This is a genomic window from Nonlabens ulvanivorans, assembly GCF_000732625.1.
Lineage (GTDB): Bacteria > Bacteroidota > Bacteroidia > Flavobacteriales > Flavobacteriaceae > Nonlabens > Nonlabens ulvanivorans.
Genome location: NZ_JPJI01000032.1, coordinates 288,358 through 519,043, shown reverse-complemented (window position 1 = coordinate 519,043; position 230,686 = coordinate 288,358). Strand labels below are relative to the sequence as shown.

General features: G+C 35.3%; 203 protein-coding genes, 2 tRNA genes and 1 pseudogene (2 of these 206 running past the window's edge). 113 read left to right on the top strand and 93 right to left on the bottom strand.

Going from position 1 to position 230,686, the window contains the following annotated elements; all coding sequences use genetic code 11:
- From IL45_RS09460 to IL45_RS09440, 5 genes are all read left to right on the top strand, one after another.
- Positions 1-493: the 3' end of a hypothetical protein gene (locus IL45_RS09460; RefSeq protein WP_152550766.1), read on the top strand. Its footprint begins 1,295 nt before the window's first position; only the last 493 of its 1,788 coding nucleotides appear in the window; its start codon lies beyond the left edge, outside the window; the stop codon is at positions 491-493.
- A 1-nt stretch (position 494) separates the two neighbouring features.
- Positions 495-1,067: a hypothetical protein gene (locus tag IL45_RS09455; RefSeq protein ID WP_036583187.1), complete on the top strand. Its 573-nt coding sequence runs from the start codon at positions 495-497 to the stop codon at positions 1,065-1,067.
- Between the two features lie 13 nt (positions 1,068-1,080).
- Positions 1,081-1,659 (top strand): hypothetical protein, encoded by a 579-nt coding sequence (locus IL45_RS09450; RefSeq protein WP_146128631.1) that lies wholly within the window; start codon positions 1,081-1,083, stop codon positions 1,657-1,659.
- A 136-nt stretch (positions 1,660-1,795) separates the two neighbouring features.
- Complete coding sequence (locus tag IL45_RS09445) at positions 1,796-5,203, top strand: hypothetical protein (protein WP_036583184.1); 3,408 nt, start codon at positions 1,796-1,798, stop codon at positions 5,201-5,203.
- 161 nt (positions 5,204-5,364) lie between these two features.
- Entirely contained in the window at positions 5,365-5,802 is a 438-nt protein-coding gene (locus tag IL45_RS09440; RefSeq protein ID WP_036583183.1) for a hypothetical protein, read from the top strand.
- A gap of 153 nt (positions 5,803-5,955) precedes the next feature.
- On the opposite strand, the gene IL45_RS09435 is transcribed toward IL45_RS09440, so the two are convergent.
- Both IL45_RS09435 and IL45_RS09430 read right to left on the bottom strand, forming a co-directional pair.
- Complete coding sequence (locus tag IL45_RS09435; RefSeq protein ID WP_036583182.1) at positions 5,956-7,503, bottom strand: glycine--tRNA ligase; 1,548 nt, start codon at positions 7,501-7,503, stop codon at positions 5,956-5,958.
- A gap of 121 nt (positions 7,504-7,624) precedes the next feature.
- Positions 7,625-8,506, bottom strand: a complete 882-nt coding sequence (locus IL45_RS09430; RefSeq protein ID WP_036583181.1) for a hypothetical protein — start codon at positions 8,504-8,506, stop codon at positions 7,625-7,627.
- A gap of 48 nt (positions 8,507-8,554) precedes the next feature.
- Here IL45_RS09430 and IL45_RS09425 point away from each other — a divergent pair, with 48 nt between their 5' ends.
- Both IL45_RS09425 and IL45_RS09420 read left to right on the top strand, forming a co-directional pair.
- Entirely contained in the window at positions 8,555-9,241 is a 687-nt protein-coding gene (locus tag IL45_RS09425) for a ComF family protein (RefSeq protein ID WP_036583180.1), read from the top strand.
- A 78-nt stretch (positions 9,242-9,319) separates the two neighbouring features.
- Entirely contained in the window at positions 9,320-10,918 is a 1,599-nt protein-coding gene (locus tag IL45_RS09420; RefSeq protein WP_036583179.1) for an Ig-like domain-containing protein, read from the top strand.
- Here the strand turns inward: IL45_RS09420 and IL45_RS09415 are convergent.
- Together IL45_RS09415 and IL45_RS09410 are read right to left on the bottom strand one after the other, a co-directional pair.
- Positions 10,905-11,684: a nitrilase family protein gene (locus tag IL45_RS09415; RefSeq protein ID WP_036583178.1), complete on the bottom strand. Its 780-nt coding sequence runs from the start codon at positions 11,682-11,684 to the stop codon at positions 10,905-10,907. The two genes, IL45_RS09420 and IL45_RS09415, sit on opposite strands and share 14 nt — an antisense overlap.
- A 49-nt stretch (positions 11,685-11,733) precedes the next feature.
- Positions 11,734-12,870 (bottom strand): methionine aminotransferase, encoded by a 1,137-nt coding sequence (locus IL45_RS09410; protein WP_036583177.1) that lies wholly within the window; start codon positions 12,868-12,870, stop codon positions 11,734-11,736.
- Positions 12,871-13,224: 354 nt separating this feature from the next.
- Between IL45_RS09410 and IL45_RS09405 the strand changes: the two genes are divergently transcribed.
- On the top strand, positions 13,225-14,223 hold the full coding sequence (locus IL45_RS09405) for a fasciclin domain-containing protein (RefSeq protein ID WP_036583171.1): 999 nt from the start codon (positions 13,225-13,227) through the stop codon (positions 14,221-14,223).
- Positions 14,224-14,361: 138 nt separating this feature from the next.
- Here the strand turns inward: IL45_RS09405 and IL45_RS09400 are convergent, their stop codons facing one another.
- The 4 genes from IL45_RS09400 to IL45_RS09385 form a co-directional block, all read right to left on the bottom strand.
- Positions 14,362-15,102 carry a succinate dehydrogenase/fumarate reductase iron-sulfur subunit gene (locus IL45_RS09400; RefSeq protein WP_036583169.1) on the bottom strand — a complete coding sequence of 247 codons (741 nt, stop codon included), beginning with the start codon at positions 15,100-15,102 and terminating at the stop codon, positions 14,362-14,364.
- 55 nt (positions 15,103-15,157) lie between these two features.
- A complete protein-coding gene (locus IL45_RS09395; RefSeq protein WP_036583167.1) occupies positions 15,158-17,161 on the bottom strand; it encodes a fumarate reductase/succinate dehydrogenase flavoprotein subunit in 2,004 nt (667 codons plus the stop codon).
- A 12-nt stretch (positions 17,162-17,173) separates the two neighbouring features.
- Positions 17,174-17,836 carry a succinate dehydrogenase cytochrome b subunit gene (locus tag IL45_RS09390; RefSeq protein WP_036583165.1) on the bottom strand — a complete coding sequence of 221 codons (663 nt, stop codon included), beginning with the start codon at positions 17,834-17,836 and terminating at the stop codon, positions 17,174-17,176.
- 336 nt (positions 17,837-18,172) lie between these two features.
- Complete coding sequence (locus tag IL45_RS09385) at positions 18,173-21,019, bottom strand: WD40/YVTN/BNR-like repeat-containing protein (protein ID WP_036583163.1); 2,847 nt, start codon at positions 21,017-21,019, stop codon at positions 18,173-18,175.
- Positions 21,020-21,133: 114 nt separating this feature from the next.
- Between IL45_RS09385 and IL45_RS09380 the strand changes: the two genes are divergently transcribed.
- From IL45_RS09380 to IL45_RS09370, 3 genes are all read left to right on the top strand, one after another.
- The gene (locus IL45_RS09380; protein WP_036583160.1) at positions 21,134-21,943 is read left to right on the top strand and encodes a DUF6503 family protein; all 810 of its coding nucleotides are present in this window, start codon (positions 21,134-21,136) and stop codon (positions 21,941-21,943) included.
- A 291-nt stretch (positions 21,944-22,234) separates the two neighbouring features.
- Positions 22,235-23,527: an aminopeptidase P family protein gene (locus IL45_RS09375; RefSeq protein ID WP_036583157.1), complete on the top strand. Its 1,293-nt coding sequence runs from the start codon at positions 22,235-22,237 to the stop codon at positions 23,525-23,527.
- Positions 23,528-23,670: 143 nt separating this feature from the next.
- Complete coding sequence (locus tag IL45_RS09370) at positions 23,671-24,027, top strand: hypothetical protein (protein ID WP_036583154.1); 357 nt, start codon at positions 23,671-23,673, stop codon at positions 24,025-24,027.
- Here the strand turns inward: IL45_RS09370 and IL45_RS09365 are convergent, their stop codons facing one another.
- From IL45_RS09365 to IL45_RS09345, 5 genes are all read right to left on the bottom strand, one after another.
- Positions 24,028-24,540 carry a DinB family protein gene (locus IL45_RS09365; RefSeq protein ID WP_036583150.1) on the bottom strand — a complete coding sequence of 171 codons (513 nt, stop codon included), beginning with the start codon at positions 24,538-24,540 and terminating at the stop codon, positions 24,028-24,030.
- A gap of 5 nt (positions 24,541-24,545) precedes the next feature.
- Positions 24,546-25,646: a CNNM domain-containing protein gene (locus IL45_RS09360; RefSeq protein ID WP_036583148.1), complete on the bottom strand. Its 1,101-nt coding sequence runs from the start codon at positions 25,644-25,646 to the stop codon at positions 24,546-24,548.
- 32 nt (positions 25,647-25,678) lie between these two features.
- Positions 25,679-26,653, bottom strand: a complete 975-nt coding sequence (gene hemB, locus IL45_RS09355) for a porphobilinogen synthase (RefSeq protein ID WP_036583146.1) — start codon at positions 26,651-26,653, stop codon at positions 25,679-25,681.
- A 344-nt stretch (positions 26,654-26,997) separates the two neighbouring features.
- A complete protein-coding gene (locus IL45_RS09350; protein WP_036583144.1) occupies positions 26,998-27,579 on the bottom strand; it encodes a hypothetical protein in 582 nt (193 codons plus the stop codon).
- Between the two features lie 34 nt (positions 27,580-27,613).
- Positions 27,614-28,366 carry an SDR family NAD(P)-dependent oxidoreductase gene (locus tag IL45_RS09345; RefSeq protein WP_036583143.1) on the bottom strand — a complete coding sequence of 251 codons (753 nt, stop codon included), beginning with the start codon at positions 28,364-28,366 and terminating at the stop codon, positions 27,614-27,616.
- Between the two features lie 256 nt (positions 28,367-28,622).
- Between IL45_RS09345 and IL45_RS09340 the strand changes: the two genes are divergently transcribed.
- The 9 genes from IL45_RS09340 (at position 28,623) to IL45_RS09300 (ending at position 39,394) form a co-directional block, all read left to right on the top strand.
- Complete coding sequence (locus tag IL45_RS09340; RefSeq protein WP_036583142.1) at positions 28,623-29,627, top strand: AAA family ATPase; 1,005 nt, start codon at positions 28,623-28,625, stop codon at positions 29,625-29,627.
- A gap of 120 nt (positions 29,628-29,747) precedes the next feature.
- Complete coding sequence (locus tag IL45_RS09335; RefSeq protein WP_036583140.1) at positions 29,748-30,611, top strand: DUF58 domain-containing protein; 864 nt, start codon at positions 29,748-29,750, stop codon at positions 30,609-30,611.
- Positions 30,608-32,242: a hypothetical protein gene (locus tag IL45_RS09330; RefSeq protein WP_036583138.1), complete on the top strand. Its 1,635-nt coding sequence runs from the start codon at positions 30,608-30,610 to the stop codon at positions 32,240-32,242. The genes IL45_RS09335 and IL45_RS09330 overlap by 4 nt, the downstream gene beginning before the upstream one ends.
- Complete coding sequence (locus IL45_RS09325; protein ID WP_036583136.1) at positions 32,239-33,252, top strand: vWA domain-containing protein; 1,014 nt, start codon at positions 32,239-32,241, stop codon at positions 33,250-33,252. Before IL45_RS09330 ends, IL45_RS09325 begins: the two co-directional genes overlap by 4 nt.
- Positions 33,253-33,270: 18 nt before the next feature.
- On the top strand, positions 33,271-34,302 hold the full coding sequence (locus IL45_RS09320; protein WP_036583134.1) for a VWA domain-containing protein: 1,032 nt from the start codon (positions 33,271-33,273) through the stop codon (positions 34,300-34,302).
- Positions 34,295-35,134, top strand: coding sequence for a tetratricopeptide repeat protein (locus tag IL45_RS09315; RefSeq protein WP_036583131.1), 840 nt, complete (start codon positions 34,295-34,297; stop codon positions 35,132-35,134). Before IL45_RS09320 ends, IL45_RS09315 begins: the two co-directional genes overlap by 8 nt.
- 1 nt (position 35,135) lies before the next feature.
- Positions 35,136-36,905, top strand: coding sequence for a BatD family protein (locus IL45_RS09310; protein ID WP_036583128.1), 1,770 nt, complete (start codon positions 35,136-35,138; stop codon positions 36,903-36,905).
- 2 nt (positions 36,906-36,907) lie between these two features.
- Entirely contained in the window at positions 36,908-37,666 is a 759-nt protein-coding gene (locus IL45_RS09305) for an SH3 domain-containing protein (RefSeq protein ID WP_036583126.1), read from the top strand.
- 117 nt (positions 37,667-37,783) lie between these two features.
- A complete protein-coding gene (locus IL45_RS09300) occupies positions 37,784-39,394 on the top strand; it encodes a SulP family inorganic anion transporter (RefSeq protein WP_036583116.1) in 1,611 nt (536 codons plus the stop codon).
- A gap of 10 nt (positions 39,395-39,404) precedes the next feature.
- Here IL45_RS09300 and IL45_RS09295 read toward each other — a convergent pair whose 3' ends face one another.
- The 3 genes from IL45_RS09295 to hemA all read right to left on the bottom strand — a co-directional run bounded on the left by IL45_RS09295 (position 39,405) and on the right by hemA (position 42,244).
- Positions 39,405-39,971, bottom strand: coding sequence for a CvpA family protein (locus IL45_RS09295; RefSeq protein ID WP_036583114.1), 567 nt, complete (start codon positions 39,969-39,971; stop codon positions 39,405-39,407).
- Between the two features lie 64 nt (positions 39,972-40,035).
- Positions 40,036-40,989 (bottom strand): hydroxymethylbilane synthase, encoded by a 954-nt coding sequence (gene hemC / locus IL45_RS09290; protein ID WP_036583112.1) that lies wholly within the window; start codon positions 40,987-40,989, stop codon positions 40,036-40,038.
- Positions 40,979-42,244 carry a glutamyl-tRNA reductase gene (gene hemA / locus IL45_RS09285; protein ID WP_036583110.1) on the bottom strand — a complete coding sequence of 422 codons (1,266 nt, stop codon included), beginning with the start codon at positions 42,242-42,244 and terminating at the stop codon, positions 40,979-40,981. Before hemA ends, hemC begins: the two co-directional genes overlap by 11 nt.
- Positions 42,245-42,433: 189 nt before the next feature.
- On the opposite strand from hemA, the gene IL45_RS09280 reads away from it, so the two are divergent.
- A complete protein-coding gene (locus tag IL45_RS09280) occupies positions 42,434-43,309 on the top strand; it encodes a helix-turn-helix transcriptional regulator (RefSeq protein WP_081866631.1) in 876 nt (291 codons plus the stop codon).
- Between the two features lie 12 nt (positions 43,310-43,321).
- On the opposite strand, the gene IL45_RS09275 is transcribed toward IL45_RS09280, so the two are convergent.
- Positions 43,322-43,867, bottom strand: a complete 546-nt coding sequence (locus tag IL45_RS09275) for a hypothetical protein (protein ID WP_146128630.1) — start codon at positions 43,865-43,867, stop codon at positions 43,322-43,324.
- Positions 43,868-43,950: 83 nt separating this feature from the next.
- Complete coding sequence (locus IL45_RS09270; protein ID WP_036583107.1) at positions 43,951-45,222, bottom strand: cystathionine gamma-synthase family protein; 1,272 nt, start codon at positions 45,220-45,222, stop codon at positions 43,951-43,953.
- 210 nt (positions 45,223-45,432) lie between these two features.
- Between IL45_RS09270 and IL45_RS09265 the strand changes: the two genes are divergently transcribed.
- On the top strand, positions 45,433-45,837 hold the full coding sequence (locus IL45_RS09265; RefSeq protein ID WP_042295374.1) for a hypothetical protein: 405 nt from the start codon (positions 45,433-45,435) through the stop codon (positions 45,835-45,837).
- A 1-nt stretch (position 45,838) separates the two neighbouring features.
- Here IL45_RS09265 and IL45_RS09260 read toward each other — a convergent pair whose 3' ends face one another.
- On the bottom strand, positions 45,839-46,765 hold the full coding sequence (locus IL45_RS09260; protein WP_036583103.1) for a histone deacetylase family protein: 927 nt from the start codon (positions 46,763-46,765) through the stop codon (positions 45,839-45,841).
- 159 nt (positions 46,766-46,924) lie between these two features.
- Here IL45_RS09260 and IL45_RS14810 point away from each other — a divergent pair, with 159 nt between their 5' ends.
- The 3 genes from IL45_RS14810 (at position 46,925) to IL45_RS09245 (ending at position 48,805) form a co-directional block, all read left to right on the top strand.
- Positions 46,925-47,275: a hypothetical protein gene (locus tag IL45_RS14810; RefSeq protein WP_146128629.1), complete on the top strand. Its 351-nt coding sequence runs from the start codon at positions 46,925-46,927 to the stop codon at positions 47,273-47,275.
- A gap of 79 nt (positions 47,276-47,354) precedes the next feature.
- Positions 47,355-48,377 (top strand): transporter family protein, encoded by a 1,023-nt coding sequence (locus tag IL45_RS09250; RefSeq protein WP_036583102.1) that lies wholly within the window; start codon positions 47,355-47,357, stop codon positions 48,375-48,377.
- Between the two features lie 11 nt (positions 48,378-48,388).
- On the top strand, positions 48,389-48,805 hold the full coding sequence (locus IL45_RS09245; RefSeq protein ID WP_036583100.1) for a hypothetical protein: 417 nt from the start codon (positions 48,389-48,391) through the stop codon (positions 48,803-48,805).
- 56 nt (positions 48,806-48,861) lie between these two features.
- Here IL45_RS09245 and IL45_RS09240 read toward each other — a convergent pair whose 3' ends face one another.
- Positions 48,862-49,455: a TetR/AcrR family transcriptional regulator gene (locus IL45_RS09240; protein WP_036583097.1), complete on the bottom strand. Its 594-nt coding sequence runs from the start codon at positions 49,453-49,455 to the stop codon at positions 48,862-48,864.
- Positions 49,456-49,525: 70 nt separating this feature from the next.
- Positions 49,526-50,872, bottom strand: coding sequence for a cytochrome-c peroxidase (locus tag IL45_RS09235; RefSeq protein ID WP_036583094.1), 1,347 nt, complete (start codon positions 50,870-50,872; stop codon positions 49,526-49,528).
- Positions 50,873-50,954: 82 nt separating this feature from the next.
- On the opposite strand from IL45_RS09235, the gene IL45_RS09230 reads away from it, so the two are divergent.
- On the top strand, positions 50,955-51,698 hold the full coding sequence (locus tag IL45_RS09230) for an alpha/beta fold hydrolase (RefSeq protein WP_036583092.1): 744 nt from the start codon (positions 50,955-50,957) through the stop codon (positions 51,696-51,698).
- A 92-nt stretch (positions 51,699-51,790) separates the two neighbouring features.
- Entirely contained in the window at positions 51,791-52,036 is a 246-nt protein-coding gene (locus IL45_RS09225) for a hypothetical protein (protein WP_036583090.1), read from the top strand.
- Here the strand turns inward: IL45_RS09225 and thiL are convergent.
- Positions 52,027-53,070, bottom strand: coding sequence for a thiamine-phosphate kinase (gene thiL, locus IL45_RS09220; protein ID WP_036583088.1), 1,044 nt, complete (start codon positions 53,068-53,070; stop codon positions 52,027-52,029). The genes IL45_RS09225 and thiL overlap by 10 nt on opposite strands.
- A 252-nt stretch (positions 53,071-53,322) precedes the next feature.
- Between thiL and IL45_RS09215 the strand changes: the two genes are divergently transcribed.
- From IL45_RS09215 to IL45_RS09165, 11 genes are all read left to right on the top strand, one after another.
- A complete protein-coding gene (locus tag IL45_RS09215) occupies positions 53,323-53,652 on the top strand; it encodes a HesB/IscA family protein (protein ID WP_036583087.1) in 330 nt (109 codons plus the stop codon).
- Positions 53,653-53,760: 108 nt separating this feature from the next.
- A complete protein-coding gene (sufB, locus tag IL45_RS09210) occupies positions 53,761-55,209 on the top strand; it encodes a Fe-S cluster assembly protein SufB (RefSeq protein ID WP_036583085.1) in 1,449 nt (482 codons plus the stop codon).
- Between the two features lie 22 nt (positions 55,210-55,231).
- Entirely contained in the window at positions 55,232-55,639 is a 408-nt protein-coding gene (locus tag IL45_RS09205) for a hypothetical protein (protein ID WP_036583084.1), read from the top strand.
- Positions 55,640-55,667: 28 nt separating this feature from the next.
- Positions 55,668-56,420, top strand: a complete 753-nt coding sequence (sufC, locus tag IL45_RS09200) for a Fe-S cluster assembly ATPase SufC (protein WP_036583083.1) — start codon at positions 55,668-55,670, stop codon at positions 56,418-56,420.
- A gap of 117 nt (positions 56,421-56,537) precedes the next feature.
- On the top strand, positions 56,538-57,851 hold the full coding sequence (gene sufD / locus IL45_RS09195; RefSeq protein WP_036583082.1) for a Fe-S cluster assembly protein SufD: 1,314 nt from the start codon (positions 56,538-56,540) through the stop codon (positions 57,849-57,851).
- Positions 57,852-57,999: 148 nt separating this feature from the next.
- Positions 58,000-59,214, top strand: a complete 1,215-nt coding sequence (locus tag IL45_RS09190; RefSeq protein WP_036583078.1) for an aminotransferase class V-fold PLP-dependent enzyme — start codon at positions 58,000-58,002, stop codon at positions 59,212-59,214.
- Positions 59,215-59,269: 55 nt separating this feature from the next.
- The gene (locus tag IL45_RS09185; RefSeq protein WP_036583076.1) at positions 59,270-59,662 is read left to right on the top strand and encodes an META domain-containing protein; all 393 of its coding nucleotides are present in this window, start codon (positions 59,270-59,272) and stop codon (positions 59,660-59,662) included.
- Entirely contained in the window at positions 59,662-60,087 is a 426-nt protein-coding gene (locus tag IL45_RS09180; RefSeq protein ID WP_036583073.1) for a SufE family protein, read from the top strand. The genes IL45_RS09185 and IL45_RS09180 overlap by 1 nt, the downstream gene beginning before the upstream one ends.
- A 2-nt stretch (positions 60,088-60,089) precedes the next feature.
- Complete coding sequence (locus IL45_RS09175) at positions 60,090-60,410, top strand: iron-sulfur cluster assembly protein (RefSeq protein WP_006796533.1); 321 nt, start codon at positions 60,090-60,092, stop codon at positions 60,408-60,410.
- A gap of 3 nt (positions 60,411-60,413) precedes the next feature.
- Entirely contained in the window at positions 60,414-60,923 is a 510-nt protein-coding gene (locus IL45_RS09170; RefSeq protein WP_036583069.1) for a DUF2480 family protein, read from the top strand.
- Positions 60,924-61,012: 89 nt separating this feature from the next.
- Complete coding sequence (locus IL45_RS09165) at positions 61,013-61,939, top strand: DUF3078 domain-containing protein (protein ID WP_036583067.1); 927 nt, start codon at positions 61,013-61,015, stop codon at positions 61,937-61,939.
- 69 nt (positions 61,940-62,008) lie between these two features.
- Here IL45_RS09165 and hflX read toward each other — a convergent pair whose 3' ends face one another.
- On the bottom strand, positions 62,009-63,235 hold the full coding sequence (gene hflX / locus IL45_RS09160) for a GTPase HflX (protein ID WP_036583065.1): 1,227 nt from the start codon (positions 63,233-63,235) through the stop codon (positions 62,009-62,011).
- Between the two features lie 145 nt (positions 63,236-63,380).
- On the opposite strand from hflX, the gene IL45_RS09155 reads away from it, so the two are divergent.
- From IL45_RS09155 to IL45_RS09145, 3 genes are all read left to right on the top strand, one after another.
- Positions 63,381-64,370, top strand: a complete 990-nt coding sequence (locus IL45_RS09155; RefSeq protein WP_036583063.1) for an endonuclease/exonuclease/phosphatase family protein — start codon at positions 63,381-63,383, stop codon at positions 64,368-64,370.
- Between the two features lie 293 nt (positions 64,371-64,663).
- Positions 64,664-65,578 carry a PorP/SprF family type IX secretion system membrane protein gene (locus IL45_RS09150; protein ID WP_036583061.1) on the top strand — a complete coding sequence of 305 codons (915 nt, stop codon included), beginning with the start codon at positions 64,664-64,666 and terminating at the stop codon, positions 65,576-65,578.
- Positions 65,579-65,600: 22 nt separating this feature from the next.
- Positions 65,601-67,478 carry an OmpA family protein gene (locus IL45_RS09145; RefSeq protein ID WP_036583058.1) on the top strand — a complete coding sequence of 626 codons (1,878 nt, stop codon included), beginning with the start codon at positions 65,601-65,603 and terminating at the stop codon, positions 67,476-67,478.
- A 372-nt stretch (positions 67,479-67,850) separates the two neighbouring features.
- Here IL45_RS09145 and IL45_RS09140 read toward each other — a convergent pair whose 3' ends face one another.
- The 3 genes from IL45_RS09140 to IL45_RS09130 form a co-directional block, all read right to left on the bottom strand.
- Positions 67,851-68,462, bottom strand: coding sequence for a hypothetical protein (locus tag IL45_RS09140; RefSeq protein ID WP_146128628.1), 612 nt, complete (start codon positions 68,460-68,462; stop codon positions 67,851-67,853).
- A gap of 115 nt (positions 68,463-68,577) precedes the next feature.
- On the bottom strand, positions 68,578-70,023 hold the full coding sequence (locus IL45_RS09135) for a DUF5689 domain-containing protein (protein ID WP_200875710.1): 1,446 nt from the start codon (positions 70,021-70,023) through the stop codon (positions 68,578-68,580).
- 11 nt (positions 70,024-70,034) lie between these two features.
- The gene (locus tag IL45_RS09130) at positions 70,035-72,863 is read right to left on the bottom strand and encodes a carboxypeptidase regulatory-like domain-containing protein (RefSeq protein ID WP_036583051.1); all 2,829 of its coding nucleotides are present in this window, start codon (positions 72,861-72,863) and stop codon (positions 70,035-70,037) included.
- A gap of 127 nt (positions 72,864-72,990) precedes the next feature.
- On the opposite strand from IL45_RS09130, the gene IL45_RS09125 reads away from it, so the two are divergent.
- On the top strand, positions 72,991-74,064 hold the full coding sequence (locus IL45_RS09125; protein ID WP_036583048.1) for an endonuclease/exonuclease/phosphatase family protein: 1,074 nt from the start codon (positions 72,991-72,993) through the stop codon (positions 74,062-74,064).
- Positions 74,065-74,115: 51 nt separating this feature from the next.
- Here IL45_RS09125 and IL45_RS09120 read toward each other — a convergent pair whose 3' ends face one another.
- Entirely contained in the window at positions 74,116-74,478 is a 363-nt protein-coding gene (locus IL45_RS09120) for a YraN family protein (protein WP_036583046.1), read from the bottom strand.
- A gap of 3 nt (positions 74,479-74,481) precedes the next feature.
- Positions 74,482-75,387, bottom strand: coding sequence for a S66 peptidase family protein (locus IL45_RS09115; protein ID WP_036583043.1), 906 nt, complete (start codon positions 75,385-75,387; stop codon positions 74,482-74,484).
- A gap of 105 nt (positions 75,388-75,492) precedes the next feature.
- On the opposite strand from IL45_RS09115, the gene IL45_RS09110 reads away from it, so the two are divergent.
- The 3 genes from IL45_RS09110 (at position 75,493) to metG (ending at position 80,760) form a co-directional block, all read left to right on the top strand.
- The gene (locus IL45_RS09110; protein WP_036583037.1) at positions 75,493-76,947 is read left to right on the top strand and encodes a DUF1800 domain-containing protein; all 1,455 of its coding nucleotides are present in this window, start codon (positions 75,493-75,495) and stop codon (positions 76,945-76,947) included.
- Positions 76,948-76,955: 8 nt separating this feature from the next.
- Positions 76,956-78,560, top strand: a complete 1,605-nt coding sequence (locus IL45_RS09105; protein ID WP_036583034.1) for a DUF1501 domain-containing protein — start codon at positions 76,956-76,958, stop codon at positions 78,558-78,560.
- 127 nt (positions 78,561-78,687) lie between these two features.
- Complete coding sequence (metG, locus tag IL45_RS09100; RefSeq protein ID WP_036583031.1) at positions 78,688-80,760, top strand: methionine--tRNA ligase; 2,073 nt, start codon at positions 78,688-78,690, stop codon at positions 80,758-80,760.
- A gap of 70 nt (positions 80,761-80,830) precedes the next feature.
- On the opposite strand, the gene IL45_RS09095 is transcribed toward metG, so the two are convergent.
- Both IL45_RS09095 and IL45_RS09090 read right to left on the bottom strand, forming a co-directional pair.
- Positions 80,831-81,505, bottom strand: coding sequence for a hypothetical protein (locus IL45_RS09095; protein ID WP_146128627.1), 675 nt, complete (start codon positions 81,503-81,505; stop codon positions 80,831-80,833).
- Between the two features lie 297 nt (positions 81,506-81,802).
- Positions 81,803-82,903, bottom strand: coding sequence for a TolB family protein (locus IL45_RS09090; RefSeq protein WP_036583026.1), 1,101 nt, complete (start codon positions 82,901-82,903; stop codon positions 81,803-81,805).
- A 36-nt stretch (positions 82,904-82,939) separates the two neighbouring features.
- Between IL45_RS09090 and IL45_RS09085 the strand changes: the two genes are divergently transcribed.
- Complete coding sequence (locus IL45_RS09085; RefSeq protein WP_036583024.1) at positions 82,940-84,181, top strand: M28 family peptidase; 1,242 nt, start codon at positions 82,940-82,942, stop codon at positions 84,179-84,181.
- A gap of 322 nt (positions 84,182-84,503) precedes the next feature.
- The gene (locus IL45_RS09080; protein WP_036583021.1) at positions 84,504-86,693 is read left to right on the top strand and encodes a TonB-dependent receptor; all 2,190 of its coding nucleotides are present in this window, start codon (positions 84,504-84,506) and stop codon (positions 86,691-86,693) included.
- 72 nt (positions 86,694-86,765) lie between these two features.
- Here IL45_RS09080 and IL45_RS09075 read toward each other — a convergent pair whose 3' ends face one another.
- Entirely contained in the window at positions 86,766-87,194 is a 429-nt protein-coding gene (locus IL45_RS09075; RefSeq protein WP_036583017.1) for a Rieske (2Fe-2S) protein, read from the bottom strand.
- Between the two features lie 200 nt (positions 87,195-87,394).
- Here IL45_RS09075 and greA point away from each other — a divergent pair, with 200 nt between their 5' ends.
- From greA to IL45_RS09040, 7 genes are all read left to right on the top strand, one after another.
- Complete coding sequence (greA, locus tag IL45_RS09070; RefSeq protein WP_036583012.1) at positions 87,395-87,871, top strand: transcription elongation factor GreA; 477 nt, start codon at positions 87,395-87,397, stop codon at positions 87,869-87,871.
- A gap of 2 nt (positions 87,872-87,873) precedes the next feature.
- Positions 87,874-88,266, top strand: a complete 393-nt coding sequence (locus tag IL45_RS09065) for an HIT family protein (protein WP_036583002.1) — start codon at positions 87,874-87,876, stop codon at positions 88,264-88,266.
- A gap of 124 nt (positions 88,267-88,390) precedes the next feature.
- Positions 88,391-88,801 carry a BrxA/BrxB family bacilliredoxin gene (locus IL45_RS09060; RefSeq protein WP_006796555.1) on the top strand — a complete coding sequence of 137 codons (411 nt, stop codon included), beginning with the start codon at positions 88,391-88,393 and terminating at the stop codon, positions 88,799-88,801.
- A gap of 203 nt (positions 88,802-89,004) precedes the next feature.
- On the top strand, positions 89,005-89,697 hold the full coding sequence (locus IL45_RS09055) for a lysophospholipid acyltransferase family protein (protein WP_316930413.1): 693 nt from the start codon (positions 89,005-89,007) through the stop codon (positions 89,695-89,697).
- A gap of 101 nt (positions 89,698-89,798) precedes the next feature.
- On the top strand, positions 89,799-90,803 hold the full coding sequence (locus tag IL45_RS09050) for an acyl-ACP desaturase (protein WP_036582997.1): 1,005 nt from the start codon (positions 89,799-89,801) through the stop codon (positions 90,801-90,803).
- A 134-nt stretch (positions 90,804-90,937) separates the two neighbouring features.
- A complete protein-coding gene (locus IL45_RS09045; RefSeq protein WP_036582995.1) occupies positions 90,938-92,395 on the top strand; it encodes a sensor histidine kinase in 1,458 nt (485 codons plus the stop codon).
- A gap of 110 nt (positions 92,396-92,505) precedes the next feature.
- Positions 92,506-93,273 carry an enoyl-CoA hydratase/isomerase family protein gene (locus IL45_RS09040; RefSeq protein WP_036582993.1) on the top strand — a complete coding sequence of 256 codons (768 nt, stop codon included), beginning with the start codon at positions 92,506-92,508 and terminating at the stop codon, positions 93,271-93,273.
- Positions 93,274-93,364: 91 nt separating this feature from the next.
- On the opposite strand, the gene IL45_RS09035 is transcribed toward IL45_RS09040, so the two are convergent.
- The 7 genes from IL45_RS09035 to IL45_RS09005 form a co-directional block, all read right to left on the bottom strand.
- Positions 93,365-94,522 carry a metal ABC transporter permease gene (locus IL45_RS09035; RefSeq protein ID WP_036582991.1) on the bottom strand — a complete coding sequence of 386 codons (1,158 nt, stop codon included), beginning with the start codon at positions 94,520-94,522 and terminating at the stop codon, positions 93,365-93,367.
- Positions 94,519-95,631 carry a metal ABC transporter permease gene (locus IL45_RS09030; protein WP_036582989.1) on the bottom strand — a complete coding sequence of 371 codons (1,113 nt, stop codon included), beginning with the start codon at positions 95,629-95,631 and terminating at the stop codon, positions 94,519-94,521. The genes IL45_RS09035 and IL45_RS09030 overlap by 4 nt, the downstream gene beginning before the upstream one ends.
- Position 95,632: 1 nt before the next feature.
- The gene (locus IL45_RS09025) at positions 95,633-96,370 is read right to left on the bottom strand and encodes a metal ABC transporter ATP-binding protein (protein WP_036582988.1); all 738 of its coding nucleotides are present in this window, start codon (positions 96,368-96,370) and stop codon (positions 95,633-95,635) included.
- A complete protein-coding gene (locus IL45_RS09020; protein ID WP_036582985.1) occupies positions 96,370-97,278 on the bottom strand; it encodes a metal ABC transporter solute-binding protein, Zn/Mn family in 909 nt (302 codons plus the stop codon). Before IL45_RS09020 ends, IL45_RS09025 begins: the two co-directional genes overlap by 1 nt.
- A gap of 40 nt (positions 97,279-97,318) precedes the next feature.
- The gene (locus IL45_RS09015; protein ID WP_036582983.1) at positions 97,319-98,110 is read right to left on the bottom strand and encodes a transporter; all 792 of its coding nucleotides are present in this window, start codon (positions 98,108-98,110) and stop codon (positions 97,319-97,321) included.
- The gene (locus IL45_RS09010) at positions 98,110-98,763 is read right to left on the bottom strand and encodes a metal-dependent transcriptional regulator (protein ID WP_036582981.1); all 654 of its coding nucleotides are present in this window, start codon (positions 98,761-98,763) and stop codon (positions 98,110-98,112) included. Before IL45_RS09010 ends, IL45_RS09015 begins: the two co-directional genes overlap by 1 nt.
- A 176-nt stretch (positions 98,764-98,939) precedes the next feature.
- Positions 98,940-99,644, bottom strand: coding sequence for a molecular chaperone DjiA (locus tag IL45_RS09005; protein WP_036582980.1), 705 nt, complete (start codon positions 99,642-99,644; stop codon positions 98,940-98,942).
- 204 nt (positions 99,645-99,848) lie between these two features.
- Between IL45_RS09005 and IL45_RS09000 the strand changes: the two genes are divergently transcribed.
- From IL45_RS09000 to IL45_RS08965, 8 genes are all read left to right on the top strand, one after another.
- Complete coding sequence (locus IL45_RS09000) at positions 99,849-100,265, top strand: response regulator (RefSeq protein ID WP_036582979.1); 417 nt, start codon at positions 99,849-99,851, stop codon at positions 100,263-100,265.
- 5 nt (positions 100,266-100,270) lie between these two features.
- On the top strand, positions 100,271-100,810 hold the full coding sequence (locus IL45_RS08995; RefSeq protein WP_036582978.1) for a heme NO-binding domain-containing protein: 540 nt from the start codon (positions 100,271-100,273) through the stop codon (positions 100,808-100,810).
- Positions 100,810-102,789, top strand: a complete 1,980-nt coding sequence (locus IL45_RS08990; RefSeq protein ID WP_036582975.1) for a PAS domain-containing sensor histidine kinase — start codon at positions 100,810-100,812, stop codon at positions 102,787-102,789. The genes IL45_RS08995 and IL45_RS08990 overlap by 1 nt, the downstream gene beginning before the upstream one ends.
- Positions 102,790-102,792: 3 nt before the next feature.
- Positions 102,793-103,926, top strand: coding sequence for an FIST signal transduction protein (locus IL45_RS08985; RefSeq protein WP_036582965.1), 1,134 nt, complete (start codon positions 102,793-102,795; stop codon positions 103,924-103,926).
- On the top strand, positions 103,926-104,978 hold the full coding sequence (locus tag IL45_RS08980) for a sensor histidine kinase (RefSeq protein ID WP_036582962.1): 1,053 nt from the start codon (positions 103,926-103,928) through the stop codon (positions 104,976-104,978). The genes IL45_RS08985 and IL45_RS08980 overlap by 1 nt, the downstream gene beginning before the upstream one ends.
- Positions 104,978-105,295, top strand: coding sequence for an Hpt domain-containing protein (locus IL45_RS08975; RefSeq protein ID WP_036582960.1), 318 nt, complete (start codon positions 104,978-104,980; stop codon positions 105,293-105,295). The genes IL45_RS08980 and IL45_RS08975 overlap by 1 nt, the downstream gene beginning before the upstream one ends.
- Before the next feature lie 10 nt (positions 105,296-105,305).
- A complete protein-coding gene (locus tag IL45_RS08970) occupies positions 105,306-106,013 on the top strand; it encodes a LytR/AlgR family response regulator transcription factor (protein WP_036582958.1) in 708 nt (235 codons plus the stop codon).
- 124 nt (positions 106,014-106,137) lie between these two features.
- Entirely contained in the window at positions 106,138-108,576 is a 2,439-nt protein-coding gene (locus IL45_RS08965; protein WP_036582954.1) for a DUF4114 domain-containing protein, read from the top strand.
- A gap of 78 nt (positions 108,577-108,654) precedes the next feature.
- Here the strand turns inward: IL45_RS08965 and IL45_RS08960 are convergent, their stop codons facing one another.
- Positions 108,655-110,757, bottom strand: coding sequence for a tetratricopeptide repeat protein (locus IL45_RS08960; protein ID WP_235183335.1), 2,103 nt, complete (start codon positions 110,755-110,757; stop codon positions 108,655-108,657).
- 123 nt (positions 110,758-110,880) lie between these two features.
- Here IL45_RS08960 and IL45_RS08955 point away from each other — a divergent pair, with 123 nt between their 5' ends.
- The 3 genes from IL45_RS08955 to IL45_RS08945 all read left to right on the top strand — a co-directional run bounded on the left by IL45_RS08955 (position 110,881) and on the right by IL45_RS08945 (position 113,746).
- Positions 110,881-111,159 (top strand): hypothetical protein, encoded by a 279-nt coding sequence (locus IL45_RS08955; RefSeq protein ID WP_036582951.1) that lies wholly within the window; start codon positions 110,881-110,883, stop codon positions 111,157-111,159.
- Positions 111,160-111,180: 21 nt separating this feature from the next.
- On the top strand, positions 111,181-112,419 hold the full coding sequence (locus IL45_RS08950) for an oligosaccharide flippase family protein (protein WP_036582948.1): 1,239 nt from the start codon (positions 111,181-111,183) through the stop codon (positions 112,417-112,419).
- Between the two features lie 115 nt (positions 112,420-112,534).
- Entirely contained in the window at positions 112,535-113,746 is a 1,212-nt protein-coding gene (locus IL45_RS08945) for a glycosyltransferase (RefSeq protein WP_036582946.1), read from the top strand.
- Here the strand turns inward: IL45_RS08945 and IL45_RS08940 are convergent.
- The 3 genes from IL45_RS08940 to IL45_RS08930 are packed head-to-tail and all read right to left on the bottom strand — an operon-like array spanning position 113,733 to position 119,532.
- The gene (locus IL45_RS08940) at positions 113,733-115,247 is read right to left on the bottom strand and encodes a cellulase family glycosylhydrolase (RefSeq protein WP_036582944.1); all 1,515 of its coding nucleotides are present in this window, start codon (positions 115,245-115,247) and stop codon (positions 113,733-113,735) included. The genes IL45_RS08945 and IL45_RS08940 overlap by 14 nt on opposite strands.
- The gene (locus IL45_RS08935) at positions 115,244-116,416 is read right to left on the bottom strand and encodes a hypothetical protein (RefSeq protein WP_146128626.1); all 1,173 of its coding nucleotides are present in this window, start codon (positions 116,414-116,416) and stop codon (positions 115,244-115,246) included. Before IL45_RS08935 ends, IL45_RS08940 begins: the two co-directional genes overlap by 4 nt.
- A gap of 32 nt (positions 116,417-116,448) precedes the next feature.
- Complete coding sequence (locus IL45_RS08930) at positions 116,449-119,532, bottom strand: membrane protein (protein WP_036582939.1); 3,084 nt, start codon at positions 119,530-119,532, stop codon at positions 116,449-116,451.
- A 176-nt stretch (positions 119,533-119,708) separates the two neighbouring features.
- On the opposite strand from IL45_RS08930, the gene IL45_RS08925 reads away from it, so the two are divergent.
- Positions 119,709-120,542: a dolichyl-phosphate beta-glucosyltransferase gene (locus IL45_RS08925; protein ID WP_036582936.1), complete on the top strand. Its 834-nt coding sequence runs from the start codon at positions 119,709-119,711 to the stop codon at positions 120,540-120,542.
- Here the strand turns inward: IL45_RS08925 and IL45_RS08920 are convergent, their stop codons facing one another.
- Positions 120,543-121,220 carry an SCO family protein gene (locus tag IL45_RS08920; protein ID WP_036582934.1) on the bottom strand — a complete coding sequence of 226 codons (678 nt, stop codon included), beginning with the start codon at positions 121,218-121,220 and terminating at the stop codon, positions 120,543-120,545.
- Positions 121,221-121,523: 303 nt separating this feature from the next.
- On the opposite strand from IL45_RS08920, the gene rseP reads away from it, so the two are divergent.
- The 7 genes from rseP (at position 121,524) to IL45_RS08885 (ending at position 129,891) form a co-directional block, all read left to right on the top strand.
- Positions 121,524-122,870 carry an RIP metalloprotease RseP gene (gene rseP / locus IL45_RS08915; RefSeq protein WP_036582931.1) on the top strand — a complete coding sequence of 449 codons (1,347 nt, stop codon included), beginning with the start codon at positions 121,524-121,526 and terminating at the stop codon, positions 122,868-122,870.
- Between the two features lie 101 nt (positions 122,871-122,971).
- Positions 122,972-123,045: transfer RNA gene (locus IL45_RS08910), tRNA-Asn, on the top strand.
- A gap of 203 nt (positions 123,046-123,248) precedes the next feature.
- Positions 123,249-124,670 (top strand): PSP1 domain-containing protein, encoded by a 1,422-nt coding sequence (locus IL45_RS08905; RefSeq protein ID WP_036582929.1) that lies wholly within the window; start codon positions 123,249-123,251, stop codon positions 124,668-124,670.
- Positions 124,670-125,167, top strand: a complete 498-nt coding sequence (locus IL45_RS08900; protein ID WP_036582928.1) for a gliding motility lipoprotein GldH — start codon at positions 124,670-124,672, stop codon at positions 125,165-125,167. The genes IL45_RS08905 and IL45_RS08900 overlap by 1 nt, the downstream gene beginning before the upstream one ends.
- Positions 125,154-127,490 carry a penicillin-binding protein 1A gene (locus IL45_RS08895; protein WP_036582925.1) on the top strand — a complete coding sequence of 779 codons (2,337 nt, stop codon included), beginning with the start codon at positions 125,154-125,156 and terminating at the stop codon, positions 127,488-127,490. The genes IL45_RS08900 and IL45_RS08895 overlap by 14 nt, the downstream gene beginning before the upstream one ends.
- Before the next feature lie 12 nt (positions 127,491-127,502).
- Positions 127,503-128,213 carry a 3'-5' exonuclease gene (locus IL45_RS08890; RefSeq protein ID WP_036582923.1) on the top strand — a complete coding sequence of 237 codons (711 nt, stop codon included), beginning with the start codon at positions 127,503-127,505 and terminating at the stop codon, positions 128,211-128,213.
- A complete protein-coding gene (locus tag IL45_RS08885; RefSeq protein ID WP_036582921.1) occupies positions 128,191-129,891 on the top strand; it encodes an ABC transporter ATP-binding protein in 1,701 nt (566 codons plus the stop codon). The genes IL45_RS08890 and IL45_RS08885 overlap by 23 nt, the downstream gene beginning before the upstream one ends.
- A gap of 467 nt (positions 129,892-130,358) precedes the next feature.
- Here IL45_RS08885 and IL45_RS08880 read toward each other — a convergent pair whose 3' ends face one another.
- The 4 genes from IL45_RS08880 to IL45_RS08865 form a co-directional block, all read right to left on the bottom strand.
- Positions 130,359-132,272 (bottom strand): CocE/NonD family hydrolase, encoded by a 1,914-nt coding sequence (locus IL45_RS08880; RefSeq protein WP_036582919.1) that lies wholly within the window; start codon positions 132,270-132,272, stop codon positions 130,359-130,361.
- A 92-nt stretch (positions 132,273-132,364) separates the two neighbouring features.
- Positions 132,365-134,413 (bottom strand): M13 family metallopeptidase, encoded by a 2,049-nt coding sequence (locus IL45_RS08875; protein WP_036582918.1) that lies wholly within the window; start codon positions 134,411-134,413, stop codon positions 132,365-132,367.
- Positions 134,414-134,579: 166 nt separating this feature from the next.
- Entirely contained in the window at positions 134,580-137,933 is a 3,354-nt protein-coding gene (locus IL45_RS08870) for a T9SS type A sorting domain-containing protein (RefSeq protein WP_036582915.1), read from the bottom strand.
- A gap of 228 nt (positions 137,934-138,161) precedes the next feature.
- Positions 138,162-138,659, bottom strand: coding sequence for a nuclear transport factor 2 family protein (locus tag IL45_RS08865; RefSeq protein ID WP_036582912.1), 498 nt, complete (start codon positions 138,657-138,659; stop codon positions 138,162-138,164).
- Between the two features lie 86 nt (positions 138,660-138,745).
- On the opposite strand from IL45_RS08865, the gene IL45_RS08860 reads away from it, so the two are divergent.
- From IL45_RS08860 to IL45_RS08850, 3 genes are read left to right on the top strand one after another with little or no spacing between them, the layout of a single operon-like run.
- Positions 138,746-139,309, top strand: coding sequence for a DNA-3-methyladenine glycosylase I (locus IL45_RS08860; RefSeq protein ID WP_036582909.1), 564 nt, complete (start codon positions 138,746-138,748; stop codon positions 139,307-139,309).
- Positions 139,296-139,886 carry a hypothetical protein gene (locus IL45_RS08855; RefSeq protein WP_146128625.1) on the top strand — a complete coding sequence of 197 codons (591 nt, stop codon included), beginning with the start codon at positions 139,296-139,298 and terminating at the stop codon, positions 139,884-139,886. The genes IL45_RS08860 and IL45_RS08855 overlap by 14 nt, the downstream gene beginning before the upstream one ends.
- The gene (locus tag IL45_RS08850) at positions 139,867-140,529 is read left to right on the top strand and encodes a DUF2490 domain-containing protein (RefSeq protein ID WP_036582904.1); all 663 of its coding nucleotides are present in this window, start codon (positions 139,867-139,869) and stop codon (positions 140,527-140,529) included. The genes IL45_RS08855 and IL45_RS08850 overlap by 20 nt, the downstream gene beginning before the upstream one ends.
- Here IL45_RS08850 and aat read toward each other — a convergent pair.
- From aat to IL45_RS08830, 4 genes are all read right to left on the bottom strand, one after another.
- Positions 140,524-141,168 carry a leucyl/phenylalanyl-tRNA--protein transferase gene (gene aat / locus IL45_RS08845; protein WP_081866577.1) on the bottom strand — a complete coding sequence of 215 codons (645 nt, stop codon included), beginning with the start codon at positions 141,166-141,168 and terminating at the stop codon, positions 140,524-140,526. The genes IL45_RS08850 and aat overlap by 6 nt on opposite strands.
- A gap of 164 nt (positions 141,169-141,332) precedes the next feature.
- The gene (locus IL45_RS08840) at positions 141,333-141,785 is read right to left on the bottom strand and encodes a GNAT family N-acetyltransferase (RefSeq protein WP_036582900.1); all 453 of its coding nucleotides are present in this window, start codon (positions 141,783-141,785) and stop codon (positions 141,333-141,335) included.
- Between the two features lie 11 nt (positions 141,786-141,796).
- A complete protein-coding gene (locus IL45_RS08835; RefSeq protein WP_036582897.1) occupies positions 141,797-142,171 on the bottom strand; it encodes a DUF3127 domain-containing protein in 375 nt (124 codons plus the stop codon).
- Between the two features lies 1 nt (position 142,172).
- Positions 142,173-143,024: a flavin reductase family protein gene (locus IL45_RS08830; RefSeq protein WP_036582895.1), complete on the bottom strand. Its 852-nt coding sequence runs from the start codon at positions 143,022-143,024 to the stop codon at positions 142,173-142,175.
- A gap of 151 nt (positions 143,025-143,175) precedes the next feature.
- Between IL45_RS08830 and IL45_RS08825 the strand changes: the two genes are divergently transcribed.
- The 3 genes from IL45_RS08825 (at position 143,176) to feoB (ending at position 146,774) form a co-directional block, all read left to right on the top strand.
- Positions 143,176-144,327, top strand: a complete 1,152-nt coding sequence (locus IL45_RS08825; RefSeq protein ID WP_036582892.1) for a sensor histidine kinase — start codon at positions 143,176-143,178, stop codon at positions 144,325-144,327.
- Positions 144,328-144,439: 112 nt separating this feature from the next.
- Positions 144,440-144,670 (top strand): FeoA family protein, encoded by a 231-nt coding sequence (locus tag IL45_RS08820; protein WP_036582889.1) that lies wholly within the window; start codon positions 144,440-144,442, stop codon positions 144,668-144,670.
- Positions 144,663-146,774 carry a ferrous iron transport protein B gene (feoB, locus tag IL45_RS08815; RefSeq protein WP_036582886.1) on the top strand — a complete coding sequence of 704 codons (2,112 nt, stop codon included), beginning with the start codon at positions 144,663-144,665 and terminating at the stop codon, positions 146,772-146,774. The genes IL45_RS08820 and feoB overlap by 8 nt, the downstream gene beginning before the upstream one ends.
- Positions 146,775-146,975: 201 nt before the next feature.
- Here the strand turns inward: feoB and IL45_RS08810 are convergent, their stop codons facing one another.
- From IL45_RS08810 to recQ, 3 genes are all read right to left on the bottom strand, one after another.
- Entirely contained in the window at positions 146,976-147,170 is a 195-nt protein-coding gene (locus IL45_RS08810) for a cold-shock protein (protein WP_036582883.1), read from the bottom strand.
- 109 nt (positions 147,171-147,279) lie between these two features.
- Positions 147,280-147,762: an RNA methyltransferase gene (locus tag IL45_RS08805; RefSeq protein ID WP_036582881.1), complete on the bottom strand. Its 483-nt coding sequence runs from the start codon at positions 147,760-147,762 to the stop codon at positions 147,280-147,282.
- Positions 147,763-147,769: 7 nt separating this feature from the next.
- Positions 147,770-149,929, bottom strand: a complete 2,160-nt coding sequence (recQ, locus tag IL45_RS08800) for a DNA helicase RecQ (protein ID WP_036582879.1) — start codon at positions 149,927-149,929, stop codon at positions 147,770-147,772.
- An 85-nt stretch (positions 149,930-150,014) separates the two neighbouring features.
- Here recQ and IL45_RS14805 point away from each other — a divergent pair, with 85 nt between their 5' ends.
- On the top strand, positions 150,015-150,818 hold the full coding sequence (locus tag IL45_RS14805; protein WP_146128624.1) for a hypothetical protein: 804 nt from the start codon (positions 150,015-150,017) through the stop codon (positions 150,816-150,818).
- 5 nt (positions 150,819-150,823) lie between these two features.
- On the opposite strand, the gene IL45_RS08790 is transcribed toward IL45_RS14805, so the two are convergent.
- Positions 150,824-151,414: a carboxymuconolactone decarboxylase family protein gene (locus IL45_RS08790; RefSeq protein ID WP_006796605.1), complete on the bottom strand. Its 591-nt coding sequence runs from the start codon at positions 151,412-151,414 to the stop codon at positions 150,824-150,826.
- A gap of 97 nt (positions 151,415-151,511) precedes the next feature.
- Here IL45_RS08790 and recJ point away from each other — a divergent pair, with 97 nt between their 5' ends.
- Entirely contained in the window at positions 151,512-153,209 is a 1,698-nt protein-coding gene (gene recJ / locus IL45_RS08785) for a single-stranded-DNA-specific exonuclease RecJ (protein ID WP_036582874.1), read from the top strand.
- Here the strand turns inward: recJ and IL45_RS08780 are convergent.
- The 3 genes from IL45_RS08780 to IL45_RS08770 all read right to left on the bottom strand — a co-directional run bounded on the left by IL45_RS08780 (position 153,206) and on the right by IL45_RS08770 (position 156,428).
- Positions 153,206-153,604, bottom strand: coding sequence for a response regulator (locus IL45_RS08780; RefSeq protein WP_036582871.1), 399 nt, complete (start codon positions 153,602-153,604; stop codon positions 153,206-153,208). The two genes, recJ and IL45_RS08780, sit on opposite strands and share 4 nt — an antisense overlap.
- Before the next feature lie 122 nt (positions 153,605-153,726).
- Entirely contained in the window at positions 153,727-155,568 is a 1,842-nt protein-coding gene (locus IL45_RS08775; protein ID WP_036582869.1) for a PAS domain-containing sensor histidine kinase, read from the bottom strand.
- 107 nt (positions 155,569-155,675) lie between these two features.
- Positions 155,676-156,428 (bottom strand): UDP-2,3-diacylglucosamine diphosphatase, encoded by a 753-nt coding sequence (locus IL45_RS08770; RefSeq protein WP_036582868.1) that lies wholly within the window; start codon positions 156,426-156,428, stop codon positions 155,676-155,678.
- A gap of 222 nt (positions 156,429-156,650) precedes the next feature.
- Here IL45_RS08770 and IL45_RS08765 point away from each other — a divergent pair, with 222 nt between their 5' ends.
- The 4 genes from IL45_RS08765 (at position 156,651) to IL45_RS08750 (ending at position 161,057) form a co-directional block, all read left to right on the top strand.
- Positions 156,651-157,787: an ATP-binding protein gene (locus IL45_RS08765; RefSeq protein ID WP_036582866.1), complete on the top strand. Its 1,137-nt coding sequence runs from the start codon at positions 156,651-156,653 to the stop codon at positions 157,785-157,787.
- Complete coding sequence (locus tag IL45_RS08760; RefSeq protein WP_036582865.1) at positions 157,784-158,530, top strand: metallophosphoesterase family protein; 747 nt, start codon at positions 157,784-157,786, stop codon at positions 158,528-158,530. The genes IL45_RS08765 and IL45_RS08760 overlap by 4 nt, the downstream gene beginning before the upstream one ends.
- A 179-nt stretch (positions 158,531-158,709) precedes the next feature.
- On the top strand, positions 158,710-159,846 hold the full coding sequence (locus IL45_RS08755) for an SPFH domain-containing protein (protein WP_036582864.1): 1,137 nt from the start codon (positions 158,710-158,712) through the stop codon (positions 159,844-159,846).
- A 107-nt stretch (positions 159,847-159,953) separates the two neighbouring features.
- Positions 159,954-161,057: a TFIIB-type zinc ribbon-containing protein gene (locus IL45_RS08750; RefSeq protein ID WP_036582862.1), complete on the top strand. Its 1,104-nt coding sequence runs from the start codon at positions 159,954-159,956 to the stop codon at positions 161,055-161,057.
- A 70-nt stretch (positions 161,058-161,127) separates the two neighbouring features.
- Here the strand turns inward: IL45_RS08750 and IL45_RS08745 are convergent, their stop codons facing one another.
- The 5 genes from IL45_RS08745 to IL45_RS08725 form a co-directional block, all read right to left on the bottom strand.
- A complete protein-coding gene (locus tag IL45_RS08745; RefSeq protein ID WP_036582860.1) occupies positions 161,128-161,781 on the bottom strand; it encodes a helix-hairpin-helix domain-containing protein in 654 nt (217 codons plus the stop codon).
- A 20-nt stretch (positions 161,782-161,801) separates the two neighbouring features.
- Positions 161,802-162,758 (bottom strand): OmpA family protein, encoded by a 957-nt coding sequence (locus IL45_RS08740; protein WP_036582858.1) that lies wholly within the window; start codon positions 162,756-162,758, stop codon positions 161,802-161,804.
- A 206-nt stretch (positions 162,759-162,964) separates the two neighbouring features.
- Complete coding sequence (locus tag IL45_RS08735) at positions 162,965-164,611, bottom strand: hypothetical protein (protein WP_036582857.1); 1,647 nt, start codon at positions 164,609-164,611, stop codon at positions 162,965-162,967.
- A gap of 129 nt (positions 164,612-164,740) precedes the next feature.
- Positions 164,741-166,294 carry an L-piperidine-6-carboxylate dehydrogenase gene (gene amaB, locus IL45_RS08730; RefSeq protein WP_036585230.1) on the bottom strand — a complete coding sequence of 518 codons (1,554 nt, stop codon included), beginning with the start codon at positions 166,292-166,294 and terminating at the stop codon, positions 164,741-164,743.
- A 13-nt stretch (positions 166,295-166,307) separates the two neighbouring features.
- On the bottom strand, positions 166,308-167,303 hold the full coding sequence (locus tag IL45_RS08725; protein ID WP_036582853.1) for an NAD(P)H-dependent glycerol-3-phosphate dehydrogenase: 996 nt from the start codon (positions 167,301-167,303) through the stop codon (positions 166,308-166,310).
- Positions 167,304-167,525: 222 nt separating this feature from the next.
- Between IL45_RS08725 and IL45_RS08720 the strand changes: the two genes are divergently transcribed.
- Positions 167,526-168,422: a hypothetical protein gene (locus IL45_RS08720; RefSeq protein WP_036582851.1), complete on the top strand. Its 897-nt coding sequence runs from the start codon at positions 167,526-167,528 to the stop codon at positions 168,420-168,422.
- Between the two features lie 92 nt (positions 168,423-168,514).
- Here IL45_RS08720 and nadD read toward each other — a convergent pair whose 3' ends face one another.
- Genes nadD through IL45_RS08700 form a run of 4 tightly spaced genes read right to left on the bottom strand, consistent with a single transcriptional unit; the run spans position 168,515 to position 171,201 of the window.
- A complete protein-coding gene (gene nadD, locus IL45_RS08715; RefSeq protein WP_036582848.1) occupies positions 168,515-169,102 on the bottom strand; it encodes a nicotinate (nicotinamide) nucleotide adenylyltransferase in 588 nt (195 codons plus the stop codon).
- Positions 169,089-169,688, bottom strand: a complete 600-nt coding sequence (gene gmk / locus IL45_RS08710; protein WP_036582845.1) for a guanylate kinase — start codon at positions 169,686-169,688, stop codon at positions 169,089-169,091. The genes nadD and gmk overlap by 14 nt, the downstream gene beginning before the upstream one ends.
- Positions 169,688-170,563, bottom strand: coding sequence for a YicC family protein (locus IL45_RS08705; protein ID WP_036582842.1), 876 nt, complete (start codon positions 170,561-170,563; stop codon positions 169,688-169,690). Before IL45_RS08705 ends, gmk begins: the two co-directional genes overlap by 1 nt.
- 56 nt (positions 170,564-170,619) lie before the next feature.
- The gene (locus tag IL45_RS08700; protein WP_036582839.1) at positions 170,620-171,201 is read right to left on the bottom strand and encodes a Crp/Fnr family transcriptional regulator; all 582 of its coding nucleotides are present in this window, start codon (positions 171,199-171,201) and stop codon (positions 170,620-170,622) included.
- 322 nt (positions 171,202-171,523) lie between these two features.
- Between IL45_RS08700 and IL45_RS08695 the strand changes: the two genes are divergently transcribed.
- The 4 genes from IL45_RS08695 to hemF are packed head-to-tail and all read left to right on the top strand — an operon-like array spanning position 171,524 to position 174,894.
- A complete protein-coding gene (locus IL45_RS08695; protein ID WP_051788704.1) occupies positions 171,524-172,186 on the top strand; it encodes a uroporphyrinogen-III synthase in 663 nt (220 codons plus the stop codon).
- Positions 172,179-173,198: a uroporphyrinogen decarboxylase gene (gene hemE, locus IL45_RS08690; RefSeq protein WP_036582838.1), complete on the top strand. Its 1,020-nt coding sequence runs from the start codon at positions 172,179-172,181 to the stop codon at positions 173,196-173,198. The genes IL45_RS08695 and hemE overlap by 8 nt, the downstream gene beginning before the upstream one ends.
- 2 nt (positions 173,199-173,200) lie before the next feature.
- Positions 173,201-173,989, top strand: a complete 789-nt coding sequence (locus IL45_RS08685; RefSeq protein WP_036582836.1) for an EI24 domain-containing protein — start codon at positions 173,201-173,203, stop codon at positions 173,987-173,989.
- A gap of 2 nt (positions 173,990-173,991) precedes the next feature.
- Positions 173,992-174,894: an oxygen-dependent coproporphyrinogen oxidase gene (gene hemF, locus IL45_RS08680; RefSeq protein WP_036585226.1), complete on the top strand. Its 903-nt coding sequence runs from the start codon at positions 173,992-173,994 to the stop codon at positions 174,892-174,894.
- An 89-nt stretch (positions 174,895-174,983) separates the two neighbouring features.
- On the opposite strand, the gene IL45_RS08675 is transcribed toward hemF, so the two are convergent.
- From IL45_RS08675 to IL45_RS08670, 3 genes are all read right to left on the bottom strand, one after another.
- On the bottom strand, positions 174,984-175,436 hold the full coding sequence (locus IL45_RS08675; protein ID WP_036582835.1) for a 6-pyruvoyl trahydropterin synthase family protein: 453 nt from the start codon (positions 175,434-175,436) through the stop codon (positions 174,984-174,986).
- A complete protein-coding gene (locus IL45_RS15340) occupies positions 175,433-175,567 on the bottom strand; it encodes a hypothetical protein (protein WP_262496353.1) in 135 nt (44 codons plus the stop codon). The genes IL45_RS08675 and IL45_RS15340 overlap by 4 nt, the downstream gene beginning before the upstream one ends.
- Positions 175,568-175,646: 79 nt before the next feature.
- Positions 175,647-176,984: an MATE family efflux transporter gene (locus IL45_RS08670; RefSeq protein ID WP_036582832.1), complete on the bottom strand. Its 1,338-nt coding sequence runs from the start codon at positions 176,982-176,984 to the stop codon at positions 175,647-175,649.
- Between the two features lie 69 nt (positions 176,985-177,053).
- On the opposite strand from IL45_RS08670, the gene IL45_RS08665 reads away from it, so the two are divergent.
- Positions 177,054-177,127: transfer RNA gene (locus IL45_RS08665), tRNA-Ala, on the top strand.
- A gap of 10 nt (positions 177,128-177,137) precedes the next feature.
- On the opposite strand, the gene IL45_RS08660 is transcribed toward IL45_RS08665, so the two are convergent.
- The 5 genes from IL45_RS08660 to IL45_RS08640 all read right to left on the bottom strand — a co-directional run bounded on the left by IL45_RS08660 (position 177,138) and on the right by IL45_RS08640 (position 186,711).
- Entirely contained in the window at positions 177,138-177,974 is an 837-nt protein-coding gene (locus IL45_RS08660) for an alpha/beta hydrolase family protein (RefSeq protein WP_036582829.1), read from the bottom strand.
- Entirely contained in the window at positions 177,975-180,716 is a 2,742-nt protein-coding gene (locus IL45_RS08655; protein ID WP_036582827.1) for a PD-(D/E)XK nuclease family protein, read from the bottom strand.
- A 96-nt stretch (positions 180,717-180,812) separates the two neighbouring features.
- Positions 180,813-182,186: an OmpA family protein gene (locus IL45_RS08650; RefSeq protein WP_036582826.1), complete on the bottom strand. Its 1,374-nt coding sequence runs from the start codon at positions 182,184-182,186 to the stop codon at positions 180,813-180,815.
- A 113-nt stretch (positions 182,187-182,299) separates the two neighbouring features.
- The gene (kbl, locus tag IL45_RS08645) at positions 182,300-183,496 is read right to left on the bottom strand and encodes a glycine C-acetyltransferase (RefSeq protein WP_036582824.1); all 1,197 of its coding nucleotides are present in this window, start codon (positions 183,494-183,496) and stop codon (positions 182,300-182,302) included.
- A 44-nt stretch (positions 183,497-183,540) separates the two neighbouring features.
- The gene (locus tag IL45_RS08640; protein WP_036582822.1) at positions 183,541-186,711 is read right to left on the bottom strand and encodes a UvrD-helicase domain-containing protein; all 3,171 of its coding nucleotides are present in this window, start codon (positions 186,709-186,711) and stop codon (positions 183,541-183,543) included.
- A 236-nt stretch (positions 186,712-186,947) separates the two neighbouring features.
- On the opposite strand from IL45_RS08640, the gene IL45_RS08635 reads away from it, so the two are divergent.
- Complete coding sequence (locus IL45_RS08635; RefSeq protein ID WP_036582820.1) at positions 186,948-187,553, top strand: superoxide dismutase; 606 nt, start codon at positions 186,948-186,950, stop codon at positions 187,551-187,553.
- 90 nt (positions 187,554-187,643) lie between these two features.
- Here IL45_RS08635 and IL45_RS08630 read toward each other — a convergent pair whose 3' ends face one another.
- The 3 genes from IL45_RS08630 to IL45_RS08620 all read right to left on the bottom strand — a co-directional run bounded on the left by IL45_RS08630 (position 187,644) and on the right by IL45_RS08620 (position 191,399).
- Positions 187,644-188,429, bottom strand: coding sequence for a GLPGLI family protein (locus IL45_RS08630; protein WP_081866575.1), 786 nt, complete (start codon positions 188,427-188,429; stop codon positions 187,644-187,646).
- Between the two features lie 83 nt (positions 188,430-188,512).
- Complete coding sequence (locus tag IL45_RS08625; protein WP_036582816.1) at positions 188,513-190,411, bottom strand: amidophosphoribosyltransferase; 1,899 nt, start codon at positions 190,409-190,411, stop codon at positions 188,513-188,515.
- 67 nt (positions 190,412-190,478) lie between these two features.
- The gene (locus IL45_RS08620) at positions 190,479-191,399 is read right to left on the bottom strand and encodes a PfkB family carbohydrate kinase (RefSeq protein WP_036582813.1); all 921 of its coding nucleotides are present in this window, start codon (positions 191,397-191,399) and stop codon (positions 190,479-190,481) included.
- Positions 191,400-191,605: 206 nt separating this feature from the next.
- Here IL45_RS08620 and IL45_RS08615 point away from each other — a divergent pair, with 206 nt between their 5' ends.
- Positions 191,606-192,229: a hypothetical protein gene (locus IL45_RS08615; RefSeq protein WP_036582811.1), complete on the top strand. Its 624-nt coding sequence runs from the start codon at positions 191,606-191,608 to the stop codon at positions 192,227-192,229.
- On the opposite strand, the gene rnhA is transcribed toward IL45_RS08615, so the two are convergent.
- Positions 192,226-192,705, bottom strand: coding sequence for a ribonuclease HI (gene rnhA, locus IL45_RS08610; RefSeq protein ID WP_036582809.1), 480 nt, complete (start codon positions 192,703-192,705; stop codon positions 192,226-192,228). The two genes, IL45_RS08615 and rnhA, sit on opposite strands and share 4 nt — an antisense overlap.
- The gene (gene purN / locus IL45_RS08605; RefSeq protein ID WP_036582806.1) at positions 192,705-193,268 is read right to left on the bottom strand and encodes a phosphoribosylglycinamide formyltransferase; all 564 of its coding nucleotides are present in this window, start codon (positions 193,266-193,268) and stop codon (positions 192,705-192,707) included. The genes rnhA and purN overlap by 1 nt, the downstream gene beginning before the upstream one ends.
- A 155-nt stretch (positions 193,269-193,423) precedes the next feature.
- On the opposite strand from purN, the gene IL45_RS08600 reads away from it, so the two are divergent.
- The 5 genes from IL45_RS08600 (at position 193,424) to pyk (ending at position 197,736) form a co-directional block, all read left to right on the top strand.
- Positions 193,424-193,660 (top strand): acyl carrier protein, encoded by a 237-nt coding sequence (locus IL45_RS08600; RefSeq protein WP_015361896.1) that lies wholly within the window; start codon positions 193,424-193,426, stop codon positions 193,658-193,660.
- 10 nt (positions 193,661-193,670) lie between these two features.
- Entirely contained in the window at positions 193,671-194,918 is a 1,248-nt protein-coding gene (gene fabF / locus IL45_RS08595; protein ID WP_036582803.1) for a beta-ketoacyl-ACP synthase II, read from the top strand.
- Positions 194,919-194,932: 14 nt separating this feature from the next.
- Positions 194,933-195,673: a ribonuclease III gene (gene rnc / locus IL45_RS08590; RefSeq protein WP_036582802.1), complete on the top strand. Its 741-nt coding sequence runs from the start codon at positions 194,933-194,935 to the stop codon at positions 195,671-195,673.
- A 144-nt stretch (positions 195,674-195,817) separates the two neighbouring features.
- Entirely contained in the window at positions 195,818-196,306 is a 489-nt protein-coding gene (locus IL45_RS08585) for an IPExxxVDY family protein (RefSeq protein ID WP_036582800.1), read from the top strand.
- A complete protein-coding gene (gene pyk, locus IL45_RS08580) occupies positions 196,306-197,736 on the top strand; it encodes a pyruvate kinase (protein WP_036582798.1) in 1,431 nt (476 codons plus the stop codon). The genes IL45_RS08585 and pyk overlap by 1 nt, the downstream gene beginning before the upstream one ends.
- Here the strand turns inward: pyk and IL45_RS08575 are convergent, their stop codons facing one another.
- Together IL45_RS08575 and dinB are read right to left on the bottom strand one after the other, a co-directional pair.
- Positions 197,737-198,240: a PAS domain-containing protein gene (locus IL45_RS08575; RefSeq protein WP_081866574.1), complete on the bottom strand. Its 504-nt coding sequence runs from the start codon at positions 198,238-198,240 to the stop codon at positions 197,737-197,739.
- A 57-nt stretch (positions 198,241-198,297) separates the two neighbouring features.
- Positions 198,298-199,383, bottom strand: coding sequence for a DNA polymerase IV (gene dinB, locus IL45_RS08570; RefSeq protein WP_036582797.1), 1,086 nt, complete (start codon positions 199,381-199,383; stop codon positions 198,298-198,300).
- Between the two features lie 38 nt (positions 199,384-199,421).
- On the opposite strand from dinB, the gene IL45_RS08565 reads away from it, so the two are divergent.
- Positions 199,422-200,081, top strand: coding sequence for an NAD-dependent epimerase/dehydratase family protein (locus tag IL45_RS08565; RefSeq protein WP_036582796.1), 660 nt, complete (start codon positions 199,422-199,424; stop codon positions 200,079-200,081).
- Between the two features lie 179 nt (positions 200,082-200,260).
- On the top strand, positions 200,261-200,725 hold the full coding sequence (locus IL45_RS08560) for a CYTH domain-containing protein (protein ID WP_036582793.1): 465 nt from the start codon (positions 200,261-200,263) through the stop codon (positions 200,723-200,725).
- Here the strand turns inward: IL45_RS08560 and IL45_RS08555 are convergent, their stop codons facing one another.
- From IL45_RS08555 to IL45_RS08535, 5 genes are all read right to left on the bottom strand, one after another.
- Positions 200,726-202,000, bottom strand: a complete 1,275-nt coding sequence (locus IL45_RS08555; RefSeq protein ID WP_036582792.1) for a porin family protein — start codon at positions 201,998-202,000, stop codon at positions 200,726-200,728. It abuts the gene before it with no gap.
- Between the two features lie 88 nt (positions 202,001-202,088).
- Positions 202,089-204,353: a penicillin-binding protein 1C gene (gene pbpC / locus IL45_RS08550; protein WP_316930410.1), complete on the bottom strand. Its 2,265-nt coding sequence runs from the start codon at positions 204,351-204,353 to the stop codon at positions 202,089-202,091.
- A 199-nt stretch (positions 204,354-204,552) separates the two neighbouring features.
- Positions 204,553-205,326, bottom strand: a complete 774-nt coding sequence (locus IL45_RS08545) for an NAD(P)H-binding protein (RefSeq protein WP_036582788.1) — start codon at positions 205,324-205,326, stop codon at positions 204,553-204,555.
- Positions 205,319-207,724 (bottom strand): M28 family peptidase, encoded by a 2,406-nt coding sequence (locus tag IL45_RS08540; RefSeq protein WP_036582787.1) that lies wholly within the window; start codon positions 207,722-207,724, stop codon positions 205,319-205,321. The genes IL45_RS08545 and IL45_RS08540 overlap by 8 nt, the downstream gene beginning before the upstream one ends.
- Positions 207,725-207,842: 118 nt before the next feature.
- On the bottom strand, positions 207,843-208,199 hold the full coding sequence (locus tag IL45_RS08535) for a hypothetical protein (protein WP_036582785.1): 357 nt from the start codon (positions 208,197-208,199) through the stop codon (positions 207,843-207,845).
- 171 nt (positions 208,200-208,370) lie between these two features.
- On the opposite strand from IL45_RS08535, the gene hemH reads away from it, so the two are divergent.
- The 4 genes from hemH to IL45_RS08515 all read left to right on the top strand — a co-directional run bounded on the left by hemH (position 208,371) and on the right by IL45_RS08515 (position 211,957).
- Positions 208,371-209,402 (top strand): ferrochelatase, encoded by a 1,032-nt coding sequence (hemH, locus tag IL45_RS08530; RefSeq protein ID WP_036582783.1) that lies wholly within the window; start codon positions 208,371-208,373, stop codon positions 209,400-209,402.
- A gap of 108 nt (positions 209,403-209,510) precedes the next feature.
- Positions 209,511-210,872, top strand: a complete 1,362-nt coding sequence (locus IL45_RS08525; RefSeq protein ID WP_036582780.1) for an MATE family efflux transporter — start codon at positions 209,511-209,513, stop codon at positions 210,870-210,872.
- Positions 210,873-210,975: 103 nt separating this feature from the next.
- Positions 210,976-211,449 (top strand): acyl-CoA thioesterase, encoded by a 474-nt coding sequence (locus IL45_RS08520; protein WP_036585222.1) that lies wholly within the window; start codon positions 210,976-210,978, stop codon positions 211,447-211,449.
- Between the two features lie 85 nt (positions 211,450-211,534).
- Positions 211,535-211,957: a hypothetical protein gene (locus tag IL45_RS08515; protein ID WP_036582779.1), complete on the top strand. Its 423-nt coding sequence runs from the start codon at positions 211,535-211,537 to the stop codon at positions 211,955-211,957.
- Here the strand turns inward: IL45_RS08515 and IL45_RS08510 are convergent.
- Positions 211,954-212,850 carry a DMT family transporter gene (locus IL45_RS08510; protein ID WP_036582777.1) on the bottom strand — a complete coding sequence of 299 codons (897 nt, stop codon included), beginning with the start codon at positions 212,848-212,850 and terminating at the stop codon, positions 211,954-211,956. The genes IL45_RS08515 and IL45_RS08510 overlap by 4 nt on opposite strands.
- Positions 212,850-213,203: an arsenate reductase family protein gene (locus tag IL45_RS08505; protein WP_036582774.1), complete on the bottom strand. Its 354-nt coding sequence runs from the start codon at positions 213,201-213,203 to the stop codon at positions 212,850-212,852. The genes IL45_RS08510 and IL45_RS08505 overlap by 1 nt, the downstream gene beginning before the upstream one ends.
- Positions 213,204-213,324: 121 nt before the next feature.
- Between IL45_RS08505 and IL45_RS08500 the strand changes: the two genes are divergently transcribed.
- Together IL45_RS08500 and IL45_RS08495 are read left to right on the top strand one after the other, a co-directional pair.
- Positions 213,325-213,789, top strand: a complete 465-nt coding sequence (locus IL45_RS08500; protein ID WP_036582772.1) for a DinB family protein — start codon at positions 213,325-213,327, stop codon at positions 213,787-213,789.
- 63 nt (positions 213,790-213,852) lie between these two features.
- Positions 213,853-214,998, top strand: a pseudogene (locus IL45_RS08495) (trans-sulfuration enzyme family protein); the annotation flags it as partial.
- 68 nt (positions 214,999-215,066) lie between these two features.
- Here IL45_RS08495 and IL45_RS08490 read toward each other — a convergent pair.
- Complete coding sequence (locus IL45_RS08490) at positions 215,067-215,837, bottom strand: THC0290_0291 family protein (protein WP_036582767.1); 771 nt, start codon at positions 215,835-215,837, stop codon at positions 215,067-215,069.
- A 235-nt stretch (positions 215,838-216,072) separates the two neighbouring features.
- Here IL45_RS08490 and gdhA point away from each other — a divergent pair, with 235 nt between their 5' ends.
- The 6 genes from gdhA to IL45_RS08460 all read left to right on the top strand — a co-directional run bounded on the left by gdhA (position 216,073) and on the right by IL45_RS08460 (position 224,517).
- The gene (gdhA, locus tag IL45_RS08485) at positions 216,073-217,416 is read left to right on the top strand and encodes an NADP-specific glutamate dehydrogenase (RefSeq protein ID WP_036582765.1); all 1,344 of its coding nucleotides are present in this window, start codon (positions 216,073-216,075) and stop codon (positions 217,414-217,416) included.
- A gap of 136 nt (positions 217,417-217,552) precedes the next feature.
- Positions 217,553-219,838: a type IX secretion system anionic LPS delivery protein PorZ gene (gene porZ / locus IL45_RS08480; RefSeq protein ID WP_036582763.1), complete on the top strand. Its 2,286-nt coding sequence runs from the start codon at positions 217,553-217,555 to the stop codon at positions 219,836-219,838.
- Positions 219,839-220,561: a DNA repair protein RecO gene (gene recO / locus IL45_RS08475; protein ID WP_036582760.1), complete on the top strand. Its 723-nt coding sequence runs from the start codon at positions 219,839-219,841 to the stop codon at positions 220,559-220,561.
- On the top strand, positions 220,558-222,966 hold the full coding sequence (locus IL45_RS08470; RefSeq protein WP_036582757.1) for a TonB-dependent receptor: 2,409 nt from the start codon (positions 220,558-220,560) through the stop codon (positions 222,964-222,966). Before recO ends, IL45_RS08470 begins: the two co-directional genes overlap by 4 nt.
- 17 nt (positions 222,967-222,983) lie before the next feature.
- On the top strand, positions 222,984-223,619 hold the full coding sequence (gene pdeM, locus IL45_RS08465; protein WP_036582755.1) for a ligase-associated DNA damage response endonuclease PdeM: 636 nt from the start codon (positions 222,984-222,986) through the stop codon (positions 223,617-223,619).
- Positions 223,620-223,671: 52 nt separating this feature from the next.
- On the top strand, positions 223,672-224,517 hold the full coding sequence (locus tag IL45_RS08460; RefSeq protein ID WP_036582753.1) for a hypothetical protein: 846 nt from the start codon (positions 223,672-223,674) through the stop codon (positions 224,515-224,517).
- On the opposite strand, the gene IL45_RS08455 is transcribed toward IL45_RS08460, so the two are convergent.
- Positions 224,518-225,855, bottom strand: a complete 1,338-nt coding sequence (locus IL45_RS08455; RefSeq protein ID WP_036582750.1) for a dihydrolipoyl dehydrogenase family protein — start codon at positions 225,853-225,855, stop codon at positions 224,518-224,520.
- A 96-nt stretch (positions 225,856-225,951) separates the two neighbouring features.
- On the opposite strand from IL45_RS08455, the gene mfd reads away from it, so the two are divergent.
- Complete coding sequence (gene mfd / locus IL45_RS08450) at positions 225,952-229,290, top strand: transcription-repair coupling factor (protein WP_036582747.1); 3,339 nt, start codon at positions 225,952-225,954, stop codon at positions 229,288-229,290.
- Between the two features lie 100 nt (positions 229,291-229,390).
- Here mfd and IL45_RS08445 read toward each other — a convergent pair whose 3' ends face one another.
- Together IL45_RS08445 and IL45_RS08440 are read right to left on the bottom strand one after the other, a co-directional pair.
- Positions 229,391-229,822: a hypothetical protein gene (locus tag IL45_RS08445; protein ID WP_036582746.1), complete on the bottom strand. Its 432-nt coding sequence runs from the start codon at positions 229,820-229,822 to the stop codon at positions 229,391-229,393.
- 94 nt (positions 229,823-229,916) lie between these two features.
- Positions 229,917-230,686: the 3' end of a TonB-dependent receptor gene (locus tag IL45_RS08440; RefSeq protein ID WP_036582743.1), read on the bottom strand. It continues 2,461 nt past the right edge of the window; the window shows 770 of its 3,231 coding nt (coding positions 2,462-3,231); its start codon lies beyond the right edge, outside the window; its stop codon occupies positions 229,917-229,919.

Genomic DNA, 230,686 nt, shown 5'->3' with positions numbered 1-230,686 from the left:
AGTGAATGCTCAAACAAACCCAACAATTATAAACAGTAATGGTACGGATGTATTGAAGATTAAAATTGAATTTAGTGCTGAATATATTAGTCGAGCTACGGATTTGGCTTTGGCGAGATCTGTAGTACATGAATTAGTTCATGCCTACCTATATTACATAAATCAAACAAATCCTAACTCAGTTTTAGGTCAAAAGTTAGATGAAATCATTGATGATTTAACATCGATATCAACACAACATCAAATAATGTCAGATCAATTTGCTGGAGCAATTGCAACAGCGATAGAAGCTTGGGACAACTCAAATCATCAGCATGAGGAATACGATTATTTAAGTTGGTCTGGTGACATGACGGCATCTACAGATTTTTTACTCCTTAATCAAAATTTTATCGAAAACGTATTTGAAAGGGCTTACGCAGAAGAAGGTGTTTTATCGTTAAATCCGACTATTCAAAATATATTACCAATCGGAGACAGAAATTGTAATTAATATGAAATTTTTTTTTAAATGTGTTTTAATATTTATTTCAACATTTGGATACTCTCAAAATGAATACTATGAGAAGTCCCATGAGCTTGTTGAGAAAATTCATGAATATGGAAGGGCTTTTACCTACATACCTGATAAATTTGATTTAGCAGAAAAGTCAATCGCCTTCAAGAATGATTCGTGTTTTGATGAGCTCATTTTAAAATTGATGCTATCGCCTAAAAGAAGAGTTGATTCCATAAGCGATAATTCGATTTATGAAAAGCGTGATTCAATTACTTTAAATCATTTATCTCTTAAATCAAATTGGACGGTATTGGATTATGATGAAGAACTAACACCAAAGTTTTGGAATCCTGATTTAATGCAATACGTAAAAACTGTAAAAGAAGTAGATTTTAAATGGCGTACAAGTAATTATTCAATAGTTGGAGCTGTGCTTTTTAATGATAACTTTTCTATAGTTTGTATGGGTACAAAAAGATTCTATTGGTGTAGAGTCTTTGAATTAGTTGACGATAAATGGGTTTTGCAAATGGGTCACACAAGTCCTACGGGATTAGGGAAAGAATAAATATAACATCTAGATGGTAAGAATTACAATCTGCATATTAGTGTTAATTCCGTTTTTGGCTTACACTCAGTTAGAACTTAAAAATTGTGAAAACAACAAAGAACTTTGCCTAGAGTCATATCTCTTAAAATGGAGAGGAACTTATTCGCGAGAGTTTAATGTTGTGAAACACACTTTTCCAGATGAGTTTGATAAGAGATTCGATAATGAATTATTAGACTCTATTTATTCTTATTATGACTTAAAAGGAGATAGTTTAAGGCGTGATAATTTTAAGAGAATTTATTCAAGGTATGATTATTATGATTTAGAAAAACATTTTAATAAAAATCAAAAAATCACATTTTTAGACACTTTAGAAATTAAAAAGTCAAAAAAAGTGTTTAGATTCATAGAGAGCTTTTATTATCAAGATAACTATATGATAGTTCAATACTCACTAGTTAATCAAAGGATATTGGAAGTTTTAAAGTTCGATAAAAGTCTAAATGGATATGAAATTATTGCATCGGTAATTAAAGAAAAAATTTATAATTATGATGGAAGCTTTTATTATAAATATCATTACAGAAAGACGGACTACAAAAAATAATATTTCAAAACCTCAAGAACTCCACTTGAGGTATTTTGTTTCTTCTTAGATGTTGAGATTACAAGATTTCCCACCACAAAACACCATTACTACTTACAATTAAAATATTTTTGAAGAGAATCTGTTTTAATCTTGCATGAAACACGCACTTGCTTCTTTACTCACACTTTTTTGCGCGCTCGCTAGCGCACAAGAGTATGTAAATGTGAAAAAAGTGCGTCGTGCGGTGACAGACAGTATACAGTTGGATAGCATCAGTATTAATCCATCCTATTTCAAGATAGTAGATAGTCGCGGCATGCCAGTAGATTCAACAGCTTATCAGGTAGATTTTGTAAAAGCGATGCTAAGTATTAAAGATGCTACTGCGATAAAAACAGATTCTATAGATATACAGTTCTTACCATTTCCAGAATTTTTAACCAGAACTTACCAGCTATACGATCCTAAAATTATTCTAGAAAATGAAACGGCTCAAGAACGTGTAGTTGCCATGCGACAACCTACAGTGCAGCGCAATTATGTGCCATTTAATGGATTGAACACCACAGGCTCTATTACACGAGGATTGCGAGTAGGTAATAATCAAAACTCTGTTGTAGATTCAGAGCTGGATTTAAGAATCTCTGGAGCGCTGTCTGATAAAGTCTCTTTGCGTGCTTCCATTCAAGACGCAAACGTACCACAAACTCAGAATGGCTATTCACAACGCCTCGATGAATTTGACCAGATTTTTATAGAACTCTATAGCGATGACTGGAATATCAGAGCTGGAGACGTAGACCTCATTCAAACCGATTCTTACTTCAATAACTTCACCAAACGTGTTCAAGGAATCTCTGGTCAGGTCAAATTTGAAGGCGATGATTCTCAAGGCTATGTTCAGGCAGCTGGTGCTTTAGTACGTGGTATTTTTAATATCTCCAGATTCACTGGTCAAGAAGGTAACCAAGGCCCATATAAGTTAACCGGTCGTAATGGTGAGTTATTTATACTGGTCGTCTCTGGTAGTGAGCGTGTTTTTGTAAATGGTGTGCCGCTTACAAGAGGTGAAAATGCAGACTATGTCATAGATTATAACGCTGGCGAGGTGCGCTTTAATGCTACGTTTCCTATTACCAGTGAAATGCGTATTTCTATAGAATATCAGTACAGTGAACGTAATTTCACCCGTTTTGTAGGCTATGCAAAAGGTGGCTATGAGACTGATAAACTAGAGGTAGAAACCTATATCTATACTGAGAGTGATGCCAAAAATCAGCCGCTACAGCAAAATTTAACAGAAGATCAAGTTACCATTCTCGCTGCCGCAGGAGATAATGAAGATCTCGCTATTGCACCTAGTGCGGTAGAGGACACATTTTCTGAAAATAAGATCCTATATCGCAAAGAAACCATTGCTGGTGTAGAACGATTTGTTTTTTCGCAAGATTCTAATGATGAGCTATTCAATGTACGATTCTCTTTTGTAGGTGAGAATCAAGGAGATTATGTGCTCGTAAATGACCAAGCGATTGCAAATATTTATGAATATGTCGCACCTATTGCAGGAGTGTCGCAAGGTAGTTTTGCACCTGTAATTAGATTATTTGCACCAGAAATCATAACAATTGCTGGTGCTAAAGCCCGATATGTACCTTCTAAAACCACTATTCTAGATACTGAAATTGCAGCCAGCAGTAATGACTTGAATCGCTTTTCAAGCATAGATGATGATGATAATCGTGGTGTTGCTGTAAAACTCGCTGTGCAACAGCAGGTATGGAAAAAGGACTCACTTACCACTTTAAGAGCTCGTGTAAAGTCTGATTATATTGACCAAAACTTTCGCAATGTAGAACGTGTTTATAATATTGAATTTAATCGTGATTGGAACTTAGACGTCATCACCGGTAATCAACTCTTTTCTACAATTGGATTGGATTATGTGCAAGATTCCACCTTACGAGCTACTTATGAATTAGAACATCTGGAGTTTTCTGATAGCTATAGTGGTAATAGACACAACTTAAATGGTGTATATCGTGATGGTGGATGGACAGCACGCTTTCGCGGAAGCGTACTCAACACAAACGCTACTGCTCTAGAATCACAATTTTACAGAGCCAATGCTGATGTGGTAAAACGATTTAATAATAAATGGATAGGTGCTCGATATGAGACAGAAGATAATCAGCAAACCGTGCTTGCTGATCGCAGTCTGACGGCATTATCTCAACGTTTTGCAGGTTATGAAGTCTATACTGGAGTAGGAGATAGTACTGCTGTTTTTGTAGAAGTAGGTTATAGAAATCGTGTAAATGATAGTTTGCGATTGGGTAATCTAGAGCGTGTTAACAGGTCTAATAATTATTACATAAGATCACAACCTATTAAAGATGAGTTGAGTAGTTTAAAGATCTATGCAAATTATCGTGTGCTTAAAAGCGAAATAGAAACTATAGAAGATGAGGTGTCTTTTAATAGCAGACTTCAATACCAGCGCAAATTTTTTGATAAAAAAGTATTGTGGAATACGACTTATGAGACCAACAGTTCTACGATACCGCGACAGGATTTTACTTATGTAGCGGTTAATCCAGGACAAGGAACTTTTACCTGGATAGATTATAACGGCGATGGGATACAAGATTTAAATGAGTTTGAAGTGGCACAATTTCAAGATCAAGGGCGCTTTGTGCGCATTTTATTGCCCAATCAGGTCTTTGTACCTACACATCAAAATAAGTTTTCTCAAACACTTACCTTAAATCCCAGCTCGTGGTCGCAAAGCGATGGTTATAAAAAGGTGTTATCTCATTTCTACAATCAGACCAGTTATTTGATTGATCGTATGGTAGAGAGAGAAGGAGCTACGTTTGATTTGAATCCTTTCGGCTCAGGAGATAATCAGCTAGGATTAAATCTCAATTTTAGAAACAGTCTGTTTTTTAATCGTGGTAAACAGAAGTATACTACTAATTACACCTACATCAGTAGTGTAAATGAAAACTTGCAAAGTATAGGTAGTCTGAGTAGTGATATAGAAAGTCATCAACTAGGTTTTATTCATAAAATTAAGGAAAGTTGGTTGTTTACCTTAGACGCTCAAACAGGTTTTAACGCTAGTGAAAGCGAAAACTTTACAAATCGCAATTTTAAAATTAACGAGCGTTTATTCAAGCCTCAAGTGTCTTATTTATTTGGTAATAGTAGCCGTGTAGATGTATTTTATGAATTGGAGTCTAAAGAAAATGTGGTCAATGAAGAAGCGATGCTCGATCAACAGAATATCGGTGTAAGTTGGTCTTTTAATAAAGAGCAGAGCTATGCCGTTAATGGCGAGATACGCTATGTGAAAAATGATTTTATAGGACAAGCATTTTCTCCTGTAGGTTTCCAAATGTTAGAAGGATTACAGCCAGGTACAAATTTTACCTGGAATCTATTATTCCAGAAAAACATTTCTAGTTTTCTAGATTTAAATATCTCTTATAGTGGACGTAACAGTGAAACCGCGAGAACCATTCACACCGGTAGCGTACAGTTAAAGGCTTATTTTTAAGTTAGAACTTTCTTTTTAACTAGATTCTTTACCTATTTAACACAATCAACTCGTTATTTCATAGAGTGAAAACAGCTTTACGTCAATTGATTATATAATTCGTGTAATAGGATGGCTATTTTTAATACCTAATCTAGTAGTAACAACTAAAATCGATTATTATGAAGTACCTAGTTAAAGCCTCACTATTATTTTTTATGTCCATCTTATTTTTAAGTTGTGATAATGATGATGGTATGGCAGACAATCAAAACCAATGTAATTATGAAGGACTAACCTTTGACGATGGTAGTACACAAACACTAATACCTGAAGCTCAATTACAAACAGAGCTTTTTCCTAATAATGGTGGACCTGGTGTAGCTGCTGTTGAGGTGTATGAGACATCTAATCCTGGTAATATATGGTTGCTAACAGATGCAGTTACCTTAAATGCTGTAGGGCCAGGTACATTGGGTATAAATGGTACAAATTATGCCGTGACTGTAACATGTCAGCGTGCAGGAACAGCTGTAGGTGATGAATTCCGTTTTGATGTAGTCACAGTAGGAGGACTGGAAGGTGAATTGTGTGTTGTTATTGACGCTGTAATACCTTAATTGAATTTTATACTTTTGAAAAGAGTTATATTAGAAAAACACCGTGACTATTTAGTCACGGTGTTTTTTTTAATTAAATTCTTTAGAGCTGTATAAAGCTCATTGATAAAAGATTAAAGTTAAAACCTATCCATCATCTATCAGTCTACCAGATTATATCTTTTTCAACCACTCGCTCATACTCACACGTTTTTCTATATAAGATTTTAAATCTTTAATAGCAATACGTTCTTGAGTCATCGTGTCGCGATCTCTAACGGTAACTGCATGATCTTCTTTAGTATCGTGATCTATGGTTACACAATACGGTGTACCGTTCAAATCGTGACGTGCATAACGCTTACCTATAGAGTCCTTTTCTTCATAAGCAACTTTCATAGACCACTTTAGTTCGTCTATAATTTCGTTTGCGATTTCTGGTAATCCGTCTTTCTTTAATAATGGTAAAATGGCCGCTTTAACTGGTGCAAGAACTGCAGGTAATTTAAGGACTGTGCGCTCGCCACCACCATCTAATTTTTCTTCTTGTAAAGAATTAGAGAATACAGCTAGAAACATTCTGTCTAAACCTATCGACGTTTCCAGTACATAAGGCACGTAACTTTTATTTTCTTCATGGTCAAAGAATTGTAGTTTTTTACCACTATGCTCTTCATGTGCTTTAAGGTCAAAGTCTGTACGAGAATGAATACCTTCCAATTCTTTAAAACCAAATGGGAAGTCAAATTCGATGTCTGTTGCAGCGTTTGCATAATGTGCTAGTTTCTCATGGTCATGAAAACGGTAATTTTCTTGACCCATTCCTAGTGAGTTGTGCCATGCCATACGACGTTCTTTCCAGATTTCAAACCATTCAAGTTCTGTTCCTGGTTTTACAAAATATTGCATCTCCATTTGTTCAAATTCACGCTGACGGAAAATGAATTGACGTGCAACAATCTCGTTTCTAAACGCTTTACCGGTTTGTGCTATTCCGAAAGGAATCTTCATACGACCAGTTTTTTGAACATTTAGAAAGTTTACAAAAATACCTTGAGCTGTTTCTGGTCTTAAATATAGATCTGTAGCAGTATCTGCACTGGCACCTATTTTAGTACCAAACATAAGGTTGAACTGGCGCACATCTGTCCAGTTTTTAGAACCTGTATCTGGATCTGCGATTTCAAGTTCTTCTATAAGTGCTTTTACACCAGCAAGATCTTCAGCCTCTAAAAGAGTAGCAAGTCTTGCAGTAGGTTCAGTAGCTTTCTTCATGTAACCCATCACACGTGGATTAGTCTGGCGATACATATCTGCATCAAAATCTTCACCAAATCTTTTAGCAGCTTTTGCTATTTCTTTATTGGCTTTTTGAAGATTTTTTTCACAATAGTCTTCTATTAACACATCTGCACGATAGCGTTTTTTAGAGTCTTTATTATCAATCAACGGATCATTAAAAGCATCTACGTGACCAGAGGCTTTCCATGTCGTAGGATGCATAAAAATAGCTGCATCTATACCTACGATGTCTTGGTTTAATTGCGTCATCGCTTGCCACCAGTATTCTCTGATGTTTTTCTTTAACTCTACACCGTTTTGACCATAGTCGTAAACAGCGCTTAATCCATCATAGATTTCGCTTGATTGAAAAACATACCCGTACTCTTTTGCATGTGAGAGTACTTTTTTAAACTGATCTTGATCGTTGTTCTTTGCCATAGCTGCAAATGTAAAAAAAAGGCTCTTTGCAACGATATGATTTTGTTTATTTCGCTTTCGCGAAAGCGTAAAATAAAAAACACGCCCTAAAGCGTGTTTAAATAATTATTTGTATAAGTGTTTATCTAAGTGCCAGTTCTGAACTACTGACTCTTATACCACCATTATATAGATTGATGCGATATGTTCCTTTAACGATGTCATCCTCGTTGGATTGAACAAGTTCACAAATATCAAGTTCTTGGCCTTTGTAATTAAAAGAAACTACCTTAGAATACGTTAATTCTTGATCTTCAAATTGTTGCTTTTTCTTGAGTCCTAACACATTGTTATCTGGGTTAATCACTTGCAAGTAAAAAGACTGAACACCAGTAGGTGCAAGTGCATTTTGAGGTAGTGTAAAGCATACTTTTAAATCATCTACACGTCGCGCACGATCGTTTTCTATTTCTTTCCCGCTACTTCTTATAATAACTCCTTTTGTCTTAAAGTTAGTAGGTAAAAGAGTGGCTGCTTTTGCCATGCTTTCATTAAGGTTGTCAATTTGTGTTGATTTATTAGTGCTAGCGATGATTTCTTCATTAAGTACTTGTAAAGTGCTGTCTTTAACACGAACTAGAGTCTCGTTTTCTCGTTCAAGTACATAAACACGTGCCGCAAGAACCTCACGCTCGTCTTTTATTTTTACTAATTCTTTACGCAGTCTAGCAAGTATGGCTACATTAGGTTCTAATCTGTTTACAGAGTCTTTAAGTCTAGTGATGCGTTCTTTAGCAGCTTCTAGGTCGCTAGTGATTGCAGTTCCTTTTTCGATTTCTATTAAATATTCTTTTTCGATGTTATCGAGTGCTTTTTCAATCTCTGTTTTTTCAATTCCTAATTGAGTAGTGATAGCCTCGTTTTTATGATGTGCTCTGTAGGTGTAACTTCCTAAGATTATTAACAATAGGACTGCTAGTCCTAGTAATATCTTTAATAAACGGTTGTCTTTTTGAGTTCCCATAATGTTATCTTTAGTCTTTTAACGCTATAAACGTACTAAATAATATATATGAAGCGCTGGATATATGATTTCTTTAACTTACTCTATCCAGAGTTGTGTGTAGGTTGTGAGAGCGTTCTTACTACTGGTGAGAACTTGCTTTGTACCTCATGCCGTACGCATTTGCCATTAACTAATTTTCATAAAACAAGTGATGAAAAAATGCGCGAACTTTTTTATACTCGTATCGATGTCCAACATGTTACAAGCTTATTTTATTATGAAAAAATAGGTGCAGTACAGCAAATGATTCATCAATTAAAGTATCGTAAAAAAGAAGAAATAAGCAGTTTTATAGGCTCTTGGCTAGGACAAGAATTAATTGAATGCGATCTTTTTATGGATGTAGATGTAGTAGTACCTGTGCCAGTTCATCCTAAACGGCTTAAAAAACGTGGCTATAATCAGGTCGCTGGATTTGGAAATGAGCTTGCACAAATTTTAAATGCAAGTTATCGCGATGACATTTTAGTGAAAACTAAAAATACAATTAATCAAGCACGATTGAATCAAACGCAACGTAGTGATGAATCTAATAATCCATATCAACTTGTAGGATCCTTACCTCAAGGCACACATGTCTTAATAGTTGATGATGTCATTACCACAGGTACGACATTAGTTTTGTGTGCTAGAGCGTTATTAAGTATTTCTGATATAAAGATCTCTATAGCCACAATGGCAATATCAGTATAAACTGCCTTGTAAGTGTAATTCATAAAACTTTTCTATCTTTTACATAATCATAGTACCTTGCAGTCGTTATACTATACTGTGAAAAAGACCATTTTAAATATAGCGTTAGTTTTATCCATTACCATTTTATTGGTTCAATGTGCAAAACGTGGTAACCCTACCGGTGGACCTATAGATGAGGAACCACCTGTCATCTTACGTGCTTATCCCGATAATTATAGTGTTAATTTCAAGGCTCAAGAGATTGAAATAACTTTTGATGAATATATCAAATTACAAGATTTACAAAAACAGTTAGTTGTTTCTCCACCTCTTAAGAACCGACCTATAGTAACACCGCAAGGTAGCGCGTCTAAAAAAATGACCATTACCATTACAGATACACTAGCGCCTAATACAACTTATACGCTCAATTTTGGGCAGAGTATAGTCGATAATAATGAATCAAATCCATATCCGTTTTTTAGATATGTTTTCAGCACGGGAACTTATATTGATTCTCTACAGCTTAATGGTAAAATAACAGATGCCTTCAATTATAAAGCAGACGACTTTGTTAATGTATTACTCTATAAAATGGATGAAGAGTATACGGATTCGTTGGTTTTTAAAGGACCGCCGTTGTACGTATTAAATACATTGGATAGTTTAAAAACCTTTACCATGGAGAATCTTGCTGCTGGTGAATACCGACTAGTAGGAGTTAAAGAAGAAAATAGTGACCTAAAATTCAATCCGCGTACTGATAAAATAGGTTATGTGACAAAGGCTGTTACTGTACCTAGTGATGAGGTTTATGAATTAAAAATGTTTCAACCAGAACTAGATCCTAGCGTTAAAAAAATTACTCACGAAGGTAAAACTAAGTTGTATGTAGCATATACAGGTAGGTTAGATTCTCTAAATGTTAAATCTCAAGAAAAGGACCTTTTTACTAAAACTAGAATTACAAAATTAGAAAAATCAGATACGTTACAATTTTGGTTTCAGCCAGAGATTGATAGGGATAGTGTCTTTTTAGATGTAAAGTATAAAGAATTTGAAGACTCAAAACGAGTTTTAATTAAAGAACGATTTGTAGATAGTCTAATTGTTAAAAAACAAAAAGATTTGTCATTATCTAATCCATTAGTCCTTACCGCGAGTACACCTATAGAATCTTTTGACCTTTCTAAGTTTAAGGTTATAGATAAAGACTCTATAGCCATTGAATTTGACGCTCAATTAGATGTATTAAAAAACGAATTGACAATAAATTTTGAGAAAAATGAAATGCAACGTTATAAGGTAGATGTCTTACCAGGTGCAATAATTGACTTTTATGGCGAGACTACCGATACTTTAGCTTTTAATGGCACTACAAGGTCAACATCTGATTACGGAAATATGGAAATCACCCTTTCATCTGGTACTCAATGGCCAGCAATTGTTCAAATAGTAAAGGAAGATTTAACCGTGATCAATGAGCAAATAGCTATTGACAATGGAGTATATGCCTTTGAGAATTTGGATCCAGGAAGTTATTTAATTCGTGTCATTTATGATGACAATGCAAATGGAAGATACGATACGGGTAATTTTCTAAAAGGATTACAGCCAGAAACTGTTGTTTATTTGCCAGAAGTAATTACGTTACAAGCAAACTGGGATGTGCGTGAAACGGTTATATTAAAGTAAACGGATCTCTATCTTCTAGAAATCTCAATTTAGACCTCAACTTTAAAACGTGCTCTTTTTTAAGTAGAACTGTTTTAATATTTTGGTTTTCCCATGGATGTTCAATAGACTCTTCTCCTAAAACATTGTAAACTTGGGAATGACCATTGTAATCCATACCACTGCCATCAACACCAGTGCGGTTAACACCTATTGCATAGCACATGTTTTCAATTGCTCTAGCCTTTAAAAGTGCATCCCATGCATTAACTCTAGGAACTGGCCAGTTTGCGACATAGATAAGCACATCATAATCTTGTGTATTTCTAGCAAACACAGGAAACCTTAAATCATAACATATCTGTAAATTAAATTTCCATCCCAGATAGTCGGCAATAACAGGCTGTTTCCCACTGTCGTATACTTTTTGTTCACCAGCGAGTGTAAATCGGTGTTTTTTATCATATAAAGTGTAGGTGCCATTAGGGCGCATAAAAATGCCGCGATTTACATACCTATTTCCTTCTTGAAACATGACACTACCATAGATGGCAAAACCACCTTTTTTTGCATGAGCTTTAAGGTGCTTATAAATCTTTTCATCACTGGCTAGTTCTTCAGGATGCATAGAAAAGCCAGTCGTAAACATTTCAGGTAGAATGACTAGATCTGTGATGCCATATAGTTGTTCAAGCTTTCGCGAAAATTCGACAAGATTAGCCTTAGGGTTTTCCCAGACTAAATGTGTTTGTATTAAACTTACTCTTATATCTTCTTTAGATTTCATTAATCAATTTATCTTTTGTAAAAATAGTTGCTAATTTATAAGAACCGAATTATAGACTATTTAAAATTTGAGCGGCTTTTATGATTTCATGGTCTTCTTTAGCAAAGCAAAATCGTAGCATTTTTGGGTCAGTACCATTCATAAAGACGGATATAGGTATCGCAGCAATTTTGTAGTCAATGGTTAACCTTCTAGCAAAAGTGACATCATTTTCATCAGTAATGGAAGCATAATCTAATAATTGAAAATACGTTCCTTGGGAAGCGTCAAATGAAAATTTACTGTCTTTAATCGAATTTAAAAACAAATCTCTTTTACGTTGATAGAATGATGCTAATTCAAGATATCTGCTTTCTTCTTGTATATAATTGGCTATTGCAATTTGTGCAGGATGATTAATACTGAACACAAGGTATTGATGGACTTTATAGAATTCTTTCATTAAATATGCTGGAGCGAGACAATAGCCTGTTTTCCAACCTGTGACATGAAATGTTTTACCAAAACTAGCTGTGATAAAACTACGCTTTTTAAGTTCAGGATACCTTGCGGCACTTAAATGTGCGTTATTATCAAAAGTAATATGTTCATATACCTCATCGCTTAATACAATTAAGTTATGTTGAACCGCTAGACGTTCTAATTGTATCATATCATCATGATTTAACATCTTACCACTAGGATTATGTGGTGAGTTAATCATTATCATCGCAGTTTTATCATTTATATGATCAATTACTTTTTGCCAGTCTATATTGAAATCGGGTAATTTCATAGGTATTTCTACCGCAATACCACCGGCCATTTGTATCGCAGGTACATAAGAGTCATATGCTGGTGTAAAGACTATTACCTCGTCACCCGAGTGAATTATTGCCTGTATTGCAGTGAATATGGCCTGAGTAGCACCGGCAGTTATACATATTTCATTACCTGGATGGTAGTTAGCTTGATGAAGTTTCAACATTTTAAGAGATATTGATTCTCTTAAAAAAGTCACTCCTGCCATAGGAGCATATTGATTGTAATTATTTTCAATTGCTGCGGTATGATAATCCTTTAAAATAGTGTCAACAGGGAAGCTAGGAAAGCCTTGAGATAAATTTAAAGCATTGTTTTTATGAGCTAAGTTGCTCATAATGGAGAATATAGAATCTTTAGTATTGGGTAGTTTAGAGTTCAGCATACTCTAATATAGTTAAAATACAAAAGGGTGATTTTAACATTTGTTAATCTAACTGTGAATTAACTGTTAATTGTCAGTAACGGCGTGCAAATTTAATCCATTTCACTTTAAAATCTGTTAAAACACAAAATAAATCGTTAACAAGACATAAAATCGACGAAATGCGTAATACAACGATTACATGATAATACTAGTTTGACGGATGCTAAAGCATTGTTATACTGTGTTTTATGGTGATTTGTATAGATCGATTAGGAAAACTTTGGCAGTGACTTTCAACGATTTACGTTCGATTAAACTCAAAATAACTGGTTGAAGCGCTAATTTTGGATAACACCAATTAACAATAAGATCATGAAAAACTTTACTTTACTTTTAAAATTATCTTTAATCGCCGCTTTCTTTGTTTCCTGTAGTGGAGACGAACTAACTAATTCAGACCTTTATCAAGAAGAGGTTCCTCAAAAAATTGCAGACTATGTAGGTAGCGACTCTAATTACACTATATTCAATGATGCTATATTGGGTAGTGAAATACAAGACTGGTTAGCACATCAAGAAAACATTACCTTATTTGCTCCTACAAATGTTGCTTTTGAAAATTATCTTTCTCAAAATGGAATGACTAGTATTAATCAAATTCCTCAAGATGAGCTAGCTCAGTTGCTTAAAAATCATGTGATTCAATCAGAGCTTTTAATTAGTGACTTAAATACAGTAGAAGAGCTTTTTGTAGAGACTATGGCTCAAACTTCTTTTGAATCTTCTTCTCATGTTATGTCTATCATTTCTAATCATGATGGTCTTAAGATTAATGGAGTTCCTGTAATCACACCAGATATGTTGTTTGTAAATGGAGTGGTACATTCTGTTGATCAAATTGTAGAGCTATCAACTGCGAGAACATTTATTAATGAATGCCTTGAATTCTCTAGTTTCAAATCTTTAATAGAAGCTTCTGCAGACGCTTCTACGGCCTTTACTACTTTAGAATCTAAATTTCAATCTGGTTTATCTCAAGAACTTACTGTTTTCGTTCCAGATAATGCTGCAGTAGACACTTTTCTAGCAGGATTGAATGCAGGTGATACTAATAATAATATAGCTCAATCAATCAACTTTGCGATAAGCACTCAATTGTCATTTCAAGAGAACTATGAGGTAAGTGAGCTGTCTGACGGTTTAGTTATTTCAACACTAGGTTCTGATGTTTCAACTTCTATGAATTCACAAAGCGATATTACTTTTAGTACAGGTCCTTTTAGTGAAGTGGTTAAATTCCGCTCCCAAGACTTTACTTCTATTCAAACTTCAAATGGTATCTTATTATTAACAGATAAAGTATTGTTCTAGACTATAAGTACTTCATGATTTATATAAATAAAGCTCCTAGTATATACTAGGAGCTTTATTTATGAAACAAGATTAATTAAAAAAACTCCATCTATTAAAAGATGGAGTTTTTTAATACTTAAGTATTTTAACTACTTACTAGATATTTGCTTTTAAATATTCGCTGTTCATACGTGCGATATTTTCTAACTTAATTCCTTTAGGACATTCAATCATACAAGCTCCTGTATTTGTACAGTTACCGAATCCTTCAATATCCATCTGGCGAACCATGTTTTGAACACGATCTGTAGCCTCAATTTCACCTTGTGGTAATAAGGCGTATTGAGAAACTTTAGCGCTTGTAAATAACATCGCACTAGCATTTTTACATGCTGCAACACAAGCTCCACAACCTATACAGGTAGCCGAGTGAAATGCCTCGTCTGCTTTTGCTTTCTCAATAGGAATGGAGTTAGCATCTTGAGTATTACCAGAGGTATTTACAGACACATAAGCACCAGCTTGTTGAATTCTATCAAAAGAAGAACGATCTACAATTAAATCTTTGATAACAGGAAACGCAGCAGCTCTCCATGGCTCAATAGTAATAGTATCACCATCGTTAAACTTTCTCATGTGCAATTGACATGTCGTCGTCAGTTTTTGAGGTCCATGAGGTTGTCCATTGATCATCATGTTACAAGATCCACAGATACCTTCACGACAGTCATGGTCAAATTCTACAGGTTCTTCACCTTTATTAACCAGTTCTTCGTTTAAGATATCCATCATTTCTAGGAAAGACATATCACCATCTACACCATCTAGTGGATAAGTAACCATTTTTCCTTTGGCTTCAGGACCAGCCTGTCTCCATATTTTTAAAGTAAGTTTCATACTTTTTATATTTAGTTTGTCACGCTTTCGCGAAAGCGGAACATTTAAAATTCAATTATTTATAAGAACGAGTTTTCAATTCTACGTTCTCAAACACTAGATTTTCCTTGTGTAATTTTGCGTCACGTGGATTCTCATTATATTCCCAAGCAGATACGTAAGCATAATTTACGTCATCTCTCAGTGCTTCACCTTCTTCTGTCTGGTACTCTTCACGGAAGTGACCACCACAGCTTTCATTTCTATCTAAAGCATCTTTTGCAAACAACTCTCCTAATTCTAGGAAATCTGCAACACGACCTGCTTTCTCTAGTTCTTGATTCTTAGTATCTGCACTACCAGGAACTTTTACGTTTTTCCAGAAATCTGCTCTCAACTCAGCTATTTCATCCATTGCAGATTTAAGGTCTGTTTCATTACGAGACATTCCACATTTATTCCACATGATTAAACCTAGCTTTTTGTGATAGTAATCTACAGAGTGTACACCAGCACCATTCATTAATTTCTCGATTCTAGCTCGAGTATCTTTTTCTGCTTGATCAAACTCAGCCGTTTCAGTAGAGATTGGGCCTGTTCTAATCTCGTCAGCTAGATAATCACCTATAGTATATGGTAATACAAAGTAACCATCTGCTAGACCTTGCATTAATGCACTAGCTCCTAGACGGTTTGCACCGTGATCAGAGAAGTTTGCTTCACCAGCTGCAAAACATCCTGGTACTGTAGTTTGTAAGTTATAATCTACCCATAATCCACCCATTGTATAGTGAACAGCTGGGAAAATCTTCATAGGTACTTCATAAGGATTCTCATCTGTAATGTTCATATACATATCAAACAAGTTACCATATTTCTTTTCTATGACTTTTTTACCTAAGGCAATCATTTCTGCCTCGCTGGCATCTTTATGACCGCTAGTAAGAGCTTCTATTTTTCCATATCTAAGGAATGAAGCGGCAAAGTCAAGATAAACAGCGTTACCTGTTTTGTTTACTCCATAACCTGCATCACAACGTTCTTTTGCTGCACGTGATGCAACATCACGAGGAACTAAGTTACCAAAGGCTGGATATCTTCTCTCTAGGTAATAATCTCTATCTTCCTCTTTAAGATCAACACCTCTTAATTTTCCTTCACGTATTGCTTTTGCATCTTCAAGATTTTTAGGAACCCAGATACGTCCATCATTACGTAGTGATTCTGACATTAAGGTCAGTTTAGATTGATGCTCGCCACTTACAGGAATACAAGTAGGGTGAATTTGTGTATAACAAGGATTTGCAAAGTGCGCACCACGACGGTGTGTTCTCCATGCAGCCATTACGTTACTTCCCATAGCATTTGTAGAAAGGAAAAATACGTTTCCATAACCACCAGAAGCGATTACAACAGCATGCGCTCCATGTCTTTCTATCTCACCGGTAACTAGGTTACGAGCGATAATTCCACGAGCTTTACCATCAACCTTAACAAGATCTAACATCTCATGACGGTTAAATGGTGTTACTTTACCACGGTTAATTTGTCTATTTAATGCAGAATATGCACCTAATAATAACTGTTGTCCTGTTTGTCCAGCTGCATAAAAAGTTCTAGAAACAAGAACACCACCAAAAGAGCGGTTGTCTAACAATCCACCATATTCACGTGCAAAAGGAACTCCTTGTGCTACACACTGGTCGATAATATTTGAAGAAACCTCTGCAAGTCTGTGAACGTTTGCTTCACGAGATCTATAGTCACCACCTTTAATAGTATCATAGAATAAACGGAAATTTGAATCTCCATCACCTTGATAGTTTTTGGCAGCATTAATTCCTCCTTGTGCGGCAATTGAGTGTGCACGACGTGGAGAATCGTTATAACAAAATGTCTTAACATTATATCCTAGCTCAGCTAGAGTTGCAGCGGCACTACCACCAGCAAGTCCAGTTCCTACAACGATAACGTCAATGTTACGTTTATTTGCAGGGTTAACTAAGTTAATGTGATTTTTATGATTTACCCACTTTTCAGCAAGTGGTCCTTTAGGTACTTTAGAATCTAATACTGACATAATTTATTATTATTAGTGAGTAAAGTGATGATACAATGCGATGAAAATAAAACCTGCAGGTATTAATACAGACCATGCATAAGTTGCTTTTTTCAAGCCTTCACCTTTATTAACTGCTTTTGCTCCCATAGACTGGAAAGAACTATTGAATCCATGCCATAAGTGCATCGCTAGTAAAACAAAAGAAACTACATAAATCCCGACTCTTACAGGACTTACAAACTTCTCTTTAAGTTCATGTAAATAGCGAGTTGGATCTTCTGGTTGAACATCTATATACTTAACGGTCATTTCATGAACCCAGAAGTCATACATGTGTAAACCTAAAAAAGCAAGAACTACAAGGCCGGTAATAATCATATTACGAGATACCCATGTTGAATTTGCATTACCAGAATATTTTGAATACTTAACTGGACGTGCTTTATTGTTTTTAATCTCAAGAGCTATTCCCATAACAAAGTGAACAATTAATCCACCTATGAGTATAGGTTGTGCAAGAAATTGAACTAATGGGTTGTAACCCATGAAGTGAGACCACTCATTAAAAGTGTCTGGTGCTATTACAGACGTAATGTTTATGACAAAATGCTGTGTTAGGAATACAACCAGAAACAGACCCGAAAGTGCCATTATCCACTTTCTAGCAATAGAAGATTTTACTAATGCGCTCATGTATAATTTTTTAGTTTGACGCAAAGATAACTTTCAGCCACTGGATTTTCAATCGTTATAGATAAAAGCATGTCTGCTCAGTCTTATTTGGATTGAATCTTAATAGCTTTGGAACTACTTTACTTATGCTATAGTAGTAATAGGCTCTTTTTCCTTACGTAGGATCTGTTAAGGTAGTGTTGGAATTTTGTGAGTGTTTAATTTTCACCTGTCGTATAAGATCTTAAATCAATCTTGTCTTTAAAGTGATGTGTTAAAATGTAAATCAAGAAATCTACATTTCAAAAAATCTTTAAATATAGCTACAGATTCTAGATTCTTAGCTCAATATTCTATCTACTCCACCATTTCCAAAACTTGCTCAACGCTTCCCATTGCACCACTTAATTTTACTGTGTATTTCCCAACAGGTAAATAGGTCTTACCATTATCTGCTGTTTTAGGTGTGTCTTTAAATCGCTTTATACCAGATTTTGAAATAGAGCCATCATATTCATAGAAGTTCAAGCCTTTGTCTGCTATTGTAGTGAGTTCTTGAACCGTTTTACCGTTTTCGTTGAGGATTTCTATTTTTACTTTTCCGGCTGCTGGACTATAAAAAGCTAATTCTATAGAAGGTTCTGGTCCTTCACTCCACATAAATCCTTTACTACCGTAACGAGAAGAAGCTCTTGTTTTATCAATTTTCGCAAAAGCGAAATTATTCCCTATAATTTCTAAGGCATCCAAATCTGCCAGGTAAATAGAACGACCATGTGTTCCTACCAGTAAATGATTTTCTTTTGGTTGGATTTTTAAATCGTGTACAGCAACTGGTGGCATACCGCCAGTTAGTAGGTTCCATGTTTTTCCTGTGTCTGTGCTTATATAAGTAGCGTTATCAGTTCCTGTAAAAAGGATATTCTCTTTTTCAGGATGTTCTATAATTACATTTACAGATGATGTTGGTATCGACGACCCAATGTTGTTCCAGGTTTTCCCATAATCTTCACTCATGTATATGTAAGGTGTAAAATCATCAATGCGATACCCATTAAGTGTCGCATAAACGCGTCCTTTTTTATGTTGTGATGCTGTCACTCTTGTCACCCAAAGATTAGCTGGCCAGCCGCCATTTAACTTTTGCCAGTTGGCACCACCATCTTTAGTAACTTGCACTAATCCATCATCTGATCCGGTATAAATTAGACCAAATTGGAATGGTGATTCGCTAATGGTTGTTAAAGTACCATAAGCTACATTTCCTTCTTTTCCACCTTGTGTTAAGTCAGGAGAAATTGCTGTCCAATCATCACCTTGGTTCATAGAACGATGTAGTTTATTACCACCTAGATATAATATATCTTGATTATGAGAGCTTAGTAAAATAGGTGTTTGCCAGTTAAAACGATAAGGGGATTCACCTAGTTCATGTTTAGGCTGTATGTATTTGCGGTCACCAGTTCCACGATTAATTCTGAAGTAATTACCAAATTGGTAACCTGTATAAACGATATCGCTATTACGTGAATCAATCTGGATTTGCATTCCATCACCACCCATAATAGTTTCCCATGGGTACTGACCGCGCTGGTGCCAGCTTCTGTCCTCAGGAGCGTTATGAGCACCTACCCAAACTCCATTATCCTGCAAACCACCATAGATGCGATATGGTTTTTGCAAGTCATAGTTAATTGCATAAAACTGACCTACACTAGGCGTGTTGTTCTTAATCCACGTTTCACCATCGTCATAAGAGATGTTGAGTCCACCATCGTTACCATTAATAAGATGACCACGTTTGTTAGGATTGATCCATAGGGCGTGATGATCGGCATGTACATTTTCACGAGAGATACTTTTCCAGTTGGCACCACCATCATCAGATTTTACGATAGGAACTCCCATTACATAAACGTGATTCACATCACTAGGATCTACTCTTACCTGTGCAAAGTAGTAGCCATAGCTGTAAAACACATCGTCTATCTGGCCTTCATGAGTTTTTTTCCAAGTTTTCCCTCCATCATTACTGCGGTATAGTTCAGCTCCTTTTACTGGTGTGTCAAAGAGTTGTGTGTTTGCGTTTTCTAAATATTTTGCAACATCTAGTGGAGTTGCATCGCCACTGCGCACCATGTTTTTTACATTGTCTGCTCTGTATTTTTCTTGGAAACCATTTCTCTTCAAAAACTTGTTAAGTTTATCGTTATCGAGTTTTAAGAAAGCTTCTTTGGACATGGATTTGAAATCATCTTTTGAAAGGTCATTTTTGGAGTTCGCTTTCGCGAAAGCGTTATTTCCACTGTCATCCTTATCTCTACGGAATTGTGAGTCATGAACCGCATATACCGTGTTATCATCATATACAGCAAGTCCTATACGTCCAACTCCAGATCCTACTGGGAAACCACTTTTTTCTGTGGTGATTTTTTCCCAAGTTTGTCCAGCGTCCGTGCTTTTATAAATAGCACTAGCATCGCCATCTCCATCAAAGTTCCATGCTTTACGGTCTTTTTCCCAGCTAGCAGCATACATAATATTAAAATTATTAGGGCTGTGCGCTAAATCTATAAAGCCGGCCATGTCTGTTGCATAAAGTGTTTTTTCCCAGCTTGATCCGCCATTTTTAGTCGTGTAAATTCCTCGTGCGTCACTAGTAGAATATAATGGTCCTGTCACAGCAACAATCACATGATCACCATTTGACGGGTTGATCAAAATACGTCCGATGTGATGTGAGTCTGTAAGCATAGGTTGACTCCATGTTTTTCCCCAATCTGTTGATTTTAAAACACCTATACCGGCATAACTACTGCGACTAGAGTTATTTTCTCCGGTTCCTGCCCATATTGTTTTATCAGTCCAATCTACAGCGATATCACCTAGGTTAATCGTTCCTGCACTATCCATTATAGGAGTAAAACTCGTTCCATTATTATCAGTGTACCACAATCCACCGCTGGCATAAGCGACCAGCATCTCTGTAGGGTCTACAGGATTTACATCGACGTCTACTACACGACCAGACATTACGGTAGGTCCTACATTTTTAAATTCAAGATTCTTGAATGGCGAGTTTTGCGCCATTTGTTGGTGTTGTAATAGGCCTTGTTGAACTTGAGTTGCAGCAGTCGCTTTCGGACTCTGGCAAAAGCCTATGAAACTAGAAAATATTATGGCAAAGGATAGAACTTTGTTCATGGATGTTTTTTTTGGTGCTTAAAGATAAGCAAGGCGGTTTTTAAAATTCTTATTCTAACATTTTTTTACCATGACCCTAACATAATCGTGATACTCTTTTTATACTTTTCCAACATGAAAAAAATATTATTAACCTTATTAGCAGGTGTTTTATTAATATCCTGTAAGAGTGAAAACAAAAAAGAGGCATTACCTCTTCAAACAGAAATTGCACCAGTTGAGCAAATAGATTTATCTATATATCCTCAAGCATATCAAGATGTCCTAGCCACACACGGTGGGCTTGCGCAATGGAGCGCTATGCAAAGCCTTACATTTAAAATGCCCAAAGAAAATGGTGATGAAGTCCATACTACAGATTTAAAAACTAGAGATGTAGTTATTGAGACAGAAAAGTATCAAATAGGTTCACATAATGGTAAGGTATGGCTTGCACAAGACAGTACTTATTACCCTAAGAACAGAGCAAGATTTTATCACAATTTGATGTTCTATTTCTATACAATGCCATTCATACTTGCAGATGATGGTATAGTTTACAGTGAAACAGCTTCTTTAGAAAAAGACGGAATCTCATATCCAGGAATTAAAATTGCTTATCAGTCTAATGTAGGCGACTCACCAGACGATGAGTACATTTTATATTACCATCCAGAATCTAAAAAAATGGAATGGTTAGCTTATACCGTTACTAGAGGACAAGGTTCTAAGTCAACCGATTTTCATTTTATTAAGTACAATAAATGGCAAGAAGTAAATGGATTATTACTACCAGAAGAATTAACCTGGTATAAAACTGAAAATAATCTACCTACAGAGGCTAGAGGTAAACCTCGCATTTTTACAAATGTTGATATAGATGCTAGTCATATGGGTGCAGACTTCTACACCATACCAGATAATGGTGTCTATGTAGATGAATAATATCTCACTTATTTATAGTAACTTAAGACCATCAACCACAATCTTAAAATTATTATGGAAGTTGCTAGATATGTTATCATCGGAATTGTATTAGTTGCTATTTTACTGCTCGTAGTTACTTTTTTGAAAAATCAAAAAAAGCGTAAGAGAAGACCTTAACATTAAATGTTATAGATTTCTGTAAACCTTTGCTATCTCTTGAAGCATTGGTATCTTGCTAGCCGCTTTAAAGTACTTTAATACAAATGCTTTAAAACGAGTTTACTACCACTATTTACAACAAATTGAATTATGAAATATCATCCTATAGATCCTAAACTCTTTATTAAAAACCGCAAAAACTTTATGGCCAAAATGAAGCCATCGAGTCTAGCCGTATTTAATTCAAACGATATTTTTACAACAGGCGCAGACAGCACAATGCCATTTAAGCAGCATCGAGATATTTTCTATCTAAGTGGTGCAGATCAAGAAAATACCATTTTAGTATTATTTCCAGATAGCCCAGACCCAGCGCATCGTGAGGTATTGTTTGTTACAGAGACTAATGAGCACATCGCCATATGGGAAGGCGAGAAGCTGACTAAAGAACGCGCGACTGAAGTATCGGGTATTAAAACTGTTTATTGGTTAAATGATTTTGACAAGAAGTTTTTTGAAATGATGACCCAATGCGACACGATTTATTTCAATACTAATGAGCACTACCGTCAGGCTGTTGAAATGGAGTCACGTGAAGATCGTTTCATTAAAAAGACTAAAGCGCAATATCCAGCACATAATTATGCAAAATCAGCTCCTATTTTACAACGCTTGCGTGCTGTAAAAGATCAGATAGAAATAGATTTATTACAACAAGCTTGCGACATTACAAATACTGGTTTTCGTCGGGTTCTAGAGTTTACTAAACCTGGTGTCATGGAGTTTGACCTAGAAGCAGAGTTTTTACATGAGTTTATAAGAAGACGCAGCGACGGGTTTGCTTATACACCGATTATCGCGAGTGGTAATAATGCAAACGTATTACACTATATAGAGAATAATCAAGAGTGTAAAGACGGCGATTTAATTCTGATCGATGCAGGTGCGCAATATGCAAACTATGCAAGTGATATGTCTAGAACCATTCCTGTAAACGGGCGTTATACAGACCGTCAAAAAGATGTTTATAATGCGGTTCTTAGAGTCAAGAATGAAGCTACCAAAATGCTGGTTCCAGGAACGCTCTGGAAAGAATACCATGTTGAGGTAGGTAAAATAATGACTAGTGAGTTAATAGGTCTAGGTCTACTTGATAAAACGGATGTGCAGAACGAAAATCCGGACTGGCCAGCTTATAAGAAATATTTCATGCATGGAACATCTCATCATATGGGATTAGATACTCACGATTACGGTATATTATGGGAACCTATGCAAGCCGGTAATGTCTTTACTGTAGAACCAGGTATCTATTTGCCAGAAGAAGGTTTTGGAATTAGACTAGAAGATGACGTAGTTATCAATAGCAGTGGTGAACCATTTAATTTAATGCGTGACATACCTATTGAAATTGAAGAAATTGAAGACTTGATGAATAAATAGCAACTGTCTTATTAATCACAATGCCGTTTTACTTATGTAGAGCGGCATTTTTCATTAATAGCAATTGTTGGTGTGCTGTAAAAGCTTTAAAATATTACGCTTTCGCGAAAGCATAATCCCAACACACATCGTACTTTTACAGCATGAGCAGAGATGAACAATTAAAGGAACGATGGGCACAGACAGTTGCCTTTTTTCAAGAGCGATTCAGTGATGGAGAACAAATGGATATAGATGCTATATTGTTCATGATAGGAGTTCAAGAATTGGGACAGCTGCATCGTAAGTTTCAGAAAGATGAGAAATACCAACTCATGCACATTGCGATATGTCGTGTTCTAGAACCTTATGGCTATTATGAATTCTCGCATTTTGATGATGATAAATGGCCACATTATATCGTAAAAGAGAATTTGCCGCCGCTAAAAGCAGGAGAACAGTCTTTATTAATGAAAGAAGCTATAGTACAGTATATGATTGATGCTGAGGTTATCAACTAACTACCATCCACTATATCTAGGTAAGTCTACATTACACATGTTGAGATATACAATAAGTTGACCACGATGATGTGTAACATGATCTTGCAATAAGTTAAGAATTTGTAATCTAGATTTAGGTCCAGCATAAAATTCGACAACTTCTTCAAACTTTCCAGCATCCATAGCTTTTACAGCATTATATATATCGTCAAATCTAGATTGCAGGGCAATAATGAGATCTTCTTTAGATAAATCAGATAGGTCTTCTGGTTCTCCTACAGTTTCTAGATTAAAGTAAGTTGTGCCCAGCCATTTCATGTTGCCTTCAATATGTATCAATTGAGTTTTAAAACTCATTTGACGTTTCGTAGGCTTGAAGTCGTATTTATCTTCAGGCATTGCTTGTGCAATAGCGACGAGATATTCTTTTGAATTATTCCACTTTTCTAGAAATGCACCTTTCACATTAGTTTGTTGAGCCATGCTTGTAATTCCCAATAAAATAGTAAGAAGGAGAATGGCTTTTTTCATGAGACCTATAAATTTGAATCTTGTTCTGGATTTTCTAAACCAAGAGATTTAGATCTTTTTTCCCAATTTTTACGTGCTAATTGCTGCATGTCTTCAACATTATCACTTTCATCCATAATTTCTAATCCTAGCATGGTTTCTATGACATCTTCCATAGTAACGACACCTTGTACGCTACCATAATCATCTACGGCTAGTGCCATATGTTCTTTAGTAGCAATCATTTTTTCAAATAATTGTGGGATAGGCATATTTGCAGGTACCATAGAAATTTCGCGACGTAAATCTTCAAGTGTTTCTGCTGGTTTATCGTGTATAATATCTTCTAGAATATGATCTTTAAGTACGTATCCTTTAATGTCATCTCTATTAGTCCCAAAAACGGGAATACGAGAGAATCGCAATTCCTGATTTTCTTTAAAGAAATCTTTAATCTTCATAGACTGCGGCGCCATAAACATGACTGATCGTGGCGTCATCACGTCTTTAACTTCAATCTGATTAAAGTTCATAAGGCTTTTGATATACTGACCTTCTGATGGGTCAAAAACGCCTTCTTTCTCTGCTGTATCTGTAATGGCAATAAAATCTTCACGAGTCATGGTGTTCATGTGAGCGCTTTTACCAATGGCTTTAGTGGTTAATTGTAATACCCATAAAATTCCTAACCATTTTAATGGAAAAATCATGATATTTAATGCTGTAGTCGTAAAACCAGCAAGGCTTTGCCAGTAAGTCGCCCCAATCGTCTTAGGAATGATTTCAGACACTACAAGAATTAAAACGGTCATGATACCCGATACAATCCCAACAAATGGTATCCCAAAATAACTGCTGTCATATCCACTACCACTTACCATATTTTCTGCTTGAACACCTACTAGAATTGCTCCTACCGTATGAGCAAGCGTATTTAAAGTCAGAATGGCAATAAGTGGTTTGTCCACATCTTTTTTAAGTTCTTTTAATGCTGGAATATAGGAAGCACCTTCTTGACCTTTTACTTTCATAAAAGTACCAGTAATACTCAATAATACCGCTTCTAGAATAGAGCAGAGAAAGGAAAAGAAAATCGAAACTGTTGCGTAAATAAGGAGTAATCCCATGAATAGTTTTTTGTAAAGTTAATCAACAATTTTTAACCTAGTAATTTAACTACATCTTTAGCAAAATAACTCGCTATAAGATCAGCTCCAGCTCTTTTAATGGCAGTGACTTGTTCCATCATCACGGCGTCGTGGTTCAACCAGCCTTTTTCTGCCGCAGCTTTAAGCATCGCATACTCACCACTCACTTGATAAACACTAATAGGAACTTCAACTTCGTTTTTTAAATCACGCACGATATCTAGATAACACAATCCTGGTTTTACCATAACTATGTCTGCTCCTTCATCGATATCCATGAGTGTTTCTCTTATGGCTTCACTACGGTTTGCAGGATCCATCTGATAGGTTTTTTTATCTCCAAAACCAGGCGCGCTATCCAGTGCATCTCTAAAAGGTCCATAAAAAGCGCTAGCATACTTTGCGCTATAACTCATGATTCCTGTATTTTTAAAACCTTCTTCTTCTAGAGCTTCACGTATATAAAGAATACGTCCATCCATCATGTCGCTAGGCGCTACCATATCTGCTCCAGCCTGTGCATGTGAGACGCTCATTTGAGCCAGCACTTCAGCAGTTTCATCATTTAGAATCTCACCGTTTTCTACTATACCATCATGGCCATAACTTGAAAAAGGATCCAATGCAACATCTGTCATAACATACATATCTGGCGCTACATCTTTGACTGTTTTAATAGCGCGTTGCATCAAACCATTTGCATTAATAGCTTCAGTTCCTTTATTGTCTTTTAGATTGTCGGGAACTTTTACAAAAAGCAACACACTTTTCAATCCCATAGACCATAGCGTTTTTACTTCTTCTTTAAGTAAATCTAGACTATAACGATAGTAATCTGGCATAGAGGCGATTTCTTCCTTTATACCAGTTCCTTCTACTATAAACAGAGGAACGATAAAATCATTAGGTGATATTATGGTCTCTTGAACCATTGATCTTATAGCGTTGTTTGTTCTTAATCTTCTATTACGTCTTAATGGGTACATATAATTGTGGTAAGTGTTTGAGCAAAAATCGGAATTTTGTGGCGTACTGCGGCATTTTTAATATAACCATTTTAGCATCGCTATATTTGATAGTGCTAGGCACACCTTATCTATATCTTCATGCTGCTGGAATAGGTCAACAAGAGACTCGTTTATTATTAAAAAGTGATTAAGTAATTCTAAACTTTGCTTTTGTTGGTCCTACTAATAATAAATATTACATTATCTAAAACTCATGCTTGTTTTTCTTTAATAAGGGAAAGTTTATATTAAAAACCAGAGTTACAAAATTAGTTTTGATATTAAGTAACTAGTCCAAAATTGTACAATGTAATAAGCATAATTTACTTTTCATTAGGTTTAATAATCAACTTTGAATTAAAGAAATTTTCAACTTCCGTAAAATAATCTTCACCATAGTAAATCATAAATTCACCATCCGGTTTTAATATAAAAAAACCTGAACAATTTTTTTGCTTAGTAAAAATATAACTTTTAAAAAACCCTTGATCTTGTTGGTAGTAATATTTTGATTCATAAATGTTTTTGAAAAAAGAATCTTCAGTATATATAAAGAAGTCCACAGCATTATAAGATTTACTCATTCTATTAGAAATTCTTTTTCCATTATCTGCAACTATAGAAATACTCGTGCTATCAGCATCAGCAAGAAGGCAGTTTTCACCGGCTTGCTCGTAATGAATTATAATAGATTTTCCATCAGGAATTACTGTATTTAAAGATTTTTGAATGGAACTTTTAATTTCTTCATATTCTTTATTAGTGAAAATACCTAGTATAGATTCTTTACTTTCTCTATAACTTTTATTAAGTCCTTTATTTACTTCAAGTCCATTAATATTTAAAATATTAGAGCAAGAAAATAGTATTGTCAATGAAGTCAGAATTAACAATGTTTTTCTCATGATGGTAATAGGTAATTTATTGAAATAGTTTTTTCTATAACTCTTTCTTCAACACAGTACTACTGGCTTGCGCAGTACACATAACTGTTAAGTCTGCAATATTTACATGCGCAGGTCTGGTTACGGCAAATAAAATAACATCAGCAATATCTTGGGCTTGTAACGCTAGGTATCCTTGATATACTTTATCGGCTCTTTCAGAATCTCCTTTAAACCGCACCTCACTAAAGTTAGTCTCAACCAATCCTGGGTTTACAGCGCCGACACGTATGTTATAAGGGTTTAAATCTAATCGCATGCCAGTAGTAATGGCGTCTACAGCATGTTTAGAGCCACAATAAACATTACCGTTAGGGTATACTTCTTTTCCTGCAGTCGAACCTATGTTGATGATTTGCCCACGTTTTCTGTCTCGCATTTGAGGAATAATTACATTACTAACGTAAAGCAGTCCTTTAACATTAATATCCATCATCGCATCCCAATCATCGATACTACCTTTATCAATAGGATCTAGACCATGGGCATTTCCTGCGTTGTTGATTAAGATATCTATTTCATTAAAAGGTGCTTTTAAGCTTGCTATTTGAGAAGCAACCATATCTTTATCACGCACATCAAATGCTAATGTTTCTACCGGTACAACCGCACTTAATTCTTCTTTAAGTTCTGCTAGTTTTATCGTGTTTCTTCCACATAATACGATGGCAAATCCATTTTCGGCTAGTGTTATAGCTGTTGCGAGTCCTATACCGCTGGTGGCACCTGTGATTAATACTGTTTTCATTGCGAGTACTTTGTACAAAAATAAGCAATAGTTAGGTTTGAGTACGCTTCCGCGAAAGCGTAATTCACACACTCTTATTACTTAATCAGTCCTACTTTTCTCTTATTTATCCTACAATTTGCTTGGTATCTGTTTGAATTTGATATTATTCTTAAATTTTTACGATTTTTTATGCATTTTTAACGCACGATTAACAGCATACATGATAAGAAAACTACAATTTGCGAGTTAGATTGAATGTAATAGTACATCACTTATGGATCAACAAAATACCGCTATCGATATAGCAAGTATCAATGAAAAAATAGCCCAAGAAAGTCAATTTGTAGACTTATTGGTTAATGAAATGAATAAGGTGATTGTAGGCCAGCAATACATGGTAGAACGATTGCTTATAGGTTTATTAGGTCGTGGACATATTTTATTAGAAGGAGTGCCTGGTCTAGCAAAAACACTAGCCATTACTACATTATCTAAGGCAGTTAGTGGTTCGTTCTCAAGAATTCAGTTTACTCCAGATTTACTTCCTGCAGATGTAGTGGGGACTTTAATCTATAACATGAAGGATGGCGAGTTCAATATTAAAAAAGGACCCGTTTTTGCAAATTTTGTTCTTGCAGATGAGATTAACCGTGCGCCAGCAAAAGTGCAAAGTGCACTACTAGAGGCTATGCAAGAAAAGCAAGTTACGATAGGTGATACTACTTTTCCATTGCAACGACCATTTTTAGTAATGGCAACACAAAATCCAGTAGATCAAGAAGGTACTTATCCATTGCCAGAGGCGCAAATGGATCGTTTTATGTTAAAAACGGTAATTGACTATCCTACCATTGCAGATGAGCAGTTCATTATGCGTGCTAATCTTAAAAAAGATTTTCCTGAGCCTAATGCGGTTGTTAGCATAGATCAAATTTTGCGTGCTCAAGAAGCCGTTGAAATTGTCTACATGGATGAGAAAATTGAGAAATATATTCTAGATATCATATTTGCAACGCGTTATCCAGAAAACTACGGTTTACATGATTTAAAACCACTTATCAGTTTTGGGGCTTCACCTCGTGGATCTATTAACCTTGCTAAAGCTGCAAAATGTTATGCGTTTATCAAACGTCGTGGATATGTAGTGCCAGAAGATGTGCGTGCTGTAGTATTAGATGTATTACGTCATCGTATTGGGATCACCTATGAAGCCGAGGCAGAAAACTTTACTACTGAAGATATTGTCAATAAAATCGTGAATACGATAGAAGTACCATAGATATATAATTTTAATTATTAAAACAGTAATCACCATTTGAACTAGTGGTGAGTTAGCGTATAGTCTTGGTCAGATTATAAACATATTATCATTAATCAATAATCACCACCCATTTCAATAGTGGATACTAAAGAACTTCTTAAAAAAGTCCGTAAAATCGAAATCAAAACACGTCGACTAAGTGATGCTGTTTTTGGTGGCGAGTACCATAGTGCGTTCAAAGGTCGTGGTATGACTTTTAGTGAAGTGCGCAAGTATCAATATGGTGACGACGTAAGAAATATAGACTGGAATGTAACGGCAAAATACAGTGAGCCATTTATTAAAGTTTTTGAAGAGGAACGTGAACTTACACTCATGTTGGTTGCCGATGTGAGTGGATCAACACTTTTTGGTACACAAGAGCAAATCAAGAAAGAAATTATCACTGAACTTTGTGCAACATTAGCGTTTAGTGCATTACAAAATAATGATAAAGTCGGGTTGCTATTGTTTTCTGACCAAGTTGAATTGTTTTTACCGCCTAAAAAAGGGAAGTCATACATTCTGAGAATTATTAGAGAATTACTTGAATTTGAGCCTCAACATAAGACAACTAACATAGGTGGTGCACTAGAGTTTATGGCAGGTGTTTTAAAGAAAAAAGCTATTGTATTTGTAATGTCAGATTTTATGGCAACAGATTATGATAGAACTTTAAAGATTATAGGACGCAAGCATGATGTCACTGGTGTGCGTGTATATGATCAGAGAGAAGCCGAAATGCCTAATATAGGACTAGTTCAATTTAAAGATCAAGAGTCTGGTAAAAGTCAAATGGTAAATACCAGTTCAAAATCTATACGTAATAAATATGCGGCGCATCACCTAGAGTGCGCAAACTATTTTAAAAATGCGTTTACTAAGTCAGATAGTGGAGCTATTGATCTAGAAACGAAAGAAAGTTACACAAAGAAATTATTAGGATATTTTAAAACACGATGAAGCAATTGATTCAAATATTCTTTTTCGGGTTTTTAAGCATGACCCAACTATTAGCTCAACAGCCAGTACAAACTACTGTTGATCGTAATGAAATACTAATGGGTGAAGAGGTGAAACTAGGTATTACCGTAGATGCTACAAGTACAGATTTAATTGTTTTTCCAGAACAGGCAAAATTTGGTCAGTTAGAAGTTATAGAGTCTTATCCAGTAGACACAATACGTGAAAATGATCGATTGAGATTATTTAAACAATATGGGATTACTCAATGGGATTCTGGTGATTATTATGTTCCACAATTAAGCATTCTTAAAAACGAGGCTAAAATATTTTCGGATTCCATAATTGTAAAAGTTCGCGAGGTACAAGTGGATACTGCAAAACAAAAAATGTTTGACATAAAGCCAGCTATCGATATACCAGACACAAGACCTACTGACTGGAGCTGGTTATGGTGGCTGCTATTGCTTTTACCACTAGGTGGTCTTATATATCTGCTTACGCGAAAGCGTGAAAAGAAAACCTATGAGGAAACATTACAGCCTTATGAATGGACTAGATATCGTTTATCAAAACTAGATGAACAGCAGTTGTTAGAGCAAAAACGCTCTAAAGAATTCTATACAGAGTTGACTTATATTATTAGAAAATATATTGACTCTAAGGTATATGGACATGCTTTAGAGAGCACAACAGGACAATTATTAGGTGAACTTAAAACAGTTATGGTTGATCGTGGTATGAACATTACATCAACGACAGAGACTCGACTTAAAGAAATATTAGAAAGAGCAGATCTTGTAAAATTTGCTGGTGTCGCACCAGATGCCATTACTGCAAAAGAAGATCGATTGCACACAACCGATATTATCTATAACATTCATCAGGTACTACCACCACCTACTGAAGAGGAGTTGATGATGGATGCAAAATATAGAAGAAAGCAAGAATTGAAAGCGCAAGCTAAAAAAATTGCGCTAGGTGCAGGATTAGCTTTAATTACGATAATAATTGCGTTAGGTAGTTGGATTTATATTGAAGGAGCAAATAATGTTAAGGATAAGATACTAGGAAACGAGTTACGCGATTATTATGAGCAGGACTGGTTGCGATCGGGTTATGGTGTTCCAGAAGTAGCTATTACCACTCCAGATATATTAGTGCGTACAGATGAGGATAAACTTCCCGAAGAGCTTTCTCAATATGTAGGTGCATTTGATAACTTTCAATTAGGTGAAGATGGCGATGATCTGACCATTACAGTATCTACATATTTATTTAAAGAAGGTGCACAGCTTAATGAACTTAATGCGCAAAACTTAATCGGTCCTGTTACTAGTGGTCTGGAACAAGATGGAGCGACTAATATTGTTATGCTAGATAACGAGTTAGAGCATAAAGGAATGAAAGGGCTGGAGTTTTCAGGAACCTTTGATTTTGAAGGCTCGATATATGAGTATGACCTATGGATTTTTAATGAAAATAGTGGAATGCAACAAATTTTTGTAACTCACTTAGAAGATGAGGAAGAGGATAAATTTAGAGAGTATGGTCGTTTGATTAAAGAACGTATCCTAAGTTCTATTGAGATTGCAAAAATTGAAAATTCTAAAAAACAATCAGGTAAATGATAAACTGGTTTAATAGTATCGAGTTTCTAGATCCGCAAATGTTCTGGTTATTGCTGGCTATACCAGTTGCAATTGCATGGTATCTCTGGACACATCGTAGACAGCAAGCTCAAGTTCAAATCTCTAGTTTGAAGGGTTTTAAAGTAGAGACCTCTTGGTTAGCAAATTTGCGTCCTTTACTTTTTATATTGAGATTGATTGTACTCGCATTAATTATTACCGCTTTAGCAAGGCCACAAACTACCGATGTTACTACAAAGACTAAAAAAACTGAAGGTATAGATATTGTGCTGGCCGTAGATGTTAGTGCAAGTATGCTAGCCGAAGATTTAAAACCTAATCGATTAGAAGCTACTAAAAAGGTTGCAGCAGACTTTATTAAAGGTAGGCCCAATGATCGAATAGGAGTAGTAGTATATGCAGGAGAAAGTTATACTAAAACGCCCATTACTACAGATGAAATGATCTCGTTAAGAGCCATTAATGAAATAGCATTTGACGGTGTGTTAGAAAACGGAACTGCAATTGGTATGGGACTAGCCACGGCAGTCAATAGATTAAAAGACAGTGAAGCATTAAGTAAGGTTATTATTTTAATGACTGATGGAGTTAATAATAGTGGATTTATAGACCCTAAAATTGCAAGTGAACTAGCACTAGAGTACGATATTAAGGTGTACACGATAGGAATTGGTACTAACGGTAATGCGCCATCACCAGTTGCGCAAATAGGTAAAAATAAATTTCGTATGGCGATGATGCCAGTAGAAATTGATGAAGATTTAATGAAGCAAATCGCTGCAGATACCGGTGGTAAATATTTTAGAGCGACTAACAATAAGAAGCTTGAGGAAATCTATGGAGAAATAGACAAGCTAGAAAAGACAGAAATAGAAGAGTTTAAATTTATAAATACTGAAGAAAAATATAGAATCCTTGTGCTCATCGCATTAGGATTTTTAGGGCTAGAAATGCTATTGCGCTACACTATTTTTAGAACGGTTGCTTAAACTTCAGAAAACAATATTATGTATCTATTAGAAGAGAAAATATACTTTTGGCTACTATGCATCATTCCGGTGCTAGTATTGCTATTTATATTTTTATCATACTGGCGTTATAGAGCGCAGCGCAAGTATGCAGAAAAACATATGCTTTCTCATTTAATTCCAGATCGTTCTTGGTTCAAGCCTATCTTAAAACTAGTCACTATTAGTGTAGGAATTTTGTTTTTGGTAATCGCATTAGTCAATCTCAAGGCTGGAACAAAAATAGAAACCGTTAAAAGAGAAGGCGTTGACATCGTGTTTGCAGTAGATATTTCCAAATCGATGCTTGCTGAGGATATTGCACCTAGTCGTCTAGAAAAATCACAACAACTAGTAACTCAAATTATTAATAACCTAGCTAGTGATCGTATAGGATTAATCGCTTATGCAGGATCTGCCGTGCCACAATTGCCTATTACCACAGACTATAGTAGCGCAAAAATGTTTTTGCAATCTATGAATACAGATCTAGTTTCTAGTCAAGGTACAGCCATTGCAGAGGCGATACAACTAGCAGAAAGTTATTATAGTGAAGATACTGAAGCTTCAAAAGTGCTCGTCATCATATCTGATGGTGAGGATCATGAAGGAGAAGCTCTAGATTATGCTGAGGCAGCTGCAGAAAATGGAATACGTATCATTACCATAGGAGTAGGTACTGAAAAAGGTGGAACCATTCCTATTAAACGCAATGGTATTGTACGTGAATTTAAAAAAGATAGAGATGGTAACACCGTTATAACCAGACTTAATTCTGAAACGCTAGAAGAAATAGCAAGTGTAGGTAATGGGGTTTATATCGATGGTACAGTAACCGCTAGCGTAATTGAAAAATTAAAAGAAGAACTCTCAGGTATTGATAAAGTTGAATTTGAATCACAGCAGTACGCAGATTTTGAATCTCAATTTCAATGGTTTCTGGGCTTTGGATTGTTCTTTTTATTTTTAGATATCTTTTATTTAGAGAAAAAAACGGCGTGGCTTAAAAAATTAAACCTTTTCAATGAGTAATAGTCATAAACATATTATCTGTGTGGTTGCATTGAGCTTGTTAGGTCTCGCTTTCGCGAAAGCACAACAAAACAAAGAATTAGACAAGGCATATGATACAGCTGTTGCAGAAGCTCAAGAATATACAGCTGAAGGCGATTTTAATCAAGCAGAAGCATCTTATCGCAAGGCCACTGCACTTAAACCTGGCGCAGCAGAAGCTAGTTATAACTTAGGTACGCTATATTATAACAACGATAAAAAATTCAACTCTGTAGAGAATTATAAAAAGGCTGCCGAGGCATCTACAAGTAAAGAAGAAAAGCACAAGATTTATCATAATCTAGGGAACTCTTTTTTAGAAAATAAGCAATATGATGAAGCTGTAGAGGCCTATAAAAACGCCTTGCGCAATGACCCTACAGACGATGAAACTCGCTATAACCTTGCCCTTGCAAAACAAGAGAAAGAGAAAAATGGCGGCGGTGGCGGTGGAGGCAATGATGATCAAGATCAAGATAAGGATCAAGATAATAAAGAAGGTGATAAGGATGAGAATAGTGATGGTGATAATGAAGGTGATCAGAACGAGAAAGACGGTAAAGATCAAGAAGGCGATAAAGGCGATCAAAAAGAAAGTGATAAAGGAGAGAATAGTGAAGGAGAGAATGGTGATGGTAAACCTAAGGAACAAAATCAAGGACAGCAACCACAGCGTGTTGAAGGTAAATTAACGCCGCAGCAAGCAAGACAATTGTTAGAGGCGATGTCTAATGAAGAACAAAAGATTCAAGAAAAAGTAAACGCAAAAAAGGCTCAAGGCAAAAGCGTTAAAACAGAGAAAGACTGGTAATATGAGACATTTAATCATTTTCTGTTTGTTAATCATAACTGGCTGGACCAGTATGGCTCAAGTAGAATTTACAGCAACACCTACACGTGATAAAATTGCTATAAATGAACGCGTGCGTGTAGAGTTTAAGATGAATGTAGCAGGAGATAATTTTACGCCACCTAATTTTGAAGGTTTTCAAGTAGTTAGTGGTCCTATTCAATCATTTTCTCAACAATGGGTAAATGGTAAAAGTAGCATGAGTAAATCTTATAGTTACATTTTAAAGCCTAATAAGACAGGAAAGGTTACTATTAAACAGGCTGTTATGGAGTTTGAAGGAGCTGAGTATAAAACAGTCCCTTTTCAAATCGCTATCAATGGTGCTGTTGATGATCCTAAAGATGCAAATAGTCAAGAGATTACAGCAGATACTGATATTCACCTAGTCGCTGAGGTTTCAAAAGCAAATCCATATCTTAATGAACCTATTAAAGTGGTTTACAAACTGTATGTGGCAAATAACACTGGAGTAAGTGGATGGAATGAAATTGATAGCCCAAAGTATCCAGATTTTTGGTCTTTGAATATTGATAATCGTAATGCTCAAGTTAAAAACGGTAATTATCTAGGTCAACCGTATCGTTATTTACAATTAAGAGAAGTGGTTCTTTATCCACAGAAAACTGGCGAATTAGTTATTGAGCCTCTAACCTTAGATATTAATGTAGAAGTACCGACTAATAGGCGAGACTTTTTTGGTAGAACAGTTTTTAAAACGGTTTCAAAAACAGTAAGTGCAGGAAGTAGAAAAATAAACGTTAAGTCCATTCCGACAGCCGGACGTCCAGCAAGTTATACGGGAGCTGTAGGTGATTTTAAATTTAAGGTGGAACTTGATAAAGCGCAGTTAGATGCTGGAGAAAGTTTAAACGCCGTTGTAAAAGTGGGCGGAACTGGAAATTTAAAATTAATGGAATTGCCTAAACTTAAAGTTCCTCAAAGTCTTGAAGCTTATGAGCCAGAGCGTGGCAATGATGTTAAAACTAGTATTTCTGGAATGAAAGGAACTATAAGCGATACCTATGTAATAGTGCCGCAATATGGTGGGAAGTACATATTGCCACCGGTTGAGTTCTCTTATTTTGACCCCAAAAAAGAAACTTTTATAACTCTTAATAGTGGAGAAACTCTTATTGAAGTTAATGGTCCTGCGCCAGCATCTGGCTCTAATACTGCAGTTAATAATTCTACCGGCGCTAATAAAAATTTTATAAGCAACGATGCGCAATTTGCTTTTATCAAAACATCTACTGATTTTATAGATAAAGAATCAACCTATTTCTTTAATTCAACACCTTATTGGGTTGTTATAAGTGGTTCATTATTATTAATTCCTCTCGCCTTATTAGTAAGACGCAAACAAGAAGCTATTGCTAGCGATGTTATTGGAAATCGATTGAAAACTGCAAATAGATTAAGTAAAAAATATTTAAGTGCTGCAAAGAAAAACTTAGGAAATCATGATCAGTTTTATATCTCATTAGAAAAGTCATTACACAATTATTTAAAATCAAAGCTCAATATTCAAACTGCCGAAATGTCTAAGGATAGAGTTAGTGAGTTATTATTACAGCGTGGTGCAACGGTAGAAACTAATAAGGAATTTGTAGAATTGCTAGCCAGTTGTGAATTTGCTAGATACACACCTTCCTCAGATAGTGGTATGCAACAAGACTTTGAAAAAGCTAGTAAAGTCATTAATGAAATCGATAAACAATTAAAACGCTAATTATGAAGTGGATGACAAGCTTTTTGTTTTTGTTGATGACACTTATCGTAAGTGGTCAAGGTAGTGAAGTAGATGATCATTTTGCTAAAGCTAATCAAGCCTACACGGCTGAGAATTATCAAATGGCTATCTCAAATTATGAGGAGATACTTAAAACTGATGTTCACAGTGTTGACGTTTATTATAATCTCGGTAATTCCTATTATAAACTTAATCAGGTAGGACCAGCTATTTATAATTATGAAAAGGCATTAATGTTAGATCCTAGTAATGAAGATGTTTTAAATAATTTACAATTTGCAAAGCAAATGCGTATTGATGCAGTAGAGAGCTTACCAGAAAATGAATTTGAGTCTAAAGCAAGTTCAGTTGCCAGTTCTTTAACCATTGATGAATGGGCATATTTAAGCATTATTCTATTAATCATTTCTATACTTCTATTTGTACTATATCATTATTCTCAAACAGCTGGTAAGAAAAGGTTGTTTTTTCTATTAATGTTATTATTTGCTATTGGGGTAATTACTACAATAATAATAGGTTTTTATGCTCAAAATAACTTGGATAATCAGCAGTATGCTATCGTATATGCTGCAGAGTTTACTGCAAGAGAAGAACCTAAGCAGTCTAGCTCAGCAAGTTTTGTGATTCATGAAGGAACAAAAGTTGAGGTGCTAGAAGAGTTCAATGATTGGGCAAGAATCTCTTTAGAAAACGGTAGTAAAGCATGGGTAACTTTAGAAACAATTAAAAAGCTCTAATTCATATTTACTTATTCAGTACAGTGAACTGTTTCTTTTGTTTACAGGTTAACTCTTTTGTCGTTTTTTCTTTATACATTAGTTGATAGTGTTACTATTAATTAATAATAAAGAATAATGTTTAAATATTTATCTAAGGATATACCGGCAAGTGTCGTAGTATTTTTTGTGGCTCTACCTTTATGTCTAGGTATTGCATTAGCTAGTGGTGCACCACCATTTGCAGGAATGATTGCTGGAATTATAGGAGGTATCGTTGTAGGTTCTCTTAGTGGTTCTCAAATAGGTGTAAGCGGTCCTGCAGCTGGGCTAGCAGCTATAGTAATGACAGCCATTACTACCATGGGTTATGAAAACTTCTTAGTAGCTGTAGTAATAGGAGGAGTTATTCAAATACTATTCGGTATTGGTAAATTAGGTATCATTGGTTACTTTTTTCCGTCTTCTGTGATTAAAGGTATGTTGACCGGTATAGGAATCATTATTATTTTAAAGCAAATCCCTCATTTTTTTGGAATGGATGAAGATCCAGAAGGTGATTTTGCTTTCTTACAGCTGGATGGGGAAAATACTTTAACAGAGCTTCTTAAGGCTTTTAATGCATTAATAAGTGGTAACATTAGTATCGGAGCGACGGTTGTAGCTATTATTGCTATGGCTATTTTACTACTGTGGTCCAATATATTATCTAAGAAAGGTAAATTGTTTACTTTAATTCAAGGTCCATTAGTTGCCGTTGTGATAGGAATAGTATTCTACTTATTCACTAAAGATTCTTCGCTTGCAATTACTCAAGATCACTTAGTAAAAGTTCCAGTACCTAAAGATTTTGATAGCTTCTTAGGACAATTCAGTTTTCCTAATTTTTCTTCTCTTGGCAAAACAGAAGTTTGGATAACAGGATTTACTATTGCCTTAGTAGCATCATTAGAGACTCTGTTATGTGTAGAAGCTACCGATAAGTTAGATCCTGAAAAGAATGTAACTCCGACTAACAGAGAGTTATTTGCACAAGGTACAGGTAACATCCTATCGGGTCTGATAGGTGGATTACCTATCACTCAGGTTATTGTCCGTAGTTCTGCTAATATTCAATCAGGTGGTAAAACAAAACTATCTGCTATAATTCACGGTTTTTTCTTATTGATAGCAGTTATCTTAATTCCTACGTTACTCAATAAAATTCCACTATCTGTTCTTGCGGCTATTCTTTTTATTGTTGGTTTTAAACTTGCAAAGCCTTCTACATTTAAACAAATGTTTAGCCTGGGCTGGAAGCAATGGGTACCTTTTATAGTAACTATTTTAGGGATTATATTTAAAGACTTGTTATGGGGAATAGGGATCGGACTCGTAGTAGGGATTTTTATTACCTTAATTAAAAGTTTTCAAAATTCACATTTCTTGCACAAAGAAGGTGAAGATGTAAATGATGGAAAAATAAAAATGACCCTAGCTGAAGAGGTTACCTTTTTCAATAAAGCAACCATCCTTAAAGAACTAGATAAGATTCCTGAAAACTCTGTACTTGAACTAGACGTGACTAAGACAGTTTATTTAGATAATGATATTATAGAGATTCTAGAGGATTTCTCTCATAAAGCTAAGGACAGAAATATCACCATTGATCTAATCTCTCAACGTGGTAATGTTACTAATCCTGAAAGTTTTGTAGAATTCTTTAAACTGGATTATAAAGCAAAAAAGCTTCCTTTATCAGATCTTTAAGTGTTCTGTTTTAGAAGTTGCCAGATGTGTTTGTAGAATCTATTGGTGTCTCATTCTCATCTCTATCACCTCTTATCCTACGATCTACGCGATCAGCTTCTGCAAGAATTTTAGGAAGCAAAAAAGGTGCTAGTGGCTCTATGTGTTCATAAACTAAGCTGTCTTCGGTAGTTTGATCTCCTAAAAGATTAAATTCACCAGAGGCAGTTTTTATAAACATTAATATAACGCTTGCAAGAAAAGCCATTTTTATAAGTCCAAAAGCACCACCAGCTAGTTTATTCAAAAAGCCCAATTTTGCAGTTTTCATTAATTTAGTAATCAGCTTACCTACGTAGCTTATTACAAATATGATAACGACAAAAGTGATGATAAAGCTAGCTATCGTAATATAGGTTTCTTCCCATTCAAATTGTTTGCGCAACCAGTCTCCTGCATAATTTGAGAAATAAATAGAGCCGTAAATTGCCGCAATTAAAGCGAGTAAAGATGTAAGCTCTACAAAAAAACCGTTGAGATAGCCCTTCCAAAGGCCTATCAATAAAACAATACAAATAACAATATCTAACCAATTCATAGCCGTAAATATAATGAGTTGGTAAAGAACTTAACGGTCTTGAATAAAAAAGGAGTGTAAAACTCTAGGAATTAAGTACCGACTTAATGGATTGCATTAAAGCTTTTCCGCCGTTTGCAAATACTTTTTCTGATTGCGCTTTCGCGAAAGCGAGACCTAAATCAACATCTGTTTCTGTCAAGTTAATCTGATCTTTTACATCGATACGTTCCGTACCATCTATACTTAATAGACAGCCGGTAAAATCAATTTTATTATCACGCACTTGAGCAATCGCACCTATTGGAGCGGTACAACCGCCTTCTAATTCTCTTAGAAAACGTCGTTCTATGTCAACACATCGTTGTGTTTGAGCGTGATTAAGTTGTGAGGCCGCTTCTAATACAGCGGTATTATGTCCCATTGCGGCAATCATCATCGCGCCTTGAGCTGGTGCTGGCACAAAACTATCTAAGTCTGAATATTCAAACCCATAATTACTTCTTAATTGCGATAATAACCCGATACGGTCTAATCCTGCTTTTGCAAATATTGCAGCATTCCAGTCTTTATTACTATGTAATTTAGAAAGGCGTGTGTTAACATTACCTCTTATATCAACAACCTGATGTTGTGAGTACATATTAAGCCATTGGGCCTTGCGACGTAAACTACCAGTTGCGATAGTCATGGCTTCATCTGGATTAAAGTTAGACTTATATACTAAAATATCTTTCTGAGAAGCGCGCTCAAGCACAGCTGCTTGCACCATACCTTTAGGTAGTTGAGTAGGAACGTCTTTAAGACTATGCACTGCAATATCAATATCACCTTTAACTAGTGCGACATCGAGAGTTTTAGTAAAGATACCTGTGATGCCCATTTCATAAAGTGGCTCATCAAGATTAAGATCACCTTGTGATTTTACAGGTAATAATTCTGTTTGAAAACCTAAAGCTTCTAATTGAGACTGAACAGTTGTGGCCTGCCACATCGCTAGTTGTGAATCTCTTGTACCTATTCTTATTTTAAGACTCATAACTGCTTAATTCTTCTAGTTTAAAGACTTTATTGAGTAAACTTATCGCCTCTTCAGTGCTTTCATCTTCATTGCGTAAATGATTTGCAAAATGGCCAGCGATTTTTTGAATAATACGATCAGCTAGTACGTCTGCCTGTTCGTGATTAAAATCACTGAATTTTGTACGGCTATTTTTAATTTCAGCATCTTTAAGAGTAGAGAGTTTGGTTTTAAGGGCATGCATGGTAGGTGCAAACTGTCTAGAAACCATCCACTGCTTAAAATCTGCATGAACGTCTTTAATAATAGCCTGAGCTTGAGGTATAAAATTCTCTCTATTCTCAAGTGTCTTATGAGTCACTTTAGAAAGTTCGTCTAAGTGAATAAGCTTTACATTATCTAATTCTGTCACGTTATCATCCACATTTTTAGGTATGGATAGGTCCATGATTAGTAAAGGCTTATTAGTGTGTATGATCTGTTTAGAAACGGTAGGCTTTTGTGCGCCTGTAGCTACAATAATAATGTCTGATTGAGCAATTTCTTCTTCTAGTTGCGCATAATCTTTAACGATTAAGTCAAATCTTCCCGCGATACGTTCTGCCTTATCTTTAGTACGATTGATTAGTGTGATCTGCTTATTTTCTGTATGTTTTACTAGATTTTCACAGGTGTTACGACCTATTTTACCAGTTCCGAAAAGCAAAATCTTTTTTGCAGGTCCACCAGCAGGAAAGTTTTCTAAAATGTATTGTGCACTAGCAAAACTAACTGATGTTGCACCACTACTTAACTCTGTTTCGGTTTTAATGCGTTTACTAGCTTGTATGACACAATTCATCAAACGTTCCATGTAGGCATTAATCAAGCCTAATTTTTTTGAGCGTTTGAACGCCATTTTAAGCTGTCCTATAATCTCAAAATCTCCTAATATTTGACTGTCTAATCCAGTACCTACGGTATAGAGATGATTACAGGCGTCTTCGTTTTTTTGAATGTAGGCTATTTTTTGAAACTCCTCTACCGTACCATGCGAATGCTCACATAATAATCGTATTAGTTGAAAAGGATGCTGTGCAAATCCATAAAGCTCTGTACGATTACAGGTAGATATCACTGCTAGAGAAGGAATGCCTTCTTCTTTTGCTTCTAGTAATAAATTGTTGATCCCTTCTTCTGAAAGTGAAAAAAGTCCACGAGTCTCGGCATCGGCTTTGCGATAACTGAGACCTATACTGTAAAATGAAAAATGTTTGGGCTGAGCTGCCGCCATATACACTTTGATAATGAAAAACAAAATTATAAGACTAATCGTTATTAAAGTAACGCTATGAGTTCCAATTTAAACGCAATGAGTTACTTTTGTAGTTAAAATGTGTGTTTTGTACTGATAAATGGTGTTGTAAACGCTTTCGCGAAAGCAAAACACTGCTATTTAGAGTAATTATAAATAAGAATGAAAATGGAAAATATCGCTAAAGGTGCTGCTGAGGTGACCTTAATTGAAGAAGGATTTCAAGTAGTAAGATTAAAGAATGAAACAGATGACGTGGCGCATTTTCACCACGATGTGGATAATAGTTATATTCAATTTCATTTTTGTTTAAAAGGTCAGGTAGATCTAGCGTTTAATGAAGGTAGTTATAAGTTAAGTCTTTCAGAACAAAATAGTTATCTGCTGTATAATCCTTCTCGAGATTTACCTATTAATCTAGATTTAAAGGGTCATTCTTGGTTTATATGTGTATTAGTTTCTATAAAAAAATTCCACTCGTTATTCTCTCCTGATGCACAGCATGTGAGTTTCTTAAGTGCCGAGAATAAGGATAAGAAATACTATGTTGATGGCAGTATATCGCCGTCCATGGCTGTGGCATTGCATCAGTTAATGAATTATAATTTGAACGATGCTATTAAGAGATTATACTTTAAAGGTAAGTCTTATGAATTGATGTCTTTATACTTCAATAGTCCAGAAGATGCAGATGTTGAGGCATGCCCATTTCTAGTAGATGAGGACAATATGCGTAAGATTAAAAAAGCCAAGGAAATCATTATTGAACGTATGACCAATCCGCCATCCCTTAATGAACTAGCGATGGAAATAGGATTGTCTCTTAAAAAATTAAAAGAAGGTTTTAAAGAAGTGTATGGAGATACCGTTTATGGATTTTTACTGGATCATAAAATGGATTATGCACGTCAACTCCTAGATAGCGGTCAGCATAATGTAAATGAAGTCGGTCTTAAAGTGGGCTATAGTACAGCAAGCCATTTTATAAGTGCCTTTAAAAAGAAATATGGTACGACGCCTAAGAAATATTTAACCAGTAATTAAATGATATTGATATTAGGATTGTTTTTTAAGCAATCCTAATATCTCCTTATAGGTTTTCTCATTGTCCACATGAGTACTTAAGTAATTATAAACTTTGTCAATCACATCTTGTGAAGCGCCTAGGCTTTCAAAAAGAGCAAGGTCTTGTGACCAGTTTTCAATATTCCCTACAGTCTCGCCTAATCTTTCACTCGCAATAGTGACTTCTCTGATCTCCTTATAAACATCAGCCTTTTTAAATTTTACAATCTCTGTATAGAGATCATTAAAAGTCATTTGTTCTACTTTTTTCTCTTTAGAAATACGAGCTAGCATGGTATTAAAAACGTCCATGTTACCAAAAAAATTCACATCAAATTCATCGAGGCCACATGGTCTTAATTTTGCAATTTCCTTGAAGAGCACATTCTCATTTGCAAAAGAACCATCGAGCATAAAATTTAATTTCTCATTAAGCTGCATTTCGCAAGTTTCGATTGCATTGTCTTCTGATGGACTATGCTGTGCTTGAGCAGCTATAGCTAGGAACATTGCAGCAAAAAAAAGGATTTTCTTCAAAGTGATTTTATTTATTTTAATAACGTGTCGTGGTAATTCTTAGTACACTAGGCAAAGAAAATGCCAAAACAATCCAAATCCAACTAAACTATCACATTTTCTGATATCCTTACTTCTTCAAGCGCTTGTTTTACATCGGCAATAAGGTCATCGCTGTTTTCTACACCTATCGATAAGCGCACAAGTGAATGTGTGACGCCTATAGATTCTGCGTGATTTTCATCTACGCCTGCGTGCGTCATAGAACGTGGATGTTCTGCAAGACTTTCTGTTCCACCTAGACTTACTGCAAGGCGTATTAATCTCAACGAGTTCAAGAATTTAAATGCTTCTTTCTCTCCGCCTTTAATTTCAAAACTAATCATGGCGCCTGGTCCGTCATATTGTTTTTTGTAGATTTTATAATCTGGAGCATCTGGTTGTATTAAACCTAGGTAATTGAGCTTAGTGATTTTTTTATGGCCATTTAAAAAGTTAGCAACCTCTATAGCATTGCGTTGCTGTTGCTCCATACGTATTTTTAGAGTTTCCAGACTGCGCATTAACATCCAGCCTGTATGTGGAGAAGCCATGTTTCCTAAGAAAGTTCGTAGAACCTTAACACGATGCATAATCTCTGCATTACCTAATACGGCACCAGCAATCAAGTCGCTATGTCCACCTATATATTTTGTGGCGCTATACATGACGATATCGGCACCCAATTGTAATGGATGCTGCCATAATGGTCCCATATAAGTATTATCGACACCTAGGAGGACTTTTTTATCACTTGTTGAAAAATGATCGGCAATTTCTCGACACATTTCAATATCTATTAAAGCATTAGTAGGATTTGCAGGTGTTTCAATATGCATAAGCGCCACTTTATCTGCATATCCAGCATCTTCTACCAGTTTGATAATCTCATTTTTACTCATTCCAGATTTAAAACCTAGAGAATGGATGCCGTATTTAGGTAAAAAGTGATTGATGAAATGATCTGTTCCACCGTAGGTAGGTGAACTGTACAGCAACACTTGTCCTGGTTCTAAAAACTCCATAAGAACAGTCGATATGGCGCTCATGCCACTTTCAAAAACTGCGCAATCATCTGCTTTATCCCATAAACGTAGTCTGTTTTCTAGAATTTCTAGGTCTGGATTATTGATACGACTATATATCAATCCCATTTCCTCACCTGGCAATTTATCACGCTTTCCATAGGCGAGTTCAAAAAATGCTTTGCCTTCTTCTGCATTTTTAAAGACAAAGGTAGAAGTTAAAAATATAGGACATTTAATAGCGCCTTCAGATAATTCAGGTTTATAACCGTAGGACATCATTAGGCTTTCGGGTTTCATAGAATCTTTCATAATGTGGGCTGTTTAAAACTAATCCTAATGTACTTTTTTTTTAGGATTCAATCGATTTCGTAAGCGATTTTTTTATGAATCCTATTAGAAAGTCTTTAAAATGATAATTCCGTAATGTAAGACCTACATTTTTGTTATTTAAGATTTTCTTAACTTTAAGGTTTCAACCTATAAAACCAATTAATTATGCCTTACAGTTCAAAACCCCAGATGTGGTTCTGGGTACTCGCTATTATCTTTTTACTATGGAATCTTATGGGAATAGGCGCATGGTCCACAGAAATGGCAGCACCCGATATAATGATGGAGCAAATGACTGAACAACAACAAGAGTTATATCAATCTAGACCTGGTTGGTATATGTATGTTTATGGAATAGCTGTATTTGCTGGACTATTAGCTTGTATAATGTTGTTATTTAAAAGAAAACTAGCGGTAATACTATCTTTAGTATCGTTATTTGCGGTTATTATAACAACTAGTTTTAATTTCTTTAATGGCTCATGGGGCATTATCAACACCTCAGATAAGTTTTTCTTCTTAAGTGTTCCTTTGTTGTCCATTTGTCTTTGGCTATTTGCTCGCAGCGCCGCTTCTAAGGCCTGGTTGCGATAGTCTAAGTAAAAATATCTCGTGCTACTCTATAGGTGTTAGCATGTGCTTCAATGATTAATTTAATATCAGGAGAGTAACCGCCGCCCATACTGCATTGTATTGGGATGCGGTTATTATTTTTTGTTCTCGCTTTCGCGAAAGCGGACAAAGCAAACTCATCCCTTTTTTTACAACCATCTAGAGTCATACCTAGCCTGCCTAACTTGTCTGTTTCTAGCACATCGACACCACACAGGTAGAAAATGAAATCGGGCTGTTCTTGAGCAATTAAATCAGGCAGAATATGATGAAGTTCATTGAGATAACTACTGTCATCAGTATGATCTGGTAAGGCGATATCTAGGTCAGACAACTCCTTTTTAAACGGATAATTACCTGCGCCATGCATGGAAAATGTGAATACGCTATCGTCATTTTGGAAGATTTCAGCTGTTCCATTTCCTTGATGAACGTCCAGATCTACAATCAGAATTTTATCTGCTAGCTGATGATGTTGTAAGTATCTAGCAGCGATTGCCTGATCATTTAGTAAACAAAATGCTTCACCATGATCTGTGTAAGCATGGTGTGTGCCACCAGCGATATTCATTGCAATGTTGTATTCAAATGCCTTTGTGCAACCATCAATTGTACCTTGAGCTATGTATAATTCTCTTTCTACTAGCTGATTGTTTAATGGAAAACCCAATTTGCGTGCTGCTTTACGGTCTAGATTTAAGGCCTTAAGGTTTTTTAAGTACTCTGAAGTATGAACACGCAATACATCTATATCACAACATAGTTTACTGGGCTCAAAAAAATCTGTCTGATTTGCGGTTCCTTCTAGTAAAAGTTGCTGTGGTAATAGCTCATATTTTACCATAGGAAAACGATGGCCATCTGGTAAAGGATGTTTATAAATAGGATGAAAGGCAATAGGGAAATTCAAGAAACCGACATTATTTAGAATACTTCAAATTTAAGCACAAGATGATTACCATATTCTTTATAATTTTTAAACTATTGTATAGGTGTTAGGTATTAAATTTGCGCAAAAATTAATCATATCAAGTCAGCATTAAGTATCATATTATTAACGCTATTCAGCTTGCGACCTGTTTATCAAGTAGGCTGCTATGCATACTATGAGATGAATATTGATATGATTATTGAGCAGTATTGTGAAAACACGGATAGGCCAGAGCTTAATTGCGATGGAAAGTGTTATCTAGCTAAAACGCTTAAACTGCAACAAGCTCAATCCAGAACGGATTCTAAAGAGCAAGCGATCTCAATGTTGATTGAAGCTTTTTGTCCGTTATATTATCAAGATGTGGTTTTGTATATCGTTCCATCTTATGAAGTTATTGTTAAGAAAGGAAATAAGCCCTATTCATATATATTAAAAATAGGATTTCAGGACGTTATAAAGCCGCCACCACGAGTTTACAATACATAAGCACTTATTCTTCTATCGCTTTAATGCGATAACATTACTTATTTATTAAGGCCACACTGTGGTCACAAAACTCAACACATTGAAAAAAATACAATTAATTATAGCATTATGTGCAAGTACTTTAATGCTTGCTCAAGATAATAACACAACCTCTTATACAACAAACAGACCAGATGGGCATGCACCTATCTCAGTTATGGGAGATCATACTCATAATAAAGGAGAATGGATGGTGTCTTATCGTTTTTCTACCACTACTATGGAAGATTTGCGTCGCGCAAATGATGACGTTACTAATGAATCAGTTTTATTGCCTAATGGTGGAGATTATATGGTAACGCCTACTGAGATGCCTATGAATATGCATATGATAGGAGCTATGTATGCGCCTACTGACCGTTTAACACTTATGGCTATGGGAATGTATATGGACATGACCATGGATCATTTGACAGCTATGGGTGGAATGTTTACTACAGAATCTTCTGGTTTTGGAGATCTATCCGTATCTGCGATGTATAAATTTATAGATACAGATTCACATAAGTGGCATGCACAGATAGGTTTATCCATACCTACGGGAACTATTGATAACAAAGATGTAACACCTGCTAGTATGGGTAATGAGGTGATATTGCCTTACCCTATGCAAATAGGCAGTGGTACTTATGATGCCATTACTGCTGTTACTTACTTAGGTCAATCAGATTATTTTTCTTGGGGTTCTCAATTAAGAGGTGTTTTCCGTACAGGTGAAAATGAAAATGATTATAGACTAGGGAATCAACTAGGCTGGAACAACTGGATTGCGTATCGTGCAACTAACTGGTTGAGTGTTTCTGGTAGGTTGCAAGGACTTATACAAGGTGGCATTAGAGGAGCTAATCCTGATTTGAATCCGGCAATGGTTATAACTGCAGATACTTCAAACTCTGGTTATGACGCTTTAAATGCTGGTTTTGGATTTAATATTTATGCGCCAGAATTATTAAAAGGTGCTCGTTTAGGATTTGAATATGCCTTACCTTTACAACAGAATCTAAATGGTGTACAGCTTAAGAATCAAGATGTTATCACTGTAGGCTTACAATATTCTTTTTAAACAAGTATAAGATGAAATCACTTTGGACATTAATATTATTAGCTCTTTTAGCCTCATGTAATGATGAGCTCAAAGAACAACAGGTCGCTTTTGATAATTTAAAGCAACAATCTATGGAGGCGCATGATGTAATTATGCCTAAAATGGGTGACTTAATGGATTTAAGCAATCAATTAAGTAAGAAAATGGACTCTACTAACACTGATTTGATCATGTCTAAAAAAAGCGAACTTCAGAAAGCGCATGATGATATGATGACATGGATGAGAGACTATTCTGAGAAGTTTCCTTATGATTATAAGCTTCCTAAAGATGTAAATGCAGTTAATAAACAGTTAGATGTTTTAAAAGAAGAGCATGAAGAGATCGAGGAACTTAAAGTAAGAACGCTAAGAGTAATTGATGAGGCGCAAGCCATGCTCAAGTAGTAGATTTCTCAGCAATACAATAACCCTAATAACTGTAATTCTAGTTATTAGGGTTTTTATTTTAATATTAAATCACTATTCACAGTTTTTAAATAGGAGATGCTTTTTACTAAAGCATCATTATTACGCTCTAATTTACTCATCATAATAGCTCCTTCTAAGGTTGCTATATAGACGGCAGTTAATTGATCAGAATCTACGCTAGATTTTATCTGGTTATTTTTAAGTGCCTTATCAAAAATTCTTTTAATAGTTGTTTTAAAAGTGACAAGCATACCAAATGACTGCTGTCTTAAACCAGCATCTAGATCATCGCTTTCGCAGGCACTGTTCATTAAAGGACATCCTCCAGAGTAAGGCGGATTATCTAGGTAATTCTCAAAAAAATTAAATATTACATTCATTTTTGAAGTAAAATCTGATGCATTCTTGAGATCTATGTTAAGAATATCAAACATTCTTTTGCTTAAACTACGCAAGGCTTGTTGTTCTAAGTCTTCTTTATTTTTAAAATGCTTGTAGATTGCACCTTTTGTAAAGCCTGTAGCTGTGGTTATATCGCTTAATGATGTTGCTTTATATCCTTTAGTATTAAAAAGGTCAGCGCTCTCTTTTATGATAATGTCTTTAGTAAGCTGTGGATTTCTCATGCGATAAAGATACCGCTTGGTATTTAACTTACGTTAGGTTTTAAGGATCAGATTTGCACATAGTTATTAACTACTCGCATCCTAAGTCTATTTTAGATTGGACGTCTGCATTAGGAAAACAATTTCCAGATAACACGGTCTCTGGTACATATCTGGTGAGATAAGAGTCGTAGAGACTATTCTCGACAAAGAATATTAAATCTTGAATCTCTTCTTCAGTTAGTGTAACTGCTCCTTTTTCACTAGCAATTTGAGATAAAGGAACGTTATTATCCTGCACTTGACTCGATAATTTATAACGTATAACCTCTTCAATACTATTAAATGTACCACCATGTCCATAGAAATTAGCATCTCTTAAATTGTACAGTGTAGGAGTTTTAAATTTATAATCGTCTGAAGGGTTATTAGTAAAACCACCACGACCTTTTTTTACATTATCAAAATTAGCATCATCCAATACTACAGCGTCATTGCTATCATCAAAATGACCAAAACCGAATGCATGAAAATCTTGATCTTTTAAAGCTGGTCCTGTATGACAGTTCATGCACTCTGCTTTGCCAGTAAATAAAATAGCTCCTCTTTTTTCTCGTTCACTTAAGGCTGCATAATCACCTTTAAGATAATCTTGCCATGGTGCACGATTAGATAGTAATGTTCTATTGAATGCCGCAAGAGCAAGAGCAGCGGTCTTTCGTGAGTATCTTTCAAAAGATTGTGTATTGCTAAAGGCTCTATCAAACATTTCTTCATAGCCATAAGTATTAGCAAAATTTTCATCTATTTGCAATCTATGAGTATCCTGTCCTACCATACCTTGAATTTCTAGACCTTGAAATCCTAAGTGGTTTTCAGGAATGTCACTCCATTGAGATTGTGTGCCAGCATTAGTTCCTGATCCACCTAGCATACCATTCCATAAAGCAACATCTTGATAAGCTACATTAAGTAAAGTAGGTACTCTTATAGGTTGCAGGTCTATAGAGTCTAATGGCATGGTTAAATCAAAACCGCGACTTTCTCCTGCTGCACCAAATCCACTACCGCTTTCACCTATTCCCTGACGTCTACCAGAGTAAAAACTAGAAGCTACAGGATGACAGGATGCACAAGCATAAGTGCCAGCCATAACATCCATTTTTGGATTACCACCACTAGCTGTTTCATGTAGTAATAACCTACCTAACTCTACTTTTTCTTTGGTTATTGGGTTCAATGGGTCTTGTGGTATGGACGCATAGTCATCGCTTTCAGGTAGAATAAAAAAGTTGATTCCTTGACCTTCAGATTTTTCTAATAATAGTTCTTCCAGTCTAATATCTAGTTCAGATTTTGCAACTTGGTAATCATCAATATCATTTTGACATGACATGACTGTAAAACTGATTAGAAGAAGAAAATAAATTTGTTTCATTAAAGAAAAGGTATTGCTTTAGATCAGTGTAAAATTAACAAAATATTAGAACTAGAGAGAGAACAGGTATTATATTGCATTTATGAAGAAAATGACCTATTACTATAAGTCCTCAAATAAGCCTAGTGTACTACTTTTACACGGTTTTTTAGGTAGTAAAAGCCAGTGGAATACGGTGGCAAAATTATTAGAAAACAGCTATAATATTATACATGTTGAATTACCTGGTCATGGTGAATCTCCTATGGTATCGCAATACTCTATCGATGATCTGGCTTTTGAAATCTCACAATTTTTGATAGAAAATGATATTCATAAGGTGCATTTTATAGGTCATAGTATGGGTGGTTATGTAGGATCTGCTTTCGCGAAAGCGTATCCTCAACAACTTTATTCTTTAACATTATTGAACAGTATTATGGGACCTGATAGTGTAGCCCGTAAAATGATGCGAGATCGTGCAATCCAACTAATTGATCGCTTTCAAAATGCCTATGTATCTATGGCTATTAATAATCTTTTTACGCCTCAAGAACATGTAACTCATAAGGCTATTATTGAAAATATGAGGATTGAATCTCAAGAGATTACTCTAGAAGCTGTACTGGCGGCACTGCGTGCGATGAGAGATCGTCCATCACAGCTCGGACATGTTGATGTGCCTGTTCAATACATTTATGGAAATCGTGATACCGTTATTGAAAAATCTATTATCGAGGCCGAGTTAAGCCAAGAACTTTATGCTGGTGTAAGTATTGAAGGTGGACACATGTTATTACTTACCCATCCTAGTGAAATCGTTAGTAACATGCATTTGATCGATTAAATTAAGTGTTTTATCGTTAATTTGAATTATATTTTTTACATTGGTCGTAGTAAAATGAAGTTCAACCAACTTTCGTTTAAATAACTAGCCAAATGTCAAAATCTTTTTCCCCTATCAAGGCTGCAGCTATATGTTCTTTTACAGGACATAAACTACAAGTTACTCATCAAGTAAATGACCGCATACAAGAAATGTGTTGCGTAAAATGTGGAAAGCAAATGACCACAAATATTTATGGTAATATCGTTCCGTTAAATGATCAATATTCTCGTATTAATCGTGCTCTCAATGACCTTGCGGTTAAGAAAAATAGACGTGAATTAGGTTTTTATTCTTGAAAACTATTCCAGCCCATTGCTTTAATAGGTATTTGCTCGCCTGATCTGGTGATTAAATGAATTCCTTCACCGTTGGGTACAGCATGTCCTATGATGCTTAAGCTAGGATTTGCTTTAATTTTAGGGAAGTCTTCTTGTTTTACCGTAAATAATAATTCATAGTCCTCGCCACCACTAAGTGCAATCGTTGTACTGTCTAAATTAAATTCTTCACAAGCCGCTATTACCGTAGGGTCTAATGGAAGTTTTTCTTCATAGAGCTTCATTCCTACATTAGAGTTTTTACATAAATGAATAACTTCAGAACTTAAACCATCGGATAAATCAATCATACTCGTAGGTTTCACATCTAGTTCTTTGAGTAGCTTAGGGATGTCTTTACGAGCTTCAGGTTTTAGCTGTCGTTCTAATAAATAGCTATAGGCTTCAACATCTGGTTGATTATTTGGGTTTGCTTTATAAACAGCTTTCTCGCGCTCTAGGATTTGTAATCCCATATAAGCGGCGCCTATGTCTCCACTAACGACTAGTAAATCATTATCTCCAGCACCTGAGCGGTATATAATATCATCTTCCTTTTGTTCTCCTATTGCTGTAATAGAGATAATCAAACCACTTTGAGAAGCAGTAGTGTCTCCACCTATTAAATCTACATTGTAGATTTTACATGCCAGTTTGATACCATTGTAAAGCTCTTCAACGGCTTCTACAGGAAAACGATTAGACATAGCTATGGATACGGTTATTTGGGTAGGTACCGCATTCATCGCATAAAGATCAGATAAATTAACCATAACAGCTTTGTAACCTAAGTGTTTTAGAGGAACATAACTTAAATCAAAGTGAATACCTTCTACAAGCATATCTGTGGTGACCACAGTAGATGCTGTATGATTGATAACAGCAGCATCATCGCCTATGCCTTTTAAGGTAGAATCTTGATTAAGTTCAACATTTTGTGTGATGTGATCGATTAAACCAAATTCACCTAAATTTTCAATCGACGTACGTTGTGGATTTTTATCTTCTATCATGCTGCAAAATTACAATGAATTAAACATCTTAATTATAAAACAGATAGAAAAGAGTTGATGTTTTTTTAAATTTCAAAGTATAATTTGAGCTTTAAGCTATTGAAAAATAGATATGTTAGCACTTGATTATATAAAGAACTGTTAAACTATAGATATTGGACATACAATCATGCATTTTATAAATTGAATAGGGCAATGTTCAAAAATGGCTGTTGTATATTTGTAGTCATTTTAAATAAGGATTTTAAGCATATGATAAATGTATCAGATACGGCAAAAATTAAGCTTACTCAATTAATGAGTGAGGATGGATTTGCTATAGGTAATGATTATGTGCGCGTAGGTGTTAAAAGTGGAGGTTGTAGTGGTTTATCTTACGATCTAACATTTGATAAGACAACTACAGACACGGATAAGATTTTTGAAGCAAATGATGTGCGCATTGTGGTTGATAAAAAAAGCTTTTTATATCTCGTTGGGACGACGCTTGAATTTAGCGGTGGTTTGAACGGTAAAGGCTTTGTCTTTAATAACCCTAATGCACAAAGAACTTGTGGATGTGGAGAAAGTTTTTCTCTATAAGTCTAAATAAGTAGAATAATATTGTGAAAGCGCTATTATTCAATAATTAATAAATAAGAAGTTCAAATTATACAGTGCAGCTGTTTTATGAACTTTAAACATAGCATTATGTCTAAGTACACAGAAGAAGAATTAGAAAAAGAACTCCAGAATAAAGAGTACGAGTACGGCTTCTATACCGATATTAAATCAGACACTATTCCTATCGGACTTAGTGAAGAAGTGATACGTATCATATCTGCCAAAAAGAATGAGCCACAATGGATGCTTGACTGGAGACTACAGGCATATCGTGTGTTTATTGAAATGGAAGAGCCAGATTGGGCAAATGTAAATTACGAAAAACCAGATTTACAAGCCATTTCTTATTACAGTGCACCTAATTCTAAGCCTAAATATGATAGCCTTGATGAGGTTGATCCAGAATTATTAGAAACGTTCAAAAAATTAGGAATTTCACTTGATGAGCAAAAGAAGCTTGCCGGTGTTGCCATGGATATTGTAGTAGACTCAGTATCTGTAGCAACTACATTTAAGAAAACGCTTGCAGAGAAAGGTATTATTTTCTGCCCCATTTCTGAAGCAATACAAGAACATCCAGAGCTTGTAAAAAAATATCTTGGTACTATAATTCCACAACGTGATAATTACTATGCAGCATTGAATAGTGCTGTATTCTCGGATGGATCATTCTGTTATATACCTAAAGGTGTTAAGTGTCCTATGGAACTTTCTACATACTTCCGTATTAATGAAGGTGGAACAGGACAATTTGAAAGAACACTAGTAATTGCAGATGAAGGAAGTTATGTTTCTTACCTAGAAGGTTGTACTGCGCCTAGTCGTGATGAAAATCAATTACACGCTGCATGTGTGGAGTTAATCGCACTAGATGACGCAGAAATTAAATACTCTACCGTACAGAATTGGTATCCTGGTAATGCCGAAGGAAAAGGTGGTGTTTTCAACTTTGTAACTAAGCGTGGACTATGTGAGAAAAATGCAAAAATCTCATGGACTCAAGTAGAGACCGGTAGTGCTGTAACATGGAAGTATCCTAGCTGTGTTCTTAAAGGAGATAACTCAGTTGGTGAGTTTTACTCCATCGCGGTGACTAATAATTTTCAGCAAGCAGATACTGGAACTAAGATGGTTCACTTAGGTAAAAACACTAAGTCAACTATTATTTCTAAAGGGATTAGTGCCGGAAAATCGCAAAACTCTTATCGAGGACTCGTAAAAATCAATTCACGTGCTACAAATGCTCGTAACTTTTCACAATGTGATAGTTTGTTAATGGGTAATGAATGCGGTGCACATACATTCCCATACATAGAAAATAGTAACAGTACTTCAAAAGTAGAACACGAAGCGACAACGAGTAAAATAGGTGAAGATCAAATTTTTTACTGCAACCAGCGTGGTATTGATACAGAAAAAGCCATTGCACTTATTGTAAATGGATTCTCTAAAGAAGTATTAAATAAACTACCTATGGAGTTTGCAGTAGAAGCTCAAAAATTATTAGAAATAAGCCTAGAAGGATCGGTAGGATAGAACATTTCAAAAACCATTAATTATGAAACGATTACTCGTTTTATGTTTTATAATAATTGCAACAGTCTCTTGTAAAAATCAGGAACAACCATTGGATGTTGCAACCACAGAGGACATAAGCACGTCATTTGTAGAAGATGAAAACACCTATAAAGGTGAGTTTATTTTATTAGAGGACGCCGCAGTCCTTACTGGTAAAAGCGAAATTTATGCCGTACGCATAGATGATAAGTTAAAGCAGCTCCATGAACTGGCGTTACCTTTACAAAAGACAAAATTTGATATGGTAAATGTAATTCTTAAAGGAGAATTAGTACCTAATCCATTGTTGCTAGAAACAGGTGAAGGCTGGGAACAAATGCTTATCATAAAAGAAATAATAGAAGTAACACCAGCAACAAGTGCTGCCGTAGTTGCACCCATCAATTAATACAGATACAAGAAGTTAAATAACAGCTATGTTAAAGATCAAAGACTTGCATGCCTCAATAGAGGATAAAGAAATATTAAAAGGAATCAATCTAGAAGTAAAAGCTGGTGAGGTTCATGCTATTATGGGGCCTAACGGTTCTGGTAAATCTACTCTAGCAAATGTGATTGCAGGACGTGAAGAGTACGAGATGACTGGTGGTTCTATTGAATTAGAAAACGAGGAAATATCTGAGCTTGATCCAGAAGAAAGAGCACATAAAGGTGTCTTTTTATCATTTCAGTATCCTATTGAAATCCCTGGAGTATCAGTTACTAACTTCATGAAAACTGCTATCAACGAGACGCGCAAGGCTCAAGGTAAAGAAGAAATGAAGGCTGGTGATATGTTAAAGATGATCCGTGAAAAGTCTGAGATGCTAGAGATAGATCGCAAATTCTTATCTCGTTCTCTAAATGAAGGTTTTTCTGGTGGAGAAAAGAAACGTAACGAGATTTTCCAGATGGCAATGTTAGATCCTAAACTTTCGATATTAGATGAGACAGATTCAGGTCTTGATATCGATGCCCTACGTATCGTAGCAAATGGTGTAAATAAATTGCGCAGTGAGGATAATGCCACTATCGTGATTACTCACTACCAGCGTTTATTAGATTATATCGTGCCAGATTTTGTACACGTACTTTATAAAGGACGTATCGTAAAATCAGGAGGAAAAGAACTAGCTCAAGAATTAGAAGAGCGCGGTTATGACTGGATTAAAGAAGAAGTAGAGGCTTAGTACTCAGCTTTAAGGTCTAGTAATTAATAGTGTAGTTTTTATTATTTCGCTTTCGCGAAAGCTGACATTAAAGAAATGTAGTTGCAACAAATAATAAAAGCGTGAAAACAACAAATCATGAGTTTTAAAGACAAAATATTATCTTCTTTTATCGCTTTAGAAAATGAAGTCGATACAGAAACGTATGCACATCAATTGCGCAATGAGGCGCTAGCGTCTTTTGAAGAGTTAGGCATTCCGCAACGTAAAGAAGAGGCATATAAATATACATCGCTGAAATCTCTATTTAATAAAGATTACAGTCTTTTCCCAAAGAAAGAATCTGCTATTGAATATGGAGATATTAAACCATATTTAATCCATCAAATAGATGCGTATCGTGTGATTTTTATAGATGGGATTTATAGCTCGCATTTATCTGAGACTACACACGATAAATTTGACGTTTGTTTAATGTCTAGTGCCTTAAATAACCCGAAATATAGTCCTGTTATTGAGGCTTATTACAATAAACTTGCGCCTAAGGATGGATTAACATCTTTAAACACAGCATTTGCAAGAGAAGGTGCTTACATAAGCATTGGGAAAAACATAGCGGTAGAAAAACCTATAGAAGTTGTATACTTTTCTACTGGTAATGAGAGTACTTTAATGACACAGCCACGTAATCTAGTGGTAGTAGGAGAGAATTCTCAAGTGCAAATTATAGAGCGTCACCAAAGTTTAAGTGATAATCAAGTATTGACTAATAGTGTTACTGAGATTTTTGCAGATAAGCGTGCCATGGTGGATTATTATAAGATCCAGAACGATCATCTTAATGCATCACTTATCGATCATACTAGTGTAGAGCAAAAATCAGATAGTGAAGTGCGTTTGCATACGTTTTCTTTCGGTGGAGCTTTAACTAGAAACAACTTGAATTTTTATCAACGTGGTGAGCACTGTAATTCTATTCTTAACGGAGTTACGATTATAGAAGGAAAACAACACGTAGATCATTCTACACTAGTACATCACACAGCACCTAATTGTGAGAGTTACCAGCAGTACAAGCAAATCTTTGACGATAAAGCTGTAGGAGTTTTTAATGGTAAAGTTCTCGTAGATAAAGTAGCGCAAAAAATTAACGCGTTCCAGCAAAACAATAATATATTAGTAAGCGATAAGGCTACCATCAACGCAAAGCCACAACTAGAGATTTTTGCAGACGATGTGAGATGTTCACATGGTTGTACTATCGGTCAGCTTGATGAAGATGCCCTATTTTACATGCAATCTCGTGGAATTGGTAAAAAGGAAGCACGTGCTCTATTGATGTTTGCTTTTGCAAATAGCGTACTAGAAAGTGTGAAAATTCCTGAAATTAAATCTCGCATCACAAAGCTTATTGCAAAGAAGCTAGGTGTAGAGATTGGGTTTGATTTATAGTGATTGTCTATCTCAATTTTAAAAAAAAATGCCTTGTTTTATGACAAGGCATTTTTTTTAGATGAATGATTTTCAAAGTATATGAATTACTCTTCTAATAATTCCTTAAATAATACCTCTTTCCCAGTCCGCATCGTACCTTTGTACCATGTTAGATATTCAAAAAATAAGAGCTGATTTTCCTATCCTTAATCGTGAGGTAAATGGGCGACCGTTAGTTTATTTTGATAACGCTGCGACTTCTCAAAAACCGCAACAGGTCATTGATAAAATCGTTGAGTATTATACCTTATATAATGCAAACATCCACCGTGGTGTTCATGCGTTAAGTCAGGAAGCAACAGATTTGTATGAGGAAGCAAGAGAAAAAGTGAGAGCTTTTTTCAATATTCCTCAAGCAAAACAGGTAATTATTACCTCTGGAAATACACATAGTATTAATGCTGTTGCGAGTGGTGCCCACGTCTTTGTGAAAAAAGATGATGAGATCATTGTAAGCGCAGTAGAGCATCATTCTAATATTGTTCCCTGGCAAATGCTTTGTGAACGAGTAGGCGCTACCTTAAAAGTAATACCCGTATTAGACAGCGGTGAGCTAGATATGCAAGCTTATGAAGGACTGCTGAATGAGAAAACAGCTTTTGTAGTTGTTAATCATGTGTCTAACGCACTAGGTGTTACTAATCCAGTAGAAGAGATCATCAAAGGAGCACACGAACATGGTGCGATGACTTTAATAGATGGTGCGCAATCATGTGGTCATATGAAGTTAGATATGCAAGCGCTTGATGCAGATTTCTATACCATGTCTGGACATAAAATGTGTGGTCCGACAGGAATAGGTATTCTATATGGTAAAGAAGAGGCATTAAACGCATTACCACCATACCAAGGTGGTGGAGAGATGATAGATCAAGTGACATTTGAGCATACAACCTATGCAGGATTACCACATAAGTTTGAAGCCGGAACACCTAATATCGCAGGTGGAATTGCTTTAGGTGCTGCTGTTGATTATCTTAATGAATTAGGTATGGATAACATCGCTGCTTATGAGCACGAGTTATTAATATATGCAACGGAACAGTTAAAGGCTATCGAAGGCCTCAAAATTTACGGAGATGTAGTAAATAAGGCTGCAGTAATAAGTTTTAATGTAACCACACTACATCCTTATGATATAGGGACGATTGTGGATAAACTAGGTATTGCGGTAAGAACAGGACATCATTGTGCACAACCAGTTATGGAACGCTATTCAATACCTGGTACGGTAAGAGCAAGTTTTGCATTTTATAATACTAAAGAAGAAATAGATATTATGGTACAGGCTTTGCAACGTGCAGTAAGTATGCTGTCTTAATAGACTTCATTATCTTTGAAGACTACTTAATCAGTATACCTTAAAACAAATTAAAATGAGAATATTTACATTACTTTTTAGTCTAACACTTTTTACATTAACCAGTTGTGATGAACAAGATGTTGCAGGTAGTTATGACGTGGTACTGGTAGGAGAAAATGATTATTCAGAACAAGATATCACATTAACCATTGAGATGGGAGAAGAGAATCGCATATCTGGTAAGTCAGCATGTAACAACTATGGTGGTTCTTTTGAGTACTTAGGGAAAGGAAAAGTGACTATCGGTCCTTTAATGGGAACTAAAATGATGTGTAGAGATGTGCATGAGATCGAGAGAGATTATATGAGTCATCTTGCAAAGGTTGTTGAAGTAAGCCCTACTAAAGAAGGATTAGAACTTTTAAACGCATCAGGCGATATTATAATTACAGCAGTAAAACAATAATGGCTAGCATTCAAGACATACAGAACGAAATCGTAGAAGAGTTTGCCATGTTTGACGACTGGATGGACCGCTATGAATACATGATAGATCTAGGGAAAAGCGTTCCTGTTATAGATGAGCAGTACAAAACCGAAGATAATATCATAAAAGGTTGTCAGTCTAAAGTTTGGGTACATGCAGATCTTGAAGAAGATAAAGTGAAATTTAGTGCGGACAGCGATGCGATTATTACTAAAGGAATTATTGCAATACTTATTAGAGCGTGGTCTGGTCAGAAACCAGCAGATATTATCGCTGCAGACACGGCTTTTATAGATCAAATAGGTTTAAAAGAACATCTTTCACCTACTAGAGCAAATGGATTAGTTTCCATGATAAAACAACTTAAAATGTATGCAGTAGCATATCAATCTCAATTGAGCTAATTATGGAAGAGATCAACGGACAAGAAATAGGAGAAAAAGTAGTTAAGGTTTTAAAAACCATATATGACCCAGAAATTCCTGTGGACATCTATGAGCTAGGCCTTATATATGATGTCATGGTGAGCAGTGATGCTGACGTTAAAATATTGATGACATTAACTTCACCTAACTGTCCAGTAGCAGAAACGCTGCCAGTAGAAGTTGAGGAGAAAGTAAAAACTCTCAAAGAAGTCAACGATGCTGAGGTGGAAATTACATTTGATCCACCATGGAATAAAGACCTTATGAGTGAAGAAGCTAAGCTTGAACTAGGAATGCTCTAGAACATGGAAGGCGAGATCATTAATAGAGTCGCAAACTCAAAACTTCAGGTCATCGACTTAGAAGATTATTATCCTGTAGGACCGCGCAGTGAGCTAGATATTTCTCAGTGGTTGATGGAAGGTATTGTGTTAGTAGAATCACGCTTTCGCGAAAGCTTAAAAAACACAGATTTTACTGCTTATAAAGATCATTATGTAGCAGTAAAATGCTCTACAGACGCCATTATACCTCAATGGGCATGGATGTTAGTGCAAATGGAGTTAACAGGTATCGCTAAAAAAGTAGTGTTGGGCTCATTAGAAGATTTAGAAACTAGTCTATACAGTCCAATTATCAATCAGTTAAATCTTGATCCATACATGGATATGCCTGTAATCGTAAAAGGCTGTTCTCATAAGCCAGTTCCTCTAACTGCTTATATGATGATTACTGAACGCCTGCATGGTGTTGCTAAATCAGTAATGTACGGCGAGGCCTGTAGTGCGGTACCCGTTTATAAGAAAAAAAAGTAGTTTATCGATAGAGCTGTTTTTTAATAGACAATCAATCCTTTTTTTTAATTAAATGGTAATTTCGCGCCATAACATTTCAATTTAGTATTATGAAAAAAATTATTTTACTTTTTGCATTTGCACTTTGTACTGTAAGTACTTATGCGCAAACTGAAGAAGAACTTAAGGCGTTAAAAGCGTCAAAAATGGATTCTATTGCTCAAATTCAAGGTAGAGCAAATGCTATCCAAGCACAAATAGATGCACTTCCAGGTTGGAAAAAGGGAGCTTTTGGTACTATAGGAGCAAATTTATCAAGTTTTGATAAGTGGTATTCTCAAGGTTCTCCTAATGTGAACTCTGGTAACATAGGTGTTACATTAAACGGATTTGCAAACTTAAAAAGAGAGAAGTATTTCTGGAGAAATAATCTAAACGTGAATTTACAATGGGTAAAGTTTGACGATAGAGATGACGCTACAGATGATGATAGTTTTCAAGAAGCTACAGACGTTTTTAATATTCAATCATTATATGGTTACAAGTTGAGCGAGAAATTTGCTGTTTCTACATTAGGAGAGTACAGAACTACGATACTTAACAATTTTAATGATCCTGGATACCTAGACCTAGGTGTTGGTGCAACATGGACTCCTTTAGATAACCTTGTAGTGGTGATTCACCCTTTAAACTATAACTTTGTTTTCAGTAGTGGTGATGATATTTTTGAATCTTCTTTAGGTGCAAAAATCGTTGCAGATTATACAAGACAAATAGGAGCTATTAACTTTAAGAGTAATCTTTCTACATTCCAAAGCTATAAGAGCTCTAACTTATCCAACTTTACATGGATCAACTCTTTCGGTTATACACTATGGAAAAACATCGGTGTAGGTTTTGAATTTGGTTTAAGAGGTAATCATCAAGAGGCTGTAAATTTTGCGGCGACTCAGGATCCTACAGGTACATTTGATTTTGATAATGTAGATAACGATTTACAATCATACTGGTTATTAGGTTTGAACTATAAGTTCTAATTTAATTTTATCTAAAGTAAAAAGCCCTTAATCCATCGGATTAAGGGCTTTTTCATGTTTTAAAAGTGTTTATTCTTCTTCTGTTTCTATTAAGTCTTCCCAATCTGGAAATAAGAAAGCATTGTAAGGAAATCTTTTTACATGAATTTCTCTAACTTGATCATAGACTTTTTTCTTAAACGTGTCTATGTTCTCTTTATTAATGGCCGATATAAACACAACGTTTTCACCCATTCTTGCCATCCAGGTGCGCTTCCATTCTTCTAACGAGTAATGTGCACTGGTCCTTTCTTCAAGTAAATCTTCTGGATCATAGTCCTCGGCAATGTACTGGTCGATTTTATTGAAAACCATGATAGTAGGTTTATCCACAGCGTCTATCTCGCTTAATATTTTATTTACTGATGCGATGTGATCTTCAAAACTACCATGAGCAATATCTACTACATGCAATAACAAGTCAGATTCACGTACTTCATCAAGCGTTGATTTAAAGGATTCTACTAATTGAGTAGGTAGTTTACGTATAAAACCTACAGTATCTGTCAGTAAGAAAGGAAGGTTTTTTACAACAACTTTACGTACTGTGGTGTCTAATGTTGCAAACAACTTATTTTCTGCAAAAACCTCACTTTTTGAAATTACATTCATTAGTGTGCTTTTTCCAACGTTTGTATAACCTACTAAGGCAACACGTACCATCTTACCACGGTTACCGCGCTGGGTAGCCATTTGTTTATCAATAGTAAGTAATTTCTTTTTGAGTAAAGTTATACGGTCACGTACGATACGACGGTCAGTCTCAATCTCTGTTTCTCCAGGACCACGCATCCCGATACCACCTTTTTGTCTCTCAAGGTGAGTCCACAGACCAACAAGTCTAGGCAGTAAGTATTCATATTGAGCCAGTTCAACCTGTGTACGAGCATAACTAGTCTCTGCACGTTGAGCAAAAATATCTAGGATTAAGTAAGTTCTATCTATAATTTTAACTTCTAGAATTTTCTCAATATTCTTTTGCTGTGCAGGACTTAGCTCATCATCAAAGATTACCGTATCAATATTATGAGCATCTACATAGGCCTTTATATCTTCCATTTTACCAGATCCTAAAAATGTTTTAGGATTAGGTTTTTGCATTTTTTGAGAAAAACGCTTGTGTATAGTAGCGCCTGCTGTATAAGCTAAGAATTCTAGCTCATCCAGATATTCTTTAAGTTTTTCTTCTGTCTGCTGTTGGGTAACCACTCCTACTAGAATGGCTTTTTCATATTCGTGTGTTTCTCTTTCTAACATTTATGGTTCTAAAACTATTTAACAAAGATAACAGATTGCCAGTGAGCTGCTCTACAATTAATAAAAGCTTAAAGTAATTCTTATTATAGTGAGAGAATTTGCATGATGATGTATTAGATTTGAAATCCCTACAAAAATAAGAGTATTGGCAATTTCACAACAAGCATTTGAACAGTATACCGTCGCATTCTACAATTTAGAAAATTTATTTGACGTTCACAATGATGAGGATATACTAGATCAGGATTTTACAGCACAAGGTCGTAAGCAATGGACACCACAACGTTACCAGAAAAAGCTGCAAAAATTGAGTGAAGCGATATCAAAAGTAGGTGTTTTACAAACTGGTAAGTTGCCGGCAATTATAGGTGTGGCTGAAGTGGAAAATGAAAAAGTTCTTGAAGATTTAATACAACAGCCTAAACTGGTTAAAGGAGATTATGGTATCATACATTATAATAGCCCAGATGAGCGAGGAATTGATGTAGCCTTATTGTACAGTAAAAAAATATTTACAGTGCAATCCTCTACACCGATAGCTGTCGATGTAACTATGCCTAATGATGAGCCAGACCGTACCCGTGATATATTATATGTAAAAGGTTTTTTATCTGGTATGCCATTACATATATATGTGAACCACTGGCCGTCTAGAAGAGATGGAGCAGACTCTACAAATGAAAAGCGAGTAACTGTAGCCAAGCAGTTAATGGATCATATCAATCATGTAGATCCACAAAATGATCGAACTAATCAAGCGAAGCATTTACTAGAAGGCACTAATATTATTGTAATGGGAGATTTTAATGATGATCCAGAAAACGATAGTATACGCAATGAAATCCTGCCACACGGTTTTCAAAATGTCACCGCGCCGCTTAAAAAATTTCATAGAGGTAGTTTAAATCATAATTTTAAATGGAATCTTTTTGATCAAATTATGGTTAGTGACAGTTTAATTAATGATGTGCCAGATGCTTTATACTTTCATCAAGCAGACATTTTTGATGACATTATGTTGAGGCAATGGAAAGGGAAATATCGAGGTCAACCAGCGCGCACATTTGTTGGTAAAACCTATAAAGGAGGTTATTCTGATCATTTTCCTGTATATATGATACTACGTAGAAACTAATTGAATCATTTCGTCTGTGAAACGTTGCTTTTAATCTATAAAGAAATTGTTAAACAATATAGGCGATGTATTTTTTCTATATTCGGTCTTCTAAGTAAATAATTGATGATATAGTATAATGTTAATGTTTAGCCTTTAATAGTTGATTATCAATGGATAGGTTAAAAATTACGCTTTCGCGAAAGCGAGATATTATAAAATCAGGTCACTATGTAAGTCGCAATTGATAGCATAGTAGTATATTTAGAACCATAAAACTAACTTGTGCAACCCAAAAAACTAACTCTATAATGATGAGAAAATTACTTGCCATGGGGATTTTCCTTGTCTTGTCCGGAACCAGCGTACTTCACGCTCAACAAGATCCTCAGTACACACAGTACATGTACAACCAAAATGTCATTAACCCAGCATATGCTGGTACAAGAGATGGCTTAACTCTTACAACTCTTTACCGTCAACAATGGACTGGTGTAACTGGTGCGCCAGAGACACTTACCTTTTCTGGTAGTACTCCAATAGGCGATCGAGTAGGTGTAGGTCTTTCTGTAATTTCTGATCAAATAGGACCAGTTAAAGAGAAAAACTTCTATGGAGATTTCTCTTATAAATTACAAGTTGGAAAGAAAACAACATTATCTCTAGGTCTTAAAGCTGGTGTTACTTTCCACGATGTGAATCTTAACTTTGTGAACACTACACAGCCAGGTGATCCATTGTTTAGTGAGCAATTAAACGAACAGTACTTAAATCTGGGTGCAGGTGCTTTCCTTTATGGAGATAACTGGTATGCTGGTTTTTCTGTTCCTAATATGTTAAATAGTACTCACTTAGATGAGGACGGTTTAACCTTTGGTTCTGAAACACAACATTATTTCTTAACGGGTGGATATGTATTTGATATTAATGAAAACATCAAATTAAAGCCACATGCAATGGTTAAAGGAGCTTTTGATTCTCCATTAAGCTTTGATTTAAACACAAACGTATTATTTAATAATAAGTTTGAAGTAGGTGTATCTTACAGATATGAAGACTCTTTCAGTGGTCTAGTAGGTATGCAACTTACTGATAATGTAAAGGTAGGTTATGCATATGACCGCGTGGTATCAGATATACAGGTAGCGGCAAATTCTTCACATGAAATCTTCTTGACTTATGACTTGAATTTCCCTCGTAAAGTGATGCAATCACCACGTTTCTTCTAATAACCAGCAAAGAAAGAATATCATGAAAAAAATATATTTACTACTCTTAATAATTATCGCTGGCTCATTTCAAGTAAATGCACAAAGCGATGCAACTAAAAAAGCAGACAAACTATATGAGCAACTGCGTTATGTGGATGCTGCAAAAGCTTATGAGAAACTCATTAAAAATGGAGAGCGTTCTCAACACGTTTATACTAACCTAGGAAACTCTTATTTCTTTAATAGTGACTTTAAAAGTGCAGAGCAATTTTATAAAAGAGCTACTAATAAGAATCCTCAAGCAGAGACTCTTTACAGATATGCTCAAACTTTAAAGGCTAATCAAAAATATGATCTTTCTAATACTATCATGAACCAGTTTGCTGGGATGGTGCCTAATGATGATCGTGCTAAAGCCTTTAAAGCAAACCCTAATTACCTAGCAGACATTACAGGAATGAACCCAGCTTATACTGCTGAGGCTTTAGGACTTAATGGTGAAGCAAGTGATTTTGCTGCACAAAAAATAGGTGATAAAATTTACTTTGCAAGTGCTCGTAATAATAAGCGTGCAAACTATGCATGGAATAAAGAACCTTACTTAGATATCTATGAAGCATCTGTTGATGAAAACGGAATGCCTGGTGAAGGTAAACTTCTTGATGGTGATGTAAATACTAAATATCATGAAGGTACATTAGATATTACACCTGACGGGAAATATATGTTCTTTACTCGTGTAGATTATATCGATGGAGATTATGAAAAAGCTAGTGATGGCGAGAGTAAATTGAATATTTACAGAGCTGTTAAAGCTGGTGGCGAGTGGAGAGATGTAAGAACTACTTCTCTAGAAAGTCAAGAATACGGTGTAGGTCATCCTAGTATTACTGCAGATGGAAAAGCAATTTTCTTTGCAAGTGAAGCGCCAGGTGGACAAGGTGGAACTGATATCTATAAAGCGAGTCTTAAGAATGGTAAAATATCAAACCCAGTAAATTTAGGACCTACAGTTAATACTGCAGGTGATGATTCATTCCCATGGATTGCTGAAGATGGTACACTTTACTTCTCTTCAAACGGTCACTTAGGATTAGGTGGTCTAGACGTATTTAAATACAAAGACGGTAAAGTTTCTAACTTAGGTTCTCCTGTAAACTCTGTAATGGATGATTTTGCTTTCACATATTCAGAAGAAACAGGTAAAGGTTTTGTTTCTTCTAACCGTAAAGGTGGAAAAGGAAGTGATGATATCTATGCAGTGAATCGCATCGAAATTTGTGAAGTTGCTGTTACGGTAACCGCTATTGATGCACAAACTAATCAGCCTATTCCAGGTGCTATTGTTTCTTTACAAGATGCAGATGGTAATAGCTTACCTAGTCAGACTACAGATGGTGAAGGAAAAGCAATGTTTACTACAGAGTGTAATAAAGAATTTGTTGCTCGTGGTGTTAAAGATCAGTATGAAAGTGGACAATCTGACTTAAGCGTTGCTGAAGAAGCAACTGCTATGGTTACTGTAAACATGGAGCCTATTATTCCAGATCCACCGGTAATTGATGAGAAAATCATATTAAACAAAATTTATTTTGATTTAGATGCTTCAAATATCCGTCCTGATGCAGCTCTAGAATTGGATCGTTTGGTTTCATTTATGAAGAAATATCCAGAACTAGAAGTAATGGCAGAGACTTATGCAGATATCAGAGGATCTGATTCTTATAACCTTGCACTTACACAACGTCGTGCTGAGTCAATTGTGGCTTATGTAGTGTCGCAAGGAGTAGACGCAAGTCGCTTGACTGCGCTAGGTCGTGGTGAGGCAAACCCAGTAATGGATTGTGCTTCTCAAAAATGTACTTCTGCAGAATATGAGTTGTCTCGTAGATCTGAGTTTACGATTACAAAAAGATAATTATTAAGCATTACTAACTAACCAATGCTTTAAATCCCATCTCTTTATTGAGATGGGATTTTTTTATTTTGGGATTTTGTATAATGTTGACTAGTTTACTATTGTAAGGAAGTAGGAGATCACTGTGTTTAGTAATATATCGTCATTGCGAGCGATTTCTGAAAGATATATTTAGGGCGCTCAATTATATGTTTAGAGAACACTAAAGGCTATTTCTAACTGTTTATATGGATTTCTATTGTCGTTACAAATGTTTTATTAGATCTCACGAATTACAGATGCGTGCTGCATGAGGAATAATATGAGCCTACTATATAGTAGAATTGCGAATATTAGATACCAGCGCACGACATGGTGCATAAATGTATGTGTTTAGTCCTTTTGACTAACTAATAGGTAACTAGTTCCTTTGAAGCTATATAATTCTATGATAGTATCAGAACAGCTGTTAGATTTATCGAAATAGACTAATGGTTTAGATTCTTGATTGAGCTTTATGTTAAAGGAGTCAGTACAATGTAATATGATTTTTGCATAATCTTTTTTATCAGTGATAAATAGCTCTTCTTTTGGGTTATCATCTATACTAATTTCTATTCTATTTGTTAGTTTTTTAATTGGAAACGAGAAATGAAGATTTCTATTTAAGAAAAATGAACCTCTGTAAATCCGACCAGATGGTTCCTTAATTTCTTTCTTGTTAATCGTTATAGATTTATGGTTGATATCAAAATTACTTCCCAAATCAAATAAAATAGTTCCATTTCTATTCTTACAACTATTGTATATGGATACTATCGAGCTCTTATATTCAAAAGATTCTTTGTGCTGTGATTCTTTGTGAATTTTGGTAATTAGATTCTTATGAGGCAATGGCTGATCAACAGATTCTAAATTACTAAACCAATCAATTATATTAAATGCAAAATAGCCACCTATTAAGATTGCCAGTATGATAGGAATAAAAATCTGTTTATTTTTCATTTTTATATTTAAGGTTTCTTTACTGGTTAGGTGTTTTTTAAAAATATAAAAGCCCATTACAAATAGCAATGGGCTTTTCTTATATGTTTTCGCTTAAAGCGAAATAATTCTTTTACTAATTACTAGTCATAGAGATGTTATCTAACTCATAAGTACCGTCAGTACCAGAATCTCCTGATCCTTCATAACGGAAAGCAATATGACCTGTACCAGTTACACAGTCCAATGATACGTTATCAGAGAAAACCCAGTTACCAAAGAACTCACCGTCATCAACGATAGTTGCGTCTGCAAGAGGTTTCCACGTTGCTGTAGCGATTCCTGCTGTTGTTCCATCCCAATCATCAGAATAAAGTACTTGCATTGTAGAACCATCAGAGAAGCTGTTAGAAGTTTCAAAAGAGAATACTTCACCTGTTTGAGCATCAAAGTCAAATTCTGGTGTGATTAACCAAGCGATTGTAGAAGCGTCATTTGAGTTAAATGATCCAACGTTAACACTTTTACCTAGTGAAGCATTTGTTCCTCCAGAAGTGTATACTTCCCAAGTTTCTGTACCAGCTTCTTGGAAGTTAGTCCATCCTGCAGGCATTGCTGCTGCTCCTGTAGATTGTGTTTCAAAGTTCTCGCTTAATAAAGTATTCGGTCCTGCAGCTGCTGCATTTCCACAAGAAACAGGTGTTAAATCACAACGGTTAGTATCTGTAAGGTCGAAGTCCTCAGGAGTATTTACATATAGTACATAAACATCATCAAAGAAATCTCTAGTTAATACGGCACTAATAGAACCTTTTCCATCAGGAATATTTAAAGCTTTAAAGTCAGAGAAAGTACTTGTCCATAAGTTTGCAGTCGCTCCAAAAGCATCATTACAGCTTTTAATACTACGCTCACCATCAAATTGGTCAAATGACTCAGCTGCAAATGATAAGTCGATTTGCTCTTCTACAAATTGTACGTTGTTCACTCTAACCCAAATAAGTTCTAGAGCATCAGAAAAGTCTGCAAATTCAACGTCCACAGGAACGATGTCTGCAACTAAGTTATCTCTTTTAATAACGTCAGTCTCACTTGATGCTGCGATACGCTCTATATCACTACCAGCACCAGCTACACCTAATGTGGTAACTCCATTTGAAGTTCCTACGGTAAGACCTGTTAACTTAACAAATACTTTTCTACCGAATTCATATCTTGTAAACAATGGGTTTACATCAATAGAAATGGCAAGACCAGCTGTAGGATTTTCTGTTTCATCTTGAATGATTAATTCTTTAAACCAGTTTCCTCCTTGATCGTCTGATATCACATATCCTGTAATATACTCATCTACTCCACTTGCTGATTGCTCAAAAGTAAAAGTATCATCACCACTTTGTGCAAGTCTAGATGCTACAGTGCTTAATGCAACAACGTTACCGTCAACAGTAATTGGTGTTGTGTCATTAAAAGTAGGTACTGTAAAATCATCATCTCCTACACAAGAAAATGTGATAGCGGCGATAAACGCCAGCGCTATTATTTTATGAAAAGCTCTCATATTATTTATTTTATTTTTCATCATTAATTTTATTAAAATCTTAGGTAAACGTTTAAGTAGTATGTGCGACCATTTCCATAGAAATAACGTGGTGCAAACACTTCAATTGGGTTGTTACTATCGTCTAGAACATCTTGATAATTTGCAAGACGACCTTGTTCAAATCCACCAGTTCTATATTCTTTACCTAGTACATTATTGATAGTCGCAAAGAAACCTACAAACTTGTCGCCTATTTTCCAAGATTTCCCACCTACTACATTTAATAGTTCATATGGGTTGAATTTTTCTTGTTTCAATAAGCCTCTAGCAATTTCTTCATCATAATTTGATACTGGTAAACCGTCTAAATCAGTCACAAAGTTTTCTGATCTTCTTAGTGGTGCAACGTCCACATATGAATTAGAGAAGAAGTTTGCAGTAGCACCTACCCACCAGTAATCTGGATCACGGTATTCAAAACCTACTTGATAAGCTTGTTCTGGTCCACCAGCGATGTGGTAATCTTTTAAATTAGTAGTTCCATCACCAAATGTTAAATCGACATTAGGAAAGTCATCACTATTTAAATAGATATTAGGATTGTTGCTATAAGTATTTGTACCAAATGCAGCAGCTGCTTTTAAAGCAATTGTTGGTGTTACTTGAACTTCCAGTCCTAGTTCTCCACCGATATTGCGACGATCTATGTTAGTCATCACTTCTTGTACAAAAGCGTTACCATCTTGAGTTGGAGCACCAGATAAACCTTCTACAAAATAGAAGCCTACATCCGTACCATCTTTAAATTGTGTGAAGTAACCTGTTAATCTAGCCTTTACAATAGGAGATCTATAGATATAAGATATATCTGTAGAATATACTGTCTGAGACTCTAGACCAGTTGTAGTATTATTGTTTTGTCTGGCATTAGGGAAAGCACTTCTTATTGTAGGAGCATCTGTTAAATAAGCTCCGTTAAAATCAATAAAGCTTTTACCACTTAATTTATAAGTAGCACCACCTTTAATTCCAAAGTTGGTAAAATCTAGTTGTTCTCCTTTTCCAAAAGAATTGTCAGCAAAGTTACCATTACGGAATTTACCATCTCTTTGATAAGAAGTTTGAGTAATGTTACCAGCTATATAGAAGTCAACCTTCTTAGTCTTAAACTGAGCTTGAGCAAATGCATCGATCTCATCAACTAATATGTCATAATTGTACTTATAGCGATCTCCTTCGCCTACAATACGATTAGGGTTGTTTAAATCTGATTGTGCCGCTTGATCTTGTGTTATGTTAGAGGTTTCTTGTGCAAAGAAATCTACATCTAGATAACCACCGCCACCTAAAAGATCATCTATTTTTGCATAGTTTTCACTTTTTAAATTACGATAGCTCACTCCACCTGTGAATAAAATATTATCTGTAATATCTGCAGTAAGAATTGAGTTTACCATTAAAAGATCGTCATCGATACGATCTTCTTGTATAGCATAAACACTAGTTCCTCCTTGTTGAGTAAATGAAGCGTTTGCTCTATAAAGTGCATCCCAATCTAACTGACCGTTACTTACAAACTCTTGTTGAGCTAGATAAGCATTAGAATAATCTAAACCATTACGTAAGAAATAACTAGGTAAATTTTGATAATAATCAGGATTAGGATTACGTGCACCACCTATGTAAGAATCTTGACCATCTAGAGTTACTAAACGAGTACCACCATTATCGATACGAGTGTTTCCTATACGACCAAATTGATATCCTACGTTAGTATTTAATTTCACTTTTTCATTGATTTGCCAGTTGTGGTTCAACATTAAAATAGGCTCTTCAATTTCTCTGATACGACTATTGCGTTTTTCACCATCGATATAACCCCAGTTAGGATTATAAGTAATTCCTCTTAAGTTTTTTACCTCTTCAGTCATTGGCGATTGTCTACCACGACGATTAGGAGTGTACATACCTGTGAAGTTTAAGAAATGATTGTCATTAATCTTTTTCTCTACAGATAGACCTATAGAATTTGCATCATATACGGTACCATCTATAAATCCTTCTTCTCCAGCTCTACGTGAGGCACTTATTGAGTATGCCCATCCATTACTTTTCAAGCCACTATTGTAAGTTGCCATAAAGCGACCTGTGTAACTACGGTTACCAGCAGCATATGAAATACGACTACCTTCTCTTTGTTGAGAAGCACGCATATCAATACTCTGAACACCACCTAAACCACCAAATGTATTATCTGCAGCAGATAATCCCATAGTAAAGTTTTGGTTACGTTGTAAGTCATTTAATCCACCCCAATTACTCCATTGTGGTCGTCCAGAAAAAATCTTGTTCATAGTTAGTCCATTAATAAGGACACGACCATCTTCACTATTCAATCCACGAGGCCTAAAGAATGTCGCACTAAAATCAAATGCTGCCGCTCTTAAGAATATATCTCTTGAAGATTGTAAAAGTCCAGATACATTGTTTGCAGCATTCTGGTCATCAGACAGATCATTTTCTGTTAGTGAAATAACACCTGCAGTTTGTTCTTGATCACTAAAATCTACTCTTAAATAAAGTGGATCAATATTAACTGGTGTTAATTCATTTACAACAATAGGTAAAGTACGGTTGTAATGATCAGCTGCACTAACTTGCATTTTCTGATCTCCTTGTGGGATACCGCTAGCAAAATTAAAGAAACCATCAGCATCAGTAGTTGCTGTAAACTTGGTTCCTAAGATTTCAATCAGCGCTCCTTTAATAGGTTCTTCGGTTGATTCGTCAATTACTCGACCTTTTACCACTTGGGCACTCGCAATAGAGCCGCAGACCAGTAAAATCAACAAAATCAACTTGCTAATTTGTTTATTCATAAGAGTTGTTTATTAATATATCGTTATTAATGGGCTGCAAAAGTACGTTTTTCTATGGTTAACAGTACCTTTGGCGCGGCGTTTGTATAAATGTTTACATAATGTTAATCTAAGTTAATTAAAAGAAATGTATAAATATCTCATTACCAGTGCTTTTGTTTTTTTCGCTTTCGCTAAAGCGTCTCATGCACAACAAGATAACAATGACACAAAACAGTATAAAATACAAACTGTTGCGTTTTACAATCTAGAAAATCTTTACGATACAGAAGATGATCCTACAATCAATGATGAAGCCAGCCCTATGATGGAAATGGCTGAAGGATTAAGAGAAGACGTGTATCAAAAGAAATTAACAAACATGGCACGTGTTCTTAGAAAAATTGGTGCAGATAAGTCGGGAACTGCTCCTGCTTTAATAGGTGTTTGTGAAGTTGAAAACCGTAAGGTACTTGAAGACCTTGCGAGCCACGAGCTATTAAGAGACTATGATTATGGTATAGAACATTACGATTCTCCAGACAGACGTGGTATTGATGTCGCTTTATTATATAAGAAGAGTGAATTTAAAGTGATTAACTCTCAGTCGAGACGTTTAGACATATCAGATCCTGGTAGTGGTCGCCGTATTTTTACTCGTGATCAGTTAGTGGTAACAGGAGAGCTTAATGGCGATCTTATGAGTGTTATCGTTAATCACTGGCCATCACGTAGCGGTGGCGAGATGCGTAGTAGAGCAAAACGTGTTGCAGCAGCAGCCTTAAATCAGCAAATTATCGATTCCTTGCACGTAACTAATGCGATGGCCAAAATAATGACCATGGGAGATTTAAATGATGACCCTACTAATGAGAGTGTTCTTAAAACATTAAATGCACAACAAGATCAGGAAGACGTAAAGCCTCAAATGATTTATAATCCATACATCCAAATGTTAAAAGATGGTTTTAACACGCTTTCTTACAGAGATGCAGGAAATATTTTTGACCAGATCATGCTTACTTATCCTTTATTAAAAAAAGCAGATCAAGAAGGTTACTTCTATTATCATGCTGGAATTTATAATCCTAGTTTTATGACTAATAAATCTGGACGCTATAAAGGGTATCCGTTACGTAGCTATAATAATGGTAGTTTCACTAATGGTTTCAGTGATCACTTTCCTGTATATGTATATCTTATAAAGGAAGAGAAAGAATAATAATCTCATCACACTATAAAAAAAGCAGCCCAAAGGCTGCTTTTTTTATTTCTAAAAATGATAGAAAGCATTTTCTAAATGTTCGACTTTTGTTCCTGCTTTATTTTTTATAATGGCGATAATATCAAATCTAGCCTCGATATCATCACCAGCATGATGTTCAATATAATGGTCTGCAGTGGATACCAGTCTTTTAATTTGAGCAGGCTTTAAAAAATCTTGTGGATCACCAAAATCTAGTGTAGAACGCGTTTTTACTTCGACTATGACTATGGTATTTCCTTTTTGTGCGATGATGTCGATCTCTCCTTTAAGATACACATAGTTTGTGGTAAGAATGTCATATCCATTTTTAAGCAAGTAGTTCACAGCTATTTTTTCTCCTTCTTTCCCTAGTTCGTTATGATCTGCCATAATTTAATAAGTGAAAGTGATATGATTCTTTTTAATGGAAACATGCATATCTGTGCCTAGTTTTAGGCTACGGTTATCTTTTATATGCCCAGCAGGGAAATTAAAAATCACAGGATAATGATAACTAGCAGTTATGTCTTTGATAATCTCCACCGCATTTTTACCAAACGGAATTTTGTGATCTCTCATATCAGTCATTCCACCTACGATTAAACCTTTGAGCTTATCTAAATGCCCAGCTCTTTTAAGTCCATACATCATACGTTCTATATGATATACATACTCATCTATATCTTCTATAAATAGAAAACACCCATCGGTATTTGTAAAACTTTTAGAGCCTAATAGACTGTAGAGAATAGATAAATTTCCACCTACCACACGAGCTTTAAGTTCTTGAGGTTCTATATTGTTATCATTTGTAATAGATATACTTTGAGAATGACCTGTTAAGGCTTTTTTAAAACTATCTATACAAGATTGTGATTTGTCTTTAAGTTCTAATGGCATAAAGCTATGTAAACTCGTGAGATCCATCTTTTGTAAATGACTGTGTAGTATCGTAACATCTGAGTAACCTATGATTAGCTTTTTAAAATTCGCTTTCGCGAAAGCGGAAAAATCAACATCATCGATGATCTGCACGGTACCATAGCCACCACGAGCAATCCATATGGCGTCGATATCTTCATCATTTAAAGCATCTTGAAAATCAGTAATTCTTAAGCTAGTTGTACCGCCAAATTGATGATTTATGGCTCCTATAGTTTTACCATAACTCACGCGTAAACCCCATGATTCTAATAACTCATGTGCTGGCTTTAAGTCAGCCTGAACAGCGCTTCTTGCTGTACAAAGAATTCGTACATGATCGTTACTTTTTAAACCGGTATATGTATATTCTCTCAATATCAGTGATTTAGCTTGATGTGTTCTACGTGAATTTATACTAAAAGTCTTAAAACTAAGTTAAGGAATATATATCTTTATCATTAATACTTAATGTGCTAGCTTATGGAAACTTTTACATCTTGTAACACAGCTACCTTATCGCCTTATGTTCCTACGACAACAAAACCATGGAATATACAACGAGTAAGGCATGTAGTAAAAAGACTGGGATATGGGCTAGACGTCGCACAAGAGAATGCCATTTTATCTCAATCACCTACTACATTTGTAGATACTTGGATTACAGATTCTATTAATTATATGAATACACCAGCGCCGGTTTGGGGCAACTGGGCACAATCTGATTATACAGATTTTAATAGCGAGGCATTTCCTCAAATGGTAGAATGGTTGAAACAAACCTTTGATGATTCTCTTAATCTTAAATTAAGAGCTAAAATGACGCTTTTTTGGCATAATCATTTTGTGACTAAGGCAGATGATTATCAAGCGCCATCATGGCTATATCAATATTATGATCTATTGCAAACTCATGCTTTAGGTAATTTTAAAACGCTTACTAAAGAGATCGGTAAGAATGAGGCCATGCTGGTTTATCTTAATGGAGTGCTTAACAATAAATGGAGTCCAAATGAAAATTATGCTCGAGAACTTTTTGAGTTATTCACTCTAGGAGCAAATAATAACTATACACAAACAGATATTGTAGAAGCGGCAAGAGCTTTAACAGGATATAATAGCTGGACCCAATTGGGCGCACCTATTGTATTTCAAAGTTCTACATTTGATAATACAGATAAAATAATTTTCGGTAGTGCACCTACTAATTTTGATCATGACAATTTAATAGATCATCTTTTCAGTGTTAGAGCAAATGAGATTTCAGATTTTATCGTAAAAAAAATATATAGAGCTTTTGTGAGTCCAGAGTTGCCTTCACAGACTATAATTGATCAATTAGCGACAACATTCCGCACTGGGAACTGGGAAATTGTACCTGTTTTAAGACAGCTTTTTAAGAGTGAGCACTTTTTTGAAGATGATGCTATAGGTTCTAGTATTAAAGATCCAATGGATTGCTTTTTAACTTTTATAAAAGAGGCTAATTTTCCATACACACCACAACAACTTGAAGTATTGGTATACTATTCGGCAAACTTAGGTCAAGAATATTATAATCCAGTAGATGTTGCAGGATGGCAAGGTGATCGCGATTGGATCAATAGCAGCACGATAACAGGTAGGTGGCAAGGCTTAGAATATATTATGTGGACCACATGGAATCTAGATCAAGAGCTATTTAGAAACCTAGTTATTTCTATAGCAAGTTCTAATAATGATCCTGCGGTTATCGCTCAAGAAATGGTGGATCGATTTGTTCCAAAAACATTGCATACTACGGCAGACTATGCTCTAGCAACACAAGTATTTAAAGGAGATGTGCCTCAAAATTATTATGATAATATGCAATGGAATCTTCAATGGGGTTCTGTTCCTTATCAAGTGGTTTTATTACTGCAACACATTTTTAGAATGCCAGAATTTCAACTTAAATAATTAGCGCTATGTGTGATACTCATAAAAAACATCAAGACCCTAATTCACAAGCGCATCATGAAGAACATGAAGCCTGGAGCCGTAGAACTTTTTTACAAGCCCTAGGTATTGCCGGTGCAGGAACATTTGCATTAGGTGGAGCTCAGATTTCTAGTGCGATGGCTAGCCCTATTACAGCGGCGTTATCATCTAGTACAAATGATCGTGTTTTAGTATTAATAAGGCTTAAAGGTGGAAACGATGGTTTGAATACAATTGTCCCATTAAATCAGTACGGTACTTATGCTTCTCAACGACCTAACATCGCACTTGCTCAAAGCAGCCTCTATAATTTATCGACAGACTTTGGGTTGCCATCGTACATGAGTAGTTTACAATCTCGATGGGGAAATGGAGAGATGAAAGTTGTACATGGTGTAGGATATGCAGGCCAGGATTTATCACATTTCAGATCTAGTGATATATGGGCAAGCACAGATGCTGTAAATAATGAAGAAACCGGATGGATGGGTAGATTTTTTGAAAATGAGTATCCTAATTTTTTATTGAGTCCGCCAGCTATTCCGCCGGCGATACAAATAGGTAGTTTAGGTAATCTAGCTTTTGAAGGTATACAAACTAATTATGCCTTTTCTGTGGCAGATCCACAACAGCTTTATAATCTAGCACAAAACGGATGGCAGCACGATGCGTTGAATGTGCCACCATGTACTTATGGAGACCAGTTAAGCTTTTTAAGAACTACTACTAACACCACGTTTGCTTATGCAGGTGTTATCAATACTGCATATCAAGCAAGTACAACACAAGCCACATATGGAAATCATACCATTGCAGACCAGCTGGCAATTGTTGCAAGATTGATTAAAGGTCAATTAGGAACTAAGGTTTATATGGTAACCTTAGATGGGTTTGACACACATGCAAATCAAGCTAGTACTCATGCAGATCGTATGCAAAAATTAGCAGATTCAATTGACGCTTTTTATACAGATCTTGCGGCCTACGGAAATCAGGATGAAGTATTGTGTATGACTATATCAGAATTTGGTCGTCGTGTAGAAGAAAACGGTTCTAACGGTACAGACCATGGCGCTGCAGCACCTATGATGCTTTTTGGTGGTGGATTAAACGGTAATGGCTTTATAGGATCGCATCCTAGCTTAACTAATCTAGATGCAAATGGTAATATGATCTATAGCACAGACTTTAGAGATATATACTCTACCGTTATGAAAGAATGGTTGTGTATTGATCCTACAGTGGTAGATCAGGCGATGCTTAATGGTAATTATAACAATATAAATTTAGGATTTAATTGTACTACTTTATCAAATCCATCTTTTGAAAATCAAGATTTTAAACACTTTGTGGTCAATAGACAGGACAGCGATGTGCTTTATCTAAAAATGGATGTAGGGCGCAAGTTAGATATTAAGGTTTATAATTTCATGGGCCAGCAAATAGGTCAATTAGCAAATGAATATTACATGCCTGGTGTTCATGAGATTGATATAAAAGCAACGCTACAAACTCGATTAGCATCTGGTAATTATATCTACAGAATTAGTTCTGGTACAGATCAGTACTCGAGCCAGTTTTTGATACGATAGCTCACTGATTATATATTGATTTGTGTTTACGCTTTCGCGAAAGCATCATTATAACCATCAACCTGCTATAAAAACACGTGCATAGCTGTTTCATTAATCGTAAATTTGCAACTCTCAAAATAAGTTCATGAGCAGTCAACAACGATTTACGATTACGGCAGCATTGCCATATACTAACGGTCCAGTTCATATAGGTCACCTTGCAGGTGTGTATGTGCCTGCAGATATTTTTGCACGTTACCAGCGCATGCGTGGTAGTGATGTAGCCTTTATTTGTGGTAGTGATGAGCATGGTGTTCCTATTACTATTAAGGCAAAAAAAGAAGGTATTACTCCGCAAGAACTGGTAGATCGTTATCATAAAATTATAGGCGACTCTTTTGAAGAATTTGGGATCACCTTTGACCATTATGGTCGTACTAGTTCTACAGAGCATCATAATACAGCAAGTGCTTTTTTTACAACACTCTATAATGACGGTAAGTTTATAGAACAAGTAACAGAGCAATTATACGATCCAGAAGCAGACCAGTTTCTAGCAGATCGTTTTGTGGTCGGGACTTGCCCTAAATGTGGTAATACAGAGTCTTATGGAGATCAATGTGAGAAATGTGGAACTTCCCATAATGCGACAGATTTAATAGATCCTAAAAGTGCTATTACAGGTAATATACCAGAACTTAAGGAAACTAAACACTGGTTTTTACCACTAGATGAATATAGCGACTGGTTAAATGAGTGGATTGTTGAAGGACATTCTAAGGATTGGAAAGCTAACGTTTTAGGTCAAGTGAAAAGCTGGATTACAGATGGTTTGCATCCACGTGCCGTGACGCGTGATCTAGATTGGGGAATTCCAGTTCCTGTAGAAGGAGCAGATGGTAAGGTGTTATACGTTTGGTTTGATGCTCCTATTGGCTATATCTCAGCGACTAAAGAATGGGCAGCTCGAGAAGGCAAAAATTGGGAAGATTACTGGAAAAAGGATGATACAAAACTATTGCACTTTATAGGTAAGGATAATATTGTTTTTCACTGTATTATTTTCCCTGCAATGTTAAAAGCGCATGGCGATTATGTGATGCCAGATAATGTGCCAGCAAATGAATTTTTAAATCTAGAAGATGATAAGATTTCTACTTCTAGAAACTGGGCCGTTTGGTTACATGAGTATCTAGAGGATTTCCCTGGACAGCAAGATGTGTTACGTTATGTATTAACGGCAAACGCACCAGAGACTAAGGATAATAATTTTACTTGGAAAGATTTTCAAGCGAGAAATAATAATGAGTTAGTGGCAAACCTAGGAAACTTTGTAAACCGTGTTATAGTATTGACTAATAAATACTACGACGGTATTGTTCCTGAAACGGCTAATCTTGCTCAAAGAGATCTAGATGTTTTAGAACAAATCAAAGCATTTCCTAAAACCATAGGTGATAGTTTAGATCGTTACCGTTTTAGAGAAGCATTGCAAGAATTAATGAACTTATCCAGTATAGGTAATAAATACATTGCCGAAGAAGGATTAGAACCATGGAAACTAGCTAAAACAAATCCAGAGCAAGTGCAAAACATTATGTATGTGTGCTTGCAACTTACTACAGCACTTGCTATATTAAGTGAACCTTTCCTACCGCATACTTCAAGTAAGTTAAAAAGTATGCTCGGTTATTCTTTACTTGATGCAGAATCTGCTAGTTGGATTCGTGTAGCAAGCTCAGAACCATTACTACCATCCAACCACAAAATCAATAAAGCCGAGTTGCTTTTCTCTAGAATAGAAGATGAACAGGTAACCGCACAATTAGAAAAATTAGAAGCTACTAAAGCTGCAAATGCGGCAACAATTCCTAACCTTATGCCACAAAAAGACGAGACTAATTACGACGATTTCATGAAAATGGACTTGCGAGTAGGAGAAATTCTTACTGCCGAGAAAATGCCTAAAACAGATAAGTTGATGGTCATGACCGTAGATACTGGAATAGATAAAAGAACTATCGTTTCTGGAATCGCACAGCATTTTAGTGCTGAGGAATTAGTAGGTCGTAAAGTAACCGTACTGGCAAATCTTGCTCCTAGAAAACTACGTGGTGTAGAATCTCAAGGAATGATTCTCCTTGCCGAAGATCCAGAAGGAAAACTAGTCTTTGTAAATCCAGATGATGCCGTTGTGAATGGTGCTACTATAGCATAAATTTATTTCCAAAGGGCAGACTTAAGTCTGCCCTTTGGAAATAAATACTACCTACTAAACTAATATTTAATTATTCAGGATATATAACTTCCCAAATAGTTCCATCTATTTCATCAAAACGGATGACACCAAAATTTTGATCATAATAGATAACATTAATATTATGTAATAAATTTGAAGTGGTTGAACTGGAATTCCTAACCTGATTAGATCCGGAATCAAATTTAACTACTTTGTTGAAATGCATATTATTTACTTGAAACATTCCAACTTCTGTAAATTCATTTTCTCTTAAAAATAGATTTGCCGGATTCTGACTTCCTGAAAGTCCAAATCCATTAATTGAAACGTTCCATAATGGAAAATTAAGCGATTGCTTAAATGAAGAATGGCTTTTATTGACGTAATAATGCATTTGTTCTCTATACGTATGAATATTCGTGTCGTGCTCTAGCAATGTCATTTTAATCACTTGACTATCAAATGTATGCTGAGGTTTGCGATTATTGCCTGAACTGAGAAAGAATCCTGGTCCAGAAATAGGATAATATCCTCTAGCACAATTATCAACTTCCGTTACCTCAAAGTTTAGTATTTCATTGTTGTTGTTCCTATATTGGATAATTTGACCTTCAAAATAGTTGTAAGAAATACTCTTTTCCTCTTGCTCTTTTGTGAATGAATAAGTCGGATTTGTAAAATTGCATCGCTCTTTTACATCATCTTCAGAGCAACCTGAAATCAAAACAAGTTGAAAAATAATAATAGAAAATGTAATTGATTTAAATATTTTGTAAGTCATTACATCAAATTTTAATATTTAAATGTAACGATTTCATATCAAAACTATTGCATTTTTGATTCTGACATAGAATAAGCTAGTCATTATCATGAAGAACAAAAAGTCGTATGTTAGTAACCAATATTAATTTTCAGATAGATTTTCATATTTGACATGCTATCTATTTGTGTTGGTATTGACTAAATATAATTGCGAAAAATCTAGCCAAATTCCCAGCAACCCCAAAACCTAATTACCCAATTAATCCTTCCACTCTGCAATAAAAAGATTCGTATCGCGTCCACCGCCATTATTGCGATTAGAAGAGAACGCTAGGTATTTACCGTTGTTTGAGAATACTGGAAATGCGTCAAAAGTCTCACCGTGAGTAATACGTTCTAGACCAGTTCCGTCCGTATTAATCATGTAAAGATTGAAAGGAAAACCGCGTTCTGCCTCAAAATTAGATGAGAACAACACACGCTTACCATCTGGTAAAAAGAAAGGTGACCAATTAGCATTTCCTAACTGCGTTAACTGGCGTAAATCAGATCCGTCTGCATTACAAATGTAGAGTTCCATCTCTGTAGGCTGTACTAATCCTAATTTCAATAAATCTTTATATTCTTTGATTTCAGCTTCGGTCTTAGGTCTTGAAGAACGGAAAATGAGTTGTGTACCATCTGGTGAGAAGAATGCGCCACCATCATAACCTAATTCATAAGTGATTTGCTTCACATTACTACCATCTATATCCATAGTGTATAATTCTAGATCACCACTACGATCACTTGTAAACACTATTTTATCGCCTTGCGGAGAAACAGTAGGCTCTGCATCATAACCTTTTTCGTCAGTTAATTGAGCTGTGATATTTCCTTCTAGATCTGCTACAAAAATGTCATAGCTGTCATAAATAGGCCATACATATTTCCCGTTTTCTTTCAATGGAGTATCTGGACAATCATCCATCGCAAGGTGCGTACTTGCATAAATGATATGCTCATTATCTGGTAAGAAATAAGCACAGGTCGTTCTTCCTTTACCAGTAGAGACCATTTTAGGCACGCTATTGCGAAAGCTATCTCCATTATTCATCAAGAACATTTGATCACATTCTACATCCCAAGCGGTGTTGTTGCTTTGAAACACCAGTTGTTTATCATCAAAACTCCAGTAAGCCTCGGCATTATCGCCACCAAAGGTCACCTGCTGGATATCCTTAAAATGATTTTCACCTTCCATGATCAATGGATTGTCATTGACTTTTTCTGCTTCAGTTGTAGCTGCTGCTTCAGTATTTACAGAGTCTTTACAGCTTATAACAGCCATTAATGCGATTAGAAATAGGAACGTTCTCATGGATGATTTAATTTTGAGCAAAATTACAAGCTAGATATGAGAATCGCGACACTTTTTATAGCCATTTGTTTATTAGTCTCTTGCAAGACAGAAGTGAAATCTTTAGAACCTGTAAAAGGTAACATGAAAGCCGATGTGGTTTATCTAGCATCAGACGACTTGCAAGGTCGTGAGACTGGTACTTCTTATGAATTACAAGCAGCAGATTATATTGCAAAACGCATGAAAGAATCTGGTCTAGAACCTAAAGGTAATGAAGGAACTTATTTCCAGACTTTTTCTTTTAAACCTTCAAGCGATCCACATCAAGAAGCTGCCTTTACAGATGAGAAAGGCGATGCATTTCTTACAGGAACTAACGTTCTAGGTTATATTGATAATGGCGCTGCACAAACAGTAGTAATAGGTGCGCACTATGATCATTTAGGAATGGGCGGCGAAGGTTCTTTACATCGTGAAGGAGAAGCTATTCATAACGGAGCAGATGATAATGCGAGTGGTGTTGCGGTTATGTTAGATCTAGCTTACGAATTGAAAACGAGCGATAAAAAAGGGAATAACTACTTATTCATGGCATTTTCTGGTGAAGAAATGGGATTATTAGGTTCTAATTACTTCACTAAAAACTCGACAATTGCTCTGGATTCTATTACCTACATGATTAACATGGATATGGTGGGCAGGCTAAATGAAGAAAACACTTTAGCAGTTTATGGAACAGGAACTTCGCCGCGATGGAACCAAATCATTAACGCAGTTAATAAAGATTTTGAACTGGCATTAAGTGAAAGTGGAGTAGGACCTAGCGATCATACATCGTTTTACTTAAATGATATACCAGTTTTACATTTCTTCACTGGTCAACATGAAGATTACCACAAACCAGGCGACGATGCCGAGAAATTGAATTATGATGGGATGCAAAAAATCTCTGATTATATCTTAAGAATCACTGCAGAGTTTGATAACGCTGGAAAACTAGCCTTTAGAAAAACAAAAAACGAGAGCGAAGAAGTGCCGCGTTTTAAGGTAGGTCTAGGAGTCGTGCCAGATTATTTATTTACCGGAAAAGGAATGCGTATCGATGGAGTAAGCGAAGAGAAACCAGCACAAAAAGCAGGATTGTTGAAAGGTGATGTCGTTGTAAAACTAGGTGATAGTACTATAGTAGATATGATGAGTTACATGCGCACATTAGCAACATTTGATAATGGTGATAAGACTATGGTAACCGTTGATCGTGATGGTAAAATGGTGGAGAAAGAGATTGAGTTTTAGGCTTATGAATTATTTAGAGATTGAGCGTTTCTAGTCTCGTTTAAATTTAATTCTCTTTTTGTTTTTCTATTTACATTTTCAGACTACTTTTGCACCCAATCTCAAGGGGTGCTTTTAGAAATAAAGGCTGAGATAATACCCAAGGAACCTGGGCGAGTAATGTCGCTAAGGGAAAAGATTTAAGTTAGTTGATTTGTGTGCTATAATTTCGCTTTCGCGGAAGCAGGCTTCGCAACTATCTTTATCAAGAGAATCCTTCAAACATTTTATTTTAATCAAACCGAATAAATGCCCCTTTTATTTGAACTTAAAAAAAGTTCTAATGAAACATTTATCTCGCGTTGTAATTGCTATGGCATTAACAGTAACCGGCCTAGCAACAGCGCAAACAACACAAGAAGCAGACACCACAAAATCTGAAAAACTAGATGCGGTGCTTGTAAAAGCTGTACGTGTAAATGCAAAATCGCCTATCACACACAGTAACCTTACTAAAGAGGAAATTGCAAAACGTAACTTAGGACAAGACATTCCTATGCTACTTAATTTTTTACCATCTGTGGTTACCACCACTGATGCTGGTGCTGGTATAGGTTATACAGGATTAAGAGTACGTGGTGTAAGTTCACAATCTACTAACGTGACCATCAATGGTATTCCTTATACAGATGCAGAATCGCTAGGTACATTTTGGGTAAATCTAGGAGACTTTTCTTCTTCTGTAGAGAGTTTACAACTACAGCGTGGAGTAGGAACTAGTACTAATGGTAGTGGTGCCTTTGGAGCAAGTATTAATGTATTAACTGATGCAGTTTCTAAAGAATCCAGCGGTGAAATCTCTAATTCTATAGGTAGTTTTAATAGTAGAAAACACACTGTAAAGTTCTCAACAGGTCTCATGAATGATCACTTTGAGATTGCAGGTAGATTGTCTAACATACAATCTGATGGTTATATCGACAGAGCGACCTCAGACTTAAAATCGTATTTCTTACAAGGTGCTTATGTAGATGATAATACCTTAATTAAAGCGGTGACTTTTGGTGGTAATAATGTCACTTATCAATCTTGGTTTGGTATCGATAAGGCAACGCTTAGAGAAAACAGAACCTTTAATCCAGCTGGTCAATATGAAGATGAAAATGGTGTCACTCAATTTTATGATAACGAGGTAGATGATTATAGACAAGATCACTATCAATTACACTGGAACCAGCGTTATAATAGAAACTGGTCTACTAACATAGGATTGAACTATACTTACGGACGTGGATTCTTTGAGCAGTTTAAAGAAGATGATGACTTTTCTACCTATGGATTTGATGAACTAACAGTTGATGGACAGACCGTAAATACAACAGATGTAATACGTCGTCGCTGGTTAGATAACGATTATTATGTTTTTAATGCGAGCGCAAATTATAAAAATAGAAATCTAGACATGATTTTCGGGACATCCATCAGTCATTATGACGGTGATCATTATGGTGAAGTGATATGGGCAAGATTTGCAAGTCAAAGCAATATTAGAGACCGATATTATGATGGTAATGGTAAAAAGAATGACTTCTCTGTGTTCTCAAAAGCTACTTATAAGCTTAATGATAAAGTTCAATTGTATGGTGACTTACAGGTAAGAAACGTAAATTATTCTACGTCTGGGATTACATCAGATCTTGTAGAATTGTTAGTTGATGAGAATTACACATTCTTTAATCCTAAGGCTGGTGTAACGTATAGGTATAATGATAATAATGATTTATACCTATCGTATGCAAGAGCAAATAGAGAGCCTAATAGGAACGATTTTGAAAGTGACTCTTCTATCAGACCAGAACAGTTGAATGACTTTGAACTAGGATGGCGTCACAAAGAAGGCAACTTCTCCTTCAATGCAAACGGTTACTTAATGTTATATAATGAGCAATTAGTGTTAAGTGGTGAGTTAAATGATGTAGGTGCACCATTAAGAACTAATAGTGGTGAAAGCTATCGTTTAGGTCTAGAATTAGAAGCTGTAATACCAGTTAATAGTAAACTTACGATCCAGCCTAATCTAGCTTTAAGCAGCAATAAGAATAAAGAAACCATAAGATCATTTGATGGTGAATTGCAAAATCTAGGCAGTACTGATATCGCTTTTTCACCAGAAGTAGTAGCCGCAAATGCTATCGTTTTTCAACCTATAAAAAATCTACAAGTTTCTTTACTTAGTAAGTTTGTTGGTGAGCAGTTTATGAGTAATACTGAGGCGCAAGAATCTAAATTAGACAGCTATTTTACAAATGACATCAATTTAATTTACACCATTAAGCCACGATCAGTTTTTAAAACTATTGTGCTTACTGCACTAGTAAATAACATCTTTGATGAGAAATATGAGTCTAACGGTTATTACTTTACCTATGATGACGATTTCTCTAATCCAGGCACCATCACAACTGTAGAAGGTAATGGATTCTATCCTCAGGCAGGTATTAACTTCTTAACTGGAGTAACACTTACTTTTTAAAAGTATAATAAAACTTCATTCAGGTTCTAATCTAGAAGTGATTTTAAATATCACGCTAGATTAGAGCCTTTTTTAATTAAAGACTCTAATAATATTACCACTACGTTCTACACGATAAGCTTTTAAACCATATTGTCCGCCACCTTGTGTAGGCTGGCCATTAAAGATACTGTACTCATTATTATCATCTGTACACGGACAAGATGCCGTGATACCAGAAACTGTCATTTTAGAACACTCATTAGGCGAGTGATTAGGGTCACTTAATTCATAGGCAAAATATTGTGAGTTACCGGGATGGTATATAACAAAACCACGCAAGCCACCACTATTAACCACTACAAAATTGCCAGGAAAGTTTAAAGCACCATACTGTGGTAAATTGGTGTTTAAATCTACCTGAAAGGCAAGGTTAACCAGAAAAGGATTGTTGCGAGCGTCATCATCACTTGCGCATGATAATACGATAAACAGCACACTAATAATAAACGCTTTACGCATAATTAAGTTTCTTTTAAAGACTTCAAATGTATAACGATGATATTGATATTTAGTATATTTGTTTTTGAAATCCCGCAGCAATGATGGGATTTTGTTATTTATATTCTCAATTACTGGTAAATGTAGGAGTGAATTAGAGAATACGCTTTCGCGGAAGCTGTCTTAAAACAGCCAACGTGAATAATTAAAACAGCAAAACTATGAGTAACGTATCGTACTATACAGAAGAAGGGTTTAAAAAATTAAAAGATGAGCTAAAACAGCTTAAAGACATTGAGCGCCCTAGAGCATCACAGGCCATCGCTGAAGCAAGAGACAAAGGTGATTTAAGTGAAAATGCAGAATATGATGCTGCCAAAGAAGCTCAAGGAATGCTGGAAATGCGTATTTCTAAGCTAGAAGCAGTAGTCTCTAACGCTCGTATTATTGATGAGAGTGATTTAGATCTATCTAAAGTCCTTATCCATAGCAATGTAAAAATCAAAAACCTGAATAATAAAATGGTCATGAACTATAAGCTCGTGGCACAAAGTGAGTCTGATATTACTAAAGGTTTAATATCTGTCGATTCTCCTATAGGGAAAGCCTTATTAGGTAAAGAAGTAGGTGAAGTTGCCGAGGCTGTTGTGCCAGTAGGAACCATTAAGCTAGAAATCATGGAAATCTCAAGAGGATAGTTATGAGCATATTCACAAAAATCATTAACGGAGAAATCCCATGTTACAAAGTAGCAGAAAATGAGGACTTTATCGCTTTTTTAGATGTTAATCCTAATGCTCCAGGACATACCTTATGTGTTCCTAAAAAAGAGGTCAATAAAATCTTTGACCTAGATAGCGAGACTTACTTTGACCTAATGGATTTCTCTAGAGAAGTTGCACTGGCGTTGAGAGAAGAAGTAACCTGTTTAAGAATCGGGATGAGCGTTATAGGACTAGAAGTTCCTCATGTACATGTACATTTAATACCACTACGTGATATGGAAGACATGCGTTTTTCAAATAAAGTATCACTAACTGATGAAGAAATGCAAGACATCGCTACGAGAGTTAAGGCGCGATTTGACAATTAAGTATTAAAAACCACATCGATCATTAAGACCTGTAAGGTATAGATTAATAACATCATAAGATTTAATGATATCATTAACAGGTAGATTAACGAGATAGGTTTTACCTTTGTAAAAAATTAATATTATGTACCCAGCAGAATTAGTTCAACCGATGCGCGATGATTTAGGAAACGCAGGTTTTGAACACTTATATACCGCAGACGCTGTAAATAGCGCAATTAGTAAAGAAGGAACAACACTAGTAGTAGTAAATTCAGTATGTGGATGTGCTGCTGCAAATGCGCGTCCTGGAGCAAAAATGTCTTTAGAAAACGCCAAAAAACCAGATCATATCGTGACGGTATTTGCAGGTGTAGATCGTGAGGCAGTAGATGCAGCAAGAGCAGCTATGATTCCTTTTCCACCTAGTTCACCTAGTATGGCATTATTTAAAAATGGTGAGTTAGTGCACATGTTAGAGCGTCACCACATTGAAGGTCGCCCAGCAGAGATGATTGCTGAAAATCTTAAAGAAGCTTACAACGAGAATTGCTAATACATTTCTAGTTTAAGAAATAAAAAAGGTTGTGTAGAAATACACAACCTTTTTTATTTATACAGCACCATTCCTTTTACTATGCGTGCATATCAATTGATTCAAACATCGATGGATATGCACTTTTTGCATTATATATTTGTGCTATGCAAAAAATTATCTCGTATCCTTTAACGATACTACATTTTATACTCTTTTTTTTGATGCTGGTGATCTTTCATCCTATCCAGTTGATATGTCATAAAATATGGGGATATGACGCCCATAGAAAAAGTGTTGCCATTTTAAACTGGTTTTTAATGCAAACCCAGCTGCCGCTTTTCAACACCTTTGACTTTAAGTTTAAAGAAGAATTGCCTGTAGGGCCATCATATATATTTGTGAGTAATCACCAGAGCATGTTTGATATACCACCATTGATTTATCACTTGCGTCATTATCACGCAAAGTTTATTGCAAAAAAAGAACTAGCAAAAGGAATACCTAGTATATCTCTTAACCTGCGCATCGGTGAGAACTGTGCCATCGATCGCAAGGACGCAAGACAATCTATTGCGGCATTAATAAAATTTGCAAAAAACGTTTATGAAAAGAAACGCAGCGTTGTGATTTTTGCCGAAGGTTCTAGAAGCCGCACTGGTGTGCCTAAACCTTTTAAAACTAAAGGTTTATTAACGCTTTTTAAATATATACCAGATGCTGTCGTTGTACCAGTAACGGTAAACAACTCATGGAAAGTGGATCGCTATGGGAAATTCCCTTACGGTATCGGTAATAAGATTTCTGTTTTGGTACATGAGCCTATACCTATCGCTGGTCGTGATGGAGAAGAAGTTATAGCACAGGCAGAATCAGTAGTACATGGTGCGGTAACCAGTACAGCAATAGATTCTTAGGTTAAGAAATGCTGTAAATAACTGATTATTATTGTAATTACGCTTTCGCGAAAGCGAACTAAACATTAAAACACGTACTTTTAAAGTCTATTAATATATTTATGAATATCAAGCCCCTAAAAAATATACGCATCGAGGTGATGCAATCGCTAGAAAGTAAGGTGCAGTCCTTTATGGATGAGTACTTGATTCCGGTCGACAAGATATGGCAGCCTACAGACTTTTTACCTAACTCTCAAGAAGATACTTTTTTTGATGAGGTTACAGAATTAAGAGAGCTGGCAAAGGAACTACCTTATGATTTTTGGGTAGCTCTAGTCGGAGATACCATTACTGAAGAAGCATTACCTACCTATGAGTCCTGGCTTATGGATGTAGAAGGTATTAATCAGGTAGAAGGAAAAGGTAATATATGGTCTAAATGGGTACGCCAGTGGACTGGTGAAGAGAATCGTCATGGCGATGTGTTGAACAAGTATCTTTACTTATCTGGTCGTGTGAACATGCGCGAGATAGAGATTACCACACAACATTTAATTGCAGACGGTTTTGATATAGGAACAGATCGTGATCCTTATAAAAACTTTATTTATACTAGTTTTCAAGAATTAGCCACATATATATCACACAATCGTGTCGCAAAACTCGCACGTGGTTATGGTAATAGTGCGCTATCTAAAATGTGTCGTATGATATCTGGTGATGAGATGCGTCATCACAAAGCATACAGCATGTTTGTTACTGAGATTTTTAAAGTAGACCCTAATAATATGATGGTTGCTTTTAAAGATATGATGGTTAATAAAATCGTTATGCCTGCTATGTTTTTAAGAGAAGCAGGACAATCAATGGGATCTGCTTTTGAGGATTTCTCAAACAGTGCACAACGTATCGGTGTCTACACAGCACAAGATTATATTGATATCATGCAAAAGTTGATTGATATGTGGGATATCGCAAATATGAAAGGATTGAATGAAGAGGCAGAAAAAGCACGCGATTATTTAATGAAGCTTCCTGCACGTATGGAGCGTGTTTCTCAACGTATAAAAATACCAGAAGAAATCACTCGTTTCACATGGGTAAACCCAGCCATGACTACTTAAACACAAAGTTGTAAATTAATTAAAAATCCTTAGATCTCATCTAGGGATTTTTTGTTTACAAGGTATTGAAGGACTTCGGCTTGATTATTGTTAATTCCTTACAATGTCTTATTAAGTTATTACATTTACGTATCATGAAAATCTACCAAAACAGTCTGCGCAATCGCATTTTTATAGCGATGATTTTATTGACACTTATCTCCAGTCTATTGATCGCTGGAATGTCTATTTATCAATCAAGAGAACAGGCTAAAGATTACCATTCTAAAAGATTACAACGTAAAGAACAGGCCATTAAAGAACAAATTGCCTACGAACTGCGCAAGACCGACTTTGAAGTAGTCACAGAAAATCTTCAATTCATTTTCAGAGAAGAAATTTATGGGATAAGCGATATCCATGGTATGCCTGTAAACATGTACGATTTACAAGGTCGTTTAATAAAAACTTCAAAACCTAAACTTAAAGCCGATAGTCTAGAACTACAGATCAATCATATCATTTTAGAAGGTTTGAAGACCTCTGACACCAGGCGATATGTTATTGAATTTGAAGAAGATGGGAAGAAATACCTGTCTAGTTATTCTTATCTAACTGATAATCAGTTTAAAAATATAGCGATTCTCAATTTGCCTTACCTTGAGAATGATGATTTTATGAATTACGAACTCAAGGAATTTCTCACTAGACTTTCTGGGATTTATGTTTTGATGTTCTTATTCTCTATAGGGTTAGCTTACTTCTTGTCTAAATATATTACCAAATCTATAAGCCGCATCAGCGATCGTTTTAAAGAGATTAATATCGCACAACGTAATGATAAAATTGTAATAGATGAGTCTGATGCTGGCGAGTTAAACGCGCTGGTAATGTCTTATAACAATATGGTCGACCAACTAGAGGAAAGTGCCGTAAAACTGGCTACAAGCGAGCGTGAGCAAGCTTGGCGAGAAATGGCAAAACAGGTGGCGCATGAGATTAAAAATCCGTTGACGCCTATGAGGTTAACGGTGCAAAGTTTTCAACGTCGTTTTGATCCAGCAGATCCTGATTCACAAGAAAAACTCAAAGAATATAGCAACTCACTTATTGAGCAAATAGACGTGATGAGTAATATCGCCAGTGCATTTTCTACCTATGCGACCATGCCAGCGCAAAAAAGTGAAGAGACTGATGTACCTATGGTGACACAGCTTGCGCTAGATATTTTTAATGAGTCGTATATCACTTATGAAGAAGATGCGGCTTCACTGTTTGCCATCTTTGATCGCACACAGCTTATAAGGGTGGTTACTAATTTGATAAAGAATGCTATACAGGCGTTAGATACCGATAGGTCTCCAGAGATTAAAGTATCTGTCACACATGATGAATACAATGTTTACTTAAAAGTAAAGGATAATGGAACTGGTGTTCATGAAGATCATCAAACTAAAATTTTTGAACCTAAGTTTACCACAAAAAACAGTGGTATGGGACTAGGTCTTGCGATGGTAAAGCAAATCGTAGAGAACTTTAAGGGCACGATTACCATGACTACTGAAGTAAATGTAGGGACTGAATTTACGGTTCAAATACCTAGATCTCGATAAATCCGCTTTCGCGAAAGCGATACTAGGAATTCTTATCATTTTTTTAAAGATTCAAATTCTTACTTCACTGCGGTTATGTCTATTTTTACAACAGTAAAAAATAATAGATCATGAACAATATTCTAGTTGCTACAGAAAATAAAATCACAACCATTACGATCAACAGACCTAATAAACTCAATGCGTTAAATAAAGAAACCATTGCAGAATTAAGTCAGGCAATAGATACTGCCGAGGATAATGAAAATACAAGGGTGATTATTCTAACCGGTAGTGGGGAAAAAGCTTTTGTCGCTGGTGCAGATATTGCAGAGTTTGCAGACTTCTCTCCAGAACAAGGTAAAGAGCTTGCCGCTCATGGACAAGAAATACTTTTTAATAAAGTTGAGAACTGTTCTAAGCCTGTTATCGCTGCAGTAAATGGATTTGCTCTAGGTGGTGGACTTGAACTTGCAATGTCTGCTCATTTTAGAATAGCAAGTGATAATGCTAGAGTAGGATTGCCAGAAGTCTCTCTAGGAGTCATACCAGGATATGGTGGTACACAGCGTTTACCACAATTAGTAGGTAAAGGACGTGCTATGGAAATGATTATGACTGCAGGAATGATAGATGCTGCGACGGCACATTCTTATGGATTAGTAAACCACGTTGTGACACAAGATGAATTGATTTCTACTTGCGAGAAAATCGCTGGAAAAATAATGCGCAATAGTCCAGTAGCAATAGGTGCTGCTATTGACGCGGTAAATGCAGGTTATATTGATGGAGTCGATGGTTATCAGGCAGAAATTGACTGCTTTGGTGCATCTTTTGGAACAGACGACTTTAAAGAAGGAACGACTGCGTTTTTAGAAAAGAGAAAAGCTGAGTTTTAGAAATAAAACTTTTAAAAGTCAAAAAAGGGCGGATTTATTTCCGCCCTTTTTTGATTTACTTTTTGTTGTATGATCTTTAAATAAGTTGGATTTATCCTCTAAATAAGAAAAAGTCGTCTTTCATATCCTCAATTTTTTCATCCTTATTGGTGATGATGTAGTCGAGTGCTTTTTCCGTAAATTCTAATCCTTTATCTGTGAGAGAAACAATTTGATTGTCGATGGTAATCATATTGTTCTTTTCGGCAAGTTGCAACACAGAATTTGCCTTTACTTTACGCCAGTTGATATGTTCTTGAAGATGTGCTACACGTCGCTCGTTTTCACTATCGTGATTGTTCAGGTGTAATAAAAAAGTAAGTAATGAAACCTCTATACGTTGCCTACTTTGTCTAAACAGTACTGCAATTAATCCTTTACTAGGTGCAAATAGATATATTAGTAAAAATAAAAGCCCTAATACCGTTGTAATAGAACCTGAAATAGAAGCGTCTAGCCAGCGAGCAAACCAATATCCACCTATCGCACTTCCTACTCCAAAAAGAACGGAAAGTATTAGCATTTTACGTAAGTCAGTAGTTAGAAGATATGCCGCAGCTGCTGGAGTTATCATCATTGCAACTACAAGAATGGCACCTACGGCGTCAAAAGCTGCTACTGTAGTTACAGAGGCAACACTCATTAACCCGTAATGTAAAATAACAGGTGAGAACCCTAAGGCACTAGATAAACCAACATCAAATGTGCTGATTTTTAATTCTTTATAGAAGGCGAACAATAATACAAGTGTAATCACTAGAATCACTGAAATAGTCCATAATCCTTTAGGTCCAAAATCGGCATTATCGATAATAAGTCTATCAAATGGTGCGTAAACCAGATCACCTAATAAGACAGCGTCTACATCTAGATGCACATCGTTTGCATTCTGGGCAATTAATATAACACCTATACTAAACAGTGCTGGAAAAACTAATCCTATTGCGGTATCTTCTTTAACGAGACCTGTTTTTTGAATTAGCTCTACGAGAACTACAGTGATGATACCACTAAAAGCGGCAAAAATAATTAACCATGGAGATGCTAGGTCATGAGTTATAAAAAAACCAATTACAATTCCTGGTAAAATAGAATGACTAATGGCATCACTTATTAATGCCATCTTGCGCAACACAAGAAAAACACCTGGAATAGCACAGGCAGCAGCAGTTACGGCAGCTATAAGCTGTATGTCAATCATAGGACTCATGACTCTGGTAGATTATTGTTGTATAAATTTGCTGCAGTCTCAAAACCGTCTTCAGTCATGGACCAGTTTTGGCCTTGAATAGTAATCCAGTTTTTCTCTTCTAATTTAGACAGTGTTTTTTTAGTAAACCCTTGAAAGCTATTTAAAATCCTAATGGCGTGCGGTCGTGATATATCATCATGATCGCGCACAATATCATACATAAAGTACAGTGTTTTCTTGAGCTGAAGATCACGTCTGTTTTTGATCAACCTAATTTGTTTAAAAATGATACCTCTTTCTGGAGAAAATAAGAAGGAAACTATAACAAATATGGCTGCTACTAATACGATTACTGGACCTGTAGATAAATTGTTTTGACTTGCACTGATAGCAGTACCAAATACACCAGAAAAAGCCCCAAATATAGCTGCAAGTATAACCATGGTACTCAGGCTATTAGTCCATTGTCTTGCAGCGGCAGCAGGTGCGAGTAACATTGCACTCATTAAAACAACTCCAACCGTTTGTAGTCCTATTACAATAGCGAGAACGATAAAAAAGCTTATCAAGCCATCAATGAATTTAGTATTAAACCCTAAAGTCATTGCATAGTTTTTGTCAAATAATAGTAGCTTAAATTCTTTCCAGAATAATAGCATCACTAAGAGGCTAATCCCAGTAACTATGACCATTAATAATACATCACTTTCTACTAAGGTTGCTGCTTGACCAAAAAGATATTTATCTAATCCTGCTTGATTTGCATTAGGCTGTTTTTGAATATAGGTTAACAACAACATCCCAAAACCAAAGAACAAGCTTAAGATAAGTCCCAAAGCGGTATCAGTTTTTAAATGAGTCTTAGTGGTAATGCCTCGTATCCAGAAAACGCCTATTAGGCCACTTACTAAAGCACCTAATAGTAAAACATTAGAATCTTTTGCGCCAGTAATCAAAAAAGCAACCGCTATACCTGGTAATGCAGCATGTGAAATGGCATCTCCTAATAGGCTTTGCTTGCGCAATACAGCAAAGCTTCCTAGCATACCGCATATAGCGCCTAGAACTGCAGTTCCTAACGTAATCGTACGCAAAGTATAGTCGGTAAAGTATTGGGTGATGTCCATATTATTGTTGAACCGCTACTTTATAATTAATACCATAGGTTTTAGTCAGGTTGTCATCATTAAAAATATCCTTTACAGGACCTGTTGCGATATGTTTCACATTTAAAAAGGTTACCCAATCAAAATATTCGGGTACTGTCTGTAAATCGTGATGAACGACTATAACTGTTTTACCAGCTTTACGCAGTTCTTTTAAAATATTAATAATAGCAATTTCTGTTGTCGCATCTACACCTTGAAAAGGTTCGTCCATAAAATAGATAGCAGCATTTTGAACTAATGCACGAGCTAGAAAAATACGTTGTTGTTGTCCTCCAGAAAGCTGGCTTATCTGTCTGTTTTTAAAGGCAAGCATACCTACTTTTTCAAGAGCTTCTAGAGATAGTTTCTTTTCCTTTGCACCAGGTCTTTTAATCCATCCCAATGAGCCATATGTACCCATCATAACCACATCTAGTGCGGTAGTTGGGAAATCCCAGTCTACACTACCTTTTTGAGGTACATATGCTACTTTATCACGTTGCTTTGTATAAGGTTTACCATAGATTGCAACAGATCCCGCGATAGGGTCTATAATTCCTAATATAGATTTTATTAAGGTAGATTTTCCTGCACCATTAGGACCGACTATAGCCATTAAAACTCCTTCAGGAATAGATAAATCTATATCCCATAGTACTGGCTTATAATTATAAGCGACCGTTAAATCATCTACAGCTACAGCTATTTTAGTTTTCATTATTTAAGTGCATTAACGATGGTGTTGACATTATGTCTATACATTCCTATATAGGTACCTTCTTCAGTACCTGCGCTACCTAAGGCATCACTAAAAAGCTCTCCACCTATTTGAACTTCATGATTTTGTGCTCTAACAGCAGCTTGTAAAGCTTCTACAGTGCGTCGTGGCACACTACTTTCAACAAAAACAGCTTTAATTTTATGTTCAATGATAAATTTTGTAATGCGTTGCACGTCTTTTACTCCAGCTTCTGTAGCCGTAGAAAGCCCTTGTAGACCTACCACCTCAAATTTAAAAGAACGACCATAATAATTGAAAGCATCATGTGCTGTAACTAGAATACGCTTCTCTTGTGATAACTCATTAATTTTATCGCTTAGTTCTGTTTTAAGAGCAGAAATTTTTTCAAGATATAAATCCCTGTTTTTTTCAAAGGCAACTTTGTTTTCTGGATTGTTTTTAACTAATGTTTCAGTTACATAATGACTCATTTGTGTCCAGTAATTGATGTCAAACCAGATGTGTGGATCATAATTACTAGCAAAATAATCACTACCTATAAGAGTTGACTTATCTAGTGCATTACTGATAGCAATAGTAGCTTTACCGCGTGCATTCATTTTTTCAAATACATCTACTAGCTTGCCTTCTAGATGCAGCCCATTGTAAAAAATAATATCTGCATTTGCTAGTTTGGTCATGTCACCTTCACTAGGTTTATAAAGATGAGGATCTACACCGCTACCCATCATACCTTCAACCTCGATTAGATCACCACCTATATTTTCTACTAGATCTGTAATCATTGTTGTGGTGGTAACGACTTTTAATTTACCATTATCTTCCTTTTGTGTTCCACAGCTTATAAGCAGTATGGATAGTAGTATGTAAAAAGTGTTTTTCATAATTGTGTATTGTGATTACGCTTTCGCGAAAGCGTGATTTTTACTTTTTTAAGATTCTATAACTCAAGCCAATACTGAATAATAAATCTTGTTGAGTATTACTGTCTTGAAAACCAGTTCCTACTGTGGCATCGAGCTGGAAGTTGTTGTTAACCAAATATGTTATTCCTGCGTCCCATAGATGTGCAGATTTGCCTTCTTCTGGGAAATCTCCATAAAGTTCTCCATAAACGCCTATTTTATCTGTAATAGAATGTCCATATGATACACTATAAATATATTCTAGTGAACGATTATCGCCTATACGAGTTCCTAGATTGTAACCTAGTCCAGACTGATCTGTTAATGTATGATTAAACGCAAAAATAAGCTCCATGCCTGTGTCTTCTGGTTTAAACTCGCTTACCGCCGTGAAAGGAAGACGTAAATGGGTTAATAAACCTATTTGTGGTATCCAATCTTTTTCATCTGTAATTTCAATTTTTGCACCGATTAAAAGAGGATTAAAGCCCGTAACGTCAAAAAGCTCTTGTGATCCATCTTTTGTGTTTGAATTTAAAAAATCCCAGCCTAAACGTAATTCAAAATTATTTGAGAGCCCATATCTTAAAAGTGTGGTATTATAAACGGTCTCTGTAATTTTTAATCCATTTTCGCTATTATCTACAAACGTGGCACCAGTTTCTATTTGAAAATTGCCTTTACCAACGGTAAATGGAGATTCTGTGACATCTGGTCTGTCTGTTATAAGGGCATCCTGATTGTCATCACTGGTTTGTGCAGTTGTTACGGCGATTATTAATAGATTGATAAATAGTAAAACTTTTTTCATCATAAAACTTTTAAATAAAGGTTGTCTGCAATTGTTTTTGAGATATGTAACTCTTTTAAATCTGTCTTGATAAGACATGATCCATCAAAGGCCTCTAATTCTAGAAGCTGAATTTGAGTACCTAATTCAATTTGATGTTTATCTAAATATTGTAAAAAACGGGTCGAGGTGTCATGCACACCAGCGAGAACACCTGATTGGCCTTTTTCTAATTTTGAAATAGCGGTTTTTGCTGTCTTTTCATAATTACCTTGAGCGTCTGGAATGGGATCTCCATGAGGATCATATTTAGGGTATTCTAGAAGTTTATCTAGCTCATCTATAAGTTTGCGAGACTGGATATGTTCTAATTGTTCTGCCACTTCATGCACTTCATCCCAAGAAAAATCAAGTTTTTCAACCAAAAATACTTCCCATAATCTGTGTTTTCTGATGATTTGGGTCGCACAGTTGATACCATTCTGTGTTAGTCTGGTTCCTTTATAAGGGATATACTCTGCTAGATTTTTATCTGCTAATTTCTTAAGCATATCAGTAACTGATGATGCTTTTGTATTCATCCCACCAGCAATATCGTTAGTGGAAACTAGACTTTTACCATCTTGAAGGTGATAAATCGTTTTAATATAATTTTCTTCTGAGACCGAATGCATAAGGCAAAGGTAAAGTATTTATTTGTTAAGAGTAAATTAAATTTTAGCCTTGTCTAAAAATGTAATTATTATGAATCGATGAATACCATATAGAATTTATAATAGAAGAGTTTATAAGATAGGATGTCTTATAAATAGTTCAACGGGAATTGAATTAGAGATGTGATGGATGAGCGTTATGCCATACCGCGCTCTTTACGAACGGTTTCATAAGCTTCTTGTACTTTACGGAATTTTTCTTCGGCACCTTTACGGTAGGCTTCATCCATATCCATTAATTTATCTGGATGATATCTTTTGGCCATGGTGCGGTACGCTTTTTTAACCTCGTGATCTGGTACACTTTTATCAATCTCGAGAATCTTATATGCGTTATCTCTATCTTTAACAAACATAGCTTTAATAGATATGAAGTCACGTTGTGTTAACCTAAGATAGCCTGCTATTTGTTCTAGAACTCTTAGTTCTGAGTCACTTATGTTACCGTCTGCCTGAGCAATGCCAAAAAGAAAATGAAGGATTTGAATACGTGATTCAATTCTCGTACGGGCATTTAAAAATTGACAAATACGAGCTGCGTTTAACTCTCGCTTTTTAACAACTTCATTAAATACTCTAAAAATCTGAGAGGCACGCTGCTCTCCATAGCTCTGTATGAAATAATTGCGCACATATCTTAATTCACTGTCGCTTACCTGTCCATCTGCCTTTATAACTATAGAGGTAAGTGATAATAAATGTAATTCAAAATCTTGTGGGCTTACAGATTGTCTCTGACCTCGATATGGATTTGCATTTCTTTGTGAGCTATTACTAGAGGTAAAGGCATTAAACAATAATCGTAAAACAAAGAAAAGAACTATATAACCTAAAAATGACATTAACTGAGTTGAGCGGTGAAAAATAAGAATTTGTATTTACTTTATAGTCAATCCTTGTGCCAATTGTGAGATATGACAAGTTGACTTTAAAGGCGTTCCATTCGTCGACACTTAAACGTCATCCGTCGATAGATACACGTGGAGTCATCGATATAATCTGAGCAAATTTATTATTCACATTAATTTGCTATTATATTAAGAGACATGAAAGCACGTAGATTAAAGGTTTTACTCATTGAAGATGATACTATTGAAGTAATGAAAATGCATAGAGCGTTATCAACTTTAAATGAGAAACATAGTATTGTTGAAGCTAATAATGGGGAGACGGCCTTATCAATTTTAGAAAAAAAAGATCAGCTTCCTGATATAATTTTGCTAGATTTAAACATGCCTAAAATCAACGGGATAGAATTTCTATCTATCCTAAAAAAGGATGATAGGTTAAAATATATACCAACAATTATCTTAACAACGTCAAATAATCAGAGAGATTTACTAGCTTGTTATAATTTAGGTATTGCTGGATATGTATTGAAACCTTTGAAGTATGAAGAGTATGTAGAGAAGATCTCTAGATTAATGTCATACTGGAGTATTAATGAATTATTTATTGCCTAAGTAATATGAAAGGAATAGTTTTTACAGAGTTTCTTGATCTTGTTGAAGAGAAATTTGGGTTAGGGATGGTTGATCAAATTATTGAACAATCAGAGCTGCCTTCTAATGGTGTCTACACGTCTATAGGTACGTATAGCTTTGCTGAGATGCTGCAACTCATCCAGAATTTGAGTGCAAATACTGGATTAAGTATTGATCAATTACTGCTAGCTTATGGAGAACATTTTTTTAATGTTATTGAAAATAGTTATCCTGGACTTTTAGCTACTTATAAAGATCCTATTGAGATGCTTTCTTCTATAGAAAATCATATTCATATAGAGGTAAGAAAGATATATCCAGATGCCGAATTACCAACATTTGAGGTTCTTGAAAAATCTGATCAACATCTTGTTATGATTTATATGTCTAGCCGAGCAATGCATCATTTTGGTTTGGGATTAATGAATAGAACATTTGCACACTTTGAAATGACTTCTAACATTCAAATAGAGAAAATTAAGGAAGATGGAACTGAAGTGAAATTTACTATCCATAAAACTTAATGAGTAGTTCTGATGTCGAAATATTAAAACGTGCGCTCGATAGGGAAAAAGCTGCTCGTAAACAGGCTGAAAAAATCCTGGAACAAAAGGCAGCAGAATTATATGAGCTTACTCAAAAGTTACAGCACTCCAACCAGCAATTAGAATCATTAATAGATGAAAAAACATCAGAATTAAATGGTGTTTTTGAAAATATTGTTGATGCTTATGTGGTTACTGACTTGATAGGTAATGTGTTAAAGATGAATGAGCCTGCAATAGGATTACTTGAAGCAGACTTTGAAAAAGAGTCCATTAACATCATGAATCTTATTCATCCTACAGAGTATGATAACGTGATGGCCAGTTTTCAAGAATTGATAAAACATGGCTCCTTAACAGATGTACACGTTAAAATAAGAACCAAAAATAATCAAACAAAACTAGTTCATATTAACTGTAGCATCATTTACGATGCTCAAGGTAAAGCTAAGGCTGCTCAAGGTATTGTGCGTGATATTACCAAAAGCAATGAAGATGAGAAGAGACTCATTGAGTCTGAAAACAGACTTTCTACATTAATTTTAAATCTTGAAAATGCTGTTTTATTAGAAGACGAAAATCGCAAGATCGTTTTAACAAATAATAGATTTTGTGAGTTTTTTGAGATTCCTATGACACCAGAGCAAATGGTTGGTATTGACTGTTCTGAAGCAGCTGAAAATTCAAAGGAGTTATTTGTTAATTCTCAGGATTTTATTAAAAGGGTTGACGAAGTGTTAAGTAGAAAGGAAATGGTGACCGGTGATGAGTTGATTATGGTGAACGGTAGGATTCTTGAAAGGGATTTTATTCCAATTATTGAGAGTGGTTCTTATAAAGGACATCTATGGTCTTATAAAGATGTTACTTTAAAACGTTCTTACCGTAAAAGTCTAGAGACTCAAAAGCAAAAGTATAGTAGCATTATTGCTAATATGAATTTAGGGCTGGTAGAGGTAGATACTAATGAGAATATTTTGATGGTCAATCAAAGTTTTACTGAGATGAGTGGCTATTCTGAGGAGGAAGTATTAGGAAAAAAAGCGTCATCTCTTTTTCTAGAAGAAGAAAATATCCATGTTTTTAAAGAGCAAACTAGAAAAAGAATTAAAGGAGAATCTAGTTCTTATGAGATTGCTGTAAGAATTAAAAATAATGAAGAACGCCACTGGTTGATTAGTGGTGCTCCCAACTATGATATTGAAGGTAATGTGACTGGCTCTATAGGGATTCACTTAGACATAACAGATTTAAAAAGTTTAGAGATTCAGAAAGAGTTGTTACTCAAACAATTAGCAAGGAGTAATGATGAGTTACATGAGTACGCTCATATCGTATCTCATGATTTAAAGAGTCCATTACGTAGTATATATGCCCTAGTGAACTGGTTAAAGGAGGATAATCTTGATAAATATGATGATACTAGCCTAACAAATATTTCTCTAATAGAAGAAACTTTAGAGAAAATGGAACAGCTTATCGGAGATATTCTAGATTACTCTAGTCTCAATTCAACTAATAAAGAGTTTACTAAAATTAATTGTAATGAATTATTAATTGATTTAATTAAAGTGATTTATGTGCCCAGTCATATTGAAATCAAATTGAATGGTGAGCTACCAGAAATTAATGGAGATAGAACTAAGATTAATCAACTTTTTCAAAATTTATTAAGTAATGCCGTTAAATTTATTGATAAGGATAAAGGTCTTATTGAGGTAAGTTTTGAGGAGCTTACTACTCATTATAAATTTAAGATTAAAGATAATGGTATAGGTATTGACCCAGCATTCCATGATAAAATATTCAAAATATTTCACGCTTTAAATAAAAACAAAGATTCAACAGGTATAGGGTTGTCAATTGTTAAGAAAATTGTCGATTTACATCAAGGTAAAATTTGGTTAGAAAGTAAGGTTGGAGAAGGAACAACATTCTTTTTCACAATAAAAAAATAACAAATGATTATTAATCAGCATTTAAAATTAAAAAATCAACCTTGGAAAAATATAGGTGATCAAAAGACTTTAAACAATCCTTTGGTGTTAGCTTTTGGAAATAGATTCCTACTAGAATCACCTACTATATTTGAAGAAGTACAATCGATGTATCCTGATGCTCATATCGTACTTGGTTCTACTAGTGGTGATATCATGGATGATAATGTTAATGATGAATCAATCTCTATAACTGCTATTGAGTTCGAGAAAAGTCGTTTCTCGATTAAAACGGCAAATGTGCTCAATGAGCAAAAAGACAGTTTTAAAACAGGAAAACATCTTATAGAACAATTTGATGCAAAAGATTTAAAACATGTTTTTATTATATCTGAAGGAAGTTTCATTAATGGAACTCAACTCACATTAGGAATGAATTCTGTTCATGGAGATGACTTATTGATTACAGGTGGCTTATGTGCAGATGATGCTAGATTTGAAAAAACGATTTGTGGATATAACTGTAATCCAAAATCAGGAGAAATAGTGGCCATAGGGTTTTATGGAGAAAGTTTTGAAGCTACATTCTCTATACATGGTGGATGGATTCCATTTGGGCCAGAAAGAATTGTTACTAAATCTAAAGGCAATATACTATACGAGTTAGATGATATGCCTGCGCTAGATTTATATAAAAAATATTTAGGGGAAAAATCAAAAGAACTCCCAGGAGCAGCTTTACTATATCCTCTCAACGTGAAAATTGAAAATCAAAATCAATCTATAGTTAGATCCATTTTGAATATAGAAGAAGATGACAATGCCATGGTTTTAGCTGGCGATATTCCTGAAAACTCTAAAGTTCAATTAATGATGACTAACGTCGATCAAATAGCAAATGCGGCAGAAAGAGCTGCTAGGCAGGCAGATGATGTTAGAGAAAACACTTCTCAATTAGCGCTTTTAGTAAGTTGTATTGGTAGAAAATTAGTTCTTGATCAAAGAGTAGAGGAAGAGATTGAAGAAGTGCGCAATGTATTAGGTCAAGATGTTGTGATTTCTGGATTTTACTCTTATGGAGAGATTGCTCCTTTTCATGAAGAAATGAAATGTCAATTACATAATCAGACCATGACGATTACTTTATTAAGCGAATAATGAACTCTTTACTTAAACGTCAAATTAGGAAGTATCTAGGTGAAGAGTTAGCCCAACACCCAGATTTTAAACTTTTCTTTGACGCGATTAATAGTTCTTACAATACGCATGATGATCAATTTGCTATGCTGCAAAGAGCGATGTCTATAAGTTCGCAAGAACTGTTTGAAGCAAATAAAGAATTAAAAGAAAGAGCAGATTCTCAAACCTTAGTTATTGATAAGCTTAATAATGTCATTAACACATTGAAAAGTTATGATTTAACAGACGATGGGCGCTCAAGTGATGATACCTCCGACAGCTTTGGTCTAGTTAATTTAATAGACAGGCAAACGAAAGAAATACTTGCATTTAACCAACAACGAGAAGAGTTATTAAGTGAACTCTCACATCAAAATCAGGAACTGAGCGATTATGCACATATGGTTTCTCATGATTTGAAATCCCCTTTACGTAGTATTGATGCTTTAGCATCATGGATCAGTGAAGATTATTCAGCCACGCTAGATAAGAAAGGCATTGATAATCTAGAGTTGATAAGAAGTAATGTTCAAAAAATGGATACTTTAATCAATGGTATTTTAGAGTATTCAACAATTGGAAAAACAAAGGTGTTGTTATACGATGTAGACTTACAGGTGTTAATTGACACAATCCTTAGTATTGTATACGTTCCAGACCATGTGGAAATTGTTCTATTAAATCCATTACCTGTAGTACAAGGTGATAAATACCGACTACAGCAATTATTTCAAAATTTAATTGATAATGCAATTAAATACAATGACAAAGAGAATGGTTTAATAGAAATAAATGTTGAGGAATTATCCAGTCATTGGCAGTTTTCAATTAAAGACAATGGATTAGGAATTGATAAGCCGTATTTTGAAAAAATATTCAATGTCTTTCAAAAACTTGAAAACAATGTAAACTCTTCTGGTATAGGACTTTCAATTGTTAAAAAAGTTGTAGAATTATATCAAGGAGAGATTTGGGTTGAATCTCAATTAAATCTAGGAACTACATTTTATTTTACTTTACCAAAGAAATAATGGAATTACCAAATAGGTCATATATTGATAGTTTGTGTCGTGGAGATAAAGCTTTTGAAGAGAGGTTGTTAACTGTTATTAAAACAGAGTTCCCATCAGAAAAAGAGGTTTATTATAATGCTCTAAAAGCAAAAAATCTTGAAGAAATTGCTGAAGCAGTTCACAAATTAAAGCACAAAATAAGTATCTTGGGACTTGAGAAAGGATACGCACTGGCTGCACAATATGAAAATGAGATTCTTGATGAAAATTTTGATCATTCTCAATCTTTTGAAAAAATATTAGATAGTATGACAGAGTATCTTAAAACTTTATAGCAGGTAAAGAATGAAATGCATTATTATAGATGATGAAGCTACGGCTCGACTAATTATATCAAAGTATTGTAGTGATGTGAAAGGCCTTAACGTATTAGAGGAATTCTCTAATGCGATAGATGCTATGAAATATTTGAATCAAAATACTGTAGACTTAATTTTTCTAGACATTCATATGCCAGGCTTTAACGGTATAGATTTCATACAAACGATTAAAGATCCACCTAATGTTATTTTGACTACCTCAGATCCTAATTTTGCAATTGAGGCGTTTGAATATGAATGTATTGTAGATTATTTGATAAAGCCACTTACTGAAGATCGTTTTATCAAGGCTATCAATAAGGCTTCTAATAGTATAAGTGCAACTCAAAAAGAAACAAATTCTTCTAAGAAGGAGTCGACAGAGGATGTACTTTATGTAAACATCGATAGACGTCTTATTAAGATTGATATGCCCAGCATTTATCTCGTAGAAGCAAAGGGAGATTATATTATGATTAAAACAGAAACTAAAAATTATATAGTCCATTCCACACTTAAAAAGATTGAGGGAAAATTACCTGACCATACTTTTCTAAAAGTACATCGTTCTTATGTGATTAATGTTAGTAAGATAATTGATATAGAAGATAACTGTGTTTTAATTAAAAAAGACATCATCCCAGTCAGTAGATCTAACCGCCCAATATTAATGAAAAGGTTAAATTTACTGTAGTGTGGTATAAACACTAAACTTCATAATAACACCACTCATCTACACTTCTCTTTGATTCATCGTTTTAAATTAAAACAGCCTTGAATCTCCTTTAGTTTTGACATGAAATTAAACAATTGTCAAGATGAAAAAATTATTACTCGGTGTCTTTTTCTTAGCTAATATAGTTCTTAGTCAGAGTTATCAATACTTAGGTACTTATGATTCTATGGGAACACCTCAATACCTGGTAAATCCTAGTGATGTAGTTGATACTGCTACGATGGATATGATAGGTTACTCCTTACCAGAAGGATATCCAGTACCTACATATAATCCACATTATATCACTTCTGGATATGAAACAGACATAATCGTTGAAAGCCTTGCAGATGTTTGGGTGACATTTGTTAGTGAAGGTGCTGGTTACAAAAATGTGCTAGGTTTCTACACTTATGATATTACAAATCCACCAACGACCAGACCTACTGCCTCAGAAATTACTATTATCTTCCCTAATGTGTCAGCGTTATATAGTGGTGGTGGTTTACAAACAGGAGATAAAGTTAAAATCGGAACTTTTCCCGCTGGAACAGGTATAGGCTGGGTACTTCTAGCAAATGCATGGAATTCATCTACTGCTGCAGTTGGAACTGCCCAATGGGACCTCTTTTCTAATCCTAGCTTTAATCCAGAAGCTCAAGCAGATTTACAGTATCATAATGTACTATTGCAAGATCCAGAAAATGAAAGAATTATTCTAGGCTTCGAAGATATTAGAAGAGATTATGGATCCTGTGATAACGATTTTAATGACGCTATCTTTTATGTAACGGCAAATCCATATACTGCACTTAAAACTTCAAATTATGCAGACATTAGTAAATCATCTACCGTAAGTTCTGGTAATACAGGTGGTCTAGAAAGTAATGGTGATCTAGCTAGCCTTATTGCAAAAAGAAATTTTGAACGAACTAAAAGAAACTTCATATCTAATAAAGAAACTCAAACTGAATTTAATCAGTCAGAAGTGCTATTAAAATCTGGTACTAACGCAGCTCAATTAGACAGTTACTTACCACTTACAGGTATGTATGGTACTGAAACAGCTTATGTTTCAACACCACAAGACCTTGTTAATGTTACGAATGCAACCGAAGTTTTTTCAGTAGATTATTATGAACAAAATAATAGAATTGCTGCGGTTCTAGCAACAGCTTCAACAGGTTCTATTTATGATCATTCTAAAGCTATTTGTGACAGACTTAATAATTCTGTACTAGAAGATATAAGATCAGTTACTGTAAATGGCCATAAAATAATTAGCTCTAAACTGGTTAGAGCTTCTGGTGAGACAGAATATGCTCTAGGGTTTTCAGTAAAATTAGGAGTTAATCAAAATGAGCTTTTCAGTTTTTGGGAAATAGGTCAATATCCATCAGGTGACTTTTACAATTTTCAAATTTGGGGTAGTTCTTATTCTCAAGTATTTGCGTTAACGAACAGTATTTTAGCTAACTTAAATCAAGCGACACCGGTAATCAGTACACCAGTTGCAAACAATATTCCTCCTGTTTTTGTAAGTTCAGGCTATTACCAGGATGGACAGTTACATTTAGAGTTAACTAATAAAACGGGCGCAACTAGTATTAACTTCAATGGAGATCTTGCAACCACAGAAGTTTCTGGACGACAGGCAATCAGTCAATCCATTAATCTATCTGGTAATTTACATGAGACGATAAGTATTCAGACAGGAAATTTATTTGACATAGGATTCTCCTTATCGATAAGCAATCAACAACAAGATGCTTTATATCTAGCAGACGGCCCATGGGGAATGGATTACCTGACTGATTATGCTAGTGTTTCTAGTTTTAACGTTCAAAATGCACAGCCTAGCACGATAGGAAACGTTCATAATATTGAACGTAATCCATCTGTTCAGGGAACGGTAAAAGGAAACTTGAATTTATTCAGACATTTATTACCTGGTGAGCAAACGTTAGATGTATCTACTTATACAGCACTACAATTTGACATTATAAATGATCAACCAGTAGAAATCATTTTGGTGCCAGAAACATCAATTCCATGGAGTGACCGCTTTAAATTTACAATACCAGTAAACACCTCTAATACAACTTATGATATTGCGTTTGTTGATTTTGTAAACTCTAATGGGGCATCCTTTGCGCACACAGATATTAAGACGATTGTATTCTCAGTTATTAGTGACTATTCAAATACAATTCCTTTTTCTATCGATTTAAATGATGTAAGACTAGGTGATTATCAGTCTACACTTTCCATAGAAAATGTTGAAGATGAGGTGTTAACTCTTAACAATGCGCCTAATCCATTTACAAACACAACGACTTTTCAATTACCGGTTGAGAGCGCAGTAATTGAAATAAGCGTTTATGACTTATATGGTCGTACCGTAGACTATAAGAGCATTAAAACCACAAATGGTAATGTAGAGTTTCAATACCATTCTCCTGACCTTAAAACAGGTCTGTATCACTTTAATGTGATAACAGATCAAGGTAGGAAATTCACAGGTAAATTCCTGATTAATTAAATATTAGAGTAGAAAAGAGTAGGAGTAGTAGGGTTGTTTTGATACGCTTTCGCGAAAGCGTATCAAAACTCCCTTTTTTTATTTAACTCTAATCGTTTCAAACAAAGGTTTATTAGATAACAACCATTTAAATCTGAAACCAACCTCTGTAAATGTAAATCCAGCTGCTGTTGTAGAAGCAATATTACTTTGCTGTCCATAAATGTCAAGCGCCGTGCGATCTGAAAATTTATAGCCCAAGGATGCTTGTAATCGATAGGTAGATTGTCTGCCGTTGTCCTCTATAAATTGGTAACCGGTTGCAGCGCTTAAATCATAATACCATTGATCTTTTTTGATGCTATCTATACTTCTATTAAGGTTAAAGAAAATTTCAATGGCATTAAATCTACTAGGACTAAAGTATACCGTTGGAACTTGATTCTCAAACGTGATATATTGATAGTTCAATCCAGCTTTAAGTGATGGTTTTTTTAATAAATTATAATATAGTGATGTAAACAAAAGGTTCCTTGAATTACCATCATTTTGAGACGTATAAAAATATTGAGTGAACCATCCTAGATTAAAATTAGTACTCAAGTTATAATTGATGTAATAATTGCTTTGCACTAGTTGGCGCTCTAATAATGCGGTATTAAAACTCTCTACATTTCTCTTAAATCCTATATCTATGGATTGTAGTTTAATAGATTTAATTTGAAGTGAGATATCAGTTGTTAATTCTTCATAGCTATTATTATCTGCATTAATGCTATTAATACCAGCTATTCCTTTAAGCTTGATGTTGGGTAAAAACTCATAAGCCGCACCTATTTGAAAAAGTTGTGTTGTCGCTTGAGAAGAGAGTTGATCATTAAAAGTATCTCTATAATTGTAGCTTCCTAAAAGCGCAAATTTTGTATTTAACGGAACTGTTAGGTTAACATCTAGATTGTAAGCCTCGTTGTCTCCGTTATCAAAGCTATAACTAGGTTTTACCGTCGCCACTGGTGTAAATTGCTGATCTAGGTTTTTAATAAATTGAAGTGCATCTTTCTGGTCCTTATAAATTTCTAATGTCTTACTAGCAGATGTATAAGCATCTTTATAATTCCCCATTGCTTTTTGAGCGTTTGACTTACCCAAATTCCCATCAAATGAGGTGCTGTCTGTCATAAGAATCTGATTATAATCATTGATACTATTCTTAAAATTACTTTTATAAATATTTAAGGTAGCTCTTAATGCTAGCAACCAGTTTTCAGGACCAGATTGTTCTATTTGATCACTTAATTTAGCTTCTGCTTCTTTGTACTTGCCATTCCATATTAGTGCTTGAATGTTGCGCTCTATAGTTTGCTGCTCAATGTTTTTAGGTGTAGTTGTGTTTAGAATAGACATTGATTTTTTTGAGTATTGCAATGCTGTCTTTTCTTTGCCTTTTAAATGTTGTACTAGAGAAATCCCATTTAATGATAAAATACTATCTGTTTGAGATTTATTAATTTTTTGATAGGTGATTAAAGCACTGTCTACTTGTGTAGCTATTAAGTAGGTGTTTGCTAGAACCTGTAGCGTTTCTGTATCGTATTCTAGAAACTCTAAATTATCTTTTAATAATTGAGTTGCAGACTCATAAGATTGTGCTTGTACTAGTTGATTTGAATAGCCTAGATTGATGTATTTTTTTGATGTTAATGCATTAGGATTTCCTGGATCAATTACAAGCGCTTTATTAATATAATCTTGAGCTTGTGGATATTCTTTAAGGTTAGATAACGTATTTGCATATCCCAAAACCGCTGGAAAACTTTGATCATTTTCTTTTAATAAACCTTGATAATAAGACTTTGCAGCAATATACTTTTTGTTCCATAAAAGCGATTCGGCATAGTTTAATTTGATTTCAAAATCTTGCGGATATTGCTCTAAAAGTTCTTCAAATATGGTCGTCGCTTCATCGGGATTACCACTTAATCCGGTAGCTCTTCCTAGACATAGTTGAGCTGTTTTGTTATCTGGATAATCTTTAAGAATGTCTTTAAAAAAAACTTTTGCCTGTTTAAAATCACCTTTTTCAAGTAGTTCAAAACCTGCATTCATGTTTTGACTATATCCATAATGTGCCGCCAATAAGACGATGATGGCTACATAAGTCTTCTTAAGCGCTTTTTGTAAATAAGGTTGAAAAGGTTTCATCATAAGATATTATTCATTCGTCTACACTTAATTGCTACTAAACGAAATATGCGGTTTTGACCTCAAGTTCAGAGGCATATTTGCAATGTAATTAAAATCAACTAACAATCTAAATATAAAGTTATGTCACTTACGATTAAAAAAACAGAAGGAGTATATCAATTATCAGGAGTTTTAAATGCTACCACATCTAATTGCTTAATTAACCATATTCACTTTCTTCTAGATGAAGAAGCAGAAGTTAATATCAATATCGATGGATTAAAATTAATAGATCAAAATGGAGTAGCGGCTTTTATGACTATAATGTCTTATTCTTTACGTCCAGATAAAAATATTTATATTTCTGGTAAAGGATATAAAGATATTTACAATGAATACAGATTTAGATCAATAGCTTAATCAAGCTTTTAAAATACAGTTATGCAATTTATTACTTCATTGACGAGAAAAAAAATATCCCCAGAGCAGCTTTTTATGTTAAGCGTTTTGGTAGTTAATGGTGGTAATTATATCTATAATTTGGTTCTTGGTAGATTGTTAGGACCAGCACAATTTGCAGATGCTGCTATTTTAATAACCTTTTTGCTAGTTCTATCTTTTCTAGCGATGACTTTTCAACTAGTAACAGCAAAATATGCTGTGCTTTTAGAAAACACACAACTTCCTTCTTTTTTGAAAAGTATTCTAAAATCATCACTCCTCGTAGGTATTATAGCAGGTCTTATGTTGATTTTATTTTCAGGTCAATTACAAGAAATTTTTCACACTACAAGTAAGAATATGTTTGTCATTTTTGGAGTGGCAGTTCCTTTTTATTTTTTAATGAGTGTGAATCGTGGATTTCTACAAGGTAAGAATGATTTTAAAGGACTAGCTCTTACATATCAATCTGAAATGCTAGTCAGATTAGGTCTTACTTTATTATTGCTTTTTGTCTTAAAAATAGATCCTATTCTTATAGTAGCCATTGGGATTCTGGTATCTTTAATATTAGGATTATTTCCCTTTAAAATGTCATCAATTATTCAGTTACCATCTGGTAACATCGATAATCATTTATCTAAACAAATCAAACGTTTTTTCTTAGTTACTCTCTTCTATGAACTAACGCAAATCATCATTAACAACAGTGACATATTATTAGTCAAGCATTATTTTGAGGACACAGAGGCTGGATTATATGCCTCACTTGCCCTTATAGGAAGAGTGGTATATTTTATGGCTTGGATGTTTGTAATGTTGTTATTGCCTAAGGTTATTACACTACAAAAAGAAGGAAAAGAGACTCAGTCATTACTTTTTAAATACGTAGGGTATATCACTTTATTATGTGCTTTTATCATTGCAGGTACTGCTTTGTTTCCTGAGCTAGTAGTAGAGATACTTTTTGGTAATGCTTATACAGACATCGCACCACTATTATGGAAGTATGCTATAGCAACCTCTTTATTTGCCATTGCAAATATCTTTTCTTATTACTTCTTGTCTTTAGGAAAATATAAGCCAGTAATTATATCTGGTGTTATGGGACTAGCACAAGTTGTTCTTATCATCTTTTATCATAAAAACTTGGAACAAGTAGTGCTCGTTCAAATATTAGCTATGACTATTCTTATGATTATGCAGGTTGTATATTTTATAGCTAGTAAAAAATCATAAAACCAATTATCTACAGATAATTGCCATTCATCTACACTTAATAACGGTCAATCTTAATATCTCTAAAACAGCTTTAATATTTACCAAATTTGCATTGTAATTAAAAACAACAATCATGAAATTAGCCATTGTAACAGCATATCCACCTAGTAAAGTAACTTTAAATGAGTACGCTTTTCATTTAGTTAAAAGCTTTAGATTGAAAGAAGAGATTACGGAAATAGTGTTACTTACAGATAAAACTGAAGACGCTAAAGATTTAAGTTTTGAGGCTAATGGTTGTAAGATATCTGTAAAAGAATGTTGGTCATTTAATAGTTACTGGAATATCAAAAATGTAACTGCAGCAATTAATGAAACTCAACCTGATAATATTCTTTTTAATCTTCAATTCATGAAGTTTGGAGATAAGAAAGTGGCAGCAGCTTTAGGTCTTATGCTTCCGTTAATATGTAAGATAAAAAAAATACCAACTATAGTTTTACTACATAATATTCTAGAAGAAGTAGATTTAGGAAGTGCTGGATTTACTAATAATAAAATTTTAACGACATTATACGGTATGGTGGGAACCATGCTGACTAAGCTTATCTTACAAGCAGATATCGTTGCAGTGACGATGAATAAGTATGTGAAGATCTTAGAAAAAAAGTACAATGCAAAAAATGTGGTTCTCATACCTCATGGAACTTTTGAAGTGGCTACTGAAGAACCTTCATATACAATTCCAGATGGACCTTTACAGGTAATGACTTTCGGAAAATTCGGTACTTATAAAAAGGTAGAATCAATGATTGAGGCTGTTGAATTAGTAAGAAAAAGAACAAGTCTTAATATAGAAATTGTAATTGCAGGAACGGATAATCCAAATGTTCCAGGATATTTAGATCAAGTGAAAAAACAATATGCTAATGTGAGTCAATTGAGATTTACTGGTTATGTAGAAGAAGTTGAGGTTCCGGTTTTATTCAACGAAAGTGCAGTAGTTGTTTTTCCTTATACATCTACAACAGGTAGTTCAGGAGTTTTACATCAAGCCGGTAGTTATGGTAAAGCTGTTGTGATGCCAGATTTAGGAGATCTTGCATTACTGACACAAGATGAAGGTTATAGAGGTGAATTTTTTGATCCTACAAGTGTTGAAAGCCTAGCGCTTTCCATAGAAGCAATCTTAACTAATGAAGCTCATAGAATAGCTATAGCCAAAGCTAATTTCAAAGCAGCAACATCTCATCCTATGAGTAGAATAGCTGAAATGTACTTAACTACGTTTGAGCAAATCAATCAACGTAAAAATAAAACAGCGATGTCTTTTAATGCTGGCTGATATATTTAAAAGAAGATTTTTTCTTTCCCCTGGAATCTAGAAATCCATAAAATTTTTGTGGGTTTCTACGCCATGGATATGTTCCTGTAACATTTTCTGGTACAGATTCAAAGTCATAAAGAGTCCAAGACATGAACGCAAGTTTATTCTTATCGAGTAGTTCTTGGGCTTCTTTGTGATAATTTGCTTGATCTTCTTCACTTGATCCCATTAGGTTCCATATGCCCGAGTAAGAGCTTACACCATACTCCGTAACGGCTATTTTTTTAAGACCAGTAACTGTTTTTAATTCAGTTAGAGCAGTTTCAAGCTCATTTAATGGCTCGTAATAATGAAAGGTGACAAAATCTACTTGATCAACTAGAGCGGCTGCACTGGAAGTGTTGGACCATCCGATAGTTATGGGATGCGCGTCGTCGATCAATTTGATTCTATAAATCATATGCTCTAGCCACGATTCCACAACATCTTTATTTCTAGAGCTATAATCTAGGTCAGGTTCATTTTTTATATCCCAACCTAGAAGTGCATCATGATCCTTAACCGTTTGTACTATCTGTAATAAATGCTGTTGTGTCATAGTCCAATCGCTTACTGAATAGTTGCCATAAAAGTCAAAAAGTGTGACTAACACCTTTAAATCTGCTAGTTGTGCTTGATCTAATAATACACGCAACTTCTCAAGCTTGTCTGCAGAAACATGCTCTTTCCCAAAATCCTCATATCCTACAAATATTCTAATACTATTAAGACCAGCGTTCTTAATAATTTTAAAATCTGTTGCTATAGTGTCTTTATTAAACTGAGTACCAAAAGTGTCCCAAGGTGAACTTTTCGGATAATAATTGATGCCTTTTAAATTTAAATTTAAAGGGTTTGAAGAAAGTTCCTTAAGTCTATCTTGTGAAGATACTTTTACAAATTGTCTGATGCGCCAGTATCCATCTTCTAACAGTAAAATGATTTTGTAAGTGTTTAAGCTGCTGGTTTTATTTAAAAAGACTCCTTCCTTATAAAGTTGTTCATGCTCGAGTACATCTGTGTCAGTAAGTACGATTAACTGGCCATCTTCACTAAAAAATTCCACCTTGGGATGATGCTCTAGAGAAGTCATCGCTACAGTTATTTGATTACTTAAGTTGAAATTTATAAGTTCAGTCACTTTTGTAGTAGCACTTGCGGTATAATAATCTTCAATACCAGTAAGTGTATTATTTTTTAATGCTCTCGCTCTTACGTACCATGCATTTAAATAATCTTCTTCAATAGACTTTAAGGTGGTAGCATCTAGTGGCCTTCCTTTAATACTTGTAGTGTCCCATTCTATAATGGGAATATAATACCGCTCTTGTATTTGCTCGGTATGTAACATTGTACTGCGATCTGCTCCAGTATTCAGATAGCTGTATAGACTACTTATACCTAGTGTAATTAAGGCGATTATGAGTATATAAAATGCAATAAGCCCACCACGCAATATGTTTTTATTGGTTCTATTCACAGTTTTACATTTTTAATTTTGCGTGAGATACCACCAGTGATAACTTCAATATTGTAAATACCGTTCGGTATCAAATCTGGATTTAATTTAAATTGTACCTGACCATTGTAAGATTGTTTCAAGTAATTCTCATTGATGTTTTTACCTTTAATCTTTAATTCTACGGTCACACCATCAGGTATGATTTGTCCCATAAAACTTTTTAAGGGTCCTACGGTAATGGTTCTATTACCATCATTAAGTTGAATATCATAATTATCAAACACCTGTTCAAATTCCATGGTTATCGTATCGCTACTCGCTATACCAGCAACTGCTGCGGTTACAGACCATTTTTCAGCCTTTTCAGGATGAATCATACTAGCCGTTGCGATGCCTTTAATGGTTGTTCCAGTCGTTTGTAACACGGCACCTGAACTATTAGTTATGTAAAATGTAACTAAAGTTTCATCACTTGCGATATTGTTATAACGATCCTTGAGAATCGAAGTATAAAAAGTAACTAGTTGATTTCCGTCTGCATATGGGTGATTACGCTTTCGCGAAAGCGTAAAATCTACTGGCAATCCGGCTTTAATTTCTACCGTAAATTCTTTACTGAACTGTTCATCAACGTTTGCAGCAAATAAAATGTTTCCTGTCTTTTCTGTGCTGTATATATAATCGAAGGCGATTAGATTATCCACTGTGGATAGGTTTTGTGTGCGAGTAGTTTCTTTATTATAATTGAATAAAACTGCGGTGTCATCTTTTTGAACATTATCTAGTGAGTCTAATGGTATAGAAACTGCCATACTATAATCAGAATTACCGGCTATGATGCTAGGTGGACCTATGTAGGTCTCCATTTTTACAGTTTGGGATACAGGTGTGATGGTAAAACGGCCACGTTGTGTGGTGTTCACTAACTGCCACTTAACCATACCAGACATATTGCTTATAAACTGAGGGATTTTATAATTAACAAAGCTGCCTTTCATCTGCGGATTTACTATTGTACTACCTAGATTGTAAGATAATAATAAGTCATGTGCACTGGTATTATTTCCCTTAAACTTCAAGTTGATTTTATGACCTGCTGTATAGGTAAGCTTATGATTTAAAGGTGATATACCCAATTCTGGAGTAGCGGCATCCTGTATCATGCTGTTTGATAAAATCAACAGCATGATTATTAGCAGAGATGTAGCTTTAATTCTCATTATTTCGGGTTCCCTATATAAGCGTTAGTTTCTAATTTGATATAAGGATAAAGAGCGTTGTCCGTTTTTTGAAAAGCACTAAATGTGGCATTTCTAGTTGGGACTACTTTTTTTGCAACGTCTTGATTAGGTAATCCATTTACATAGCAGTTGCTCATGTCATTATTGAGCACATTAATCTCTGCATCGGTAAGCAGGTTGAATTCAAAATTTTGTTTGCGTTGTGGTCTTACTGCATCTTTTACAAAATTATAATCTACCCAAACTAAATTTTTATTTTGGTCAAAGTAGGAAATGATAAGTTGAGGTATCGTCAATTCTTGTGTACCAGAATTGAATAGTTGTCCTTTTATTTTCCCGTTATCTATATTAAGGTCACTAATCGATAGGCCTTTGTAGAGGTCTGTGTTTGCTACATTCCCAGCTGCTTGAATATTGAAAATGGCAGGTTTGTTTTTAAAATCGACAGGTGTATATTGATCGGGATCAAAAGATTTAGGTATAGAATCGTTAATACTGGTCCATGCTATACCTTCAAAATTGATTTTAAAACTACTTATTTCTTTGGGCATTAACTTATGTTTTACCACAAATTTTGCATTATGGCTGGCTAATAGGTTATTTTGATTATCATAAAGAGAGCCATTTAATACTACGTCTGCCGGAACGGTATCGATATTTTGAACTTCTCCTATGATATAATAATGATGATCAAACTCTACTAGTCGTGCGTTTAAGATTTCTAAAGATGGTTGTTTCAGAATATCTTCATGATAAGTTTGCTCTGTGCTGATGCGTCTTCTACCTTGATTAAAAAACACTGTTTTATTTTCTGTAAAAAGCTGGTCAGGTGGTAGGTCGGTTTCAACTTCTTCTGGTTCAATATACCATTTACCATTATGTTTTATAGCAGTAAGATAATCTGTTTTCTCTACTTTTTCAAGTGGTGTAATCCATTCTGTATCTACTTTAAGACTTACAGTATTTTCTGTTGATTTTAATGTGATAGTTTCTATGTTGTCTAGCTTTGCATAAGAGCTTAATAGGCCATCTGTTACAGATATTTGTAACATGTACTGGTCTAAAGGAAGATCGCTTTCAGGATTAATGAAGCTATGAGCTTTTTCAAATTCTTTAAAATCTATGGCATCGTAATAAGCAAGTACTACATTATCTGGACTGTGTTGCGTATTATTTTTAAGATAAAAAATATACATTCCATAACAAGTAATGGTTAATAGTAATAATGACCAGGCATGAATGACGTGGAGTAGATTACTTTTAAATGGCGTGTATGGATCTGGAATTTTAAGATATGCTGCCGGTGCTGTTTCTTTATATTTAAGCATCCTAGTAATTAAGAGCTGAATATTTAAAATAAACGCTACTAAAATGGTAAGTATAGGTATAGTTCCCCATAATATTTTTTGCCACTGTGCTACATCAACTAGCGGCAAGATGTTAGATAATGGTGGGACGTTCATTTTTTCCCATACCATGATTCCATTTTCTAATTGTTCTAGTCGCTGCCAGCCACAGAAATATAGCATGGGATCATAGAACTTATCATTTGAAAAAATGTATTTGAGATTATATTTTTCTGGAACGGTTAAAAATTGCTGTAACGAACCTATGCCTTCAACACCTTTAAATTTTGAGTTTTCTAGTCTTTCTATAGGTCTAGTTGTTAGTTCTGGTAGCCTTCTAGCAGAATGGTAGTTACCATCTACACTCAATGCCTTAGTTTGTGCTGCGAGCCACGCCATTTGATCTCCAAATCCTAGTGTTAAGTATCGCCAGTGATCATGCTGGTCCTGACTTAAGAAATTAACAATAGGAAGCATTTTTATTTTTGCTGGTTGCGATGGCCTAAAATAACCCAAGGTCATTGTAAAGATAGTCATAAAAATAAATAGACCAGCCAGAACAGCGCCAGCGAGTCTATGATAAACGGCACCTATTTTTTCTTGTATTAAAATCTTAATATCTCCTTGAATAAAACGATAGGCAAACTCACCTAACATAGGTAAAGACATTATAGAAGCCCATAATGTAAAGCGATCTAGGGTTAGTATATTAAAGGCATTTTCACCTAAAAACATCTTAGGAATAGGTGTGGTTCCTCCAGTACCTAGCACAGTGAGTATAGTTATCGATAAGCCAAAAAACAAATATCGTTTACTATAATACCTATAAAATATATAAGGCAAGATAATTAATAGAATACCCCAAGGGATTAAGAAGAACACTAATCCCGATGAAGTGACTTCTAAAAAATTATCTCTAGAGCCGTGTGGTATAGGAACTTGAGTTATAGGGTTATTCTTGGTATTAATCCAATAAGGTAAAATACATCCTATAATAATGACTAGAGATGACATCCCAAATCCTACTATACGTTTAAAGAGTTTTAAGAAGCTTTTTAAAAAAACGCTAAAGGTAATCTCCTTAATAGAATCAACTTGTTCTCTAGCATGGTCCATAATAACCATACCTATTAGTGGGAAAATAAAAAATACCATCCCAAATATAGGAGTGACATGATGTGAAGTTACTGTTACAGCGATAAGAGAAAGTGAGGTAAAGTAATATCTATAACTACCTGTTTTGAGCCATAAGTATATTTCAGGCAAAGAATGCATTAAAATAGAAATCCCAATTATACTAGGTAATTGACCAAATATGTGAAGCGTCTCTACAAATGAAGATGAGAATACCGCTAGTAATGCTGCATACCCAGCAGCCGTTCTGCTAGAGGTTATGAGTAAAGAAAATCGATAAACTCCAGTAATAAAAAGTATGATGGCAATAATAGCAACGGTAAACATTCCAAACTTTAATCCACCTACATAGCTTAGTAATCCTATACATTGATGTACTAGCGGTGGATAGCTCATCACTGTAAAGCCGGTATACCATTTATAATTCCATGGTTCAAACCAGCTGGTCGCATAATGTTCTGCAAAGAACAAATGTATTAAAGCATCATAGGTGGTCTCTAATGTGAAAAATATAGCACTACCATGAAAAGCAATCCCTATAAATAAGGCTGCGATTAAAAGTTTATTAGTGGTTTTTTTCAATTTCAATATTACTCAATTAATGATGTGATAAAGATATGACAACCGCAGCATCCGTTCACTGGCATTGAACTACAGTAAATTACTATTCGTCTACACTTCTTTCGTACCTAACGAAAATAGCCGATTTGAGGCCTCTTCTACAAGTAATTTTGGGTCATAATTAAACATCAATTATTATGAAAACTGGAATAATCATCCCTTGCTACAACGAAGAAAAAAGAATAGATACAGCTGCGTTTAACGCCTTTATTCAATCTCATGAAGACTATCATTTATGTTTTGTAAATGATGGAAGTAAAGATAATACTCTAGACGTATTAAATACAATGCAAAGAGAAACTCCTAATAGAGTAAGTATTGTGGATGTGAAAAAAAATGCAGGTAAAGCGGCAGCGGTAAGATCTGGTGCTAGATACTTATTTAATCGTGAAGATATCGATTACATAGGCTTTATCGATGCAGATTTATCTACCGACTTTAAAGATTTTAAAAAGTTGGTAGATACTCTTCACAATAATGATGAGTTAACAATGGTATATGGATCTAGAGGTAAAGGTGAAGGTCAGATAGAGCGTAACGTATTGAGAAAACTATTTTCTCAAATCGTAAAGCTATTCATTTTCATGATTTTAGGATTACCTATTGAGGATACGCAATGTGGAGCAAAAGTGTTTAAGAGAGACATCATTCCACTAGCATATGATAAGCAGTTTTTAACGAGATGGTTGTTTGATGTAGAGATTTTCTTGAGAATGAAGAAGCATTTTGGTAGAAAAGCAATTATGAATAAAATGTATGAGCAGCCATTAGAAAGATGGGTACATGTGGATGATTCAAAATTAGGATTCAAAGACGCAATTCAAATCCCGTTAATGTTAATGAGTATCTGGTATTCTTATAATTTAACCGCACAATTTGCAGCTACGGCACCACAATTTCAATTAGCAGTCAATGATGGTTTTGAAGTATATGCAGGAGACGTAAATTGGGAAGGTCGTATGGCAGCATAATTACTCCTCATAACTAGCTTTAAGAATGTATATATCCTCAATGAGAGCTTCAATTTCTTCCATTTTAGTGCCATCATAAGAGCGGCTGCGCAGTCTACCTTCTTTGTCGACTAATAAAAAGTTCTCGGTATGTACCATGTCATACTTACCACCATAAGGAGCGTCCTTTACGGCTAGATAAGATTTGCGTGCTAGATTATAAATTTGTTCTTTTTCACCAGTTACAAGATTCCATTTATAATCCAGTACTCCTTTTTCAATTGCATAGGCTTTTAAAATAGCAGGAGTGTCATACTCAGGCGTTACACTATGGGAAAGAAAAACGACCTCTTCATCATCTTTAAACTCTTCTTGCAATACGGTCATGTTTTTAGTCATGGTAGGGCAAATGGTAGGGCAAGTGGTAAAAAAGAAATCTGCTACATAGATTTTGTTCTTATAATTTTCTTCTGTAATCGTGTCACCATTTTGATTAATCAACTTAAATGGAGCGACTTTATGATATTTTTTCACAAAAAGCATGCTGTCGTCTACCAGCGTTGGGTCAAACTGGTCTGGTTGTAATATTGCAAGTGTTTTTTTAGGAGTCAAGGCATGCTGGATAGCCAGAAAAATAACCGTACTCAATACGAGCATGAATAGTGCTCGCCATTTATTTTTATTCAGAAATTCAAGCATTAGTAATACTTTTTTACAAAATTACGACCTAATTGTGAGCTGTTCTAGTCTTTGTCGGACACTTTCGTAAAGGCTTAAAAATTATTACATTATTTATAAAGCTTTTTTAAAGTTAAGGTGTTTTAGTTCTCGCTTTCGCGAAAGCGTATTCTCAAAAAATCACAACCTTTCCTATTCAGTAGTTATTCACAACAACAGTATTACTTATATGTTGAACGCTGCAATTGCTTTACCAATTAACCTTATAGATTGTGTAAAATGAGTGCAAAGGCCTATTTTTGCGCTCGTTAAATTAGAACAGCAATGCATCCATATCTGGTAATAGCCATAAATTTTTTACTGAGTCTTTCATTACTTATCGTTTTACACGAGTTAGGACATTTTATTCCGGCACGTCTATTTAAAACGAGAGTTGAGAAATTCTTTTTGTTTTTTGATATTAAATACTCTTTGTTTAAGAAAAAAATAGGCGAAACTGAATACGGTATTGGATGGTTACCATTAGGTGGTTATGTAAAAATAGCGGGAATGATCGATGAGAGTATGGATAAAGAGCAAATGGCCGAAGAGCCTAAGCCTTGGGAATTCCGTTCAAAGCCAGCATGGCAACGATTAATTATAATGCTGGGTGGCGTCGTTGTTAACGTGGTTGTAGGGTTTTTTATTTATATCATGATTTTTTTCACTTATGGTGGACAGCAAGCAACGGGAACAGATTATAAGTTTGGTTTTGGAATGCCGCCTGTATTACAAGAAATAGGTTTTAAGAATGGAGATCAAATATTGCTTGTTGATGGTGATACTTTACAAATCGCAGATAATCTTGTGAATAGACTTGTTTTTAGAGACGTAGAGACAGTCACCGTTATCAGAGATGGAAGTCCAGTAAATATAGGTATACCAGAAGATATCGGTAAACGTGTTTTTTATGCAGACATCATGGGGCCGTTAGAGGCTAGATTCCCATTTGAGGTAGGTGATGTTGAGCCAGGTACCATTGCGGACTCTATAGGTCTTAAAGAAGGTATGACTATCGTAGAGATGGCAGGTTATCCTATTTCTTATAATACAGATTATACCTATGCAATCAATCATGTGGTTAATGATAGTACTCCATTTGAATTAAAAATTCAGAATGAAAATGGAATGGTACAAACTAAAACTATCGATTTTAAAAATAATAAGAGACGTATAATAGGCTTCAGAAAAAAGCCTACGGTTGATTATGCGAGTGCAACCCAACTGGATTATAGTTTTGGGGAAAGTATTAATAAAGGGATTTCTCATGGATACTGGACCATGCAGGATTATGTAAAACAATTTAAATACGTTTTCACTAAAAAAGGAGCTAGTCAACTAGGTGGTTTTGGAACCATTGCAAAATTGTATCCAGATACTTGGGACTGGCGTAAATTCTGGGAACGTACGGCATGGATTTCTTTTGTACTTGCTATAATGAATATTTTACCTATACCAGCTTTAGATGGTGGACATGTGATGTTTTTACTGTATGAGATGGTCACTGGGCGCAAACCAGGAGATAAATTTTTAGAGCGTGCACAATTAATAGGGATATTTATTTTACTCGCTTTAATGCTCTATGCAAATGGAAATGACCTGTATAAGGCGATTTCTGAAAATTTCTTTTAAAGTATTTTCAATTATTCGCTAAAAAACTTGGCGGCAAATAAAAAAACGTTTTATATTTGCGCTCGCTAAAGCAAATAGCTTTAGTGTTGTGTATATCACATTCCTCTTTAGCTCAGTTGGTTAGAGCATCTGACTGTTAATCAGAGGGTCCTTGGTTCGAGCCCAAGAAGAGGAGCAGAAAGCCGTTCAGCAATGAGCGGCTTTTTTTTATGTTGTATAGTTAACCATAAGAGTTTGATACTTTTACACGATGTCATTAAATCACTTCCTTAAAAGCAGCTTATTTCCCTATACTTATTTCCCTATATTTACGTTTAATAACAATGATTCAATCCAGTGAGTTAATCGCTTGGATTTCAATATATATACGTAGGATTAATGAGCTGTAATAGTTGTGGAACCGGTGGAGGAACTCCAGGCGGTTGTAAAAATCATGGTACTTGTGGTACTAGTGGATGTAATAAGTTAACGGTTTTTGACTGGTTAGCAAATATGGAATTGCCAGACGGTCAGGCACCTTTTAATTATGTAGAAGTAAGGTTTAAAAATAGCCGTAAAGAATATTTTGTTAATTCTGAAAATTTACAATTAAAAATAGGTGACATCGTTGCCACACAAACTGAGACAGGTCACGACATAGGTATAGTTACACTTACTGGTGAGTTAGTACGTGTACAGTTGAAGAAAAAGAAGATACGTTATGAAACAGATGATATACCTAAAGTATATCGTATTGCATCACAGACAGATGTAGATAAATGGAAAGCAGCTCGAGAAAGAGAAGAGCCTATGAAGGTGCGTGCTCGTGAGATAGCAATACGTTTAAACCTTCAAATGAAGATTTCTGACATAGAATTTCAAGGAGATGGGTCTAAGGCTACTTTTTATTACACGGCAGAGGAACGCGTTGATTTCCGTCAACTAATCAGGGAATACGCTACAGAGTTTAAGACACGAATTGAAATGCGTCAGATAGGTTTGCGTCAAGAAGCCGCTAGATTAGGTGGTATAGGGTCTTGTGGTCGCGAGCTATGTTGTTCAACTTGGTTAACAGATTTCCGTTCAGTAACTACTAGTGCTGCACGTTATCAAAATCTATCTTTAAACCCACAAAAACTTGCTGGACAATGTGGGAAATTGAAGTGTTGTTTAAATTATGAATTAGATTCATACATGGACGCACTTAAAGACTTTCCCAAACAAAACCAGAAATTATACACTGAAAAAGGAACAGCTGTCTGTCAGAAAATAGATATTTTTAAAGGACTGATGTGGTATTGTTATGAAGGAGAATGGATGAACTGGCATACATTAACTACAACACAAGTACATGAAATTGTTTCTAAAAATAAGGCCAAAGAAAAAGTAGCTAGTATAGAAGAATATGCAGCAGAGCATGTTGTCATTGAAGAGGTTAATTTTGAGAATGTAGTAGGTCAGGATAGTTTAACTCGTTTTGATCAAACCACCACTAAAAATAAAAAACGCAAAAAGCGTCGTAATAATCGCGGTCCTAGACCAGCTGGTGCTAATCAAAAAAATACTCAGAGCAATAACAAAAAAACTTCTCAAAATAAACAGACACCGTCTAAGGCATCTCATTCTAAAGATGCAAAACCAGAAGCAAAAGGTCAAAAACCAAAGCCTAAGCCTAGAAGAAAGCCTGCAAATCAAAATAAGTCCAAAAATGGGGCTGACAATAAGCAAGCAAAACCTAAACCAGCAAGTGACGGTACTGCTAATAAACCGCGCAAAAAAAGACCTAATAATCGCAATAGACCACCAAAGAAAAGCGAGTAATGAGAATCACTTTACTTTTAATTTTAAGCTGTATAACCTTAATATCTTGCGATCACAATATTGTAAAAACGCAATCGGTAGCTTTTAGTGACGCTCAATGGAGCCTTACAGAAGCGCCTGTTTTTAAAATTGAGTCTATAGATACGGTTAACACATATGATATGTTTCTTAATATGAGAAATAATCACGATTATGCATATAGCAATTTGTATTTAATAGCTGAAATGAAATTTCCACAAGGAAAAATCGTTACAGACACATTAGAGTACGACATGGCCACACCGCAAGGGCAGTTCCTAGGCACAGGCTATAGTGATGTTTATGAAAATAAATTATGGTATAAGGAAGGAGTACGCTTTCGCGAAAGCGGAACATATCTTCTCACCTTACGTCATGCAATGAGAAAAAATGGTTCTGTAGACGGTATTGCTCAGTTAGAAGGAGTACTCGATATAGGTTATAGTATAGAAAAACAAGTGCAACATGGCAGCAACTAAAGCACAAAAAGCTCAAAAAGAGCAAGAGACTAAGAAGAATGTTAAACTATTCTGGAAACTAGTATTTGTAGGTATAGGAATGGTAATTCTATTGTTTTTACTTACCGCCTGGGGAATCTTCGGTTCTTTACCAGATCACACCATATTAGAAAACCCACAATCTGAACTGGCAACAGAAATCGTTACGGCAGATGGTAAAACGCTAGGTAGCTTCTATACAGATAATCGTAAACCAGTAAAATACGACGACTTACCACAAAATCTTATCGATGCATTAGTCTCTACAGAAGATGAGCGCTTCTGGGATCATAGTGGTATTGATGGATATGGTACGGCTAGAGCATTTGCCTTTTTAGGACAGAAAGGTGGTGCAAGTACCATCACGCAACAGCTCGCAAAACTGTATTTTACTGAGCAGCGCAGTAGTAATAAAATTGAACGTGGAATTCAGAAAATCCGGGAATGGATTATCGCTACACGTCTTGAAAAACAGTATACTAAAGAAGAGATAATCACGCAGTATTTAAATCAGTTTGATTTTTTAAAACAAGCCATAGGTATACGATCAGCATCTAACATTTATTTCGGTAAAGAGCCTAAGGAATTAACTGTAGAAGAAAGTGCGGTTTTTGTAGCCATGCTCAAAAATCCAAGACAATACAATCCTTATAGAGAAATATCTAAAGAAAAATCATTAGGTCGTCGTAACCAGGTTTTTGTTCAAATGGTGCGCAATGGAAAAATGACTGAGGCTACTAAAGACAGCCTTAGAGAACAACCTATTAAATTAAACTTCTCTCCAGAAGGTCACAACGACGGTATGGGGACTTATTTCCGTGAGTACTTAAGAGACTGGTTAAAGGATTGGGCAGCTAGTAATACTAATCCAGAGACTGGAGAGAATTATAACCTCTATAATGATGGATTAAAAATCAATGTAACTATCGATAGTCGCATGCAAGAATATGCAGAAGACGCTATGGTAGCACATATGGCAAATCTTCAAAAAGAGTTTGATTCCCAAAACGAGAAATTGAAAACGGCTCCTTTTAGAGACATCACAGCAAAGCAAGTAGAATCTTCTATTAATCGCGCGATTAAAGTTTCTGAACGATGGAAGTTAATGAAGAAAGAAGGTAAGTCAGAAACAGAGATTCTTGCTAGTTTTGATAAAGAAACAGAGATGACTGTCTTTGACTGGCAGGCTCCTGGTCGCGAGCGTGACACAGTAATGACACCTCGCGATTCCATCTATTATTACAAAAAATTCTTACAAGTCGGTATGATGTCTATGGAGCCACAAACAGGTTATGTAAAAGCTTGGGTAGGTGGTATTAATCACAAGCATTTTAAATTTGATCATGTTAAAAAAGGAGTGCGTCAGGCTGGTTCAACCTTTAAGCCTTTTTTGTATGCGACTGCAATAGACTTATTAAAATACTCACCATGTAAAGAATTACCAGATGGAGAATATACGATACCAGCAGGTAAACATGGAAACACAAAGGACTGGACACCTAGTAACTCCGATGGGAAGTATGGTAAAATCAGAACTTTAAAAGATGCTTTAGCTCATTCTGTAAATACAATATCTGCACGATTGATGGATGATGTAGGACCACAGCCAGTTATAGATCTTGCAGGTCGTCTAGGTATAAATACTAAAGATATGGCGCCAGTGCCGTCACTAGCATTGGGTACTGCAGATGTGAGTCTTTTTGAAATGGTAGGCGCATATGGCGTTTTTGCAAATGAAGGTATCTATAATACGCCTGTACTTGTTACTAGCATACAGGATAAAAATGGTACAGTACTTTTTCAGTATGTTCCAGAAACACGGGATGTAATGAATCCAGAAACTGCTTATACGACACTTAAGTTAATGCAAGGTGTTACACAATCGGGTAGTGGTAAACGCCTGAGAGGTAGTTGGGCAAAAAATAATAAATTCTATAAGAGTGTTGTGACAGGTTATCCTTATGATTTTAAAAATGAAATAGCTGGTAAGACTGGGACAACTCAAAATAACTCTGATGGATGGTTTATGGGTATTGTTCCTAATTTAGTGTCTGGTGTATGGGTAGGTGGAGAAGATCGATCCGTTCATTTTTCTAGCACTCGTTATGGTCAAGGAGCGACTATGGCATTACCTATATGGGGTTCTTACATGAAAGCTGTTTATGCAGATGAGAATCTGGACATATCAAAAGCAAATTTCAATGAACCAGAAAATTTATCTATTATAGTAGACTGTGATGAATATAAAAATGGCGATGAAGGTTTAGAAGATGAAGATGACGCTGGAGATGAATTAGGAATGTAAATAGTAACTGATATGCTAGATACCATTAAACTCGAGTATGTTCTGTTTCTAGACATAGAAACAGTTCCTTTACACCCATCGTTTAATGAACTGGATCATGTAGATCAGCAGCTCTATGCAGACAAAACTAAATATCAACGCAAAGAAGAGTATACACCTGATGAGTTTTATGATCGTGCTGGTATCTGGGCAGAATTTGGTAAAATAGTATGTATTTCTGTAGGATATTTTGTAGATCGTACATATAGACAGTTCAGAGTACGTAGCTTTACAGGAACTGAGGTGGAATTGCTTGAAGAGTTTAGTACGCTTTTAAAAGATCATTTCTCTGGGCGACATCATTTGCTTTGTGCTCATAATGGTAAGGAATTTGACTTTCCTTATATCGCACGTCGCATGATTATTAATGGAATTGCTATACCTGCAAAGCTTAATCTTTTTGGTAAGAAACCATGGGAAGTACCACATTTAGACACTATGGAATTGTGGAAATTTGGCGACTATAAACATTTCACATCCTTAAAATTAATGACACGTGTTTTAGGTATTCCGTCTCCTAAAGATGATATAGACGGATCCCAAGTACGCAATGTATATTATGAAGAAAATGATGTGAACCGCATTGCTAGATATTGTGAAAAAGACGTTATCGCTGTAGCTCAAATACTTCTTAAATTGCGATTAGAACCTATACTTAAAGATGACCAAATCATCACAAAATAAGCCATTAGCGATTATCAATAACCTTAATGTTTCTTTTAGAAATGGAGATCTAAAAAATCAAGTGTTATTTGATGTTAATTTAGAGCTTTTGGAAAATGAAATTCTTGCTGTAGTAGGAGAATCGGGTAGTGGTAAATCAGTTACTTCTAAAGCTTTGATGGGACTATTGCCTGTTAAAAATGCAATTATTGATGCTACAGAGCTATCTATACTCGATAATGATTTGCAAATCTTTAATGGTAAGGATTGGTCACGCTTTCGCGGAAGCGTGATAAGTATGATATTTCAAGAACCTATGAGTTCTCTTAACCCTACCATCACATGCGGTTATCAAGTTGCCGAAATACTGGAAACTCATACCAAATTATCTAATAAAGAAATTAAAGCAGAAGTACTGCGACTTTTTAAAAAGGTAAAACTGCCTATTCCTGAGCAAACTTTTAATAAATATCCGCACGAGATAAGTGGTGGACAAATGCAGCGTGTGATGATTGCAATGGCTATAGCTTGCAAGCCTAAAATCCTAATAGCAGACGAGCCTACAACAGCACTAGATGTAACGGTCCAAAAAGAGGTCATTTTATTGCTTAAAGAACTACAGGCAGAGTATGGAATGAGTGTTTTATTTATTTCTCATGATTTGGGTCTAGTCCACGAAATAGCTGACCGTATTGCTGTCATGTACAAAGGTCGTATTGTTGAAATGGGAACACCTGATCAACTTTTTGAAAATGCGCAAGAAACTTATACAAAAGCTTTAATCGCTGCAAGACCAGATACCGAATCGAGACTTAGAAGATTACCTACTATAAACGATTTCATGACAAACGCTGTTCCTTCTGAGGTAGTAGCTGATGAAGAAAGAGCCAAAGCTCATGGCGTTTTATATACTCAAAAGCCTCTACTAGAATTAATTAATGTAGTCAAGAAATATCCACTTAAAAAAGAGCTTTTTAAGGAGCAACAATTTTTTACCGCCGTTAACCGTGTGAACCTCAAGTTGTATGCTGGTGAGTCATTGGGATTAGTAGGTGAAAGTGGTTGTGGCAAAAGTACACTAGGTAACATGATACTAGGACTACAAAATATCACTAGTGGTCAATTGATTTATAAAGGAGAAGATATCACAAATCTTAAGGGTCGTAAAATGCGATCTTTAAGAAAGGAATTACAGATAATATTTCAAGATCCATTTGCTTCACTTAATCCCAGATTGACCGTCGGACAGGCTATTATGGAACCTATGAAATGGCATGGGATAGGTAATAGTGATGCAGACCGTAAGAAACGAGTGATGCAATTACTAGATCGAGTAGGTTTAACTCAAGAACAATTTAATCGTTATCCACACGAGTTTAGTGGTGGACAGCGACAGCGCATAGGTATTGCGAGGACTGTTGCCTTAGAACCAGAATTAATTGTTTGTGATGAGTCGGTTAGTGCTCTAGATATTTCTGTACAAGCACAAGTATTAAATTTATTAAATGAATTTAAAGAAGATTTTGGTTTTTCTTATCTTTTTATTTCGCACGATTTAGCCGTGGTGAAGTACTTCTGTGATCAAGTGATTGTGATGAATAAAGGTCGTGTTGAAGAACAAAATGAAGCTGATGTGCTTTATAGTAATCCACAAAGTGAGTATACTAAGAAGTTGATTGCTGCAATACCTAAGGGCTAGTCATTCATAACTTGCTTTATTAAATTTAGTCATGATGACTAACAAAAATTATCACGCCTTTTACTTCATTTATCTGACTATGATTTAAATATATTAAGTAAAAAAATCCTCTTTAGGGAAGAGGATTTTTTAAACAAGTCAATTAAGATAAATTGTTCTTTAAAAACTAAAGAACGTTTTTACAATCAATTTAAATAGACCTTTGATAAAATAAAATGTAGCTACAAACCTGTTAGATTGTTGCTTTTCTATATAGGTCGTATCCATAATTGATGTTAGTTTTAGGGATGACGAATATGGTAAATTTTCATAAATAATCAAGACTATCTGTATCTATTATTCGACGAAGTGCATTATTATTTCTGATTCTCATGAACTAAATGATGATCAAAAGAAAAAACCCTCAATTTGATATGGTTTTAGTCCTATCAAATTGAGGATTGTATTTTAAGTTTATAAAGGTTAATTTATTGCTTCAGTTTAGGTAATTGTTTTTCAATACCATTGTTATCACCTACACTTACAGAACTTGCTCCCGTAATAGTTACTTGCCCAGTTGTGAAGTCGCTTTCTGTCGCCTCAAATATGTTATCTACATATTTTTGAGGATTGCGGTCTATGTATGGAAACCAAGTGCTGTGTATTTGAATCATTACTCTATGACCTTTTTTAAAGGTATGTAACACATCTTGTAAAGGAAAGTTTACACTAGTCTTTTTACCTTCTTTAAAAGGCTCTGGCTTTGAGAAATCATTTCTAAAACGACCTCTAAAAGTTTCTGCACGCACTAATTGTTGATAGCCTGCAAGAGTTACATGCTCTGGTGTATGTTCTTCATTTTTCATGTCGTCTGGATATACGTCTATAACCTTAACGATAAAGTCGGCATCAGTGATTCCCTTAAGAATTACTTCTAGGTTTGCTTGTATCTCTCCAGCAAGTGTCATGTCATCAGTAAGGATGTCTGTTTGAAAAGTAAGTACGTCTGGTCTTCTAGAAGCGTGACGCTGGTCGTCTGTCATGTAAGCACGTGGTGTGAATGTAACTGGTGTTATTTCACTTCTAAAAGGCACTGGTTTTGATGGATCACTCATGTATGAGAACGTATCTTTTTTATCACCCTTTTTATTAATCAACAACTCTCCATTTTTACCAAAACTAAACACGATTTCATCTTGCTGTGGCGGCCATTGCATAAATTTCTCCCATTGCTTTAATCCAGTATCAAACATATATGCCTCTGGTAGAACCGGATTTTTTTCTCCTTTTAAGTGATGTTCAAAGAAAGGAGTTTCTATTTCTCTATGATAAAAAGTCGATAAACTATCACCAAAATGGATATGGTTCACCATCTGATGACCAGGTTCTCTCGCCCAGTTACCATGACTCCATGGTCCCATGACAATGGTGTTGTTCTTATTATTAGGATTGTTGCGTTCTACATTTTTATAGATATTTAATGGGCCATAAAGATCCTCTGCATCAAACCAGCCACCTACGGTCATAACTGCGTGATCAACATTATTTAAATGTGGTATAATAGAACGTTTTTGCCAGAATTCGTCATAGTTAGGATGCAAGGCAACGTCTTTCCAGAAAAAATTATCAGGATATATATTTTCTGTTACATTCTTCAATGGACCTATGCCCATATTAAATGCATAAGAATCATCCATACTACCTGCTGCTCTCAATTGATCCCATTTATCATTATACCAGCTTTCGGTGGTAGGTTCAGTTTGATGACCAAAAACTGGATAGGCAAAAATATAGCTCTGTAAAGTAGCTCCCATATGATGAAAGTCGTCAAAGAAAAAGTCTCCTATAGGTGCCTGTGGCGAGCTAGCTACAAGTGCTGGATGTGCATCTGGTAAAGCTGCTGCGGTGTAAAATCCTGGATAAGAAATTCCCCATTGACCTACTTTTCTATTATTGTTAGGTAGGTTGTTTATTAACCACTCTACAGTATCATAAGTGTCTGAACTTTCATCAATATCTTGCTTGTTGTTCACGTCATTTCCAGGTATGTTAGGACGCATGTTGTCAAAATCTCCTTCACTCATCCATCTACCGCGTACATCTTGATAAACAAATATGTAACCTTCTTTCATCAGGATTTCATTGGGACCTAATCTACTCGGATACTTGTCTTCTCCATAAGGTCGTACACTATAACATGTGCGTTGCATCATTATCGGATATTCCTTAGAGGTGTCCTTTGGGCTATAAACTTGAGTGTATAATTTAACTCCATCACGCATCTCAATCTGGTGGATGGTTTTAGTATAATTTTCTTTTATATACTCTTGTTTTGATGAGGATTGCGCTTTCGCGAAAGCGGAACCTAACACCACTAACGCAACTAGTAAAAATTGTTTCATAAAAAAAGCTTTAATGCTGGCTTAAATATAATTCAACGACATAAAAAAAGGCTCTCTATTAAGAAAGCCTTTTGATTTTTTATAAAATACTATTACCAGATTTTAATACGGTTCTCTGGTGTGATATACATACCATCTGCCTCTGTAATTTCAAATGCATCATAAAATGCATCGATATTTTGAAGCGGTACATAACCACGATACATACCAGGTGAGTGTGTGTCACCTTTAATACGTTGCTTTAAAGCCTCTTCACGCATTTTAGTGCGCCATACTGTTCCCCAACTTAAAAAGAAACGTTGTTCTGGTGTAAATCCATCAATCGCTTCTGGGCGACCTTTATCTTTCATCCATAATTGATGAGCATCATATGCGGCATTAACACCACCTAAATCACCAATGTTTTCACCTAATGTAAATTCACCATTGATATTAACACCAGGTAATACTTCGATAGCACTATATTGATTTGCAAGATCTTTACCTAAGTCTTCAAATTGTGTTTTATCATTTGCAGTCCACCAGTCAGTCATATTACCGTTTGCGTCAAATTTTGCGCCGCTATCATCAAATCCATGAGAAATTTCATGGCCTATTACAGCTCCCATACCACCAAAGTTGAAGGCAGCGTCTGCTTCATAGTTATAAAATGGCGGTTGTAAAATAGCTGCTGGGAAAACAATTTCATTATAGTACGGATTGTAGTATGCGTTCACAGTTTGTGGAGACATGAACCATTCTGTCTTATCTACTTTTTCTCCCAGTTTATTAAGATTATCGCGGTAGTTCCAAGATTGTACAGCTAGCATATTATCAAATAAAGTACCTCCGTTTGCAGGACTTTTGATTTCCATTTCTGAATAATCTTTCCATTGGTCTGGATAACCTATTTTAATAGTCATACCGTTAAGTTTTTCAATAGCCTTAACCTTAGTCTCAGGACTCATCCAGGCTAATCCATTGATGCGTACTTCATATGCTTTCTTTACATATTCAATCATCTCTTTGGCTTTGGCTTTAGCCTCTGCAGGAAATTTTTCACTTACATATAGTTGACCTAGAGCTTCACCTAAAGTTCCGTTCACGGTTCCTAGTGCGCGCTCATCTCTAGGACGTTGTTCTTTTGCACCACGCATCGTTTTACTGTAAAAGTCCCAGTTAGCATCTTCTAATTCTGCAGATAGCATAGTAGCTGCTGCATCTACCATAGTCCAGCGCATGTAAGTTTTCATAGCATCTAGATTACTATTATCCCACATATTATTTAATGCAGTCATATATGCTGGTTGAGAAACAATAATTCTATCAAAATCTTTAACCTCTAATTTTTCAAAATATTCATCCCAGTCTATAGATGGTACTAGAGTTTTAAATTCATCTAAACTCATTGGATTGTAGCTTAATTGCGGGTTTCTACGAGCTACTTTATCTAAACGTGGTTGTGCCATTTGTGTTTCTATGGCAATGATCGTTTTAGCATCATTTGCTGCTTGTGCTGCATCAGTACCTGTTAATGTCAGCATACGTGCAACGTGCTTTTCGTAAGCAGCTAGTTTTTCAACATTATCAGCATCATCTAGATCTACATAGTATTCACGCTGCATTCCCAAAGCACCAGGACCCATTTGAGCTACGTTTATATCTGTGTTCTGAGCGTCTGGACCTACACCAAATCCATAAAAGCCACGTAAGCCTTTTGAAGAAAGCTCAGCAAGTAAAGCAGGTATTTCATCGACAGAATTAATAGCCTCAATTTGCTCTAGATATGGTAATAAAGGTTCATAACCAGCTTTATCTCTAGCTTCTGTATCCATTATACTTTGATATACAAAAACTGCTTTTGCTTGATCTGAAGATTGATCAAGGTTTTTATCATTCATGGCTTTGTCTAGGATAGCAAGCATGTCTGCATCAGTATCTTTTCTAAGCTTATTGAAGCCACCCCAAACTGTTTGATCTGCAGGTATCTCAGTAGAATCTATCCATTTTCCATTTACATAACGATAAAAATCGTCTTTAGGAGAAACGCTAGTATCCATTGCGGTCATGTCCAGACCAGGATAGTCTTTTGCCGGTTCTTTACAAGATGTGACTGCAATAGCCACCGCGCAAGAAGCAAGTAAGGTTTTTTTTAAGTTCATGTTTATATAGTTTGAGAGGTTAGTAAACTCTGTTTGATAAATGTTACACAAGATAATAATTGTTGGGTTTTAACTCTAGTATTTAGTTTATAATTAACTAGTTTTCAATTAAAAAAAGCCTACAATATTGCAGGCTTTTTTAATTGAAAAATGATACGTACTCTGTTTAATTAACGATAAGTTTTTCAGTTACAGTACCTGTAGCTGTAGAAATGTTTAAAAAGTACATTCCTTGTGCAACATTATTAAGATGAATAGAGTGTCTTTCTCCCGTATTGTTGAGTCTAGAACTTATCAGTTTACCAGTTACATCATAGATGCTGTAATCAAAAGCGTCTTTACCATTCCATGATAGTGTGAAGTCACCTTTTGACGGGTTAGGGAAAATTTTATAAGAATCTAAAAGTGTATTGCTATCGTTGCTTAATGTTCCAGTTACGACTACATTATCAAGGACTACACCTTCTTCAGTGACGGCTTGGTCAGAAATAAACACATATCGAAAAGTGATGTTACTCTCTGAATTAAATGGGCTCAAATCATAAGAATAGGTTTTCATAACGGCATCTGTTCCTGTCCATTGCGCTCCTACACAATTAAAGCAATTTACGCCATTGGGACTTCTGCTAGAATTATACCAGCCAGGATCAGTTGCGCTACCTAAAACATTCCAGTTACTGCCGCTATTGATGGTGTATTCGATATACATCAAATCCCAATCTTGTTCTAACTCAAATGCCATATCAAATTGTAGTGTAGGATTGATGACTCCATTGAGATCGTAACAGCCTGTATACAAATATGCTACTGTATCATTTGAGTGCTCACCAGTTAGATTAGTTCCATATACTTGTGTACCACTTACGGCTTGATTAAGAATAGGTCCTGCTGGTATGCCACGTTCCCATTGATTTGTTCCGCCAGTTTCATTAAAGGTTAATAGATTCCTATTTTCAAATTGGTGAATATCATTAATGACACCACTATTATTTTTAAGTATTGTTGTGGTTTCATTATTGTTACTGGCAAAAGCGTCATTTGTTGTATTCACCGTTACTGATATGTCGTTTGTACCTAGATTGAGTGACAATCCTGTTAGGCTTACGGTGGTTTGACTTTGTGCAGGTATTGCAGTGCTGTAAGTGCTACTAACAGAAGAGCCACCATTAATAGTATAATCAAGGTTGAAACTATTTATAGCTGTTGTTCCTCCATTTTCAATTACAATATCAATGTCCGTATCTCCACAAGAAAAACCAGTGTTGGAATAGTTTATGCTTACCAATTCAATATCTGTAGGTGGTGGACCGGCAGTCACGGATGTTTGCCAGATACCTCTACCGTAAGTCCCAGCAGTAAGCACATTGTCTACTCCATTGATTTCAAGGTCTCTGATGTTTACATTTGGCAAATTGTTATTGAAAGTTGACCATTGAGCAGTTACGTCATCATATTTATAGACTCCGATGGTTGTTCCTAAAAATATTTCTCCATCTACACTCATCGGCAAACTTGCAATGGTATTTTTACCTAGGCTAGGAAGATTAGCAGTTATATCGGTAAAACTACTTCCTTGGTTCAAACTTTTATAAACGCTACCAAATGATTCTTCTGTCGAAAGGTAAACGATATTATGATCTGTATTACTAACTTCAATTGCTGCGATGTCTTGTGGGAAGTTAGAAACCAGTGAAAAATTGGAACCGGCATTTATACTTCTATAAAGAAGATTGTTGATGGCTATGTAAATTGTGTTATCGTCATTTGGATCTATTTCAATTAAATCGATATTAGAACTAAATGGAGAGGAAACAGCAACAAAACCGTTGTTTTGTACTTTATACAAAGCAGTATACCCTACATAAATTGTACCTTGACTATCCACTTTTAATGGCGTGATCCAGTTACCACTTTCACCATTAGGACGATTGATAGAGTTAAGAATTGAGTTTCCGCCATTATTTGTAAAGTAAAGCCCACCACCATTTTGAGTAAACCCGTAACGTATATTTGAATCTAATGGATCTATACCACCATCCATTCCGTCGGCACCATAAAAGTTTTTCCATTGATTACCGCTTCTAGCTTGTCCACCATTATCTTGTAATCCACCTATTACCTGTGCGCTTGATTGTGTGCTAACGGCAATTCTATAAAATTGACCTATTTGAGCTCCTGCGGTAAGGTCAGTGAAGGATCCACCGTCATTATTACTTCTATAAATACCACCATCCGACATTACAAATAGTTCAGAACCAAATTGTCTAATTTGATGAATATCTGCATGAGTATAAGTGCTACCGGTAGGGTTGCTCCATGAGTTTATTTTTGTAAAAGAGCTGCCACCACTAAAGGATTTCCATACATTTAAACAACCAGTGTAAACTATTTCTGCATTAGTCGTAGATACTTCTAGGGCAAGATCATAGTTCCCTTGTCCGCTTTCTAGAATGTCTGTACCATTATCTCGACGTGTAAAAGTTAATCCACTATTAGTAGATCGATATAAACCCATTAAATTAGCACTGCCATCAATAATTAATAAGTAAACATAATTAGGGTTAGCAGGAGAAACACCTATAACGCTTCTTCTCATACCATTAGGTAAGCCTGTAGATGGCTGAGTGAATGAGACACCATTATCAGTTGATACAAAAAAGGAATTGTTTGTACTAAGGTATATGGTGTCTGGTGATCCGGGCTTTAATTTGATGTCTTTCACATTTGCGGGAAAAGTTCTTGAAAAGCTCACACCACCATCAACAGATCTGTAGAAACCAAAATTTGAAGACACAAATATTTTGTTACTATCTCTCGGGTCTAAGTATACTTCACTGATATTTGCAGTTGCACCTATAAATGTTAATCCAGTACTATTCCATGTAATTCCTCCATCGACAGATTTCATTAATCCTATACTGCTTGAGTCTCTAGCGTCATCATCACCTGTACCTATATAAATAATGTCAGAATCTGTCGGGTCTACGGCTATTGCACTTACTCCTATCTGGGATAAGAAATCTGAAATAGGTGTCCATGAAACTCCAGCATCAGTAGATTTCCATATTCCTCCACTTGGTGAACCTAAGTAATAAATATTTGGGTTGTTAGGATCTATAGTCACCGTGTTTGCTCTACCAGTTCCTGTAGACCATGATCCTGTACCTTGTATAGAAAAGGGACCTATTGCACTCCAGTTAGAGTTGTCAGAAAGTCCACTTTTTCTAAAATCTCTTTCGATTAGAATTGTTTCCAGTTCTTCTGCTCCTTGTATTGTGCCATCTTCTTTTACATAAGCCTTTGCAGCATCTAGCCATCGCATGAATGGTTTGTAACCACTTCCTTTGGCGTTTTTATTATGCGTTTCCCAGTAAGCCTCACCTGCATCTTTAATGTCTTGGTAGGTGATTTCATTTTCAGATTTCTGTTTTCTTAATTGTTCCATCCATGGATTGTCGAGTCCAGGTTGTGCTGTGGTAAATACGAATCCTAAGAGAATTAGTAATGATAAAAACTTCATAAAATGGTTTTAATGGTGCCGCAATATAATGGACAGAGTTCACGATTCAATAACAACTTGTTAATTATGTCTTAATTTCTTAAAAAGCTGACAATAAATCGGAATAATTAATCGACGAATAGTGCGATATTATGGCTTATTAGAAAAAATCAATCTCTTCTTATAGTTATTTAAATCAATAATGATGATCATTTTTCTATTAAGATATGGGTTAAAACTCCTTCTTTTTTAATAATTCTTTTTTAATAATTCTTTTTTGTAATTATTATCCCATTGTTTTTTAAGCTCTGTAAGTGAAGCTACATTTTCATTAGGTACTGCTATAGAAAGGACATAATGTGCAATTTTGTAAACTCCATTTTCCTTTTTTAAAATTCCGCTACCACGGCATATTCCCATTTGAGTATCTAATAATTCGTCAAAATAAATCACACCATTGTGTTGATAAATGTGACGTTCCAGAGGTGTAAAAGACCAAGCCTTGCCTTTGTCAAAATACGGTTTTGAAAAAGTTTTAAACTCTTGTAGTTGCCAGTTTTCAGTTGCGTCAGTTCCAATAAAAACAGCATCACTGGTCATTAAACTAAAATAATCTTCATAGCTGGCCGTAGTAGCCGCATCGTGCCAGTCGTCTATTGTTCTATCTAACAGGTCAGTACCAATATTTTTTTGAGAACCGCAAGAAGAAAGTATAATAACGGTTAAGAGTAGAAGTGTTTTTTTCATAGTTGCTAAAGGTAAAACACAAAAAATAAAGTGATTCTAATGTAAGTAGATTTGCTCGATGCCTATAGTGTTCTTAAATTAGATGCATGGAAAAACATAGATGTGGCTGGTGTTTAGGAGATGACTTATATGAAGCATATCATGATCTGGAATGGGGAAAACCAGTATATGATGATCAGACACTTTTTGAGTTTCTTATTCTCGAAACTATGCAAGCTGGCTTGAGTTGGATTACTATCTTAAAAAAGCGTGCAAATTACTATGATGCATTAGATCAATTTGATGTTCAAAAAATTGCAAACTATAATCAGAATAAGCAGGATGAATTATTAAAGAATGCTGGGGTTATCCGCAATAAATTGAAAATCAAATCTATAATTACTAACGCTCAACTTTTTATGGAGATTCAAAAAGAATTTGGTAGTTTTTCTCAATACATATGGAATTATGTTGATGGTAAGCCTATTAAAAATCAAGTTTTAGATTACAAGACTGCACCGGCAAACACGGCACTTTCTGACCAGATCTCCAAAGATTTAAAAAAGAGAGGTTTTAAATTTGTAGGTTCTACAATTATGTACGCATTTATGCAGGCTACAGGAATGGTAAATGATCACGAGATAAATTGTCATCGATATGATGAGGTATAAAATTATACTCTTTTTAGTATTCGCTTTCGCGAAAGCGGAATTTACAATAGCTCAACAAGATGATAATTATAAAATTGAGCAAGAGGAACGAATTGATATTGACGATTTTCCGGCAGATGCGAGAAACCTCATTTACACCATTAGTAAGGCGCGCAGGAAGATTAAATATTATAAAGAAACAGATGGCTCTTTAATTACCTATGAAGCTAAATACAAACTAAGTGGTTACAGATATAGTGTAGAGTGTGATCAAAAAGGTAATGTAATTGATATAGAGGTGCTTATTAAAAAAAGACAAATAGAGTCTAGCATATTCACCATAATTACTGATAAACTTAAGGGAATATCAACTCGTTTTAAAGTTGAAAAAATTCAAAAACAGTACGTCATAGATGATCAAGACGCCTTGCTTATATCTAATCGATTAGAAAATGATGATTTTGATAATTTTGAATTGATTGTTGCTTTTAAAGAAAATGATAAAATCTACCGTAAAGAATTACTTTTCAGTAAAGAAGGAATATTACTAAAGCAACGCGCAGTAAAAAAACTAAAATATGACTTCATACTATTTTAGGATTTTTGCCTTTTTGTTCATGCCGTTAATCTCAACAGCTCAAGTTGTAAATAATTATATTGTACAACCATCAATAAATGTGCGCTGGGATAATAGTGGTAGGTGGAAATTTAATAGTGCCTTAGAACATCGTAGTGTTGTTAATAATGGATGGAACGCCTTACATGTTCAAGCTGTGCAATTTGCCAGCTATGAAGTAGGTTTCTATTCACAGATAGGAATGGGCGTGATGTATCGAGAGCTTTTTGATGATCAACGTCCTGAAGAACTTAGATTTACAGAGCAGTTTGTCTATGCACGGAAATATAATAATCTAAAAATCGCTCATCGTTTGCGGTGGGATCAACGCATTAGAGGCGAAAATCTAACTTACCGATGGCGCTATCGACTTTCTGGATCCTTCCCGCTAAATGGTGCAACCGTTGATGCGACCGAATTTTACTTAACATCTAGCATAGAGACCATTTTTATTGCACAGGCAAATGAAAAGCCAGGATATGATCAAAGAGTAGCTATAGGCCTAGGTAGAGCACTGAGTAATAATATAAAATTACAGTTGGTAAATGAATATCGCTGGGAAAATTATACTAACCTTATAAATCGCTCTTTATTTATAAACTTGGGTGTTTTTTATTCTTTATAAATAGCTTAAAAAAACTTCGCGATCTATTTCAATAGCGCCTAAACTGTGTAAATGATCATTATATAGCTGTGCATCGATGAAATGGTAGTCTTTAGATTTAAGGGATTTCACTAAATGTAATAGAGCAATCTTACTAGCATCAGTTGCTAGAGTAAACATAGATTCTCCACAAAAAATCTTTTTTTCAGGTAAATCAATTCCATATAAACCTCCTACTAATACGTCCTCTTTAAAAACCTCAATACTTTTTGCATGACCTAATTCATGTAATCTTGAGTATGAACTTATAAAATCATCATTTATCCAGGTTCCAGCTTCATCCTGACGCTTTACTAGTGCACAATGACGCATCACTTCTGTAAAGCAAGTATTTTCTTTAATTATATAACCTTTGTTGCGTTGACTTTGTTTTAATGACTTTGTGACTCTCATAGGTTCGTCACTTTGTAGATCAAATACCATTCTAGGATCAGGGCTCCACCAGCAAATAGGGTCACCATCGCTATACCATGGAAAAATGCCTGACTGATATGCCAGTAGTAGTCTTTCTACACTTAAATCGCCACCTATAGCAAGTAAGCCATGGTCTGGAGCACTGCTAGGATGCGGAAAAATGAGATTATGATCTAGAGTTTGCACGATTTTAGACGATTAAGTTTGCAATTTGAGATAAAAATGTTAATCTTTGAGAAGCCTTCTTATCTAATTTATTTCATCATTGCTTTTTTTGAGTTTGTTTGAAGGCTAACCTATTAAGAAAGAAAATCCCAACTGTAATGGTTGGGATTTTTTAATTTATAGAGTTAGCTGATTCTTTTTTCAAAGCATAAACTGTTTAATGCATCTCTATAAAGTTCATAATTATCAATAATTTGATAACCATTACTTTTATATAAACCAATAGCTTCCAGCTGACGTGTGCCTGTTTCTAAAATACATCTATTGTAGGACAGTTCTTTAGTCCATTGTTCTAATTCTTTTAAAATACTAGATGCAACTCCCATATTACGGAAACCGGTGACTGTATACATTCTTTTAACCTCTACGGTTTGAGAATCATATTCTTTAATCGCTCCACAACCGGCTAGAATAGAATCCCTGTAATAACAGAGAACGACATGTTTAATATGGTTTAATTTATTAAACTGGTCATAGAATTCATGTTCTTCACCATCAGTAATAGCTAGATATGCATCTAATTCTTCAACTAACTTTTTAAAATCGATATTATGAGAATCAGTTCTTACTAATCTCATTTGTCTTTTTTTTAAAAAGGTAGGTCGTCGTGATCTTCATTTTTTGAATTTGAAATAGGATCAAATTCATCAAACGGCGGTATTTCCTGTGATGGTGCAGCTGGAGTAGCTCCTACACGTTCTATTCTCCATCCTACAATAGAGTTAAAATATTTAATCTCTCCTTGTGGGCTTTGCCATTCACGACCTCTCAAGTTGATACCTACTTTTACTGGTTCACCTACTTGAAAACTATCTAATAAGCTAGTTTTATCTTGAACAAATTCTAACATTAAATGCTGTGGATATTGTTCTTCAGTAGTGATAACTAGTTCACGTTTTTGAAATCCACTAGCACCAAAAGATTTGGTTTCACCTATTACTTTAATTTTTCCTTGTACTTCCATGTTATAATAATATAATTTTCCATGCGTCGATTATGTTGCCTTCTAGGATCAACTCTTGCGCACGTATATGTTTTTCTTTATTATCTAAAATTGATAATTTTTCCGCTTTCGCGTAAGCGATAACAGATTCTCTATCTGGTATAGCCTCAATATTCCCTAATTTTCCTAAATCGTTACCTGTGAGTATGGTACTATTTCTTGCGTGATCAGGTAGTGCGTCAACACCTACACCTAGCGTTGCCAATGGTTTAGGTACTTCAAACATCGCGTCTTTAGAACGGCAATACCAGTTGCCACCCATACGGGCAACCGTGTCGATTTTAACTTGGTCTATCTTACCATCTTCATCTAGGACCTCATCATTAACGTGAACCATGACTACCTCGCATATAATCAAATTACCAGCGCCACCTTCCTGTCCTAGCTCTACAATTTCTTTTACTTTACATTCAAATTGAACAGGACTTTCTGCAACTCGAGGTGGTGCAATCATGTCTGATGCTACTGCAGTTAAGCCAGATTTTACAAATTCATCAACATCAGCACCGTACTCAGTACTACTCAACGACATTTGTTGTACTATATCATAGTTTACTATATTGATAACGACCTCACCTGTTGCTCTAGCATTAATTAACGTATGCTTTATAGAATTATCTCTTACCCGACGTGCAGGTGAAAAAATCATGATAGGTGGATTTGCGCTAAAAACGTTGAAAAAAGAATAAGGCGATAAGTTTACATTACCATCCTCATCAATTGTACTCGCAAATGCGATAGGTCGAGGTTGTACCGCGCCCAGCATAACGCTGTGTAAATGAGCTGTTTTTGTATCTTTTGGATCTAGTTTCACCGTGATTTTTTAAGGATGGTAAAGGTATGGATTTTAAAGCGTTTATGTAAAGTAGAAATAAGAATTAAACAAGACCTTTTCCTTGATATCATAAAACCATGTTAAGCGCGTTTGACTTATTATACTATATTTAAATTTCTTAAAAGCTTTCATGAATTTTACAGCAAACCGTAATGTGTTGAGATGGGTGATCATAGCCTTTGCAATGATAATCACAGCTCTTATTCTTTGGAATACGTATGAGTTTTTTCAACAACTCAAAGAAAGTGAGCAAAAGAACATGAAAGAATACGAGATTGCCATTGATGATTTAGTCAATCAATCTTTAGAGGCCGAAATGGGAAATCTTGGGTCTACCGTGACAGAAAACACCACGACAATTCCTATGATAGAGGTAAATTATAAGGGCGATATGAAGGCTCGTAATTTACCAGAGCATATCATGAACGATACTATAAAATTAAGATCTTTAATTGCAGAGTATGCTTCTGAAAATGAGCCGATTCGTATTAACTATGATGGCGCGCCTTTTCAAACTATTTACTATGGTGAAAGTCCTATAATTACTAAAATGAAGTATTTCCCAATGGCTTTGTTGTTGATATTGGTGCTGTTCGGTGCGGTTATTTGGTTTTTCTATCGCTCTACAAAAGCAAGTGAGCAAAATAAACTCTGGGCCGGTATGGCTAAGGAAAGTGCTCACCAGATAGGAACACCGCTATCATCATTAGTAGGTTGGACCACATTACTTAAAGACACTGATGTCGACCCTAGTTATGTAGCTGAAATGGAAAAAGATATCGTCAGGTTGCAAACCATTACAGAGCGATTTTCTAAAATAGGTTCGATCCCTACATTGTCTGAAATGGATATAGTAGATCAGACAGATAAAGCTGTTCATTATATTTCTTCACGCAGCTCAAAATTGGTAGTTTTTGACGTTGATTTACCTAGTCAACCGATTATGGTAAAACTTAATGAGCAACTATATGCTTGGGTTATTGAGAATTTAATAAAAAATGGTATTGATGCCATGAAAGGTAAAGGAGCTATAAAAGTTTATCTGCGTGCAGATGCTCATAAGGTTTTTATAACGGTTACTGATACAGGAAAGGGTATTCCTAAAAATCAATGGAATCAAGTTTTTACTCCAGGATTTACGACTAAAAAGAGAGGTTGGGGATTAGGTCTGTCTCTAGCGCATCGTATTATAAGAGATTATCATAAAGGCACGATTAGGGTTTCAGAGAGTAAAAAGGATAAGGGAACCACTTTTGAAATCATGATTAATAGATTAAAATAATTTACCTAAGTATAAATGTTCTTTTGACGACAACAAAAGTTTAGGATTCTAAATTTTTTCATTCCTACTTCTTAACTTACTTTTGCTTATTCAAATTTATTCTAAATAAGCTTTGAGCGATACTATAGCACATCTAAAACGTGGCGAACAAGCCACAATCGTTTCCTTTAATGAGGAACAGGTACCTCTTAAACTCCTTGAAATGGGTTGCTTACCGGGTAATGTAGTGATGATGATGGAAAGTGCTCCTTTTCAAGATCCAATTTATCTTAATATAAATGGTACTTATCTGGCTATAAGGCGTGAAACTGCTCAGCAAATAATAGTGAAACGTCATGGGTAAATCGATTAATGTTTCACTTATAGGTAATCCTAACACAGGAAAAACATCCCTTTTTAACAGACTTACTGGTTTAAACCAAAAGGTAGGAAACTATCCAGGTATTACTGTAGAGAAAAAAGAAGGGATTTGTAAACTAGATCGCAGTTTAAAAGCTCATATACTAGATTTACCTGGTACTTACAGTCTCAATACCTCTAGTCTAGATGAAAGTGTCGTCGTTGAGACGTTGCTCAACAAAAACTCAAAAGACTATCCAGATGTTGCTGTGGTAGTTTCTGATATTGAGAATCTTAAACGTAATTTGCTTCTGTTTACACAGATTAAAGATCTAGAAATACCTACCATATTAGTTATTAATATGGCTGATCGCATGCAACGCAAGGCTATTTCTCTAGATATAGAATTAATGGAGCAAGAACTCAATACTCGTGTAGTGTTAGTGAGTGCTAGAAAAAATATAGGTGTCGATGACCTTAAAAAAGCTATTTCAGAATATAAAAACCTGAAATCTGTACCTTGTGTAAACGCCTCTACTATAGATCCAGAATATTTTGAAACTTTAAGAAAAGCCTATCCTAAACAGTCAATATATAAGTTATGGTTGGTGATTACTCAAGATGTAAATTTTGGTAAAATAGATAGGAATAGGGATTTAGAAGATTTAAAATCGAGTTCATTTGCTGTTAAGTCTGAAAGTGACTTAAAAAAAATGCAACACAAGGAAACAGTCGTCAGATACCAGTTTATCAATAGTCTATTGACTAAGGTATTGAATGTAGATAAATCGCAAGCAAAAGATTTAAGGACTAGATTAGATAGAGTTTTACTTCATAAAGTATGGGGTTATCTTATTTTCTTTGTGATATTACTACTGATATTTCAAGCGATCTATGATTGGTCTACCTATCCTATGGACTGGATAGATACCTTTTTTGCAAAAGCAAGTTCATGGGCGCAAACATCGCTTCCTGAAGGTCCTTTTACTGATTTAATATCTGAAGGAATCATTCCAGGACTTGGCGGTATCGTCATATTCATTCCTCAAATAGCCTTTTTGTTTTTATTCATTGCCATCCTTGAAGAGAGTGGTTATATGAGTAGGGTAGTGTTCCTTATGGATCACATTATGAAAAAATTTGGCTTGAGTGGTAAGAGTGTCGTACCATTGGTATCTGGTACTGCTTGTGCCATACCTGCAGTTATGGCAACACGTAATATAGAGGACTGGAAAGAACGTTTAATTACCATCCTAGTTGTCCCTTTTACTACATGTTCTGCAAGATTACCGGTTTATTTAATAATTATAGCCTTAGTAATACCAGAGCAAGAAGTTTGGTGGATTTTCAATATGCAAGGGTTAACCTTGATGTTATTATATATGTTAGGATTTGGAGCAGCAATATTCTCTGCTTGGGTGCTTAATAAGATATTACCTATCAAGCGCAAAGCCTTTTTTGTAATGGAAATGCCTGCCTATAAGTTGCCCATGTTAAAAAATGTGGGTATCACAGTTCTTGAAAAAACGAAGAGTTTTGTATTAGGTGCAGGTAAGATAATTATGGCAATATCAGTGATTTTATGGTTGCTAGCTAGTCATGGAATCGGTGAGCAGTTTACTAATGCAGAAGAGATTGTTAAAGAGCAATATGCAAGTCAGAATTTATCAGAAGAAGAATTGACTAATAAGATAGCATCACAACAGTTAGAGCACAGTTTTATAGGCTATATAGGTAAAGGGATAGAGCCGGCAGTAAGACCACTAGGTTATGATTGGAAAATAGGTATCGCTATTGTAAGCTCATTTGCTGCAAGAGAGGTTTTTGTGGGTACACTTGCTACAATTTATAGTGTTGGAAGTGATGAAGAGGAGACGATTAAAAACCGTATGAGAGCCGAGGTCAATCCTATTCTAGGCGGACCGTTATTTAATTTTGCTAGTGGTATATCGTTATTGCTATTCTATGCATTTGCTATGCAATGTATGAGTACGCTGGCTATAGTAAAAAGAGAAACTAATAGCTGGAAATGGCCAGCTATACAATTTACAGCTATGACTGTTATAGCTTATTTTGCAGCTCTTGCAGCATATCAAATTCTCAAATAATGGAATTATTACAATATATATTAGTTGCAGTTGTCGTCTTAGTAGCACTAGGTTGGTTATTTAGAAAATCATTATTTCCATCTAAAAAAACGAGTGGCTGTGGTGATGGCAACTGCGGCTGTCATTAATTAAAACAGTAATAGAAATAAAAAAGCCCTTTCAAGTTGAAAGGGCTTTTGAATACAAAAAAATATGACTTTATTACTGTACAACTCTTACGTTTACAGCATTCATTCCTTTTTTTCCTTCTTTTTCTTCATACTCAACGCGGTCACCTTCTCTTATCTCATCGATAAGTCCAGTTACATGCACGAAGCATTCGTTTTGTGATCCTTCTTCAACGATAAATCCAAATCCTTTAGACTCGTTGAAAAACTTTACAGTACCTTCTTTCATTGTAATAAAATGTAATAATTAATAATAACAAAGGTATAGGGATTATTATTTCTAAATTGTTAATACCCAGATTATTTTAGTTTTTTGAGTATTTATAGGAGCTTACAGGCTACTTAGGTGTGCCTTTTAAATAAATATGACTGCCTTTAATTGATCTATCATACATAATTATACTGCCTGCCACCGCTACATTCAAGCTTTTAGGAGTATTAAACTTTATTAAATGATGAGATTTTTCAATAGCTTCATTAGTAAGTCCATGATCTTCAGCACCTAATAGGTAAACACAATTACGAGGATGTTTAAATTTCTGAAGATCTATTGCTCTCTCGTCAAGCTCGACACCTATAATCATGGCGCCTTTAGGTAGGTGATTATAAAAATCTTCAAAAGTATCATAATGAAAATAAGGCATTGCTTTAACAATATCATGTGTGTCACAGGCCTGTTTTGCATATCTTTTTCCTACTGTAAACACAAAACTAGCACCTAGATTTTGAGCACTACGCCATAAGACACCTAGGTTTTCAGGAGTTTTACCGTGCTGTATGCCTATACCAAAGTAACCTGGTTCTAATTGGTCTATTTTCATGTGTAGATTATTTTACAGTGGTTGTAGCTTCTATTAAATACATGGCGAGACGCAATTTTCCATAACTGTATTTTCCATTGAATTTTTCAAATATGGGCTTGAGTGCATTTTCTTTCTCATAACTTTCATATAATGGTTCAATTTCTGCAAGTTCTTCTTGTGAAATATGTGCGTTTAAATCAACATCTTTATGACTTACATATCGTTTTCCTAGATGAGATAGTATCGTGTCTACTTTAAGTGATCTAATTTCAGATATTTCTTCAAGGGTTTTTCCAGCCCAGTAGAGCTTTACACTTTCCATTACAGTGTCTTTTTTTGGACCGCTCTTTTTTTTCTTCTTAGGTTTTGAAATCACTACACGATATATAAAATCGCCCTCGCGCATCATTTTAAAACCTTGCGTGAGTTTTAAAAATGACTCTCCATAGGTATCTAACTTGTGTTTTCCGACACCAGTAATATCTTCAAACTCATCAATTGTTAGTGGAATTCTAGAGGCGATGTCTTTTAATGTGGCGTCACTAAAAACCATGTACGGTGCCAGATTCTCTGGGGACGCGATTTGCATTCTTAACTTGCGTAATCCTGCATACAAATCTTTATTAATATCACTAGGCAAGGCTTCTTGTGCTGCTTTTGCATTTCTTGCAGCAAGCTCTTCGGGTTTAGGGATAACAGCTAGTTGTACTTTTTGTTTTTCAAAAAGTACAGCTTGTGCCTGCGGTGTTAATTTAAGATGGTTAAATTCATGAAAGGCGATCTCTAGCAATCCTTGATTAATCATTTGTATGATATATTGTTGCCAGTTATTCCATGATATATCACGTCCTGCGCCATAAGTTTTTATAGATTGAAAACCGCTATCGATCACACTTGCATTTTGTGCACCGCGCAATACATCGATTAATAAATTGAGTGATGCCCTTTCTTTCATTCTATAAACAGCACTTAGTGCTTTTTGAGTTATTAATGTTGCATCAAAGAAGTCTGGTTTATTAAGGCATACGTCACAGTTACCGCAATCATTTTCTAGATATTCATTAAAATAAGATAGTAACATACGACGGCGACAGGTGAGTGCTTCGGCAAATTGTTTCATGCGCTCTAGCTTTGCAATTTGCACTTCACTATTACCACTATCTCCTGCAAAATTGCGCAGTTGAATCATGTCTGCATAGCTATGGAATAGTAGGGCATGAGCATCAATACCATCGCGCCCTGCACGACCGATTTCTTGATAATATCCTTCAATGTTTTTAGGCATATTATAATGAATCACAAATCGCACATTAGATTTGTCTATTCCCATACCGAATGCGATGGTCGCACATACTATCTTAATTTCATCTTTAATGAATTGTTCTTGTACGCTTTCGCGAAAGCGATGTTCTAACCCAGCGTGGTAAGCAGCAGCAGAAAAACCTAGACTGGACAGCTTATCTGCTAGTTTTTCACATGATTTTCTACTCAAGCAGTAAATAATACCAGAGTCGTCTTTATACTTTTTAAGAAAACGACGAACTTGAGCTAACCGGTCGTTACCAGGTCGTACTTCTAGAGTTAAATTAGGTCTATCAAAGGATGCTACATATTCCTGAGCGTGAGATATGGCAAGTTGCTTTTTAATATCGGCACGTGTAGCGCGATCTGCAGTAGCGGTTAGTGCTATTAAACTAGCCTGTGGAAACGATTGTTTAAGATAAGCCAGTTGTGTGTATGCTGGTCTAAAATCATGACCCCATGTAGAGATACAATGTGCTTCATCTATCGCAATTAAAGAGACGTCTGTAGGCTTTAAATGTTGTAATAAAAGTTGAATGCTTTCTGGTGCTACATAAAGTAATTTTAGTTGATTCTCTTTTAATAGTTGTAGCATTTCTTGCTGCTCTGTACCGACTTGAGAGCTGTTAAAATAACCAGCTGTAATGCCATTTGCTCTTAGAGAATCAACTTGATCCTTCATTAAAGCAATAAGTGGAGAAACGACTAAGGTGATACCATCTAGCATTAATGATGGTAACTGGAAACACATAGACTTACCACCACCAGTAGGCATAACAACCATCAGGTCTTTGTGATTAAGAACATCATTTATAATTTGTTCTTGTAAAGGTCGGAAACTGTCGTAACCGAAATGCTTTTTAAGTAAATCGTGTTTGTTCATTAAAATTAGTTTGTATGGCTTATAAAATCTTAGGCGACAAATTTATTCTATTTTAGCAAAGCATACAATCAGACAAATGTTGAAAATGAAAGGATTACTAGCGTTCTTATTGATTTTAGTGACAGCCTTATGCGAGGCACAAGATCTTAATAATTATAAATATGTTATTGTGGATAATCAATATGATTTCCAACAAGAACCCAATGAATATCGACTCAATGAGATGATGGTGTTTGAGATAAAAAAACGAGAAATTAGTGCTTTCTTGGCTGATGATGTCTTGCCAAATGATTTGAATGAGACTGGTTGTAATGCACTTTCCTTAAAAGTTGAAACGAGATCCGGTTTACGGGTTAAGATGATTTTTGAATTTGTAAATTGTAATGGCATTACCGTATTTGAAACTAAAGAAGGAATAGGTCGGACTAAGAATTTTGAAAAAGCATATCGAGAAGCTATACGAGATGCGATGACATCACTGGATGGTCTTAATTATTCTTATGCTGCTTCATTAGATGGTCGTCCATCTGGCATAGAAACACCTATTCAAGTCATGCAACCTAGCGCTGTAAAACCATCATTAGAGATTACACCATCAAATGGAGTTGAGAAAGATGAGCCTCAAACGATTCCAAGACCTGAAATGGTTGAGTTAATAGATGATGAAGTCTACACTACTAACTCCAAAGAATATAAAATTCAATCTACAGATTCTGGATACAATGTGTATAAAAACAACAGTCTCATCGGAACTCTTAAAAAGAGTGCTTCAGGCTGTTACCTAACAGTAACTACTGAGTTTATTGGGATAGGTTATAAAAAAGAGAATACCATTATTATCGAGTATGATAAAAATGGTACTCAGTTTCTTGTTTTCCAAAAGAAATAAGGAGACTAAACGTGTTTCCCTACTTCAAAACCATGTTTACCTAGATACTGATCACCACTATCTATTGCATCTTGTTCTAGAGTTGTTCCCATAGAATCGTTCCATCTATTAAGATAACCGAATAAAGAAATTACACCTAGCATTTCTACAATCTCTCCTTCATCCCAATGTTGGTGTAATCGATCTTGTATATCTTGATTTACGGCATTAGGCACTTGACTAGCGGCTAGTGAGAAATCTAGTGCAGCACGTTCAGCATCATTAAAAGCTGCATGCGTTCGGTATTCCCATATGTTATCAAGTTGTTCTTGCTCTGCTCCATAACGTTCTGCAGCTCTTATGGCGTGCGCTTGACAATATCTGCAACCTGTTGCATTACTAGAAACCCAAGCAATCATACGTTTTAAAGCGCTAGTCACACGACCTTCATTTGCCATAACTGCTTTATTAAGATTGATAAATGCTTTTGAGATTGCTGGTCTGCGCTGCATGGTCAGTACAGAATTAGGACAAAAACCTAAGGTTTCATTAAAAAAGGCAGCTAGTTCACGTGTTTCAGGATCATGACTAGCGTCTAATGGAGTTACTAATGGCATATTAAAAATTGTAAGTTCTAGGGCAAGTTAATAATTATCTATCACAGAAATTGTGATACTAAGAACCAAATCATATTTTGGTATTACATTTGAAACTATGCGCTGGACCTTAAAACCTCAACCCGATATAGCAACACAAGAGAAACTGGCTCAAGAGCTAGGTATAGACTCTTTTCTTGCTGGTTTGCTGGTGCAACGTGGTGTGGACGCTTTCGCGAAAGCGAAATCCTTTTTCAGACCAGATCTTAATGAATTACATGATCCTTTTTTAATGAAGGATATGGATGTGGCTGTAAAACGCATCCAAAAAGCCATAGGGAATAATGAGAATATATTAGTTTATGGGGATTATGACGTTGACGGAACTACTAGTGTTGCATTAATGTCTACCTTTTTATTGAGTTTTTATGATCGAGTAGCTACTTACATACCAGATCGATATGGTGAAGGTTATGGAGTGAGTTATCAAGGAATAGATTTTGCCTCAGATAATGATTTTTCTCTAATTATAGCACTGGATTGTGGTGTGAAAGCTATTGATAAAGTTGCTTATGCAAGTGAAAAAGGCATTGATTTTATAATTTGTGACCACCATAGACCTGGAAAGCAATTACCAGCGGCTGTTGCTGTTCTAGACCCTAAGCGTAATGATTGTTCTTATCCATTTGATGAGTTATGTGGTTGTGGTGTTGGATTTAAATTGTGTCAGGCGCTGGTAGAGGCAAATGATTGGGATTTTGATATTTTAATTCCGTATTTAGATTTAGTTGCTACGGCTATAGGTGCAGATATAGTTCCTATAGTAGATGAAAATAGAATATTAGCTTATCACGGATTGAATGTGATTAATACGAGCCCACGTGCTGGTTTTAAAGCAATCATTCATCAATTAAAGAAAGATACTTTAACAATTACTGATGTTGTTTTTATTATAGCACCACGCATCAATGCGGCTGGTAGAATGAAACACGCTCTACATGCGGTGGAGTTAATGGTGACTGATGATTTTAAAGAGGCACAACGTATTGCCGCAGAAATTGAAGAGTATAATGCAGATAGACGAGAGGCAGATCAGTCGATAACAGAAGAGGCAAAACAGCAAATTATTAATAATAAAGAGGAAGAACTTTTTACTACCGTAGTCTTCCAGGAAGACTGGCACAAAGGAGTCATAGGGATAGTTGCGTCTCGATTAATTGAAACTTATTACAGACCTACTCTAGTCTTTACAAAAAGCGGTGAGTATCTAGCAGCTAGCGCACGTAGTGTAAGCGGTTTTGATGTGTATAACGCGCTTGAGCAATGTAGTGAGTTTATAGAGCAGTTTGGTGGTCATAAATATGCTGCTGGTTTAACATTAAAACCTGAAAATTATCGTTCTTTTAAGGCTCGATTTGAAGAGGTAGTTTGTGCTACTATTGAAAAGCAACACCTGACACCAGAAATAAAAATTGATGCCATATTACCACTGGGAAGTATAACGCCGAAATTTTATCGAATTTTACAACAAATGGCACCATATGGGCCGAGTAATATGCGACCTGTTTTTATGACTGAAAAGGTTATGGATACAGGATATGGTAAGTGCGTAGGGAAAGCAGAAGATCATTTAAAGATCAAAGTGGTAAAAAAACAGAATGATAGACATGCCATTGATGCTATAGGTTTTCATCTGGGTAAAAAGATTGACCTTATAAAAAACGATGACAAATTTGATATTGCTTATACCATTAGTGAGAACGAATGGAATGGTAATGTTACTTTACAATTAATGCTTAAAGATATTAAAGCTTAATAGTTGAGCATGTTTACTAGGTGATCTAATCTCAAAGGCTTTTTGTTTAAAGAGTAAAGAGGTGCTGTTTCAGCAAATTTTTTCAGATCTTTTTCTGAGTATTTTTCACTAGTCATGTGAAATTTCAAATTGAGTTTTCCTTTTTGCTCTATTATTTTATTAGATACTTTTTTAATTAATTTCCATCCATTTACAGCGTTCGTTTTATTCTCTGTAATGATATGAATAGAATCAGTTGAATCACTTTTATCCAGTTCTTCTAAACTTTCTAAGGCCTCTTTATTATTTGAAAAAACATGAATATCTTTTGATAATTCATTTAACTCTAGCATCGTTTTAATAATGTATGAGTCGATAGGATTATCATCTATGATCCAAATTTTAGAAGTCTTCATAATATTTTATTTTCAGAGATCTAAAGTTGCGATTTATTGATCAATGTGACTATAAATAAATTGAAGTAAGAATGAAAATCGTTAAAGAGTTTTATTTTAAGTTAAACTGTAGGAAATGGTAATTAAATTTTAATAGTGAAAGTACTGCCGATTCCTACTTCACTTCTTACAGAGATAGTGCCGCCCATGGCTTCAACTTGGTTTTTAGTCATAAATAATCCTAAGCCATTTGCATTCTCGTGATTATGAAAAGTCTTATACATTCCAAATATTTTATCTTGATGTCTGGATAGATCTATACCTAATCCGTTGTCAGAAACACTTATCGTACATACCCCATTATCTTGTGTTGCAGTAATAATAATGGATAGAGATTTATTTAAATCTCTATATTTTATACTGTTGGTAATAAGGTTTGATAAAGCACTCTCTAAATATGCAGGAAAAGCATCAATTTTTAATTGATCTTCTATATCTAATGTTATTGAGTAATCGCTATTTAAAAGTTCTAATGATATACTACCTAACACTTTTTGTACAAACTCACATAATGAAATAGAATGAAAATTAATATGAGTGGTTTGTATAGAAACTACTTGATTAAGGTCTTCAATAGTTTGGTTTAGGTTATCACTAGAGTTGTTGAGCATAGACATGATTTTAGATCTAATCTCTTCATCATCATTTTCTAAATAGAAATTTATTAACCCTTTAAAATTACTTGAGTGAGATCTTAAATTGTGAGATACTATGTAAGCAAAGTTTAATAGTCGGTCATTCTTTTGCATGATTTCATCAACAAAAACTTTACGTTCCTGAGTAGCCTGTTTTTCTTTGGTAATATCAATGATTTGAATTACTAAGTTTTCTGGCTCGCCATATTCATCTTCTAGTACATTACAAATTGTTTGTGTATAAATAATGGATCCATCAGGTCCTTGAAACTTGATAGGTTGTTTGATGTGATCTCTTTTACGATTTAATAATTTTTGTAACTTATCGAACCAAATGCAGAAGTCTTTCTTATCAATAAGCTCTTCAAACGATGAGTTTAACAAGTCTGCGTTATTGATTTTAGATATGGATACTAAGGCATTGTTTACATCTAGTAACTGAAGAGTAGTTGCGTCCATGATAGCAACACCAACTTTTGAGTTTCTAAATAATTTTTGAAACTTCTCAGAATTTAATTTAGACTGATGTTCTTTCTTCTTACGATCACTAATATCTTCAAATGTTCCATATTGTCGATGGCATACACCATCTACAAAATCACTTTGACCTATTGCTCTTACCCAAATTGAATTTCCTTTTGCGGTTATTAATTCTAATTCTAAATCATAGGACTCATTCTTAGTAAGAGAATTAATGAAGGCTTGTGTAATCTTATTTCTAGAGTCACCTTCTTTATAGAATAAAATTGCATTTGAGGCATCAGGTTGATAATCCTCTGGTAATTCATGTAGTGCCTTTGTTGCGCTAGACCAGTATAGTTCTCCATTAATATTGTTATAATGCCAGGTGCCAATGCTTGCTTTAGTACAGGCACTCAATAATATTCTATAATCTAACTGGTCTCGTTTTCTTAAGATTACTTGAGAGGTAATATCTTCACTTACGATAATCATTCCAGCAATTTCGTTATCATAGTCGTACCACGGTTTGACATTCCATTTAAGCCATTGCTCTGTGCCATCCTTTCTTGAAAACAATTCTTCATCACAGTATTCTTCAGCACCTTTTAAAACATTTTGAAGCTTTACTTTCCATTCTTCAGAAACTTCTGGAAATAAATCATAATGATGCATTCCTTTAATATCGGTGTATTGAAGTTTATAATCTTCGCACCATTTAGCAGAGTGCGCAACATAACGCAAATTGTTGTCTAAAAAAGCAACTGCAATAGGAGCTTGTATCAAAATGTTAATTTGATCTGTGATGTTTGTATTGTATTCTTGAGCCATGATTCAAATTTACTTCAGAATCATGTTCAAATGCTCTTAATTAAGATGAATTACTTGTAATAGTTAAAAAACATCGATTAAGTGCTTATTAAATCGTTTAAGGGAGATCATTCTTTCTTGAGTTGAAAAGTATCTCCGTCAAAAACACCATACGTGTAATGATGAATCCAATCCCCTATATTGTAGTAAGTGCTATGATCGCCTACAGGAATTTCCATGGGCATGTGACGATGGCCAAAAATAAAGTAGTCGTAATGCTTTGTTTCTAATTTACGTTTGGCATATTGTGCTAGCCATTCATTTTCCTCTCCTAAGAATTTTGCATCCTCATCACCAGAGATTAGTTTGTTTTTAACTGAAAGATATCTAGCAATTCCGACTCCTATGTCAGGATGCAGCCATTTAAAGCACCATTGAAAAAAAGGACTTATAAACACTTTTTTCATTCGTTTATAACCTTTATCACCTGGTCCTTTTCCATCACCATGTCCTATAAAGAACTTCTTGCCGTTAAATTCAAATGTTTTAGGCTCGTGATAAACTTTAATTCCTAGCTCATCTTCAAAATACCCAAACATCCATAAATCATGATTCCCTACAAAAAAGTAAATTGGGATACCACTGTCAGCGATCTCGGCAAGTTTCCCCAATACTCGTACTTGATTTTTAGGAACAACATGTTTGTATTCAAACCAGAAATCAAATAAGTCTCCTAATAAAAATATGGCTGCTGCATCTTTTTTAACCATATCTAACCAGTCTAGAAACTTACGTTCTCTAGGCTTACTTAACTCTTGAGTTGGAGCACCTAAATGATTATCGCTGGAAAAATAAATTTTTTTGCCTTGTGGTAATTGCATGAAGGCAAAGATAGTATTCTTCACATGATTATAATTTTAATTCTATGAGGTAAGAATTCTTGTTTTTAAAAATGGACTATTATCTATAGATTCATTTAACTTATAGAATAATTGATCAGGATGTACAGTTTTATGTAATGTATTATTAATAACAAAATCACTTAACTTAAGTTTAATTGGATTTTCTACATATTATTTTCTTTTGAAACTATCTTAGGCCACATGATCAATAAACGACTTCTAATTAAAAACTTGCTCGCGCATAACGATGAGAACAGTTTCTATGATAAGAAGTTGAAATTAAATTTCAGTAATAAAGAAGGCAAAGCAAAGTTTCTGAAGCATATTTGCGCTTTGTCTAACTCAAATCCTGCAAATAATAGCTACATAGTCATAGGAATAGATGATGCCACTAACGAAATTATAGGTGTTGACTTTTATGATGATTCAAAATTGCAAAATCTTGTAAATGCTTATTTAAATAATCCACCTATAATACAATATGAAAACATTCCTTTCCCACATTTACCTGTTGGTAAAGTAGTAGGGTTAGTGACGATTAGACCTCAAAATAGTATTACTTCTTTACGTAAGAACATCTGGAAATATTATGGTGGTGCAGTATTTTTTAGAGATGGTAGCATCTCTATGCCTAAGAATTTTGATATTTCGGTAAAAGATGTGAATTCAACTCTTGTAGCTCAAATAGAAAAACAAGCCAGCAATAATATAGAACTGACTTTAGATAGGGTTATGGAATTCATGGCTCATAAAAATCGCGGTCTAGAGGCGCATTATAAAGTTTTTAAAGAACAATTTGTACTATGCTGGTCTGGAAAACTAAAAAGTAAAAATGGTCAACAGTATTATTCAAGAGTAGACATCGAATTGGTTAATGAGCAAGTTAGATTATTCTATAGTGCGTTAGATGAAGTTCAAATTAATTATGATAACGATAGTTTCAGTATTTTAGAGTTTGTAGAATTAGGAATCGGTAAGCAACAAAAATATCATCCTTTAGAACGTCAGATTTTCAGGTTTTCACCTAATGGTACTTACACACTGGAAACAAAAATTTTATTTAATCCACCTTACTATGATAGGCCTACGTTGCATCATATTTATAATACAAATCTGGCGTTATTATTCAAAATATCTAACGACTTAGCACTGTCAGAACAAGAGTTGGTAGATCTTAGAGCATTACCAGAGACGATGTTGATTTGCTATTTTAACAGCATAGGAGAACCTATCGATAAAATGAAATTACACAAATTAAAACTTAAAAAATATCCTGATACTTATGCAGCTTACAAAGAGGCTTTAAGAGTATTAAGAAAAGTAACATACAATTCATGAGAACTATAGCAATAGGAGATATCCACGGCGGTTACAAGGCGCTAGAGCAACTAATAGAAAAGATTGATTTACAAGAAAGAGATTTAGTAATATTTTTAGGTGATTATATAGATGGGTGGTCTCAAAGTTTTGAAGTCATTGAATTTTTAATTTCGCTCAAGCGAAAACGTATTCAAAACAATCAAACAGCTCCTATTTATTTAAGAGGTAACCACGATGAGTTATTCTTAAATTACTTAAAAACTAAAACTCAAAACAGCATGTGGTTACACCATGGTGGCCAAAGTACCATGGATAGTTACAAAAATAGATCTTCTAAAGATTTTGAAAGACACGTTGAGTTTTTTGAAAAAGGATTAAAAAACTATTATATCGATAAATCTAATAATGGCTTTTTTCATGCAGGCTTTCATAACTTAAAAGGGCCTGAATATGAATATTATGATAATATGCCTTATTGGGACCGTACACTTTGGGAGCTTGCATTATGTTTAGACCCTAACTTATCTATAGATAACGATCGGTATCCTAATAGGTTAAAGCTATATAAAGAGATCTTTATAGGTCATACACCAACATCTCGATTAGGTAAATTAGAACCTGTAAATGCTGTTAATGTTTGGAATATTGATACCGCTGCGGCATACAAAGGACCACTCACGGCATTATGTGTAGAAACCAAAGAAGTGTGGCAAAGTGATCCTGTACACACATTTTATCCTGAAGAAAATGGGCGCAATTAGCAAATAGTTTTTAAGTATCTATTCACGTAAACATTTATAGTAAAAACAAGCTTAATTAATAAGGCATATATTAATAGTCGGTGGGATCATTTAATGCTTTTCAAAAATACCTTTTGGCGCATGCAGATTCATCTAAAATTTTGCTAACTTGAAAAACCAATTTTAATACAGTAATTATCATGAGCATATTTGATAAAATAAAAGAAAAATTAAGTCACGAGTTTATAGATATAGTCGAGTGGCTGGACTACACTGATGATACCATTGCGCATCGCTTTGAACGTTACCAAAACGAAATCAAGAATGGTGCAAAACTTATCGTGCGAGAAGGACAGACAGCAGTCTTTATAAACGAAGGGCAACTAGCAGACGTTTTCACACCAGGAACCTATGATTTAACTACTCAAAACCTACCGATTCTTTCAACCTTAAAAGGATGGAAATATGGGTTTAACTCACCATTTAAGGCTGAGGTTTATTTTGTGAATACGCATTTATTTACTGATGAAAAATGGGGAACTAAAAACCCGATTACTTTAAATGATGATCGATTTGGTCTGGTAGAGATTAGAGCTTTCGGAACCTATGCATTTAAAATTGCTGATGCTGGAAAATTTATTGTCGATATCGTTGGAACAGATAACAATTTTACCAATTTTGAGATTAATGAGCATCTTAAAAGTTTAATAGCAACTCGATTTACAGATACTGTAGGAGAAGCAAATCTGCCTATTGAATTATATGCTGCAAATACCACTGAACTTTCAGAAACATGTCAAGCGGTAATGCAACCAGAATTTATGGGCGTAGGTATTTCTTTAGAACGTTTCTACATCGAGAATGTATCGATGCCAGAAGAACTTAAGAAAGAGATTTTTGAATACAGCCGTATTGATAAACTAGATCTAGACAAGCTTACTAAATTTAAAACTGCCAAAGCGATTGAAGCAGCTGCTGTTAATGAAGGAGGAACAGCCGGTGCTGGAATGGGAATGGGAATGGGATTTGTCCTTGCACAGCAAATGGGTGGTATGATGTCGCCACAAATGGGTGGACAGCAATCGATGCCACAACAACAGCAACAAGCTGCTCAAGTGCCGCCACCTATGCCACAAGCCACTCAGTACTATTATGCGCATAATGGTGCACAAGCTGGTCCAGTAGGCTATGCTCAATTACAATCTTTATTTGCCAGTCGTACGATTAACAAGGAAACTTTAATTTGGAAAGCTGGTATGGATGGCTGGAAACCATTAAATCAAGTAGAAGAGTTGAAAGGTTTTCTAGGCAGTAATACGCCACCACCATTGCCGTAATAGTATTTTTAGTTGGCATTTTTTAAACTGTCATTTAGCATGATATACGGTATTTGACAATTTGAATACACCATTTATTTAGTGATTATTTTTATTTAGAAATTCATTTGAACTCAACAAATACATCTTCGCAAACTTCAGAGCGTAAAAAGTCTTGTGTCAATTGTGGTGCAGAGCTTACCTATGAGCCCGGTACAGATTTGATAACCTGTGATTATTGTGGACATCAAGAAACGATTGAACAAAGTGAACAGCTTTTTCAAGAACTTGAGTTACATAAATATTTGCAAGAAATGGGTGCGCAATCGCATTCTATGGAAATATCAATGTTGCACTGTAAAAATTGTGGGGCAAACCAGCACATTGAAGAAAGCTATAAGTCATTGCATTGCGTTTACTGCACTATGCCACTTATTATTGAGGATAGTTATCAAGAAGATTGGATTGTACCTGGAGCGGTTTTACCGTTTAAACTAGATCAAAAAAAAGCACATCAGATTTTTAAGAAATGGGTCGATGGGTTATGGTGGGCACCTAATAATTTACAACGCGCTACTATCAATCCAGAATTTACTAAAGGACTTTATGTTCCTTATTGGACCTTTGATGCTCAATTAATTGCGGACTATGAAGGTCAACGAGGAGATTATTATTATGTTACCAAAACCGTAGGTTCTGGTAAAAATAAACGTACAGTTCAAGAACGTAGAACTAGTTGGTCACCGGCTGCGGGAACTATTAATGGTTTTGTTGATGACACACTTGTAAAAGCTACAAAACAACGTGGTAGTCAAATTCCTCGAGAAGTAAGCAACTGGAATCTCGATGGGTTAAAAAACTTTGATACTAAGTACCTAGCCGGTTATGTAACTGAAAAGTATACCATACCTCTCAGAGATGGTCATTTAGTGGCCAATAAAGAGGCAGAAAAGATAGCTCAGAATTGGATACGTCGTGACATTGGTGGTGACACTCAGCGTATAAGCGATATGGATATGCGACTATCAGAAGAGACGTTTAAGCATATTTTATTGCCAGTTTACATTAGTTCTTATAATTTTAATGGCACAAAATATAACTTCTTTGTAAATGGCCAGACTGGTGCTATTTATGGTAAACGACCTTACTCCTTCTGGAAAATTTTCCTCGCTATTCTCGCAGTGATTATTATTATCGTGCTTATTACTTTGGTAGCGCAGTATAGTGGTTAAATTGCGGGTATTAAGACTTAAAAAAAGCCTAGTAAATATTTACTAGGCTTTTATTGTTTACACGATGGAATTACATGCGTCCACCTTTGTGTTCATCTTGCCATTTAGCTAGTTCTTTCCATTTACCGTCAAATGCCATACCTGCTTGTAAAGCCCAGCTCTCAGGATTGTGGATTTCAAACCTTTTACCACCTGAGTTAAGGACATTCCTTCTTTCTTCTATGCTAGATGTAGATAATGAATGCCATGTTTTGATATTATTGTTATGAAATAATTCTGCAATTTTAGGACCTATTCCTTCTACAGTCGTTAAGTCATCTGCTTTTATTTTTTTACCCATGGCGGTTTTTGCAGCTGCAGCATCAAAATTGAGAACTGCGACTCCTTGGCTTTTATGTAAATCATTTGATTCATTATTGCCTTCTTGAGCGGTGCCAGCAACAAATCCGGATGCCATTCCTGCAGCCATACCAGTGGTAGTAGAAACTTTTGCACTAACTGCAGCTTCTTTATCTTTAATACAATTGTCTAATCTGGTTTGACATGATTTTAAATCTGCTTTTAGATTATCATGAGCAGATTGTAATTGACGATTCTTATCAATCCATTCATCACAATTGTTTGTTACTACAGAATTTGATTTTCCCCAGTAGTAACCTATAATTCCTGCTATAATACCTGTAAGGAGTGGACATAGCCAGCACCATATATTTGAAATATCCATATTTATTTAATTTTTTGTTTTTATTTTAAAGTTACGACTACACGTCTATTTTGTTTTTTTCCTTCTTCTGTATCATTTGTAGCAATAGGTTCATCAGGTCCTTTACCACTAGACTCTATGCGAGAAGAATTAATTCCATTCTTGACTAAATAGGATTTAGCAAATTCTGCTCTTTTTGCACTTATGGTTGTATTTGTTGATCTTGACCCAGTATTATCAGTGTGACCTACAGATATTAAACTGGATTGAGGTCTTGCATCTAGATAGTGGACCATTTTTGATATTTTCTCGCGCTGCTCGGTGGATAAGTTTATCGTTGAAGCACCGGTTGCAAAATGAAGTACTAAAGGGTTTGCTCTAATATCTGCAGCAAGATTATCTAATTCATTTTCTAGTAAGACTGCGCTCTTACCACTAGGGAAGTCACTCAAATGATAATTAACAGGTCCGTGAACTACTCCATTTCTCGTGACTAATTGATCAGATAGTTTGCCTTTGATTTCCATATGGGTTGTGTCATACCCTAATGAGGAAAGATAATTTTTCACATCATTTGCTCTTGCTTCTCCTAAGTTTATGAAAGCAGAGTTGTTTTTCTCCTCAGAACTGTAAAGCCCAGTGATATTAAACTTTTGATCGGGATGTTTATCAAGGTAGGTTTTGATTTTTCCATAGCTCTTAACAACATCAGCCTCGATAGGTTCTAAATGTTTATAATCACTAATATTAAAGTTGAGGTGGTTGGTTGCTTCTTCTATTAGATTTCCATCCTGATCCTTAAGTATTAAATAGCTAACAGCAGATGCTGTAGTGCCAACGTTTTTGATCTTTTCCGTTTGCTCGATGACTACAGGTGTGGTTTTATCATTGTCTATAGCATTGTCATTGCCCCAGCAATTACAGCACCATAGCATGTTAAGTAACATACCTATAATTATGGTAAGCAGTATCCCTAAAGGATATTTAAGTTTTCCCATGTTAATTATTTGTTTTTGATTATTCTCATTAAAGTTATGTTGATTTTAACAAAATCCGAATAATTTGCCCAAACAATAATTAATGCTGGTTATTTAACGTTAAAAGTAAACGTTTTAAGGATTTATTTATGTTATGCTTTCGCGAAAGCGCATAAAAAAAGCCTAGTAATTAATTACTAGGCTTTGTTATGAAATTTACATTAATACTATTTAGTAATCGTTAAGGTTCCTAGATGAGCACCTTTTTTATTAGATCCATATATTAAATATTTTCCAGCGCCCTTTTGATAGGTCACAGAAGGTCTAACTACTAACTGGTTTTTCTCATAGTCTGTAGGGTCGATACGTTCCATATCACCAGTAGAATCATCAAAAGTGAATATTACCGGTATCATTTTTTTAATGTTTCGTACTTTTCTAACGTCATCGATATCTGTAGTCCCTATGTTTTTAGGATCATCATTTACTAATAGGCTTAGTTTTCCATTTTCATATAATGCTACACTACTTAAATATTCAGGTCCTTCACCAAGTATAGCCAGCGGGAATAATACTCCAACACCTACGCTTACAGAACCATTTGTCATTCCGCCAGCGAGGCCTATGGAAAATTGAGTTACAGTAACCTGTTGCTCTTTAGGTACTACATTACTCCAGTCCATAGTACCATCTTGATTTAAAGCGGTAACGATGATTTCATTTGTACTGTATGTAATAGGAGTAAAGGCTAGTGGACCTATACCAGATGTGTTACCTACATAAGTAGTGTACCATTCTGATAATACAATAACACCACCATTTTCTCTTTCAATAAGGTGTGTAATGCGATAAAATGGCTTTAAATCTTTTCCTTTTTTGGCGCGTCTTTCACCTATCAATTTAGTTTTGGTCTCAACACTGAATTCATTAAAAGTCTCCTTTACTACACTGTTATCACTGGTTTCAACGGCAACGTCGAAAATCCCTTCTAATCTCCAATCTGCTCGTCCACTTTTTCTAAGATTAGAATAGAACCCTATTAACTGTAATCTACCATCTGCAGTATTAATTACATTACAGTTGAGTACTTTTTTACCTTTTAAATCGATGTCTATGTCTTCTTTAGCATACCCTTTTGAGGCATAGTAAGCATGAACAGTTAAGTTGGTCTCAGTTGTTTTTTTTGCCTTGTTACGGTAGCTATCGCTTACCACTACAAAAATGTCTCCTTTTTCATTTACCTCAAAATCGTCTAGACTAAACTCTAGATCTTTGCGATCTTTAAATTGTAAGTCTACGGCTTCATTATGTACCGCAGCAAGCGTCTTATCTAATAATGCGATTTCATATCTTAGTTTTTCATCTCTTTCAAAAATCCCTACGTGCATCACTAGGTAATTAACGCCATCATAGGAAGGTTCAAAAAAGAAAGCCCCTTTTTGTGATCTTTTAGGAACGTCTACAGCTAGAACTGTTTTAGGTTTACCTAAAACTAGCTTCTCATCAATAGAGTATGCTGCAAAAACACTTTTCTTTGCTTTTTTATCATAATATGATCCAAAAAGAAAGACCTCACCATCAATAATAGCCAGGTCTTCTATGGTTACTTTACCTCCATTTATTTTATCAAACTTGATCTGTTTACTTTTTAAAAACTTGTTTGAGCCAGATTCAAATGTTTGTACATAGAACATTTTCTTTTGTCTCGCGAGTGTGTAGATGGTACCATTTTTCTCTCCAGCGATATAAGTAACATCACCTTTTTTGGCAGTAATCTTTGGACCGAAATCCAGAGTTACATTTCCGACTTGCATTTGAGCATGAGCTTGAAAACTAATCACAGTGATTAGAAGGGTAAATAATAGTTTTTTCATTGGTTGGTTTTTATCAAGTTTGCAATATAAGCACTTCTTGTATATATTTTCTTTACTCTTTTGTAAAGCAAAAAAAATCCGCTTAAGAATCACATCTCAAGCGGATTTTATATCTAAATAATATGATTTCTATAAATCAAATTTGATTCCTTGTGCCAGCGGTAACTCATCAGAGTAGTTGACCGTATTGGTTTGTCTACGCATATAAACTTTCCAGGCATCACTACCAGACTCGCGGCCACCACCAGTCTCTTTTTCACCTCCAAAAGCACCGCCTATCTCAGCTCCAGAAGTTCCTATATTTACATTTGCAATACCACAATCAGAACCTGCAAATGATAAAAATTTCTCTGCTTCTTTCATCTCATTAGTCATAATAGCACTTGATAATCCTTGTGCTACACCATTTTGTTTTCCGATAGCGTTTTCTACGTCACCAGAATATTTCATTAAATATAAAATAGGAGCAAAGGTCTCATGTTGTACAATTTCAAAATGATTCTCTGCTTCTATGATAGCTGGTTTTACATAACAACCGCTTTCATATCCTTCACCTTCTAAAATACCACCGTCGACTAGTACGTTTCCACCTTCAGCCTTTGCTTTCTCAATAGCTGCTAGATAAGTGTTTACTGAATCTTTATCAATTAATGGTCCTATGTGATTCTTTTCATCTAGTGGGTTTCCTATAGTTAACTGACCGTATGCTCCAACGATTGCATCACGTACTTTATCATAAACAGATTCATGGATAATCAATCTTCTTGTAGAAGTACAACGCTGTCCACAAGTTCCCACAGCACCAAATACAGCACCTGGTACAACTACTTTTAAATCTGCAGTAGGTGTGATGATAATAGCATTATTACCACCTAATTCTAGTAAAGATTTTCCAAAACGTTGAGCAACAGTTGCTCCTACGATTCTTCCCATTCTAGTAGATCCTGTAGCAGATATTAATGGAATTCTAGAATCTGTAGTCATCATTTCACCTACTTTATAATCTCCATTAATGATACATGAAATACCTTCAGGTAAATCATTTTCTTTTAAGATATCTGCAATAATGTTTTGACAGGCTACTGAGCATAATGGTGCTTTTTCACTAGCTTTCCATACACATACATCTCCACAAATCCATGCTAGAGCTGTGTTCCATGCCCAAACGGCTACTGGAAAATTGAAAGCTGATATGATACCAACTATACCTATAGGGTGCCATTGTTCTCTCATCACGTGTCGAGGTCTTTCTGAAGGGATAACTTGACCATTAAGTTGTCTCGATAAACCTACTGCAAAATCACAGATGTCGATCATTTCCTGAACCTCACCATAACCTTCTTGTAAAGATTTCCCCATCTCATAAGAAACTAATTTCCCTAGAGGTTCTTTAAGGTCTCTTAGTTTATTACCAAATTGTCTAACTATTTCTCCACGTTGTGGAGCTGGCATAGCTCTGAAAGATATAAAAGCCGCTTGAGCTTTATCCATGACTTTATCATAGTCTGCTTGTGTAGTAGTGGTAACTTTACCTATTAACTGACCATCTACAGGTGAGTATGATGAGATCTCTGGTCCACTACCAAAGTTGTCACTTCCTGTAGAAGTTCCATGGTTTACATCTTTAATACCTAGTTGTTTGAGAGCCTCATCCATTCCGAAGCTGTTTGCAATATTTGACATATCTGTTGTTAGTTTAGTCCAGCTTATCAGCCAGTTTTTTAAATACCTTTTTAGGGTTTTTATTGTCATACAGGATGCTATAGACGGCATCTAGTATAGGAGTACGAGCTCCTTTTTCGCTGTTTATTTTATAGGCACTATTTGTGGCATAATAACCTTCGGCAATCATACTCATTTCTAGCTGTGCACTTCTTACAGTATATCCTTTACCCAGCATATTCCCGAATAATCTATTTCTAGAAAAAACAGAATATCCCGTTACTAGTAGATCACCTAAGTAAGCGCTATCATTAATATTACGTTTCATTTTGTGCACTTTTTTAATGAAACGTTTCATTTCTCTAATAGAATTGCTCATTAACACACTTTGAAAGTTATCTCCATAGCCTAGTCCGTGAGCTATTCCTGCAGCTATTGCATAGATGTTTTTAAGTACTGCTGCATATTCAGTTCCTATAATGTCGTCTGTAGTTTTACAGTTGATATAATCACTGCTTAATTTTGAGGCGACATAGTCTGCTTTTTCTTCATCTGCACAGGCTATGGTTAAATAGGAAAGGCGTTCAAGGGCAACTTCTTCTGCATGACATGGTCCTGTTAAAACACCTATATCCTCTAGAGGTATGTCATAATGCTCGTGGAAATGCTCTCCAACAATAAGTCCTGTTTCTGGCACAATTCCTTTTATAGCACTAAAGATGATTTTACCTTTTAAATCAACTGTTAAGTTCTCTAACTCAGTATATAAAAATGCACTAGGAATAGCAAATATGCATACATCTGCTTCTGCAACGATTTCGTTGATGTCGTTTGATAACTTCAATTGATTGACATCAAACTCTACTGAGCTTAAATAGCTAGGGTTGTGATCGTTACGTTTTATGTGTTCAATAGCATATACACTGCGCATGTACCATCCTACTTGATCTAGGTTTTCACAAAGCATTTTTACGATGGCTGTAGCCCAGCTTCCGCCGCCTATTACCGCAAATTTTTTGTTATTCTCCATAAGTTAATCTTGGACTGTAAAAATACCATTTTTTAAGTGGATAGCTCAATACAGCCTTAAAGCAGTTGTTCACTAAAAGGTTATGAATATGATTGTATAGATGGATTTGAGCTACGCTTTCGCGAAAGCGTAATTGAAAAAATATAAATATTTGAAAATAAGCACGTTATAAAAATGGCACACTTTTCGCAAACGTTGTAGTAACTATTAAATATTACGATTATGAGAACATTTTACAAAATTTTAGGAAGCCTGTTGATTGCGGTGACTATCGCAAGTTGTGAAACAGAAGTAGTGATAGGAAATGGTTTTGATAATCGTCCTACACTTAATGAAATCTTGAGTAATCAAGAATTATGGTATGTTGATTTAAATGATACGCAAGGAAATCCAGATATTCCATTTATGACCAAAGCTTTTACGATGAGTTTTGATTTTGGAACATTGTATGCAAATAATAACCTAGTAGGCGTAGGTAGTGCTGGAGCTGGTCTAGGCCTAGATGTAGGTAGTTATCAGATATTAAACAATCAAGTTTCTATCCTACATGACATTGATGGATTGCATGATTTTACAGTTGTTGTTTTAAACTATAATAGAATTAAGATGATTGATATGCATCGTGGAACGGTTTATTATCTAGACGGTTATAATCGTAACAATTTTAATTATGATCAGTTGTTTTATGATAACATTCAGTACTTCTTGCAAGAATATAGAGCATGGGAGAAAGTGTATACTAGTAAAGTAGGAGCGCTTAATGATTTTGATGAAGAGAATTATTTACAATTCACTCCTGGTTTTAATGGAGACGAGTTTAAAAGCTCTACAGACGTGAATGGTCTTAATTACAGTAGTTTATTCTGGGATTATACAGGAGAATATTGGGTAGAAGATGAGACACCTGGATCAATTAACAAGCATTTAACTATGGATTATGATTTTATAGGCAATGATTATTTCGATCTTTACGTTATTAATGACAACACTATTGAATTGTATCATTCTGCGTCTGGAACGACTTATGAATTTAAAGGGCGAGGATATATTCAATTGAAAAATACTACTGGAAAGTCTAGATTAATAGATGCTAGTAGAGTAATTGAAAAAGAAAAGTAAAAAATTGGTTGGTTGAAAACCGTCTGTGGATCTCTTTGATTACAGGCGGTTTTTGTTTTTATAAAACAGCGATAAGAATAACAAGAAAGCTCTTATTTGTAAAAATTCATTTCTTCAATATACTCTTGTACTTTGTGATGCATGAAGTAACGCAAGTCTTTCCCTTCTTTAATCCCATTACGTATCATGGTTGATGAGATTTCCATTATTGGCGCATCGATTTTAGTTACACTTTTGTGTTGAAGTAAATCTTCTGGGATGTCACCATGTGAAATTCTAGGGTAAACTATAATATGATAATCTTCTAATATCACTTGATAGTTTTTCCACTTATGAAGACTTTTTAAATTGTCTTCTCCCATAATGAGTGTAAAGTTATTATTGAGATATTTTTCAGATAAGTGTGCTAGTGTATTTACTGTATAATTGGGTTGTGGTAGGCTGAACTCTGCATTGCTAGCTTTAATTTTTAAGTAATCTTCTGTAGCAATATATACCATATGTAAACGCTGATAGTCGTCTAGTAGCGTTGATTTTTTTTTATGAGGATTGTGTGGTGTTACCACCATCCATATTTCATCCAGATCACTGTTTTCAATCAGGTAATTTGCAATGGCAAGATGACCTATGTGAACTGGATTAAATGTACCAAAATAAAGTCCGATGTTACTCTTCTTCATCTGGACCTACTTTTTTATGAATAAAATTTCTGACGATGTCCTCAGCTTGTTGTTTTGCTAGTTCAAGGTCATCATTTTTAATAATAACATCAAATTGTGGTGCTGTAGCCATTTCGGTACTAGCTTTTGCGACTCTCATTGCTATTTTTTCTTCAGACTCTGTTTTGCGATTTTTAAGTCTTTTTTGAAGTTCATTAATAGATGGTGGTTTTACAAAGATTGAAATACAGCGATCTGGAAATTTATTTTTTAAACGTAATCCACCCACAACATCAATGTCAAAAATGACGTTTTTGCCTTGTGCCCATAAGCGTTCTACCTCACTTTTTAATGTCCCATAAAATTGATCTTTATACACCTCTTCAAATTCAATAAAATCATTTGCTCTGATTCTATTTTTAAATTCAGGAATTCCTAGAAAGTAGTAGTGTATACCGTCAATTTCTCCTTCACGAGCTTCTCTAGAAGCTGCCGAAATTGAAAAAGCTAAATTTAAATCTTCAATTTTTAAGAGATGTCTTACTAACGTGGTTTTTCCAGCACCAGAAGGTGCACTGAAAACAATAAGTTTAGGTTGCGCAGTCATTACAATACGTTCAACATTTGTTCTTTTACTTTCTCCAGCTCGTCTTTCATCTGTACAACTAATTGTTGCATTACAGCATGATTTGCTTTACTACCAATGGTGTTGATCTCTCGACCTATTTCTTGACTTATAAAGCCTAGTTTTTTTCCTTGAGAAATATCATTATCTAGTGTTTCTTTAAAATAATCTAAATGATTTTTAAGGCGCACTTTTTCTTCAGTGATATCATATTTTTCTAGATAAAAGATTAGTTCTTGTTCAAAACGATTTGCATCTACCTTTTCTTTAAGATCACTTACGGCTTTCTCTAATCGCGTGCGGATATCTGCAAGACGAGTTTCATCTACTGCTTTTATTTGCTCTAGAAGTTGATTGATGTTGTTTATTCTTAAAATAAACTCTTCCTTAAGACCTTTTCCTTCATCGTGTCTATATTGATTAACCGCCTTGAGAGCTTCAATAGCCGTTTGATGAATAGCATCAAAATCTTCTTGAGAGACTTCTTCAATTTGAGTAGCAAATACGTCTGGAAACTTTGACGCGATTTGTAATAGACGGCTATCATCCACGGTATCATTAAGATTTATCCCTTGAACTGTTTTTAATTGCTGTATATATGACTCTAATACCTGTGTATTTAGTTGAGTGGTGCTGTCAATGCCAGTTTTTTCTACGTGAATAGCAAAATCTATCTTACCACGAGATAACTCACTTGCAGCAAGTTGACGTAATGGTAACTCTATTTCTTTATAGGCGTTTGATAAACGCATATTAAGATCTAGGTTTTTACTATTAAGTGTTCTTATTTCTACAGTGATTTTTTTCTGGGCGAGTTGGGTAACACTTTTACCGTATCCAGTCATGGACAGTATCATACTATTCTATCATTTAGAATAGCAAAGATAAGTTAATCTCAAATCAAGGTTAAAGCTTACTCGTCAATTTTACTGCGCAATCTACTTAAGGATTGTTGTCTAATCCCTAAGAATGATGCAATCTCTTTAAGAGGTAGTCTCTCTACTATTGCTGGATATAGCTCTATAAACTTTAAATATCTACTGGTGGCATCTCTACTTATCATTCTAGCTTTTTCATCTAGTAAACCATGATACCTGCGCAACATAATTCTATGAAAGGCAGTAGCTAGTCCAGGATAAAGCTTGCTCATGTATTGGAAATCTTCATATTTGAAGCACAATACCTCAGCATCTTCTACACAGTCAATTTGTATATTAGAAGGTTTTTGTTCTATATAACTTACCATAGAGGTAACAGCGTCATTTTCTGCAACAAATCTAGTCGTGTGTAAGTTGCCGCTATCATCCATGATACTGCACTTTAAAATCCCTTTTTTTACAAAGTAAATTTTAGTTGCTGTGTCTCCTAAATAGAGAATAGTTTCTTTTTTTCGTACTTTCTTGACCTCCAAAAGATTAAAAACTTCCTGCGCATATTCTAGGCTAGGAGTGTTTTCATCCTGTGTTAATTCGTGAAGGAACTTTGGTAATTCCATAATAACTCAATTTTACTCTTTTCAAGGCTAAAGATGCTGCAAATAAATTAGAACACCTACTGATTGTGTAAACTTTAATATCTTTAACGTTGTTTAAAGTGCTTTAAGTCAGTTTATTAAAGGCATAATATTTTTTTGCATATTTTAAAAATCTGCATCCGATAAAGTGTGTTTTTTGATTAAATTATTTATCAAACTTTTAAATTGTCCGTAGATTCTTCCACAATAAAATAGGGTTTTCCAAAACTAGAAATCGATATAGTAGAACTACTTATCTTTATACTTTAAAACTTACTTTCAATTCTGACTATAAAATAAGAAATTGAATATTAATAAACGTATTCTTTCAACTAAAAAGCTCACTGCTGCACAATCAGAGTTGTTACTTGCTACTGGATTGTCGATGGTGCATTTTGATGTGCTTGAGATAAAAAAGATTGACTATGATGCCACTGGACTCCATTGTGAACATATTATCGTCACCAGTTCAAATGCATTAGAAGCTATAAGTTCGTTACAAATATCTGATCATGATTTCTATGTAGTAGGTGAGAAAACAGCATCTCATTTAATTGAGAAAGGTTATTTCATAAAAGAGCAAGCAGAAAACGCAGCACAGCTAGCCCAGATTATTATAGAAAAATATTCTCACTTAAAATTTGTCTACTTCTGTGGTGCACATCGTCGTGATGAGCTGCCACAGGCACTTTTATCGACACAAATAAGTTTTATAGAGGTAAAAGTGTATGATTCTATCGCGGTAGAAAAGTCATTTGATTGTATTTTTGATGCTGTAATGTTCTTCAGTCCTCGTGGTGTTCACGCTTTCGCGAAAGCGAATCCTGAAAATATTCATCTAGCTATATGCATAGGTGAAACAACCGCAGAAGCGGCAAGAATATATACTCAAAATGTGAAAGTGGCACATAAAACCACAGTAGAAAACACCATAGTCACCGCTGTAAAAGCATTACAAAATGATTAAAAACGATTTATTTTTAAGAGCACTAAAAGGAGAAACTGTAGATAGACCACCGGTATGGATGATGCGTCAGGCAGGAAGATACTTGCCAGATTTCATGAAGTTAAAAGAGAAGTATGATTTTTTTACACGTTGTCAGACTCCAGAGTTAGCTACAGAGATCACTGTAATGCCTATCAAGCAAATAGGAACAGATGCCGCAATTCTTTTTTCTGATATCCTTGTGATACCACAGGCGATGAACATTGATGTAGAGATGAAGAATGGTGTCGGACCATGGTTGCCTAATCCCATAAGAACAGCCGAGGATTTAAATAGAGTAGTAGTTCCAGATGTGGCAGATTCTTTAAGTTATGTCATGCAGGCTATAGATTTAACTAAACAAGAGCTTAATGATGAGGTGCCGTTAATAGGTTTTGCGGGATCGCCATGGACCATATTATGTTATTGTGTACAAGGCCAAGGCAGTAAAAACTTTGATAAGGCAAAAGAGTTTTGTTTTACGCAACCAGAGGCTGCTCATGAATTACTACAGCGTATTACAGATACTACCATTGCTTACTTGAAGTTAAAAGTACAACATGGTGTTAATGCGGTACAAGTTTTTGACTCATGGGGTGGAATGTTATCTCCCGTAGATTATCAAGAGTTTTCATGGAAGTACATTCAGCAAATTGTGGATGCGTTAAAACCACATACTGAGGTAATCGTTTTTGGGAAAGGATGCTGGTTTGCGCTGGGTGATATGGCAAAAAGTGGTGCTGCGGCACTAGGTGTGGACTGGACTTGTAGCGCCCGTAATGCTCGTTACCTATCTGGCGGGAATATAACACTGCAAGGTAACTTTGATCCATCACGATTGTTCTCTCCACCAGCGACCATTAAAAAGATGGTGAAACAAATGATAGACGAATTTGGTAAAGATAAATTTGTAGCAAATCTAGGTCATGGTATTTTACCAAATATACCTGTGCCTAATGCACAAGCATTTGTGGATGCAGTAAAAGAATACTAGACGTGTTTAAAAACATCATAAAAGGATTAAAAGCTTATGCTGATGGGTTTTCTCTCATTGGTAAGTTAAAGCTATGGCAATTCTTTTTAGTTCCTATGGCTATTAGTTTTATAATAGCTGGTATTGTTGGGCTAGCTGCATATGGGCTTTCAGATAACCTAGCAAATCTTATATCTAAATTATGGATATGGGAATGGGGAAAAGATGGGTTTTATACGGTAGCAGAGTGGATTAGTGGTTTAAGCATCTTATTGTTAGGGTTTATATTATATAAACATCTAGTAATGGCATTGAGTGCACCATTTATGTCACCCGTTTCTGAACGTATCGAAAAACACTTTTATCCTAATGCTCGCAATCATATAGAACATCGTGATACTAGTAATATGGAGCAATTATGGCGTGGCTTACGTATCAACCTGCGCAATATAGCTTACGAGTTTGCTATAACAATTCCTTTATTATTGTTAAGTTTTATACCGGTTGTAGGTATCGTTTTTACGGTGTTAGCTTTTATAGTCCAAGCTTATTATGCAGGTTTTGGAAATATTGATTATACGCTTGAAAGACATTTTACTTATCGAGATAGTGTCAATTTTGTAAAGAGACATAGAGGTATTGCGATAGGAATAGGAATTGTGTTTATGGGGATGCTTTTTATTCCTATAATAGGTGTGATACTAGTATTGCCGTTTTCGGTAACAGCAGCATCTCGAGTCACCTTAGAACAAATGATTAATGAAGAGAATCTGAAACTGCCGGATCCTCACAAGACTCAAATTAACGCTTAATGATTAAGACACAGTTTTATAATTTTATAAAAGAACTTCAAGAAACTATTACTAGTCGTCTAGAGGAAATAGACAATAAAGCTAGTTTTAAAGAAGATCAATGGCATCGTGAAGAAGGTGGCGGCGGTTTTACAAGAGTTATTGAAAATGGGTCTGTATTTGAAAAAGGTGGCGTTAATATTAGCGAGGTTCACGGGCCATTACCACTTGCAATGCAGTCTTATTTTAAAGTAGGCGATGTAGATTTCTATGCCACAGGCTTAAGTCTAGTAATACATCCCGTAAATCCACATGTACCTACTGTTCATGCAAATTTTAGGTATTTTGAAATGTATGATAAGCAGGGAACTGTTGTAGATTCATGGTTTGGTGGTGGATTGGATTTGACTCCATATTATTTATATGATGAAGATGCGACTCACTTTCATCAAATATGTAAAATAGTATGTGATCGTCATGAGGTAGCAGATTATGCATTATTCAAAGAAAAATGTGATGCTTATTTTCATAATTCTCATCGTGGTGAAGGTCGTGGTATAGGTGGTTTGTTTTATGATTATTGTAAGGCTAGTGAGAGTCATTCTATGGAAGACTGGCTAGCTTTTCAAAAAGATATGGCATCTCAGTTTCTAGATGCTTATACACCTATTGCAGAAAAAAGAAAAAATAAAACGTATACAAAAGAGCAGCGCGACTGGCAAGAAATACGACGTGGACGCTATGTGGAATTTAATTTAGTACACGATAAAGGAACTTTATTTGGTCTCAAAACTAACGGCCGTATAGAGAGTATTTTAATGAGTTTGCCACCACATGTTCAATGGCGTTATGATCACCATCCAGAACCTGATACACCAGAGGCTCAATTGATTGAAGTCTTGAAGAATCCTAAAGATTGGGTATAACCATGAAAAATCAGGATATCTTATAAATAAAAGCCTCACAGATCATTAAAATCTGTGAGGCTTTTAAATTAATATTCACTAATACGTTATTATAGTTGATCACTCGCATGCCACTCTGCATAACTAGTTTCAGTCTCGCGCAGTCTTAAAGAGAATAATTCAATATTTTCTGGCAATCTGTTTCTAATTTTATCGGCAAAATCTAGAATCATCATTTCGCTAGTAGGTTGATAATCTGCTAGAATTACGTCGTGCCCACGTTCTCTAAGTTCTTGAGCTAGCTCAACGTGAGGTGTGTTTTTATTAAAGACTGTTGCGTGATCAAATGGGTCTACGATCTCTTCTTTTACAATCTTTTTTAGGTCTGTAAAGTCTATCACCATACCATGCTTTACATTGTTAGCATCATTTATAGGTGATCCTATTACAGTTACAGCTAGTTTGTAGCTATGCCCATGTACATTGCGGCATTTACCGTCATATCCATAGAGTGCATGACCAGTTTCAAAAGTAAATTCTTTAGTTATTCTTACTTTTTTCATCTTTTAGATTTCCATTTGTTATATCCTACTACGATGAGTAGAATAATTGCAATCACTAAGAAAATTCCAGATCCACCCATGAATTGAGAGATTCTGATAAACCAATTATCTTCCATAATTAATAGAATCATTTAAATTATTAATGACAAAGATATTAGAAATATTATGCATTCTCTGACTATGCTTTCGCGAAAGCGAGATATTATAAATCTAGTTCTGCATTGTTTTAATCTTTAAGTGAAATTTTATAGCGAGAATGGCAGCTCTGCCTAGCATCCATAATCCAAAGGCTACCCAAATAGCGTTTAATTGAAAATTAACATAATCTAAGATAAGAAGAGCTGGGATGAACACAAATGCTGTAAGGCCAAACAGTAAATTACGTAAATAAGAAGCCTCGCCCCAACCTTTAAAAATTCCGTCAAATACAAAGGCCACAGCATTAATAGGCTGCATAATTAACACAATCCAGAATGTACTTAGGAATAATTCAAATACAGTCTCATTATCTGTGAATTGATGGCCTATAGTTTTGTAAAAAAGTCCACAAATAGTTATTAATATTAGTGCTACGATAATGCCATAGGTGGTGGTGGTTTTACCTAGATATTTAAGTCCTTGAACATTTTTAGATCCTAAAAGTTTTCCACCTATAGCGTTACCAGCACTCGCAAATCCATCAATGAAAAAGGAAAAGAAGAGCCAGATATTCATCAATATGGCGTGTGTGGCACCATATTCATCTCCATATCCAGAGGCATAGCGGTAAGACAAAAATATGGCAACATTTATGGCAACGGTGCGTAAAAAAAAGTTAGCCGTTAAAATGATGTGTTTTCTAAGTTTAGGGTGTGGTTTCCAGGTTAATTGATGTAGTCGAAAAGGTGTTTTTTGATATAAAAAATACAATGCTATAATAAGCATAACAATTTGTGCCGCTAGACTAGCATATGCCGCACCCATTACACCATATGCCGGGATAAGACTATCGATTCCATAAACTAAAGTGTAGTCTAATATGACATTCACTATAGCGCCTGATATGCTTGCTATCATTGCCCAAGATGTATTTTGTATACCTCTAAAAACGCCAAAAATAGCAAAGGCGCTAAGGGTAAGTGGAAAACCTAGGGCTCTAACCTGATAATAAGAAATCGATAAATTTAGTGTTGTACCTTTTGCATTATATAATGTAAATATCCATGTTGCTAGTGGTGCGGTTACCAAATAGATTAATATGCCTAAGGTGATGTTAATCCAAATGACTTGAGGTATAAGAGAATGAATTCTATTTAATTGGTTACTTCCTAATGCGTTAGACACTATACTAGATATAGAAGTTTTAGTTTGTGCAAGAGTCCAGATAATAGCACTTAAAAAAGAACCGACTAGTCCTACTGCAAGTAAACCTTCAACAGCGTTATCCTTCATATTACCTATTACAGCCACGTCTGTTAAACTTATAAGAGGTTCTGCTATACCAGCGATAATAGCCGGAATGGCAAGACTTAAAATGTTTCTAGGTGTTATCGAATTTGTGGAAGGCATTTTTCGAAAATATAGTTTTGAAAATTTATTAATAGCAATTCTGATGCTTTATATTTGAATTGATTTTTTGGGGGATTAGCTCATTTGGCTAGAGCGCTTGCCTGGCAGGCAAGAGGTGACCGGTTCGAATCCGGTATTCTCCACAGATGTATTCTATTTTTTATAAAAATTGATACAACATTGTACAGCTTGTCTTAAGTGTTGAGGTAAATAGATGGATTTCCATGGGTGCCTCGCTCCCAAAGTGTGATTTGCTTCCCTAATCACAACTAATTCTGATTTTTTACTCCATTGATGTAATTGATGTCCTTCATGAATCATAACCGTTTCGTCGCTGGCTCCATGAATAATTAAATGTGGTATCTTAAGTTTTAGTGCAGCATTCTTAATAGATAGTTTTTCTTCATTCTGAATGTAATCCTCAAAGAATTGATAATAGTGAGGCATTTCTTGCTGAGTGCGTCCATTTTTAACATAGAAAACACCATCGTTTTTCCATTTGAGTAATGCTTCTCCATTAAGGAACCTAGACTTATAATCACTTACCGATGCAAGTGTAACTAGTTTTTTAACTATTTTGTTTTGTGAAGCAACAATGGTTGTTATTCCTCCAGCTCTTGAATGACCTAATATGTTAATACTAGTGGTATCTATTATTTCTGATAAGCTTGATACAGACCAGTTGATCACATCATTCAAATCTTGAACCTCTTTACTATAATTATTATAACCGAATGATTCTAAATCTGAAAAATCCAAAGGATTATTTATAGTTCCGCCATTATGTGAGAAGTTAAATTTTATAAAGCAAAACCCGGCATTTGCAAATGCCTTACCCATTAATTCCCAAGCACCCCAATCCTTAAATCCTTTGTAGCCATGAGCAAAAATAACCACAGGCAATTTAGTTTGAGATGGTACGTGATAATGATCTAGCAATATAGGTTTGCTATGATCTCTATCAATGATGTTGTTCAAGACAATTTTCATTTAATGATCCTTTGCAGTTAGTGCTATATCTTTATTGTATAACTCTATGATTATTTGATGTAATTGTTCTTCAAATTTCTCTAGTTCAAACACATCGATAGGTCGTGGCTGAAACGACCTACCATTTTTAACCGAGTAGGGTATAAATCCTTCTTTAAAATTCTTAAAACTTATGATACCTGCGACACATTCTGTAAACTCATTGTTTTTAGAAAATAGAAAAGCATACATCAAAACTTGAAAAGCTTTTGATTTATCATAATCTGTAATTAATGCTTGATAGTTATCTGGCTCAACACCAACATTTGATTTACCAACCATTCCAGATTTGTAGTCTATTATTCTAATTTGACCATTGAGCTCATCAATACGGTCTACCTCACCATGAAGTTTTACACTTCCTATCGAGTTAATTTCAATAGTTGTAGAATAACGAACTTCTAATTTTCTTATAATTAATATGTTTCCATTTTTTACAAGCTCTTCATCATAAGCAATCATTTTACTGACGTAATGTCTAGCCACCTCATACATAATAATATTTTTCCCTTGTGGATCATGTATGGTGTTGTAGCTATCCAGATAGGCCGTATTGATGGCATTATTTAATCTTTCTCTTATGTCTTTAAAATGAATTCTATCTAATACTTGATCGATATATGGTAGGTATAAGGACTCAAGAGTTTTATGAATCATGGTTCCCATAGTATTAGCCGCCATATCTTCTTCTACCTCTTCTATGTCATTAATTTTTAGGATCTTAGATTTGTAAAAATCGATTGGATTATAAATATAGCTTGTGATACTAGATGGTGAAAAGCCAGATATTGCTATTTTACCGAGTCTGTCAAAGTAGTGATTGTCTTTGTTAATGGAAAGAGTATCTGTTTTTTCAGTAGTAATTTTATTGGCATACAGACTATGATTGATCGTATGATTTTTAATACCACTAGTTTCTAATTGCATTAAAAACCTGCTTTTTTCTCCACCGCCTAAACTATTTGTTTCTGAGTTGTATATGAAATTAGCGTTATTGCATCGTTGTAATAACCTATAAAAATGATATGCATAAACGCTGTCTTTGTCTGTGTAAGTCGGTAAACCAAACTTGATTTTCATATCATAAGGTATGTACGATGCAGTAGATTTACCTGCTGGTAAAATGCCTTCATTAACCGATAGCATAATGATGTTTTCATAATCTAATGCTCTAGTTTCAAGCAGTCCCATTACTTGAAGCCCTTTAACAGGTTCGCCTATAAAGTCTAATTTCTTTTGAGGTAAAAATTGCTTAAATAAATATTGAATAGTTCTTAAATCGGTAATACCTGACTGCACATCTATGATTGACCTTATTTGTTCAATGACACTGTGTATACCTAATAGTTGTTCGAGCTCTAATCTCTTGTTTTCATTTTCGATTAGTTTCGATTGTAAAGCATCAGAAATATTACTGAGATAGTTAATTAAGTTTGTTGTCGTAATAACTTCCGACCTTAATTGATTAATGTATAAGTTATCAGTGTCCTGATTAGCCTCTAGAAAGGGTATATAAACTAGATTTTCTTTATGAATTGTGTTCATAAGTTCTTTTACAGCTGTCTGATCTAAAAGAGAGCTAAAGTGAGATTCTAAAACTGCTATTACATTCTTATAATAAAAACCTTGATCTGTGGCTTCAACTTTGAGTTTGATGAGCTGATTAAAGAAACTTGCAAGCGGTGTTTTATCTAAGGTTAATCCCATAGTAATATTGAGATGCTTAGCACTTTCGGGTATAGCGCTTAAAAGAGGTAATAGAAGAGCTTCATCTGCTAGAACTATGGCTGTGGTGTCCAGATTAATCGATTCTAGATTGAGCTTATTGATAAGTTTACCTGCCACCTGACACATACCTATAGGGCCAGATGTTCCTATGATATTTATACTTTTTGGCGCGTTAAAATTATTACTGGTTATATTTAAATTGTGCTGTTCAAAATAATTCCAGTGACTTTTATATCGTCTTATAAAACGACCAGCTTCATGATATTCATTCTCTTGAAAATAAAGATCACTGTCATAAAAAATTTTGGCATTATTGCTATCTAGAAATATCTTAATAATTTCCTCTTCTGCCTTGTTGAGAGCATTGAGCCCTAAAAAAATAATTGGTGTTTCTTTACTGTACTGGGTGGATTGATATTCCGCTTTCGCGAAAGCGAGTCTATAAGCTAGACCTTGATAAACTATCCCATTTATGGTACAGTCTTTTGTAAACTGGCTATAGTATAGTTCTAATCGTTTCCAGAAATGAAGATATTTTTCAATCATCTCTGTCTTGGGTTCTAGGATGGACCAATGTCCTTGCTCTAGTTCTTTTAAATTCCCTAGATAATTAAAAAAATCTGAAGGTGGTACTAGAAAACGATCTATCTCATTAAAATCTTTAAGAATAGTTGGTGCCCAGGTTATAAATTCATCTAATGAGTCTGCGGTATTATTTCCTTCTATTTTTAGATAACTGTTATAAAAATCAAATAATAAATCTACATCGCTTGCAATTTCAACTTGTGCTGTGTGACTAATGAAGTCTTCAACACTATATACAATAGGTTCGAAAATAGGTTGTTCTAAAAAAGCAGCAATGGTTTTATTGAGAAAGGTTGCAACTCTTCTACTAGGAACTACATAAGTAAGTTTACTGAGGTTGTAGTTTTGAGAATAAAGCGAGCTAATAACGTCATGTAAGAATGTATTCATATGTACAAGATATTGATAAACTATGACGTCTTAAAAAATTAGACATAAAAAAAGCGCCACTGAGAAGTGGCGCTTTTACTATTGTTTAAAAATCAATTAGTTTACTAAGTTGATTTCCACACGTCTGTTTTGAGCACGACCTGTTTTAGAACTATTATCAGCAACCGGGCGAGCCTCACCATAACCTACTGAAGAAAGTCTGAATTCATCAATTCCATTTGCAACTAAGTAATTTTTCACTTCGTTTGCACGAGAATCAGATAATCTTTGGTTCAATTTAGCAGATCCAACACTATCTGTGTGACCGTCAATTGAGAACTTTGCAGTTGGGTATTTCTTAAGAATCGCAGTAATATCAGCAAGAACTTTTGCAGACTCAGCTTTAATCGTAGCCTTACCTGTATCAAATAAGATTGTTTTTGCGTACTGGTTTAACTTTTCTTGCTCCTCAACTGTAGGCGCAGCTGGTTTAGGACAACCTGCTAGTGACGCAATACCTGGAGTGTCTGGACACTTATCATCAGCATCTAGTACACCATCATTATCTCTATCTGTAGGACAACCATTGTTAGAAGCAGGACCTTTAACTGTTTTACAGTTGTCTTTACTATCTACAACACCATCACCATCAGTATCAGGATCAGGACAACCATTGTTATAAGCTGGACCAGCTTCATTAACACAGTTATCATCTTTATCTAAAGTACCATCACCGTCAGTATCAGGACATCCCATAGACTCAGCAGGACCTGCAGCGTTAGGACAGTTATCTTTACTGTCTTCAATACCGTCACCGTCAGAATCAGGACAACCCATAAATTGCTCTAAACCAGCAACAGATGGACAAGCGTCTTTATCATCATAGATTCCGTCACCGTCAGTATCAGTACCACCCCAAGTAAACTTTAAGCCAGCTGTATGTTGGAAGTGCTTTGGATTAGCATCTTCAAAAGCATGCTTGTATGTTGTTTGTAAATTGAAAGCTATGTTGTCAGAAATATAAAAATCGATACCTGCAGTACCATTGAAAGTACCAAAGCCATTTTCATCTAACCATACATAACCACCACCTACACCAACGAAAGGAGCAATAATGCCATCTTCTTTGATAAGATTACGGAAATTATATTCTAATCCAGCGTCTACAGAGTAATAAGATAAATCATCAATTGAAGTATCACCTACTTTATTAATACTATTTACTGAAAAAGCTCCTGTTGCAACAATACCATCGCCTACATAGTAACCTAATTGAAAACGGCTAGGTGCTGCTAGTAAGTTGTAGTGATCAGTGTCAAAGAAATTTTCAAAATAGTCACCTAATCCTTGGTCAGCTTCTCCTACTGGATATAGGTCAATAGCATTTACACCTACAGAAATAGCCCATCTATTACCTTCATCTTGTGCATTAGCAGATGATGCTCCTAAAAGAACAGCACATGCTACTAAAATTTTAAATATGTTTTTCATGTTGGGGTTTTTTATTAATCAACAGAACAAAATTACTCTGTTATTGCGCATTCACAAGACTTTAACCTATAAATTTTCGTGAAAATGTCGATTAATTGTTAATTTCTCTTAATTTAACCGATAACTCCTAGTTCAAGTCCTACTTTTTTGAATGCGTTTATGGCTTTGTCTAAATGTTTTTTATCGTGAGCAGCACTTAATTGTACTCTTATTCTTGCTTTTTCCTTTGGTACTACTGGATAAAAGAAGCCTATAACATAAATTCCTTCTTTTAAAAGTGCATCTGCCATTTGTTGAGATAGTTTTGCATCATATAGCATTACAGGAACTATAGCGCTTTCTCCATCTACAAAATCAAATCCTAATTCTTTCATTCCTTTTTTAAAGTAAGCTGTGTTAGCTTGCACTTTATCGATAAGGTCTGTACTAGAATCTATAAGCTCTAATGCTTTTATAGAAGCGCCTACTATTGAAGGAGCTAAGGAATTACTAAATAAATATGGTCTAGATCGTTGTCTTAAGATCTCAATAATTTCTTTTTTTGCAACGGTGTATCCACCCATTGCTCCACCTAAAGCTTTTCCTAAAGTACCGGTTATGATATCTATCCTGCCTAAAACACCTTTAGCCTCTAAAGAACCGCGACCAGTATCACCTAAAAATCCTGCTGCATGACATTCATCTACCATGACTAGGGCGTCATACTTATCTGCCAAATCACATATTTTATCTAATGGTGCTAAAATACCATCCATAGAAAACACACCGTCAGTAACAATGACTTTAAATCGTGCTCCATTCTCATTTGCTTGAATTAACTGCTTTTCTAAATCAGCCATATCTGCACTTGCGTACCTATATCTAGCAGCTTTACATAAACGGACACCATCAATTATGGATGCATGATTTAATGAGTCAGATATGATGGCGTCTTCTTTACCTAACAAAGGCTCAAATACTCCACCATTTGCATCAAAACATGCTGCATAAAGTATCGTGTCTTCACATCCGTAAAAATCTGCTAGCTTTTGTTCAAGCTCTTTGTGTATGTCTTGTGTACCGCAAATAAATCTTACAGAACTCATCCCAAAACCGTGAGAGTCCAAAGTGTCTTTTGCTGCTTGAATAACTTCAGGATGTGATGATAATCCTAGGTAATTATTAGCACAAAAATTGATCACCTCACTGCCATCGTCTAATGTTATCACTGCATCTTGTGGAGAGGTTATGATTCGTTCTTTCTTATATAATCCTTGATCTTTAATTTCTTCAATTTCTTTTTGAAGATACTCTTTCATACTACCGTACATAGTTGCGTTTTTTTGTGTTTCAAAGGTAATAAACAATACTTGTTTTAATTCCAGACGAGTTCCTTTAACTCATCGGTGTATATCAATACCTTTTCTTTTATTTTATAATCCATTTGTAGTAATAAGGCAGCATAATAATCTAGCTGATCTCTATGTTTCTCTAGTTGCGCGCCTGTTTTGTAATCAATAATCGTTACCTGACCATTGTCTATTATAAGTCGATCTGGAATAAACTTCTTGCCTTCTGGTGTTAAAATTCCACGTTCATTTAAGATATTTAAATCAGGTTTGAAGTACTTTTCAAAATATTGTGGACTTATTAATAGATTGAGAGTTTCTATTAACTCTGATTTTACCTGAGAAGAAATGTAATCATCATTTTGAATCTTTAACACAACCGCAGGTAAGTCTTCAATAGACTCAATTTGTGACATATAATCGTGAAGTAAATTACCTTTATTAATAGCTTCTTGAACACCACTAGCCCATAACATTCCACGTCTGGTAGAAAAGTCTGTGCGAGATCCTGTAGAGTAAACCTGATAATTGCCTAATGGTAGAGTTGGTGTGCTAGATTTACTAGTGGCTAATTGAATAGGCGTACCTTTTTGAAAAGAAGTCACTAGATCCATTTCTTCTTTATTCCACGCCGTATCACGTTCCAGGAATCTTTTCAGTAGCTGTCCATGTCTTAGTGAAGATTCCTTTTGAGTTTTGGATTCTGGTTTATCAATACTGCACACATATAGTTGTTCTACTGCACGAGTAAAAGCAACATAAAGTCCATTAATATGGTCCATTTGTGTTTTATGAAGATGGGTTGTATATACTTCCTGTGCATGAATAGGATAAAACTTGGCCTCACTTGCTAGCGACATATAAAGGTGTTCAAAACCTTCATAAGCTGCAGGGCTTACTGAAACCCAATCTGTAGGTTTAATTGAAAAGTCTGCTTGTGTGTCGGAATAGGGGACAATTACAACCGGAAATTCTAAACCTTTGGACTTATGAATGGTCATGATTTGCACAGCTTGCGGATCTGGCGTTGCTGGAACACTCAATTTTTCTTTTTTCTTTTCCCAGTGTTCTAAAAATCTGGACAGGGAAACATCTTGACTATTGGAAAATTCAAATACTAATTCTAGAAATGATTGTAATCTTAAATCTTGCTCTTTAAATAGCCCTAATGCATGAGCTGTTTGTTCTGTTGCTTTGAATAAAGGCGCTTTCGCGAAAGCGGACTCCATAAACGATATATCGTCATTAAATACAACCTCTAAGATCTCATTGAATGATAAATTAATATGATTAACGATAAATGTGTTTTTGTCTTCAAGTTGATAATATTGCACATATTCAAGAAGAAATGCTAGTTTAAGAGCTTGCTGGTCAGGTTGATGCGACATTTTCATGAATTCGACTAATAAACGTACACGCGGTGACGCTTCAACTAGAAGGCTATCACCAGATACTACAGTAATGTCTTGTTTTACTAAATATTGAGCAAGCTCATGACCTTGTGTGTGCTTGCGCACTAGAATGCATATATCACCTAGTTCAAATCCTTGTGAAACAATTTTCTTGATTAAACTGTGCACGTGTTGCGGATATGGAGTTATTATATCTTCATCATCGTCAAATGAAAAATCTTCTTTGTTTAAAAAGTCAACCTGAACATATCCACCTTTTTTATGTGTTGCATTTTGATGCAGATAATTTTGATAAAGATTTTTATAAGTATCGTTATTTAAGTAATCACCATAAAATTTAAAAAAATCATTGTTGAATTCAATAACGTTGTCATAGCTACGCCAGTTATATTCTAGGGTTTCATTACTTTTATTAAGTTCAAATAATTGATCTTCTTTTAATAAATCTAAAAACTGGTTAGCGTCACTACCACGCCATCTATATATGGATTGTTTTGCATCACCGACAAGCATTAAGGTCCCGCTATCTCCATAATCGTCGATGCTTTGGATTGCATTACTAATTAAGGGCATCATGTTTTCCCATTGCATGCGAGAAGTATCTTGAAATTCATCAATAAAGTAGTGACGATATTTTTCCCCTAGTCGTTCATATATGAAAGGTGCAGGCTGATCTTTTATTTGATTTCTAAGAAGACCATTGAACTCATATATAGGTACAATTTGTTCTTCTTTTTTAATAATGTTTATTTCATGCATCAACTCGTTAAGAAGTGATAACGGAACAATACTTTTAATGATGTTTTCATGAAATTTTATATGTCCATAAGTGGCCTTGTAAGCATTACCAAAATCTGCAATATCTGACCTTAAAATATCGATGCTATCTTTAATAGATTGTTTTTGAGTTTTTGCATATAAATTTCCTGCAATTAGGTTTTTTACAGATCCTGAATCTGGGCTTACAGTAAAAATATCATTTGAGACTTTTACTATTGTATTAAAAATACTGTTGGAACCACCTTTAAAATCAGTAGGTTCTAGACCTTGCTGAGCTGATTTATCAATTAAAACTTGAGCTAGTTCAATTAATTGTGTTTTTAGGTCTTTGTTTTTAAGCTTCAGATTTTGAGCAAGTCTATCAAAATCTTCGCTGGTCTTGCTTTCAAGAGATTTTAGATATTTAAAATGGTTTTCATTTTTTATCAATGCAGATATTTGCATCAGATCATAAGCGACATCCCAACTTTTATTATTATCAATTTTGGAAAGTGAGAAGCTTACTAGTTTTTTAGTAAGTTCCTTATCCCTACCAGCACGAGCGAGTAAATTTTGAATTGCTTTATTAATTAAAGAATCTGTGTCTAATTCTACTTCAAATCCAGCGGGCAAATCAATGTCTTTTGCAAAAGTGCGCAAGATGCGGTGATTGAATGCATCAATTGTAACTATGTCAAAAGCAGAGTAGTCATGTAAAAGGCGTTGATGGATGATGGTTGCTCTCTTTGTGAGTTGATCATCATTTAATCCTGTAACTTTTTTTATATGGTCAAAGATGCCTAGACTACTATCCGGAATTGATTGTTTTCCAAAATTGTATAGATGCTCTAGTACACGTTCTTTCATTTCTGCAACAGCTTTGTTAGTAAAAGTTACTGCTAGAATCTTGCGATAATGATTATTAAATTGAGATTTAAAAAGAAGCGTGAGATAGTCTCTCGCTAGTGTATAAGTTTTACCAGAACCAGCACTGGCACTATAAAAAGTAGTAGGAGATGAGGTCATACTCAAAGGTATGATGAAAAACTGAAACGTAATTGAACTTAATCCTTAATTTGAGGTTTAGATTAATTGTCAATTAGATTTCGGTGACGTTATTAGGATCTCTTTTTATTATGATAAATTCTTTGAAGATGAATCTTTTACAAGATTAAGTATATTATAACATCAGAAATTTTAACATATCATCGTTTGTGTTTAAATTTATCCTTTATAAATAAATCAATTAAAACCAATATATTATGGCTTTTGAATTACCTAAACTCAACTATGCGTATGATGCGCTAGAACCACATATTGATGCAAGAACAATGGAGATTCACCATTCAAAACATCACAATGGTTATACTACTAAATTAAATAATGCCATTGAAGGTACTGACCTAGAAGGAAAGTCTATTGAAGACATTCTTACGAATCTAGACATGGAAAATAAAGCGGTCAGAAATAATGGTGGTGGATTTTACAACCACAGATTATTCTGGGAAGTAATGTCACCTAATGGTGGTGGAAAACCTACTGGAGATCTTGCTGCTGCAATCGATAGTGCTTTTGGTTCATATGATGCATTTCAAGATAAATTTGCTACAGCCGCAAAAACACAATTCGGTTCAGGATGGGCATTTTTATGTGTTAAAGACGGTGCTCTAGAAGTGTGTGGAACTCCTAATCAAGACAATCCATTAATGCCAGGTGTAGGTTGTGGAGGAACTCCTATTTTAGGACTAGATGTATGGGAACACGCATATTACTTAAATTATCAAAACCGCAGACCTGATTATGTAACTGCATTTTTTAATGTAATTGATTGGGATGCTGTATCAGAGAAATACAACGCTGCTAAGTAATCCTGAATTAATGGTAATCAGGTAACGTAATAAAGTAAAAGCCTCAAATTTATTTAAATTTGAGGCTTATTTATACTTTGAAGTTTACCCTTAATATTCATGGTTATCTACAAAGTAATGCTTATAAATTTCAAAATCACGATAAGGAACAACGACTATAATATTTGGGTCTTCAAATTTGTTTTTTTTGACTACTTCTTCTCGCCATAGTCTGTAACGTTTTACAAATTCGTCATAACCTATACCTAAAGATGAACCCCAATGATCAGGCATGTTCTTTACTTCCAATACTGTGGTAGTATTTACGTCTGTTGCTTTCATTGAAACAGAACCATCAAGACTTCTAACCTCTAGGATTAATCCTGGTGCGCCCATAAACTTCCATGGGCCATCTTTATATGCACTTAGTTCTGTCGCATAATAAATCTCATAATCTCTACCTCTAAATGATACAAATTGTTGCTTGCATTTATAGCCTAGGATTTTCTTGGTCTCATTCCCATCTTTAAAGTTGACAAACATCCAATCATCTCTAATTAATTCAGTTTCATAAAAGCCATACTCCATTCCATAGTTTATTTGACTCTCTGTGATATTCTTAAAGTAATTATGTCTGTTTATATATTCAGAATTGAAGGAATGAGCAGTGCCATAATTAGAGTATAGGGTAGTGTCTATATGACTATGTAGAGTTTGATGGCTTCGCTCACCATCGCTCACTAGCGTATGTTTAAAAGCACGTTGAAAACTTTCTATATCAGTAGTGTCGTTGAGAATAATGTCATATTCAACTTGAATTACGGCATTAGTATTGTCTTTTTGAGCTTTAACAGAAATTGACAATAACAAAAGGAGAATAAAAAAACGGAACTTCATAATAAATATAAACAGATTTACTATTCTAACGCTAGATAAGATTCTTAAATTGTAACCATTAACAAATAACAGACAACTAATTACTAATAAGCTCGCTCATCATTTTTCTCAAAGAAGTTGATGTAAGCACGATTCACCACACGATTTCCACCATTAGTAGGGTAATCACCTGTAAAATACCAATCACCTAAGTTTTTAGGGCAGGCTTTGTGTAAATTATCTACGGTTTGGTAAACGATTTTCACTTCTGCATTTAAATCATCGTCTGAGAGTAACTCACCTATCTTATCAGACACTTCTTGATCTGTAAACGGTGCATAGAGTTCCTTCACATAATTGACAACATCCTTATCCTTAAAGTTTATCTGTGATTTACATTTTTTATAAATGTCCTCTACAGTGTCATAGGTTCCACGATCTTCATGTAAAGCAAGTGCTGCTCTAAAAGCAACTAGTCCTTCTAATCTGGCCATATCTATCCCATAACAATCTGGATATCTGATTTGTGGTGCACTAGAAACAACTACAATTTTCTTCGGTTTCAAGCGGTCCATCATTTTAAGAATGGATTTTTTAAGTGTTGTTCCACGTACGATAGAATCATCGATGATTACTAGGTTATCGTTTTCTTTTACAACACCATAGGTTACATCGTAAACGTGTGCTACGAGATCGTCTCGAGAAGAATCCTCAGTGATAAAGGTTCTTAACTTTGCATCTTTAATCGCAATCTTTTCAGTTCGCAGCTTTCGCGAAAGCGTATCCTCAACTTGTTGTGCGGTCAGTTTACCTTCTCCAGCAATAATAGCATCTCGTTTTTGTTCATTTAAAACGGCATGTGCCGCTTCTACCATACCATAGAATGAAGTTTCGGCCGTATTTGGAATGTATGAAAAAACGGTGTTATCTATATCATGATCAATGAATTCCATGATTTTAGGGAATAATAAATGCCCCAGTTTTTTACGCTCTTGATAAATCTCGGCATCGCTACCACGAGAGAAATAAATACGTTCAAAAGAACAGGCCTTACGTTCTAGTGGTTTCAGTATTTGTTCAATACTTACTTTACCATTCTTTTTAATGATAATAGCTTTACCTGGATCCAGTTCTTTTACTTCTTCAAACGGTGCGTTAAACGCAGTTTGAATTACTGGACGTTCACTAGCTACGACAACTACTTCATCATCTTGATAGTAGTATGCTGGTCTAATACCCGATGGGTCTCTTAATAGGAAAGCGTCACCATGTCCCATAAGTCCACCCATGGCATAGCCACCATCCCAATCTTTTGCACTTTTCTTTAAAACTTTGGCAACGTTAAGTTGTTCAGCTATTTTAGGTGAGGATTCCATTTTAGAAAGTCCTTCAGCCTTGAATTTTTTATATAATTTAGAAACCTCACGATCTTGAAAATGACCTACCTTTTCCATAACGGTTACGGTGTCTGCCATGTCCTTAGGATGCTGTCCTAGTTCTACTAATTTGTCAAATAACTCAAACACGTTAGTCATGTTAAAATTACCAGCCATGATAAGGTTGCGATGCATCCAGTTGTTCTGACGTAAAAACGGATGTACTGATTCAATACTATTTTTACCGAAGGTACCATATCGTACATGGCCCATCATCAATTCACCGATGTAAGGGATTTGTGCTTTTTGTGCAGCGACATCATCTTTTATTTCTGGATTTTCCTCTAATTCTGAATTAATACGCTCATTAATTTGTGCAAATATATCCTGTATAGGTTGTGCCTCATTACTGCGCACACGAGAGATGTATCGTTGACCAGGTTTTACATCTAATTTTATGCTTGCAAATCCAGCACCATCCTGACCGCGATTGTGCTGTTTTTCCATCATTAGGTACATTTTATTGATGCCATAAAATGCCGTACCATATTTCTCTTTATAATATTCAAGAGGTTTAAGAAGTCTAATAAGTGCTATACCACACTCGTGTTTTAATGGATCGCTCATGATGAATTCTAAAAGTCAAAAGTAAATAAAAAGCCCTCAAAATATTTGAGGGCTCTATCAATTTTTATTATGCGTTTATTTCAAATTTAGTCAGTGCTTTAAACTGCTCTAAACGTGTATTGATCTCTTCAGGCGTGATAGATTGCATGCGCTCAGTTCCAAATTTCTCTACACAGAAAGAAGCAAAGTTAGAACCATAAATAATAGCTCGCTTCATATTTTCAAAACTGTAATCCTCACTTGATGCTAGAAAACCAGCAAATCCTCCTGCAAATGTGTCTCCTGCTCCTGTCGGGTCAAAAACTTCCTCTAGTGGTAAGGCTGGTGCAAAGAAGATTTGTTCTTCATGGAATAATAAAGCACCATGTTCTCCTTTTTTAATGACCACATACTTAGGACCCATAGTATGAATCTTGCGTGCTGCAGCAACTAGTGAGTATTCACCAGATAACTGTCTAGCTTCTTCATCATTAATAGTAATGACATCAACCTTTGCTATGACCTCATGCAACATGTCTAATGCGCTATCCATCCAAAAGTTCATCGTATCTAAGATGATTAGCTTTGCTGCTGGCGTTTGTTCAATAACGCCTAATTGTACTGCAGGATGTAGGTTTCCTAACATTACTACCTCTGCATCTTTAAAAGATTCTGGTACAACTGGATTAAAGTCTGCTAGTACATTTAACTCTGTAGCAAGTGTGTCACGGGTATTCATGTCATTATGGTACTTGCCAGACCAGAAAAATGTTTTACCATCCTTAACAACCTCAACACCTTCTATATTCATACCTCTATTAGAAAGCATGTCTAGATATTCTTGTGGAAAATCTCCACCTACTACACTTACTAATCCAACTTCTGTGTTGAAGTGTGAAGCACTTAGACCTATAAAAGTGGCTGCACCACCTAATATTTTATCTGTTTTTCCGAAAGGTGTTTCGATAGCATCAAAAGCTACTGTACCTACAACTACGAGTTTGCTCATTCTTGATATTTTTTTGCAAAAGTAATGAATTAGTCAGTCCTTAAAGAACAATCATCATGAGTTAATTGATGTCCTGTTGTTGAGGTTCTGTTATGTAATATGTAGTCATTAGATAGTCTTTTGTCGTTTAAATGATTGAAAACTAGGTGAAGCAGGTTATAGGTTCTAATTTGCAAAACTTAACATTTATGATAATTAGGGATTTCATGAAAAATTTATTTTTAGCTTTAACGCTATTAGCAACTACGCAATGGATACAAGGTCAGGTAGGGATTAATACTGTTTCACCAACTGCAGAACTAGATATCGCAGCGAGCACAACCAATTTACCAGCACTAGAGCTAGAGCCACAATCAGTACCTACTGGTGCTGCCACAGGACAGATGGCGGTAATAGGTGATCAATTATATATGTATGATGCGTCTCGAGGAAAATGGTTGACCATTGCTGCAACGCCGCTTGTTTTTTCACGTGGAGGTGATATAGGTAGTCAAAGTCTGAGAATGGCAGGTAATTTAACTACCGCAAATTCTGGTATTTTGTTGCCTTTTGATGGGACTATTATTGCTATTACGTCAAATTCTAACACAGTAAGTGGAACAGCTACTAATAATCTTGCAGCACCTTTTAATGTTAGGATTAGGCAAAGTAATACCACAATAGTGGGAGGTAATATCAATTTTAATCTTTTAGGAGGTACTTATAATGATAATACTGCAAATATTGACTTTAGCGCTGGAAACCATATTCATGTGAGAGCCCAAAACACAGGTACAGATACTATAAGTAATCCAACTGTTACAATTTGGGTGAAATGGCGAGCAAATTAAAATAGGCCTTTCTCACTAGCTTCAAATCCTTCATCCACGAGATGATTACTTTTATTTAGAGCAGCACCTACAGCCAGTGCGTCACATCTTTCATTAATAGGGTGATCATTATGACCTTTTACCCATTGCATTTTAGGTTGTGTGCGATTAAAGGCTTTAATAAAACGCTTCCATAAATCTGGGTTCTTGACGTTTTTCCATTTGCGTTTGATCCATCCAGCAATCCAGTTTTTATTAACGGCATCACTTACATATTTACTGTCGGTAAAAACGGTAATTTGTACTTGATCCATTTTAATCTTTTCTAGAGCCTCTATAACAGCGAGCAATTCCATCCTGTTATTAGTGGTGCGTCTATAGCCTTGAGAAAATTCTTTTTTATATTTTTTCCCTACCCATATCATCACAATCCCATAGCCACCAGGTCCTGGATTACCTCTTGAAGAGCCATCAGTATATATGTGTACTTGTTCCATTAATCAAGTAATTCTTCAATGACCATTGGGAAATGTAAGTGTTCTAACTCATGTATGCGTGCGGCTAGATCATCTGCTGTATCATTTTGATAAACAGGACACGTGAACTGTTCAATAATGGCACCTTCATCATAATGTTCATTTACATAATGGATGGTAATACCACTTTTTTCTTCTTTATTTTCAATGATAGCGCGATGCACATTCATACCATACATGCCTTTTCCGCCGTAATTTGGTAATAAAGCAGGATGAATGTTAATAATTTTTTTTGGAAATAATTTTACGAGACTTTCTGGGATTTTCCATAAAAAGCCCGCCAGCACTATTAAATCTGGGTTTTCTGCCTTTAATAAAGATTCTACTTTTCCCGCTTTCGCGAAAGCGAATTTATTAAAACTCATCGCCGGAATATTATTTTTTTGCGCTCTTTCTAGCACATAGGCTTGTGGTTTATTAGATAAAACCAATGAGATTTCTACGGATTCATTTTTGCTAAAATGATTTATAATCGCCTGAGCATTAGTACCATTACCTGATGCTAGAATTACTATTTTTTTCATATTTTTTTATGGCAAGCTTGTTGTAAACCACCTGATAGAGTTGAGTAAAATAACATTATCAAATGCGATGGCAAGTTAACTCAAATAACTAAAAAGTGGTTTTATCACAAAGTTTGTTATTTTTGCCATTCATTTAAAATTAAAATTAGAAAATTATGTCAGACATTGCATCAAGAGTAAAAGCGATAATCGTTGACAAATTAGGTGTTGACGAAAATGAAGTTGTAACAGAAGCAAGTTTCACAAACGACTTAGGCGCGGACTCACTAGATACAGTTGAGTTGATCATGGAATTCGAAAAAGAATTTGATATCCAGATACCAGATGATCAAGCAGAAAACATTGCGACTGTAGGTCAAGCTGTTTCATACATAGAAGAAGCAAAAGCTTAATTTACTTCACATGGAATTAAAGCGAGTAGTCATAACAGGAATGGGAGCTCTTACACCGATAGGTAATAATCTAACGGAGTATTGGGATGCGTTAAAAACAGGTAAGAGTGGTTGCGCTCCTATCACATATTTTGATACAGAACATTTCAAGACTAAGTTCGCTTGTGAGATCAAGAACTTTAATGTGACTGATTTCATAGACCGCAAGGAAGCTAGACGCATGGATCGCTTTGCCCAGTATGCACTGGTTGCAGGTGATGAGGCGATAGCAGACTCAGGATTAGATATCGACTCTATAGATAAATATAGAGTCGGTGTTATCTGGGGCGCAGGAATAGGTGGTCTAGAAACTTTTCAGGAAGAAGTTAAAGCGTTTGCTGCTGGAAACGGTACGCCTCGATTTAACCCTTTCTTTATTCCTAAAATGATTGCTGATATAGCGCCGGCTCATATTTCTATAAAATATGGATTTATGGGACCTAACTATACGACAGTATCTGCTTGTGCCTCTAGTGCAAATGCGATGCTGGATGCAGTTAACTATATTAGATTAGGACATTGTGACGTGATTGTAACTGGTGGCTCTGAAGCTGCGGTTGCTCAAGCAGGAATGGGTGGTTTTAATGCCATGCATGCCTTATCAACACGTAATGAAAGTCCAGAAACCGCAAGTCGACCATTTGATGCGACACGTGACGGTTTTGTTCTAGGAGAAGGCGCTGGTGCGCTGGTTCTAGAAGATTATGAGTATGCAAAAGCTCGTGGAGCAAAAATCTATGCAGAGGTTATAGGTGGTGGTTTCTCTAGTGACGCATATCACATTACTGCACCGGATCCAGAAGGACGTGGTGTTATAGCAGTAATGAAAAATACGCTACAAAATGCAGGCATTAATCCTGAAGATGTAGATCATATTAATACACATGGTACATCTACACCGCTAGGAGATGTGGCAGAGTTGAAGGCGATAAAAGCTGTTTTTGGCGATCATGCGCCTAACATTAGTATTAATTCTACAAAATCTATGACTGGTCACCTTTTAGGTGCTGCTGGTGCTATAGAGTCTATTGCAAGTGTTATGGCTATCAATGAAGGGATAATTCCTCCTACCATTAACCATACTACCGTAGATGAGAATATTGATCCGTCATTAAGATTAGTATTGAATAAACCAGAAAAACGAGAGGTAAACATTGCTTTGAGTAACACATTCGGTTTTGGTGGTCACAACTGCTGTATCGCATTTAGAAAAATCTAAGCGATACCTTTTTAATGAATCGATTTAAAAAAATATTCTCCTCTCGAATCTCTACAGATGACGAGGCGCTATCGCGTGGAATAAAAAAAATTACTGGGATAACTCCTAAGGATATCGATGTTTATCGTAAAGCGTTTACTCATAAATCCATGAGCTTAAAAGATGCAGATGGTAATCCTATTAGCTATGAACGATTAGAGTTTCTTGGTGATGCTATTTTAGGAAGTGTCATTGCAGAATATATTTATAACGAAGTGCCGCATGGCGATGAAGGTTACTTGACCAAAATGAGGTCTAAGATTGTAAGTCGTGAACATCTCAATGAGTTAGGAATGGACTTTGGGCTTATTGATTTTGCTAAAACACAAGTTCCAGAACGTAATTTCGGAGCAAATGTTCATGGGAATTTATTTGAGGCATTAGTAGGTGCTATTTATCTTGATAAGGGCTATAAGCGAACTCAAAACTTTATTAGTCGTCGGGTAATTGAACCTTATGTTGATATCGAGAAATTAGAAGGTAAGGTTATTAGTTACAAGAGCATTTTAATAGAATGGTGCCAAAAAAACAAGAAGACTTTTAATTATCATACCTATGAGGATACTGGTGTTAATGAAATCAGACACTTTTCTGTGAAGTTATCTATAGATGATAGAATTCTTGCAAAAGCACGTGCAACATCAAAGAAAAAGGCTGAGGAAAAAGCAAGTAAAAGAGCTTTTTTTGCCTTACAAGATAAAATAAGTACCCAATAATTCTTTATTTCGCACCTTGCATAATTCTTAATCGTACTAGAATCCAGTAACGACAACCATTTCGTAGAAAATATCAATTTATTAAAGACTTTTAAAGACTAATTTGTAGTTTGTCTTCTTAAATTTGTTAGTAAAGTTGATGATATGGCTACTTACAAGTTAGATGGATGGGATTGTGACGATGAGCCATATACCCTTGTAGGAATACATTCTACAATTGAGCCTTATAGAATGGCTTATATGGTTAATAAGTATTTAGGGTTGTCTTTCAAGAGAACAGATGTAGATCAAGATGTGACCATGCCTAACTTTACAGTAAGGTATCCAGTTTATAAATATGATGATGTTATAAACTATAACACTTATTACTTAACACCTAATAAATTTTGGGCTAATCTTAATACCGTTACCAGTAGTGGCGGTCTTTTTGAAAGTCAAGAACAAACCGAAGTAAAAACAGTGTTAATTAAGGAGTATGCAAGAGTAGACTTCATTATCAAAGTAGAAAAGGATCCTGAGTTTTTTCCTTTGAAAAAGCTAATTAACGACTTAACCAAAATACCACATGTGATATCTGCATACCAGCTAGATGAACATGTAATCAAACAAAAAGATTATTTAATTTTTGAATAATGCCAAAGACAAAAAAGACTAAAATCGTAGCTACATTAGGACCTGCAACTTCTTCAAAAGAAGTATTGTTAGGTATGATGAAGGCTGGCGTGAATGTATTTAGAATTAATTTTTCACATGCAGATCATGAGGATGTAAAAGAACGTGTTCAAATGATACGTGACCTTAATGAAGAACACGGATTTGCAACAGGTATATTAGGAGATTTACAAGGTCCTAAACTACGTGTTGGTGTCATGAAAGAAGAAGTGGTTGTAAATCCTGGCGATATTATTACTATTTCTACTGGAGAGCCGTTTAAAGGTACTGCAGAGCGTGTTTACATGAATTATGAGCATTTCCCTAGAGATGTAAAAGCCGGTGAACGTATTTTACTAGACGATGGTAAATTAATGTTTGAAGTAGTTTCTACTGATGGTGTTAAAGATGTAGTTACTAAAGTAATTCAAGGTGGACCACTACGTTCCAAAAAAGGAGTCAATTTACCGCAAACAGATATTTCATTACCGGCACTTACAGAAAAGGATGTCGTAGATGCCATATTTGCTTGTGAGTTGCAAGTAGACTGGATGGCACTTTCATTTGTACGTCATAGTCGTGATTTGATGGAATTACAAGATTTAATTAAGGAACACTCAGAGCATAAAATTCCTATTATCGCTAAAATTGAAAAGCCTGAAGCTGTCACTAACATCGATAAAATTGTAGCTTATTGTGATGGTTTAATGGTGGCTCGTGGTGATTTAGGTGTAGAGGTTCCTGCACATGAAGTACCTCTTATTCAAAAGCAATTGGTCTTAAAGGCAAAACAAGCACGTATTCCTGTTATCATCGCTACACAAATGATGGAAACAATGATTACTAGCCTTACGCCTACACGTGCAGAGGTTAATGATGTAGCAAACTCTGTAATGGATGGTGCAGATGCTGTAATGTTATCTGGTGAAACATCAGTAGGTCAGTATCCTATTCAAGTAATAGAAAAAATGACCAGCATTTGTTTATCTGTTGAAAACAGTGACTTGATTAATGTACCACATAGTGCGCCGCATATTAAAACAAAGAGATATATCACTAAATCGATTTGTTATCATGCTGCAAAAATGGCTGACGAGATTGATGCAAAAGCAATCACAACAATGACCAATAGTGGTTATACAGCGTTTCAAATTAGCGCCTGGAGACCAGATGCACATATTTTAACATTTACTAGTAACACACGTATACTTACTCAATTAAGTCTCTTATGGGGTGTTAAAGCCTTTTTATACGACCGTTTTGTAAGTACTGATGAAACTATTGAGGATGTAAATCAATTTGCAAAAGACAAAAAGTTTGTCAAAAAAGGAGATTTCTTAATCAATCTTGCAGCAATGCCAGTTACAGATAAAGGAATGGTAAATACACTAAGAGTTACTGAGATAGAATAGCTAAACAAAATATTCTTTTTCAAAAGCAATAAAGTGAGAGACTTTAGAAGTGCCATTGAAAATAGGGAAAGCAATAATTTCACAACCATATAACTCACCGTTCTTACGGTAATTTACTAAGCGAGTATTAAAAGGCAACTCATCTTGAGTTGCTTTTTTTATGAGTCTTTTTGAATTCTGATCCGTTTTTTCACCTTGTAATAGTTTAGGTGAATGACCCGTTAATTCATGACTTTTATAGCCAGTCATTTTAAAGATATTTTCAGAACAACACTGGATTTTAAAATTATGATCGGTAATAACTATAGAGTAACCTTTATAATGGGAATAGCTGTCTAGAAAATAATTAAAATGCCAGTTATATTCTTGTGCCAGATGGTTCATGTGCTCTAACATCTCTTTATCAAGATTCCATAAAAGCTTTTTAATTAATTCCCATGATAACATGGGTAGCGAGTTGACGTGGCTATTGATAACAGTATATTGGGAGTTTTCTAAGGTCATATACTAACAAAGCTATAGGAAACGTGACTTTTATTCCTACAACTACTAGTTAATGTTTTAGAACATAAATTTTAACTGAACTTCAACAAAATCAGCTTCCTCAACATCAGTATTAAGATTAGATAGTGTGATACCTAGCAAGCGCACACTTTCACGGAAACCTTCTTGTTCCATTAATTCAATAGCAGTAGCCAGTATTAAATCTTTAGTTCTTATAAAATGAGGTAGGGTTTTGCTACGTGTTTGCGTTTTAAAATCGCTATATTTTATTTTTAAAGTAACCGTTTTACCAGCGACATCATTTTTTGCAAGTCGTTTTTCAATTTCTTCAGCGATTTGAGTAAGACGCTCTTTCATAAATATCTCGCTCGATATGTTTTCAGAAAAAGTACGCTCTGCACCTAGAGATTTTCTAATACGATCTGGTTTTACCGGACTATGGTGTAAACCTCGTACAATATTATAATAGTGAGCGCCACTTTTACCAAAATGCTCTTGTAAAAACTCTAGACTGCGTTCTTTTAAATGAGCTCCTGTAAATATGCCTTGCAAGTACATTTTCTCTGCAGTGACTTTACCTATACCGTGAAATTTTCTAATCTCTAATTCTTCTAGAAATGGAATCACCTCTTCAGGTGTTATTGTTTTTTGTCCGTTAGGTTTGTTATAATCACTAGCAATTTTTGCAACAAATTTATTGATAGAAATCCCGGCGCTGGCAGTTAATCCAGTAGTTTCATAAATGCGTCTTCTTATATCATATGCAATAACAGTAGCACTAGGGTAGTTCAACTTATTCTCTGTGACATCTAGGTAAGCCTCATCAAGTGATAAAGGCTCTACGAGGTCTGTATAGTCTAAGAATATATCTCTAATTTGAGAAGATACCTCTCGGTATTTATCAAATCTATGTTTCACAAAAATCAGATCTGGACATAGCTTTTTGGCCGTGACACTAGGCATAGCACTACGCACACCATATTTGCGCGCTTCATAACTTGCCGCTGCTACTACACCTCGATTATTTCCACCACCTACGGCAATAGGTTTTCCTTTTAATTCTGGAAAATCACGTTGCTCTACGCTCGCATAAAATGCGTCCATGTCTACGTGTATAATTTTGCGATCATCCAATTCGTGCATGGTGCAAAATTACTACCTTTAACTCTAGAAATATGTTAATGAAATATACTGCTGTTGTTATCGGTGCCACAGGACTTACGGGAAGTAGGTTAGTGAATTTATTATTTGATAATGCACAATATGAGCGTGTGATTACGCTTTCGCGAAAGCGTACTAAACTCAACCACCGCAAACATGAATCACATATCGTGGACTTATTTGATCCGGCTACTTATACTGATTTCTTAAAAGCTGATCACTTATTTATATGTACCGGAACAACCCAAGCCAAAACACCAGATAAGGAGGAATACTATCGAATCGAACATGATTTACCAGTACAGGTTGCCGAGGTCGCTTTGCATAACGGCGTGCAAAAAGTCATTGCCATATCTGCACTAGGAGCAAATCCTGACAGTAAGTTTATGTACAACCGAGGCAAAGGAGAAATGGAACGTGATATTGAGAAACTAGGTTTTAAAGAAGCTTACTTTGTCCAGCCAGCATTAATAGGTGGCGAGCGAGAAGAGCAACGCAAATTTGAAAGTGCGTGGAAAAAATTTCAAAAGCTTATTGATCCTTTACTCATTGGTTTTCTTAAAAAATACCGTAGCATAGAACCAGAAACGATTGCTCAATCTATGATTTATGTAGCCATTAATGGTTATGAAAAATCAAGAATAGAAAGTGATGAGTTAAAGGTGATTGCGTCGCTTTAGAATATAGTCTCAGTTTCAGTCTAATGGTTCGAAACGAAAAGCTGTAATATGTCAGTTGGAGCGAGAGTCGAGGACGGTTTTAGTTTTTTACTTAAACTTAAACCCTGAAATTCCAATCATAATGATCAAATCATATACTTGTAACTAATTACTTATTATTACATTTTCAATAAATAACCATGCTAGAAATAGAACGCAAGTACTTAGTCAAAAATACAGATTTCTTAAAAGAGCTTAAAGGAAAACGCATTACCCAAGGCTATCTTTCTACAGATCCTGCACGTACGGTAAGAGTGCGCATTAAAGGAACTCAAGGTTTTATTACCATAAAAGGAATGTCTACGGACAGCGGTCTCACAAGATATGAATGGGAAAAAGAAATCACCATTGTTGAGGCTGAGGAATTGCTAGAACTTGCATTACCAGGAGTGATAGATAAAACGAGATATGAAATTGTGATAGAAAATCATACTTGGGAAATAGACGTATTTCACGGCGCAAACAACAACCTAGTAGTTGCCGAAATAGAACTACAAACCGAAGAAGAAACTTTCACTTTACCTCAATGGATTGACAAGGAAGTTACTGGTGATACTCGTTATTATAATTCTTATTTAAGTGAAAAGCCTTTTAGTGAGTGGTAGTTAAAATTTAATCCCAACACCTACACGCAATACGTTACGCTTTCCGCCTTCAAAACCTAGTTGGAAATCACTTATTTGTCGGGATAGACCTATCCCATAACGTGCCTCGATGAAAAAGTCCTTTGGAAGATCGTATTGAAATCCAAAATCTAATCCAGCGCCAAAATTTCTATCGATTTCTAAACTTTCATTCACTACGATTTGGGCTTTGGGCCCAGCAAAAGCCCAAAAATTCCTTCCTACTTGTCTTTTAAATAAGATAGGAATTTCTAAAAACATGTTTTCATCTGTGAAGGAAAAAGTCGCTTCATTTTGGAGGTTCCATTTGTTACTAATTTTTGTATCTATGAATAAACCTCCATATAATTCGGTGCCTACAAAACCACTTAATCCACCAGTATTAGAATCGATGGCTGTGATATCGGAAAAATTAACTCCCATTTTATAGCCAAATCTACTACTACCTTTAATCTCACTTCGCTCTTTTCTTTCTTGAACTACTTTCTCTTTCTTTTCTTTTTTCTCTCTGTTGCCATTTCCAAATGGGAAAAATGCTAACGAAACACCTGCTTGATGACCATCAAATTCATACTCGCCCGTTTGTGTTTCTCCATTAAAATCATTTGAATACGTATATTCTCCAAAGTAAGCTGGAGCAAAGGAATGACTATAAAACGCTTGAGCTCTTACAGGAAGTGCACCCAGTTTAAAGTTGTAATTGAGACCTAGCAACAATGATGGTCTAAATATTCTGTTGCGCTCTGTAGATTCGTATCTGATTCTATTACTGCTAGCATCTCCATCTACAGAAGTACCTAGTCCGACATCATTAAAAGATCTGAAGTTAATTTGTGGAGAAACGGCAATGCCAAAGCTATTTTTATCATTGCTTAAAATTTGATATTCAAAAGGAGCTGACAGTATAATATTAAGCTCAGAACCAGATGATGTTCTAGACGTAGAGAATCTGTCTAATCCACTATCTGGGGTGATAACCGTTTCATCTATTATTCTAATCCAATCTATTTCGGCACTTGGAGATAAAGTCCATTTATTTCCTAAGCTAAAATCATATCCTAATCCCAATCTAAAAGTTGCATTCGTCGGAACATAGGTTTCATATCCAGCAACGTTTAAATCTGAAGAGAAACTAAAGTTATCTGCATAACCTACTTTAACATGTAAGTTTTGATACCAATTTGTAGTATCCTCTTGTGCATTTACTGTAATATAAGATAACAGTAATACGGTCAGTGTAATAAGCTTAGTTTTCATTTAAGGTCGTTTAGTTGTATGAAATTAACTCAATTTGAATGAATTTAGTGTGCGTTAATTTTTTATTTAGCCTTTAATTGCCAATACTTTACTTAAACCTTAAACTCATTTTCACATCATTCCCATCCTCATCTACAGCAGTAATTATATGTTTTCCTGGGGCAGCGCTTAATGCAATTTCATGAAAATCTTTAGTGCTCGTTATATAGTCCTCGTCGAGATACCAATAGACTGTTGTATTAGGAATTTTATGGGCAAGCTCAAAAACGGTCTCGTTTGTTTTTCCTTCTATGTTTTTAGTGAGCGTGATAGTCGTTCCAGCATTAGGTCTTATAAAAGTCATGACATTTTCTACAGGTGATTCACAATCTGCTCGATAGGGTGGAAGTGGTTCATAATCGGGATGTGTTCTACGGTAGTACCAGGCCATTACTGGTGGTAGGGTGAAATAAGATTTTGCAACCATGTTAGAAACTGGTTCACAGTCTGCATTTACCTGATGGGATTGTGTAGCATCGAGTTGCACGAGTTTGTGGTATGGGCAAGAATCATAGCGTTCTCCTACGGCAGGAATCCATTGTTTCTCGATCTCACATTCAGGTGTGGCGAGATAACCTGACTTTTTACAGATATCTATTTCAACCATATCATCATACGGCGGCGCAAACCATTCTTGTTGTGGTAATCTATTGAATAAGTCAAATAGCACTGGCGCCGCACTTTTGATTCCGGTCATTTCGGCACGTCCTTCTCCGTCAGCATTTCCTGTCCATACGCCTATCACGTAACGTGGCGTGACGCCTATCGCCCAGGCGTCTCTATTTCCATAGCTGGTTCCTGTTTTCCATGCCATGTTGTGATTAGGATTAAAAAAGTGCCAGATCTCTTCGCCTTCCGGTCGGTTGACATTTTTCATGGCTTCAAAAGTGTGGTAAATACTTCCTGCACCATAGATATGAGGTGTTGTTTTTAAGTCCGCTTTCGCGAAAGCGTTTCCATCATCCTCCACATAGTGCAATCCATCCATGACGTTGTGATTGTATTCACTACTCGTTTGAGTGTACCCTTTTAAAATGGTTGCCATAGATAGATAAGCATGGCTCATGTCCCATAAACTGCTCTCGCCACCACCTATAATCAAACTCAGTCCATAAGTTCCCGCACCACGATTGATGTGTGATTGACCTAAATCTTGCAATTTGTCATAGAATCGAGTAACACCATGATCGCGTAGCATGCGCACCGCAGGTACATTGAGTGATCGCGATAAGGCTTGTGAAGCCGGAACAGCACCGCTATAATTCTTGTCAAAGTTTTGTGTGTTATAACCATTAATAACCGTAGGTATATCTTTTACGAGGCTGTGAGGTAATAGTTCGCCATTATCCAGCATGGTGGCATATAAAAAGGGTTTTAAAACGCTGCCAGTACTACGTGGAGCGGTAATAATGTCCACATCTTTCTGGTGTTCTCTGGTAGTAGGAGCATTTCCCACATAAGCAGATACCGATTGGTTTTCAATGTCCAGAACTAACATGGCGAGGTTGTTAATACCGTTTTGCTTCAGAATATGATGATGATTTTGTACGATGCGGTTGACTGTTTCCTGCATTTGATAATCAATCGTGGTTCTGATTTTTTGAGTGCCGTATTGCTTATTTGCTCTATTCAATAAATGAGGTGCCAGTTGCGGTACTCTAAAATCTCGAGTAGGAACAGATTCTGAAACAGCCAGTTCATAATCCATATCATCAATAATGTTTTCCTCTTTTAACTTGAGCAGTAATGCATCTCGTTTTTCTCTGAGTTGGCTTTCTCTTTTACCAGGATAAATTAAACCTGGTGCATTAGGCAAAACAGCCAGCGTGGCACTTTCTGCCCAGCTGAGTTCGTGTGGTTTTCTTCCAAAATACCGCCACGACGCCATATCGAGTCCTATCACATTACCACCATAAGGCGCATGAGAAGCATAGAGTTCTAAAATTTCTTCTTTAGATAATCTCAACTCAAGCCTTGTTGCCCAGATAAGCTCTATAAATTTCTCATAGTATTTTCTATCCTTTTTTCGCGCAAGCCTAATCACTTGCTGTGTAATTGTACTACCACCACGCACGACTTTGCCAGCGTTCATGTTTTCTTTAAAAGCCTTAACAATAGAAACTGGATTGAATCCTGGATGCGCGTAAAAATGCGCATCTTCATATTGCAACAAACACTTTTTATATTTATAGGGAACACTATCTACGGCCGGAAATCGCCACTGATCATCACTGGCGATATGCGCATCTAACAAACGCCCATCACTACTTTCTATTACCGTCGAGTACGGAACATCAAATAATTGCTTTGGCAAGCACAACGTATACCACACGAGTAGAATAAAAGCGATGCTTAATTTGAATTTATGTTTGAACAGGAATTTTTTCACTGTTGAAAGCTAAGAATAGTTTTATAATGATTTTATTTTTTGAACAGCTTTGTTACTTTTTTGTATTGCTCCAAAACTTAACCAAATAAATCTACGCTTCATTACTTTTTAAACTTAAATACATCTAATGGTATAAAGACTTCATTTTTTTTCCAACCGATTTACCATTTTCAGCAAACTGTGGTGGTTCTACACCAAATTCTTTGGCTTTTTGAGAATAGTAACTTTTTCTAGATTCATGTGGTTCACTAATTGCGTGAACTATAGAAGTTTTTAATTCTTCAGTTATGAGCTTTTTTACTATATCAATTACATGTTGCCTATGAACAAGATTTATTGGTGCATCTGGATTTGAAACGCCCTTACGACCAGCGAGCATTTTTATAGGATGTCTATCGCCGCCTATTAAACCACATGGTCTTAAAATCGTCGTGTTGGCAAAGAAGTCTTGAACTAGCAACTCTGCTGCATAGATTTTTTTGCCATTACTACTCGTGCTGTTAGGTCTGCTGTTTTCATCATAAACTGGAATGTCTTGCGCATCTTCAAAAACAGAAGTGCTCGATACAAAAATGACATGTTCAACAGTTGCCGTATTTACAAATGTCATGAGCAATTTCATGCGCTGGGCAAAATCACTTTCTGGATTTTTACGCAGTCCAGGCGGAATGTTGATGAATAGCACATCTATATTTCTTAGAAAATCGGCTACATCACCGTAGAGTTTATCTTCTTTTAAATCAAGGATATAACCATCTATTCCAACTTCTTTTAAGTTGGCTAGTTTATCTTTATGACGTACGGTTCCTTTTACGGGAAATCCTTCTGTAACAAGTTGTTTTCCTAACTCTAGACCGAGCCATCCACAACCTAAGATACCGATTGTTTTCTTATTCATTTGACAGTATTGAATCGGTTACTACGGTAGGCCTATTAAGTGTTATATAGCGTTTTCTTAAAATAGCATCGTTAAGAACAAACGGCATACTCATTTGCTCTAATGGTCTAGGTTTTACATCTAGCGCCTCGGTTTTAAGTAGGTTAAATGATGCTGCATAGAACTGGAATTCTGGCTCGACATCAGCTTTAAAAGTAAGCTCTAATTCTAGTGGTTCATTGTTAGTTACATAGTAGCTCAACATGCGATTTCCCCATCGATTAGGTAGCGCTTTTTTAGAGACTTTGGCCTTATAAACTTCTTTACCGTTTACTTTTCCGTCTTCAAAAACATAAGTCGTATCGCAAAACACTTCTAAACGCTGGATGACAGATTCACTGTAGATTTTCATTTTTACTGTTCTTAAATTTGCGTGTAAACTATCAATTAATGTGTCTACCATTACAGGAGCTAATTCTTTATATGGTGCTGTGGCTGCATAGCTGAAACCGGTTCCGTATTTTGAATCGATGGTGTTTTTATTAAGTTCGCTGGCTGCTGCTGGCGATTCTCCCAGTTTTGCTTTGGTCCAGTCTGTCAGGACTTCGTCGTATGTGGCCCATTGTGCGGTCTGGTCGTCTTGGTTTTGTATGTAGACTAGACTAGTTGATTGTGGTTGTGATGGTGTAAATTCCGCTTTCGCGAAAGCGTATCCCACACAAACTAACGTTGCTATCAATCCTATGAAGGATAGTAGGTCTTTCCTGCGATAATGTCCAATAATAGGAATCAATAAACCTATCAACAGTGTGGTGAGAATAGCGGCTACAAATAAAATTCCCATACCTAGTGCCACTGGAAATGCTTTGACAAACGGTGTGAAAATGAACAAGGCAGGTACCGCGAGAATAACGAGTAAAATGTAACTAGGTCTGCGCTGGTTAATATTGAGCCATACCATAAGCAATCCTGCTATGAGCGGTACTAGAAAGAATCCGGCACCTGGTAAAAATACACCTGGTATTAAACCACCATCACCTACAGGGAATGCTATTAATAAACAAACCAGCCACAAAATAAATAATGGCGCGATACTTAAACTAGCTACATTATCCTTCTTATAATATTTATGATACAAAAAGAAACACAAGGTTGCTGCTGTCATTGCCGCTGCTGCGATAAGCCAATAACCGTTGTATGGAAAACCATGTTGCTGATCGACATAAAAAGAGCCACTTTTGATTCCTACCCAACCATAGTTACTTAATAAATACCCTATGATTAAACTACCTAAAAACGGAACAAATCCTGCCAGAATCTGACCAAAGGAAATGCGTCTTTTTCTAATACCATAAACAATGAGTACTACTAGCAATAAACCGCTACCTATAATTAAAAATGGCAGCCATTTAAATGGAAAACTCACCATTTTAATGATGGGCATAGGGAAATAAACGTAATCATCACCTTCAGGAACTTTGAGCTCATCACTAAGGTCAATGTTTGATAAATGATTCATCAATGGCATTAAATAGGCGCCTTGATGAGCTAGTGTATTACGATCTAAGCGCTCATAGTTATCTAATTCTGTATGGTAGTCGTAATGGTCACCTATGAAGGCAAAATTAAGTCCGTTGATATCGCCATCTTTTCTAAAAACGGTGAGGTCAGTATCATTAGGAATCATTTTATATATACTGTAGGCAAGTGAGTTGGCCACTGGATATTCTACTCCAGCATTTGAAAATTCTTCAATAATCTTGCGGTTACCACCATTAGTTTCTACAAGCATATAACTAGGTCCACCGCTACCACGAGCTTCAAAGTTAAGAACCATCGCAACGTCTTGTGCCCATGGATGTTCATTCACAAAAAGTTCTGCACCGTTAAGGCCTAGTTCTTCAGCATCAGTAATACAAATTATAATGTCATTAAGAGGTTGTTTATTTTGAGCAAGAAACGTGCGCACACCTTCTAAAATGGTAGCGACACCACTAGCAGCATCGCTGGCACCTTTACTAGAATGTGGATCGCTGTCATAGTGACTTAATAATAAAAGAGCTTTACTGTTTTCTTGAGAACCTTTAATACGTGCCAGAATATTTTCTGGATTTGCCAGGTTTCCCCATGGATCCATGGTGTAGCCTTTTTGGGTAGTAACTTGCAATCCCATTGCTTGCAGTTGAGTAACTACATAGTCTCTTACATCATCATGGGCTGCACTACCTACATGGTGAGGCTGTACAGACATCGCCTTAACGTGTTCTAGCGCTCTTGCCGTAGACCACTCAGTTGCTGGCAAACTATCTTCCACTGCTGCAGATGGTGTCTGACTATAAAATACATACCATATGATGGCGATAATTGTTAGAAACGATAATGCTGATGATAAATGGGATTTAGGTTTAAAGGATCTCATTTTTTTGAATTTGGTGGTTTGTTGTATCTCACACTTTAAAAAGATAATGGATAAAGATACTTATATGGGTTTTTATTTAATAATGGCTGATACTTATGTAATGACGATGATATAAAAATCAAGTCTCTCTTTTGACAATTAAATAGGAATCATCATCCATAGGTAAGTAACCTTGATCATAAACAAAGTAATACACCGTACCTTTCTTTGTGGTGTAAATACTGGTAAATAGGGTGAAATCAAAACCGTTTGCTAGTAACTTGTTGCGTGTAGTTTTAGTCTTGTCTTTAGGGTTAAGCTCACTAAGGATTCGCCAGTTTTTACGCAGTCTGTTGTTAATATTGCGCATGAGTGCATTACTGTCTCTGTTGAGTTTATTGTTTGCCACGTTGCGACAATAATCGCTGCAAAAGCGCTTATCTGCACGACCTCTTATCTCTTCATTGCATTCAGGACATTTTCTTTGAGATGTCATAAAAATGGTTTTGTTAAAGGTACTAAATGTTTACAAATGGATAATTGTCAATACTTTTAATCAGTGGTGAATTGAGTTACTATCAATATCCTTTATTTTATTATTACAATTAGGTAATTATCTAAAAGGTATACCGACTATAAAACTTCTATTTTTGCACAAAGCAGTACTATGAAAAAAGGAGTTTTACTGGTAAATCTGGGATCACCAGATAGCCCTAGCCCTAAAGACGTTAAAAAATATCTAGACGAGTTCTTAATGGATGAGCGCGTTATAGATTTACCATATATTTTGAGAGCAATTTTGGTAAAGGGAATTGTTTTAAATACAAGGCCTAAGAAAAGTGCTGAAGCTTATGGAAAGATTTGGTGGGATGAAGGAAGTCCTTTAATCGTACTATCTGAAAGGTTACAAGAAAAAATAGACGAGTTTACCAGTGTGCCTATTTCTTTGGCAATGCGTTATGGTTCTATGTCTATAGAAAGTGGTTTAAAAGAATTGAATGATAAAGGCGTAGATGAGGTGTTGATTATTCCTTTATATCCTCAATTTGCGATGGCAACTACAGAGACCATTCTAGTTCTAGCAGAAGAATTACGTCAGGAACATTTTCCTCATATGTCTTTTACTACAATGCCACCTTTCTACAATCATCCAGATTATATAAGAGTGCTTTCTGAGTCGATAAAAGAATCTCTAGAAGGAAAGGATTATGAGCATTTATTGTTCTCATATCATGGGGTTCCTAAAAGACATATTAGAAAAAGTGATATTACTAAAAGTCATTGTAAAATGGATGGTAAGTGTTGCTCAACACCATCGCCTGCACACGAGTTTTGTTACAGTCATCAATGTAAAGAAGTTACTCGATTAGTAGGTGAGTATCTAGGAATGGAAGATGGAACATATTCTACTAGTTTTCAATCACGACTAGGGTTTGATCCATGGTTAACACCATATACGGATCGAACTATTGAAAAAATGGGTCTGGGCGGTACTAAAAAAATGGCTATTGTAACTCCAGCATTTGTTAGTGATTGTCTAGAAACATTAGAAGAAATTGCTATGGAAGGTGAGGAGATTTTTCACGAGGTAAATGGAGAACAATTTCATGTTATTCCATGTTTGAATACTAGAGCAGATTGGGTTAAAGTATTATCGCGATGGATTGATGAATGGGCTATGAGTGAAGCAACTGCTTAGATAGTTAATCTCGATTTCGCGAAAGCGTATCTTAAATATTAATTGAAAAATTATTAAAAAAAGGCCTTTGAAAATAAAGGTCTTTTTTTTGCTATACATTTACCAGATATGAATTCTAAACAACCTACAAAATCTCAATTATTAGGTACAGATTCTATACCGGCGTTACTTATACAGCAAGCGTTACCAGCTTCTATAGGTATTTTAGTGATGTCATTAAATATTTTAGTAGATACTATTTTTGTAGGTAACTGGATAGGTTCTATTGCGATTGCTGCCATAAATGTTGTTTTACCAGTTTCATTTTTTATTGCTGCACTAGGAATGGCTATAGGTATAGGTGGTTCAAGTATTATATCTAGAGCTTTAGGCGCAGATAATTATGAGAAAGCTCGCAAGGTATTTGGCAATCAAATAGCTATTACGTTAGTTATTACCATTCTTTCAGTTGTATTTGGGCTGTGGTTTATGGATTCATTGGTGTATTCTTTTGGTGGTAAGGGAGCGATTTTTGAGCCAGCAAAAATTTACTACCGCATTGTACTATACGGTGTTCCCGTTTTAGCATTGTGCATGATGGGTAATACGGTTATCCGTGCAGAAGGTGCACCTACACATGCGATGATTGCCATGTTAATCCCATCAGTCGGTAATTTATTATTGGACTACATTCTTATTAATAAATTAGAAATGGGAATGGAAGGCGCAGCATGGGCGACAACTTTAAGTTATGGATTGTGTTTTGTTTATGTCGCTTGGTTCTTTGTCTCAGGAAAAAGTGAGTTAGTAGGGACATTAAAAGACTTAATACCTGACTGGTTGATTTTAAAAGAAATAGGTGGATTAGGTTTTGTGACTCTATCTAGACAAGCCATGAGTAGTGTTCTTTATTTAATTTTAAATAATGTGTTGTTTGAATTAGGTGGAGAAGAGAGTGTTTCTGTGTTTGGGATCATCGGTCGTATGATGATGTTTGCGCTGTTTCCTGTAATGGGTATAACACAAGGTTTCTTACCTATTGCAGGTTATAATTATGGAGCACAAAAATGGGAACGTGTGCGAGAAGTGATTTTTACATCTATTAAATTTGCCTGTGGTTTAGGAGTACTCATATTTTTAGGTCTCTTTTTCTTTACTCGTGAAATAGCTAGCATTTTCACAGACAATACCGTGGTCATAGAGGAAACTTCATTTGCATTGAAATTAGTATTTATAGCAGTACCTATAATTTCTATTCAACTTATAGGAGCAGCATATTATCAAGCTATAGGAAAGGTGATACCAGCTTTATTACTTACCCTACTGCGCATGGGGTTTATTTTAATACCGTTAATTTTAATATTGCCTAGTATATATGGTGAATTAGGTGTTTGGATAAGTTTTCCTATTGCTGATGTACTTTCTACAGTCATTACAGCTTGGTACCTTTGGGTAGCAATGAAGAAATTGAAGCTTGAAATAACAGTATAGTTGATTTTGTTTCGCTTTCGCGAAAGCGAAACAATTAAATTTTCTTCAAACTTGTTTTTTGCTATGCGTGCATATAATATCTTTACCCTAAATAAAGATGGCAATGTATACTAAAGAATTTGACGTGCGCTGGAGTGATCTAGACGCAAACAGACATATGGCAAATAGTGCTTACCAAAACTTCATGAGTCATACACGTATGGCGTTTTTAATTGATAACAATTTTGGGCAGCGAGAAATGGCACATTATGAGACAGGTCCTGTGATTTTTAATGAGAACATTTTCTATTTTAAAGAAATTCACCAGGGAAGACCTATCACAGTGAGTTGCGAGGTGACTGGTATGAGTGAAGATGGTAGCCTTTTTAGTTTCAGACATAACTTTTATGATCATAAAGGACGTAATGTAGCGCGTGGTTTAATGACTGGTGCATGGATGAATTTGAGAGAGCGCAAGATCACATCTCTACATCCAGAATTACATGAGAAGATAAAGCATTTCCCAATGTCAGATGACTTTAAAATACTCAGTAAGTTAGATACTAGAGCACACGGACAATTCCCGCAAGACCGATAAACCTGTTTTCTTATATCAATAAGTTAATATAATTGGTTTTAAAGCAGGTAATTGATTTTCAAATATTTATTTGTTATATTTAAGTATGAATTCAATTAGGGAATCTGTTTTCTATCCAGAGGTGTTAAAAGAAATAAATATGCATTATGGCAATTTTTATTTTTTTGACGGTTTTATTGTGTCTGAGGTGTTCAAAAATGTAGTTTTTGGATGGGAAGAGGCTAAACCTATCATTAATGCAGCAACATCCTTTTATAATACAGATGGTAGCAAACTAGTTTATATTTCAAATAGAATAAATAAATACTCTGTTAAACCAGTAGATTGGTTCCATTTTGCAAATTACTCTTTTAAATTAATGGGATATGGAGTTGTAAATTATACAGATCCAGGTTTAATTAATTCTAAATTAGAATCCTTATTTGTAAAATCTAAATTCAAGTCCTTTACTAGTCTAATGGATGCTTTACAATGGGCAGCAGCATTAAAGAATTCAGTAAATAGTTAACCTGCTTTTTTAGGAATACTAGTTATAAATACTCCTGTAAAAATAAGTCCACCAGCAACTAATTTATATCCAGTAATCTCATCTTTATCCAATCCTATAGCTATTAAAGTCGCTAGTAATGGTTGTAGATATACAAATACAGCAACAACACTAGGTTTAAGCGTCCTTATTGCTATAATATTAAGCATATAAGTCCCGAAAGTAGCAAAAAGCACCACATATCCTATATATAATAAGGTGTCTGTATTTGCTGTGCTAAAATCAAAAGCTAAACCTTCCATCATACCAAAAGGTGTTATGAATATGACACCAAATAGATATAACCATTTCATTAAAGTAAAAACATTATATCGCGTGGTCAGTTTCTTTGCCAAGATGATATAAAATGAATAAGAAATTGCATTAATAAATACCAAAAAATTACCCAAAGTTGGATTTGTAGCATCCTCACTACCACTGCTGTTAGATAATAGAATTAATAATGCAGCACCACTGAAACCTATTAGAATACCTAATATACGACTTGCATATAGTCGTTCTTTTAAGAAAACAGCACTTAATACTAATACGATTATAGGAGTAGTTACCATAAGCACTGATGCGCTTATAGGAGAGGTAAGTGATAAGCCTTTCATAAAGGTTATCATGTTAAAACCTACCCCACAAAAGGCAGCAAGAGCAAGTAGAGGTAATTCTTTAAGAGGTACTTTTTCCTTAGGTCCTACTATGGTTGCTATTATCCAAAAAATGACACAGGTAACCACAACTCTATACCAAACAAGACCAAAAGGCCCTACAAATTCTGGTGTTACTTCTTTTGCAGCGGTAAAATTAAATGCATAAAAAAGCGCTACTAAAAAGCCACATATTATGGCGACCGACCTTTTGCTCATTATGAAATAGCCTCTTTAGCTGCAGCAACTACTTTCTTAGAATTACCTATATAAGCTTGGTTATTATATATAAGAATCGGTCTTTTTAAGAACGTATAATGATCCAGTAAAAGATTTTTATAATCGTCTTCTGTTAAATCTTTTTCATGAAGACCGCGACCTCTGTACAATTGCGCTCTTCTGTTAAAAAGTGCTTCATAAGAGCCTGCTTGCTCTTTTAGAAATTCAACCTGCTCTATAGTTGCAGGTTCTTCTTTTGTGTTTTGTAAAGCGATGTCGTCAGTAAGTTCTAACTCACCTTTAATGCGTTGACAAGTATTACAGCTATCTAGATAAATGAATAGATTTTTCATATAGCAAAATTACGATAGCTTTTTTGATAAGGAATATCTTTATCCCTAATATTAATTAATTTGCCTGTTTCGCTTTCGCGAAAGCGGAATAAAATCAACTGTAATTAAAATACAAAATCATATGAATCACTTATTTGAACATAATCTAACCACTAGAAAGATCTTTCTAAGCCTTATAGACCAGCTTACCGTAGATGAATTAAATCTGATTCCAGAAGGTTTTAGAAATAATATCATCTGGAATATTGTGCACAGCATCACAGCGCAACAAGGTCTGGTTTACGGACTGTCAGGTCTGGAAAAATCTGTAACCAAAGAATTAGCAGATAAATACGGTAATGGGACCACTCCAGATAGTAAGGTAAGTAAAGAACAGATAGAAGAGTATAAAATCATGCTAGTGGACCTTATCGTAAAAACTAAAGTAGACTATGAAAACGGTGTTTTTAAAGAGTTTAAAGAATATACAACCAGTACTGGTTACACAATGCGCAATGTAGAAGAGGCGTTGAGCATGAATAATATTCACGAAGGCATACATCTAGGTTATGCTCTTGCTATTAGAAAGGCGATTAAGAGTAATTAAATAAATTTTAAAAGGCAAGCCGTTTTTAAAACTAGCTTTTACCTTTATAATGTAGAAAAGAAGAATATGAAGTTCAATACCAAAACCATACACGGCGGTCAGGAAAATATAGACCCAGCCTATAATTCTGTAATGCCGCCCATTTATCAGACAACTACTTTTAAACAAAGCACGCCACATGGACATAAAGGTTTTGAATACTCACGTAGCGGTAACCCGACTCGTGATGCGTTAGAAAAATCTATGGCTAGTTTAGAGAACGGCGCTTATGGAATTGCTTTCGGTTCTGGTCTTGCCGCTATTGATGCGGTGCTTAAATTATTAAAATCTGGAGATGAGGTGATTTCTACTAGCGATTTATATGGTGGTTCTTATCGATTATTTACACAGATTTTTCAAGACTTTGGTATCAAGTTTCATTTTGTAGGAATGGAGAACGCAAGTAATATTGAGAAGTACATTAATGATAACACAAAACTTATTTGGGTAGAAACGCCTACTAACCCTATGATGAATATTATAGACATAGAAGCTGTTTCAAGAATATCTAAAAAGCACCAATTACTTCTTGCTGTAGATAATACATTTGCGACACCATATTTACAGCAGCCCATAGATTTAGGCGCAGACATTGTTATGCATAGTGCTACTAAATATTTAGGAGGTCATAGCGATGTTGTTATGGGTTCTCTAGTCGTAAATGATGAAGAGCTGGCAAAGAGATTGTACTTTATACAAAATGCAAGTGGTGCTGTTCCTGGACCACAAGATTGTTTTTTAGTGTTGCGAGGCATTAAAACACTACATGTACGTATGCAACGACATTGCGAAAATGGTAAAGCTGTTGCGCATGCTTTAAAATCAAATCCTAATGTAGATAAGGTATACTGGCCAGGTTTTGAAGACCATCCTAATCATGAAGTTGCTAAAAAGCAAATGAAGGATTACGGCGGTATGGTTTCTTTTAGTACAAAAGCTGGTACATTAGAAAGTGCAGTTAAGGTTGTGGAGAATTTAAAGGTTTTTACTTTAGGAGAATCTCTAGGTGGTGTGGAGTCTCTCGCAGGTCATCCAGCAAGTATGACACATGCTAGTATACCTAAAGAAGATCGCGAGAAAACAGGTGTTGTGGATTCATTGATACGATTAAGTGTTGGAATAGAAGATATTGAGGACCTTATAGAAGATTTAAGACAAGCTTTTGCCTAATTAGGAGGCACATGTTAGCAAAAAAGGCAGCCGATAGGCTGCCTTTTTTATATTAAATACTATAGTGTTTATAGATAATAAATGTATCCAACATTAAACCACCAGATAAAATCAAATGAGCGGTTATTAACATTGCGTGGACTTAATCCATCTACATAATTACTATCATAATAATGCCATGCGCTAGAAACTAAAAGGTCACTTAATTCACTTATCTTATATCTGAATCCTATGTCTCCTACTAAAGCAAAGGTGCTACCTTGTGACGTGTCGATGCGATCTATAAAGGTAGGATAGGTTGTTACCGGATTATTAAGAGGTCCTAATGTTGATGTAGCTTCAGGTCTGAAGTTTACATAATGAGCTCCTATTCCAAAATAAGGGGCAAACTTAGGCTGACCTTCTTGAAAATCTCTAATACTCATCGGGAACCATTCTAGGTGAGTTCCTATTTCAAAGACTTTTGCTTTACCAGTCATAGATCTTAATTGCAAACCGGCTAGACTAGGTCTATCCGCAAGTTCACTTAAATGATCTAGTGTGGTCACATGATAAGCTAATTGATTACGAATTTTAAAGTGATCATTCCAGTAGGTGTCTTGAGTGTAACAATTACAATTTGCTCTATATGCAAAGTTGATATAATGTACTAAACCTATACCGGTTCCTACGTTACCTTTATTAGTAGGCCAATCATAGCGTTCTCCATAATCTGATTGAAAGGCAACAGGTCCAGCGATAACACCTATTTCATGAGAGATACCTAACTGTGCATCTACCGTTTGTGCAGTACAAATTACTGCTATAAAAAATCCAATAAAGCGTAGGGTCTTAATCATGATTATGGCATTGATAAAGCGACAAATATAATAAAATGTTAAGGATACTTATGATAGTATAACCTCTTTAAAACATGAAGTTTATATTAAGATCATTTTATCTATAACGAATTATCAACGTTACTATTCTTTAACTACTTAAATAAATGACAAAATTTATATCACTATTGTACATTAATATATATTTGCATTATCAACGAAAACGTTTTCTTTAAACGTAATTATTATCATAATAATGGAAAAAAACATTGAAAGTTTTATCGATTTGATAAAAAGTAAGAACCCTAACGAGCCAGAATTCATTCAGGCAGTTAGTGAAGTTGCAGAAGCTGTAATACCTTTTATCGAGAACAATCCTCAATATGCTAGCGATAAATTGCTAGAACGCATGGCTGAGCCAGAACGTGTAACTATGTTCCGTGTGCCTTGGACAGACGATAGTGGAGAGGTTCAAGTGAATCGCGGTTACCGTATACAAATGAATAGCGCTATAGGTCCTTATAAAGGTGGATTAAGATTTCATCCATCTGTTAATTTAAGTATTCTTAAGTTTCTTGCCTTTGAACAAGTTTTTAAAAATAGCTTAACGACATTGCCTATGGGTGGTGGTAAAGGTGGTGCAGACTTCAACCCTAAAGGTAAATCAGATCGTGAAGTAATGCGTTTTTGTCAATCGTTTATGGTTGAATTGCAACGTGTTATAGGTGCAGATACTGATGTGCCTGCAGGTGATATAGGAGTTGGTGGACGTGAAATAGGCTACTTATTTGGATATTATAAAAAACTAAGAAATGAGTTTACTGGTATACTTACTGGTAAAGGGCGTTCTTATGGTGGTTCTTTAATAAGACCAGAGGCAACTGGTTACGGTAACGTATACTTTGCTGAAAATATGCTGAAGACTCGTGGTGAATCCATAAAAGGAAAAACAACTGTTATTTCAGGATCTGGTAATGTAGCTCAATATGCTGCAGAAAAGATCTTGCAATTAGGCGGTAAAGTCGTTACCATGTCAGATTCTGGTGGATATATTCACGATGCAGATGGTATTGATACAGATAAACTTGCCTTTGTAATGGACCTAAAGAATAACAAACGTGGTCGTATATCTGAGTATGTAGCACAATATCCTAGTGCAACATATCATGAAGGTGAACGTCCATGGTCTGTAAAGTGTGACATCGCATTGCCGTGTGCTACTCAAAATGAGTTAAACGGTGATGAAGCAAAAGCTTTAGTTTCTAACGGTTGTATGTGTGTAAGTGAAGGAGCAAACATGCCTAGTACTCCTGAAGCTATTGAGCATTTCATCGATAACAAGATTTTATTTGCGCCAGGAAAGGCCTCTAATGCAGGTGGAGTAGCGACATCTGGTCTTGAGATGTCACAAAACTCTATGCGTTATAGCTGGACTGCAGAGGAAGTAGATAATAAATTACACGGTATTATGAATGATATTCATGAAGCATGTGTTGAATACGGTAAGGATAGTGATGGGTTTGTAGACTACGTTAAGGGTGCAAATATTGCTGGATTTGTAAAAGTAGCAGATGCTATGCTAGCACAAGGAATTGTATAGTATCGCTTTCGCGAAAGCGTAATCATAATTATTAAAACCTCTGAACTATGCTTCAGAGGTTTTTTTATGGCTCATTATTAAAGGTTATTTTTGACCTTACCGTATATTATTCATTCTTAAAAGACGTTTGCTTTATATGAAGCGATTATTGATAGTGTTTTTAATTCTGTTGTCTCAATGGTCAGCAGCTCAAGATTTTTCTAATGAATGGGAAGCCTTTTTTTCGTATTCTAATATTATTGATTTAGAACAAGATGGTGACTTAATCTATGCGGCTAGTGAAAATTCAATATTTGTATATGATACGGTCTTAAATTCTTTTGAAACAATAACAACAGTTAATGGATTGAGTGGTGAATCCATATCTCAGATTTATTACAGTGAAGCAAAGAATTTATTAGTAATAGCCTTTAATAACGGGTTGATACAGGTAGTGCCAGAGACTGGTGACGTCATAAATGTGGTCGCTATAAGAGATAAGCAGACCATATCACCAGTAGAGAAAGGTGTCAATGAATTTCTTGAGAGAGGTGATTTATTATATATGGCAACAGATTTTGGTATCGCTATCTATAACTTAGAATTGCTAGAGTTTGATGATACTTATTTTATAGGCGATAATGGATCTCAACTCGCTGTTAACTCTATTGATGTATTTGGCGGTTTTATTTATGCCGCAACCAGTAATGGTGGTATGAGAAGAGCAAGTATATCTAATCCGTTTTTACTCGATTTCATGAATTGGACTCAGATTAATAACGATAGTTGGGATGAGGTAACCACTTTTAACGGCAGTATTTATGCGGTTACACAAGGCAGGTTTGTTGGAACGCCTAATGGGTCTGGTTCATTTGGTGGTATCGGATTACAATTGCCAGCAAGATCTACAGATGCTCACGTAAATCAAAATTTTATAACCTATGCTACAACAGATTTTGTATTGGTATATGACACAAATTTCAATGAAGTTTTCAGAGTAGATGATGTTAATGGAGAGAGCTTTAATTATACTAGTGCCATTTTATTTAATGACAATTTATTTATAGGAACAGAGACTGCGGGAATGCTGCGAGTTAATATTTCAAATCCTACAGATAACGAGTTTATTATAGCAGAAGGACCTGCGTTTAACTCGGTTTTCTCTGTTCAAACATTACCTAATGAATTATGGGTTACTTATGGCTCGCATGATGTTTTCTATACTCCAGATAATGCTATTAGGGGAATAAGTCATCTTGTTGAAGAAGGATGGATCAATTATTCAAATACAGAAGTAAGTGGCCTGCGCAGTATACCTAAGGTAACGATTAACCCAGATAATCCTAACGATCTAGTTGTTCACTCTATGAATAATGGATTGATAGATTTTATAGACGGTGTAGCTGGAACGCAATATGGTATTAATAACAGTACATTAGAGAGTATATTACCACCATCAGAATTTTTTGTAAGAATTCCAGATGGTGCTTATGACTCACAAGGTAATTTATGGGTGATACAATCTCAAGTGGATAATGCATTACATAGAAGAAACCCTTCTGGTCAATGGACTTCATTTGATGTTGGATCGGTATATGAAGAAGTTTCTAGCGGTTCTAGTACAACTAAAATTCTAGTAACTAACGATGATAAAATTATTTTTGGCTCTACAGATGGTGGACTTATAGGTTATGATCCGTCATTAGATCAATACTCTAGACTTACAGAAGGTCTTCAGGAAGGTGATTTGATTAATAATTACATTAGTACGATAAGAATAGATCAACGCAACCAATTATGGATAGGTTCAAACCTAGGATTAAGGGTGCTTTCTAGTGTAAATAGTTTATTCTCTGATGATATACAGGATACTAGAGCTATTATTATTGAAGATATTAATGATATACCTAGGGAATTATTAAGAGATGAAGCTGTACTGGATATTGAGGTGGACGGTAACAATAATAAATGGGTGGCGACAGGTAGTTCTGGTGTTTTTCTATTTAACCCTAGTGGTAGTGAAACTATTTTTCAGTTTACAAAAAACAATTCTCCTTTACCGGATAATGAAGTAAGAGACATCGCAATAGATGAAACAACAGGACTTATTTATTTTGCAACTAAAAATGGTTTAGTTGCTTTTAAAGGAGATAGAGCCAGTAAGCCACAAGAAGATCTTGAGAATGTTTATGCCTTTCCTAATCCGGTGCGTCCTGGATTTGATGGTAATGTTACTATTGATGGATTAACTAATAGAGCGCGTGTAAAAATTACTGATATAGAAGGTAATCTCGTATTTGAAAAAGTTTCTCAAGGTGGAAGTATTCAATGGGATACACGTAGTTTTTCTGGAAATAAAGTAGCTAGTGGTGTTTATATGTTATTTATTTCTACTGATGATAATATAGAGACTACAGTTTCTAAATTAATGATTGTTAGGTAAATGCTTACTCGCACACCAGCAATAGTATTATCTACTGTTAAGTATGGCGAGGCAGATTTAATCGCTCGATTATATACTAGAGAATTAGGCACACAATCATACATGCTTAAAGGAGTACGTAAATCACGTAAAGGGAAATTGCGCATCGCTTTTTTTCAACCTTTAACCCAGTTAGACATTGTCACACAACACAAAGGAAAAGGATCGCTAGAGTATATTAAAGAAGCTCACGTCGCACCAGCATATGATACTATTCATACAGATATTATAAAAAGTAGTATAGTCATGTTTTTTTCTGAGATCTTAACGCAGTTGTTGACAGAGCAACAGCCAGATGAATACTTATATGATTATGTATCTAGTATTTTTCAATTTTTAGATCAAACAGATACTGTAGCCAATTTTTCTATCAAGACATTATTAGACCTCACTTCTCATATGGGTTTTCAACCTGATATGGAGACTATCGATTTACCGTACTTTAATTTATTAGATGGATCATTTGATAACAACAGTGTTTTACCTCATCACGCAACTATAGAAGAAAGTATCTTAATTAAGCAATTTCTGGGCACGAATTTTGCTGCAATAAATGAGATTAAAATGAATAGAGAAGAGCGCAATAGCCTATTAAATTTGGTCATTGATTATTTTCAGATACATTTGCACGTCTTTAAAAAACCTACATCATTAACGATTTTAAAACAGCTATTCGATACGTGAAAAAGTTACTATTGATATTTATAATATTAACTACTTTTCCTTCCATAGCACAGGTGGTTACGATTGTAGATATAGATACTAATGAGCCGTTAGTTAATGTAGCTGTTTATAATAAAACAAAGTCAAAATCTGCTGTGTCAGATATTGAAGGTCAGGTAGATTTAAAAATTTTTAACGATCAAGAATTTATCTATTTTCAGAGCATATCATATGCTACCATCAAAATAATAAAGACAAACATTTCAAAAGATAAATTCATCAGGTTGCAACAGCAATCAGATTATTTTAATCCTATAATTTTATCAGCTTCAAAATTTGAGCAAAGAGCGCAAGATATTCCTCAAAAAATATTTGCTGTAAATAAAGAAGAAATTACTTTCAATAATCCACAAACTAGTGCAGATTTGTTACAGCAATCTGGTCAGGTTTTTGTTCAAAAATCTCAACAAGGTGGTGGTAGTCCTATGATAAGAGGATTTTCTACTAATAGGTTGTTGATAACCGTTGATGGTGTGCGCATGAATACGGCCATCTTCCGTAGTGGTAACCTGCAAAATGTTATTTCTATCGATCCATTAAGTGTAGATCGTAGTGAGGTAATTTTAGGTCCTGGTAGTGTTGTTTATGGTAGTGACGCAATAGGTGGAGTGATGAACTTTTATACACTTAAGCCACAGTTTCAAAAAGATTCAGTTCAAATAACAGGTAGTGGTTTATTGCGATATGCAAGCGCAAATAATGAGAACACAGGTCATTTAAATTTTAATATCGGTGGCGAGAAATGGGCCTCTGCAACCAGTATAACGGTTAACTTTTTTGATGATTTACGGATGGGTACTCATGGTCCCGATGATTACTTAAGAGAAAGCTATGTCGTGCGACGTGATGATCAAGATATTTCTATAGTAAATGATAATTCTTTAATCCAGCGTCCTACAGGATATGACCAACTTAATATTTTACAGAAACTTAGGTATCAACCTACTCAAGATTTTGAATTTGGACTAGGTGTTATTTATTCTGGTACTGGTGATTTTCCTAGGTATGACTCTTTAGATCGCTTTCGCGAAAGCGCTGAACCTAGAAACGCAGAGTGGTTTTATGGTCCACAAAAATGGTTAATGACTAATTTTAATGTGACTCATCGTGGTGATGGTAAGTGGTATGACAAAGCAGTTTTAACACAGGCATATCAACATTTTGAAGAAAGTCGTATAACAAGGGATTTTCAAGATTCAGAACGCTTTGTTAATGAAGAACAGGTTGATGCGATATCCACTTCGTTAGATTTTGAAAGACGTGATAGAGAATCTAACGCATTATTTTATGGTGGTGAATTTATTCATAACCGAGTACGTTCTAATGGATATATTCAAGATATAGATACTAACGTATTCTCGGCAAATGCAACCAGATATCCAGATGGTTCCTCATGGAGATCACTTGCTGCTTATGCAAGTTATCAATGGAAAGTGTCTTCTCAAATGATTGTAAATACTGGTTTAAGGTATAATCATATATGGATTGATGCAGATTTCACGGCTAACAATGCATTTTTTAATTTCCCATTTGAAGAAGCAACCATTAATACCGGAGCACTTACTGGCGGAATAGGAGCGACTTATGTTACTAATAATAAATGGGAATTGAGAAGCAATCTTAGTACGGCCTTTCGTGCGCCTAATATCGATGATTTAGGGAAATTGTTTGATCCTAGTCCTGGCACAGTCATAGTCCCTAATCCAGATCTGGAATCAGAATATTCATATAATAGTGAGATAGGTGTCAAGAAAACATGGAATGATAAGCTCACACTAGATGCAAGTGTTTATTATACTTATTTAAAAGACGCACTGGTCGCTCAAAATGATGAACTCAACGGGCAATCTATTATAGAATATCAAGGAGAGCAAAGTCAAGTGCAATCCATACAAAACGGTGAAAAAGCAAACATTTATGGACTAGAATTAGGCCTTAATTATAAACTTAATGATCAATTCTCTTTAATAGGGCATTATAATATTACAAAAGGAGAACAAACAGAAGTGGATGGTAATAAAATCCCAGTAAGACATGTTGCTCCGGCTTTTGGAGATTTGCAATTAAATTATGAAAAAGAGTCTTTGAAACTTGGTTTGTTTGCTCAATTTAACGGTCAATTTGATTTTGAAGATTTAGATCCTAGTCAACAAAGTCGTCCTTATCTATATGCTTTAGACTCAAATGGCAATCCATATGCACCATCATGGTACACTCTTAACATAAGATCTAGATATAGTCTCAATGAGGCACTTTCTTTAAATGTGACACTAGAAAATATGACAGATCAACGATATAGAACATACTCATCTGGTGTAAGCGCTGCTGGTAGAAATTTAATTCTAGGTGCTAGATACCTATTTTAACAACTGATAATTATAAAGTGTATCTAACGATTTCTCTTGCTCAGCAAACTTTTCAGCTTCACGCTAGTGGAGCAGCATATTGGGTAGAACAAGACACAGTGTTACTTGCCGATGTTCACTTAGGTAAAAGTGCTCATTTCCGTAAAAATGGAATGGCTATTCCTGCCAGTGCAGATGATATGGAGTACGATAAACTTAATGAGGTTATTGAGCTATTTAATCCATCGCGATTATGGTTTCTAGGTGATTTATTTCATTCTTATATAAACGCAGAGTGGCACTTCTTTGAACAATGGGTACGTTCTCAAACCATAGAGTTAGCATTAATTATGGGTAATCACGATGTCATAGGTAAAGAAATTTTTGAAAAAATTGGTGTAAAAACCTATGAGCAACTCCATATGGGCGATGTGATTTTAACACATCATCCGCAAGAGATTAGTGGTAAATTCAATATCGCTGGTCATGTTCACCCGTCGATTAAAATGAAAGGTGTCGGACGACAAAGAGTTAAATTACCGTGTTTTTTCAATAATGAATTTGGTTTAATTCTAGCGGCTTTTGGTGATTTTACGGGAACTTATACTTTAAAGCCTAAAAAAGGTAATCGCATATTTGCAATTGTAGAGCAAGAAGTGATGGAACTACATTAGTTTTATAAAACTCTTAATGTAATTGTTGTCAATAGTCCAGTATCTTTAAGACATGAAAAAACTAATCGCAGTACTCAATCTTATCAGTATTATTTTTCTAATTGCATGGAATGGCTTTGCAAATACAGGAAATTATAACGGTAAAACAGTAGGAGAATTAAGTGCCGAATATAATAACCTCTTCACACCAGCTAGTTATGCATTTTCTATATGGGGTTTAATTTTCTTAATGCTATTAGTGTTTGGTATATATGGTGTTTATATCGCTTTCGCGAAAGCGAAACAATCACAGCCCACAGATTATAGAGAAGATTTTTTGAAAACGACTGCTCCATGGTTTTTACTCGCAAATATATTTTGTAGTGCTTGGGTAGCATTTTGGTTAGATGAAATGGTAGGAGTTTCGGTAATATGTATGCTGGGTATTTTAGTTAGTTTATTGATTTGTGTAAAAAAATTAGACATGGAGATATGGGATGCGCCTTTTCCTATCATCGCCTTTGTTTGGTGGCCATTGTGTCTCTATGTGGGATGGATTAGCGTCGCTACTATAGCAAATATAGCGGCATGGTTGAATGGCAACTTTGACTTTGCAATAACTACCCAAGTATATGCAACTATGGTCATGATTTTTGTAGCATTTATTGTGAATATGGCGATGGTAGTTTATCGCAATATGCGAGAATTTGCTCTAGTAGGTGTATGGGCACTGGTTGCAATTTTCATGAGGTTTAACGAGCCTATGGATGGTCTGAGTAAACTGGCAACTAATCAGATTGCCTATTTGGCATTAGGGCTGGCATGTGTGCTAACTATCGCAATAGCAATACATGGTTCTAGAAATAAAAAGACGAACCCATATAGAAAGTGTATGGAATGGCGTGACTCTAATAAGTAATTAAAAGCTTTTTATATCATTTCCCCACGTAGGATAATTAAATATCACGTCCTTCAATTCTTCAAAGGTCATGTTTGCTTTCATGGCAATAGCAAACATATTAATTTGCTCTGCAGCTTCAGGTCCTACGATGTGTGCTCCTAATATTTTGTTACTGTCGTTTTCTAAAATAATTTTATAGCCATAAAGCGGTGCGTTAATACGCTGGTTGTTGAACCATTCACTAGCCTCGCTTTCAATTGTATGATATGTTTTCTCTGCTTCAATTGCTTCATTCTCTGTAAGTCCTATGCCAGAGCATTGTGGTATGGTGAATACGGAGCTAGGAATTGCAGGGATATTTAATTCTCTCTTTTTACCATTAAGATTATCAGCGACTACCTTAGCTTCTATGCTACTTAAAGGTGTAAGAGGTAAGCTTTTACTTGAAATGTCTCCACATGCATATATATGAGCTTGAGAAGTACTTTGTAGGTTACTGTTAACTAATACGCCATCCTTATCAGTCACCACATTAGCCAGTGCAAGATTTAATTTATCAATTGATGGTACACGTCCAGCAGTGTTAAAAACACAATCAGTAGTCACTTGATGTATTTGATTATTTATAGCATAGTGAACGCAATAACGATTTTCTATTTTTTCTATGCTAGAAACCTGAGCGTTTTTAATAATCTTTATACCCATTTTAATAGATTCTTCTTCTAGTAAATTAGAGGTAAAAGTTTCAAATGGGCTTAAAATTTGATCTCCTTTATCAATAATAGTCACATTAGATCCAGCCCTACACAGCATATGGCCAAATTCCATTCCGATATATCCGCCACCTACAAATACTACTTTTTCAGGTACTTCTGTCAGGTTAAAAAAATCTGCTGAAGTTAGTGTGTATTTTTCTCCTGGAATACCTAGACTTAAAGGTTGCATTCCTGTAGCAATTACAAAATACTCTGATCTGATTTCCTTACCATCTAAGATAATGGTATGAGCATCTTTAAAACTTGCTTTCCCGTGATAGCAAATTATACCATTCTCTTTTAAGTTTTTTTCTGTGTTTTTGGGAATATTGCTGGTATAGCGTTTTGCATAATTAAATGCATCTTTCCAGTTTATTTTAATTTTTCCTGTGATACCATCTCCATTCATATTCTTGGATGATTCAAAGGCTTCACTAGAGGCGAGTAATAATTTTTTAGGATCACAACCACGTTGTGAACAAACGCCACCATATTCTTTTATATCTATTATGCCTACTTTTTTGCCAGCGGCAGCACATTCCTGAGCAACTAATTGACCAGCAGTACCAGTTCCAAATACAAATACATCAAATTTATCCATTGCATAAAGGTATCTTCTATGTTACAGTTTCTATATTAAAGTATTCTCAATATTCTTGAGCATGCTGGTATCTAGGCTTATCTTTGTGATTCTATTATGAGTTTTAACAAGATTCTTAAGCAATATGCACAAGCCCCACAAACGCAAAGTTTGCGAGAAGTGGTATCCCAATCTCAAGGTTATACACATTTAAGTGGTTTGCAAGGTAGCGCGTTCACCATCGCAGCGAGCTCTATTTTTGATGAGGTAGAAAAGCCTTTCATGGTCATTGCAAATGATAAAGAGCAAGCCGCCTATATTCTCAATGACTTTGAAAAAATGTTGGGAGATGATCGAGTTCTTTTTTATCCCGGAAGTTATAGACGTCCTTATCAAATAGAAAAGACCGATAATGCAAATGTGCTTTTACGTGCCGAAGTACTTAATCGAATCAACTCTCGTAAAAAGCCTGCGGTAATTGTAACTTATCCCAATGCACTTTTTGAAAAAGTTGTTACTCGCAAAGAGTTAGAAAAGAATACTCTTAAAATTGCCGTAGGTGATCAAATTTCCATTGATTTTGCAAATGAGGTCCTTTTTGAATACGAATTTAAAAGAGTTGATTTTGTTACAGAGCCTGGAGAGTTTTCAGTACGTGGTGGAATTTTAGATGTGTTCTCTTTTTCACATGATGAGCCTTATCGTATTGAATTTTTTGGTAATGAGATTGATACCATTCGTGTGTTTGATGTCGAAACACAATTATCCAAAGAGCAAATCAAAAAAATCTCAATTATACCTAATGTTGAGCATAAAAAGCTAGAGGAGAATCGAGAGAGCTTTTTGCAATATTTATCTAATAAAACGGTGATTTTTGCAGAGAATGTTGAGTTGCTATATAGTAATTTAGATACTCTTTTTGCCAAGGCAGAACAGGCGTATAGCGAGTTGCAGGGTGAAGTCAGACAACTATTACCTTCAGAAATATTTTGTGACTCTTCCATTATTAAAAAGCAACTTGTAAAATATAATCTTATTGAATTAACTACTCAATCTGGTAATATTGCTTATCAAACAACGCCTCAACCAGCATTTAATAAGCAATTTGATTTACTGGTTGAGAATCTTAAAGAGAATGAGGAGAATGGATATACCTCATATCTTTTTTGTGGTACAGCGCAGCAGGCAAAAAGATTTAAGGACATCTTTGATGATATGGGAGCGCAAGTACAGTATGAGACTGTGGTTATGACTCTTTTTAAAGGTTTTATTGATCATAATTTAAAAATAGCTTGTTATACAGATCATCAAATTTTTGATAGATACCACAAGTTCAAACTAAAAAATGGATATGCCAAAAAGCAAGCCATAACGCTGAAAGAACTTAACACCTTAGAAATAGGTGATTATGTAACACACATTGATCATGGAATTGGGAAATTTGGTGGGCTACAGAAAATAGATGTGAATGGTACTCAACAGGAAGCTATTAAATTGGTTTATGGCGAGCGTGATATTCTATATGTGTCCATACACTCTTTACACAAGATAACTAGATATTCTAGTAAAGATGGAAAAGCTCCTAAAGTATATAAATTAGGTAGTCCTGCCTGGAAAAAGCTAAAAGCAAAAACAAAAACAAAGGTGAAGCAAATCGCCTTTGATTTAATCCAATTATACGCAAAAAGACGTGCTAAAAAAGGTTTCCAATTTGAGCCCGATGGATACCTTCAAAATGAACTTGAAGCTAGTTTTATTTATGAAGACACACCAGATCAAAGTTCTGCAACAGCAGATGTAAAAGCAGATATGGAAAGTGATCGACCTATGGATCGATTAGTTTGCGGTGATGTTGGTTTTGGTAAGACAGAAGTAGCGATTAGAGCCGCCTTTAAAGCAGCAGTTAGTGGTAAACAAGTTGCTGTTTTAGTGCCTACAACAATTCTCGCGTTTCAACATGCAAAAACTTTTAAGGAGCGATTAGGTAATTTACCAGTGACTGTAGATTATCTAAATAGATTTAGAACAGCAAAGGAGCGTAAAAGTGTGCTAGAAGGTCTTGCAAATGGTCAGGTTGATATCGTGATAGGAACTCATCAATTAGTTAGTAAGTCGATACAGTTTAAGGACCTAGGATTACTCATTATAGATGAGGAACAGAAGTTTGGTGTTGGAGTAAAAGATAAACTTAAGACTCTTAAAGAGAACATCGATACACTCACGTTAACAGCAACGCCCATACCACGTACATTACAGTTTTCATTGATGGCGGCCAGAGACTTAAGTGTTATTAAAACGGCACCACCCAATAGGCATCCTATAGAATCGAGAGTGATTCGATTCTCAGAAGAAACCATTAGAGATGCGGTGAGTTATGAGATTTCTCGTGGTGGTCAGGTATTTTTTGTGCATAACCGTATTGAAAATATTAAAGAAGTAGCTGGTATGATTCAGCGCTCAGTACCAGATGCTAGAGTAGGTATAGGACATGGTCAGATGGATGGTAAAAAACTTGAAGAATTAATGTTGTCGTTTATGAATGGTGACTTTGATGTTCTTGTTGCAACCACGATTATAGAAAGTGGTTTAGATGTTCCGAATGCAAATACTATTTTTATAAATAATGCAAATAATTTTGGTCTATCAGACCTGCATCAAATGCGTGGACGTGTAGGTCGTAGTAATAAAAAAGCCTTTTGTTATTTCATCACACCGCCATATGATATGATGACTGATGATGCCCGCAAACGTATACAAGCAGTAGAGACTTTCTCAGAACTAGGTAGTGGTTTTAATATCGCAATGAAGGATCTTGAGATACGTGGTGCTGGAGATATTTTAGGTGGTGAACAAAGTGGTTTCATGAATGAAATAGGTTTTGATACGTATCAAAAAATATTAAATGAGGCTATTGAAGAGCTTAAAGAGAACGAGTTTAAAGATCTATATAAAGAGGAAACTGTCGAAAAAATTCACGTTACTGATGTCACCATAGACACTGAGTTTGAGTTACTTTTCCCAGACGACTATATTAATTCTATAACAGAGCGATTAGCTTTGTATTCTAAACTTAACGAACTCAAAAATGAGGCTGAATTAGAAGTATTTAAAAAAGATCTAGAAGATCGTTTTGGAGATTTACCAGATCAAGCTGAAGATCTATTAACCAGTATCAAATTAAAGTGGATAGCAGCAAGAATGGGACTCGAAAAGCTCATTATGAAGCAGGATAAACTCATCGGTTATTTCATTTCTGATCAGCAAAGTGATTTTTATCAAAGTGCCACATTCTCAAAAATACTACAAGCAGTACAAGGGCAACCACGTGTGCTGCGCATGAAAGAGAAACAAACTAGAGGTGGATTAAGGTTATTGCTTACCATAGACAAGGTGAAAACCGTTGATCGTGCTTTTGATGTATTAAATGCTATTCTACCAGCTGTAGAAAAAGTATAAATAATATGTTCACAAATTAAAAAGCCTTGTTCTTACATAGGAACAAGGCTTTTTAATGTTATAATATGAACGCTTTCGCGAAAGCGTAATTTTAATAATCTTAGAACCAATGGCCCCAAGGTAGTCTAGTTAAGACTAGAATAAAGGCAAGTGAGTAAAATATGGCTAGCGTTTTAAGTTTTCCATTACTTACGATTTTTTTCTTATGTTTTGAATACCCGATTGTTAAAAGGGTAATGGCGATAATCATGGTTAAAGGATGCTCAACTAACATAAGACGTGCGTCAGAGTTGCCCATCACTTCTTTCATCCCACCAGACCATGCGTCAAACCAAGGAGACGTAAAGTATAAAATTATACCGATCAATAATTGGATATGTGTTACTATAAGACCACCTAGTGCTAGACTAAAGTCTCTATTACCAAATTCTTTTTTAGTAAAATAACCAATAAGAGAATTGATAGTAGCTAGTCCTAATACAATTACGACGATATATGCCCAGCCAGAGTGTGCGTGTTTAATAATTTCCATAGTGATATAATTTAAATTCAAAAATAACTATAAACAAGAAACCCTACTCAATTGAGTAGGGTTTCTTTATGAAATGTATGTATTAAGATCTTTCTTAGTTGAAGATATATCTTAAACCTACTTGCATTTGCCATCTTGAAGATTGTGTTCCTGCATCATCAATTCTTTCAAAACTTTCTGCAAAGTCTGGATTGAAAGAGAATTCAGGATCAACGCCATTACTTTCAACTTCAACAATACCTACGTTACCAAAACTGCTGTTTACAAATGATTGCTCACCCCAGTTTTTGTTTACTAAGTTTAAGAAGTTAAAGATGTCTAGAGATACTTGGAATGTGTGTTTCTTCTCATTGAAGTTTAAGCTAAAGTCTTGTAAAAGCTTTAAGTCTACCATGTGGTTCCATGGTCCACGATCTCCACTACGCTCAGCATATTGTCCACGACGGCCATCTAAATAGTCGTTACCTTCAATGAAAGCATCTAGAGCGGCCCATTGGTCTGCAGCAGATACGCCATTGTTATCAACTAAATTGATTTCACTTGCGTTTCTAGGAATATAGAATAAAGCATTATCACTTGAGTCATCATTTAATAAATCTCTACCTTGGTAGATGTAGCTTAAAGCACCACCTTGTTGTCCATTATAGAACACACCTAAGGTAGTTTTTAAATTATCATTCCACTTATACTCATAAGAAGCGTTTGCAGATATTCTGTGACCTACTGCGAAAGCAGAGTTACCAATCTGTGCAGTATTCTTACCATTTACAGTTACGATGTTTCTCCATTGAGAACTGTTTTGAGAAGAAGTACCTTCAAAGATAGATTTACCTTGTCCATAAGAATAAGAAACTTGTCCAGAGA

Excerpts from the sequence above, each read along its gene's own strand:
- IL45_RS09455 (WP_036583187.1), top strand. The coding sequence starts at position 495 with ATGAAATTTTTTTTTAAATGTGTTTTAATATTTATTTCAACATTTGGA.
- IL45_RS09450 (WP_146128631.1), top strand. The coding sequence starts at position 1,081 with ATGGTAAGAATTACAATCTGCATATTAGTGTTAATTCCGTTTTTGGCT.
- IL45_RS09445 (WP_036583184.1), top strand. The coding sequence starts at position 1,796 with ATGAAACACGCACTTGCTTCTTTACTCACACTTTTTTGCGCGCTCGCT.
- IL45_RS09440 (WP_036583183.1), top strand. The coding sequence starts at position 5,365 with ATGAAGTACCTAGTTAAAGCCTCACTATTATTTTTTATGTCCATCTTA.
- IL45_RS09435 (WP_036583182.1), bottom strand. The coding sequence starts at position 7,503 with ATGGCAAAGAACAACGATCAAGATCAGTTTAAAAAAGTACTCTCACAT.
- IL45_RS09430 (WP_036583181.1), bottom strand. The coding sequence starts at position 8,506 with ATGGGAACTCAAAAAGACAACCGTTTATTAAAGATATTACTAGGACTA.
- IL45_RS09425 (WP_036583180.1), top strand. The coding sequence starts at position 8,555 with ATGAAGCGCTGGATATATGATTTCTTTAACTTACTCTATCCAGAGTTG.
- IL45_RS09415 (WP_036583178.1), bottom strand. The coding sequence starts at position 11,684 with ATGAAATCTAAAGAAGATATAAGAGTAAGTTTAATACAAACACATTTA.
- IL45_RS09410 (WP_036583177.1), bottom strand. The coding sequence starts at position 12,870 with ATGCTGAACTCTAAACTACCCAATACTAAAGATTCTATATTCTCCATT.
- IL45_RS09405 (WP_036583171.1), top strand. The coding sequence starts at position 13,225 with ATGAAAAACTTTACTTTACTTTTAAAATTATCTTTAATCGCCGCTTTC.
- IL45_RS09400 (WP_036583169.1), bottom strand. The coding sequence starts at position 15,102 with ATGAAACTTACTTTAAAAATATGGAGACAGGCTGGTCCTGAAGCCAAA.
- IL45_RS09395 (WP_036583167.1), bottom strand. The coding sequence starts at position 17,161 with ATGTCAGTATTAGATTCTAAAGTACCTAAAGGACCACTTGCTGAAAAG.
- IL45_RS09390 (WP_036583165.1), bottom strand. The coding sequence starts at position 17,836 with ATGAGCGCATTAGTAAAATCTTCTATTGCTAGAAAGTGGATAATGGCA.
- IL45_RS09385 (WP_036583163.1), bottom strand. The coding sequence starts at position 21,019 with ATGAACAAAGTTCTATCCTTTGCCATAATATTTTCTAGTTTCATAGGC.
- IL45_RS09380 (WP_036583160.1), top strand. The coding sequence starts at position 21,134 with ATGAAAAAAATATTATTAACCTTATTAGCAGGTGTTTTATTAATATCC.
- IL45_RS09375 (WP_036583157.1), top strand. The coding sequence starts at position 22,235 with ATGAAATATCATCCTATAGATCCTAAACTCTTTATTAAAAACCGCAAA.
- IL45_RS09370 (WP_036583154.1), top strand. The coding sequence starts at position 23,671 with ATGAGCAGAGATGAACAATTAAAGGAACGATGGGCACAGACAGTTGCC.
- IL45_RS09365 (WP_036583150.1), bottom strand. The coding sequence starts at position 24,540 with ATGAAAAAAGCCATTCTCCTTCTTACTATTTTATTGGGAATTACAAGC.
- IL45_RS09360 (WP_036583148.1), bottom strand. The coding sequence starts at position 25,646 with ATGGGATTACTCCTTATTTACGCAACAGTTTCGATTTTCTTTTCCTTT.
- hemB (WP_036583146.1), bottom strand. The coding sequence starts at position 26,653 with ATGTACCCATTAAGACGTAATAGAAGATTAAGAACAAACAACGCTATA.
- IL45_RS09350 (WP_036583144.1), bottom strand. The coding sequence starts at position 27,579 with ATGAGAAAAACATTGTTAATTCTGACTTCATTGACAATACTATTTTCT.
- IL45_RS09345 (WP_036583143.1), bottom strand. The coding sequence starts at position 28,366 with ATGAAAACAGTATTAATCACAGGTGCCACCAGCGGTATAGGACTCGCA.
- IL45_RS09340 (WP_036583142.1), top strand. The coding sequence starts at position 28,623 with ATGGATCAACAAAATACCGCTATCGATATAGCAAGTATCAATGAAAAA.
- IL45_RS09330 (WP_036583138.1), top strand. The coding sequence starts at position 30,608 with ATGAAGCAATTGATTCAAATATTCTTTTTCGGGTTTTTAAGCATGACC.
- IL45_RS09325 (WP_036583136.1), top strand. The coding sequence starts at position 32,239 with ATGATAAACTGGTTTAATAGTATCGAGTTTCTAGATCCGCAAATGTTC.
- IL45_RS09320 (WP_036583134.1), top strand. The coding sequence starts at position 33,271 with ATGTATCTATTAGAAGAGAAAATATACTTTTGGCTACTATGCATCATT.
- IL45_RS09315 (WP_036583131.1), top strand. The coding sequence starts at position 34,295 with ATGAGTAATAGTCATAAACATATTATCTGTGTGGTTGCATTGAGCTTG.
- IL45_RS09310 (WP_036583128.1), top strand. The coding sequence starts at position 35,136 with ATGAGACATTTAATCATTTTCTGTTTGTTAATCATAACTGGCTGGACC.
- IL45_RS09305 (WP_036583126.1), top strand. The coding sequence starts at position 36,908 with ATGAAGTGGATGACAAGCTTTTTGTTTTTGTTGATGACACTTATCGTA.
- IL45_RS09300 (WP_036583116.1), top strand. The coding sequence starts at position 37,784 with ATGTTTAAATATTTATCTAAGGATATACCGGCAAGTGTCGTAGTATTT.
- IL45_RS09295 (WP_036583114.1), bottom strand. The coding sequence starts at position 39,971 with ATGAATTGGTTAGATATTGTTATTTGTATTGTTTTATTGATAGGCCTT.
- hemC (WP_036583112.1), bottom strand. The coding sequence starts at position 40,989 with ATGAGTCTTAAAATAAGAATAGGTACAAGAGATTCACAACTAGCGATG.
- hemA (WP_036583110.1), bottom strand. The coding sequence starts at position 42,244 with ATGGCGGCAGCTCAGCCCAAACATTTTTCATTTTACAGTATAGGTCTC.
- IL45_RS09280 (WP_081866631.1), top strand. The coding sequence starts at position 42,434 with ATGGAAAATATCGCTAAAGGTGCTGCTGAGGTGACCTTAATTGAAGAA.
- IL45_RS09270 (WP_036583107.1), bottom strand. The coding sequence starts at position 45,222 with ATGAAAGATTCTATGAAACCCGAAAGCCTAATGATGTCCTACGGTTAT.
- IL45_RS09265 (WP_042295374.1), top strand. The coding sequence starts at position 45,433 with ATGTGGTTCTGGGTACTCGCTATTATCTTTTTACTATGGAATCTTATG.
- IL45_RS09245 (WP_036583100.1), top strand. The coding sequence starts at position 48,389 with ATGAAATCACTTTGGACATTAATATTATTAGCTCTTTTAGCCTCATGT.
- IL45_RS09240 (WP_036583097.1), bottom strand. The coding sequence starts at position 49,455 with ATGAGAAATCCACAGCTTACTAAAGACATTATCATAAAAGAGAGCGCT.
- IL45_RS09235 (WP_036583094.1), bottom strand. The coding sequence starts at position 50,872 with ATGAAACAAATTTATTTTCTTCTTCTAATCAGTTTTACAGTCATGTCA.
- IL45_RS09230 (WP_036583092.1), top strand. The coding sequence starts at position 50,955 with ATGAAGAAAATGACCTATTACTATAAGTCCTCAAATAAGCCTAGTGTA.
- IL45_RS09225 (WP_036583090.1), top strand. The coding sequence starts at position 51,791 with ATGTCAAAATCTTTTTCCCCTATCAAGGCTGCAGCTATATGTTCTTTT.
- thiL (WP_036583088.1), bottom strand. The coding sequence starts at position 53,070 with ATGATAGAAGATAAAAATCCACAACGTACGTCGATTGAAAATTTAGGT.
- IL45_RS09215 (WP_036583087.1), top strand. The coding sequence starts at position 53,323 with ATGATAAATGTATCAGATACGGCAAAAATTAAGCTTACTCAATTAATG.
- sufB (WP_036583085.1), top strand. The coding sequence starts at position 53,761 with ATGTCTAAGTACACAGAAGAAGAATTAGAAAAAGAACTCCAGAATAAA.
- IL45_RS09205 (WP_036583084.1), top strand. The coding sequence starts at position 55,232 with ATGAAACGATTACTCGTTTTATGTTTTATAATAATTGCAACAGTCTCT.
- sufC (WP_036583083.1), top strand. The coding sequence starts at position 55,668 with ATGTTAAAGATCAAAGACTTGCATGCCTCAATAGAGGATAAAGAAATA.
- sufD (WP_036583082.1), top strand. The coding sequence starts at position 56,538 with ATGAGTTTTAAAGACAAAATATTATCTTCTTTTATCGCTTTAGAAAAT.
- IL45_RS09190 (WP_036583078.1), top strand. The coding sequence starts at position 58,000 with ATGTTAGATATTCAAAAAATAAGAGCTGATTTTCCTATCCTTAATCGT.
- IL45_RS09185 (WP_036583076.1), top strand. The coding sequence starts at position 59,270 with ATGAGAATATTTACATTACTTTTTAGTCTAACACTTTTTACATTAACC.
- IL45_RS09180 (WP_036583073.1), top strand. The coding sequence starts at position 59,662 with ATGGCTAGCATTCAAGACATACAGAACGAAATCGTAGAAGAGTTTGCC.
- IL45_RS09175 (WP_006796533.1), top strand. The coding sequence starts at position 60,090 with ATGGAAGAGATCAACGGACAAGAAATAGGAGAAAAAGTAGTTAAGGTT.
- IL45_RS09170 (WP_036583069.1), top strand. The coding sequence starts at position 60,414 with ATGGAAGGCGAGATCATTAATAGAGTCGCAAACTCAAAACTTCAGGTC.
- IL45_RS09165 (WP_036583067.1), top strand. The coding sequence starts at position 61,013 with ATGAAAAAAATTATTTTACTTTTTGCATTTGCACTTTGTACTGTAAGT.
- hflX (WP_036583065.1), bottom strand. The coding sequence starts at position 63,235 with ATGTTAGAAAGAGAAACACACGAATATGAAAAAGCCATTCTAGTAGGA.
- IL45_RS09150 (WP_036583061.1), top strand. The coding sequence starts at position 64,664 with ATGAGAAAATTACTTGCCATGGGGATTTTCCTTGTCTTGTCCGGAACC.
- IL45_RS09145 (WP_036583058.1), top strand. The coding sequence starts at position 65,601 with ATGAAAAAAATATATTTACTACTCTTAATAATTATCGCTGGCTCATTT.
- IL45_RS09140 (WP_146128628.1), bottom strand. The coding sequence starts at position 68,462 with ATGAAAAATAAACAGATTTTTATTCCTATCATACTGGCAATCTTAATA.
- IL45_RS09135 (WP_200875710.1), bottom strand. The coding sequence starts at position 70,023 with ATGAAAAATAAAATAAATAATATGAGAGCTTTTCATAAAATAATAGCG.
- IL45_RS09130 (WP_036583051.1), bottom strand. The coding sequence starts at position 72,863 with ATGAATAAACAAATTAGCAAGTTGATTTTGTTGATTTTACTGGTCTGC.
- IL45_RS09125 (WP_036583048.1), top strand. The coding sequence starts at position 72,991 with ATGTATAAATATCTCATTACCAGTGCTTTTGTTTTTTTCGCTTTCGCT.
- IL45_RS09120 (WP_036583046.1), bottom strand. The coding sequence starts at position 74,478 with ATGGCAGATCATAACGAACTAGGGAAAGAAGGAGAAAAAATAGCTGTG.
- IL45_RS09110 (WP_036583037.1), top strand. The coding sequence starts at position 75,493 with ATGGAAACTTTTACATCTTGTAACACAGCTACCTTATCGCCTTATGTT.
- IL45_RS09105 (WP_036583034.1), top strand. The coding sequence starts at position 76,956 with ATGTGTGATACTCATAAAAAACATCAAGACCCTAATTCACAAGCGCAT.
- metG (WP_036583031.1), top strand. The coding sequence starts at position 78,688 with ATGAGCAGTCAACAACGATTTACGATTACGGCAGCATTGCCATATACT.
- IL45_RS09090 (WP_036583026.1), bottom strand. The coding sequence starts at position 82,903 with ATGAGAACGTTCCTATTTCTAATCGCATTAATGGCTGTTATAAGCTGT.
- IL45_RS09085 (WP_036583024.1), top strand. The coding sequence starts at position 82,940 with ATGAGAATCGCGACACTTTTTATAGCCATTTGTTTATTAGTCTCTTGC.
- IL45_RS09080 (WP_036583021.1), top strand. The coding sequence starts at position 84,504 with ATGAAACATTTATCTCGCGTTGTAATTGCTATGGCATTAACAGTAACC.
- IL45_RS09075 (WP_036583017.1), bottom strand. The coding sequence starts at position 87,194 with ATGCGTAAAGCGTTTATTATTAGTGTGCTGTTTATCGTATTATCATGC.
- greA (WP_036583012.1), top strand. The coding sequence starts at position 87,395 with ATGAGTAACGTATCGTACTATACAGAAGAAGGGTTTAAAAAATTAAAA.
- IL45_RS09065 (WP_036583002.1), top strand. The coding sequence starts at position 87,874 with ATGAGCATATTCACAAAAATCATTAACGGAGAAATCCCATGTTACAAA.
- IL45_RS09060 (WP_006796555.1), top strand. The coding sequence starts at position 88,391 with ATGTACCCAGCAGAATTAGTTCAACCGATGCGCGATGATTTAGGAAAC.
- IL45_RS09055 (WP_316930413.1), top strand. The coding sequence starts at position 89,005 with ATGCTGGTGATCTTTCATCCTATCCAGTTGATATGTCATAAAATATGG.
- IL45_RS09050 (WP_036582997.1), top strand. The coding sequence starts at position 89,799 with ATGAATATCAAGCCCCTAAAAAATATACGCATCGAGGTGATGCAATCG.
- IL45_RS09045 (WP_036582995.1), top strand. The coding sequence starts at position 90,938 with ATGAAAATCTACCAAAACAGTCTGCGCAATCGCATTTTTATAGCGATG.
- IL45_RS09040 (WP_036582993.1), top strand. The coding sequence starts at position 92,506 with ATGAACAATATTCTAGTTGCTACAGAAAATAAAATCACAACCATTACG.
- IL45_RS09035 (WP_036582991.1), bottom strand. The coding sequence starts at position 94,522 with ATGAGTCCTATGATTGACATACAGCTTATAGCTGCCGTAACTGCTGCT.
- IL45_RS09030 (WP_036582989.1), bottom strand. The coding sequence starts at position 95,631 with ATGGACATCACCCAATACTTTACCGACTATACTTTGCGTACGATTACG.
- IL45_RS09025 (WP_036582988.1), bottom strand. The coding sequence starts at position 96,370 with ATGAAAACTAAAATAGCTGTAGCTGTAGATGATTTAACGGTCGCTTAT.
- IL45_RS09020 (WP_036582985.1), bottom strand. The coding sequence starts at position 97,278 with ATGAAAAACACTTTTTACATACTACTATCCATACTGCTTATAAGCTGT.
- IL45_RS09015 (WP_036582983.1), bottom strand. The coding sequence starts at position 98,110 with ATGAAAAAAGTTTTACTATTTATCAATCTATTAATAATCGCCGTAACA.
- IL45_RS09010 (WP_036582981.1), bottom strand. The coding sequence starts at position 98,763 with ATGCATTCGGTCTCAGAAGAAAATTATATTAAAACGATTTATCACCTT.
- IL45_RS09005 (WP_036582980.1), bottom strand. The coding sequence starts at position 99,644 with ATGTCATTTTTAGGTTATATAGTTCTTTTCTTTGTTTTACGATTATTG.
- IL45_RS09000 (WP_036582979.1), top strand. The coding sequence starts at position 99,849 with ATGAAAGCACGTAGATTAAAGGTTTTACTCATTGAAGATGATACTATT.
- IL45_RS08995 (WP_036582978.1), top strand. The coding sequence starts at position 100,271 with ATGAAAGGAATAGTTTTTACAGAGTTTCTTGATCTTGTTGAAGAGAAA.
- IL45_RS08990 (WP_036582975.1), top strand. The coding sequence starts at position 100,810 with ATGAGTAGTTCTGATGTCGAAATATTAAAACGTGCGCTCGATAGGGAA.
- IL45_RS08985 (WP_036582965.1), top strand. The coding sequence starts at position 102,793 with ATGATTATTAATCAGCATTTAAAATTAAAAAATCAACCTTGGAAAAAT.
- IL45_RS08980 (WP_036582962.1), top strand. The coding sequence starts at position 103,926 with ATGAACTCTTTACTTAAACGTCAAATTAGGAAGTATCTAGGTGAAGAG.
- IL45_RS08975 (WP_036582960.1), top strand. The coding sequence starts at position 104,978 with ATGGAATTACCAAATAGGTCATATATTGATAGTTTGTGTCGTGGAGAT.
- IL45_RS08970 (WP_036582958.1), top strand. The coding sequence starts at position 105,306 with ATGAAATGCATTATTATAGATGATGAAGCTACGGCTCGACTAATTATA.
- IL45_RS08965 (WP_036582954.1), top strand. The coding sequence starts at position 106,138 with ATGAAAAAATTATTACTCGGTGTCTTTTTCTTAGCTAATATAGTTCTT.
- IL45_RS08960 (WP_235183335.1), bottom strand. The coding sequence starts at position 110,757 with ATGAAACCTTTTCAACCTTATTTACAAAAAGCGCTTAAGAAGACTTAT.
- IL45_RS08955 (WP_036582951.1), top strand. The coding sequence starts at position 110,881 with ATGTCACTTACGATTAAAAAAACAGAAGGAGTATATCAATTATCAGGA.
- IL45_RS08950 (WP_036582948.1), top strand. The coding sequence starts at position 111,181 with ATGCAATTTATTACTTCATTGACGAGAAAAAAAATATCCCCAGAGCAG.
- IL45_RS08945 (WP_036582946.1), top strand. The coding sequence starts at position 112,535 with ATGAAATTAGCCATTGTAACAGCATATCCACCTAGTAAAGTAACTTTA.
- IL45_RS08935 (WP_146128626.1), bottom strand. The coding sequence starts at position 116,416 with ATGCTGTTGATTTTATCAAACAGCATGATACAGGATGCCGCTACTCCA.
- IL45_RS08925 (WP_036582936.1), top strand. The coding sequence starts at position 119,709 with ATGAAAACTGGAATAATCATCCCTTGCTACAACGAAGAAAAAAGAATA.
- IL45_RS08920 (WP_036582934.1), bottom strand. The coding sequence starts at position 121,220 with ATGCTTGAATTTCTGAATAAAAATAAATGGCGAGCACTATTCATGCTC.
- rseP (WP_036582931.1), top strand. The coding sequence starts at position 121,524 with ATGCATCCATATCTGGTAATAGCCATAAATTTTTTACTGAGTCTTTCA.
- IL45_RS08905 (WP_036582929.1), top strand. The coding sequence starts at position 123,249 with ATGAGCTGTAATAGTTGTGGAACCGGTGGAGGAACTCCAGGCGGTTGT.
- IL45_RS08900 (WP_036582928.1), top strand. The coding sequence starts at position 124,670 with ATGAGAATCACTTTACTTTTAATTTTAAGCTGTATAACCTTAATATCT.
- IL45_RS08895 (WP_036582925.1), top strand. The coding sequence starts at position 125,154 with ATGGCAGCAACTAAAGCACAAAAAGCTCAAAAAGAGCAAGAGACTAAG.
- IL45_RS08890 (WP_036582923.1), top strand. The coding sequence starts at position 127,503 with ATGCTAGATACCATTAAACTCGAGTATGTTCTGTTTCTAGACATAGAA.
- IL45_RS08885 (WP_036582921.1), top strand. The coding sequence starts at position 128,191 with ATGACCAAATCATCACAAAATAAGCCATTAGCGATTATCAATAACCTT.
- IL45_RS08880 (WP_036582919.1), bottom strand. The coding sequence starts at position 132,272 with ATGAAACAATTTTTACTAGTTGCGTTAGTGGTGTTAGGTTCCGCTTTC.
- IL45_RS08875 (WP_036582918.1), bottom strand. The coding sequence starts at position 134,413 with ATGAACTTAAAAAAAACCTTACTTGCTTCTTGCGCGGTGGCTATTGCA.
- IL45_RS08870 (WP_036582915.1), bottom strand. The coding sequence starts at position 137,933 with ATGAAGTTTTTATCATTACTAATTCTCTTAGGATTCGTATTTACCACA.
- IL45_RS08865 (WP_036582912.1), bottom strand. The coding sequence starts at position 138,659 with ATGAAAAAAACACTTCTACTCTTAACCGTTATTATACTTTCTTCTTGC.
- IL45_RS08860 (WP_036582909.1), top strand. The coding sequence starts at position 138,746 with ATGGAAAAACATAGATGTGGCTGGTGTTTAGGAGATGACTTATATGAA.
- IL45_RS08855 (WP_146128625.1), top strand. The coding sequence starts at position 139,296 with ATGATGAGGTATAAAATTATACTCTTTTTAGTATTCGCTTTCGCGAAA.
- IL45_RS08850 (WP_036582904.1), top strand. The coding sequence starts at position 139,867 with ATGACTTCATACTATTTTAGGATTTTTGCCTTTTTGTTCATGCCGTTA.
- IL45_RS08840 (WP_036582900.1), bottom strand. The coding sequence starts at position 141,785 with ATGAGATTAGTAAGAACTGATTCTCATAATATCGATTTTAAAAAGTTA.
- IL45_RS08835 (WP_036582897.1), bottom strand. The coding sequence starts at position 142,171 with ATGGAAGTACAAGGAAAAATTAAAGTAATAGGTGAAACCAAATCTTTT.
- IL45_RS08825 (WP_036582892.1), top strand. The coding sequence starts at position 143,176 with ATGAATTTTACAGCAAACCGTAATGTGTTGAGATGGGTGATCATAGCC.
- feoB (WP_036582886.1), top strand. The coding sequence starts at position 144,663 with ATGGGTAAATCGATTAATGTTTCACTTATAGGTAATCCTAACACAGGA.
- IL45_RS08810 (WP_036582883.1), bottom strand. The coding sequence starts at position 147,170 with ATGAAAGAAGGTACTGTAAAGTTTTTCAACGAGTCTAAAGGATTTGGA.
- IL45_RS08805 (WP_036582881.1), bottom strand. The coding sequence starts at position 147,762 with ATGAAAATAGACCAATTAGAACCAGGTTACTTTGGTATAGGCATACAG.
- recQ (WP_036582879.1), bottom strand. The coding sequence starts at position 149,929 with ATGAACAAACACGATTTACTTAAAAAGCATTTCGGTTACGACAGTTTC.
- IL45_RS14805 (WP_146128624.1), top strand. The coding sequence starts at position 150,015 with ATGAAAGGATTACTAGCGTTCTTATTGATTTTAGTGACAGCCTTATGC.
- IL45_RS08790 (WP_006796605.1), bottom strand. The coding sequence starts at position 151,414 with ATGCCATTAGTAACTCCATTAGACGCTAGTCATGATCCTGAAACACGT.
- recJ (WP_036582874.1), top strand. The coding sequence starts at position 151,512 with ATGCGCTGGACCTTAAAACCTCAACCCGATATAGCAACACAAGAGAAA.
- IL45_RS08780 (WP_036582871.1), bottom strand. The coding sequence starts at position 153,604 with ATGAAGACTTCTAAAATTTGGATCATAGATGATAATCCTATCGACTCA.
- IL45_RS08775 (WP_036582869.1), bottom strand. The coding sequence starts at position 155,568 with ATGGCTCAAGAATACAATACAAACATCACAGATCAAATTAACATTTTG.
- IL45_RS08770 (WP_036582868.1), bottom strand. The coding sequence starts at position 156,428 with ATGCAATTACCACAAGGCAAAAAAATTTATTTTTCCAGCGATAATCAT.
- IL45_RS08765 (WP_036582866.1), top strand. The coding sequence starts at position 156,651 with ATGATCAATAAACGACTTCTAATTAAAAACTTGCTCGCGCATAACGAT.
- IL45_RS08760 (WP_036582865.1), top strand. The coding sequence starts at position 157,784 with ATGAGAACTATAGCAATAGGAGATATCCACGGCGGTTACAAGGCGCTA.
- IL45_RS08755 (WP_036582864.1), top strand. The coding sequence starts at position 158,710 with ATGAGCATATTTGATAAAATAAAAGAAAAATTAAGTCACGAGTTTATA.
- IL45_RS08745 (WP_036582860.1), bottom strand. The coding sequence starts at position 161,781 with ATGGATATTTCAAATATATGGTGCTGGCTATGTCCACTCCTTACAGGT.
- IL45_RS08740 (WP_036582858.1), bottom strand. The coding sequence starts at position 162,758 with ATGGGAAAACTTAAATATCCTTTAGGGATACTGCTTACCATAATTATA.
- IL45_RS08735 (WP_036582857.1), bottom strand. The coding sequence starts at position 164,611 with ATGAAAAAACTATTATTTACCCTTCTAATCACTGTGATTAGTTTTCAA.
- amaB (WP_036585230.1), bottom strand. The coding sequence starts at position 166,294 with ATGTCAAATATTGCAAACAGCTTCGGAATGGATGAGGCTCTCAAACAA.
- IL45_RS08725 (WP_036582853.1), bottom strand. The coding sequence starts at position 167,303 with ATGGAGAATAACAAAAAATTTGCGGTAATAGGCGGCGGAAGCTGGGCT.
- IL45_RS08720 (WP_036582851.1), top strand. The coding sequence starts at position 167,526 with ATGAGAACATTTTACAAAATTTTAGGAAGCCTGTTGATTGCGGTGACT.
- nadD (WP_036582848.1), bottom strand. The coding sequence starts at position 169,102 with ATGAAGAAGAGTAACATCGGACTTTATTTTGGTACATTTAATCCAGTT.
- gmk (WP_036582845.1), bottom strand. The coding sequence starts at position 169,688 with ATGACTGCGCAACCTAAACTTATTGTTTTCAGTGCACCTTCTGGTGCT.
- IL45_RS08705 (WP_036582842.1), bottom strand. The coding sequence starts at position 170,563 with ATGATACTGTCCATGACTGGATACGGTAAAAGTGTTACCCAACTCGCC.
- IL45_RS08700 (WP_036582839.1), bottom strand. The coding sequence starts at position 171,201 with ATGGAATTACCAAAGTTCCTTCACGAATTAACACAGGATGAAAACACT.
- hemE (WP_036582838.1), top strand. The coding sequence starts at position 172,179 with ATGATTAAAAACGATTTATTTTTAAGAGCACTAAAAGGAGAAACTGTA.
- IL45_RS08675 (WP_036582835.1), bottom strand. The coding sequence starts at position 175,436 with ATGAAAAAAGTAAGAATAACTAAAGAATTTACTTTTGAAACTGGTCAT.
- IL45_RS15340 (WP_262496353.1), bottom strand. The coding sequence starts at position 175,567 with ATGATTCTATTAATTATGGAAGATAATTGGTTTATCAGAATCTCTCAA.
- IL45_RS08670 (WP_036582832.1), bottom strand. The coding sequence starts at position 176,984 with ATGCCTTCCACAAATTCGATAACACCTAGAAACATTTTAAGTCTTGCC.
- IL45_RS08660 (WP_036582829.1), bottom strand. The coding sequence starts at position 177,974 with ATGAAAATTGTCTTGAACAACATCATTGATAGAGATCATAGCAAACCT.
- IL45_RS08655 (WP_036582827.1), bottom strand. The coding sequence starts at position 180,716 with ATGAATACATTCTTACATGACGTTATTAGCTCGCTTTATTCTCAAAAC.
- IL45_RS08650 (WP_036582826.1), bottom strand. The coding sequence starts at position 182,186 with ATGAAAAACATATTTAAAATTTTAGTAGCATGTGCTGTTCTTTTAGGA.
- kbl (WP_036582824.1), bottom strand. The coding sequence starts at position 183,496 with ATGTACGGTAGTATGAAAGAGTATCTTCAAAAAGAAATTGAAGAAATT.
- IL45_RS08640 (WP_036582822.1), bottom strand. The coding sequence starts at position 186,711 with ATGACCTCATCTCCTACTACTTTTTATAGTGCCAGTGCTGGTTCTGGT.
- IL45_RS08635 (WP_036582820.1), top strand. The coding sequence starts at position 186,948 with ATGGCTTTTGAATTACCTAAACTCAACTATGCGTATGATGCGCTAGAA.
- IL45_RS08630 (WP_081866575.1), bottom strand. The coding sequence starts at position 188,429 with ATGAAGTTCCGTTTTTTTATTCTCCTTTTGTTATTGTCAATTTCTGTT.
- IL45_RS08625 (WP_036582816.1), bottom strand. The coding sequence starts at position 190,411 with ATGAGCGATCCATTAAAACACGAGTGTGGTATAGCACTTATTAGACTT.
- IL45_RS08620 (WP_036582813.1), bottom strand. The coding sequence starts at position 191,399 with ATGAGCAAACTCGTAGTTGTAGGTACAGTAGCTTTTGATGCTATCGAA.
- IL45_RS08615 (WP_036582811.1), top strand. The coding sequence starts at position 191,606 with ATGAAAAATTTATTTTTAGCTTTAACGCTATTAGCAACTACGCAATGG.
- rnhA (WP_036582809.1), bottom strand. The coding sequence starts at position 192,705 with ATGGAACAAGTACACATATATACTGATGGCTCTTCAAGAGGTAATCCA.
- purN (WP_036582806.1), bottom strand. The coding sequence starts at position 193,268 with ATGAAAAAAATAGTAATTCTAGCATCAGGTAATGGTACTAATGCTCAG.
- IL45_RS08600 (WP_015361896.1), top strand. The coding sequence starts at position 193,424 with ATGTCAGACATTGCATCAAGAGTAAAAGCGATAATCGTTGACAAATTA.
- fabF (WP_036582803.1), top strand. The coding sequence starts at position 193,671 with ATGGAATTAAAGCGAGTAGTCATAACAGGAATGGGAGCTCTTACACCG.
- rnc (WP_036582802.1), top strand. The coding sequence starts at position 194,933 with ATGAATCGATTTAAAAAAATATTCTCCTCTCGAATCTCTACAGATGAC.
- IL45_RS08585 (WP_036582800.1), top strand. The coding sequence starts at position 195,818 with ATGGCTACTTACAAGTTAGATGGATGGGATTGTGACGATGAGCCATAT.
- pyk (WP_036582798.1), top strand. The coding sequence starts at position 196,306 with ATGCCAAAGACAAAAAAGACTAAAATCGTAGCTACATTAGGACCTGCA.
- IL45_RS08575 (WP_081866574.1), bottom strand. The coding sequence starts at position 198,240 with ATGACCTTAGAAAACTCCCAATATACTGTTATCAATAGCCACGTCAAC.
- dinB (WP_036582797.1), bottom strand. The coding sequence starts at position 199,383 with ATGCACGAATTGGATGATCGCAAAATTATACACGTAGACATGGACGCA.
- IL45_RS08565 (WP_036582796.1), top strand. The coding sequence starts at position 199,422 with ATGAAATATACTGCTGTTGTTATCGGTGCCACAGGACTTACGGGAAGT.
- IL45_RS08560 (WP_036582793.1), top strand. The coding sequence starts at position 200,261 with ATGCTAGAAATAGAACGCAAGTACTTAGTCAAAAATACAGATTTCTTA.
- IL45_RS08555 (WP_036582792.1), bottom strand. The coding sequence starts at position 202,000 with ATGAAAACTAAGCTTATTACACTGACCGTATTACTGTTATCTTATATT.
- IL45_RS08545 (WP_036582788.1), bottom strand. The coding sequence starts at position 205,326 with ATGAATAAGAAAACAATCGGTATCTTAGGTTGTGGATGGCTCGGTCTA.
- IL45_RS08540 (WP_036582787.1), bottom strand. The coding sequence starts at position 207,724 with ATGAGATCCTTTAAACCTAAATCCCATTTATCATCAGCATTATCGTTT.
- IL45_RS08535 (WP_036582785.1), bottom strand. The coding sequence starts at position 208,199 with ATGACATCTCAAAGAAAATGTCCTGAATGCAATGAAGAGATAAGAGGT.
- hemH (WP_036582783.1), top strand. The coding sequence starts at position 208,371 with ATGAAAAAAGGAGTTTTACTGGTAAATCTGGGATCACCAGATAGCCCT.
- IL45_RS08525 (WP_036582780.1), top strand. The coding sequence starts at position 209,511 with ATGAATTCTAAACAACCTACAAAATCTCAATTATTAGGTACAGATTCT.
- IL45_RS08520 (WP_036585222.1), top strand. The coding sequence starts at position 210,976 with ATGTATACTAAAGAATTTGACGTGCGCTGGAGTGATCTAGACGCAAAC.
- IL45_RS08515 (WP_036582779.1), top strand. The coding sequence starts at position 211,535 with ATGAATTCAATTAGGGAATCTGTTTTCTATCCAGAGGTGTTAAAAGAA.
- IL45_RS08510 (WP_036582777.1), bottom strand. The coding sequence starts at position 212,850 with ATGAGCAAAAGGTCGGTCGCCATAATATGTGGCTTTTTAGTAGCGCTT.
- IL45_RS08505 (WP_036582774.1), bottom strand. The coding sequence starts at position 213,203 with ATGAAAAATCTATTCATTTATCTAGATAGCTGTAATACTTGTCAACGC.
- IL45_RS08500 (WP_036582772.1), top strand. The coding sequence starts at position 213,325 with ATGAATCACTTATTTGAACATAATCTAACCACTAGAAAGATCTTTCTA.
- IL45_RS08490 (WP_036582767.1), bottom strand. The coding sequence starts at position 215,837 with ATGATTAAGACCCTACGCTTTATTGGATTTTTTATAGCAGTAATTTGT.
- gdhA (WP_036582765.1), top strand. The coding sequence starts at position 216,073 with ATGGAAAAAAACATTGAAAGTTTTATCGATTTGATAAAAAGTAAGAAC.
- porZ (WP_036582763.1), top strand. The coding sequence starts at position 217,553 with ATGAAGCGATTATTGATAGTGTTTTTAATTCTGTTGTCTCAATGGTCA.
- recO (WP_036582760.1), top strand. The coding sequence starts at position 219,839 with ATGCTTACTCGCACACCAGCAATAGTATTATCTACTGTTAAGTATGGC.
- IL45_RS08460 (WP_036582753.1), top strand. The coding sequence starts at position 223,672 with ATGAAAAAACTAATCGCAGTACTCAATCTTATCAGTATTATTTTTCTA.
- IL45_RS08455 (WP_036582750.1), bottom strand. The coding sequence starts at position 225,855 with ATGGATAAATTTGATGTATTTGTATTTGGAACTGGTACTGCTGGTCAA.
- mfd (WP_036582747.1), top strand. The coding sequence starts at position 225,952 with ATGAGTTTTAACAAGATTCTTAAGCAATATGCACAAGCCCCACAAACG.
- IL45_RS08445 (WP_036582746.1), bottom strand. The coding sequence starts at position 229,822 with ATGGAAATTATTAAACACGCACACTCTGGCTGGGCATATATCGTCGTA.